Source organism: Rhizobacter sp., from assembly GCA_019635355.1.
GTDB lineage: Bacteria > Pseudomonadota > Gammaproteobacteria > Burkholderiales > Burkholderiaceae_C > Rhizobacter.
Window position 1 is genome coordinate 340,126 of sequence record JAHBZQ010000001.1, and the last position, 227,751, is coordinate 567,876.

The following is a 227,751-nucleotide window of genomic DNA, read 5'->3' on the forward strand; positions in this document are numbered from 1 at the left end:
GACGATCTGGAGCGAGCCGCGCGGCGTCGCCGCCGGCTACCCGGTGCCGCAGTACTCCATCCACCGCGGCGAGCTGCACATGATCCTGCTCGACGCGGTGCTGCGCCGCCTCGGGCCCGAGCGTGTGGTGCTGGGCCACCAGCTCGCCGGCTTCGTGAACAGCGGCCAGCAGGTGCAGGCGACCTTCACGCGATTGCTCGACAACAGCGCCGTCACCGTCGAGGCCGATGCGCTGGTGGCGGCCGATGGCATCCACTCCGCGGCGCGCAAGCAGATGTGGCCCGACGAAGGCGCGCCGCGCTACGGGAAGCGGGTGCTGTGGCGCGCCATCACCGAAGGCGAGCCCTTCGGCGACGGCCGCTCGATGTTCATGGCCGGCCACCCCGACGTGAAGTTCGTGGCCTACCCGATCTCGCGCAAGCTGGCCGATCAGGGTCGCTCGCGCATCAACTGGATCGCCGAGCTGTCGGTGCCCGAGATGCCCGCGCGCACCGACTGGAACCGCCAGGTCGACATCGGCGTGTTCGCTGCACCCTTCGACAGCTGGAAGTGGGAGTGGATCGACATTCCGCAGTTGATCCGCGGCGCCTCCGCCGTCTACGAATTCCCGCTCGTCGACCGCGACCCGCTGCCGCACTGGCGCCAGGGCCGTGTCACGCTGCTGGGCGATGCCGCCCACCCGATGTACCCCATCGGCTCGAATGGGGCGTCGCAGGCCATCCTCGACGTGCGTGCGCTGGCCGATGCGCTGGCGGGCAAAGGCCAGCTCGAAGCGGCGCTCGACGCCTACGAGGCCGAGCGCCTGCCGAAGACGGCCAACATCGTGCTGCTCAACCGCCAGAACGGCCCCGAGCAGGTGATGGCGATCGCCGAGCAGCGGGCGCCCGAGGGCTTTCAGCACATCCATGACGTGATGCCGCGCGAGGAGCTGGAAGGCATTGCCGCCCGCTACAAGCAGGTCGCCGGTTTCACCAAGGACCAGGTCAAGAAGGCCTGAGGGACAGGAAGATTTCGGTTCGCAACTCGTTCGGCGGCGTGTCGCGCGGGTTGTTGAAGTACTCCTCGACCAGCGGGCCGTCGGCCAGCTCGTGCCCCGAGCGAGGTAGCCACGAGCCGTAAAGCCAGTCGTAGGCGGCGCGCATCGAGGCATACGGGCCGATGTAGTTCAGCACGGCATAGAGGCCGGCCGGCGTTTCGGTCTGCACGAGCCCCACATCGGTGGTCGGCTGCGCACAGCCCGCCACCGCGGCGATGGAGCGCAGCTCGGCCTCGGGCGTGACTGCTGGATCGTCGAAATACAGCGCCAGCATCCGCATGCCCGGCCGCCCGAGGCCTGCGGTGGCGATGCGTGCATAGAGCAGGTCGAACGCACGCCCGATCGACATGAACGAGCCGCGGTGCGCCACGCCGAGCAGCGGCTGTGCCGGCAGCGCTCTCAGCGTGACTTCGTAGCCCGGTTCCGTGTCTGACGTGTGCGAGGCGACGAACTGGCTGTGCACGCCGCTCGCCCGATAGCGCGCTGGCGGCAAGCCGTAGACCGATTTGAACGTGCGGTTGAACGAGGCAAGCGTCGGGTAGCCGGCGTCGCGCGCCACCTGTGCGATGGGCCGCGCCGTGTTGGCCAGGTGCCCGGCCGCGCGGTGCAATCGCAGTCGCTTGACCGTCTGCGCGAGCGTCTCGCCGTGCATCGCGTGGTACACGCGGTGCCAATGGTGCGGCGACAGGCAGGCAATCTCGGCCAGCGCGTTCAGGTCGAGCGGCTGGTCGAGGTGGTCGTACACGTGCTCGATCACCCGCCGCATGCGCGGGGCGTAGCGCGACCACAGGCCCGTATCGGTGGACGCGGGCGCGAAGACCCCCGCCTCGCGCTCAGCGGATGCCGACGCGGATCTCGATGGTTCCATCGGGTGCATAACGCTCATGGTCGCAACGATAGGTCTTCGCGAGTGCCTGGTTCGCCCACACATCGAGCCAGCGTTCGCCGACCTTGTCGTGCCGGCCCGGCTCGACCTCGAAGACGGCATGCGGCCCGGGCGGGATCACTGTCGAGGCCAGACCCTCGGGTACGGTGTCGGCGTGCGTCACGCAGGCGCCCACGATCAGCGTGTAGTCGCCGTGGTTGTCGACACCTTCGTGCTCGTGGTGCGTGTAGACGGCGTAGACGTCGCCATCGCGGCGGTGAGGAATGCGCGCCAGCCAGTTCTCGCCGCTGAAGCGTTGCCAGTGGGCCGGGATGTCTTGAAACGCACGCTGGTTGTTCGTGCGCAGTGGAATGCCCATCACGAGCATCGGTTCGGTGGTCTGCAGGGTCTTCATGTCGGCTCCTGATCTTGTGGAGCCTTCATCTTGCGACGGGTCGATTTGACAAGTCTTGCGGACTTGCGGGTGGGCCCTCAGCGTGGCCCGTAGACCACCGCGCGCACGAACTGTGCCGTGGTGGCGGTGAGCTGCGGCAGCTCGCCGATGCGGTCTTGCTCGACCTTCTGCAGCACCAGCTCGTGGATGCCGCCGACGATGCTCAACGCCAGCTCTTCTTGCAGGGGCGGGTGCTGGCGGCCGTCGTGCGAGCGGTTCACCACCTCGAGGATGAAGTTGGCCAGGTGCTGGTTGACGCGCCGGCGGGCCTGCAGGCCCACCGGGCCCAGGCTCAGGATGGCGATGAAGAGCGTCTTCAGCAGCGCCGGGTTGCTGGCCATCGTGGTGAGGTAGGCCTCGAGCGCCTGCTCGGCCTGGGTCAGCGGGTCGTGGCTCGGGTCGATGGCGTCGCGCAGCACGCCCAGCGACTGCCGGCTCGCCGCCTCGTAGAGCGCCACCAGGCAGTCTTCCTTGGTGGCGAAGTGCTCGTAGAAGGTGCGGCGCGACACGCGCGCGATCGCCGCCAGGTCGGCGATGGTGGTGTCGGCATACCCCTTGCGGGCCACCGCTTCGCCCATGGCGTCGAGCAGGCGGCGGCGGTGGCTGGTGTCGGGGTCGGCAGAAACTGGCATGTCGGTAGGGATGCAAGCAAACGGTACTTGACAGTACCACAGCTGACATGCACATTCGCCCCGCTGGTACCAAGACGTACCAAAACCGTGGAGTACTGCCATGACGACCGACCTTGTGGTTCGCCGCCTGCTGATCGACCTCGAAGCCGACATCCCGCGCCGCTGGTGTGGCGGCGATGCCTTCCGCACCGCGCTCTTCAACGCCTTGTCGATGAGCTTCCCGCTGGGCGAGCAGTTCTTCATCGACTCGCTGCGTGCCGGCATGAAGCAGCTGCCCGAAGACCAGCGCGAGCGCTTCGCAAAGGAAGTGCAGGGGTTCATCGGCCAGGAGGCCACGCACCGTCGCATCCACGGGCTTTTCAACGCCCATCTCGACAAACAGGGCTTCACCAACGCCTGGGAAAAGCGCATCGAGAAGCGCACGCCGATCTTCGACGAGGTCGACGCGCGCCACCTCGTGGCGGCGACCGCCGCCACCGAGCACTTCACCGCCATCCTTGCCGAGTGGATGCTGCGCAACACCTGGGCGCTCGACGACGCCGAGCCGCGCCTGCGCACGATGTGGATGTGGCACGCCTCGGAAGAGAGCGAGCACCGCAGCACCGCCTTCGACGTCTACCAGGCGTTGGGCGGCAACCACGAATGGCGCGTGAAGTGGTTCAAGAACGTGACCGTTCTCTTCATCACCGACGTGACGCGCCAGACCTTGCGCAACCTGTGGGACGACGGCGCGCTCTTCAGCTTGAAGACCTGGCGCAGCGCCTGGACCTACCTCTTCGGCAAGCGTGGCCTCGTGCGCGAGACCTACGGCCCGTGGAAGGCCTACCTGCGCGAAGACTTCCACCCCCGCCAGCAGGACGACCAGCTGTCGCGCGACTGGCTGCAGGCGAACGCGGCGCAGTTCTCGGTGGTGGGCAAGTAGACCGCCTCAGGCCGCTGTCACCTCAACCGGCACGCCGCCGAGCACCGCGTTGCCCGAGAGCGGGTCGCGCAGGCGCTCGTCGAGCACGGTGTTGAGGTTGGCGCCGGGCCGCTCGGCCGCCACGCTGAGCCGCGCGCCGGGCAGGTGATGGCCCCAGCCATGCGGCAGGCTCACGACGCCGGGCATCACGCTGTCGCTGATTTCCACCTGCACTTCGATTGCCTGTCCGTCATGGCCAGCAATGCGCGCAGGTGCGCCGTCGGTCAGCTTGAGGCGTGCGGCGTCGGCGGGATTCACCAGCGCCGTGCAGCGGAACGGGCCCTTGGCGAGCAGGGGCAGGTTGTGCATCCAGCTGTTGTTCGAGCGCACGTGGCGGCGGCCGATGATGACCATCTCGGGCAGCGGCTGCGTCATGTCGCGCGCGGCACGCGCTAGGTCACCCATGAGCAGCGGTGGCGCGAGTTCGACCTTGCCGCTCGGGGTGCGCAGCACTTCGGGAGTGCGCGGCTGCAGCGGGCCGAGGTCGATGCCGCCTTCCGACGCCGCCACCTTGGCGAGCGTCAGCCCGTCGGGCTTCTGGCCGAAGGCCTCGCCGTAGGGGCCGGTGCGCAGTGACAGATCGAGCCGGCGCTCGGGGCCGGTGTGGGCCGAGATCTCGCGCATCACCGCCTGGGCGTTGTCACCGAAGCTGCGCTGCAGTTCGGCGAGCAGCATCTCGTCGTCGAGCTGCTGCACGTCGGCGTTCGCCCCCTTGCCGTTGAAGAGGCCGATCAGCTTCACGAGGATCTGCCAGTCGCGCAGATGGCCGGCGGGCGCCTGCAGCACCGGCGCGCTGTAGCGCACATGGTTGCGGTAGGCGAACTGAGGCAGCGCCACGTCGAAGTGCGCGTCTTCCAGCGGAGCGAGGCCGGGCAGGATGACATCGGCGTGGCGCGTGGTCTCGTTGAGGTAGATGTCGTAGCTCAGCATGAAGTCGAGCTGGTCGAGCGCCTTGGCCACACGCTCGCCGTTGGGCGCCGACAGCACCGGGTTGCTCGCGATGGTGATGAGCGCCTTGATCTGGCCCGCGCCTTCGGTCTCGATCTCTTCGGCCAGGCAGCCCATCGGCAGCTCGCCGAACACCTCGGGTGCACCGCTCACGCGCGAGCGGTGCCGGCCGGTGGTGATGCCCTTGCCGATGCCGGGTTGGCCTTCGGTGTTGGCCGAGAAAGCGGCGGCCTTTGGGAACATGGCGCAGCCCGGTTCGTCGAGGTGGCCGGTGAGCACGTTGAGCACGTCGATCAGCCAGCTGGCGAGCGACCCGTGGGCCTGCGTGCAGGTGCCGAGCCGCCCGTAGACGGCCGCACGTTCGGCTTTGGCGAGCTGGCGTGCGAGCTGGCGGATGTCGTCGGCGGCGATGCCGCAGCGCGCCGACACCGCCTCGGGCGAGAAGGGCGTGACGGCTTGCCGGAGTTCATCGACACCCGCCACGTGCTCGGCGATGCGGCCCAGGCGCACGAGCTGCTCGGCAAAGAGCGTGTGCACCATGCCGAGCATCAGGAAGGCATCGCCGCCCGGGCGGATGGGCACATGGCGGCTCGCGATCTCAGCCGTCTCGGTGCGGCGCGGGTCGACCACGACGATCTGCCCGCCGCGCTCGCGCAGGGCCTTCGCCTTGCCGCGGAAGTCGGGCACCGTCCACAGGCTGCCGTTGCTCGCCATCGGGTTGGCGCCGAGCATGAGCAGGAAATCGCAGCGCTCGATGTCGGGGATGGGGATCGTGAGCCAGCTCCCGAACATCAACCCGCTCGACAGCTGCTTGGGCATCTGGTCGAGCGTGGAGGCCGAGTAGATGTTGCGCGAGCCCATCGCCTTCATCAGCCGGCCGATGTAGAGCATCACGCCGAACTTGTGGCCGGCCGGGTTGCCCACGCTCACGGCGATGCTGTCGTTTCCATTCGCGGAACGGATCGGCATCAGCCGCCGCTCGATCTCGGCGAAGGCTTCGTCCCAGCTGGCGTCGACGAAGCGGCCGTCGCGCTTGACGAGCGGCGTGCGCAGCCTGTCGGGGTCGTCCTGCAGGTCTTTCAGCGCCACGCCCTTCGGGCAGATGTAGCCCTTGCTGAAGCTGTCGCTCTCCTGCCCGCGGATGGCGATGACCTTGCCGCCCTCGACCTGCACGTCGAGCCCGCAGGTGGCCTCGCAGACGGGGCAGATGTGGTGCTTGATCTCGCTCATGTTTTTGTCTCCCTGGTGTGTGAGGCGTCGTTATGCCTTCTGCCCGGCGGCCAGTCCGTCGCTGAGGTGACGCAGGGCCTTGGAGGTGAACTCGTCGGCCGGGAAGAAGGTCTCGAGCGCCAGCTCGGAGAGGGTGATGTCGATCGGCGTGCCGAAGACGGTGGTGGTGCTCAGGAACGACAGCACGCCCGCGGACGAGCGAATCTTCAGCGGCACCGCCACCGCATTGGGGGCGATGTGCTCGTGCTCGTCGGCGCCGGGCGGCACCGGGTAGGCCTGCAGCTCCTTCAGCAGCTCGACGAGCACGGGGTCGGCGCTGAGGTTGATCTGGTGACGCAGGCGATCGAAGAGGTGCTCGCGCCAGCCGAGCAGGTTGACGATCTTGGGCGCCACGCCTTGCGGGTGCAGGCTCAGGCGCAGCACGTTGACGGGTGGCTGCAGCAGCTCGGGCGCGATGTCTTGCATCAGCAGCAGCAGCGAGGGGTTGTGGGCCACCATGTTCCAGTGCCGGTCGACGGCGAGCGCGGGGTGGGGCTCGTGCGCCTTCAGGAGCTGTTCGACTGTCTGCCGGGCGGCCTGCAAGGCCGGGTCGTCGAGCTTGCGCTCGGGGTAGAGCGGCGCATAGCCGGCGGCGGTGAGCATCGCGTTGCGCTCGCGCAGTGGCACGTCGAGTTGCTCGGCCAGGTGCAGCACCATCGCGCGGCTGGGCGTGGCGCGGCCGGTCTCCATGTAGCTGAGGTGGCGGGTGGAGATCTCTGCGTCCATCGCGAGATCGAGCTGGCTGAGGCGGCGGCGCTGGCGCCATTCGCGCAGCAGGGCGCCGACGGGTTGTGCGGAAGACGTTGACGCGGTGGCGATGGCAGTGCTCATGGCCCGCACATTACCGCAGCTCCTCCTGCCAAACCCATGACCTCAGAGGTCATGGACCGGCTGCACCCGCAGGCCGAGCATCCGGGCCATGCCGCGATGGGCGGTGTTCAACCCAAGGAGATGCTCATGACCCACCTTCACGTCACCCCGTTTCTTCGCAGGGTGCTGCAGGCCGATGCCGCGGTGACCGCCGTGGCCGCCCTGGCCATGCTGCTCGGTGGCGGCGCATTGCAGACGCTGCTGCAGCTGCCCGCCTGGCTGATGCTGGGCGGGGGCGCGGCCCTGGTCGCCTACGTCGTCTTCGCGGTGTGGGTCTCGCAGCGCGACCGCGTGCCGCGCGCCCTGGTCTGGGCGCTGGTGGCGATCAACGTCGGCTGGGCGTTCGACTGCGCGCTGCTGGCCTTCGCGAGCTGGCTGCAGCCGAGCGCGTGGGGTTACGCGTTCCTCGGCGTGCACATCGTGACGGTGCTGGTCTTCGCCGAACTGCAGTACGTGGCGCTGCAGCGTGAGCGGGCCTCAGGCGTGCCGGCTCACGCCTGAGCCTCAGGTCTCGTCGCTTTCGTCGCCGGGGCCGCCGTAGGCCGACATCGGCACACACGCGCAGAAGAGGTTGCGGTCGCCGTAGACGTTGTCGACACGGCCGACCGGTGACCAGTACTTCTGCTGCCGCAGGCTCTTGACCGGGTAGGCCGCTTCCTCGCGCGAGTAGGGGTGCGGCCACTCGTTCTTCAGCAGCGCGGCGGCGGTGTGCGGCGCGGCCTTGAGCGGGTTGTCGTCCTTCGGCCACGCACCTTGCTCGACGCGCGCGATCTCCTGGCGGATGGCGATCATCGCGTCGCAGAAGCGGTCGAGCTCGACCAGCGGCTCGCTCTCGGTCGGCTCCACCATCAGCGTGCCGGCGACCGGGAAGCTCAGCGTCGGTGCGTGGAAGCCGTAATCGATGAGGCGCTTGGCCACGTCTTCGGCGCTCACGCCCGAGCTGTCTTTCAGCGGGCGCAGGTCGAGGATGCACTCGTGCGCCACACCGCCACCCTTCACGCCGGCGATGTTGCCGCTGTAGTGGATGTCGTAGTGGTCGGCCAGGCGCGCGGCGATGTAGTTGGCGCTCAGGATGGCGGTCTCGGTGGCCTGCTTGAGGCCTTCGGCGCCCATCATGCGGACGTACATCCAGCTGATGGGCAGCACGGCCGCGTTGCCGAGCGGGGCGGCGCTGACGGCACCGACTTGCTTCTCGGTGCCGAGGCCGGCGGCGCGATGCGCGGGGAGGTAAGGCACGAGGTCTTCGACCACGCACACCGGGCCGACGCCCGGGCCGCCACCGCCGTGCGGGATGCAGAAGGTCTTGTGCAGGTTGAGGTGGCTCACGTCACCACCGAACTCGCCCGGCGCGGCGATGCCCACCAGCGCATTCATGTTGGCGCCGTCCACGTAGACCCGCCCGCCGTGCTGGTGCACCAGGGCGCACAGCTCCTTCACCCGCGTCTCGAAGACGCCGTAGGTGCTGGGGTAGGTGATCATCACGCAGGCCAGGTTGGCGCTGTGCTGTTCGCACTTGGCCTTCAAGTCGGCGAGGTCGACGTTGCCGTCGGCATCGCACTTCGTCACCACGACCTGCAGGCCCACCATCTGCGCGCTGGCGGGGTTGGTGCCGTGGGCCGACTCTGGGATCAGGCAGATGTTGCGGTGGCCTTCGCCCCGCGCCTCGTGGTAGGCCTTGATGACGAGCAGGCCGGCGTATTCGCCCTGCGAGCCGGCGTTGGGCTGCAGGCTGATGCCGGCATAGCCGGTGGCCTGGCAGAGCCAGTCGCGCAGCAGCTGGTCGAGCTCGTTGTAGCCCTTCAGCTGCTCTTGCGGCGCGAAGGGGTGCACGTTGGCGAACTGGGGCCAGGTGATGGGAATCATCTCGCTGGTCGCGTTGAGCTTCATCGTGCAGGAGCCCAGCGGGATCATGCTGCGGTCGAGCGCGATGTCCTTGTCGGACAGGCTGCGGATGTAGCGCAGCATCTCGGTCTCGCTGTGGTGCGTGTTGAAGACCGGGTGGGTGAGGAAGGCCGAGCTGCGGCGCAGGTCGGCGGGGATCAGGTCGGTGCTGGCGGCGAGGGCGTCGACGCTCGGCAGCGCCTGGCCGTCCTTCGCGAAGATCTTCCACAGCAACGCGAGATCGTCGCGCGTGGTGGTCTCGTCGAGCGTGATGCAGAGGTACTCGCCCCAGGCGCGGCGCAGGTTGGCGCCGAGCGAGACGGCGCGCTTCAGCAGGCGCTCGGTGTCGGCGCCGGTCTTCAGGCTGATGGTGTCGAAGGCGCCGCGCTCGAGGTGGTGCGTGGCGGAGAGGTCGACGCCCAGCTGCTTCAGGCCGGCGACGAGGATGCCGGTGTAGCGTGCCACACGTTGCGCGATGCGGGTCAAGCCCTGCGGCCCGTGGTAGACGGCGTACATGCTCGCCACCACGGCCGGCAGCACCTGCGCCGTGCAGATGTTGGAGGTGGCCTTCTCGCGGCGGATGTGCTGCTCGCGCGTCTGCAGCGCGAGGCGGTAGGCGGGCGCGCCGTGTGCGTCGACGCTCACGCCGACCAGGCGGCCGGGCATCGAGCGCTTGTACTCGTCGCGCACGGCGAGATAGGCCGCATGTGGGCCGCCGCAGCCCATCGGCATACCGAAGCGCTGCGTGGTGCCCACCGCGATGTCAGCGCCCATCTCGCCGGGAGCCTTCAAGAGCGTGAGCGCGAGCAGGTCGGCAGCCATGATGAAGGCGGCCTTCTTCGCGTGCACCTTGTCGGCTTCGGCCGACCAGTCGTAGAGCCAGCCGCTGCTCGCCGGGTACTGCACCATCGCGGCGAAGTAGTCGTCGGCGGCGACGGCGGCATTCCACTCCTCGTGCGAGTTGGCCTCCTTCACCACCAGGCCGAGCGGCTTGGCGCGGGTGTGCAGCACTTCGAGTGTCTGCGGGTGCACGTCGCCGGAGACGACGAACACGTTGCCGGTGGCCTTCACGCTCCGCTTGGCAAGCGTCATCGCCTCTGCCGCCGCGGTGGCCTCGTCGAGCATCGAGGCGTTGGCGATGGCCAGGCCTGTGAGATCGCACACCATCGTCTGGAAATTCACCAGCGCCTCCATGCGGCCCTGCGAGATCTCGGCCTGGTAGGGCGTGTACGCGGTGTACCAGGCTGGGTTCTCGAGGATGTTGCGCAGGATGACGCCCGGCGTGTGCGTGCCGTGGTAGCCCTGGCCGATGAAGCTCTTGAGCAGCTGGTTCTTCGAGGCGATGGCCTTCAGCTCGCCGAGCGCATCTGCCTCGGTGACCGGCGCGGGCAACTGCATCGGCTGCGGGCGCGCGATCGCACGCGGCACGATGCTGTCGATCAGCGCACGGCGCGAGGCGGCGCCGATGGCCGAGAGCATGCGCCGCTCGTCTTCCGGCTCGATGCCGATGTGGCGGGCCACGAATTCAGACGGGTTCTCGAGTTCACCGAGAGGCTTCAAGGCAGACATCAGCATTTCTTTTCCAGCGAGGGGCAGGGCGGGGCGCGAGAGATCAGGCGTTCTTGACGAGCGCGTCGTAGGCCGGGGCGTCGAGCAGGCCTTCGAACTCGGCCATGTCGCTCACCTTCACCTTGAAGAACCAGCCGGTGCCCAGCGGGTCGCTGTTGGCGAGCGACGGATCGGCGCGCAGGGCTTCGTTGACTTCCACGATCTCGCCGCTGACCGGCATGTAGATGTCGGCCGCGGCCTTCACCGATTCGACGACGCCCGACACCTCGCCCTTCTTGAAGGTGCGGCCCACTTCGGGCAGGTCGACGAAGACGACGTCGCCCAGCGCATCTTGCGCGTGCAGCGTGATGCCCACGGTGGCGGCCTCGTGGTCTTCGATGTTGATCCACTCGTGGTCGGGGGTGTACATGGTCGTCATGAAAGGGCTCCTGGTTGGGTGTTTGTTTGTGGGTTCAGCCGCGGGAACGTGGATCACCCGCGGTGATAGCGGTGCGGCGTGAAAGGCATCGGGCACACGCGCATCGGCTGGCGTTTGCCACGCACTTCGGCGTACACCTCGTGGTGCGCCAGCGCGTGGTTGGCCGCGAGGTAGGCCATCGCGATGGGCTGGTTGACGGTGGGCGAGAGCGTGCCGCTGGTCACGTGGCCGAGCTTGTGGCCTTTGGCGTCGACGATGACGGCGCCTTCGCGCACCGGCACACGCTCCAGGCCGAGCAGGCCCGCGCGCTTGATCGAGGCGCCGCTCGCGAGCTGGGCTTCGATGACGCTCGCGCCCGGGTAGCCGCCAGCGCGCGCACCACCGGGGCGGCGCACCTTCTGGATGGCCCAGGTGAGGCCGGCTTCGACGGGCGTGGTGGTCTCGTTGATGTCATGACCGTAGAGGCACAGGCCCGCTTCGAGGCGCAGCGTGTCGCGCGCACCGAGGCCGGCCGGTTTCACTTCCGGCAGGGCAAGCAACGCACGCGCCAGCGCCACCGCATGGTCGGCCGGCACCGAGATCTCGAAGCCGTCTTCGCCGGTGTAGCCCGAGCGGGTGACGAAGCAGTCGGCCCCGGCGATGTGCGCCGACATGCCCGTCATGAAGGTGAGCTTGGCGACCTCGGGGTTGAGCTTGCGCAGCGCGTCGACCGCCTTCGGGCCTTGCAGCGCGAGCAGCGCGCGGTCGGGCAGGGGCTGCACGGCGCAGCGGTGGCCGATGTGGGTGACGAGGTGGCGGGTGTCGGCGTCTTTGCAGGCCGCGTTGACGACGACGAAGAGGTCGCCCTCGCGGCGCGTGATCATCAGGTCGTCGAGGATGCCGCCGCTTGCATTGGTGAAGAAGGCGTAGCGCTGCTTGCCCACGGCCAGGTCGACCACGTCGACCGGCACCAGCGATTCGAGCGCACGGGCCGCGTCGTCACCGATGAGGCGCAGCTGGCCCATGTGCGACACGTCGAAGAGCGCTGCCGACTCGCGGCACTGCTTGTGCTCGGCAATGATGCCGCCGGGGTAGTTGACCGGCATCTCGTAGCCGGCGAAGGGCACCATCTTGGCGCCCAGCTCCACGTGCAGGGCGTGCAACGGGGTCTTGAGCAGCGTGATGGAGGCGGCGGGAGCAACGGCGTTAGCGGACATGGCAGTCTCCGAGGGCATTGTTGAAAAACAAGTGTTCTCCACCGAGGTGAAAAACGCTTGCAATGCCCTCACTGTCCGCTTTACCTGAGAGATTGGCGAGAGCCGCTCACGCGACCCAGGCTTGCCCCTTCGGTGGACCCACTCGGGGTGGGCCTCTCTCCAGCAAGGACGCCCCATTTCTGGGGCGTTTTGTCAGTCCTTTTGCCTGAGCGTTCGGGAGTCACCCTGCGCCTTCGGCGGCTTCCACGTCGAAGCTCTCTCCTGACAGGCGGGGAGTGTAGCTCCCCCGGTCGATCACATGCCCGAATAGTTCGGGCCGCCACCGCCTTCCGGCGTGACCCAGACGATGTTCTGCGTCGGGTCCTTGATGTCGCAGGTCTTGCAGTGCACGCAGTTCTGCGCGTTGATCTGCAGGCGCTCCTTGCCGGCGTTGGCTTCGTCAGGCACGAACTCGTACACACCCGCCGGGCAGTAGCGGCTCTCGGGGCCGGCGTACTTGGCGAGGTTGATGTTCACCGGCACCGACTTGTCTTTCAACGTGAGGTGCGCCGGCTGGTGCTCTTCGTGGTTGGTGTTGGAGATGAACACCGAGCTCAGGCGGTCGAAGGTGAGCTTGCCGTCGGGCTTCGGGTACTCGATCTTCGGGCACTCGGCGGCGGGCTTCAGGTAGGCGTGGTCGGGCTTCGTGCGGTGCATCGTCCACGGCGGCGACTTGATGCCCAGCTTGGGCAGCAGCCAGTATTCGATGCCGGTGCCGATGGTGCCGCCCCACAGGCCCCACTTGAACCAGGCCTTCCAGTTGCGGGCCTGGTGCAGTTCCTTGTGAAGCCAGCTCGCTTCGAAGGCCTTCGGGTAGGCGCTCAGCTCGTCGGCCTTGCGGTCGGCCGTCACGGCTTCGAACGCGGCTTCGGCGGCCAGCATGCCGGTCTTCATCGCGGCGTGGCTGCCCTTGATGCGCGGGCCGTTCAGGTAGCCGGCATCGCAGCCGATCAGCGCACCGCCCGGGAACACCGTCTTGGGCAGGCTCAGCAGGCCGCCGGCCGTGATGGCACGGGCGCCGTAGCTCAGGCGCTTGCCGCCCTCGATGTGCTTGCGGATGGCCGGGTGCGTCTTCCAGCGCTGCATCTCTTCGAACGGGCTCAGCCACGGGTTCTCGTAGTTGAGGCCGGTGATGAAGCCGAGCACCACCTTGTTGTCTTCCATGTGATACAGGAAACCGCCGCCATAGGTGTCGCTCTTGAGCGGCCAGCCCGCGGCGTGGATCACGAGGCCCGGCTGGTGCTGCTTCGGGTCGACTTCCCACATTTCCTTCACGCCGATGGCGTAGCCCTGCGGGTCCTTGCCGGCGTCGAGCTTGAACTTGGCGATCAGTTGCTTGCCGAGGTGGCCGCGCGAGCCTTCGGCGAAGAGGGTGTACTTGCCGTGCAACTCCATGCCGAGCTGGAAGTTGTCGGTGGGCTCGCCCTGCTTGTTGATGCCCATGTTGCCGGTCGCGATGCCCTTGACCGAGCCGTCTTCGTTGTAGAGCACTTCAGCCGCGGCAAAGCCGGGGAAGATCTCGACGCCCAGCGCTTCAGCCTGCTGTGCCAGCCAGCGCACCACGTTGCCGAGGCTCACGACGTAGTTGCCCTCGTTGTGGGTGTTCTCGGGCATCAGGAACGCTGGCGTATCAAACAGCACACCCTTCTCGGTCAGGATGAGCAACTCGTCCTTCGTGACCGGCTGGTTGAGCGGAGCCCCCAGCTCCTTCCAGTTCGGGAACAGCTCGTTCATCGCGATGGGGTCCATCACCGCGCCGCTCAGGATGTGGGCGCCAGGCTCCGAGCCTTTCTCGAGCACGACCACCGAGATTTCCTTGCCGGCTTTTTCCGCCAGCTGCTTGAGGCGAATCGCGGCCGACAAGCCCGCCGGGCCACCGCCGACGATGACCACGTCATATTCCATGGCCTCGCGGGGACCGTACTGGGCAAGAATTTCGGCGGGGGTCATGCAGTCTCCTTGGATGAACAATCGCCGCGCATTCTAATTGGCCGATCGGTCGAAAAGAACGACCGTTCGCTTCTAAGTTCAAGCCAGTCGGCGATGAATCCTGCACTGCAGGCCGCGTGCTATCTTCATCGCCATCTGTCGCAGCAAACACATCACGAGGAGAAGTACATGGCCTACACCATCGACCTGTCCGGCCGCGTGGCATTGGTCACCGGCGCGTCCAGCGGGCTCGGCACCCAGTTCGCGAAGACCCTGGCCCAGGCTGGCGCCGCGGTCGTGCTCGCCGGCCGCCGGGTGGAACGCCTGAAGACGCTGCGCGCCGAGATCGAAGCCGCCGGCGGCGATGCGCACGTGGTGCGCCTCGACGTCACCGACCCCGACAGCATCAAGGCCGCCGTGGCCCACGCCGAGACCGAGACCGGCGCGATCGACATCCTCGTCAACAACTCCGGCGTGAGCACCACGCAAAAGCTCACCGACGTGACGCCCGAGGACTACGACTACGTGATGGACACCAACACCAAGGGTGCCTTCTTCGTGGCGCAGGAGGTGGGCAAACGCATGCTGGCGCGCGCCAAGGGCGCGGCACCCGGCACCTACACCGGTGGGCGCATCGTCAACATCGCCTCGATGGCCGGGCTGAAGGCGCTGGGCCAGATCGGCGTGTACTGCATGAGCAAGGCCGCGGTGATCCACATGACGCGTGCGATGGCGCTCGAGTGGGGCCGCTACGGCATCAATGTGAACGCGATCTGCCCCGGCTACATCGACACCGAGATCAACCACCATCACTGGGCCACCGAACAGGGCCAGAAGCTCATCAACATGATGCCGCGCAAGCGCATCGGCGCCCCGCAGGACCTGGACGTGGTGCTGACGATGCTGTGTTCCAACGAGAGCCATTTCGTGAATGGCGCGGTGATCCAGGCCGACGACGGCTTCGCGATCTGACATGCGCGCGTTGTCGCTCCTCGAAGCACGCGTCCTCAGCGTGCTCATCGAGAAGGCACACACCGTGCCCGACAGCTACCCGCTGTCGCTCAACTCGCTCACCCTCGGCTGCAACCAGAAGACCGCGCGCGACCCGGTGATGAATGCCACCGAGTCGGAAGTGCAAGGCGCCATCGACTCCTTGAAGCTGCTGCACTTGGTGTTCGAGTCGAGCGGCTCGCGGGTGGCGCGCTACGAGCACAACATGGGCCGCGCGATGGGCCTGCCGTCGCAGAGCGTCGCGCTGCTGGCGGTGCTGGCGCTGCGCGGGCCGCAGACAAGCTCGGAGCTGCGCGCCAACTGCGACCGGCTGCACCGCTTTGCCGACGTGTCGTCGGTCGAAGCTTTCCTCGAAGAGCTGGCCACGCGCAGCGAAGAAAAGGGCGGGCCGCTCACGCTGAAGCTGCCGCGTGCCCCCGGCGCGCGCGAGCAACGCTGGACGCATCTGCTGTGCGGCGCCGTCGACATCTCGGCCCTGCCGGTTGCGCCGCAGTCCGACGACTTCGTGGCTACCAGCGAGCTTGCGGCGTTGAAGTCACAACAGGCCGCCATGCAGAACGAGCTGGCCGAATTGCGTGCCTTGGTCGATCGTTTGTATTCAGAATTGGGTGTGAGCAAGACCTGACGCTAAACAGCCTGGGAGGGGTGGATGCGCATCGAGATACCCGAGCAGAAGCGCCTGGTGCACGAGATGCACATGCCCATCCGCTGGGGCGACATGGATGCGATGGGCCACGTCAACAACGTGAGCTACTTTCGCTACCTCGAGACGGCGCGCATCGATTGGCTCAACGGCAAGGGCTTCGCGCCCGACCCAAGCGGCGAAGGCTTCGTGATCATCAATGCCTTCTGCAACTTCCTCGTCCAGCTCGAGTACCCGGGCGACCTCGTCCTCAAGACCTACGCGGCCAACCTCGGCCGCAGCAGCTTCGACAGCTTCACCACGATCTCGCGCACCGACACGCCCGAGGTGATCGCCGCGGCCGGCGGCGCCACCATCGTGTGGGTGAACTTCCCGCAGCAGAAATCCATGCCCTTCCCGGATCGCCTGCGCGATCTGATCGCCTGAGACCATGAAGCGCATCTGGCGCGCCTGGGCCGGCATCGCGATGCTGCTGCTGTGCATCAGCGCCTTCGCGCAGGTGCCGGTGGTGCAGCTGTCATCGGCCGAGCAGGCCTGGGTGCGCGGCCACCCGGTGCTGCGGCTGGGTGTGGCGCGCGAGTACCCGCCGTATTACTTCGCGCCGCCCGAGCCCGGCCAGCCGCACGGCTTCATCATCGAGACCATCGCGCTGTGGGCCGATCGCCTGGGCATGCGGCTCGAGTTCAAGCGCTACGACAGCAACGAGGCCGCGGTGCGCGCCCTGCAGGACGGCCAGATCGACATGCTGCCCTATGCGCCGCCACGGGCCGTCGACGGGCCGGCGCTCTACACACTGCCGGTGTTCGCCGGCAACCAGGTGCTGGTGGCGCGGCGCGACCTGCCCGACATCTCGGCGAACGACAACTTCGGCCAGTACAGAGTGGCCGTGGTCGAGGAGACTCCCGCGGCCACCTTGATGGCGACACGCTTCCCGCAGGCCGAGGTGGTGCGCTTCACCTCGCCCGAGCAGGCGCTGCGGGCGGTGGCCTCAGGCTCGGCCGATCTCTTCGTGGGCTATCAGCAGGTGGTGGTCTACCACGTCGAGAAGCTGCTGCTGGCCAACCTCGTGGTGCGCCGCAACCTGGGGCCTGGGCAGGTGCCCATCGGGCCCACGGTGCGGCGCGATGCGAAGGAGCTGCGCGCGGTGCTGGCGCATGCGGTCGATTCGGTCACCGCGGCCGACCGCTCGCTGCTCGCCGCCCGCTGGCTTCCGGCCGGGGCGCTCGCCGCCGTGTCGGGCCAGGCGGCGCAGCTCACGCCGGCCGAGCAGGAGTGGGTGAGCCGCCACGGCAACATCCGCATCGGTTTCGATGCGAGCTTCTCGCCCATCACGAGCCAGGGCGATCTCAACGACCCGCAGGGCATGGGCATCGACTACCTGCGGCTGGTGGCACGCAAGACGGGTCTCGCCGTCCAGCGCGAAGTGGGCTCGTCGTTCGCCGACGTCTATGCGCGCGGCGTGGCAGGCGAGCTGGACGTGATCGTCGGCCTGGTGCGCACGCCGCTGCGCCGCGCCGACTATGAATTCGTCGGCCCCTTCGCCCGCGTGCCGACCGCCATCGTGATGCGAGACGACGACAGCTCGCTCATCACCGACACGCGCGAGTTCGGCGTGCGCAAGGTGGCGCTGCTCAAGCAACACTTCCTCATTCCCGAATTGCGCGCGCGCCACCCCGGCATCAATCTCGTCGAACTCGACCGGCAGGACCAGGTGCTCTCGGCCGTGGCCGAGGGCGCGGCCGACGTCGCACTCGGCAACGTGAAGGTGGTGAACGAACTGCTGGAGCGCCGCTTCGGCGGCAAGCTTCGCATCACCGGCACGGTGGCGGGCGGCGACAGCGAGCTGTACTTCGGCGTGCGCCACGAGCAACCGGAGCTGGTGCAGATCCTGCGCAAGGGGCTCGATGCGGTGAGTGAAGCCGAAGCCACCGCCATCGCCCAGCGCTGGCTGGTGGTGACGGTGCAACCCGGCGTGCCCTGGGCCAAGCTGCTCGCGTGGGGCGGGCCGGTGCTGCTGGCTTTGCTGATCGGCATGGGGCTGCTCTGGCGCAGCCGGCGCGGCATGGCCGAGGCGCGCGCCATCGAGGCGCGCGGCCGGCGCCTGGCCGAAGACGCGGTGGCCACGCGCGGGCGCTTCCTCGCCTATCTCTCGCACGAGCTACGCGGCACGCTCGGCGCCGTGGCAAGCGGCGCGGAGCTGGCCAAGACGCAGCGCGATCCGGCGTTCCAGGAGAAGCTGCTCGATGCGATGGCCGAGTCGATGCGGGGCCTGAGCCAGGTGCTGGAGACGACGCTCGCCTACGAGCAGACGCTCGCCAAGCCGGTGCAGCTGCAGCCCGAGCCGCTGAGCCTCTCGGTGCTGTGGACGCGAATGACCGCCCCCGGCGAACTCGCCGCGCGGCAGAAGGGGCTGGCGTTCGAAGCGCGCTGCGAGGCGGGTGACCAGATGGTGCTGGTCGATGCGCCACGCCTGCAGCAGGTGGTGACCAACCTGCTGCAGAACGCCGTCAAGTTCACCGACAAGGGCGCCGTCTCGGTCGTGGGCCGCTGGGTGGGCGGGCCCGACGAAGAGGCGCCACCGCTCTTCGAGATCGCCGTCACCGACTCCGGCCCTGGCATGACCAGCGAAGAGCTGGCGCAGATCTTCGAGCCCTATGCGCAGGGCCGTGCGGGCGTGCGGCACGGGCAGGGCGTGGGCCTGGGTCTCGCGATCAGCCGGCAGATCGTGGCCGCGATGGGCGGCACGCTGCAGGCCCACAGCCAGTCGGGCAAGGGCTCGACCTTCGTCGTGCAGGTGGTGCTGCCACCCGCAGCAATGGAATCGGCCTGAGGGCTCAGGCGCTCAGCAGCTTGTGCACGAGATCGGGCGTGGTGCTGGCCGCGTACTTGCGCATCAGGCGGGCCCGGTAGACGTCGACCGTGCGTGGGCTGATGCCCAGGCGCTTGCCGATCAGCTTGCTGGTCAGGCCTTCGATCAGGAGGGCGGCGATCTCGCGCTCGCGTGCGGTGAGGTCGGCCTTGAGCTGGCGGCGCGACGACAGGTCTTCGAACGACCACACGCCCGCCGCGTGCGGCTGCTTGGGGTCGAGTGCACGGCCCGAGACGTGGCACCAGAAAAGCTGGCCGCGATGCGGCCCGTCGACACGCTTCATCACACGTTCGTCTGCATACCAGCCCGAGGCATCGAGGCTTGCCACGATGCGCTGGCCGGTGCGCTCGAACTCGTCGTGCGTGGGGTAGAGGATTTCGAACGACTGGCCGATCAGCTGCTCCTTGCTGGCACCGAACATCTCGAGCAACTGCCGGTTGCAGTCGAGCATGAGGCGGTTGCGCGACAGCACCAGCCCGACCGGCGCGAGGTCGAAGGCGGTGCGGTAGTCGTCGGGGGTGAGCGCCATGTGAGCAGCTTGAAAAGTCGGGCCGGGTATGTGGTTAGTGAATTCTACGTAACGACTACGTAATGCGTTACGTAGTACGCTTGCGCGCTGCAAATATTCCTTGCTGGAGGCGTGATGAACAAGGTTTACGCGAGTGCCGCCGAGGCACTGAAAGGCGTCGTGAAGGATGGGCAGCTGCTCGCCGTGGGCGGCTTCGGCCTGTGTGGCATTCCCGAGGCGCTGATCGCGGCGCTGCGCGACAGCGGTGCGACGAACCTCACCGCCATTTCCAACAACGCAGGCGTCGACGGCTTCGGCCTCGGCATGCTGCTCGAGACGCGCCAGATCAAGAAGATGATCTCGAGCTACGTCGGCGAAAACAAGGAGTTCGAGCGCCAGTACCTGGCCGGTGAACTCGAGCTCGAATTCACGCCGCAAGGCACGCTGGCCGAGAAGCTGCGTGCCGGTGGCGCCGGCATCCCAGCCTTCTTCACCCGCACCGGCGTGGGCACCATCGTCGCCGAGGGCAAGGAAACGCGCGAGTTCGACGGCCAGCTCTACGTGATGGAAAAGGCGCTCGTGCCCGACGTCGCGCTCGTCAAGGCGCACATCGCCGACAAGAGCGGCAACCTCGTCTTCCGCCGCACGGCGCGCAACTTCAACCCGGCCTGCGCGATGGCCGGCAAGATCACGATCGTCGAGGTGGAGCAGATCGTCGAGACCGGCGCGCTCGACCCCGATGCCATCCACCTGCCCGGCATCTACGTGCACCGGATCGTGCTGAACGCCACGCCCGAGAAGCGCATCGAGAAGCGACTCACCCGCCCGGCCGCCTAAGGAGAACGACATGCCCTGGACCCAAGACGAAATGGCCGCGAAGGCCGCTTCCGAGCTGAAGGATGGCTTCTACGTCAACCTCGGCATCGGCATTCCCACCCTCGTGGCCAACCACGTGCCCAAAGACATCGAGGTGTGGTTGCAGAGCGAGAACGGCATGCTCGGCATCGGCCCCTTCCCGACGGAAGACGAAGTCGACGCCGACCTCATCAACGCCGGCAAGCAGACCGTGACCACCATTCCCGGCACCAGCATCTTCGGCTCGCACGACAGCTTCGCGATGATCCGCGGCGGCAAGATCAACCTCGCCATCCTCGGCGCGATGCAGGTCAGCGAGAAGGGCGACCTCGCCAACTGGATGATCCCCGGCAAGATGGTCAAGGGCATGGGCGGCGCGATGGACCTCGTGGGCGGCGTGCCGCGCGTGCTGGTCGTGATGGAGCACGTGGCGAAGAAGAAGGACGGTTCCACCGACCTCAAGATCCTGCCCAAGTGCACGCTGCCGCTCACCGGCGTGGGCGTGGTCAACCGCATCATCACCGACCTCGCGGTGATGGACGTGACCCCGCAGGGCTTGAAGGTCGTGGAGATGGCGCCGGGCGTGACGCGCGAAGAACTGCAAAGCAAGACCGGCGTGCCGCTGCATTGACAGGTTGTTGGCCCCCCAGTCGCTTCGCTCCTGCCCCCGAGGGGCGACCCCGGGTCGGCCGGCAAAGCCGGTCCTCGCGGGTGGCTCGATGAGGGTCAGCGACCCTTGATCGCCCTGGCCGCTTCGGGCACCAGCGCCGGGCCCTTGTAGATGAAGCCGGTGTAGAGCTGCACGAGGTCGGCACCCGCGGCGATCTTGGCGCGTGCGTCGGCGCCGCTCATCACACCGCCCACGCCGATGATGGGCACCTCGCGGCCCAGCGCGGCACGCAGCAGCGTGATCACACGGTTGCTGGCCTCGAACACTGGCGCACCCGACAGGCCACCGGTTTCTTCGCCATGCGGCAGGTGCTTCACCTTGTCGCGTGCGATGGTGGTGTTGGTCGCGATCACGCCATCGATGCCGTTCTTGCGAAGGGTCGTGGCGATCACCTGCACCTGCGCGTCGTCGAGGTCGGGTGCGATCTTCACGAACATCGGCACCTTGCGGCCGTGTTGCGCGGCGAGTTCGAGTCGGCGCGTCTGGAGTGCCGAAAGCAGCGCGTCGAGCGCTTCGTCGCTCTGCAACTCGCGCAGGTTCTTGGTGTTGGGCGACGAGATGTTGACCGTCACGTAGTCGGCATGCGGGTACACGCCATCGAGGCCGATCAGGTAGTCGTCGACCGCGCGCTCGATGGGCGTGGCGGCGTTCTTGCCGATGTTCAAGCCGAGCACGCCACCTTGCTGGCGGAAGCGGCTGCGCTTCACGTTGTCGATGAAGACGCTCAAGCCTTCGTTGTTGAACCCCAGGCGGTTGATGAGCGCATTGGCCTCGGGCAGCCGGAACATGCGCGGCTTCGGGTTGCCCGGCTGCGCTTTCGGCGTGACCGTGCCCACCTCGACGAAGCCGAAGCCCATCGCGCCGAAGGCATCGATGCAGCGGCCGTTCTTGTCGAGCCCGGCGGCCAGGCCGATGCGGTTGGGGAAGCGGATGCCGGCGATCGTCACCGGGTCATCGACCCGCGTTTGCGACACCGCGCAGATGAGCGGCGTGTGCTGGATGCGCGCGAGCGCGCCCAGCGTCAGGTCATGGGCCTGCTCGGGGTCGAGGCCGAAGAGAAAAGGGCGGGTGAGCGCGTAGGGAACGAGGGGCATGCCGGTACGACTGGCGAGCAGCGTCTTGGATAATCGGGCGATTGTCTTTCAAACACCTTCTCGCACCATGACCCAGGATGAACTCAAGGCCCTCGTCGGGCAGGCGGCGCTCGACTACGTGGTGCCCGGCAGCATCGTCGGCGTGGGCACCGGCTCGACGGTCAACTGCTTCATCGACGCGCTGGCCGGCATGAAGGACCGCATCGCCGGTGCGGTGTCGAGCAGCGAGAAGAGCAGCGAGCGGTTGCGTGCCCACGGCATCAAGGTGCTCGACAGCAACACCGTCGAGCGCCTGCCGGTCTACATCGATGGCGCCGACGAGATCGACCACCGCGGAAACATGGTGAAAGGCGGCGGCGCGGCGCTCACCCGCGAAAAGATCGTGGCCGACCTCGCCGAGCGCTTCATTTGCATTGCCGATGAGTCGAAGCTGGTCGATACGCTCGGCAAATTCCCGTTGCCGGTGGAAGTGATCCCGATGGCGGCCACGCAGATCGCCCGCCGCTTCAAGCAGCACGGCGGCGAGGCGGTGTTGCGTGCCGGTGTCGTGACCGACAACGGCTGCCACATCCTCGACGTGCGCGGCCTCTCGATCACCGACCCGGCCGGCATGGAAGCCGAGGTCAGCCAGTGGCCTGGCGTGGTGACGGTCGGCATCTTCGCGCGCCACAAGGCCAGCGTGTGCCTGCTGGGCACGGCACAGGGCGTGAAGACACTCACTTTCTGATCGGTCTCGCCCAGCAAGTGCCGAAAAACGCGTACCCTCGCGCGTATCGCACCGGGCTTTTTCGCGTGAAGAGGCCCACCCACAGGAAGGACGGCGAATGGCAAAACCCAACTACTCGTTCGAAAAGCGCCAGCGCGAGCTGGCCAAGAAGAAGAAGAAGGAAGAGAAGCTGAAGGAAAAGGCCGACCGCAAAGCCGGTGTGGAGCCCGCACAGGGCGAACCCGACAACGAGCCGCCCGCGCAAGACGTGGCCGCTCCGCCCAGCGAGGGCTGACCGTTCCGATCGTTCTGTGGGCACGCGGAGTGAAGGAGCCCAAGCGCCGCGCCAGTCCAACCAAGCCGCCGCTGCCCGGTGGCGATGAGGCGGCCTATGCGCCAGGCCTTCAGGCCGCGACGAAGGCCTTGACCACGCGGGTGCAGGAGATGCACACCGCGATTTCCGACAAGACATTTCGCGCCGTGCAGGCCGTGCCAGGGCTGTCCGTGCCCGCCGGCCTGGTGCAGCGTGCGCACGATGCGATCGCCGGTGGCGTGTACGCCGCTGTGCGAGGCGGGGCGACGGTGGCGATGCGCATCGCCGCCGAAGCCGAGCGCGCCTTCGCGGACCCGGCTCGCCCGGCCCAAGGGCGCGAACTTACCCTGCGCAGTGCCCTCAATGCCGCGGCCGGCGATGCCTTGGCGCAAGCCGGCAGCCCGCTAGCGGTGGAGATGGCGCTCCATGCGCGAGGCGACATGCTCGACGACGCCGCGTCGCCCGAGGTGTGGGCCGGTTTGGGCCCGCGCGCAGCGGTCTTCATCCACGGGCTCGCCTGCGACGAGCGCAGCTGGCAGCTCTTAGCCGATGCGTGGCCCGACGTCGAGCCGACAGCGACGGCCCCGCACTACGGCGCGCTGATGGAGCGCGAGTTCTCGTTCGTGCCGCTCTACCTTCGCTACAACACGGGGCTGCCCCTCGGCGACAACGCCGCGGCCCTGGCCGCGCAGCTCGACCGGCTGGTGGCACGTGCGCCGCAGGTGCGTGAACTCGTGCTCGTCGGCCACAGCATGGGCGGGCTGGTGGCGCGCCTGGCCTGCGAGCTGGCGGCGGGCTCGGACTGGGTGGCGCGGGTGCGCTGGATGGCCTGCCTGGGTTCTCCACTTCGTGGGGCGCCGCTCGAAAAGATCGGGCATTTCGTGGCGTCTGCGCTCGGCACATCCGACGTGACGCGCCCGTTGCAGACGCTCGCCAACAGTCGCAGCCAGGGCGTGAAAGACCTGCGGCACGGGCTTCCAGCGCTCGCGCAAGCCAGGCCGCCGCTGCGGCTGGTGGCGGGCAGCCTTGGGCAAGAGGCGACGACGGGCGGGCACCTGGTGCGGCGGGTGTTGGGCGATGGCCTTGTCACGACCCGCAGTGCGCTCGATGCGCGCGAGGTGGGCGATGTGGAGCGAGCCGAGGTGCCCGGCCTCGGGCACATGGCCTTGCTCAATCACCCTCGGGTGTATGCGCTGCTGCGCCAGTGGTTGATCGACGCGCGCTCCGGCTGATGAAGCGCGCCGGGTCGATGGCGTCGACCAGGCTGGCTTCGAGCGGTGCCGGCGCGCCGGTGATCCATGCGGCCAGGGTGCGGGCGCCGAGCGTCGACCAGGCGATGCCGCGTGAGCCCAAGGCGGTGAAGACGAAGAGGCCGGGCAGGCGCTGCACGAAGCGCGGTTGGTCGAGTCGGCCCTGCTGATCGATCGGTGCGGGCACCGCGCCGATCACCGGCAGGCGATCCTGTGCGACGGTGCGCCAGCCAACGCGGCCGTGCAGGTGGTCGAGCGGTGGGGCGAAGAAGTCGCTGCCGAGCAAGCGCTGCAGGGCCGCGAGGTTGGTGGCGTGGTCGGCGGGGCGGACGCTGGGGTCGGTGTCGCCGGGCTGCGACGTGGCTCCGAACAGCACCGACCCGCGGACCTCGGGCATCACGTAGCCCGCGCCCGCCACCGGCAGGTGCGGTAGCACGAGGCCTGGTGCGAGATCGCGGGGGAAGTGCGTGACCTGGCCGCGCACGGTGTCGATGGGCCACGCGGGCGCGCCGAGCAGGCGCAGTGCGTCGGCGGCGTTGGCCAGCACCACGGTCTCGGCTTCGTCGAGCACGCGGCTGTCGGCATCGAGCAATTGCCAAGCGTCGCCCTTGCGCTCTACGCTGGCCACGGGTGCCGCACCGCAGAAGCACGCGAGCGGAGCCGACTGCGCGAGCCAGGAGCGGGCGAGGGCCGCCGGGTCGACCCAGCCACCCCCCGGGTAGAACCACGCCGATTGCCGAAGTGGCACGCCGCTCAGGCGGCTGGCGTCGGCAGAGGTCATGGCTTGCACGTAGTCCGGCGGCAAGCCGAGCCGGGCGATGACCTCGCGCAGCGTGCCGACCTCGGCCTCGTCGAGGCGCAGCAAGCCGCTCACGGCACCGGCGATCGAGGGGTCGTCACGCAGTGCGCCGCCGATGGCCGCTTGCGCCATCAGGGCAGCGGCGCGGTTGAAGCGCGCGTGCACGCCGTCGTGCGCATTCACGATGCCGTGGAAGAGGCCGGCAGGGTTGCCCGACGTCTCGCTCGCGGGCGTGTCGCGCCGGTCGTAGACGGTGCTGCTCCAGCCTTCCTGTGCCAGGGCGAGCGCCGTGGCGCTGCCAGCCAAGCCTGCGCCGATGATGAGGGCGTGCTGCGAGGTGACATGCCGAAGCATGCGTGACGGCGCCGTGCGAGGCACGAACTGCGGCGCATAGCGGCCGAGCGTGATGTCGCGCTTGCCACCGGTGCCGCGGGCTTCGCGCACTTCGAAGCCGGCCGCGCGCAGGCCGTCGCGCACCGGGGTGGCCGAGGTCCAGGTGGCCAAGGTCGCGCCGGGGGCCGCGAGGCGGGCCAGCGCCTTGGCGATCTGCGGTTCCCACATCTCGGCGTTGCGTGCCGGGGCGAAACCGTCGAGGTAGAACGCGTCGACTTGGGCCACCAACTCCGGCAACCAGCTGTGCACGTCGCCCAAGGCGAGCAGCAGACGCACGCGGCCGTTGTCGAAGTCGAGCGTGTGCAGGTTGTGCGTGAGCGGTGGCCAGGCTTCGACCAGCGCGCAGGCCAGCGCCGGCACGGGTGACTGCGCATGGGCGCGCCGCATGTCGTCGGCGGTGAAGGGCTGTTGTTCGACTGAGATGAACACAAGCCGCTCGCAGCGGGCCGCATCGTCACGCCAGGCCTGCCAGGTCGCGAGGAAGTTGTTGCCGAGGCCGAAGCCGGTTTCCAGGACGACGAAGCGCGAGCGCCCCTGCCAGCGTGCGGGCAGCTCGTTGCCGCCGAGGAAGACGTGGCGTGCCTGCACGAAGGCGCCGGCGCGCGGGTGGTAGACGTCCTGGTAGCGGGCGGAATACGGAACGCCGTCTTCGGTGAGGCTCAGCGTCGCCGGGATGATAGGCCGTGTGTTCATTCGGCGGCGCGCGCTTGCAGCCACTCGAGCAGGCGCTCTCGTGCATCGGTGAGGCTGCGGTAGGCCAGCACCGCTTCGCTCATGCTGGAAAGCGCATCGTGCAGTTGGCGCGCTTCGCTGGCGTGGGTCACCGCCTGCGTGAGCGGCGTGAGGCTCACGTGGATGGTGAACACCGCCTGCTGCAACTGAGGCAAAGGGATGAAGGTCTGGTGCTCGGTGCGGAAGAAGGCGCGCTCGGCGAGTGCATCGGCATCGGCCGTGGCAGGCCACGGGGCCGGGTCGAGCCGGGCCGGGTGGGCGTGCAGGCGCGGGTGGCGGGTGATGCTCCACACGTCGCGCGCCCAGCGCTCGTCGCCGGTCACCAGGCGCGCCAGGTGATCGCTGGCCGTCACGAGCAGTTGGTTGTCGGCCACCGGCGCGTGCACCTGCGCGAAGTGGTGTCCGACCTTCTCTTCCGGCGCCCAGCCGGAGGGCAGGCACACCGCCAGCCAGGGGATGTGGGCGTTGCGGCCGTCGATGATGGCGAAGTCTTCGGCGAACGCCAGGCTCAGCAGTGCGGGCAGCCGCCACGGCGGGGCCAGGGCCTGCAGGCAGGCGCCGATCTCGGGGTGGGTGGGGTCGTGTTGCTCGATCTGGCCATCGCATACCGACCAGCCCAGGCGCAGCGCATGGCCGTGGCCGGCGCCGCGGGACGACCACGCCCCGGGGTGTTCGAGCGCGGCGTGTGCGCCGAGGGCGTGCAGCGCGGGTCCGGCATCGAAGCCGGGGGCGCTGAGCAGGGCTTGCTCGGGGTAGGCGCCGAGCACCGCCAGTTTCTCGCGCAGCGTGCGGTCGCCGAGGGCATTGGGCGTCAGCTGCAAGGCGCCGGGTGGCAGCCGGCGCAAGCCGGGCTGCATGCGGAACGGGGTGCTGACGCTCGCGAAGTCGAAGGGCATGGCGCTGGATGATGCCCAGAAAAGATAAGGGCCCGCAAAGCGGGCCCGCCTTCCGTCCTGCCGAGAGGCGTCAGACGCGCTTGCGGTACTCGTGCGTGCGGGTGTCGATTTCGATCTTGTCGCCGGTTTCCACGAAGAGCGGCACCGCGATCTCGAAGCCCGTGGCCAGCTTGGCCGGCTTCATCACCTTGCCCGAGGTGTCGCCCTTGACGGCCGGCTCGGTGTAGGTCACTTCACGCACCAGGCTGGTCGGCAGTTCGACCGAGATGGCCTTGCCTTCGTAGAACACCACTTCGACGGGCATCGCGTCTTCCAGGTACTGGATGGCGTCGCCCATGTTCTCGGCTTCGACTTCGAACTGGTTGTACTCGGCGTCCATGAACGCGTACATCGGGTCGGCGAAGTAGGAGTACGTGCACTCCTTCTTTTCCAGAATGATCTGGTCCATCTTGTCGTCGGCCTTGAAGACGACTTCGGTGCCCGAGTTGTTGAGCAGGCTCTTGAGCTTCATGCGCACGGTGGCGGCGTTGCGGCCACCGCGGCTGTATTCGGTCTTGAGCACGACCATCGGGTCCTTGCCGTGCATGATGACGTTGCCGGCGCGAATTTCTTGAGCGATCTTCATAGCGATTCCCGTGTGGGTTTCCGTATTCGGTAGCGGAGGACGCGCGCGCCGAACATTGACCTGCCAGAACGCGCAAAACGGCGGATTTTAGCCTGCTTCCAAGGCGAAACCCACCAGCTGCGTGGTCAAGTCCGGCTGGGCCAGCAACTCTTCACGCCAGCGCAGACATGGGGTCTTCCAGGCCGCAGACAAGGGGTCGGGCCCCTTTGCCGGCCACGGGGCGAGGCCGTTCCAGGCGTGCCAGAGCGCGCGCAATCCGGGCACGGGCGGAAACCTGTCGAGGAAGGCGTCGAGCTTGGCCGCGTGGGCGCCATCGTCTTGCGGATAGATCTGCCAGACGAACGGCTTGCCGGCCCATTGCGCGCGCACGAACGAGTCTTCGCCGCGCACGAAATTGAGGTCGCAGCTCCAGAGCAGGCGGTCGTAGTCGGGTTGGCGCAGGTAGGGCAGGGAGTGGCAGCGCACGTGTGACGGCAAGCCCGGCGGCACAGGCTTGCCGGCGGTGAGCAGCAGCAGCGTGGGGGCCTCGCCCAGCGAGGCCAGCAGCGCGCCCAAGGCCGGGTTCTCGTAGGCGAAGAGGCTGACCAGACGCTCGCCCGTGCGCGGCGCGATGCCGTGGGCCTGCAGCCAGACGGCCCGGTCGAAGCCCGCCTGTTCGGCCATCAAGCCCGGCTCGCGCAACAGGCCTCCCGTGGCCGGGGTGAAGCCGGGGTAGAAGAACCATTTGGTGAGCCCCTGGCCGGGGCCGTGCCACTGCGGCGAAGGCAGGCGGTGGCTGCGCTCGACATAGGCCTCGGCGCTCAGGTACTCGAGATTGATCCAGCGTGACGGGCGTGGGGCTGCGGCCATGCGTGCCACGAAGGGCTCGGGCAGATGGCACCCGAAGGCTTCGATGACCACCTCGCCCGGCGTGGGCTCGTCGACGCTCGCGGCCCAGGGGTGCACCGTCACGCCTCGGGCACCTTGAGGCGCCATCCACGCGAGGGCCGACGCATCGTCGACCCACAGGCGCACCGTGTGACCGCGCGCGGCGAGGTCGGCCGACAGGCGCCAGCACACGCCGATGTCGCCGTAGTTGTCGACCACCTGACAGAACACATCCCACCGCATCGGCCGATTATCGAGGCGGCACAATCGTCGTCCGATGAGCGAGACCGAGTCCCCCGACGAACCCGAGCAAGCCCCCGCGCCAGACGCGGTGCGTGAACGATTGCTGGCGGAAGTGGCCGCCTTGCCTGGGTTGCCCGGCGTCTATCGCTACTACGACGCGAGCGATGCGGTGCTGTACGTGGGCAAGGCACGCGACCTGAAGAAGCGCGTGTCGAGCTACTTCCAGAAGAACCACGGCGGCACGCGCATCGGCCACATGGTGAGCAAGATCGCGCGCATGGAGACGACCGTCGTGCGCTCGGAGGCCGAGGCGCTGCTGCTCGAGAACAACCTCATCAAGTCGCTCGACCCGCGCTACAACATCCTCTTCCGCGACGACAAGAGCTACCCGTACCTCAAGATCGTCTCGCACACCTTCCCGCGCATGGCCTACTACCGCGGCTCGGTCGACCGCAAGCACCGCTACTTCGGGCCATACCCGAGCGCGTGGGCGGTGAAGGAATCGATCCAGCTGCTGCAGAAGGTGTTCCGCCTGCGCACCTGCGAAGACACCGTCTTCAACAACCGCACGCGGCCCTGCCTGCTGTACCAGATCAAGCGCTGTTCGGGCCCTTGCGTGAACTACATCGCTGCCGAAGACTATGCGCGCGACGTGGCGAATGCCGAGCGCTTCCTGCTCGGCGAGCAGCAGGAGGTGATGGACGCGCTGCAGGCGCAGATGATGGCCCACTCGGATGCGCTGGCCTTCGAGAAGGCGGCCGAGATCCGCGACCAGATCGGTGCGCTGTCGAAGGTGCTGCACCAGCAGTCGGTGGAAGACAACACCGGCGCGACGACCAAGGACGCCGACATCCTCGCCGTGAAGGTGCAGGGCGGCCGTGCCTGCGTGAACCTCGCCATGGTGCGCGGTGGTCGCCACCTCGGCGATCGGCCGTACTTCCCGACGCATGTGGACGATGCGACCGAGATGGACATCGAAGAGGGTGAGACCCGTAGCTCACCTGAGGTGCAGGTGCTCGAAGCGTTCATCGCGCAGCACTACCTGGAAAGCAGCGTGCCGCCGCTGCTCGTGCTGAGCCATGCGGTCGACAAGGCGCTGATCGAGGCGCTGTCGGTGCACAGCGGCATCAAGGTCACGGCCCAGCACCAGCCGCGCGAGCAGCGCCGGGCATGGCTCGACATGTGCATCCAGGGCGCGGAGATCAAGCTCGCGCGCCTGCTGTCGGAGGAAGGCTCACAGCAGGCGCGCACGCGGGCGCTGGTCGAGGCACTCGACCTCGCGCCCGACAACCTCGACAGCTTCCGCATCGAGTGCTTCGACATCAGCCACACCGCGGGCGAGTCGACGCAGGCCTCGTGCGTGGTGTTCGAGGGCCACAAGATGCAGAGCTCCCAGTACCGCCGCTACAACATCGATGGCATCACCGGCGGCGACGACTACGCGGCGATGCGGCAGGTGCTCACGCGCCGCTACAGCAAGCTGGCCGCGGCGGCGCAGACCGGCGAGGGGCGGCTGCCCGACCTGGTGCTGGTCGACGGCGGGCGTGGGCAGGTCAGCATGGCGCGTGAGGTCTTCGAAGAGCTGGGGCTCGACCTCTCGCTCATCGTCGGCGTGGAGAAGGGCGAGGGCCGCAAGGTGGGCCTCGAGGAACTGGTCTTCGCCGACGGGCGCGACAAGGTCTACCTCGGCGCCGACTCCGCGGCGCTCATGCTCGTGGCGCAGATCCGCGACGAGGCGCATCGATTCGCGATCACCGGCATGCGCGCAAAGCGTGCAAGTGTGCGCACAGGCGGCAGCGTGCTCGAGGAAATCCCGGGCGTCGGCCCGAAGAAACGTGCGAAACTTTTGCAGCGCTTCGGGGGGGCTCGCGGCGTGGGCCACGCCAGCGTCGAAGACCTCGCAAGCGTGGATGGGATCTCCAAAGAACTCGCAGAGGAAATCTATCGTGCCTTGCATTGACCTCACGCCGTCCCGCACCGTTCACCGCTGGGCCGCCGTCGGCAGCCTGATGATCGCCGTGGGCCTGGCCGGATGCGGCAGCAGCCCGAGTGCTCCGCCGGCACCCGCTCCTGCACCTGCGGCGCCCGGCAAGGCCGCCGCGCCGGCGCCGGCTCCCGCGGCACCCGCTGCCACAGGGGGTGTGAAGCTGCCGCCGCCCGCTTTGTCGCGCAACTGGAACGAGTACAAGCTGCAGGCCGCCCGCCGCGTGATGGCCGCCAACCCGAGCGGCACTTTCACCGGCAAGCCTCAGCAGATGCTGCTCGCCGCGCCGGTGCTCAACATCGAACTCAACGCCGACGGCTCCATCCACAAGATCGACATCCTGCGCCGCCCGAGCCAGGCCCAGGAGACGGTGCAGCTGGCAATCGACGCCGTGAAACGCGCGGCACCTTTCGGCGATGTGTCCAAGCTGCCCAAGCCCTGGTCGTTCGCGGAGACCTTCCTTTTCAACGACGACAAGCGCTTCAAGCCGCGCACGATCGACGTTCAATAAACCTTCGGCGTTGAAGAACACGCGGGCCCAGCCGAGAACTTCGGCACAATCGCCCGCATGTTCTTCAATCTGCCCACCCTGCTGACCTGGGCGCGCATCGTCGCGATCCCGTTGATCGTCGGGATCTTCTACCTCGACCTCGACTCGGGCACCAAGAATCTGGTGGCCACGGTGCTCTTCGTGGTGGTGGCACTGACCGATTGGGCCGACGGCTACCTCGCCCGCAAGCTCAACCAGACCTCGTCCTTCGGCGCGTTCCTCGACCCGGTGGCCGACAAGTTCCTGGTCTGCGCGTCACTGTTGATCCTCGTGCAGCTCGGTCGGCTCGAGTCGCTGGTGGCCCTCGTCATCATTGGCCGCGAGATCGCGATCTCGGCGCTGCGAGAGTGGATGGCGCAGATCGGCGCGTCGCGCAGCGTGGCGGTGCACATGCTGGGCAAGCTGAAGACGACGGTGCAGATGGTGGCGATTCCCTTCCTGCTGTATCACGGCTCCCTGTTCGGGGTGATCGACACGCAAGCCTGGGGTACGTGGCTGATCTACATCGCCGCGGTGCTCACCATCTGGTCGATGGTGTATTACCTGCAGAAGGCACTGCCGGAGATCCGCGCGAAGGTGCGCTGACGTCGCTCGGCTGAATTTTCCCGTGACGAGTTCTCGACGCGACGCGCTGCTGCGCGCGATGCCCGCGGTGTTCGTGCTGATCTGGAGCACGGGTTTCATCGTCGCGCGGTTCGGCATGCCGCATGCGCCGCCGCTCACCTTCCTCAGCTGGCGCTATGCATTGTCGGTGTTGTGCTTCGGCCTCTGGATCCTGCTGTCTCGTGCGGCTTGGCCTCGAGGCGCGACGCAATGGGCACACCTGGGCGTGACGGGTGCGCTGATGCATGCGGGGTATCTCGGTGGCGTGTGGGCTGCCGTCAAGGCTGGCATGGGCGCCGGCACCATCGCCTTGCTCGTTGGCCTGCAGCCCGTGCTCACGGCAGTGTGGCTGAGCGGTTCAACACGCGGCGAAAACGGCACGCGCGTTTCCTTGCGGCAATGGGCGGGTTTGCTGCTGGGCTTGCTGGGTCTCCTGCTCGTCGTGTGGCGCAAGTTGGGGGCGGGCGAGTTGTCTGCACTCAATCTGTCGCTCGCGCTGCTGGCCTTGATCGCCATCACGGCGGGCACGCTTTATCAGAAACGATTCGTCGCACCTTGTGATGTGCGCACCGCGAACTTCGTGCAGCTGCTGACCGCGCTGGCAGTGAGCTGCCCGCTTGCGCTGCTTGAGACCGAGCCCATCGTGTTGCATCCGCACTTCGTTGGTGCTCTTGCATGGTCGGTCTTCGGGTTGACCCTGGGAGGGAGTTCGCTGCTGTATCTCCTGATCCAGCGCGGCGCGGCGACGCGCGTCACGAGCCTCTTGTATCTCGTGCCGCCCACCACAGCCGTGATGGCGTGGCTGCTTTTCGATGAAGCATTGACCTTGCTCATGTTCGTCGGAATGGCGCTCACTGCACTCGGTGTGTGGCTGGTCGCACGCACTGAGGGAAAGCCTGAGTCGTGATGCGCACACGAGGTGGTGAAGTAGGTCGCACCCCCAGGCTTGTCAAGCGTGGAAGCACGCGGCGCACCCTCCGAGCGATGCAGTTGATTACGCATAGAATCCGCTTCCGCGCTTGACAGTGGGGGTGCCTGCGGCTGTAATCGTTTGAGCCGTTGAGCCACCAAACATGCGGCCCGAACCATCCACCCAGATTCTTTCGAGACACCTTTTGAGGGGGTACCTTCGTGAACAAATCCGAATTGATTGAACACATTGCCAAACAGGCCGACATCTCCAAAGCTGCTGCCACTCGCGCGCTGGAGGCCCTGATCGGCGGTGTGAAATCAACGCTCAAGAAGAACAACAGCGTCTCGCTGGTGGGCTTCGGCACTTTCAGCGTGAGCAAGCGCGCAGCGCGCTCTGGTCGCAACCCGCGCACCGGTGCCACGATCAAGATCAAGGCCGCCAAGGTGCCGAAGTTCCGTCCGGGCAAGGCCCTGAAGGATGCGGTCAACTGATTGAATGTTCTGCGGGTGCTTAGCTCAGTTGGTAGAGCGGCGCCCTTACAAGGCGTAGGTCGGGGGTTCGAGCCCCTCAGCACCCACCAAGTCGTCGTCGAGCTGGCCCGAAGATGGCCAGCCACCATCAGATAAGATTCACGGCGTCCACCCGGCAAAGGCGAACTCAGGTTCGCCTTTGTTGCGTCTGGGGCCCTCTAGCGCTCCTGCTCTGCGATCCATTGATCGAGGTCATCGATGTTTGAATTCGTCCGCAAGCACACCCGCATCCTGCAGTTCGTGCTGGTGTTGTTGATCTTCCCGTCGTTCGTGCTCTTCGGCATCCAGGGCTACAGCCGCTTCACCGAAGGCGGCAATGCCACGGTCGCGACCGTGGGCTCGCGCAAGATCACGCAGGCCGAACTCGATGCCGCGCACCGCCGTCAGGTCGACATGCTGCGGCAGCAGATGCCCGGCATCGACGTGAAGCTCTTCGACACGCCACAGATGAAGCAGAACACGCTCGACACGATGGTGCGCGAGCAGGTGATGCTGGCCGCGGCCGAGAAGGCCGGCTATGTGGCAACCGACGATCGCCTGTTGCGCGAGTACATGACCGATCGGCAGTTCGACACCTTCCGCCGCCCCGATGGCAGCCTCAACGTCCAGGCGCTCGAACAAGCGCTCAACGCACAGGGCATCACCAAGCAGGGCTATGACCAGCTCAAACGCGAAGAGCTGATGATGCGGCAGGTGCAAGCCGGCCTGATGAGCACGGTGATCGCGCCGACGGCGGCGGTTTCTTCGGCGATGGATGCGCTCTTCCAGCAGCGCGAGGTCCAGCTGCAGCGTTTCGACTCCAAGGACTACCTCGCGAAGGTCAACCCGACCGACGCCGACCTCGAGGCTTATTACAAGGACCCGGCCCACAGTGCCGAATTCCAGACTGCCGAGAAGGCGGACATCGAATACGTGGTGCTCGACCTCGACAGCATCAAGAAGGGCATCAGCGTGCCCGAAGACGAGCTGAAGAAGTACTACGCCCAGAACGAGAAGAGCTACACCACGGCCGAAGAACGCCGTGCGGCGCACATCCTCTTGAAGGACCGCGCCAAGGCCGATGCGCTGCTGGCCGAGCTGACCAAGGCGCCCGCGTCGTTCGCCGAAGTCGCACGCAAGAACTCGCAAGATTCTTCGACCGCCGACAAGGGCGGCGATGCTGACCTTTTCATCGCCCGCGGCGACACCGACAAGGCCTACGAAGAGGCGCTCTTCGCGCTGAAGAAGCCTGGTGACCTGAGCCCTGTGGTGCAGACGAAGGACGGTTTCTTCATCCTGCAGCTCAAGGCCACGCGTGGCGGTGAAAAGCGCTCCTATGAAAGCGTGCGCGCCGACATCGAGCAACTGCGCAAGAAGGAGCTGGCCCAAGGCGAATACGCCAAGGCCGCTGCCGAATTCGGCAACCTCGTCTACGAACAATCCGACAGCCTCAAACCGGCGGTCGACAAGCTGAAGCTCGAGCTGCGCACCGCCAAGGGTGTGACCCGCACGCCCGCGCCCGACGCCACCGGCCCGCTCGGCTCCAAGAAGCTGCTCGACGCGATCTTCAATGCCGAGACGCTGCGCAATAAGCGCAACACCGAGGCCGTGGAGACTGCACCCAGCACGCTGGTGTCGGCCCGCATCGTCAACTACCAACCGACGACGACCCCGCCGCTGGCCGATGTGAAGGCCCGTGTGCGCGAGAAAGTCGCCGCGCAGCAGGCCGCTGCGCTCGCGCGCAAGGAAGGTGAGGCCCGGCTGGCAGAGCTGCGCAAGGCGCCTGCCACCGACCTGGGCACGCCGGTGAAGACGGTCTCGCGAGCCCAGCAGTCGCAAGATCTGCCGCGCGGCGTGATCGATGCCGCGCTGAAGGCGCCGACCGTGCCCGCGGTGGAAGGCGTCTCGCTGGACGACGATGGCTACATCGTGGTGAAGGTCAACAAGGTGCTAGGGCGTGACCCGTCGGTGGCCGATCCGGCCCGGGCGACCGGCTCCTATTCGCAGGCTTGGGCGAGCGCGGAGGCGAATGCGTATTACGCCGCGCTGAAGAGCCGGTTCAAGGTCGAAGTGAGCCCGTCGGCTGCGTCTGCGGCCACGAAGTGATCTCGGGCGCCGCCGGGTCCGCTATACTTGCGGGCTCTGCGGTGGCTGTAGCTCAGTTGGTAGAGTCCCAGATTGTGATTCTGGTTGTCGTGGGTTCGAGTCCCATCAGCCACCCCACCCAGATGTGAGAAACAGGCCTCCCTCGTGGAGGCCTTTTCATTGGCCCGCTGCCTGCGTCAGGGTTTCTCTGACAGCCTGCGGACGCACACCCGGCAGCAGATGCCCCCGGTGGGCAGCTCGCGCCATTCCACCTCGCCGCCCAGCTGCTTGACGCGCTTGCGCACGCCGCCCAGGCCCAAGCCGTGCGACCAGGCCTTCGGGTTGCGGCCGACACCGTTGTCGCTGACGCTCAGGTCCACGCGGTCGCCTTCGAGCACGAAGTCGATGTCCACACGCCGTGCTTGCGAGTGCGAGATGACGTTGTTGACGAGTTCGCGCATCACACGCGTCAGCGCCGACCATTGCACCACCGAGAGGGAGATGTCGCGGTCGGCACTGAAGCTCCAGCCGAGGGCGATGTGCGCGGCGGTGAGGCGCTGGGTGAGGTCGGCCTTCCACTCCGCGGCGGCATGGGAAAGCGGGTGGCTCGGCGCGGCGAGGCCGCGTGTGAGCGTCTTCAGGTCCTGCAGCGTGTGCCGCACGTAGTCTTCCATCTCGGGCGACTGGGCCTTGTACATGAGCGTCAACAGGCGTGCGCCGATGTCGTCGTGAAGGTCTTGCGCGATGCGCAGGCGCTCTTCGTTGCGCCCCTGTTCGACGGCTTGATCGAAGGCCACGGCACGCCGCAGCTGCTCGACCACACGCTCGGCCAGGCGGGCGTCTTCGGTAGTGAAGAGGCGGCGTCCGTGGTGGGCAAATCGGATGACGATGGTGCTGTGTTCGGTCGCATCGCCATGTGGCAGCTCCGGAACGGGAATCAGCAAGGTTGAGCCAGCGTTGGCCACGCGCGGCGTCGCGTAGCGCTTGTCGATCACGCCCGCCTCCAGCGGCTGGAACAGCTCTCGAGCCAGCTGCGTGAGCAGGCTCGAGGTCCGCTCGGGGTGAGCCTCGACCTCCCGCGCAATGCGATAGAGCTTCTCGAACATGCGCTCGGTCGTGATCACGTTCTGGTTGCGAAGCTGGTTCAGCAACCACTGACGCGCGCCGGAGTAGAGGCCGAGCGAGAGGAAGAGGGCCAGCGTCAGCGAGGCGAACTGGCCGAGCGAAAAGGCGGCGACGAAGAGCAGGTCGAGCGCGGTGGCGATGGTGCTGATCGCCGCGAGCAACGAAAACTCGCGCATCACCTGCTGCGACTTCGAGAGAAAGGGCAGCAGCACCAGCAACGAGCCCAGCAGCACCGACCACAGTGTCGGCCCGACCACCGCGATCTGCTGTTGCAGCAGCGGATGCTGGTCCGACCATGCGATCGCCAGCGTCAGCGCAAGCCAGGCTGCCGTGGCGAGCGTCGCGAAACGCCGCGTCACGATCGCAAAGGGGTGCGGCTCGATCGCATGCGACCAGGTGAGCAGGGCGATGGTCGTGCTGCCAAGGAGGGCCACACTGGCCTGTACCCACCACCAGGCCGAACTCAGCTGGCCTCGGCTGAGCGCCCACGCCACCGCAGCCGCGCCGAGCCACACCAGCCAGCCGATGGCACGCGCTGCGGGCAGGCGCCTGGGGTGGAGCGCCGCCGCATGCACGAGTGCCGCGGCGGCCAGCAGATCCAGCGCGCCGTGCGCAGGCATGTTCCACTGCGACATCGGCAGCGGCAGGCCGAGCGACACGCCGGATTCGATCGCGATCATCGCGAGGTTGCCGGCCTGGCACAGCGTGGCAAGGGCGTAAAGCAGGTTTCGCACCGTGGGCCGCGCGAGCATCACCACCATCGCCACCAGGTACATCACGAGCGCCAGCCCGCACAGCAGCCAGAACATCGGGCTGAGCGCTCCGATGCCGCGTGGCTCGGGGCTGACGTCGACCGTCGCCCCATCGGCGAAGACGAGGCTCACCTGGCCTTGTTGAAGGGCCCTGGTGATGGCCTGTTGCGTGGCCACGTGGCGATGGCGCTGCGCGTCGTCGGTGAGCCACCGTGAGGCGCGCCGGAGCGCCGCGTCGCCCAGCTCGATGCGTCGCCCGTCGCGGGCCACAAGGGCTGCCAGCGTCTCGCCCTCGTGCAACTGGAGCACGGGCAGCGGGCTCGATGCAAGCTCGAGCCCGCCTTGCTCCGAGGCACGCCAGGTCGCGTTCAGCTGGGGGATGTCGCCCAGCGCGCGGGCCAGCAGCAGCGTGGCAAGACAGCCGAGCAGCGCCGCCACCACCAGCAAGCGCAGCCGCCAGCCGATCCAGCGCGAAAGGGGCGCGGCGCCGAAGCTGCGGTCGATCAGTGCGGAATCGAGGGTCGAGTTGTCGGCACCCAGGGTCGAGGCGCCGGGCAGGGCCGAGTCAACCGAAGCGGACATGCCGGGCCTGTGCATCTGCGCGTCGCCGGGCAGGCGCCGTGGGCCTCAGACCAGCCCTTGTTTGCTCGCGAGCACCGCCGCTTCCGCGCGGCTCGACACATTGAGCTTCTTGTAGATCGACTTGATGTGGTCGTTGACGGTGAACCACTTGATGCCCATCAGGTTGGCGATTTCCTTGATGGTGAAGCCTTTGCTGAGGTAGGTCAGGACTTCGCTCTCTCGCGGCGTGAGCCGCTCGTGGTCGAGCGGTGCGCCGCGGCCGAGCGCCATCGGGCGGCTGCTCTGGAAGCCCGATCCGCTGCCGAGCGCCGCCTCGGCTGCGCCCCCGGTGCCGCCAGGCCCCTGCCGGAAGTGGCCCAGCAGCCGGCGTGCGATCGCGGGCGACAGCGGCGGCTGCCCGCGCACGATCTTCTGCAGTTCTTCCACCAGCACTTCGAAGCGGTCTTCCTTCAGCAGGTAACCGTCGGCGCCGCATTGCAGGGCAGGGAAGAGGTGGTCGTCGTCGGAATAGAGCGTGGTGACGATCTTGGTGGCCGGGTAGCGGGCCAGTTCGGCCAGCAATTCCATGCCGTTGCCATCGGGCAACTCAAGGTCGACGAGCACGAGCTTGAACGGGTCGGCCGGAATCTCGCCGGCCTTGGCCTCGCGCAGGCCCACCTGGCGACGCGCAGTCTCCAGGTCGCCGGCTTCGGTGATCGCGATGTCGTCGCTGAAGCTCTCGCGCACCACGCGGCACAGGAAGCTGCGGGCGACGGGGTTGTCCTCAACGATCAGTACCTTGATGGCCATGCGTGCGGGATGCGCTCACCAGAGTGCACTCACAAAGGGACACGCATCGTAGCGCACACACCCTCGCGTGGCCTATCCCACACTCGTCAATGACGAGCGGGCGCCACACGGCAGCGCACGCATCCGGTGCGCCGCCGTCGCGGGCCTCACTCGTTGACGAGGACGAGCTTGCCGCGCACCTGGCGGCTGCCCATGCGGGTGAAGGCGTCTTTGAGGCCGGTCATCGGCAGGCGTGTGTCGATCACCGGCTTGATCTTGCCCTGCGCGTACCAGGAGGCGAGGTCGGCCAGGGCCTGCACGTGGTTCTTGGGCTCCCGACGTGCGAACTCGCCCCAGAACACGCCGACGATCGACGCGCCCTTGAGCAGCGTGAGGTTCAGCGGGATCGCCGGAATGGTGCCTTGTGCGAAGCCGATCACCAGATAACGGCCGCGCCAGCCGATGGAGCGGAACACCGGCTCGGCCAGGTCGCCGCCCACCGGGTCGTAGACGATGTCGGGGCCCTTGCCATCGGTGAGCGCCTTGATCTCGTCACGGATGTTGGACTTGGCGTAGTTGATGGTCGCGTCGGCACCCAGCTCCTTGCACAGCGCGCACTTCTCGTCGCTCGACGCTGCCGCGATGACCTTGGCACCCGCCGCCTTCGCGATCTGGATGGCCGCGGTGCCCACGCCACCGGCGGCGCCCAGCACCAGCACGGTCTCGCCGGCCTTCAGCGCGCCGCGGTCCATCAGCGCGTGCCAGGTGGTGCCATAGGTGCAGAGGAATGCGGCGGCGTCGTCGAACGCGAAGCCCTTGGGCAGCGGCATCAGCAGCGAGGTCTTGGCGACCACATGGGTGCCGAAACCACCGCCGCCACCGAAGGCAGCAACGGCGTCGCCCACCTTGAAGTTCGTCACGCCTTCGCCCACGGCTTCGATGACGCCAGCGTATTCAGAGCCGGGCACGAACGGCGGCGTGGGCTTGGCCTGGTACTTGTTCTGGACGATCAGGAGGTCAGGGAAGTTGAGGCTGGCCGCCTTGATCGCGATGCGCACTTCGCCGGCCTTCGGCTCCGGCGTCGGGAGTTCTTTCCACTCCAGGGCTTCGGGGCCGATCGGGTTCTCGCAGAGCCATGCCTTCATCGTTGTCTCCATCCTGTGGTCAGTGGATCGAAGATGATAGACGGCACGCTTGCTCCGGCCCCGTCACGCAGGTGACGAGTCCCTACAATCGCGGCATGCGCATCCTCATTGCGAATGACGACGGTTACCTCGCACCGGGCCTGGCCGCTCTCGTGCGGGCTTGCGAGGGCCTCGGCGAGATCGACGTGGTCGCCCCCGAGCAGAACGCAAGCGGCACCTCCAACTCGCTCACGCTGAACCGGCCGCTGTCGGCCTACACCGCAGCGAACGGCTTTCGCTACTTCAACGGCACGCCCTCCGACTGCGTCCACGTCGCACTCACCGGCCTGCTGCCGCACCGACCCGACCTCGTTCTCTCGGGCATCAACAACGGCGCCAACATGGGCGACGACACGCTCTACTCGGGCACTGTCGCCGCGGCGATGGAAGGCTTTCTGTTTGGCATTCCGGCGATCGCGTTTTCGCAGGTCGAGAAGGGCTGGGCGCATGTGGACGAGGCGGCACAGGTGGCGCGATCGATCGTCGAGCACGTCCTTGCATCGCCACCCTCGGCGGCGCCTTGGCTGCTCAACGTGAACATTCCCAACCGCGCCGATGCTGCGAGCCTGCCGCGCGAAGTCACACGGCTGGGCCGACGCCACGCGAGCCAGCCGGTGATCCGTCAGATCAACCCGCGCGGCGAACCCATCTACTGGATCGGCCCCGCGGGCGATGCGCGCGACGCTGCGTCGGGCACCGACTTCCACGCCACGGCCAATGGCCGCATCTCGATCACGCCTTTGCAGGTGGACCTGACCGACCACGCTGGCCTGCCGGCATGGCGAGAGTGGATGTCGGCATGACGACCCCCGAGCGGCCACGCCCGAAATTCCCTTTGAAGCTCGACGGGCTGGTCGCGAGCGGCGGCGTCAAGAAGGCCACGCTGCTGCGGCCGCAGGCGCCGCTTCAGCAGGCGGCCGTGGATTCGGCGCGTGCGGTGCGGCCCTCCGGGCTGGGCCTCGACTCGGGCGACGTGCGCCAGCGCATGGTGAGCCGCTTGCAGGCTGCGGGCTTGCGCCACGAGCTCGTGATCGCCGCGCTCAACAAGGTGCCGCGCCATCTCTTCGTCGACACGGCGCTGGCCATCCAGGCCTACGAAGACACGAGCCTGCCGATCGGGCATGGGCAGACGATCTCCAAGCCGTCGGTGGTGGCACGCATGATCGAGCTGCTGATGGCCGGCGCGAATGCCCGCGCGCGCCAGTCGCTTGGTCAGACGCTCGAGATCGGCACCGGCTGCGGCTACCAGGCCGCGGTGCTGGCGCAGCTGTCGCGGCAGGTGATGAGCGTCGAGCGGCTGAAGCCGCTCCACGACAAGGCACGCGAGCTGCTCGCGCCGCTGAGGCTGACGAACATCCGGCTGGTGTATGGTGACGGCATGCGCGGGCATGCACCGAATGCGCCCTACGACAGCATCATCTCGGCCGCCGGCGGCGAGGCACTGCCCGATGCCTGGCTCGAACAGCTCGCCGTGGGCGGGCGGCTGGTGGCCCCGGTGCACGATGCGGGCGGGCGGCAGCAGGTGCTGGTCGTCGTGGACCGAACCGAAACCGGCTACGTGCGCTCTGTGCATGAAGCCGTGAACTTTGTGCCTCTGAAATCAGGAATGGATTGATGACGTTGACCTTGCGTCTCGTGCTGGGTTTTTCTGCCGTGGTGGTCATTGCGGGCTGTGCATCGCCGAACAAGTACCGCGCGCCGGTCGAAGACCGCTCGCTCTCCGCACGGCCGGGCGCCGTGGCACCCGTGGCCGCCGCGGCCTCTGCCCCGGCGACCCCGGAGCCCGCAGCGTCGGCCGTCAAGCCGCTGCCGGGCAGCGAGAACGCGGGCAAGCCCGGCTTCTACTCCGTGAAGCCGGGCGACACGCTGATCCGCATCGGCCTGGAGACCGGCCAGAGCTGGAAAGACATCCTCAAGTGGAACAACCTCGAGAACCCCAACGTGATCGAAGTGGGGCAGGTGTTGCGCGTGGTGCCGCCCGGTGCCGACCCGAACGCCGTGGCCGCGCGGCCCGTCACGCTGCCGAGGCTGGAGTCGCGCCCTCTCGACGGGAAAGCACCACCGCCGCAGGCAACCCCCGCCGCCTCGACGCCGCCTGCTCCGCCGCCCGTCGCACCCACTCCGCCGGTGGCGCGCGAGGGTGACGACAACGTCAACTGGCTGTGGCCGGCCAACGGCTCGGTCGTGGGCTCGTTCGACGAGACGCGCACCAAGGGCATCGCGATCGCCGGCAAGGCGGGTGACCCGGTGGTGGCCGCGGCCGACGGCAAGGTGGTCTACGCCGGTTCCGGCCTGCGTGGCTACGGCAACCTTGTCATCATCAAGCACAACAACACCTACCTCACGGCCTACGCTCACAATCAGGCCCTGATGGTCAAGGAAGAACAAGCGGTCAAGCGTGGACAGAAGATCGCCGAGATGGGTTCTTCCGATGCGGAGCGTGTGCAGCTGCACTTCGAGATCCGCAAGCAAGGCAAGCCCATCGATCCGGCGAGGCTCTTGCCACCGCGCTGAGCGCACCCGACGAACCGCCCGGACCTGCACACGCGCACCATGAGCAAGAAGCGCCACACGGGGAACGGGTCTGCGATCGAGCATCCGACGGTGGGCGGCGCGCCGCCCACGCTGCAGTCGGTGCTGCAGACGAGCGTTGACGATCTTGAGGCCGACGAGCCGGCGCCGGCTGCGGCCGTCGAGATCACGGCGGGCGAGGGCGAGGTCGGCAACACCTTGCAGGCCTACCTGCGAGAGATCCGCCGGGCGCCGCTCTTCACGCCGCAAGAGGAGTTCGAGACCGCGGTGCGCGCCCGAGCGGGCGACTTCGCAGCACGCCAGCAGATGATCGAGCGCAACCTGCGTCTGGTCGTGAGCATCGCGAAGAACTACCTTGGCCGCGGCCTGCCGATGACCGATCTCATCGAAGAGGGCAACCTCGGCTTGATGCATGCCATCGGCAAGTTCGAGCCGGAGCGCGGGTTCCGTTTCTCGACCTACTCGTCGTGGTGGATCCGTCAGAGCATCGAGCGCGCGATCATGCACCAGGCCCGCCTCGTGCGGCTGCCAGTGCACGTGGTGCGCGAACTCAACCAGGTGCTCAAGGCTCGCCGCGCGCTCGAAGCCGCCACGGCGCATGCCGATGGCGAACAGCAGGTGCGGGTCGAAGACATCGCGCTGCGCATCGGCCGGCCGGTGCAGGAAGTGGCCGAACTCCTGAAGTTCGCCGAAACCCCCACCTCGCTCGATGTGCCGCTCGACCGCGATGGGACCGAGTCGATGCTCGACAGCGTGGCCGACGACGGGGCGAGCGATCCGGTCAACCTGACGCTGCACAACGAGGTCGAGTTGTTGCTTCAACATGGCCTTCAGGAGCTGAGCGAGCGGGAACGCGAGGTGCTGGCGGGCCGCTATGGCTTGCACGACCGCGAGCCGGAGACGCTGGAGGTGCTGGCCGAACGCCTGGGCCTCACGCGGGAGCGCATCCGCCAGATCCAGCAGGAGGCGCTGGTCAAGCTCAAGCGTCGCATGACGCGCAGTGGCGTCAGCCGCGATTCGCTGTTCTGAGCGCTCGGTGCGCTCCGCCGGGCTGAGACAATCGGCCCCATGACAGCAGCAGACGAATGGCTCAAGGTCGAGTCCCTCGACCTCGAAGCGCAAGGCGTGGCGCACAACGCCGAAGGCAAGGTGGTCTTCATCGATGGCGCCTTGCCCGGCGAAGAAGTGCGGGTCAGCGTGCAGCGCCGCAAGAACAACTGGGAGCAGGCGACGGTGGTCGACCTGCGCCGAGAGAGTTCGCAACGGGTGACGCCCGGGTGCCGGCATTTCGGCACCTGCGGGGGCTGCAAGATGCAGCACTTCCATGTGGGCGCTCAGGTCGCGACCAAACAACGGGCCCTCGAAGACGCGCTCTGGCACCTCGGCAAGGTGAAGGCCGAGCGGGTGCTGCGGCCCATCGAGGGGCCGTCCTGGGGCTACCGCTACCGCGCGCGCCTGTCGGTGCGCCACGTGGTGAAGAAGGGCAAGGTGCTGGTGGGCTTCCACGAGCGCAAGTCGAGCTACGTGGCCGACATGGACAGCTGCGAGGTGCTGCCGCCGCATCTGAGCGCGCTGCTGATGCCCTTGCGCGATCTCGTCGCCGGGATGGACCAGCGCGATCGCCTGCCCCAGATCGAAGTGGCGGTGGGCGACGAGGTGACGGCGCTCGTGTTGCGCCACCTGGAGCCTTTGACTGAAGGCGACCTGCAACGCCTGCGCGACTTCGGCGCGCGACATGCCATCCAGTGGTGGCTTCAGCCGAAGGGGCCCGATACGGTGCACCGGCTGGACGACACCGGCCCGCGTCTTGCCTACACGCTGCCCGAGTTCGGCATCACCATGCCGTTCAAGCCGACCGACTTCACCCAAGTCAACCACCAGATCAACCAAGTGCTGGTGGGGCAGGCGCTGATGCGGCTTGGGGCGCAGGCGCACGAGCGGGTGATCGACTGGTTCTGCGGGCTGGGCAATTTCACCTTGCCGATTGCGACGCAAGCGCGCGAGGTGCTCGGCATCGAGGGCAGCGAAGCGCTCGTGGCGCGCTCGCGCGACAACGCGGTGGTGAACGGGCTGGCAGGCAAGACAGAGTTCGTGGCGCGCAATCTCTTCGAGATCACCCCGCAGGAGCTTGCGAGCTATGGGCATGCCGACAAATGGCTGGTTGACCCGCCGCGAGAAGGCGCCTTCGCCCTCGCCAAGGCGCTGGCCGACCTGGCGGCTGACCCTGCATTGGCACCCGACTACCGGGCGCCTTCACGCATCGTCTACGTGAGCTGCAACCCGGCCACGCTCGCGCGTGACGCCGGCTTGCTGGTGCATCAGGCCGGCTACCGCTGCGTCGCGGCCGGCGCGGTCAACATGTTCCCGCACACCGCACACGTGGAGAGCATGGCCGTCTTCGAAAAGAGCTGAGTACAAAAGAGAAGGGGGCCCAAAGGGCCCCCGCCTTCCGTCATGCCGATAGGCGTGCTTCGATAGGCGTCAATCGCGCTCGCCGCCGAAGATGCCGAGCAGGTTGAGCAGGTGCACGAACACGTTGTACACGTCCAGGTAGATGGCGAGCGTCGCCGTCACGTAATTCGTTTCGCCGCCGTCGACGATGCGCTTGAGGTCGTACAGCATGTAGACCGAGAAGATCACGACCGCCAGCACGGAGATCGTCATCATCAGCGCCGGCATCTGCAGCCAGATGTTGGCCACGCTGGCGACGATCAGGCCGATGACGCCCACGAAGAGCCACTTGCCGAGGCCCGAGATGTCGCGCTTCATCGTGCTGGCCAGGGTGGCCATGCCGAAGAAGACGAGAGCAGTGCCACCGAAGGCCATCGTGATCAGCTGGCTGCCGTTGCGGAAGTTGCCGAGCACGGCGCCGATCATGCGCGACAGCATCAGGCCCATGAAGAAGGTGAAGGCGAGCAGCAGGATGACGCCCAGGCCCGAGTTCTTGGTCTTCTCGATGGCGAAGAAGAAGCCAAACGCCACGCCCATGAACACCATGAAGCCGATGAACGGGTTGGCGGCAAACCAGCTGAAGCCCATCTGGAGGCCGACCCAGGAGCCCAGCACAGTGGGCACGAGCGAAAGCGCGAGCAGCCAGTAGGTGTTGCGCAGGACGCGGTTGCGCTGCTCAACGGACGGGACCGCATCGGTGAAACCGTAGGCGGCCTGCAGGTTGTCGTTCATGGAACCTCCTTGAAGAAGACGATCGAGTTTTGGGCAACGGGCTTGAGACCCGGACGCCAAAATTCTAGTTCCCGCCGACGACCGGCAGCATTCACGAAAACGTGCACGCAGGGGCACGTGCCGGCCTGCAGGTCAAGCCGCGACGGCGATGGGAATGTGGAGGCTTGCGATCCCGTGCTGCTTGGGCGCAGCCGAGCGGGCGGCTTCGAAGACGCTGCGCGCGCAATCGGTGCAGCGGCCGCAGCACGAGGCCACGCCGCTGTCCATCTGGAGTTCGTCGAAGCTTGCACACCCGTTGTGGGCATGGCGCTCGATGTCGCGGTCGGAAACTCGCTGGCAGACGCAAACAATCATGTCGATCCCTCGGAGCCCAGACTTCAGGCTGACAGATCGGACTATAAATAAGAATGATTCGCAATTCAAGAACACCCAGTCCCCCCATTCGGGGATTTGTGGGCGCTCTCGGCGGGAACGGGGTCGTCAGGAGGCGATTTCGCCCATCTGCGACTGCTGGTAGTTCTGCAGCCCGACCTTGTCGACCAGCTCGATCTGGGTTTCGAGGAAGTCGATGTGCTCCTCGGTGTCGTCGAGGATGGACTGCAGCAGGTCGCGCGAGACGTAGTCGCGCACCGATTCGCAGTGGGCGATGCCGTCCTTGATGGTGGCCTGGGCGGCCTGCTCCAGCCTCAGGTCGCACTGCAGGACTTCGACCGTGTCTTCGCCGATCAGCAACTTGCCGAGGTCTTGGAGGTTGGGCAGGCCGTCGAGCGTGAGGATGCGGTCCATGAGCTTGTCGGCATGCTTCATCTCGCCGATGGATTCGGCGTATTCCTTCGCAGCCAGCTTGTCGAGGCCCCAGTGCTTGAAGATCCTGTAGTGCAGGAAATACTGGTTGATCGCGGTGAGCTCATTCTTCAACTGCGCGTTGAGGAACTCGATGACCTTGGCATCGCCCTTCATGGTCGTGTCCTTTTTGTTGGCATGGAGAAGCCGTGATTATGGGAGGCCGGCCCGTGTGTGCAGCATCTCACTACGTTGCGGGCGGGCTCTTTGAGAGAGATGCGTTCTCGTCCGCATTCACACCCGATCAGGGGGCGAGGAAGCTGCGCGCTCGGCTACAATTCGAAGGTTTACCCGCAAACCCCACCGCCCAGCGAAGCCTCTCGCTGTTCACGCGAAAACTCCATCGGTTTTCTCACCGTTCATGCTCGTAGAGCAGAGCTGGGCGCGCACAAAACGGAGAATCGTGTGCCCCCGCCATTGCTGCCCACTCAAGCCCAGGCTCTTCTTGCACTTGCGGATGGAACGGTTTTCAAGGGTGTGTCGATCGGCGCTGCCGGCCACACCGTCGGTGAAGTGGTGTTCAACACCTCTTTGACCGGCTACCAGGAAATCCTGACCGACCCGAGCTACTGCCGCCAGATCGTCACGCTCACGTATCCGCACATCGGCAACTACGGTGTCAACACCGAAGACGTCGAAGCCACCAAAGTGCATGCGGCCGGTCTCGTCATCAAAGACCTGCCGATCGTCGACTCCAACTTCCGCAAGACGACCGACCTGTCGAGCTACCTCAAGGCAGAAGGCACCGTCGCCATTGCCCACATCGACACGCGCCGCCTGACCCGCGTGCTGCGCACCACCGGCGCGCAAAACGGCTGCATCTTCACGCTGCCGCTCGGTGAGGCGCTGACGCCTGCCCACACCGACAAGGCGATTGCACTCGCACGCTCGGCTCCTTCGATGAGCGGGCTCGACTTGGCCAAGGTGGTGAGCCAGACCGAGGTGAGCGACTGGACCGAAACCGAGTGGACGCTCGAAGGCGGCTACGGCAAGGTGCAATCGCCGCGCTTCCATGTGGTGGCCTACGACTTCGGCGTGAAGCGCAATATCATGCGTATGCTGGCCAGCCGCGGCTGCAAGGTCACGGTCGTGCCGGCGCAAACACCCGCGGCCGAGGTGCTCAAGCACAAGCCCGATGGCATCTTCCTGAGCAACGGCCCCGGCGACCCCGAGCCCTGCGACTACGCCATCAAGGCCACGCGCGAGCTGATCGACACCGGCATCCCGACCTTCGGCATCTGCCTCGGCCACCAGATCATGGCGCTGGCCTCGGGCGCCAAGACCTTCAAGATGAAGTTCGGCCATCACGGCGCGAACCATCCGGTGAAGGACCTCGACAACGGCCGCGTCAGCATCACAAGCCAGAACCACGGCTTCGCGGTCGACGAGAAGACGCTGCCCGCCAACCTGCGCGCCACGCACGTGAGCCTTTTCGACGGCACGCTGCAAGGCCTGGCCCGCACCGACAAACCCGCTTTCTGTTTCCAGGGCCATCCCGAGGCCTCACCCGGACCGCATGACATTGGCTACTTGTTCGACCGCTTCACCGCGCTGATGGCCGAAAGCCAAGAGAAGAGCCAGGAGAAGAAGAATGCCTAAGCGCCAAGACCTCAAATCCATCCTCATCATCGGCGCCGGCCCGATCATCATCGGCCAGGCCTGCGAGTTCGACTATTCCGGCGCCCAGGCCTGTAAGGCGTTGCGCGAAGAGGGCTACAAGGTCATCCTCGTCAACAGCAACCCGGCGACGATCATGACCGACCCGGAGATGGCCGATGTGACCTACATCGAGCCCATCACCTGGCAGGTGGTCGAGAAGATCATCGCCAAGGAGCGGCCCGACGCGATCCTGCCGACGATGGGCGGCCAGACCGCGCTCAACTGCGCGCTCGACCTGCACAAGAACGGCGTGCTCGACAAGTACAAGGTCGAGATGATCGGCGCCAACGAGAAGGCGATCGAGAAGGCCGAAGACCGCCTCAAGTTCAAGGACGCGATGACCGGCATCGGCCTGCATTCGGCCAAGAGCGGCATCGCCCACTCCATGGAAGAGGCGTTGGCGGTGCAGAAGCGCATCACGCAGGAGATCGGTGGCAACGGCTTCCCGATGGTGATCCGCCCTAGCTTCACGCTCGGTGGCACGGGTGGCGGCATCGCCTACAACCCGGAAGAGTTCGAAGAGATCTGCAAGCGCGGCCTCGACCTCTCGCCTACGAAAGAGCTGCTGATCGAAGAGAGCTTGATCGGCTGGAAGGAATACGAGATGGAAGTCGTGCGCGACCGCGCCGACAACTGCATCATCGTGTGCTCCATCGAGAACCTCGACCCGATGGGCATCCACACCGGTGACTCCATCACCGTCGCGCCCGCCCAGACGCTAACCGACAAGGAATACCAGCTGCTGCGCAACGCCTCGATCGCGATCCTGCGCGAGATCGGCGTCGACACCGGGGGCTCCAACGTGCAGTTCTCGATCAACCCCGAGAACGGCCGCATGGTCGTGATCGAGATGAACCCGCGTGTGAGCCGCTCCTCGGCGCTCGCCTCGAAGGCCACGGGCTTCCCAATCGCCAAGGTGGCGGCCAAGCTCGCGGTGGGCTACACGCTCGACGAGCTGAAGAACGACATCACCGGCGGCGCCACGCCGGCATCGTTCGAGCCCAGCATCGACTACGTCGTCACGAAGATCCCGCGTTTCGCGTTCGAGAAATTCCCGGCCGCCGATTCGCACCTCACCACGCAGATGAAGTCGGTGGGCGAAGTGATGGCGATGGGCCGCACTTTCCAGGAAAGCTTCCAGAAGGCGTTGCGCGGTCTCGAGACCGGCATCGACGGCCTGACCGAGCGCAGCACCGATCGTGACGAGATCATCGAAGAGATCGGCGAGCCCGGGCCTGAGCGCATCCTTTACGTGGGCGATGCCTTCCGCATCGGCATGACCCTCAAGGAAGTGTTCGAAGAAACCGCCATCGACCCGTGGTTCCTGGCGCAGATCGAGCAACTGATCCAGATCGAGAAGTCGCTTGCCGGCCGCGCACTCGAGGGCCTCAGCGCCGACGAACTGCGTTACCTCAAGCAGAAGGGCTTCTCCGACAAGCGCCTCGCCAAGCTGCTCGGCACGAACCAACACGCGGTGCGCGAAGCCCGCTGGGCCCAAAACGTGCGCCCGGTCTACAAGCGCGTCGACACCTGCGCGGCCGAGTTCGCCACGCAGACGGCCTACATGTACTCCGCGTATGACGAGGAGTGTGAAGCCGAGCCGACCAACAAGAAGAAGATCATGGTGTTGGGCGGTGGCCCGAACCGCATCGGCCAGGGCATCGAGTTCGACTACTGCTGCGTCCACGCCGCACTCGCGATGCGCGAAGACGGCTACGAGACCATCATGGTCAACTGCAACCCCGAGACCGTGTCGACCGACTACGACACCTCGGATCGCCTGTATTTCGAGCCGGTGACGCTGGAAGACGTGCTCGAGATCGTCGACAAGGAAAAGCCGCTCGGCGTGATCGTGCAGTACGGCGGCCAGACGCCGCTGAAGCTGGCACTCGACCTCGAACGCGCTGGCGTGCCCATCGTCGGCACCACGCCCGACAGCATCGACATCGCCGAAGACCGCGAGCGCTTCCAGAAGCTGCTGCACGAGCTCGGCCTGAAGCAGCCGCCCAACCGCACTGCCCGTACCGAAGAGCAGGCGCTGCAGCTGGCACAAGAGATCGGCTACCCGCTGGTGGTGCGCCCGAGCTATGTGCTGGGTGGCCGCGCGATGGAAATCGTGCACGGCGACAAGGACCTCGAACGCTACATGCGCGAAGCCGTCAAGGTGAGCGAGAAGTCGCCGGTGCTGCTCGACCGCTTCCTCGACGACGCGATCGAAGTCGACGTCGACTGCATCAGTGACGGCACCGAATGCATGATCGGCGGCATCATGGAACACGTCGAGCAGGCGGGCATCCACTCGGGCGACTCGGCCTGCTCGCTGCCGCCGTATTCGCTGCCGAAGGCACTGCAAGACGAGTTGCGCCGCCAGACCATTGCGATGGCCAAGGCACTGAAGGTCAAGGGCCTGATGAACGTGCAGTTCGCCATCCAGGGCGAAGGTGCGGACGCCATCGTCTACGTGCTCGAAGTGAACCCGCGTGCCTCGCGCACCGTGCCTTTCGTGTCGAAGGCCACCGGCCAGCCGCTGGCCAAGATCGCGGCACGCTGCATGGTGGGCCAGAAGCTGGCCGACCAGAAGGACAAGCAGGGCCGCGTGCCGGTTGAAGTGATCCCGCCGTACTTCTCGGTCAAGGAAGCGGTGTTCCCGTTCAACAAGTTCCCGGGTGTCGACCCGATCCTCGGCCCGGAGATGCGGTCGACGGGCGAGGTGATGGGCGCAGGTCGCAGCTTCGGCGAGGCCATGCTCAAGAGCCAGCTCGGTGCCGGCTCGCGCCTGCCGGATCGTGGCACGGTCTGCATTACGGTGAAGAACAGCGACAAGGCTCGTGCAGTGGCTGTGGCGCGTGATCTCGTGAAGCTCGGCTTCCAGGTGATCGCGACCAAGGGCACGGCGGCGGCCATCGCCGAAGGTGGCGTGCCGGTGAAGGTCGTCAACAAGGTCAAGGACGGACGCCCCCACATCGTCGACATGGTCAAGGGCGGTGAGATCCAGCTGGTGTTCACCACGGTAGACGAGACGCGCACGGCAATTGCTGATTCGCGTCACATCCGCCAGGCGGCGCTGGCCAATCGCGTCACCTACTACACCAGCATGGCGGGTTGCGAAGCTGCGGTCGAGGGCATGAAGCACCAGGACGATCTGGTGGTGCTATCCCTGCAGGAACTGCACGCGGAACTGCACTAGACTTTCCCGATCACTGATCGTTAATCGGCCGCCGCCGAAGCTCCCGCAAGGGGCCGGGCGGCGGTTCTCTTTTGAATTGCAAGGTTTCTATTCATGGCCACCATTCCCATCACCACCCGCGGCGCGCAACTGCTGAAAGAAGAGCTGCACCGCCTGAAGACCGTGGAGCGCCATGCCGTGGTGCAGGCGATCGCCGAAGCGCGTGCGCAGGGAGACCTGTCGGAAAACGCCGAGTACGAAGCGGCAAAGGACAAGCAGGGCTTCATAGAAGGCCGCATCCAGGAGATCGAGGGCAAGCTCGCCGCGGCGCAGATCATCGACCCCAGCTCGCTGAACGCGGGCGGCAAAGTGGTGTTCGGCGCGACAGTCGATCTGGAAGAAGAGGCCACGGGCGCCGCCGTCACGTACCAGATCGTCGGTGATGACGAGGCCGACCTGAAGCAAGGGCGCATCTCCATCAGCTCGCCCATCGCACGCGCGCTCATCGGCAAGGACGTCGGCGCCGTGGCCGACGTGCAGGCACCGGGTGGCGTGAAGAGCTACGAGATCGTCGACGTCCGCTACATCTGAGCGTGCGCGTGGACCCGCGGCGACTGGCTGCCGTCACGGCAGCGCTTTGGGCAGGGCTCATCCTGGGCATCGGCCTGATCGCCGCGCCGGCGGCGTTCGCCATCCTGCAGCGGAGCGTGGCCGGGGCGGTCGCCGGCCGCATGTTCACCCACGAGGCCTACGCCGGCCTGGCGTTTTCAGCGCTGCTGCTGTGGGCGGTCCGCCGGGTTTCGCGCGAGGACGCGGAAGCGGGCCAAGGCTCGCAGCTCAGCCTGCCGTTCGTGCTGGTGTTGATCGCACTCTTTTGCACGGTCTTCGGGCATTTCGGCGTGCAACCCATGATGGCGGCGGCGCGTGCAGGCGAGGGTGTGTTGTCGTTCGGCGCCCTGCATGCGATTTCGACGGCGCTCTTTGGCTTGAAAGGGCTGGCGCTCGTCGCGCTGGCGTGGCGGCTGGCGAAGCCTGCCGCCTGAGCCGATCAGTCGGCGACCGTGCGCTTGATGCTGGTCTGACGCTTGCGGGCCCGCTTGATCTCGCCGCCCGCCGCGACACGTTCATTGCCCAGCACCTTGACTTTCTTGATCTGCGGGCGGTTGTTGCCGCTCTTGGAGAACTTGATGATCTTCACGACCTTGGGGCCGGCGCCCCGGTCTTCGCGCTCGGCTTTCTCTTTCGGGGGCACCGGGCGCCAGAGGATCAGCAGCTTGCCGATGTGCTGGATGGGCGCGGCGCCCAGCTGGTCGCACAGCGTGGCGAACATTGCTTCGCGGGCGTCGCGCTCGTCGGAGAAGACCCGCACCTTGATCAGGCCGTGGGCCTTCAACGCGGCATCGGTTTCCTTGATGACCGCCTGGGTGAGGCCTTCGCCGCCGATGCGGACGACGGGTTCCAGGTGGTGGGCTTGGGCGCGGATTTCCTTGCGCTGCGCGGGGCGAAGTTCGATGGCGGGCATGTGCCTATTATCGGTGCCACGGTGCGCAGCTCCGACATTCAGATGAAAACGAACACGAAAAGCAAGAAGGTCAACAAGGCGTGGCTGCACGACCATGTGACCGACCCGTATGTCACGCTGGCGCAGAAAGAGGGTTACCGGGCACGTGCCGCCTACAAGCTGAAGGAAATCGACGAAACCCTGCACCTGATCAAGCCCGGCCAACTGGTGGTGGACCTGGGTGCGACGCCCGGGGCGTGGAGCCAATACGTCCGCCGCAAGTTCGCGGCCGGTGGCGCGGCGCCCGGTTTGCTGCATGGAACGATCATTGCGCTCGACATCCTGGGCTTCGAGCCGATCGAAGGCGTTCACTTCATCCAGGGTGACTTCCGGGAAGAGTCGGTGCTGGCACAACTCGAGGCCTTGGTCGCCGGTCGCCCGGTGGACGTGGTTGTGTCCGACATGGCGCCCAATCTCTCGGGCATCGCCAGCACCGATGCGGCGCGCATCCAGCATCTGGTCGAACTGGCGGTCGATTTCACCCAGCACCACCTGAAGCCACAGGGTGCGCTGGTGGCGAAGGTCTTTCACGGCGGCGGTTACAACGAACTGGTCACCCTGTTCAAAAAGACATTCCGCGTGGTCAAAGCCATTAAACCCAAGGCGTCGCGCGACAGGTCGGCTGAAACCTTTCTGGTCGGAATCGGTCTCAAGACCGGCGGTGTGGCGACCGATAAACCCGCGTGAACAAATACCGGGCTACCGACGGATACACCTCGGTGAAACGGGGGCGAGATCAAGCAGCTCAAATACTTGACTGAACTAGAATCCGCCCCATATGCCGTGGATGCGGGCCCCTTGGCCTGTGCGGAAGTTTTGATTGCAAAGGAGCCGCGGTGAACAACCAATGGTTTTCGAAGGTTGCTGTTTGGCTGGTGATTGCCCTCGTGCTGTTCACCGTGTTCAAGCAGTTCGACAAGCCCCGCGTCGCCGAAAGCGTGACTTACACGCAGTTCATGGACGATGCCAAGGCCGGCAAGGTCAAGCGGGTTGAAGTCCAGGGCCGCAATCTCAAGGTCACCCCCAACGACGGCACCGCCTACACCATCGCGTCGCCTGGCGACATCTGGATGGTCGGCGACCTGATGAAGTACGGCGTGCAGGTGTCCGGCAAGGCCGACGAAGAGCCCTCGATCCTGATGAGCATCCTGGTCTCCTGGGGCCCGATGCTGCTGCTGATCGCCGTGTGGATCTACTTCATGCGGCAGATGCAGGGCGGTGGCAAGGGCGGTGCCTTCAGCTTCGGCAAATCGAAGGCCCGCATGCTCGACGAGGCCAACAACTCCACCACCTTCGCCGACGTCGCAGGCTGCGACGAAGCCAAGGAAGAGGTCAAGGAACTCGTCGACTTCCTGAAAGACCCGCAGAAGTTCCAGAAGCTCGGCGGCCGCATTCCGCGCGGCGTGCTGCTGGTCGGCCCTCCCGGCACCGGCAAGACGCTGTTGGCCAAGGCCATCGCCGGCGAAGCCAAGGTGCCGTTCTTCAGCATCTCGGGTTCCGACTTCGTTGAAATGTTCGTCGGTGTCGGTGCCGCCCGCGTGCGCGACATGTTCGAGCAAGCCAAGAAGAGCGCGCCCTGCATCATCTTCGTCGACGAAATCGACGCCGTCGGCCGCCACCGTGGTGCTGGCCTGGGCGGCGGCAACGACGAGCGCGAGCAGACGCTCAACCAGATGCTCGTCGAGATGGACGGCTTCGAGACCAACCTCGGCGTGATCGTGATGGCGGCCACCAACCGGCCCGACATCCTCGACCCCGCGCTGCTGCGCCCCGGCCGCTTCGACCGCCAGGTCTACGTGACGCTGCCAGACGTGCGTGGCCGCGAGCAGATCCTCAACGTGCACATGCGCAAGGTGCCCGTCGGCCAGGACATCCGTGCCGACATCCTCGCGCGCGGTACGCCGGGCTTCAGTGGCGCCGATCTGGCCAACCTGGTCAACGAAGCGGCCCTCTTCGCCGCGCGCCGCAACGGCCGTGTGGTCGAGATGGTCGACTTCGAGAAGGCCAAGGACAAGATCATGATGGGCCCCGAGCGGAAGTCCATGGTCATGCCCGAGGAAGAGCGCAAGAACACCGCGTACCACGAGGCCGGCCACGCGCTGGTGGCGCGCCTGATGCCCAAGACCGACCCGGTGCACAAGGTGACCGTGATCCCGCGCGGCCGTGCGCTGGGCGTCACGATGCAGCTGCCCGAAGGCGACCGCTACAGCCTGGACAAGGAGCGCATGCTCTCAACCATCAGCGTGCTCTTCGGTGGCCGCATCGCCGAAGAAGTGTTCATGAACCAGATGACCACCGGCGCCAGCAACGACTTCGAGCGAGCCACCCAGATCGCCCGCGACATGGTCACGCGCTATGGCATGAGCGAGGCGATGGGCCCAATGGTCTATGCCGAGAACGAGGGTGAAGTCTTCCTCGGCCGCTCGGTCACCAAGACGACCAACGTCTCGGAAGAGACCATGCAGAAGGTCGACCTGGAAGTGCGTCGCATCATCGACGAGCAGTACTCGGTGGCCCGCAAGCTGATCGAGAGCAACCAGGACAAGATGCACGTCATGGCCAAGGCGCTGCTCGAATGGGAAACCATCGACACCGAGCAGATCGACGACATCATGAACGGCCGCCCGCCACGTCCGCCGAAGGACTGGACGGCTTCCTCGGGCAAGTCGGGTGGCAACACGCCGCCGGTCAACCCCGACGGCGCACCGGCCGCCGCCTGAGCGTCCACCGGAACACATCACACAACGGGGCTGCGGCCCCGTTTTCATTGGCCGATGCACACCACCTGGCAGACCACCCGCTTTCGGATCGACCTGAGTCGCCCGAAGGTCATGGGCATCGTCAACATCACGCCCGATTCGTTCTCGGACGGCGGGCGCCACGGCACGGCGCAGGCCGCGATCGCCCACTGCGAGCAGTTGCTGAAGGACGGGGCCGACCTCCTCGATCTCGGAGCCGAGTCGAGTCGCCCCGGAGCCGACGCATTGCCGCTCGAAGAAGAACAAGCCCGACTGCTGCCGGTGCTGCGCGAGGCCGTGAAGCTGGGCGTGCCGGTCTCCGTCGACACCTACAAGCCCGAGACCATGCGCGCCGCGCTCGAGCTGGGCGCCGACATCGTCAACGACATCTACGCCCTGCGCTGGCCGGGTGCGGTGGAGGCGGTCGCTGCGCACCCGACCTGCGGCGTGTGCCTGATGCACATGCAGGGCGAGCCGGCCTCGATGCAACAGCGGCCGATCTACGGTGACGTGCTGGAAGAAGTGAGCCGCTTTCTGCGAGACCGGGCCGCGGCGCTCCAACAAGCGGGCGTGCAGCACGACCGCGTCACGCTCGACCCCGGCATCGGCTTCGGCAAGACCGTCGAGCACAACGTGGCCTTGCTGGCGCGCCAGCGCGAGCTGCTGCAGCTCGGCTACCCGCTGCTGCTCGGCTGGTCACGCAAGAGCAGCCTGGGAGCGCTCACGGGCCGCCCGGTCGAGCAGCGGCAGGCGGCCAGCATCGCGGCGGCCTTGGCCGCGGCGCAGCATGGCGCCAAGGTGCTGCGCGTGCACGACGTGGCCGCCACCGTCGACGCCCTCAAGGTGGGGGAAGCGGCTGGCCTGCTCCCTTGAGCGCCCAGGCCCCTGCTGCACAATCCCGGGGCACGGCAGCACGCCTCGACAGGCACCTCGACACCACAACATGAGCAGAACCTATTTCGGCACCGACGGCATTCGCGGCACGGTGGGGCAATCGCCCATCACCCCTGATTTCATGCTGCGCCTCGGCCACGCGGTCGGCCGGGTGCTGAAAGGGCAGGGCGGCCGGCCCACGGTGCTCATCGGCAAGGACACCCGCATCTCCGGCTACATGATCGAGTCGGCGCTGGAGGCGGGCTTCGCCTCGGCGGGCGTCGACGTGCTGCTGACCGGCCCGCTACCCACCCCGGGCGTGGCCTACCTGACCCGCGCCCTGCGCCTCGACCTCGGCGTCGTCATCAGCGCCTCGCACAACCCCTACGGCGACAACGGCATCAAGTTCTTCTCCGCCCACGGCCAGAAGCTGCCCGACGAGTGGGAGCGGGCGGTGGAAGCGATGCTCGACGAGACGCCGCATTGGGTCGATTCCTCGCAGCTCGGCAAGGCCCGCCGTATCGACGACGCCCGTGGCCGCTACGTCGAGTTCTGCAAGAGCACCTTCGGCAACGACCTCTCGCTCAAGGGCCTGAAGGTCGTGGTCGACGCCGCGCACGGTGCGGCCTACCAGATCGCGCCCGAGGTGTTCCACGAGCTGGGCGCCGAAGTCGTGGGCATCGGCTGCAGCCCCGACGGCATGAACATCAACGACGGTTTCGGCGCCACCGCGCCCGAGGCACTCGTGAAGGCCGTGAAGGAACACGGTGCCGACTACGGCGTGGCGCTCGACGGTGACGCCGACCGGCTGCAGCTGGTTGACGCCGGTGGCCGCCTCTACAACGGCGATGAGCTGCTGTACGTGATGGTGATCGACCGACTGGCCCAGGGCCAGCGTGTCACCGGGGCCGTCGGCACGCTCATGACCAACATGGCGGTCGAGGTGGCCCTCAAGGCGCAAGACATCGAATTCGTGCGCGCCAAGGTGGGCGACCGCTACGTGCTCGAAGAGCTGGCCAGCCGCGACTGGTTGCTGGGAGGGGAAGGCTCCGGCCACCTGCTGGCGCTCGACAAGCACACCACCGGCGACGGCATCGTGAGCGCCTTGCAGGTGCTGCAGGCGGTGATGCGCAGCGGCCGGTCGCTGGCCGAGCTGTTGGCGCCGGTCACGCTTTTCCCCCAGGTGCTGATCAACGTGCGCCTCAAACCGGGGCAAGACTGGAAGGCCACCGCCGGCCTCGCCGATTTGCAGGCGCAGGTCCAGCGGGAGTTGGGCACCGACGGCCGGCTTCTCATTCGCCCCTCGGGTACCGAGCCGCTGGTGCGAGTGATGGTCGAAGCGCGTGACGCGGCCCAGGCCAAATCGTGCGCCGAGCGCCTCGCCAACCTGCTCAAAGCCGGCTGACACACGGTTTTTGACAGTTCAGCGACCGATTTGTGACGCCTTTTCGGTCGCTTGCTGGATGTCACATCGCTGTCATCTGCGACTTCTACAGTGCCGGCAGTTCCCTGTCAGCCCTCTGGAAAGGCGCAACCATGACCCACTCGATCGTTCGACTCGCAACCACCGCCGGCCTCTCGCTTCTGGCCGCCGCGGCTTCCGCACAAGACGTGACCGGCGCCGGCGCCACGTTCCCCGCTCCGCTGTATGCCAAGTGGGCCGATGCCTACAACAAGGCGACGGGCGTTCGCATCAACTATCAGTCGGTCGGCTCGGGTGCCGGCCTGAAGCAGATCGGCAGCAAGACGGTCGATTTCGGCGCGTCCGACATGCCGCTCAAGGACGAGGCCCTGCAGAAGGACGGCCTGCTCCAGTTCCCGACCGTGATCGGTGGCGTGGTGCCGGTCGTCAACATCGCAGGCATCAAGCCTGGCCAGATCAAGCTCACCGGCCAGGTGCTGGGTGACATCTACCTCGGCAAGATCACCAAGTGGAACGACGCCGCGCTGGTGGCGCTGAACCAGGGTGTGCCGCTGCCGGACGCCGCCATCTCCGTGGTGCGCCGCGCCGACGGCTCGGGCACGAGTTTCATCTTCACGAACTACCTGTCCAAGGTGAACGCTGAATGGCAGGCCAAGGTGGGTGAGGGCACCGCCGTCAACTGGCCCACCGGCGCGGGTGGCAAGGGCAACGAAGGCGTGGCCGCGTTCGTCAACCGCCTGCCGAATTCCATCGGCTACGTCGAGTACGCCTACGTCAAGCAGAACAAGATGACGTACACGCTGTTGAAGAACAAGGACGGCAACTTCGTCGCCCCCGACGACCTCAACTTCAAGGCCGCCGCGGCCGGCGCCGACTGGGCCAAGAGCTTCTACCAGGTGCTGACCGAACAGCCGGGCAAGGATGCCTGGCCGCTCACGGGCGCGACTTTCATCATGATGCACAAGCAGCAAGACAAGCCCGCCCAGGCCGCCGCAGCGCTCAAGTTCTTCGACTGGGCCTACGCCAACGGCGACAAGGCTGCCGCTGAGCTGGAATACGTGGCGCTGCCGGATTCGGTGAAGGCCCTCGTCCGCAAGCAGTGGGCGCAGATCAAGGACGCGGGCGGCAAGCAGGTCGCTGGCCTCTGATCGCCCGAAGCCCATAAAAAGTGCGCGGCGCAGGCCCTGGGAAGGGCTGCGCCGCTCTCAAGACGGAGGGACCGTGGCCGCTACACTCCCCGCATCTCACTACGAACAGGACAAGATGGACCGCTCCGATCCCATGGGGCGACCGCCGTCGCGCCGGCGGGTCATGCCCTGGGCCGACACCGTGTTCTCGGTGCTCGCACATGGCGCCGCCATCCTCACCCTGCTGCTGCTGGCCGGCATCATCCTGTCGCTGTTGATGGGGGCCCTGCCGGCCATCAAGGAGTACGGCCTCGGCTTCCTGCTGAGCAGCGACTGGGACCCGGTGCAAGACAAGTACGGCGGCCTGGTCATGATCTACGGCACGCTGATGACGTCGTTCATCGCGCTCGTGATCGCAGTGCCGGTGAGCTTCGGCATCGCACTCTTCCTCACTGAACTCTCACCCGGCTGGCTGCGCCGCCCGCTGGGCACGGCCATCGAGCTCCTGGCCGCGGTGCCCTCGATCGTCTATGGCATGTGGGGCCTGCTGGTGTTCAGCCCGGTGCTCTCGACCTACGTGCAGCAGCCGCTGCAAGCGCTCTTCGGCAACACGCCGGTGCTCAAGAGCCTGGTGTCCGGTGCCCCGGTGGGCATCGGCATCCTGTCGGCAGGGATCATCCTCGCCATCATGATCATTCCCTTCATCGCCTCGGTGATGCGCGACGTGTTCGAGGTCACGCCGGCGATGCTGAAGGAGTCGGCCTACGGGCTCGGTGCCACCACCTGGGAAGTGGTGTTCAAGGTGGTGCTGCCGTACACCAAGACGGGCGTCATCGGCGGCATCATGCTAGGCCTGGGCCGCGCGCTCGGCGAGACGATGGCCGTCACCTTCGTGATCGGCAACGCTAACCAGCTCAACGGCCCCTCGCTCTTCGAGGCGGCCAACAGCATCACCTCGGTGCTGGCCAACGAGTTCGCCGAAGCGGGCGAGGGCCTGCACCAGGCCTCGCTGCTGTACCTGGCGCTGGTGCTGTTCTTCATCACCTTCGTGGTGTTGTCGCTGTCGAAGCTGCTGCTCGCGCAGCTCAAGAAGAGCGAAGGAGCGCGCACATGAGCACGGCGATTTCTGCGGCCAAGCTGGCCAAGCACCGGGGCCGCAAACGCGTCAATGCCGTAGCGTTGACGCTGTCGATGGCGGCGATGGCATTCGGCCTCTTCTGGCTCGTATGGATCCTGATCGAGACCGTGCGCCTCGGCTTCGGCGGCCTGGCGTGGTCGGTGTTCACTGAGATGACGCCCGCGCCGCAGGCGGAGACGGGAGGGCTGGCCAACGCGCTCATGGGCTCGCTGATGATGGTGATGCTCGCCACGCTCGTGGGCACGCCGATCGGTGTGATGGCCGGTGTGTATCTCGCCGAATATGGCCAGAAGACCTGGCTCGGCAGCGTCACGCGCTTCATCAACGACATCCTCCTGTCGGCGCCCTCGATCGTGATCGGCCTCTTCATCTACGCGGTGGTCGTGGCACGCATGAAGAGCTACTCGGGCTATGCCGGTGTGCTGGCGCTGGCCTTGATCGTGATCCCGGTCGTGATCCGCACCACCGAGAACATGCTGGCGTTGATCCCGAATGCGCTGCGCGAGGCGGCCTACGCCCTCGGCACACCGAAGTGGAAGGTGATTTCGAGCGTCACGCTGAAAGCCGCACGGGCCGGCGTGATGACCGGCGTGCTGCTCGCTTTCGCGCGCATCGCGGGCGAGACGGCGCCGCTGCTCTTCACGGCCTTGTCCAACCAGTTCTGGTCGACCAACCTCGGGGCACCGATGGCCAATCTGCCGGTGACCATCTTCAAGTTTGCGATGAGCCCGTATGAGAACTGGCAGAAGCTGGCCTGGGCAGGCGTGTTCCTGATCACGTTGGGCGTGCTGGCGCTCAACATCCTGGCGCGGGTCTTCTTCCGCAACAAACACTGAATTCGAAAGCGGGTCTCACATGGACACCAAAGTCGATGGCCTCGTGACCGAAAAGCCCAAGCTCTCGGTCCGCGATCTCAACTTCTACTACGGCGCCTTCCACGCGCTCAAGCGCATCAACCTCGACATTCCCGAGAAGAAGGTCACCGCCTTCATCGGGCCGTCGGGATGCGGCAAGTCGACGCTCTTGCGCACCTTCAACCGCATGTACGAGCTCTACCCCGAGCAGCGCGCAGAGGGCGAGATCGTGATCGACGGCGAGAACATCCTCAATTCCAAGCACGACGTGTCGCTGATCCGCGCCAAGATCGGCATGGTCTTCCAGAAGCCCACGCCGTTCCCAATGTCGATCTACGACAACATCGCCTTCGGCGTGCGCCTGTTCGAGAACCTGCCGCGTGTCGAGATGGACGAGCGCGTGGAATGGGCGCTCAAGAAGGCGGCACTGTGGAATGAAGTGCGCGACAAGCTCGACCAGAGCGGCTCGGGCCTCTCGGGCGGCCAGCAGCAGCGCTTGTGCATCGCACGCGGCATCGCGATCAAGCCCGAGGTGCTGCTGCTCGACGAGCCCTGCTCGGCGCTCGACCCGATCTCCACCGGCAAGATCGAAGAGCTGATCCACGAGTTGAAGAGTGACTACACCGTCGTGATCGTCACCCACAACATGCAGCAGGCGGCGCGTTGCTCCGACTACACCGCCTACATGTACCTGGGCGACCTGATCGAGTTCGGGCCGACGTCTGAGCTCTTCATGAAGCCGAAGAAAAAAGACACCGAGGACTACATCACCGGCCGTTTCGGCTGATGATTCACAAGGCGAGGACGCAGCGATGAGCGAAAAACATCTCTCGACCCAGTTCGACAGCGAACTCAGTGGCATCTCGACCCGCGTGCTCGAAATGGGCGGGCTGGTCGAGTCGCAGGTGGCGCAGGCGGTCTATGCGCTCACGAACTTCAGCGGCGAGGTCGCCACCGACGTGCTGCGCAACGAAGAGCGGGTCAACACGATGGAGGTCGAGATCGACCGCGATCTGTCGACCATCATCGCGCGGCGCCAGCCGACGGCGCGCGACCTGCGCCTCTTGATTGCCATCTCGAAGACGATCGCCAACCTCGAGCGCGTGGGCGACGAGGCGGCGCGTGTGGCGCGCACGGTGCAGCGCCTGATCAACACAGGTGTGTCGAGCCGCCTGCGCCTGCCGGTCAACGACCTGGCCTACGAGGCCGAGCTGGCCATCGCCCAGCTGCGCAAGGCACTCGATGCGTTTGCCCGGCTCGACACCGTCAAGGCGGTGGAGGTGCTCAAGCAAGACGACCAGATCGATCAGGAGTTCGATGGCCTGATGCGCAAGCTCATCACCTACATGATGGAAGACCCACGCACCATCTCGGCCAGCATCGACCTCGTCTTCGTGGCCAAGGCCATCGAGCGCGTGGGCGACCACGCGAAGAACCTGGCCGAGGTCATCATCTACATCGTGAAGGGCACCGACGTGCGGCATAACTCGGTCGAGGCCGTGGAGTCGATGGTCAAGTGATGGGAGCACAAGCATGAGCCAGGTTCTGGTGGTGGAAGACGAGTCGGCGATTGCCGAACTCATGTCGATCAACCTGCGCCACGCAGGCTATGAAGTCGTGATCGCCGCCACGGCCGACGAAGCGCAGCAGCAGGTCGACCGCGTGTTGCCTGATCTGGTGGTGCTCGACTGGATGCTGCCAGGCCAGTCGGGCCTGCAGCTCGCCAAACGCTGGCGCTCGCAGCCGCGCACGCGCGACCTGCCGATCATCATGCTGACGGCGCGCGCCGAAGAGGCCGACAAGATCTCGGGGCTCGATGCCGGCGCCGACGACTACCTCACCAAGCCGTTCTCGACGCACGAGCTGATGGCGCGCATTCGCGCGGTGCTGCGCCGCAAGGCCCCCGAAGCGCTCGATTCGGCGGTGGAGATCGGCCTGCTGAAGCTCGACCCGGCCACGCGCCGCGTGTCGCGCGAGGGCCAGGAGGTGCGCCTCGGGCCAACGGAATTCCGCCTGCTGCATTTCTTCATGACGCACCCCGAGCGTGTGCACAGCCGCTCGCAGCTGCTCGACCGCGTGTGGGGTGACCACGTCTTCATCGAAGAGCGCACGGTCGACGTGCACGTGAAGCGCCTGCGCGAAGCCCTCACACCGGTGCAGTGCGCACACATGATCGAGACCGTGCGCGGTGCCGGCTACCGGCTCACGCAACAGGTGCAGACGCTGTCTGCCTGAAGCACCGGGGATCGCGTGGACTGGCTGTTGACGAGGCTCCTGGTCACGGCGATCGCCGTGGCACTGGGTGGCTTCGTGGGCTACCTTGCCGGCCATGCCGCACGTGCGCCCGTGGTGGGTGCCGTCATCGGCTGCGCTGTGGGCGCGTGCGTGGTGGTGCTGGCCGACACCTTGCGTGGCTACCGGCTCTCGCGCTGGCTCAGCGGCAGCCAGGAAGGCCAGGCGCCACGCGACACCGGCTTCTGGGGCGAGATCGGCTACCGCGTCGAGCGTTCGATCCGGCTGCGCGAGAAGAGCATGCAGACCGAGCAGACACGCCTCGCGCAGTTCATCTCGGCGATGGAAGCCTCACCCAACGGTGTGCTGCTGCTCGACGAGGCTGACCAGATCACGTGGTGCAACGCGATGGCCGCCAACCACTTCGGCCTCGACCCCGAGCGCGACAAGCGCCAGCCCGTGACCAACCTCGTGCGTGCGCCGGTTTTCGTGGCGCACCTGCAGGCTGGCCAGTACGGCGAGACGCTGCTCATCCCCGACCCGCGTGGCCGTGGGACGCTGTCGGTGCTGGTCCGCCACTACGGCGAGGGCCTGAAGCTGGTGCTGTCGCAAGACGTCACCGAGCGCGAGCGTTCCGAGGCGATGCGGCGTGACTTCGTGGCCAACGTGTCGCACGAGATCCGCACGCCGCTCACGGTGCTGGCGGGCTTCATCGAGACGATGGGCAACCTGCCGCTGACCGAAGTCGAGCGCCGCCGTGTTCTCACGCTGATGTCGCAGCAGACCCAGCGCATGCAGACGCTGGTGAGCGACCTGCTGACCTTGGCGCAACTCGAAGGCGGCCCCCGCCCGCCGATCGACCGCTGGGTGCCGGTGAGCAAGCTCATCGGCCAGGCCCATGCCGATGGTGCATCGCTCTCGATGGGGCGGCATCAGTTCACGGTGTCGGAAGACATCGACGCGCAAATCGCCGGGCTGGAGAGCGAGTTGATGAGCGCCGTCGGCAACCTCGTGACCAACGCCGTGCGCTACACGCCTGAAGGCGGGCGCATCTCGGTGGTGTGGCGCCGGCGCGATGACGGTTCGGGCGAGATCACGGTCAGCGACACCGGCATCGGTGTGTCCCGTGAACACATTCCCCGGCTGACCGAACGCTTCTACCGCGTGGACGGCAGCCGCTCGCGGGAGACGGGCGGCACGGGGCTGGGGCTTTCCATCGTCAAGCACGTTGTGCACCGGCACGGCGGTGAGCTCGACGTGCAGAGCGAACTGGGCAAAGGCTCGAGTTTCAGCCTGGTGTTTCCGGCGGCGCGGGTGCGTGTACCGGAGGCGCCGACCCCGCTCGACGCCAAGGCGGTGGCCGAGAAGGTGCCGCGCTAACGCGCGGTCGAGCCGTCGCCGCTGCGGCGGTAGACCGCGACGACTTCGTCCTTGTCGACCGGCCGCCGCTCACGTGCCACCAGCAGCCAGCCGGTCGGGGCGGGTGCGCGTCGGTTGACGGTCTCGGTCAGCAGCAGGAACTCGCAGCGTGTCGCGCCAGCGGACGAGTTGCCTTCGACGCGGTAGTCGCCGAAGTATTCGAGCGCTGCGATCTGAGCGCGCGACATGCCGGGGGCGGCGATGCAGGCGTCACGCGGCACGTGCTGGGTGATGCGCACGATGAGCGGCCGGTAGCTGCGCGCGTAGTCGAAGAGCGGCAGCCCGAGCGACATCACGAGCATCCAGCACACCGCCACGCCGCTGGCCGGCAACACCATGCTCTTCCACAGTGGATGTCGGTTGCGCCCGGTGCGCCACTGCACGAGCCAGAGCCAGGCGAGCGTGCCCAGCACGGCCACGGTGAGCGCGATGCCGGAGAACTTGGGCACGAAGCCCGGCGCGAGCTTCATCACGTTGGCCGCGGGCTTGGCGGGGAAGCCGGTGTAGACCGAGGCGTAGATCACCCAGATCGCGATCACCCAGGCAGTGAAGAAGAACACCGAGAACCAGTCGATGGCGGACGACGTGCCGCGGTGCAGGGTGGGCAGGGCGAATGCGGCCAGCACCGCAAGCGCTGGCAGGGCGAGCATCAGGGCCCGGTCGGAGCCGCCCATCGCGACGCAGGCCACGAGACTGACCAAGGCGCTCCCCAGCGGCACGGCGATGTGACGGTGCATCAGGTGAGAACGCCAGCGCCACAGTGTCCACAGGGCCAGCGGCCACGCCGGCCAGGTGAACCAGGCCAGCAACCTCACCACGCTGAACAGCTGGCCGGGGTAGGCATAACCGTTCGTGCGCCAGCCCCAGGCTTGCAAGGAGAGGGCGACGACGGCGGCCAGCGCGGCAGACAAGACGATCCAGGTCGTGAAGCGCCGGGCCGGCGCGTAGCTCGAGTACCAGCAGGCCAGCGCGCCTGCGCCGGCCAACATCATCGCGATGCTAGGCGCGCCGCTGCCGGCCAGCACCGGCAACGCAACGAGCGCTGCCGCGCGGCTTTGCCAGGGCCTGAACGGGCACGCCGCGAGGGCGTAGAGGAAGAGGGCGACGCTTGCGAGCTGCGCCAGTTCAGGTGTGGTCTCGTGCCCCAGTTGCAGCAGGCCCAGGCACGCGATCAGCGCCAGCAAGGCGCCGTCGGCGATGGCGCGGGCGTAGTCCACCGGGCTTGCTTCGCCGCCGAAGGCGAACGGCACCGGCTGGGCCGCATCGGTGCGCGCGAGGTGGTAGGTGCTGTACCAGGTCCACAAGAAGGTGAGCCCGAGCAGGATGGCGAACGGCACGCGCGCTGCGAGTTCCGGTGCCACGAGCCCGCCCGACAGCTTGATGAACAGCGCCCCCAGCCAATAGGGCAGCAGGGCGGCATCGGCCGGCAGGCCGCCGACCATCGGCGTGAGCCAGCTCGTGTGGCCCTGCGCGATGTTGACCATGTAGCCGAACGCGGAGATGTCGGCGCTCTTCCACGGGTCCCGGCCGAAGACACCCGGCAGCAGGTAGGCGGCACACAACAGGATCAGGGCCACCCGCGGCAGGCGGCTGGCGGCGCGTTCGGTGACGAGGGCGGGCTTGGGTGTGTTCAAGCTGGAGTTCTGTGAGGCGTTGCGTCAGCAGGCAGACGGCGATGATGCAGCAACTTCGGCACGCGTCTGCCGAGGGCAACAAAAAAGGCAGCCGAGGCTGCCTTTTGGTGTCGCACTGTCGAGCGATTACTTCTTGAGGTGCGCAAACTTGTTGCGGAACTTCTCGACGCGACCGCCGAGCGAGTCGACGCTCTTTTGCGTGCCGGTGTAGAAGGGGTGCGATTCGCTGGTCGTTTCGAGCTTGAACAGCGGCACTTCACGGCCGTCGTCGAGCTTGATGGTTTCCTTGGTCTGGGCGCACGAGCGCGTCACGAACTTGAAACCGTTGGACAGGTCGACGAAGCAGACGTCGCGGTAGTTCGGGTGAATGCCTTCTTTCATGGGGACCTCTACTTGTCAGGGTCGGGAGCCACGCCGAACCGTTCGGCGCACTTTCCGGATGGCGGAAAACCCGCGATTATGCCACGCAGCTCAACCGCCGCGACGCATCATGTCGAAGAAATCGAGGTTGTTCTTCGTGGATTTCATCTTGTCGAGGATGAATTCCATCGCCTCGATCTCGTCCATCGGGTAGAGCAACTTCCGCAAGATCCAGGTCTTTTGCAGGATCTCGGGCTTGAGCAGCAATTCCTCGCGCCGCGTGCCGCTCTTGTTCAAAAGGATCGACGGGTAGACCCGCTTCTCGGCCATGCGGCGATCCAGGTGGATTTCGCAATTGCCGGTGCCCTTGAATTCTTCGTAGATGACTTCGTCCATGCGGCTGCCGGTGTCGACCAGCGCGGTGCCGATGATGGTGAGCGAGCCACCTTCTTCGATGTTGCGCGCGGCGCCGAAGAAGCGCTTCGGGCGCTGCAGCGCGTTGGCATCGACACCGCCGGTGAGCACCTTGCCCGACGAGGGCAGCACGTTGTTGTAGGCGCGGGCGAGGCGGGTGATCGAGTCGAGCAGGATTACCACGTCCTTCTTCATCTCGACGAGACGCTTGGCGCGTTCGATCACCATTTCGGCCACCTGCACGTGGCGGGCAGCGGGTTCGTCGAAGGTGGAGCTGATGACTTCGCCGCGCACGGTGCGCTGCATTTCCGTCACTTCTTCCGGGCGCTCGTCGACGAGCAGCACGATGAGGTAGACGTCGGGGTGGTTGGCGACGATCGCGTGCGCCAGGTGCTGCATCATCACCGTCTTGCCGCTCTTGGGCGGTGCCACCAGCAGCGCGCGCTGGCCTTTGCCGAGTGGGGCGATGAGGTCGATGATGCGGCTGGTGATGTTCTCGTCGCCCTTGATCTCACGCTCGAGCTTGAACGCCTCTTTCGGGAAGAGCGGCGTCAGGTTCTCGAACATGATCTTGTGCTTGCTCTCCTCGGGCGTCACGCCGTTCACGCGGTCGACCTTCACCAGCGCGAAGTAGCGCTCGCCGTCCTTCGGCACGCGCACTTCGCCTTCGATCATGTCGCCGGTGTGCAGGTTGAAGCGGCGGATCTGGCTGGGCGAGAGGTAGATGTCGTCGGTCGACGCCATGTAGCTCGCATCGGGTGCGCGCAGGAAGCCGAAGCCATCGGGGAGCACTTCCAGCACGCCGTCACCGAACACCTGCTCCCCGGCCTTCGCGCGCTTCTTCATGATCGCGAACATCAGCTCCTGCTTGCGCAGGCGTGAGACGTTCTCGATCTCCAGTTCCTCGCCCATCTTGATGAGCGCGGACACGTGGAGGGCTTTCAGTTCGGAGAGGTGCATGGGCGATGACCCTGGTGAGAACGCCGATGGGCTGTAGGCCGGCGTTGCGCCTGACGCACTGCGATGGCTACCGCAATGGAAACGCTTGCAATGAACGCTCCATTCGACGAGCGTTGCGGGACTTTGGAGTTTGGGGCCGAACCGACGCGCCGTATGCGGGCGTGGTGGCTTGAGTCTTCAGGCGGTGACGCGGTGCGGGCTTGGAACCTGCGGACCGCGCCAACGCGATAGCGGAATTATAGATGACCGTCGAGGAACGCCGTCAACTGGGCTTTCGACAAGGCGCCCACCTTGGTCGCGGCAAGCTGGCCGCCCTTGAACAGCATCAGCGTCGGGATGCCGCGGATGCCGAACTTCGCGGGCACGTCGCGGTTCTCGTCGACGTTCATCTTCGCGATTTGCAGGCGGCCGTCGTAATCCTTGGAGACTTCGTCGAGAATCGGCGCGATCATCTTGCAAGGGCCGCACCATTCAGCCCAGTAGTCAACCAGCACCGGCTTGCTCGACTGGAGCACGTCGCTCTCGAACGATGCATCGGTGGTGTGTTTGATCAGTTCACTGCTCATTGTCTTGTCCTCGGCTGGGGCCGCTCGTGGCGAGCGGCAAGGCGGAATGATTCTGACACAAAGCCCCTTTTGCCTCCCTCTGGTGCGGTCTCGATCTATTTATGGCTGTGATAGCTCGGCTGGCTCTTGAAAACGGTGCCGGATGGGCCGACATCGCCGCGCGCATCAGCGAATGGGCGGGTGCACGCGCGGTGGCGCGGCAGGCGCTGGTGGTGCTGGTGCCTTTCGCGCAGCAGCTCGCGCCGGCACGTGCGGCGTTCGCGAGGCTCGGGGGCTGGCAGCCGCGGGTCGAGACCACGCGAACGATGGCCGCGTCGATCGGCCCTGCCCCTCGGGGCGGCGAGGGGCAGATCAGCTTCGACGCGGCGACCGATCGACTCGACGCGGCCCGGCTGCTGCGCGGTCAATCATGGGTGCCCCGCGATCCACTGGCGTTCGATGACGCCGTGTCGGCGGTCGTCACCACCGCACATGCCGTGCTCAAGGCGGCGGCTGCCGTCGAGCCTGCGGCGCGCGCGGAACACTGGCAGCGCGGACGCGAACTGATCGCGCCAGTGGCCGGCGTGGGTGCGATCGAACGTGCGCTGGCGCGCGTGGCGTTGGAGTGGGCCGCTGCCTCAGCGCCGCCGATCACCGATGTGCTGTACGCCTGCCGGCCGGGTGCCTGGGTCGTGGTGCAGTCGGGCGGCGAAGACGCGCTGGCGCGCAGCGTGATGAGCTCGATGCCCGACACGGTGCCGTGCCTGCTGCTCGACGTCGATGCGCATGTTCACGAAGCCTTGGCGCCGTCGATCGCGATGGCCCGTTGTGAAGGCTTCGAGCATGAAGCCGTCTGCGCCGCAGCCCAGGTGCTGGAGCATCTGCGTCGCGGTGAGGTGCCGGTCGCGCTGGTTGCACAAGACCGTTTGCTGATGCGCCGTGTGCGGGCGCTGCTCGAACGCCAGGGCGTCGGCTTGCAAGACGAGACCGGCTGGAAGCTGTCGACGACGCGCGCGGCGGCGCAGGTGATGGCCTTGCTGCGCGCCGCAGCGCCGCAAGCGTCGAACGATCTCCTGCTCGACTGGCTCAAGACCACTGCCTGGCCGCAATCCGCGGTGGCGCAGATCGAGGCTGCCTGCCGGCGCGAAGGCTGGACGCAGCTCCGCGCGATCGACGCCGATCTTCTGCGCGGTCGGGCCGTCCCACTCCTGGCGGAAGCGACGGCGTTGCTCCAGACCTTCGCCAGCGCACGCCGCCAGACGCTGTCGGAGTGGCTGCGCATCCTGCGCGAGGGTTTGAGCAGCAGCGCCGTGCTCGCGCCCATGCTGGCGGACGACGCCGGCGCGCAAGTCCTGCAGACGCTGCACATCGAGGAGCCCGCCGCGTGGTCCACACAGGCCGCGCAAACGTCCATGAGCCTGGCCGAGTTCAGCGCCTGGGTCGATGCGGCGCTCGAAGACGCCTCGTTCATCCCACAAGCCGCCCACGACGCGAGCGTGGTCCTCACGCCGCTCGCGCGGCTCACGCTGCGCCCCTTCGCGGCGGTGGTGTTCCCCGGTGCGGACGACCATCACCTCGGGGTCGATGCCGGCCCGCACCCCTTGCTGAACGAAGCCCAGGCCGAAGCCTTGGGCGTGCCCACTGCGCGGCAGCGCCGACGTGCCGAGTCGCTGGCATTTGCGCACGCGGTGAGCCGCGCGCCGGTCACCTTCTTCCATCGGCATGCCGACGGCGCAGAGCCGCTGGCGCCCAGCCCGTTGCTCGAACAACTCGGCTTGCGGCTCGCCTCGGTGGGCCGCACCTTGGAGCCCTGGGCGGACCCACGCCTCACCGTGCGGCTCACGCCCAACCCGGTCACGATGCCGGCACCTTCGGCCGCGGCGCTGCTGCCGGCGCGCCTGTCGGCGAGCGCCTGTGAAGCGCTGCGGGCCTGCCCGTATCGCTTCCATGCGCTGTACCTCTTGCGTGTGCGCGAGGCCGAGGAACTCGACGACGAGGTCGAGCAGCGCGACTACGGCAACTGGCTGCACGACGTGCTGCTCAAGTTCCACACCCAGCGCGGCGAGCCCGCACCGGCCGAGGTTGAAGCGGCCCGCCTGCTGGCCATCGCGCAGGAGGAGAAAGCGCAAAAAGGTCTGGACGACGCCGACTTCCTGCCGTTCGAGGCCGGCTTCATCGACCTCGTGCCGCGCTACATCGCCTGGCTGCACGAGCGTGATGCGCAAGGTGCCCGCTTCTGGCAAGGCGAGCAGGAGCGCGAGATCGCGCCGGCCGAATGGCAGGGCATCCGCCTCTACGGCCGCATCGACCGCATGGACGAGGTGCGCGGCCCCGCGCTGGAGTTGATCGACTACAAGACCGGCAGCGCCGCAGGCCTGAAGGAGAAGCTGCGCCAGCCGCTCGAAGACACGCAGCTCGCGTTCTACGCGGCCCTTGTGCAGCCCGAGACGCAGCACCCGATCCACGCGAGCTACCTGGCGCTCGGCCGCAAGATCGAATCGCTGCCGCACCCCGGCGTGGAAGACAGCGCCAGCGCACTGGTCACGGGTGTCGGTGCCGACCTTGCGCGCATCCGGCAAGGCGCCGGCCTGCCAGCCTTGGGCGAAGCGCCGACCTGCGACTTCTGCGAAGCCCGTGGCCTGTGCCGGCGTGACCACTGGAGCGGTGCATGAACACGCCCGCCTACCGAGCCGACGGCCATCTCATCGAACGCGAGGCGTTCTACGCCATCGCCTGCGACCCGCAGCGCAGCGTGGTGGTCGAAGCCTGCGCCGGTGCTGGCAAGACCTGGATGCTCGTCTCGCGCATCCTGCGCGCGCTGCTCGAAGGAGCACAGCCCCAGGAGATCCTCGCCATCACCTTCACCCGCAAGGCGGCCGGCGAGATGCGCGAGCGCCTGCAGGAATGGCTGCGGGCGTTTTCTTCTCACGCGATGGACGACGCGGGCCGCGTGCAGCAGCTCCAGCTGCGCGGGCTCGACGCCGCCCAGGCGCGCACGCTCGCACCCGCCCTTGGCCGCCTGCATGAAACGCTGCTGGCCGGTGGCCGCAGTGTCGAGATCCGCACCTTCCACGCCTGGTTCTCCCAGCTCCTGCGTGCTGCGCCGCGCGATCTGCTGGCCGAGCTCGGCCTCGCGCCCGGCATGACGTTGATGGAAGAGCTGGACGACCACCGCGCCGCGGTCTTCCGCCGCTTCCACGCCGCCGTGGCGGCCGACGCTGCGCTGCGTGCCGACCACGCCGCACTCGTGCAGCGCCGTGGCCGCGACCGGCTGCGCAAGTGGCTGGAAGCCGCGCTCGACAAGCGCGTCGAACTCGAGCTGGCCGACGCCTCCGGCGTGCTCGAGGCCAGCATGCCCCCGCCCGATTGCGAAGGCCACCCCTGCGAGGCGCTCAAGAGCGCCACCTGGCGCGACACGCTGCTCGCGTTGGCCCAGGCGCTGGGGCAGGGTGGTGCGAAAGCGCAGGCGGCGGCCAACGGCGTGATCGATGCGCTGGCCATGTCGGACGGCGAGGCCTTGTTCCAGAGCTTGTGGAAAGCGCTCTTCACCGACAAGGGCACGCCGCGCAAGCTGGGCGATCTTCCTCAGCTGGCGCTCGTGGCCGACGACCTGGAGCGTGTGCGCGCCCAGGTGCAGCAGCACGAGGTGCACCACGAGCACCTGCAGCTCGTGCGCCTCTCGCGCGTGCTGCTGCGCGAGCTGGCCGACTACAAGCGCACGCGCGGCCTGGCCGACATGGCCGACCTGGAGCGTTGTGCGCTCGCGCTCTTGCGCGATGTGAGCCTCTCCGGCTGGGTGCAGGAGCGGCTCGACATGCGCATCCGCCACGTGCTGATCGATGAGTTCCAGGACACGAGCCCGCTGCAGTGGCACGCGTTGCACAGCTGGCTCTCGGCCTATGCCGGCGCGGGCGGTGGCGCGAGCGGGCAGCGTCCGCCGGGGGTCTTCATCGTGGGCGACCCCAAGCAGAGCATCTACCGCTTCCGGCGCGCCGAGCCGCGTGTGTTCGGCGCGGCGCGCGAGTTCGTCACCGAAGGCCTGCACGGCCACTGGCTCGCCTGCGACCACACCCGGCGCAACGCACCCGAGGTGCTGGGCGCGGTGAACCATGTCTTCGAACAGGCCGAGCGCGAAGCGCGCTACGACGGCTTCCGCCCGCACACCACCGAGCTCGCGCCGCTTGCCGGGGCGGGCGTCTACGCCTTGCCGCCGGTGCTGCGGGTGAAGCCCGTGAAGGGCCTGCCGGCACAGCCCTCGTTGTGGCGAGACAGCCTCAGCGTGCCGCGCCACGAGCCCGAAGCCCAGCTGCGCGAGCAGGAGGCACGTTACGTCGCGCACGCGATCCAGGAGCTGCTGCACGGCGGCCATGCGCGGCCGGGCGAGGTGTTCGTGCTGTGCCGCAAACGGGCGTCGCTGCGCCTGGTGGCGCACGAGCTGCAGGCCCTGCATGTGCCGCACGCCGCAGCCGAAGACCATGCGCTGATGGACGCGGCCGAAGTGCGTGACCTCGTGGCCGTGCTCGACGTGCTGGCCTCGCCCGAACACCGCCTCTCGCTCGCGCATGCGCTGCGCAGCCCGCTCTTCGGTGCGAGCGACGACGATCTGGTGCAGCTCGCCCTCGCCGCGCGAGACCACGGCGGCGACTGGTGGCCCGCGCTGAAGCAATCGCCCAGCGCCGCACTGGCGCGTGCCGCACGCCTGCTCGCGTCATGGCAAGACGCCGCCGCACAGTTGCCGCCGCACGACCTGCTCGACCGCATCGTCTTCGAAGGCGAGGTGCGCGAGCGTGTGGCCGCCGTCGTGCCGCCCGAGCAGCGCCTGGCCGCGCTCAACGCCATCGATGCGCTGCTGGCGCAGGCCCTCTCGCTCGACGGCGCGCGCTACGCCACGCCCTACAACTTCGTGCGCGCCCTCAAGCGCCGCCTGCTCAAGGCAGCCGCACCTGTGCAGCCCGATGCGGTGCAGTTGCTCACGGTGCACGGCGCCAAGGGCCTGGAGGCGAAGGTCGTGTTCGTGATGGACGCACAACCCGAAGCCGCCAAGCCCGACACCGCCACGCTGCTCGTCGATTGGCCGGTCGACGCCGACCGCCCGCGGCGCTGTGCCTTCCTCTATTCCGAAGCCCAATGCCCGCCGTCGCTGCGCGAGCTCATGGCCGACGAGCTGAAAGCCCGCGAGCGCGAAGAGCTCAACGGGCTCTACGTCGCCATGACCCGCGCCCGCGAGCGCCTGGTGTTCAGCCGCACCGAGCCGCATCTCGCCGGGGCATCGTGGTGGGCGCGCGTCGAGGCGCTCGCGCAGCCGTGGCAGCCGGCGGCACCCGCCCAGGCCGTGGTCGACGAGGTCTCGCCCATCGAGCTGCAGGTGCTGCCCGCCGGGCCGCCCGCCCGCCCGGCGCCCGTCGCGCCACGCTCGCCCGACACGCCCGCCACCCGGCTCGGCCAGGCGGTGCACCGGGTGCTCGAATGGGCCACCGGCCAGCCGGCCGTGGTCGATCTGGCCGACCTCGCCGAGGCGGCGGCAGCCGAGTTCGGCGCCCCCGCCAGCGAAGTCGCGCGCGTGGCCGGCGCCATCTGGCGCAACCCGCAGTGCCGTCGTTTCCTCGCCGGCCCGGGCCTGCTGTGGGCGGGCAACGAGGTGCCGATGGCCGACGGCGGTGAGGTGCTGCGGCTCGACCGCCTCGTGCAGCTCGACTACGCGAGCGGCCCCACCTGGTGGGTACTCGACTACAAGCTCGCGCTTCGGCCCGGCGAGCAGGCCGAATACCGTGAACAAATGCTGCGCTACCGGCGGGCGGTCGCTGCGCTGGTGCCAGGCGCCCCGGTGCGCTGCGCGCTCGTCAACGGCCAGGGCGACGTGATCGAAGTCACATGAAGCCGCGTCCGGCACCGCCCGAAGCGGCGGCGCCGGAATAGAGGCCTCTTTTCGCGCCTGATCCGCGCATTGATTCACGCCCCCGGGCGCTCCAATCCGAGCAGGCGCGCCATTTGCGCGCAAGCTGCCATGCGCTTTCATGCTTGAAACGGAACACGCTCCGCCGAAACCGAACCCCACGCGGGTGCTCGGTCGTTTCGAGCTGCGCCAGTTGCTGGGCAAGAGCGAGCGCACGATGGTCTGGCTCGTCCATGACCCGCGCTCGGCCCAGGAGCTGATGCTGACGCTGCCGCGCGTGCAGCCTTCGACGCCGGCCGCCGCCGAACTCTGGCTGTCGGACGCGAAACACGCCGCGCGCCTGAACCACCCGAACCTCGCCCACGTGGTCGAGATCGGCGTGCAGGAACACTGGCCCTACATCGCCGTCGACCGGGCCCTGGGCACGACGCTCGGTGAACGCCTGGCCGCCAACCCGAAGCTCACGGCGGAAGACGCGGTGAGCTGGGTCACCCAGGCGCTCGAGGGCCTGGCCTTCGCCCACGAGGCCAGCCTCGCGCATGGCGACCTGCAACTCCACCAGATCCTCATCAGCGAGCAGGGCACCGTGCGGGTGATGGCGCTCGGCGCCGGCCTGCCCACCGCGGTGCTCGCCGAGCAGGCGGCCCACGACCGGGTGATGCCGCTCGACCCGAACCGCCTGCGCCAGTCGCGCGAAGCCGCGGTGCGCGACGTGCTCACGATGGGGCTCGTGCTGTACCACGTGCTGGCGGGCACCCCGGCGCTCGAAGAGCCCGACACCGGCCGCGTGGTCGATCGCCTCCCGCCGCAGGGCCGTGAGTTCGTGCGCCTGCCCTGGAGCACGCCGCAGCCCATTCCCGAAGCGCTGCGCGCCATCGCCAACCGCGCCACCACGCACCAGGAGCGCCAGCGCTACCACAACGCCCGCACGCTGCTGGCCGCGCTCAACGGCTGGCGCGAGACGGCCGCACAAGACAGCGGTGCGCTCGCCTTGCTGATCGACCGCCTGCGCACCGTGGGCCATCTTCCCGCCGCGCCCGGCGTGGGCGCGCGCGTGGCGCGCCTGGCCGTGGCCGAAGGCCAGCGCACCGACGAGATGGCGGCCAACATCCTGCAGGACATGGGCCTCTCCTTCGAGCTGCTGCGCACCGTGAATTCGGCGCAGGTGCAGGGCACGCAGGTGTCGGGCAACGGCCCGGTGCTGACCTTGCGCCGCGCCATCGCGCTCGTGGGCCTGAAGGGCGTGCGGCAGGCGGCGGCGTCGCTGCGGCCGTGGCCGGGGCCGCTCTCGGAGGCGCAAGCCACCACGATGCAGCGCCTGCTCGACCGTGTGCGCCTCGCCGGCCATGCCGCGCAGGCCCTGCGCCCGGCCGGCTACGACCCCGAAGTCGTCTACCTCATCACCGCGTTGCAGAACCTCGGGCGCCTGATGGTGCAGTACCACTTTCCCGACGAGGCGGCCCAGATCCGCGAGCTCATGAAGAGCGCCCCGGCTGCCGAGCCGGGCGAGCCCGACCTGCCGGGCATGACCGAAGAGGCCGCCGCCTTCGCGGTGCTCGGGGTCGACATCGAATCGCTCGGAGCCGCCGTCGCCAAGCATTGGGGCCTGCACGAAGACGTGCTCTACATGATCCGCCGCCTGCCCACCCACAAGCCGGTGCGCGTGGCCGACACCGACAGCGACATGCTGCGCGTGACCGCCAGCGCCGCCAACGAAGCGGTCGACGCCGTCACCGAAAACCCGCCGCAGCGCGTGGGCCCTGCGTTGCAGCAGGTGGTGCAGCGTTATGGCCGCGCCCTGTCGATCACGATGAAGGACCTGACCGAAGGCCTGCAAGCCGCCCGCGGCACGCTGCAGCACGGGCCGACCGGCGTGGTGCCGCGTGCGCCGCGCCGCGAAGAGGCCGAGCCGGGCGACCCCGGCACCACCGATTTCTCGGCGCTGCTCGCGTCGCGCAAACGCTGAAGGCCGCCATGCCCGCTGCCACCGCCACCGAGACCCTGGGCCGCTTCGAGCTGCGCCGCAAGCTCGGCCAGGGCGCGCAAGCCACCGTGTGGCTGGCGTTCGACCCGCGCCTGGAGCGCGAGGTGGCCGTCAAGCTGATGCTGCCCGGTGCCGATGCCGTGACCTCGAGCCAGTGGCTGCAGGAAGCGCGCAGCGTGAGCCGCCTCAACCACCCGCACATCGTGCCGGTGTTCGAAGGCGACATGCACCAGCAGCAGCCTTATCTCGTCTTCGAATATGTGCCAGGCCGCACGCTCACGGCGCACCTGCGGGCGCGTGGCGCGCTGCCGGTGCGCGAGGCGGTCGAGATGATGACGGGCGTCCTCGATGCGCTCGAAGTGGCCCACCAGGCCGGTGTGGTGCACCGCGACCTGAAGCCCTCGAACATCCTCGTCGACGGGCAGGGGCGGGCGCGGGTGATGGACTTCGGCATCGCCGCGCGCATCCAGGATCCGTCGCACCAGCAGCAGGTGGTGGGCACGCCGGGCTACATGTCGCCCGAAGCCACGCACGGCCTGAAGCCGTCGCCGGGCATGGACGTGTTCTCCGCTGGCCTTGTGCTGGCCGAGATGCTGTCGGGCCGACAGCTCATCGCCGAGCGTGACCCCTTCCGCGCGATGTACCGCGTGGCACATGAAGACCTCGTGCTGCCCGAGAGCACGCCGGCCGATGTGGACGACCGCCTGCGGGCGATCGTGCTGCGCAGCCTGGCGCGCGACGCCTCGAAGCGCTTTGCGCGCGCGGCCGAGTTCGCCGACGCGCTGCGTGACTGGCTCGCCCCGGCGCCCGGCGAGCAGCCGGCCGCCAGCGGCAACGGCACGCTCGACTTCCTGCTGCGCCGCATGCGGCACAAGAGCGACTTCCCGGCGCTGTCGAGCTCGGTCGGTGCGATCCAGCGGGTGGCTAACTCCGAAAACGAGCGGCTGTCGAGCCTCTCGGGCGAGATCCTCAAAGACGTGGCGCTGACCAACAAGCTGCTGCGCATGGTCAACACCGCGAGCTTCCGCCACGCTGGCGGCGGCACGGTGAGCACGGTGTCGCGCGCGGTCGCGCTGGTGGGTTTTGCCGGCATCCGCAACATGGCGCTGAGCCTTGTGCTGCTGGAGCACATGAACGACAAGGCCCATGCGACGCAGCTGAAGGAAGAGTTCCTGCGCTCGCTGATGGCTGGCTCGCTCGCCAACGAGTTGTGCGGCGCGCAGCGTGAAGGCGAGGAAGCCTTCATCGGTGCCATCTACCAGAGCCTCGGCCGCTTGTTGACCGAGTTTTACTTTCCCGAAGAAGCGCGGCAGGTGCGAAGCCTCGTCGCGGCGTCGACCAAGAAGGCCTCGACCAGCACCCGGCCAGCCAACGCCGAAGAGGCCGCGTCCATCACCGTTCTTGGCCTGAGCTTCGAAGAACTCGGGCTCGGCATCGCCCGCAGCTGGGGCTTGCCCGACAACCTGCAGCGCTGCATGCGGCGCCCGGCGATCGACCCGCCCGCGCGTGCCTGCGACAAGGGCGAGCGTGTGCAATGGATCGCCACCGTCGCCAACGACCTGACCGACGCACTCCTCAAAGCCGAACCCGGCCAGGCCAGCGCCGCCATCGCGACCGTGGCCGAGCGCTACAGCAAGGTGCTGGGCCTGGGTGTGCGCGACGTGCAGGCTGCCTCGGTGGTGGCGCAGCAGCGGCTCGTGGAGCTGGCGAACGCGATGAACCTGCAGGCCCAGCCCGGCTCGCCGATGCGCCGCCTGCTCGAACAGCCGGGCAACGGCACGGCAGCGGCCATCCAGCACGACAGCCTTACCGAGCATGCGCTGCAGGCGACCATCCCGGTCGAGTCGATGCAGATGCCGTTCGACCACCAGGCCGCGATCAACATGCTGGCCGCGGGCATCCAGGACATCACCAACACGATGGTCGAGGACTTCAAGCTCAACGAGGTGTTGCGCATGATCCTCGAGACCATGCTGCGTGCGCTCGGCTTCCGCCGGGTCGTCTTCTGCCTGCGCGATGCGAAGTGCGACTCGCTCACCGGCCGCTTCGGCCTCGGCGAAGGCGTGGAGCAGGTGTCAGCGAAGTTCAAGGTGCCGCTCAAGACGCCGCCTGGCGCGCCCGTCGATCTCTTCGGCGCGGTGTGCCTGAAGGGCGCCGACACGCTGATTGCCGACGCGACCCTTCCGCAGATCGCGGGCCGGCTGCCCGTCTGGTACAAGCAGGGCGTCAATGCGCCTGCGTTCCTCCTCCTGCCTTTGCTGATGAAGGGCGCGCCCTTTGCGCTGATCTACGCCGACAAGGCCCGGCCCGGCGCGATCGAGCTGGGTGAGAAGGAACTCTCACTCTTGCGCACGCTGCGCAACCAGGCCGTGATGGCCTTCAAGCAGGCCGGCTGAGCCTCGCGCCGCGCCCGGTGTGTCGGGCTTCACGAATGAGTGGTACGCCTGCGGGGGGTGCGATGCTAACGCTTGTGATACCTGTCACGCTTGTGACTTGACTCTCGCGCAACAAGGTACTCACCCCCTTGTATGAACTTGTTTCGCAGTGGCAGGATCGCGCCCGTCTAGTCCCAAACAAAGGCATACAAAATGGCTCACCCTCAATGGACCCGTCGTCATGCGCTGCGTGCTGTCGCTTCCGCCAGCGCTCTCGCATCCACGCCCCTGTGGGCGCAAGACAAGGAGGCCGCGGCAGGCTCCAACGAAATCCGCATCGGCCAGAGTGCACACCTGACCGGGCCGCTGGCGCCGTCGTTCGTGCCGGTGCTCAAGGGCCAGGACCTCGCCATTGATGAAGTCAACCGCAAGGGCGGCATCAACGGCCGCCCGCTGAAGCTCATCACGCTCGACGACGCGTATGACGCGAAGAAGTGCGTCGAGAACGTCAACACCCTGCTCGACAAAGACAAGGTCATCGCGCTGTACGGCCTGGCCAGCACGCCCAACGTGGGCGCAGTGCTGCCCATCCTGGCCGAGAAGAAGGTGCCGCTGGTCTGCGTGTATTCGGGTTCGCCGGCGCTGCGCGTCAAGCACCACCCGTACTTCTTCACCACGATGGCCAGCTATCGCGACGAAGTGGCCCAGATGGTGCGCAACCTCGTCACGCTGCAGAAGTCGCAGATTGGCCTCGTGTACCAGAACGCCCCGTTCGGCCAACTGATGAAGCCGGTGGTGGAAGAGGTGGCCAAGGAACTCGGCGCCACGCTCGTGGTGCAGTCGCCGCTCGAAGCCAACGGCAGCGATGCCGTGGCCTGCGCGCAATCGCTCGCCGCGGCCCGTCCGCAGGCGATCATCTTCATGGCCTTCGGGCCGTCGATGGTGGCGTTCGTGAAGGCTGCGCGTGCACACGTGGGCGTGCCGATCTACGCCGTGTCGATCTCGAACTCGCCGCAGATCCTCAAGGCGCTCGGCGACGAGGCCCGCGGCCTGGCCTTCACGCAGACCGTGCCGTATCCGTTCCGCCAGACCACGCCGCTGACGCGTGACCTCGCTGCGGCGCTGTCGCGGGAGAAGCTGGAGCCGGCCTACGACTACATGTTCGGCTACCTCAACATGCGCATCCTTATCGAAGGCATCCGCCGCGGTGGCAAGCAGGTCACCTCGCAGAGCATCGTGCGGGGCATGGAAAGCATGACCAAGGTGGACCTCGGCGGCTACCCGCTGTCCTATGGCCCCAACAAGCACCACGGCTCGAACTTCGTCGAGATCACCATCGTGGGCCCGGGCGGCCGCTGGATGCGCTGACCCACGCTTCGGCGTGTGGACGAACGGCAGGCTTCGGCCTGCCGTTTTTCATTGGGTCAGACGCTTCCTACTTGCACCGCCAGCCTGCTCCGACTGCGTGCCGCGCCCGCGGCCGGTGGCCGCCTACGTGGGGGCCACCTATCGTTCTCTTCGCGTTTCACTCCATCAGGAGCACACACATGAACAGCAACGATCAGAGCAACCGCCAGAGCGGCGGCAAGGTCCAGGGCGAAGGCGACTACGAAGCCGCGCGCCGCTACGACCAATCGGCCCGTGACTTCGCACAATCGGGCAAGGTCAAGCCGGCGGCCGACCAGTCGGCACCGCGTGACGAGCGCGAAGCCGATGAGATGCAGCGTGCCGAGGAAGCCGGCAAGTCGCGCGCCAAAGGCGAAGACCCGCAGGTGAAGCGGTGAGCGACAAGCGCCAAAGCCGCACCAAGCCGCAGCAAGGCGACACCGACGCGGCGTCGTCAGCGCCCGTGCCGCGCCTGCCGCACGAGCGCGACGAATCGTCCGACGCCCATCGCGACGGCCAGCCGCGCGCGCTCATCCGCAAGGCGCATGACGACCTCGCCGCCGGGCGCGTCGACACCGACCGCGGCACGCCGATGAACGACACCTACCAGCGCCAGAAAGAAGCGCCACAGAAGAAGACATGATCCCGCAGAAGAACCTGAACCACGACCACACCGCTCGCTACCTGGTGCTGCTCAACCAGGATGACGCGACCCGCGCCTTGCTGTTTGCCGAAGACCACCGCTACCTCGCCGAAGTCATCGACGACGATGGCCTCGTGGTCGACAACCTCATGAAAGCCGGAACGGTGTGCGTGGCCCCTCGCGAGGTGGCCGAGCAGGCGGGCTCGGAGGAGCCGAAGCTGCTGTGCTTCGCGCTCGAGGCTTGAGCTCGATGCGTGAAGCGAGGGATGGGAGGGTGACGAGCCTTACCCCCGGCACTGGTTGCAACGCTTAGGGCTGCTTGGTTCCCCACCTGACCCGGTTGGGCGCGCTCCCATGCGGGGAGGCCCGTCGCGGCGGATTGTAGGTGACGCGATGCAGCCGACTTGACCGCAGGGCTGCGTTTTTCTCAGCGCAGTTGCAGTGCGTCGTCGCCGAACTCGATCTTGAGCGGCTCGATCACGAGCTTCTTCGGGCCGGCTTCCACACGGCCCGCGACGATCGCCTTCACCCCTTGCGCTTCGGCGACGGCGACCGTGCGCTCCGCGTCTTCCGCCTTCACGAAGAGCGCGAAGCCCGCGCCCATGTTGAGCGTGCTGTAGGCCTCTTGATCGTCCTGCTTGGCGTGTTGCTGGATGAACTTCAGCACCGGCGTCACCTCGGGCACGGTGTGGATGCGGTAGGTGTGCGTGGCGGGGTGGCGTAGCAGCTTGCGCCAGCCGTGGCCGGTGATGTTGGCGCAGTAGTGCGGTGTGATGCCGGCCTTGTAGAGCGCTTCGGTCACCGGCGAATACAACACCGTGGGTGCGAGCAGCGCTTCGCCATACGTGAGGCCGGGCTGCACTTCGGTGAGGTAGCCCTGCGGCAGGCGCTCGACGAGCTTGCGCGCGAGGCTCAGGCCGTTGGCGTGGATGCCGCTGGAGGCGAGCAGCACGATGGCGTCGCCTGGGGCGAGCTTGTCGCCCACCGAGAGGCGCTCCTTGGGGTTGATGAGGCCGGTGCAGCTGGCGGCGAGGTCGATGCGGCCGTCGGCCACGATGCCGGCGAGTGCCGGGGTTTCGCCGCCGCCCCAGGCGACCTGGCACGTGTCGCAGGCGCGCTTCCAGCCGTCGACGAGCGCCTTGGCGCGCTGCGCATCGGAGAACCAGTCGGAGCCACCGGCCGCCCAGTAGGCCTGCACCACGAGCGGCGTGGCGCCCACGGTGATGAGGTCGTTGATCGCCATCGCGATGGTGTCTTGCGCGATGCCGTCGTAGTAGCTCTTGCCGGTGAGGGCCTTCATCTCGTCGGCCACCAGCGCCTTGGAGCCCAGGCATTCGACGATCGAGGCGATGTAGAACGGCCCCACATCGACCACATACGCCGATTCGCCGCGCGACGCTTCGACTTCCGTGAACCCGTGGCCGGCCAGATGGGCGCCCGTGGCCTTGGCGGCGCGCTGGGCGGCGACCTTCAGCGGGTCGATCAGGTCGTAGTTGACGCCAGCTTGTTCGTAGCTGATCGTGTCTTGGGCGGGCGTGGAAGTCATCGGTCGGGCCGGCAGGCTGATGGGCAGGAGAAGGCAGGATTATCCCGGATCACTCAGGGCTGGCTCATTAGAATGCCCCGATGTCCTACCTCGTCCTCGCCCGCAAATACCGATCCCGCGACTTCGAGGCATTGGTGGGCCAGGAGCATGTGGTCCAGGCCCTGAGCAACGCGCTGACCCAGCAGCGCCTGCACCACGCCTACCTTTTCACCGGCACGCGCGGCGTGGGCAAGACCTCGGTCTCGCGCATCCTGGCCAAGGCGCTCAACTGCGTCGGCGCCGACGGGCAGGGCGGCATCACCGCCCACCCCTGCGGCGTGTGCAACGCCTGCCGCGACATCGACAGCGGCCGCTTCGTCGACTACGTCGAGCTCGATGCGGCGTCGAACCGCGGCGTCGAAGAGATCTCGCTGCTGCTCGACCAGGCGGTCTACAAGCCGGTGGTGGGGCGCTTCAAGGTCTACCTGATCGACGAAGTGCACATGCTGTCGAACACCGCGTTCAACGCGATGCTGAAGACGCTGGAAGAGCCGCCCGAGTACCTGAAGTTCGTTCTCGCGACGACCGACCCGCAGAAGGTGCCGCCTACCGTGCTGTCGCGCTGCCTGCAGTTCAACCTGCGGCCGATGGCACCGCAGACGGTGCAGGAGCACCTGGCGAAGGTGCTGGCCGCTGAAAGCATCGAGGCCGAGCCCGGTGCCTTGCGCCTCTTGGCAAAGGCCGCGCGCGGCTCGATGCGCGATGCCTTGTCGCTCACCGACCAGGCGATTGCCTTCGGGGCCGGCACCCTGAGCGAAGCCGGCGTGCGCCAGATGTTGGGGGCGGTCGACCGCAGCCATGCGGTGCGGTTGGTCGAAGCGCTGGCCGCGGGGCAGGGCGCCGAGGTCGTCGCGGCGGTGGAGGGTTTGCGTGGCCTCGGCCTGTCGGCGGCAGGCACGCTGGAAGAGATGGCGGCCCTGCTGCAGCAGATGGCGGTGGTGCAGGCGGTGCCCGAGGCCATCGACGACAACGACCCCGACAGCCCGACCGCAGCGCGCCTGGCCGGGCTGCTGGCGCCCGACGAAACACAGTTCCTCTACAGCATCGTGCTGCACGGCCGCGCCGAGCTGGCGCTGGCACCCGACGAATACAGCGGCCTGGTGATGGTGCTGCTGCGCATGCTGGCCTTCCGGCCGGGTGCGGCAGGCACTTCGCCGCAACGTGTGGCCCCGGCGCCCGTGAGCCGGCCCGCCCCTGCCTCTGCCCCGGTTGCGAGCAAGCCGGTGGTGGCGGCTCCCGCTGCACGTGCTGCCGTCGTGGCACCGCCGCCCGCGGCACGGGCCAGCGTGGCGCCTGCCCCGGCGCCGGTGGCCAGCCGCGAGCCGCCGCCGTGGCTCGACGAGGTCCCGGACGAAGACGAACCGACCGCTGCGCCCGTCGAGGTGCGCGAGCCGCCGAAGCCGTTTGCCGTGTCGCCGGCCGGGTTCGAGCCCACGCCGCTGGGCGACCGCTGGGCCGAGGTGGTGGCCAAGATGATCGAGGCCGGCAGCATCGGTGCGCTGGTGCGCGAACTGGCGATGCAGGCGCAATGCCTGTCGGCGGGCGAGGGCGGCGTGTGGCGCTTGCGAGTGGAGCGCGAGACGCTGCGCGCACCGGCCCAGCGCGACAAGCTCCAGGCCGCCTTGGCCACGCTGCTCGGGCAGCCTGTGCAACTCGAAGTCGAAGCCGGCGCGGCCACCGACACCCCCGCGCAGCGGGCGTCGGTCGAGCGCGCACGCCGGCAGAACGAAGCCGAACAGATCATCCACAACGACCCGCTGGTGCAGGCCCTGATGAAGCAATTCAAGACGGCACGCATCGTGCCCGGCTCCGTCAAGCCGCACTGACCTCGAACCCAGGAGAACGCTCATGATGAAGAACCAACTCGCCGGCCTGATGAAGCAGGCCCAGGCGATGCAGGACAACCTCAAGAAGGCCCAGGAAGAGCTGGCCAATCTCGAAGTCGAAGGCCAGTCGGGCGCCGGCCTCGTGAAGATCACGATGACCTGCAAGCACGACGTGAAGCGTGTCGTCATCGACCCGAGCCTGCTGGCCGACGACAAGGACATGCTGGAAGACCTGGTCGCCGCGGCGTTCAACGATGCTGTGCGCCGCGCAGAAGCCGTCTCGCAGGAAAAGATGGGCAAGCTGACAGCCGGGATGCCGCTGCCTCCGGGAATGAAGTTCCCCTTCTGAACCCGTGGCTGAACATGCGCTCGATGGCCTGATCGAGGCCCTGCGCCGCCTGCCAGGCGTTGGGCAGAAATCGGCGCAGCGCATGGCCTTCCATCTGCTGCAGCACGACCGTGACGGCGCCCAGCGCATCGCGCAGGCGCTCACGACCGCGGTGCACGACATCCGCCACTGCGAGCGCTGCCACACCTTCACCGAAGCGGCAATCTGCCGCACCTGCCTCGACGACACGCGCGAGCAGCGCCTGCTGTGCGTGGTGGAAACGCCGGCCGACCAGGCGGCGATGGAGCGCACCGGCAGCTACCGCGGCCTGTACTTCGTGCTGATGGGGCGGCTGAGCCCGCTCGACGGCATCGGCGTGCGCGACATCGGCCTGCAGCAGCTGGTGGACCGTGCCAGCGATGGCAGCGTCGACGAGGTCATCGTCGCGACCAGCTTCACCGCCGAGGGCGAGGCCACCGCGCATGTCATCGCTGAGGCCATGAAACTGCGCGGCGTGAAGGTCACGCGGCTGGCGCGTGGCGTGCCGATCGGCAGCGAGCTCGAATACGTGGACCTGGGCACCATCGCCCACGCATTGGTCGACCGCCGCTGATCAGCGGCGCTTGCGCGAGCTGCTCGTCGCCTTGCGCTTGATGGCCGGCTTCTTCGCCTTGGCGCTGCTGCGCACCGTGGGCTGGCGCTGCGGCACGTAGACCACCACGCTGTGCCCGGCTGCGAAGCTCGCGCCGGCGGCGACCTTGTTCCACGAAGCGACCTGCGAGGCGCTCACGCGATAGCGGCGCGCCACCGACGCCACGGTGTCACCCTTGACCGCACGGTGCGTGATGCGCCGCGGTGGCAGCGCCTCGGGCGCGAGGGTCATCACGGCGTTGTCGGCGAGGTGCACCGACACGTCTTTCAAGAGCGTCTCGGAGCGCGGCACGAGCAACGTCGAGCCGGCCTTCACCAGCATGCGCGGTGGGATCTTGTTCACATCGCGAAGCTCGGCTTCGCTGATGCCGAACTGCTTGGCGGCTTCGGCGGGCTTCACCGTCTTGGGCGCGACCCAGGCCGTCCAGGTGGCGAAGGGGCCTCGGTGGGCCGCCACGTTGCGGATGAAGAGGCTCGCGTTGTCATACGGCAGCAGGATCTGCGGCGTGCCGGCGGCGAGGATCACCGGCTTGTTCATCTGCGGGTTGAGCGTCATGAACTCGTCGCGCGAGATGCCGGCGAGTTGCACCGCGGTGTCGACGTCGATGTCGCGCTCGATGGGCACGCTCAGGAAGTAGGGGTGGTTGGCCAGCGGCGGCAGCGTGAGCGAAAACGTGTCGGGCCGCGCCACGATGTTCTTTACTGCCTGCAGCTTGGGCACGTAGTAGGCCGTCTCGTTGGGCATGCGCAGGCTGAGGTAGTCGGTCGGCTTGCCTGCCTTGCGGTTGCGTGCCTGCGCGCGCATCACGTTGCCTTCGCCCCAGTTGTAGGCGGCCAGGGCCAGGTGCCAGTCGCCGAACATGTTGTAGAGCTTCTGCAGGTAGTCGAGTGCGGCGCGTGTGGAGGCGAGCACGTCGCGGCGGTCGTCACGGAAGACGTTCTGCCGCAGGTCGAAGTTTTTCCCCGTGGCGGGCATGAACTGCCACATGCCCGAAGCCTTGGCCGACGAGATCGCCTGCGGGTTGAAGGCGCTCTCGATGAAAGGCAACAGGGCCAGCTCGGTGGGCATGCCGCGGCGCTCGACCTCTTCGACGATGTGGAAGAGGTAGCGGCTGCCACGCTCGGTCATGCGGGCCACGTAGTCGGGGCGGCCCGAGTACCACTGCTCGCCGGTGCGCACGAGCGGGGTCTCGAGATCGGGCATGGCGAAGCCGCGGCGCACGCGTTCCCAGAGGTCGATGTTGGCGGTCTTGGATTCGAGGTCGACCGGTTCTTCCGGGCGCAGCGGGTCGACCGGCGCGGCGGCCACGGGCCCACCGCCATCGGCCGGTGCCGAGGCCGCAGAGGTCGCGGCAGCCACGGCAGATGCAGAAGCGGCGGGCGCCGAGGCCGTGGCAGCCGGCAACTCGGCCTTGGCGATGACGGCCGGAATGTCGCTTCGCTGGTCGGGTGCTTCGATGTGCGTCGCGCAGGCCGCGAGCAGCGAGGCCAGCGTCAGCGCGACGGCGTGGCGCAGGGGGTGGATCAATGTCATCGGAAGTTGTTTTTCCATTCGCGCAGCGTCGCCAGCACGTCGACGTCGCCTTGGCTGGAGGCGCCCTGGGCGAGCGCCGACGCCTTCACCTCGGGCACGCTACAACGCATGAACGGGTTGATGCGCCGTTCCTGTTCGATGGTGCTGGGCAAGGTGGGCTGGCCCAGTGCGCGCAGTTGCTCGCAGTGGGCGGTGTAGGCCTGCAGGCTGTCGTTGTGGGGCTCGACGGCATGCGCGAATTTCAGGTTGGACAAGGTGTACTCGTGCGCGCAGCACACCCGCGTGCGGGCGGGCAGGGCGGCCAGCCGCGACAGCGACGCGTGCATCTGCGCCGGAGTGCCTTCGAAGAGGCGGCCGCAGCCACCGGAAAAGAGCGTGTCGCCGCAGAAGAGCAGAGGCGCTTCGCCATCTGGCGGCAGGTGGAAGTAGGCGATGTGGCCGGCGGTGTGGCCGGGCACGTCGATCACCTCGAAGCGAAGGCCGAGCAGCTCGACCTCATCGCCATCGTGCACGGGGGTGTAGGGCTCGGGGATCTTTTCACGCGCCGGCCCGAAGATCGGGCCTTGAAGCCGCGGCCGAAGCGCTGAAAGACCGCCGACATGATCGCCGTGGTGATGGGTCACTAGAATCCCCGCCAGCATCAAGCCTTGGGCATCGAGCGCCTGCTCGACTGGTGCCGATTCGCCCGGATCGACAACGAGCGCCTGCCGGCCATCGTGAAGCATCCAGATGTAGTTGTCCGAGAAGGCTGGCAGTGCTTGCAGGTTCATGGCGCGTTTTTTATGGCGCAATACGGCGGGATTATAGGTTTGGCCCCCTGGCTGAAGACGCCACCGGGCCGCTATCTGCTGGCCTGGGAACAGGCCCAGGTCGACCGCTGCGTGGCCGACATGTTCGGCTTCCACGCGCTCCAGCTCGGCCTGCCCGAACTCGACGCGCTGCGGGCCAATCGCATGCCCCATCGATGGCAAGCGGTGGACCACCCACAGGCTGCCAGCATGGAGTCGGCGACCGAGGGTGAAGTTCCGGCGCAGCGTGCGGTCATGCTGCATTGCGATTTCGACGCCTTGCCCTTCGACAGCCAGAGCCTCGACCTCGTCGTGCTGCCCCACGCGCTGGAGCGTGCGCGCGATCCGCACCAAGCCTTGCGCGAAGTGGAACGTGTGCTGGTGCCCGAAGGCAAGATCGTGATCCTCGGCTTCAACCCCGGCGGGCTCTGGGCGCTGCGCCAGAGCATGGGCCGCGTGCTGCGGGGCCTGGGCCTCGCGCGTGGTCGGCCGCTCTTCATGCCCAGCGAAGGCGAGCTGCTCGGCTACTGGCGGCTGCGCGACTGGTTGCGATTGCTCAGCTTCGACATCGAAGAGGGCCGCTTCGGTTGCTACAAGCCGCCGTTCGAGTCGGAGCCCTGGCTCACGCGTTTCGAATGGATGGAAGGCACGGGCCGCCGCTGGTGGCCGGTGCTCGGGGCGGCCTACATGCTCGTGGCCGTGAAGCGCGTGCGCGGCATGCGCCTCGTGGGCCTCGTGCGCCACAAGCGCGTGCCGGCCAAGGCGGCGCCGGCGGTGGTCCGCCGCACCACAGCAACATCACAGCAACATGACCTCGATACCTTCATCGACTGACTCGCCCAAGCCCGCGATCCGCCGGCCGGCCGTGACGATCTACACCGACGGTGCCTGCAAGGGCAACCCGGGGCCCGGTGGCTGGGGCGCCTGGCTCAGCACCGGCGAGCACGAAAAGGAGCTTTACGGCGGCGAGCGGCAGACCACCAACAACCGCATGGAACTTACCGCGGTGATCGAGGCTCTGGCTTCGCTGAAGCGCAGTTGCGACGTCACGCTCTACACCGACAGCGAATACGTGCGAAAAGGCATCACCGAGTGGATCCACGGTTGGAAGCAGCGCGGCTGGAAGACGGCCGACAGGAAGCCTGTGAAGAACGCCGACCTCTGGCAGCGGCTCGATGCATTGCGCGCCTTGCACCACGTGGAGTGGCGCTGGGTAAAGGGGCACGCGGGCGACCCGGGCAACGAGCGCGCCGATGCGCTGGCCAACCGCGGCGTGGGCCAGGCCACTACGTGATTTCCAGCCTCGCCGCAAGGCGACCCCAGGGCTACAGTGCCGTGGGAACGATTCAAGGGACAGCGTGAAGACTTTGCATACGGTGGTGGCGCTGGTGGGCATCTCCTTGGCCGGCGGTGCCGCCTGGTGGTACCAGCACAAGGGGCCGACCCCCCAGGGCATGGAGGGAACGGCTGGCGCAGGGGCCACCGCGTCGGGCGTTGCGGCAGGCAGAGCGCCCGCCGGCCCCGCGGGGCCGGTGCCGGTGGAAGTGGGCAAGGTCGAGGTGGTGGCCATTGCCGACGATGCGCAAGGCGTGGGTGCCCTGCGATCGCGCCAGGGTGTGACGCTGCGGCCCGAGGTCAGCGGGCGCATCTCCAAGCTCGGTTTCACCGACGGCCAGCGCGTGAAGCGAGGCCAGATGCTGGTGCAGCTTGATGACACTTTGCAGCAGGCCCAGCTTCAGCAGGCCGAAGCGCAGGCGAGCATCGCCCGCACCAACCTGCAGCGCAACCGCGAGCTGCTGGCCGCCAACTTCGTGAGCCAGAGCATGGTCGACCAGACCGCCGCGGCGCTGCAGGTGGCCGAGGCGCAGGTCGCGCTCGCCAAGGCGCAACTCGCGCGCATGCGCATCGAGGCGCCGTTCGACGGCGTGGTCGGCATCCGTGTCGTCAACGTTGGCGACTACGTGAAAGACGGCGCCGACCTGGTGAACGTCGAAGACACCTCCACCGTGTTGCTCGATTTCCGCCTGGCCGAGCGCTACGTGGCCCGCCTCAAGACGGGCCAGCCGGTCGAGGCCCAGCTCGACGCCATGCCAGGGCGTGCGTTCAAGGGCCATGTCGACGCCGTCGACTCGGTGCTCGACGCCAACGGCCGCTCGCTGCTCGTGCGCGCACGGCTGCAGAACCCCGGCGGTGAGCTGCGCTCGGGCATGTTTGCCCGCACGCGCATCGTCTTCTCCACGCGCAACAACGCGCTCGTCGTGCCCGAAGAGGCGCTGGTGCCGCTGTCGGGCAAGCAGTACCTGGTGAAGGTGGTCGACGGGCCGAAGGGCAAGCAGTCGCAGCGCATCGAGGCCCGCATCGGCATGCGGCTGCCGGGCAAGGTCGAGATCCTCGAAGGCCTGGCCCCTGGCGACCAGGTGGTCACGGCCGGGCAGGCACGGCTGATGCGCGAGCCGATGCCGCTGCGCATCGTCGACCTCAACCAGCCGCAGCGTGCGGGCGGCCCGGGGCGTGCGGCGAGCGGTGCGGCCAGCGGCCCGCGGCCGACCGCGCTGTGAGCTGAGAGACAGAACCCAGAGCGCGCGCCATGAAGCTGTCCGACGTCACCATCCGCCGCCCGGTCTTTGCGACCGTGCTGTCGCTGCTGCTCATCCTGATCGGCGCGGTGTCGTTCACCCGCCTGCAGGTGCGCGAGTACCCGCGCATCGACGAGCCGGTCGTCAACGTGACGACACGCCTCATCGGCGCCTCGTCGGAGGTGATCGAGTCGCAGGTCACCAAGCCGCTCGAAGACTCCATCGCCGGCATCGACGGCGTGGAGATCATCACCTCGATCTCGCGCTCGGAGCAGAGCCAGATCACGGTGCGCTTCAAGCTCGAGAAGAACCCCGACGACGCCGCCGCCGACGTGCGCGACCGTGTCTCGCGCGTGCGTGCCCGGCTGCCCGATGCGATCGACGAGCCGGTGATCGCGAAGGTCGAGGCCGATGCCACGCCCACGATCTGGCTCGCGTTCACCAGCGAGACCTTGTCGCCGCTGCAGGTGACCGACGTGGTCAACCGCATCGTGAAGCCTCGGCTGCAGACCGTGACCGGCGTGGCCGACGTGCAGGTCAACGGCGACCGCAAGTTCTCGATGCGCATCTGGCTCGACCCCGACCGGCTTGCCTCCTACCGCCTCACCGTGCAGGACGTGGAAGACGCGCTGCGCAAGCAGAACCTCGAAGTACCGGCCGGGCGCATCGAAAGCCAGCAGCGCGAGTTCAGCGTCACGGCGCGCACCGACCTCAACACCGAGGCGCAGTTCGGGGCGGTGGCGCTCAAGACCGTCAACAACTACACCGTGCGGCTGCGCGATGTGGCCCGCATCGAGCAGGCCGCGGCCAGCGAGCGCAGCAGCGTGCGGCTCAACGGTGTGCCGTCCATCTCGGCGGGTGTGATCCGCCAGGCCACGGCCAACCCGCTGGAGGTGTCGGCCGGCGTGCGCGAAATGATGCCCAAGCTGCAGCAGGATCTGCCGGCGGGCGTGAAGGTGCAGGTGGCCAACGACAACTCGGTCTTCATCGACAAGTCGGTGAAGTCGGTGTTCAGCACCATCACCGAAGCGGTGGTGCTGGTGGCGCTCGTCGTGTTTCTTTTCCTGCGGCACTTGCGCGCGGCGGTGATCCCGCTCGTGACCATCCCGGTGAGCCTGGTCGGCACCTTCGCGATCATGGCGCTCGCCGGGTTCACCATCAACACACTCACATTGCTGGCATTGGTGCTCGCCATCGGCCTGGTGGTCGACGATGCGATCGTGGTGCTGGAAAACATCTTCCGCCACATCGAAGACGGCATGTCGCCGTTCCAGGCGGCGCTCAAGGGGGCCAAGGAAATCGGCTTTGCGGTGGTGGCGATGACGATGACGCTGGCGGCCGTGTTCGCGCCGCTCGCGTTTGCGCCGGGCCGCACCGGGCGGCTCTTCACCGAATTCGCGTTGACGCTTGCGGGCGCGGTGATCGTCTCGGGCTTCGTCGCGCTCACCCTCACGCCCATGATGTGCAGCAAGCTGCTGCGTCACGAGGCCAAGCCGACGCGCTTCGACCGCCTCATGGAAGCGGGCCTCGACCGCCTCACCCACGCCTACGGCCGCGCACTGCGCTGGACGCTCGCCCACCGCTGGGTGGTGCTGGTGGTGATGGTGGCGTCGGCGGCCGGCAGCTGGCAGCTTTTCCGCACGGCCAAGAGCGAGCTCGCGCCGCTCGAAGACCGCGGCGTGATCCTCGCCACCATCAACGCGCCCGACGGCTCCACGCTCGACTACACCGCACGCTACCTGCGCGCCATCGAAGGCATCGGCCGTGACTACCCCGAGTTCGACCGCGTCTTCGTGGTGGCCGGCAACCCAACGGTGTCGCAAGGCATCTCGTTCCTGCGCACCGTCGACTGGGACGCGCGCGACCGCAGCACGCTGCAGCTCGCGCGTGAGTTGCAGCCGCGCTTTGCCGGGCTGCCGGGCGTCACCGCCTTTCCGGTCACGCCGCCCAGCCTCGGCCAGGGCTTCCGCGAGCGGCCGATCAACTACGTGATCGTCACCAACGACTCTTACGACAACCTCTCGCGCGTGACGCAGCAGATGCTGGCCGAGATGGCCAAGAACCCTGGCTTCGTGCAGCCCGACACCGACCTGCGGCTCAACAAGCCCGAGATCTTTCTCGAGGTCGACCGCGACCGCGCGGCCGATGCCGGCGTGAGCGTCGACCAGGTGGCCCGCACCGTCGAGACCATGCTCGGCGGCCGCGCCGTCACACGCTACAAGCGCGACGCCGACCAGTACGACGTGCTGGTGCAGACCGAGATCCGCGGCCGCACCACACCGGAAGACATCGACAAGCTCTTCGTGCGCGGCCGTGGCGACGCGATGGTGCCGCTGTCGTCGCTCGTGAAGGTGCGCGAGTCGGTAAGCCCGCGCGAGCTGAACCACTTCAACCAGCGGCGCTCGGTGTCGATCACGTCCAACCTGGCGCCGGGTTACTCGCTCGGTGAGGCGCTGCAGTTCATGGACGACACCGCACGCAAGGTGCTGAAGCCCGGCTATTCGACCGAGCTCAATGGCGTGTCGCGCGAGTTCCGCTCGTCGAGCGGCGCGCTGGGCCTGGTGTTTGCGCTGGCGCTGCTCTTCATCTTCCTGGTGTTGAGTGCGCAGTTCGAGAGCTTCGTCGACCCGTTCGTGATCATGCTGTCGGTGCCCTTGTCGATGGTGGGCGCGCTGGCGGCACTGCAGTTGGCGGGCGGCACGCTCAACGTCTATTCGCAGATCGGGCTCATCACGCTCGTAGGCCTCATCACCAAGCACGGCATCCTGATCGTCGAGTTCAGCAACCAGCTGCGGCAGCAGGGGCGGTCGGTCTTCGATGCAGTCAACGAGGCCGCTGCGCTGCGGCTGCGCCCCATCCTGATGACCACCGGCGCGATGGTGCTCGGTGCGTTGCCCCTCGCGCTGGCCCACGGCGCCGGCGCCGAGAGCCGCCAGCAGATCGGCTGGGTGATCGTGGGGGGCATGTCGCTTGGCACGCTGCTCACGATCTTCGTGGTGCCGACGGTGTATTCGCTCTTCGCGCGCAAGGCGGTGCCGGGCGCCATCGAGACACCCGCCGACCCCGACGGGGGCTCGCACGCGGCGCACGCCTGATCAGGCACGCGCCAGGTCGTCGGGGGTGTTGATGTTGAAGAAGGCCGCGGGGTCGTCGAACGTGACCTCGGCGCGCCGCAGCTGCGCCATCCACCGGCCGACCTTGCGCTCGCCCGATTCGAGGTAGCGGCGCAGGTCGTCGGCCAGGCCACGCCGCATCAGGCAGAAGGCCGGCTCCTGGCCCACCGCAGTGCGGGCCAGCACGAGGTCGATGTCGTCGTGCATCGCGTCGGCGAGGCGGGCCACCAGGTCGGTCGGGAAGTGCGGGCAATCGCAAGGCACGGTGGCGAGGTAGGGCGTGGTGATGTGCTGGAGGCCGGCGAGGAAGCCCGCCAGCGGCCCCTGGTAGCCCGCGAGATCTGCAGGGTCCTGCCACACCGGCACGCCCCAGCGGGCGTAGTCGTCGAGATTGCGGTTCGCGCTGAGCATCACCTGGCCGACCTGCGGTGCCAGGCGTTGCAAGGCGCTCAGTGCCAGCGGCTGGCCCCGATAGGGCTGCAGGCCCTTGTCGACACCGCCGAGCCGGCTGCCCTGGCCACCGGCCAGCACGAGGCCAGTGATGTCGGCGTGCTCGACCACCGGCTCAACCGCCGATGTAGTGCATCTCGACCCGGCGCTGGCCCGAGCCGGTGTCGGCGGCTTGCGCGCCACGCAGCTCGGAGTAGCGGTCGTCGCGGCCTTGCCAGATGAGGCCGATGGCGCTGGCGATCTGCTCGTCGCTGTAGCCGCCGCGCAGCAGCGAGCGCAGGTCGTGGCCGTGGGTGGCGAAGAGGCAGAGGAAGAGCTTGCCTTCGGTCGACAGACGGGCACGGTTGCAGTCGCGGCAGAAGGCGTGCGTCACGCTCGAGATCACGCCGATCTCGCCTCGGCCGTCGGCATACGCCAAGCGCTCGGCGGTCTCGCCAGCGTAGTTGGCGTCGATGGCGCGCAGCGGGAAGGCCTCGTTCAGGCGCGCGACGACGTCGGACGAGGGCAGCACCTGGTCCATGCGCCAGCCGTTGGTCTCGCCCACGTCCATGAACTCGATGAAGCGCAGCACCACCCGGCCACCGAAGTGATCGCGGAAGTAGCGCGCCATCGGCACGATCTCGTGGTCGTTGACGCCGCGCTGCACCACCATGTTGACCTTGATCGGCCCGAGGCCCACGCGCTCGGCGGCCTCGATGCCGGCCAGCACGTCGGCGACCGGAAAGTCGGCGTCGTTCATGCGGCGGAAGATGGTGTCGTCGAGTGCATCGAGGCTCACGGTGATGCGCTTCAGGCCCGCGTCTTTCAGCGCTTGGGCCTTGCGGGCGAGCAGCGAGCCATTGGTGGTGAGTGTGAGGTCGAGCGGCTCGCCATCGGGCGTGCGCAGCTCGGCCAGCATCTCGATCAGCCCCTCGACGTGCTTGCGCAGCAGTGGCTCGCCGCCGGTGAGGCGGATCTTCTGCACGCCGTGCGCTGCGAAGAGGCGCGCGGTGCGGGTGATCTCCTCGAAGCTCAGGAGCGAGGTGTGCGGCAGGAACTGGTAGTGCTTGTCGAACACTTCCTTCGGCATGCAGTAGCTGCAGCGGAAGTTGCATCGGTCGGTGACCGAGATGCGCAGGTCGCGCAGCGGGCGGCCGAGGGTGTCCGACAGCAGCCCGGTGGCGGCGATCGGCTGCGCCGGGATGCGCGGGACCGACGCGGCATAGCGGTGGTCGGCGAGGGGGATGACTTTCTCGGTCATCGGTCGATTGTGCCGCCGTGGCGCCTTGGGCGCCTGTGCGGCGTCAAGGGAACTCGTTGGGGATGGCGGGTGCCGTGTTGGCGGGAACCGGTGCGGGCGTTGCCGCGGCTGCGGGCTCGGTGACCGCCGTGTTGGCGCGCCGGGCGCCGGTGAAGCGCTTGGCCCAGTACTTCACGCCCATGCTTTCCACCCGCACTTCGCTGCCAGAGCGCGGCGCGTGGATGAACTTGCCTTCGCCGACGTAGATGCCCACGTGCGAGAAGGTGCGGCGCAGGGTGTTGAAGAAGACCAGGTCGCCGGGCTGCAGCTCGTCGCGCTTGACGGCCGTGAAGCCCGCGGCCTTGGCCTGGTCGTCCACCCGGCGGGGCAGCACGAGGCCGAGCGTGCTTTCGTAGATGTGGCGGGTGAAGCCGCTGCAATCGAAGCCGTCGTCGGAGTTGTTGCCGCCGCGCTTGTAGGGCACGCCGAGGAAATTCATCGCCGAGAGCACGAGACCCGAGGTGGTGTCGCGCACCTGCCGGCCGATGGCGGCGGCGCTGTCGATGGCGGTGGTGCTGCCCGAGGTGTGGCTCGCGCTCAGCACGCCACGCTCGATGAGGAGCTGGGCCATGACATCGGGGTGCTCGGGAGCGGCCTGGGTGGCCCCGGCCGCGGCGGCGCAGGCCAGCGCAAGGAGCGCTGAACGCAGGCGGGGCAGGGGCAGGCCGGACATGGGCCGCAGGATAGGGGAGCGCGCCGAAGGCAGTCAACCGAAAAGACAGGTGCGACAGGGACTTAACGGGCTTTCTTCATGCGTTCGGCGGTGCGCGCTCGTGGCCCTCCCCGATGCGGGGCCGGGGCTCAACGGTTAGCCTGCACTTCTCTGTTCAGGAGTTGAAACATGTTCAAAGCTTTGCTGCTGGAGAAGACCGACGCCGGGTTCAGCGCCCGGGTGCAGCCCGTGGACGACGCCCGTCTGCCCGCGGGCGACGTGCTCGTGCAGGTCGACTGCTCGACCCTCAACTACAAGGATGGCCTGGCCATCACCAACAAGGGCCCGGTGGTGCGCCAGTGGCCGATGGTGGCCGGCATCGACGGCGCCGGCACGGTGCTCGAAAGCCAGCACCCCGCCTGGAAGCCGGGTGACCGCTTCGTGCACAACGGCTGGGGCGTCGGCGAGGTGCATTGGGGGTGCCTGGCCGAGCGGGCCCGGCTCAAGGGTGACTGGCTGGTGAAGCTGCCGGCCGCCTTCGACGCGCGCCAGGCGATGGCCATCGGCACCGCGGGCTACACCGCCATGCTCTGCGTGCTCGCGCTCGAACGCCACGGCGTGAAGCCGGGTGACGGCGAGGTGCTGGTGACCGGCGCCACGGGCGGCGTGGGCAGCGTGGCCACCGCCTTGCTGGCGCGCCTGGGCTACCGCGTGATCGCCTCGACGGGCAAGTCGGCCGAGTCTGCGTACCTGAAGACGCTGGGCGCGGCCGACCTGATCGACCGCGCCGAGCTGTCGGCCCCGGGCAAGCCGCTGCAAAAGGAACGCTGGGCGGCGGTGGTCGACGCGGTCGGCAGCCACACCCTCGTCAACGCCTGCGCCCAGACGCGCTACGGCGGCGTGGTGGCCGCCTGCGGCCTCGCGCAGGGCAACGACCTGCCGGGCACGGTGCTGCCGTTCATCTTGCGCAGCGTCACGCTGGCGGGGGTCGACAGCGTGATGGCGCCGCTTGTGTTGCGTCAACAGGCCTGGGACAGGTTGGCGAAAGATTTGGACCCTAAGCTGCTCGACCACATGGTGCAGGACATCGACCTCGGCGACGCCATCTCGCACGCCGAGGCCTTGATGGCCGGCAAGGTGCGCGGCCGGCTGGTCGTGCACATTCGATAGAGCAGGAGACCCCGATGAGCCGCTACGCCGATTTCCACCGCCGTTCGATCGAAGACCGAGACGGCTTCTGGCAGGAGCAGGCCGCGCTCATCGACTGGCACAAGCCGCCGCAGACGATCTGCGACTACAGCAAGCCGCCGTTCGCGAAATGGTTCGTCGGTGGCGAGACCAACCTGTGCCACAACGCGGTCGACCGCCACGTCGCCCTGCGCCCTGACCAGAACGCGCTGATCTGGGTGTCGACCGAGGTTGGGCAGGAGCGCGTCTACAGCTTCCGCGAGCTGCACGCCGAGGTGCAGCGCATGGCGGCCTGCCTGCAGGCGCTGGGGGTGAAGCAGGGCGACCGGGTGCTGATCTACATGCCGATGATTCCCGAGGCGGCGTTTGCGATGCTGGCCTGTGCGCGCATCGGCGCCATCCACTCGGTGGTGTTCGGCGGCTTCGCGAGCAACAGCCTGGCCAGCCGCATCGACGACGCCACGCCCACGGTGGTGGTGAGCGCCGATGCCGGCAGCCGCAGCGGCAAGGTCGTGCCCTACAAGCCGCTGCTCGACGAGGCACTGCGGCTGTCCACGCACAAGCCGAAGACGGTGCTGATGGTCGACCGCGGCTTGGCACCTTTCGAGCGCAGCTCGCGCGATGTTGATTACGCCTCGCTGCGCGAGAAGCACCTGAACGACAAGGTGCCCTGCACCTGGCTGCGCGCCACCGACCCGAGCTACACGCTCTACACCAGCGGCACCACCGGCAAGCCCAAGGGCGTGCAGCGCGACACCGGCGGCTACGCCGTCGCCTTGGCGGCCAGCATGAAGCACATCTTCCAGGGCAAGGCGGGCGAGACCTTCTTCAGTGCGAGCGACATCGGCTGGGTGGTCGGCCACAGCTACATCATCTATGGCCCGCTGATCGCCGGCATGGCCTCGCTGATGTACGAGGGCCTGCCGGTGCGGCCCGACGCCGGCATCTGGTGGAGCCTGGTCGAGAAGTACAAGGTCAACCTGATGTTCACCGCACCCACCGCGGTGCGGGTGCTGAAGAAGCACGACGAGAGTTTCATCCGCGGGCACGACCTGGGTTCGCTGCGCGCGCTCTTCCTGGCCGGCGAGCCGCTCGACGAACCCACCGCCACGTGGATCGCCAAGGCGCTCGGCAAGCCCGTCATCGACAACTACTGGCAGACCGAAACCGGCTGGCCCATCCTCACCATCGCCAATGGCGTGGAGAAGGCGAAGAGCAAGTTCGGCAGCCCCGGCTTCGCGATGTACGGCTACGACGTGAAGCTGCTGAATGAAGCGACGGGCGAGGAGCTGACCGGCCCCAACCAGAAAGGCGTGCTCGCGATCGAGGGTCCGCTGCCCCCGGGCTGCATGCAGACGGTGTGGGGCGACGATGAGCGCTTCGTGAAAACCTATTGGACGACGGTGCCCGGCCGCATGGTCTACAGCACCTTCGACTGGGGCATCCGCGACGAGGACGGCTACTACTTCATCCTCGGCCGCACCGACGACGTGATCAACGTGGCCGGCCACCGGCTGGGCACGCGCGAGATCGAAGAGAGCATCTCCGGCCACCCCGCGGTGGCCGAAGTGGCGGTGGTCGGCGTGGCCGACGCGCTCAAGGGCCAGGTGGCGATGGCGTTCGCCGTTGTGCGCGACGCAAACCTCATCGCCGACGACGCCGGCAAGCTCAAGCTCGAAGGCGAGATCATGAAGACGGTCGACCAGAGCCTTGGCGCCGTCGCCCGGCCGGCGCGAGTCCGCTTCGTGACGGTGCTGCCCAAGACCCGCTCGGGCAAGCTGCTTCGCCGCGCGATCCAGGCCGTCTGCGAAGGCCGCGACCCGGGCGACCTGACCACGATCGAGGATCCGACTGCCTTGCAGCAGATCCGCGACCTGGTCTGAGCCTTACAGCACCTCGGACGCGAAGTCGGCCAGGCGCGAACGCTCGCCGCGGGCCAGCGTCACGTGGCCCGAGTGCGGCCAGCCCTTGAAGCGGTCGACGGCGTAGGTGAGGCCCGAGCTGCCTTCCGTCAGGTAAGGCGTGTCGATCTGCGCGAGGTTGCCCAGGCACACGATCTTGGTGCCGGGGCCGGCGCGCGTGATCAGTGTCTTCATCTGCTTGGGCGTGAGGTTCTGTGCCTCGTCGATGATGACGAACTTGTTGAGGAAGGTGCGGCCGCGCATGAAGTTCAGGCTCTTGATCTTGATCTTGCTGCGCACGAGATCGTTGGTGGCCGCGCGGCCCCACTCGCCGGCACCGCTGTCGGTCTTGGAGAGCACCTCGAGGTTGTCGTCGAGTGCACCCATCCACGGGCCCATCTTTTCCTCTTCGGTGCCGGGCAGGAAGCCGATGTCTTCACCCACCGGCACGGTCACGCGGGTGACGATGATCTCGGTGTAGCGGCGGTCGTCCATCACCTGGGAGAGGCCGGCGGCGAGCGTCATCAGCGTCTTGCCGGTGCCGGCGGTGCCGGTGAGGGTAATGAAGTCGCACTCCGGGTCCATCAGCAAATTGAGTGCGAAGTTCTGCTCGCGGTTGCGGGCGGTCACGCCCCAGACAGCGTTCTTCTGGTGGGTGTATTCGCGCAGCGTCTTGAGCACGGCGGTCTTGCCGGTGATCTCGGCCACCTTCGCGTAGAGCGGCGCGGCGCCCGGCGCTTCGAGGTAGACGAACTGGTTGACCATCAGCTGCGGCACCATCGGCCCGCTGATGCGGTAGTAGGTGCAGCCACCCTGGTTCCAGCTCTCCATGGTCTTGCCGTGCTGGTCCCAGAAGTCGGACGGCAGCGGCTGCACGCCGGTGTAGAGCAGGTCGCCGTCGTCGAGCGTCTTGTCGTTGAAATAGTCTTCGGCGTTGAGGCCGAGGGCGCGCGCCTTGATGCGCATGTTGATGTCTTTCGACACCAGCACCACCTCGCGCTTGGGGTGCTGCTCGCGCAGCGCCTGCACCACGCCGAGGATCTGGTTGTCGGCCTTGCCCTGGGGCAGGCCGGCCGGCAGGGCGACGTTGACCAGCGTGGTCTGGAAGAAGAGCTTGCCTTGCGCGTCTTTGTGGCCGGTGCTGTCGAGCGGCAGGCCGTCGGCCATGTCGCGGCCGTTGCCGTCGGAAAGAGCGGCGGCCAGTGCGTCGAGGTCGCGGCTCACCTGGCGGGCGTTGCGCGCGACTTCCGACATGCCTTTCTTGTGATCGTCCAGCTCTTCGAGCGTGATCATGGGCAGGTAGACGTCGTGCTCCTCGAAGCGGAACACGCTCATCGGGTCGTGCATCAGCACGTTGGTGTCGAGCACGAAAAGCTTGGCCGGGCCGGTGTGCCGGGGCTTGCGGCGGCGTGGCTCGGGCTGGGGCGGGCGGGCCGGCGCAGGGGCGGGCGCCGCGGCGCGTGCGATCAGCGGGGCGGCTTCACGCGGGGGCTCCAGGAGGTCCAGCACGGCAGGGCCGCTGGGGTCGGAGGCGGCGTGTTTCTGAGTTCGTTTGCCCGGTTTGGGCGCGGCCTGGGATTCGAAGTCGGCGGGGGTGAGGAGGGCGGCTCGTTTGGCAGGCGGCTTGGGCAGTGGCATGTAGTTCAGTGCGGCAGTGAGAAAACAAAAAAGCCGCACAGTCGACTGTGCGGCTTTGTCTGGGGAGCACGAGGTTCACAACACACGGGCATGAAAAACATTATGCACAAGTGAAGTGGCGACTCAACCGCCATGCACCGAGCGTGGTTGAAAAACAAAAGTCGCGTGAGAAACCGCGCTACCAGGGGGCCGATCGGGGCATTGCTCCCTGGCTTGAGGGATGACCCCGACGGCATCAGCCCGCAGACTTCGGCTTGAGCCGAATCGGGCGAAGCCGGCAACACAAGTAGACAGGGAAGAGGGAGCGAATGCAGGTGGTTGCACATCCAGCCCGCGAGGGGGGCATCTCCTATCGCCCGGACATCGACGGGCTCCGCACGATCGCCGTGCTGCTGGTGGTGGTCTTCCACTTCCACCTTTTTGCCGGTGGCGACAGCGGCTTCGTCGGCGTCGACGTCTTTTTCGTCATCTCGGGCTACCTCATCACGGCCATCATCCGCCAGCAGGTCGAGGATCAGCGGTTTTCGTTGTTGGGGTTCTGGGCCAAGCGCTTGCGCCGGCTCGCGCCCGCCTTGTTCGTGGTGCTGGCCGCGGTGCTGGCGTATGGCGCGCTGCGCATGGTGCAGGCGGACTTCCAGCAGCTGGCCGAGGAAGTGTTGGCCACCCAGTTCTACGTGGCCAATATCTACTTCTGGCGCAACGTCAATTACTTCGGCCTGCAGGCCGACAGCATCTACCTGCTGCACACCTGGTCGCTATCGGTGGAGGAGCAGTTCTACATCCTGTACCCGCTGCTGCTGGTGGGCGTGCTCAAGTTCGCACCTCGCCGTGCGCCCCTGATCCTGCTGGGCGCGGCCCTCGTCTCCTTCGGGCTGAACCTGGCGTTTGTCGGCACCAAGCCCGAGGCCGTCTTCTACCTGATGCCCACCCGCGCCTGGGAGCTGCTGATGGGCGCGCTGCTCACGTGGGCACCGCGCCCGCGGCACCACGTGCTGGCGCAGCTGCTGGGCGTGGCCGGGGTCATGCTGGTGGTGTCTGCCGTGGTGGGTTACACCGCCGACACCCGTTTCCCCGGCGCGTTTGCCTTGCTGCCCACGCTGGGGGCGTCGAGCCTGATCCTGGCGGGTGCGGAGGCTGAAGCGTGGTCGACCCGGCTGTTGTCGACGAGCCCGATGGTGGCCATCGGGCGCCTGTCCTATTCGCTGTACCTCGTGCACTGGCCGATCAACGTCTTTGCGTCCCAGGAGCTGGGGGAGGGCTACACCCTCGGCTGGCGTGTGACGATGATGGCCTTGTGCTTCGGGGTTTCGGCACTGGTCTATCGCTGGGTGGAGACCCCGTTCCGCGACGGCTCGCTGATGCCGCGCATCCGCCACCTGGCCCAAGGCTACGGCGCGGGCCTCGTGGCCAGCGTTGGCCTGTGCGCCACGGTGATCGCCACCCACGGGATGCCGCAGCGGCTGCCGTCGGACGTGGCGCGCATGGGGGCCTTTGCAGACGATCGGCCGACCGATCGCTGCCCGGAGCCCCACTCTGCCAGCGAGGCGGCTCACCCGACGCTGTGTGCACTGGGGGCCGCCGACCGACCGCAGGAGTGGCTGGTCTGGGGCGATTCGCATGCGTGGGCTGCGCGGGAGGCGATCGACCTGTGGCTCAAGAACACCGGGCAGGCGGGCCGATTCGCGTTCATGCACTCGTGCCCGCCGCTGTGGGGCGTTCACATCCCGCGCGGTGGCACCGCCTGCCATGCACTCAACGACGCGATGATGGCCACCGCCGTGCAGGACCCGCGTGTTCGGAAGGTGTTTCTCGTGTCGACCTGGCACCAAGGGGCCGGCTGGCTCACCACCTCGCCCGATCGGCGCCTGACTCTGCAGGATTCGCTCGCCTTGTTCCAGCGGCAATTCGACGCCACCGTCCGCGAGCTGCAGGCGCATGGCAAGGAGGTGTATGTGTGGGAGCCGCTGCCAGGGGCCCGGGCGCACGTCCCGCGGCGTGCAGCCACTGCCCTCATGCGGGGTGAGCCGGCCCGGCTCGACTTCAGCTTTGCCGAATACCGGGCGCGGACGGACTTCTTCTTCCAGGCCCTGGAGCGCAACCGGCCCTACATCGCGGGGTCGTTCTCGCCGTCACAGGTCTTGTGCAAGAGCGGGGAATGCGCGTCGGTGCTGGACGGCGAACCCGTCTACTACGACAAAGGCCACCTGGCACGCTCGGGCAGCGCCCGCTGGGCCGAGGCATTGGCCGCGCAGATGAGCGGGCCACCCGTGGTGCAGAGCCGCTTGATGCACTGAGGTGCGAATCGCCCGCGCCGGGCGCGGCGTTGGCACCGTCCAAAACAAAAGGCCTGCAATGCAGGCCTTTTATCGTCGGCAAGCTGGATCAGGCCGCTTTCTTGAGCGACTTCACCGCCTTGAGCACTTCGTCGACGTGGCCGGCAACCTTGATGCCACGCCATTCCTCGCGAAGGATGCCGTCGCCATCGATCAGGAAAGTGCTGCGCTCGATGCCCTTGACCTTCTTGCCGTACATGATCTTGTTCTTGACCACGCCGAACATGTGGCAGAGCTTCTCTTCGGTGTCGGCGATCAGCTCGTAGGGCAGTTCCAGGTTCTGCTTGAACTTGTCGTGCGAGGCCATGTTGTCGCGCGAGACGCCGAAGACCACGGCGCCGGCTTTCACGAAGTCTTTGTGGCGGTCACGGAACTGCATCGCTTCGGTGGTGCAGCCGGGGGTGTTGTCCTTCGGGTAGAAGTACAGCACGACCGTTTGCCCGGCGTATGCCGGCGGCGTGAACTTCACGCCGCCGGTTGCGAGCGCTTCAAATTCCGGGAGGGGTTTATTGAGGGCTGGCGTCATGAAGAATTCTGGAGGTTGCGCCCTGTAAGGCGTAGCTCGTGATTATAAGGGCTCGCGAGTGCACGAAGCGCTTGCCGAACGGTCCCCAAAAGGGGCGAGGGGTCAGCCCAGGAGCAAGGCCGCGACGACCTTGCGGCTCTCGCCGGCGAGCACGTTGTACGTGCGGCAGGCGGCGGCGGTGTCCATCGTCTCGATGCCGATGCGACGCGCCATCAGGCCACGCAGCAACATGGGCGGCACGAAGCGGATGCGCTTGCCGCTGCCGAAGATGATGAGTTCGGGCGACAGGGCTGCGAGCTGCTCGAAATCGTCCGCAGTGAGGGCCTCGAAGCCTGCGCTGCCCCAGGGGCCGACGTCGCCAACCCACGGGATCACGATGCTTTGTGTGTGCGCCACGCCGTTGACCGACACGGCGTCGGCACTCAGGCCTGAAATGACGTTCACGCCTTCGATGCGGTCGGGTTGCAGCTTCAAATCACGGATCCGGAAAAACGTTGTCGCACGAGGAGGGTGCGACAGGCATGGAAGTGGGGGCGATCAGGGATAATTCTAGGCTTTGCGCCGCTTTGGAGACCGTGTTGAAGCCCATCGTCAAGTCCGGCAAATTGGCCAACGTGGCCTACGACATCCGCGGGCCGGTGCTCGAGAAGGCCCGCCAGATGGAGGACGAGGGCCAAAAGATCATCAAGCTCAACATCGGCAACGTGGCTGCGTTCGGCCTCGAGCCGCCCGACGAGATCGTGCAGGACATGATCCGCAACCTGCCCTCGCAGGTGGCTGCGGGCTACACCGACAGCAAGGGCCTCTTCGCCCCGCGCAAGGCGGTGGTGCACTACACGCAAGAGAAGAACATCACCGGCGTGACGGTCGACGACGTCTACCTCGGCAACGGTGCCTCCGAGCTGATCGCGATGAGCCTCAACGCGCTGCTCAACAACGGCGATGAGGTGCTCATCCCCGCACCCGACTACCCGCTGTGGACGGCCGTCACCGGCCTCTCCGGCGGCACGCCGGTGCACTACATGTGCGACGAGCAGGCCGACTGGATGCCTGACGTGGCCGACATCAAGCGCAAGATCACCTCGAACACGCGCGCCATCGTCGTCATCAATCCCAACAACCCGACCGGCACGCTGTACCCCGAGAGCGTGCTGCTCGACATCATCGAAGTGGCACGCCAGCACCAGCTCATCGTGCTGGTCGACGAGATCTACGACAAGACGCTGTACGACGGCAACGTGCACACCAGCATGGCCTCGCTCGCCGATGACGTGCTCTTCGTCACCTTCAACGGCTTGAGCAAGAACTACCGCGCCTGCGGCTACCGCGCGGGCTGGATGGTGGTGTCAGGCGAGAAGCGCCATGCGAAGGACTACATCGAAGGCCTGAACATGCTGGCCTCGCTGCGCCTGTGCGCCAACACCCCGGGCCAGCTCGCCATCCAGACGGCACTCGGTGGCTACCAGAGCATCAAGGACCTGGTAGCGCCGACCGGCCGCCTCGGCCGCCAACGCGACCTCGCGTACAAGCTGTTGACCGACATCCCCGGCGTCACCTGCGTCAAGCCCAAGGCGGCGCTCTACATGTTCCCGCGGCTGGATCCGAAGATGTACCCCATCCAGGACGACCAGCAATTCGCCTACGAGCTGCTCGCCGAAGAGAAGGTGCTGATCGTGCAAGGCACCGGCTTCAACTGGACGCAGCCCGACCACTTCCGCGTGGTCTTCCTGCCCAACAGCGACGACCTCACCGACGCGATCGGCCGCATCGCGCGCTTCCTGCATCACTACGCCAAGCGGCACCATTGAGAACCATCACCATGAAGCCCATCCAAGTCGGCCTCCTCGGCATCGGCACCGTCGGCAGCGGCACGTTCAACGTGCTCCAGCGCAACCAGGAAGAGATCCGCCGCCGCGCGGGCCGTGGCATTCAGATCACCATGGTGGCCGACCTCGACACCGCCCGCGCCAAGGCCGTGGTGGGCGATGCGGCCAAGGTCGTGGGCGACGCCCGCGAGGTGATCGCCAATCCCGAGATCGACATCGTCATCGAGCTGATCGGCGGTTATGGCATTGCCAAGACGCTGGTGATGGAAGCCATCGCCGCGGGCAAGCACGTGGTCACCGCCAACAAGGCGCTGCTCGCCGTGCATGGCACCGAGATCTTCGCGGCGGCGCATGCCAAGGGCGTGATCGTCGCCTTCGAAGCGGCGGTGGCCGGTGGCATTCCCATCATCAAGGCGCTGCGCGAAGGCCTCACGGCCAACCGCATCGTGTGGATCGCCGGCATCATCAACGGCACCACCAACTTCATCCTCTCGGAGATGCGCGCCAAGGGGCTCGACTTCGACGTCGTGCTGAAGGAGGCGCAGCGCCTCGGCTACGCCGAAGCAGACCCGACCTTCGACATCGAAGGTGTCGATGCTGCGCACAAGGCGACCATCATGAGCGCCATCGCCTTCGGCATCCCGGTGCAGTTCGACAAGGCGCACGTGGAAGGCATCACCAAGCTGCAGGCGGCCGACATCAACTACGCCGAGCAGCTGGGCTATCGCATCAAGCTGCTGGGCATCACCAAGCGTCGTGACAAAGGCTTCGAGCTTCGCGTGCACCCGACGCTGATCCCGTCCAAGCGCCTGATCGCCAACGTCGAAGGCGCGATGAACGCCGTGGTGGTGCACGGTGACGCCGTCGGCACCACGCTCTACTACGGCAAGGGCGCCGGCTCCGAGCCCACCGCGTCGGCCGTGATCGCCGATCTGGTCGACATCACCCGCCTGCACACCGCCGACCCCGACCACCGCGTGCCGCATCTGGCCTTCCAGCCGAACGAGCTGGCCAACACGCCCATCCTCGGCATGGACGAAGTCGTCACCTCGTTCTACCTGCGACTGCAGGTGGCCGACCAGGCCGGCGTGCTGGCCCGCATCACCGGCATCCTGGCCGAGCGTGGCATCTCGATCGATGCATTGCTCCAGCGCGAGTCGGCCGAAGGCGAAGCGCAGACCGACGTGATCATCCTCACGCACGACACCGTGGAAGGCGAGATGAACAAGGCCATTGCCCAGATGCAGGCACTGCCCACCGTGCTCGCCCCGATCGTCCGCATCCGCAAGGAAGAGCTCAACTGAGCCACCGCCCATGAAGTACATCTCCACCCGCGGCGACAAGACCCCGCGCGGCTTCTCCGACATCCTGCTCGAAGGCCTGGCGCCCGACGGTGGCCTCTACCTGCCCACGCATTACCCCATCGTCACCCGGGCGATGCTCGCGAAGTGGCGCGGGCTCTCGTATGCCGAGCTGGCCTTCGAGATCCTGTCGCTCTACATCGACGACATCCCGCCGGCCGACCTGCGCCGCCTCGTCGAGAAGACCTACACGCCCGACGTCTTCGGCACCAAAGAGATCACGCCGCTCAAGCCCGTGCAGCCCGGCCTGTACCTCGAAGCCTTGTCGAATGGCCCCACGCTCGCCTTCAAGGACATGGCGATGCAGCTCCTCGGCAACCTCTTCGAATACGAACTGGGCCGCCGCGGCGAGACGCTCAACATCCTCGGCGCCACCTCGGGCGACACCGGCAGCGCCGCCGAATACGCCATGCGCGGCAAGGCCGGCGTGAACGTCTTCATGCTGTCGCCGCACGGCCGCATGAGCCCGTTCCAGCAGGCGCAGATGTTCAGCCTGCAAGACGCGAACATCCACAACATCGCCATCGAAGGTGTCTTCGACGACTGCCAGGACATCGTCAAGGCCACCTCCAACGACCTCGAGTTCAAGCGCAAGCACCGCATTGGCACGGTGAACTCGATCAACTGGGCGCGCCTGCTGGCCCAGGTCGTGTACTACTTCGCCGGCTACTTCCAGGCGACCAAGAGCGAGCAGGAGCGCGTGAGCTTCGCCGTGCCTTCGGGCAACTTCGGCAACATCTGCGCCGGCCACGTGGCCCGCATGATGGGCCTGCCGATCAAGCGCCTGGTGCTCGCCACCAACGAGAACCGTGTGCTCGACGAGTTCTTCCGCACCGGCAGCTACCGCCCGCGTGCGAGCGCCGAGACGTATGAAACGTCCAGCCCGTCGATGGACATCTCCAAGGCCTCGAACTTCGAGCGCTTCGTCTTTGACCTGCTGGGCCGCAATGCCGAGCGGGTGCGCGAGCTGTTCGAGACCTCGCTGCAGCGCGAAGGCCATTTCCAGCTGAGCGCGGGCGAGTTCGACCGCATCTCGGTCTACGGTTTCCTGTCGGGCCACAGCACGCACGCCGACCGCCTCGCCACCATCCGCCAGACTTTCGAAGACAGCGGCCTGATGATCGACACCCACACCGCCGACGGCCTCAAGGTCGCGCGCGAATTCCTCGAGCCCAATGTGCCGATGATCGTGCTCGAGACCGCGCTGCCCGCGAAGTTCGCCGAGACCATCGTCGAGGCCCTTGGCCGCGAGCCCGATCGGCCGGCGGCGCTGCAAGGCATCGAGAAACTGCCCAAGCGCTTCCAGGTGATGAAGGCCGATGCCGAAGCGGTGAAGAAGTACATCAGCGCCAACGTCTGACATGCGTGTCGTCGGCTTCAGCGGCTATTCCGGCTCGGGCAAGACAACGCTCATCGAGAAGCTCATCGGCCGCTTGAAGGAGGCGGGGCAACGGGTGTCGGTGATCAAGCACGCGCACCACCGCTTCGACATTGACCACCCGGGCAAGGACTCCTATCGCCACCGCGAAGCCGGGGCCTTCGAGGTGGTGGTCGCCTCCAACCGACGGCTGGCCAAGGTGCGCGAATACGAGGCCGAAACCGAGGTCTCCGTCCACCAATTGCTGGCCGAACTCGCGCCGTGCGATTGGGCCATCGTCGAAGGCTTCCGGCATGCCGACCTGACGAAGATCGAGGTGTGGCGGGCCGAGACCGGCGAGCGCGCGCACTATCCCGACGACCCTTTCGTGATCGCGGTCGCCACCGACGCGCCGCACAATCTGCCGGTGCCGACCGGGCTGCCGGTGTTCCATCTCGACGATGTGCAGGCGGTGGCCGAGTTCCTCCTGACACATGCCGATCGCCATGAATACACCTCGCCCTTCGATGCTGACGCTTGACGAGGCCCTGTCGCGGCTGCTCGGCGCGGTGTCGCCGCTGGCCGAGACCGAGATCGTTTCCACCTTCGACGGGCTGGGCCGTGTGCTGACGCAGGAGGTGCGCTCGCTCGTCGACGTGCCCTCGGCCGACAACAGCGCGATGGACGGCTACGCGCTGCGCAGCGCCGACGTGCCCGCGAGCGGCACCGTCTTGCCCATCAGCCAGCGCATTCCTGCCGGCACGGTCGGCGCACCGCTGACCCCCGGCACTGCCGCCCGCATCTTCACCGGCGCACTGGTGCCCGAAGGTGCCGACGCCGTCGTGATGCAAGAGCAATGCGAGGCGCTCGACGGTGCCGTGCGCATCAACGTCGAGCCGCAGCCAGGCACCGCCATCCGTCGCCGCGGCGAAGACCTCGCGTGCGACGCCATCGCGTTGCCACGCGGCCTGCGGCTGACCCCGCAAGCCCTGGGCCTCGCGGCGACCGCTGGCGCGGCGACGCTCACCGTGGCGCGCCGCCCGCGCGTGGCGCTTTTCTCCACCGGCGACGAACTCGCCATGCCCGGCGAGCCGCTGAAGCCGGGCGCGATCTACAACTCCAACCGCTTCACGCTGCGGGCGCTCATCCAGGCGCTGGGCTGCGACTGCACCGACCTTGGCATCGTGCCCGACCAGCTCGACGCGACGCGAGAGGCACTGCGGCGTGCCGCGCAAGGGCACGACCTCATCGTCACGAGCGGTGGTGTGTCGGTCGGCGAAGAAGACCACCTCAAGCCCGCCGTGCAAGCCGAAGGCGCACTCGACCTCTGGCAGATGGCCATCAAGCCCGGCAAGCCGCTGGCCTTCGGCAGCGTGCGCCGTGCCGAAGGCGATGGATCGACCGGGAAGGCCTGGTTCGTCGGGCTGCCGGGCAACCCGGTGTCGAGCTTCGTGACCTTCCTGCTCGCCGTGCGGCCCTTGTTGCTGAAGCTTCAGGGGGCGACGGCGCTGCAGCCCGTGGGCGTGCCGATGCGCGCCGACTTCGACTGGCCGCGTGCCGACAAGCGCCGCGAGTTCCTGCGCGCCCGGCGCAACGAGCGGGGCGGTCTCGACCTCTTCACCAACCAGGGCTCGGGCGTGCTCACCTCCACCGTGTGGGCCGACGGCCTGATCGACAACCCGCCCGAGACGCCCATCCGCGCCGGCGACACGGTGCGCTTCATTGCGCTGGCAGAGTGGGTGGCATGAAGGTCCGCGTGCGCTATTTCGCCTCGCTGCGCGAAGCGCTCGGCGCCGGTGAAACCGTCGACACGACCGAGGGCAGCACCGTGGCCCAGGTGCGAGACACGCTCATCGCCCGCGGTGGCGCCCACGCCCAGGCGCTCGCCCGCACGCGCGCCGTGCGCACCGCGCTCGACCAGACGCTGTGCGACGAGTCGGCTGCCCTGCACGAGAACGCTGAACTCGCTTTCTTCCCACCCGTGACGGGCGGCTGAGCGACACGCCGTGATCCGCGCCGTCTTCTTCGACTACGACGGCGTTCTCACCCGAGACAAGACCGGCTCCCTCACCACCTGCCGTTCGCTGGCGCAGCAGGCCGGGTTGCTGTTCGAGGCGGTCCACGCCGCCTTGAGGCCCTACAACGAGGCGCTCACGCTGGGCCGAACGACGCACGAAGCGATCTGGCCGGCGGTCTGTGAAGCGCTGGGGCGCGACATTCCGATCAGCGCGCTGCGCATCGCTTTCGAAAGCACGCCGCTGGACGAGGCCGTGATGTCTCTCGCGAAACGGCTCACCATGCGTCACCGCGTGGGCCTGATCACCGACAACAAGCGCGATCGGCTCGACCACCTGCGCGCGTTCCAACAACTCGACGCGGTGTTCGACCCGATCCTGGTCTCGTCCGTGTTCGGGTCCGGCAAGGAAGGCATGGCCATCTTCGAGCGCGCGCTGGCGTGCGTCGCCTTGCCGCCTGAAGCCGCCGTCTTCATCGACAACCACCGCGACAACCTCCTCGCACCCGCCGCGCTTGGCATGCACACGCTGCATTTCGACGACGGGCGGCGGGACGTGAAGGCGCTCGTCGCCGAACTGCAGCAGCTCGGCGTCGTGGTCGACTAGGACGCCAAGGCGCGCTCGGCAGCCTCCAGTGCCGCCCAGGCGCGCTGCACCGCCTCGACCGACGCCTGGCTGTGCGGCGCACGCAGCGCATCGCCCATCCAGCCCTGCCGCGCCAGCACCGCCTTGAACACGCTCGGGTTCGGCTCGGCAAAGAGCGCCAGAGACAACGGCGTGAGCGCGTGGCACAGGCGCCGCGCGTCCGCGAGCCGGCCCTCGCGGGCACTGGCCACGAGCTGCGCGTAGTGCTGAGGCAGCAGATGGCCCGAGGCGGCAATCGCGCCGGCCCCGCCCAGGCAGGCCGTGGTGAAGATGCGGTGATCGTCGCCGGCCAGCACGGCGAGGCGGCCGTCGGCGATCAGCGCGCGGGTCTTCTCCTCGTCGCCGCCGCAGTCCTTGATCGCGCGGATGTTGGGGTGTGCCGCCAGCGTGAGCAGGGTGTCGAGCGTCATCTGGGAGCCTGTGCGAGAGGGCACGTCGTACAGCACCACCGGCACCGGCGATGCGTCGGCCAGGGCGCGGAAGTGCGCCACGATCCCGGCCTGCGCGGGCCGCAGGTAGTAGGGCGCCGACACCAGCACGGCCACCACCGGCCGCCGGGCCACCTCACGCAGATGCTCGCGCATCTCGTCGAGCCGCGTGCCGGCCAGGCCCATCATCACCGGCTTGTCGCGGCATGAGGCGAGCACCGCATCGAGCACGGCCAGTTGTTCCGCACGCGTGAGCGACTCCGCCTCGCCGGTGCTGCCGCACACGACGAAACCCTTGATCGCTGTCTGGGCCAGGTGGCCCACCAGCCGCTGCAATGCGGCGATGTCCACCCGCTCACCCTGGAACGGTGTGACGAGCGGAACCCAGAGCCCGGAAAAATCGACGAACTGACCCACGTAGCTTCTCCTTGAACGAACAAGACCGGATGAAGGTCCGCGTCGTGGAGCTTGGGTTCAGCGTGGGGAAGGGTGGAGGCCTGCCGTGAAGTCTGTTCCGTCGCTCAGCTGACGACGGAACTGCAGCGCTCCGGTCAGATGAGCGTCTGCTTTTTGGCTTTGAGCGCGCACGCGGCTCCGCCCGACGGGCTGGAGGCGAGGATGGTGCGACTCAGAAGCATGGCCGGCATTCTGCCCGGTGTGGCGCCGTGGCGGTGCCACAATTTCCCGCAGCCCTCGTCCTGCCCGGAGATTGCGATGCCGCTGCGTCCTCTGCGCCACTGGTTCGTCTGCACCTTGGCCCTGCCGGGCCTGGTGGTGGCCGCCTGCGGGGAGCGGGTGACGGTCGCCACGCACGACGGCACCCAGACGCCGTATTCGCTGGCCCAGGCTGCCGACGGCGTCGCGGCGCGTGGGGCGGTGGTGCTGCTCGCCGGTGGCGACGGCCACCTCAAGCTCGATGCCCAGGGCTGCCCGAAGGCGCTGGGAGGCAATTTCCTTGTGCGCTCGGCAGCGCTCTTTCGAAGTGCCGGCTACGCCACCGCGCTGGTCGACGCGCCGTCCGACCAGCAAGGCGTGGACGGCCTCGCCGGCTTTCGCAACACCGTGGCCCACGGCGCAGACCTGGGCCGCGTGGTGGCCGACCTGCGCCGACGTGTGCCGGGGCCGGTGTGGGTGATCGGCACCAGCCGCGGCACGATCTCGGCGGCCAACGTCGCCTCGCGGGCGTCGGGCGATGCCGCCCCCGATGGCGTGGTGCTCAGCTCGGCGCTGATGCATGGCACGACGGGTGGCCAGAAACCGTGGACGCAGCAGACCGTGTTCGACCTCGCGCTCGCGGCCATCCAGGCGCCGGCGCTCGTGATCGGCCATGTGCACGACCAGTGCCTGCGTTCCCCGCCGGGCGAGATGCCCCGCCTCCTGGCGCAGCTGGGCAGCGCGCGCAAGCAACTGGTGACGGTCGAAGGCGGCGCGGCACCCTCGGGCCAGGCAAACCTTTCGGCCTGCGAGGGACGTAGCCCGCATGGCTACTTCGGCCAGGAAGCCGACACCGTCGCGACCATCGTGCGCTTCATGCAGGCGCCATGAGGCCCCGACTGCCGCCACAATCCCAGCCCACATGAACACCGCCCGCGTGACCATCCAGACCGACGACTTCGACCTCAGTGCCGAGGTGGCGGCCCTGCGCACGGGCGACCCCGGCGTGGGCGCCATCGTGAGCTTCGTCGGCACCGTGCGCGATCGCAGCGACGGCCAGGGCGTGCAGCTCATGGAGCTCGAGCACTACCCCGGCATGACCGAGAAATCCATCGAGGCGATGATGGCCGAGGCGCAGCGCCGCTTCGACATCCGCGCGGCCCGGGTCGTCCACCGCGTGGGTGCGCTGAAGCCGCAAGACCAGATCGTGCTCGTGGCCGTGACCTCGGCCCACCGCGGCCAGGCCTTCCAGGCCTGCGAGTTCCTGATGGACTACCTGAAGACCCAGGCGCCCTTCTGGAAGAAGGAGCACACGCCCGACGGCGCACGCTGGGTCGATGCCCGCATCCACGACGACGAGGCCCTCGCCCGCTGGGGCATCGCCAGCGAGAATGCCGGCGCATGACACCGACCTTCCCCTATGTGCAGATCCTGGCGGTGGCGCTGGGTGCCGCCCTCGGTGCCGTGCTGCGCTGGGCCGCCGGCCTGTGGCTCAACGTGCACTCCTCGGGCTTTGCCTTCGGCACCCTGCTGGTCAACTGCGTGGGCGGCTTCCTCATCGGCATGGCCATCGTGTGGTTCGACCGCACGCCCAATGAGCTGCTGCGCCTGCTGCTCGTGACCGGCTTCCTCGGCGGCCTCACCACCTTTTCGGCGTTTTCCGGCGAATCGCTCGGCCTCATGCAGCGGGGCGACTACGGCTGGGCGCTGTTCCATACCCTGAGCCACGTCGTGGGTTCCCTCGCGTGCGCTGCCCTTGGCTTTCGTTTGATGCGCGTCATGCTGGCCTGAACCGCAAGCTTGAAAACTGGCGAGGCCGCCTCAGATCCCCTGCATTCGGAGGATTTCACCCATGCGTCTCGACAAGCTCACCACCAAGTTCCAGGAAGCCCTCGGCGAAGCCCAGAGCCTGGCCCTCGCCCGCGACAACCCCTACATCGAGCCGGTGCACGTGCTGGCCGCGATGCTGGCCCAGACCGACGGCCCCAAGGCCTTGCTCGACCGTGCTGGCGTCAACACCGCCAAGCTGCAGTCGGCGCTCGACGCCGAGATCAAGAAGCTGCCGCAAGTCCAGGGCGGCGAGCAGGTGCAGGCCGGCCGCGAGACCGGGGCGCTGATCCAGGCCTCCGAGAAAGAGGCCACCAAGCGCGGCGACCAGTACATCGCGAGCGAAATGTTCCTGCTGGCCGCGGCTGACAGCAAGTCGGTGGGCCCCCTCGTCAAGGAACACGGCCTGACCCGCAAGGCGCTCGAAGCCGCGATCGACGCGGTGCGCGGCGGCCAGAAGGTCGACAGCCCCGAGGCCGAAGGCCAGCGCGAGGCACTGAAGAAATACACCCTCGACCTCACCGAGCGCGCCCGCCAGGGCAAGCTCGACCCGGTGATCGGCCGCGACGATGAGATCCGACGCGCCATCCAGGTGCTGCAGCGCCGCACCAAGAACAACCCGGTGCTGATCGGCGAGCCGGGCGTCGGCAAGACTGCGATCGTCGAAGGGCTCGCGCAGCGCATCGTGGCCGGCGAGGTACCCGACACGCTGAAGAACAAGCGCGTGCTCGTGCTCGACATGGCCCTGCTGCTGGCCGGTGCCAAGTACCGCGGCGAGTTCGAGGAGCGCCTGAAGAACGTGCTCAAGGAGCTGGCGCAGGACGAAGGCCAGACCATCGTCTTCATCGATGAGATCCACACCATGGTCGGCGCCGGCAAGGCCGAAGGCGCCATCGACGCCGGCAACATGTTGAAGCCCGCGCTCGCGCGCGGCGAGTTGCACTGCATCGGCGCGACCACGCTCGACGAATACCGCAAGTACGTGGAGAAGGATGCTGCGCTGGAGCGCCGCTTCCAGAAGGTGCTCGTGGGCGAGCCGAGCGTGGAGGCGACCATCGCCATCCTGCGCGGCCTGCAGGAAAAGTATGAAGTCCACCACGGCGTGGAGATCACCGACCCGGCCATCGTGGCCGCGGCCGAGCTCTCGCACCGCTACATCACCGACCGTTTCCTGCCCGACAAGGCCATCGACCTGATCGACGAGGCCGCGGCCAAGATCAAGATCGAGATCGACTCCAAGCCCGAGGCGATGGACAAGCTCGACCGCCGCCTCATCCAGCTCAAGATCGAACGCGAGGCGGTGAAGAAGGAGAAGGACGAAGCTTCGCAGAAGCGCTTGGGCCTGATCGAAGACGAGATCGGCAAGCTCGAGCGCGAGTACGCCGACCTCGAAGAAATCTGGAAGAGCGAGAAGGCCACGGCGCAGGGCTCTGCGCACGTGAAGGAAGAGATCGACCGCCTGCGCTTCCAGATCGAGGAGTTCAAGCGCAAGGGTGACTTCAACAAGGTCGCCGAGCTGCAGTACGGCAAGCTGCCGGAGCTGGAGAAGTCGCTCAAGGACGCGCAGGCCAAGGAGCTGAAGAAGGGCGGCACTGCTGGCCGTCCGCAACTGCTGCGCACCATGGTGGGCTCGGAAGAGATCGCCGAGGTCGTGGCGCGCGCCACCGGCATCCCGGTCGCGAAGCTCATGCAGGGCGAGCGCGAGAAGCTCTTGCAGATGGAAGCCAAGCTGCACGAGCGTGTGGTCGGCCAGGACGAGGCCATCTCGGCCGTGGCCAACGCCATCCGCCGCTCACGCTCGGGCCTGTCCGACCCGAACCGGCCGACGGGCTCCTTCCTCTTCCTCGGCCCCACGGGTGTCGGCAAGACCGAGCTGTGCAAGGCGCTGGCCTCGTTCCTCTTCGACAGCGAAGAGCAGCTCATCCGCGTCGACATGAGCGAGTTCATGGAGAAGCACTCGGTGGCCCGCCTGATCGGTGCGCCTCCGGGCTACGTGGGCTATGACGAAGGTGGCTACCTGACCGAAGCCGTGCGGCGCAAGCCCTACAGCGTGCTGCTGCTCGACGAAGTGGAGAAGGCGCACCCCGATGTGTTCAACGTGCTGCTGCAGGTGCTCGACGATGGCCGCCTGACCGACGGCCAGGGCCGCACGGTGGACTTCAAGAACACGGTGATCGTGATGACCAGCAACCTGGGCTCGCACCAGATCATGCAGATGGCGGGGCAAGACCCCGAGGCCATCCGCGACGCGGTGTGGGTCGAGGTGAAGCAGCATTTCCGCCCCGAGTTCCTGAACCGCATCGACGAGACGGTGGTGTTCCACGCGCTCGACCAGGCCAACATCGAGTCCATCGCGAAGATCCAGCTCAAGGTGCTGGAGGGCCGCATGGAGAAGATGGACATGAAGCTCGACGTGTCGCCGGCCGCACTCGCCGAGATCGCCAAGGCGGGCTTCGACCCGGTGTTCGGGGCGCGGCCGCTCAAGCGGGCCATTCAGCAGCGCATCGAGAACCCGGTGTCGAAGCTGATCCTCGAAGGCAAGTTCGGGCCGAAGGACGTGGTCCCGGTGGTGGTCAACGCCAACGGCGAGCTGGCCTTCGAGCGCACGGTGCACTGACCCCGCTTCCTTGCCGCACCACAGGCCGCGCCTTGCAAAGGGCGCGGCCTTTTTCCTTCACGGGTCCTTCAGGTCGATGTGGGAGACGCGTCGAGCACCGCGTCCATGCGGCCGATCTGCAGCCGGGCCAACGTGAGGTTGGCGTGTGTCTTGTCGAGCACCGCATGCAGCGCGAGGCCCGGGTGGTGCGGCACGGTGCGCAGCACCAGGTGGTGCGTGCCGAGCGTGATGGCCGCCTCGGGCAGCGCGTGGCCCATGCCGAGCGTGCGGCTCGCATGCGCCATCGCGCCCAGCAGCGCGGCGCCGTGCTGGCCGAGTTCGATGCCGCCGGGGCGAGCACCGGCATGCAGCACGGCCTGGCCGCTCGCCACGTCGAAGACGGCCACGCTCACCATGCCGGGCAGTTCGATGAGCTGGTGCACGTAGCGGGCGAGCGGGCCGTCGTCGGGCCGCGGCTCGCGCGGGCTGGTCGAGGGCATCGGCTTCATCGCGACCGGCGGGATGACGGGTGGCGAGAGCGGCGTGGGCGCGCTGACGGGGGCGTCTTGGTTGGCCGCACCAGAAGCAGCGCGGCTGTTGGCGCCCGGCAGCGGCGGCAGGCTGCGGCCCGCTTCGGTGTGGATCTGCTCACGCAGGCGGTTCCAGGTGCCGCTGATGAACGACCACGCATCGGCCGGGCGCGTGACCTGCGGCGTGGTGCGTACCGTCACGCCGGTGCCGCGGCCGAGCTCGGTGGCGGTGGTGTTGAGCGCGGTCGAGTTGGCCAGCGGCAGCAGCAGCATGTGCCGGTTGTGCCAGTCGCGCTTGATCATCGCCTCGCGCAGCGGGTCGAATGAAGAGCCCATCAGGTGCGGTGGCAGGTCACCGACCATGATCACGCCGAGGCGGCTGTAGCACAGCAGCACGCGGGCGAGTTCATGGCGTTGATGCGTATCGGCGTCGGTCTCGGTGGTGTAGAGGCGCAGCGACGATTGGCCGGCCGACGGGAAGTCGACGAACTCGAGCGTGGCGAGCGGCGTGCCGTAGCCCTGGCGGCGCACCACGAGCTTCTGCACCGGGCGGCCGCTTGCCGCCGCCACACCCGCGAGCAGCTTGCGCGACGAGGAGGTGCCGATGTCGTGCAGCGCGATGTACTCGGGCTGCAGGTGGTCGAACTGCTGCTGCATCGCCTCGGCCGGGTCGCACGAGACGAAGAGCTCTCGTTGCGTGGGGCTCACCGGGCGGCCGATATCGCGCTGCGCGGGGTCGCTCTCGTCTTCCTCGCGAGGCTGGATCTGCGTGGGCACCGCGGTCTCGGCGCGGGTGGACTGCCATTCGTCGGCCGGGCCGGGAGAGGGGGTGGAGGAGATCGACATGTGGGGTGCGCCTTGCCGGTTCGCCAGTGTAGGCCCGATGTTTCAAAATGTGACGGGTGGCCCGGGCATGTTTTCACACCGCTGGCTGCACGCCCATCCCTAAAGAACACGAAGCCCGGAGAGGCCCGTCGATAGAATCCGGCCCTCTCAGCGCCTCTGCATCACCCATGCCACAAGCCAGCACGCCCGTTCAGCCCACGCTTCCCGTGGTGATCGTCGGAGCGGGGCTTGCGGGCCTCACCGTGGCCTTGCACCTGGCTGACAAGCAGCCCGTGATCGTGCTGGCCAAGCGCAAGCTGAACGAAGGCGCGACGGCCTGGGCCCAAGGCGGCATCGTGGGCGTGCTGGGCACCGACGACAGCATCGAATCGCACGTGCGCGACACGCAGGACGCCGGCGCCGGCCTCGTCGACGAGCACACCGCCCGCTTCATCGCCGAGCACAGCGCAGCGGCCGTCGAGTGGCTGGTGGCGCGCGGCGTGCCGTTCTCGCCCGACCCCGAGGGCCCGCTCGGCCTGCACCTCACGCGCGAAGGCGGCCACGCCGTGCGCCGCATCGCCCACGCGGCCGACGCCACGGGCAAGGCCATCCACGACGTGCTGCTCGAAGAGGTGGCCAAGCACCCCAACATCCAGCTGCGCGAGCGCTGGATGGCGGTCGACGTGATCACTTCGCGCCACCTGAAGCGCGACGAGCAGCCGCATTGCTACGGCGTCTACGCGCTCGACATCGACCACCAGCGCGTCGAAACGCTGGCCGCGTCGGCCGTGGTGATGGCCACTGGCGGCGCCGGCAAGGTCTACCGCTACACCACCAACCCCGACACCTCCACCGGCGACGGCATCGCGATGGCCTGGCGCGCGGGCGCCCGGGTCGGCAACATGGAATTCATCCAGTTCCACCCGACCTGCCTGTACCACCCGCAGGAGCGCAGCTTCCTCATCACCGAGGCCTTGCGCGGCGAAGGTGGCCACCTCAAGCTGCCCGACGGCGCGCGCTTCATGCATGCGCACGACGAGCGCGGCGAGCTGGCCCCGCGCGACATCGTGGCCCGCGCCATCGACTTCGAGATGAAGAAGCATGGTGTCGACAACGTGCTGCTCGACGCCACGCACCTCGGGGCCGAATTCCTCAAGGAACACTTCCCGACGATCTACGCGCGCTGCCTCAAGCTCGGCATCGACATCACCACGCAGCCCATTCCGGTGGTGCCGGCTGCGCACTACACCTGCGGCGGCGTGGTGACCGACCTGCACGGCCGCACCGACATCCCCGGCCTCTACGCCGTGGGCGAGACCACCTACACCGGCCTGCACGGCGCAAACCGCCTGGCGAGCAACTCGCTGCTCGAATGCGTGGTGCTGGGCCGCACCTGTGCCGACAGCATCCTCACGCTCGGTGGCCGTGCTCAGGCCGAGCTGCCGGCCTGGGACGAAAGCCAGGTCGAGAACTCCGACGAGCAGGTGGTGATCTCCCACAACTGGGACGAGCTGCGCCTGCTCATGTGGAACTACGTGGGCATCGTGCGCACCACCAAGCGGCTGGAGCGTGCGCTGCACCGCATCTCGCTGCTGCGCGGCGAGATCGACGACTACTACGGCAGCTTCCGCGTCACGCGCGACCTGCTGGAGCTGCGCAACCTCGTCGACTGCGCGGAGCTGATCGTGCGCTCGGCACTCATGCGGCATGAAAGCCGCGGCCTGCACTTCAGCCGCGACTTCCCGCAGACGCTGCCGGTGAGCTTCCCGACCATCCTGATGCAGCCGGCCGGGCGCACGCAGCGTGGGCCGCAGCCCCGCGGTGCGGGGCCGACGGGGCTCTGGCGATAGCGGGTCTCAGCCCGGCACCAGCGCTGCCGGGTTGATCCCGAACATGCGCTTGAAGGTCCGCGTGAGATGGGCCGAGTCGGCGAAGCCGGCTTCGTGGGCCGCCTCGGTCCAGTTGCGCCCGGCCTGGGCTGACTGGATGGCCGCGTTCAGGCGCAGCCACAGCACGTAGACGCGGAAGCCCGTGCCCGTCTCCTGCATGAAGAGGTGACGCAACCGGCTCGGTGAGAGTGCCGCCGCCTCGGCGGCACTGGCGAGCGTCACGCCGCGGTGCAGCTGCTCGCGGGCGTGGGCGATGGCCTTGGCCACGCGCGTGTCCACCGGCTCGGCGGGCGCCGGCACACCGGCGAGCAACTCGATGGCGTGGCCCGCCGCGGCCAAGGTGGCCTGCGGCGAGGCGTGCAGCACCTGGCGCAGGCCGTCGAGCATCGCGCGCTCCTGCGGGCCGGGCAGCGCCGCGATGGCCGAGCCGCCGAGCCACTGGCGCAGTGCGCGGCCCTGGGCCGTCTCGGGCTCGACGAAGAGGTGCGCCACCGTCGCGCCTTCCACCTCGAACTGGTGCAGGCGGTCGGAGCCGACCAGCGCGCCGGTGAACTCGGTCCACCCGTCGCCTTCGCTGCGAAAGAGACACACGCCTTCGATGGCAAGCGCGATCTGCAGCGCATGGTGGCTGTGCCACTCGGTGCGGCCCTCGCCGCGGCCGATCCAGACGCTGCCACCCGTCCAGAAGAGCACGCGGCCGGTGGCCAGGGCCTTGGCGGCCGGCGGGGTGACCTGGTGCTCGGGTGGCATCGAGGCGGGCAGGTTCATCGGCACGAAGGTCAGCCCTTTCGTTCAATCCGCACGGAGCGCGGCTTCGCAGAATTCTTCCACACGCACCCCTCAACTGGAGACCTCGATGACCCCCTTCGCCTTTCAACTGAAACCCCTTGCACGCACCGCCGCGCTCGCCGCAATGCTGCTGGTCTCGGCCTGCATGTCGCCGCCCGCGAACCTCGACACCTCGCTCGACCGCCCGACGGCCGAAGGCCGCTATCGCATCCGCCTGCAGCCGCCCGCCAGCGCCCCCGCCCTCAACCAGATGCACGCCTGGGAGGTGAGCGTGGCCACGCCCGACGGCCAGCCGGTGCGCCAGGCGCGCATCGCCGTCGACGGCGGCATGCCCCAGCACGGGCACGGGCTGCCGACGAAGCCGCGCGTGACGCGCGAGCTGGCAGATGGCCGCTACCTCATCGAAGGCATGAAGTTAAGCATGACCGGCTGGTGGGAGATCAAGCTCGCGGTGCAAGGCGAGCAGGGGGCCGACAAGGTCACCTTCAACACCGTGGTCAAGGGCAGTTGAACCATGGGCCGCTCGACCCGCCTGATGTTGACTGGCAGCCTGGCCGTGCTCTTGCTGTGCGGCTTCAGCTTCAACCGCACGCCGCTGCGCGACCGCTGGAGCGACGAAGAGCTGAAGCTGCTGGCCTCGATGCAGCTCGCTGCGCTGCCGCCCGCGCCGGCCGACGCGTCGAACCGCTTCGAGCGCTTGCCCGCTGCGGCGGCACTCGGCCGCAAGCTGTTCCATGACGTGCGCCCGAGCGCCAACGGCCAGGTGGCGTGCGCCACCTGCCACGCCGCCGACCGCCAGTTCCAGGATGGCCTGCCCGTCTCGAAAGGCGTGGGCACCGGCACGCGGCGCAGCATGCCCATCGTCGCCGCGGCGCACAGCCCGTGGAAGTTCTGGGACGGCCGCAAGGACAGCTTGTGGTCGCAGGCGCTCGGGCCGCTCGAAGACGCTGCCGAGCATGCGACGACGCGCGTGCAGGTGAGCCGCCTCGTGCGCCAGCACTACCGCGACGAATACGAAAGCGTGTTCGGCCGCCTGCCCGACATGGCGGCGTGGCCTGCCGATGCCGGCCCGCTTGGCACCCCGGAGCAGCGCCGCATCTGGGCGGCCACGCCAGCACCGGTGCAAGCCGAGGTGAACCGCGTGTTCGCCAACGTCGGCAAGGCCATCGCCGCCTACGAGCGCTCGGTGAGCTACGGCGCCTCGCGCTTCGACCGCTACGTGCAGGCCACGCTGGCGGGCGACACGCAAGGCCAGCAGCTGCTGTCGCCGGGCGAGGTGCGCGGCCTGCGGGCCTTCATCGGCCCCGGGCAATGCGCCACCTGCCACAACGGCCCGCTGCTCACCGACCAGCATTTCCACAACACCGGCGTGCCGCAGCGCAACCCGTCGCGGCCCGACCTCGGGCGTGCCAGTGCCATCGCCGCGCTCGCGCGCGACGAGTTCAATTGCCTGGGCCCGCACAGCGATGCCGACAAGACCCGCGGCTGCGAGGAGCTGCGCTTCCTCGTCGACGAGGCCGACCCGACGCTCAAGGGCGCGTTCAAGACGCCGAGCCTGCGCAACGTGGCACTGCGGCCGCCCTACATGCACGCCGGCCAGTTGGCGAGCCTGCAGGCGGTGGTGGCGCATTACGCCGCGTCACCCGCCGCCACGGTGGGCCACAGCGAGCTGGCGCGCGACGGGCACGTGCACGCCGAGCGTCAGCCCATCCGGCTGAGCGACGCACAGCTGCGCGACCTGGTGTCGTTCCTGGAGGCGCTCTCCGGGCCGGTGATCGACCCGGTGCGCTGAGCCCCGCTCAGAGCTTGGCCAGGCGCTCGTGGATGATCGCGTGCGCCTCGGCCATGATGCGGTCGATCAGCTCCTTGACCGTCGGCACGTCGTGGATCAGGCCAGCCACCATGCCGCACGACCACGCGCCGAGGTCCATCTCGCCTTCTTTCATGATGCGCGGGTAGACGCCGGCCACCTCGGCGGCGATGTCTTCGAACTTGATCGAGGCGCCGAGCTCGCGCTCCTTCTGCAGCAGGCGGTCGACGGCCGCGTTCTTCAGCACACGCTCGGTGTTGCGCAGCGGGCGCATCACGAGGCGGGTGTCGAGCTCGCTGGCGGCGACGATCGCGTCCTTCACGTTCTGGTGCACCGGCGCTTCTTTCGTGGCGATGAAGCGCGTGCCCATGTTCATGCCGTCGGCGCCGAGCGAAAGTGCGGCCACGAGCGAGCGGCCATCGGCCATGCCGCCCGAGGCGACGAACGGGATCTTCAGCTCTTCGGCCGCACGCGGCAGCAGGATGAAGTTGGGCACGTCGTCTTCCCCGGGGTGGCCGCCGCACTCGAAGCCGTCGACGCTCACCGCATCGCAGCCGATGGCCTCGGCCTTCAGCGCGTGGCGCACCGAGGTGCACTTGTGGATCACCTTCACGCCGGCTTCCTTCAGCGCGGGGAGGTACTTCTGCGGGTTGTTGCCGGCGGTCTCGACCGCCTTCACGCCGCCGTCGATGATGGCCTTCACGTAACCCGGGTAGTCGGGCGTGTTGACCGAGGGCAGGAAGGTGAGGTTCACGCCGAAGGGCTTCTTCGTCATCTCGCGGCAGCGCGCGATCTCGTTGGCGAGCAACTCGGGCGAGCGCTGCGTGAGGCCGGTGATGATGCCGAGGCCACCGGCTTCCGAGACGGCCGCGGCCATCTCGGCGAAGCCGACGTAGTGCATGCCGCCCTGGATGATGGGGTGCTCGATGCCGAAGAGTTCGGTGATGCGGGTCTTCATGGGAGAGAGTCCTCTGGTGTGGTTGTTTTAGGTCGTGAGGCGCGCGAGGGCGGCCTGCTTGATTTCACGCTTCAGGATCTTGCCGGAAGGCGTGCGGGGGAGCGGTGCGTTCGCGCGCTCGATGTAGCGCGGGATCTCGAACTTGGCGAGATGCCCTTCGAGGAACTGGCGCAGTTGCTCCACGTCGAGCTTGTCGGTGCCGTAGACGGTGGCGCCGACCTCTTCGCCGAGGCGCTCGTCGGGCACCGCGTAGACCGAGGCCTCGATCACCTCGGGGTGCATCACGAGTGCGGCTTCGACGGCGCCGCAGCCGATGTTTTCACCGCCGCGGATGATGAGGTCCTTGATGCGGTCGACGATGTAGAGGTAGCCCTCGGCATCGAGGGTGGCGCCGTCGCCGGTGCGGAACCAGTCGCCGTCGAACGACTGCTTGTTCGCCTCGGGGTTGTTCCAGTAGCCGGTGAAGACCGAGGTGCCGCGCACCCACAGCTCGCCGCGCTCGCCTGGGGGCAGCACACGGCCTGCTTCGTCGGTGACCCGCAGTTCGAGCACCTGCGAGCAGTGGCCGGAGCTGGTGGGGTGGGCGAGGTAGTCCTGGCCGACGATGCCGGCGCCGATGGCGTTGGTCTCGGTCATGCCCCAGCCGATGTTGGGAACGGCTTGCGCGAAGCTCGCATCGATCTGGCGCACCTGCTCGGGCGCGCGTGGCGCCCCGCCGCCGCCGAGCGACATGAGCGTGGCCAGGCTGTACTTGCCCGACTGCGCCACGCGGATCAGGTCGCCCGTGACGGCCGCCGGGCCGCCGAGCGAGGTGAGGCGCTCGCGGTCGATCAGCTCGGCGGCTTTCTCCGGGTCCCAGCGGTACATGCTGGCGAGGCGGCGCTGCAGGCGGTAGCTGCCGAGGTACGACGAATGCAGGCCCGTCACGTGAAAGAGCGGCACCGCGAGCAGCGTGCCGCCTTGCTCGACGGGCTCGGGGCGCACGACGCCGTTGACCTTGTCGAGGATGGCGTAGTCGAGTTCCCACGAGAGCAGGGCTGAGATCACCATGCGGTGCGTCGAGGGCACGCCCTTCGGCCGGCCGCTGGAGCCGGAGGTGTAGAGCATGATGGTGAGGTCGTCGGGCTGCATCGCGACCGGGGGCATCGGCACCTCGCCGAGCGCCGCGGTGGCGGCCTTCAGGTCACGGGCGCCGGCCTTCAGCTCGGTGGCACGCACCGCCAGCACCTGCAGGCCTTCGACAGGCTTCTGCGCAAGCCGGTCGAGCCGCTCCTGGTCGGCCAGCAGCACCTTCGCACCACAGTCGACGAGCGCATAGGCCATGTCATCGGCCTGCCAGTGCGCGTTCATCGCGACGGCCACCGCACCGATGGAGGTGATGGCGCTGAAGGCGATCATCCACTCGGGGTAGTTGCGCATCGAGATCGCCACGCGATCGCCCGGCTTCACGCCGCACTCATGCACCAGCACATGGCCGATGCGCGAGGCCTGCTGCCACGCCTCGCGGAAGGTGTAGCGCTCGTCTTCGTAGATCAGGAAGGGCAGGTCGGTGACGTAGAGCTCGTAGTAGTCGCGCAGCGTGGGCGGTGCGTTCTTGAACGCCTTCACGTGGCGACCGTGGGCGACGATGTCGATCAGCTCGCCGGGCGCGCCGGGCGCCGTGAGTTCGGCGATCGCTTGCGCGCGCGGCATTGGGAGGATCTGGGCGTCGGGCATTCAGCGCCCCTTGAAGACAGGCTCTCGTTTCTCGACGAATGCCTTGGCTGCCTCCTTGTGGTCTTCTGTTTGTCCGCAGTGGATGTGGTGCGTGGCTTCGAGGTCCAGGCACTCGTCGACCGCACCGGCCATCGCGCGGTTGAGGTTTTCCTTCATGTAGCGGTAGGCGACCGCCGGGCCGTTGGCGAGGCGGGTGGTGATCTCGTTGGTGCGCGCGCCCAGGTGGTCAGGTTCGCTCACCCAGTTGGTGAGGCCGAGGCGCAGGGCTTCGTCGGCCGACACACGGTCGGACAGCATGTACAGCTCGCGCGCCTTGGCGGCACCGATCAGCTGCGTCATGAAATAGGTGCCGCCGTAGTCGCCGGCGAAACCGACTTTCGCGAAGGCCGTCGTCATGAAGGCGCTGCTGCTCATGAGCCGCAGGTCGCAGGCCATCGCGAGCGACAGGCCCGCGCCAGCCGCCGCACCGGGCAGCACCGCGAGCGTGGGCTTGGGCATCTTGAAGAGGCGGCCGGCCGTTTCGCGCTGGCTGTGGCGCTGCTGGTGGATGGCCTCGTCGATGGTGCGCTGGCCGACGGTGCCGTCGCCTGCGGCAGCCATGCCCTTCACGTCGCCCCCGGCGCAGAAGGCCTTGCCCGCGCCGGTGAGCACGATGCAGCGCACCTCGTTGTTGAACTCGGCGGCCACGAGCTGCTGCTGCATGGCCTGCAGCATGGCGCGCGAGAGGGCGTTGCGCGCGTCGGGGCGGTTCATCGTGAGCGTGAGCACGCCGCCATGCAGCGTGGCTTGCAGGTCGGGCGTGCCGGTGTCGAGCGTGGTCATGGTGCTGTCTCCTGTCGTCGTTACTTCACGAGGCCGAGTTCGCGCGCATCTTTTTCGTAGTTGGCGTAAGAGCTCTTGAGCGTGGCGCTGTTGAGGATCATCTCGGCGACCTGCGTGCGCGTGCCCGCCTCGAAGACCTTGGTGCGGATCCAGCACGACTCGGTGCGTGCACTTTCGCTGAGCGCGATGATCTCGCGCTCCAGGTCATACGGCTGGCCGACGAAGAGCGGGCCCTTGATCAAGCGGATCTGCTGGCCGGCGAAGAGGCCCACAGCGGGCTGCTTGCCCTTGAAGCCGGCGAGTGCGGAAGTGCTGCCGAGCAGCACGCTGATCATCTCGATCGGGATGATGGCCTTGCCCCAAGGCGACGACGCGCCACCTTCGGCGGTGTACCAAGGCGAGGGCTCGGTGATGACCTTGAGCTTCGAGTTCAGCGTGAAGGGGTAGTAGTCGCCCATGTGCTGGTCGAAGCCCATGGCGATCGTCTCCTTCTGCGCACCTTTTTGCCCCACCTTCAGGTCGCGGTTGATCACGAGGCCGGTGGGCGGGCGCAGCTTGGCGATGCGTTGCGGGATCTCGTGCTGCGCATCGGGCACGTCGCCGACGGAGGCCGTGCCGGTGAGCACCGGTGTGCCGTCCTTCTTCTCGGCCCAGATCTTCACGATCTTTTCGTTGCCCTTCGGCGGCTGAACGAAGGCACGCACCTCTTCGCCTTCGACCACCATGTTCTGGTAGTGCGAGCTGATGCAGCCGGTCTCGAACCAGGCGTTGCCGAAGAGGCTCACGAGCAGCGGGTCGAACTGGCTGAAATGCGTGGGGCCTTCGATGGGGCCGGCCTTCAGGCCGAGGTCACCCGCGGTCTTGTCGTCGTGGATGGAGAGGTGGCCGCCGTAGGTCTGCTCGGCGAGCATCTGGCGAGGTTGGCGCAGGGGGCCGCAGAGGGCGAGGGGCGTGTCGAAGGCAGCGGTCATGGCGTCCTGGCAGCGATGGATGAGAGACGAGGAGCATAGGCTTCGCGATTGGCCATCACAGTCACGCGGGTGTCAGTCGCTGCGGGCGCGATGACCGAAGATGCAGGTCCTTCGCGAGCCTTGCATCGCGCCTCCGCACAAACCCGAATCCGAAAATGGAACTGACCACCACCACACCCTTGCCGGCGCATGGCTGCATCGAGACGCAGGTCGTCGGCAACGTGCTCCTCATCGGCATCAACCGCCCGGCCAAGCGCAACGGCTGGACGCCCGAGATGTTCCGCCAGCTGGGCGAGGCCTACACGCGGCTCGACGACGACCCCTCGCTCTTCGTCGGCGTGCTGCATGCCTTTGGCGACCACTTCACCGCGGGGCTCGACATGCCTGCCGTGCAATCGCACCTGGAGCGGGGCGAGAAGCTGATCCCCGAAGGTCTGGTGGAGCCGCACGACTTCGGCAAGCCCGGCTATCGCCGCCGCACCAAGCCGGTGGTGGCCGCGGTGAAGGGCATCTGCTTCACGGTGGGCATCGAGCTGATGCTCGGTGCCGACATCGTGGTGGCCGGTGAAGACTGCCGCTTCTGCCAGAAGGAAGTGCAGCGCGGGCTGATGCCGGGTGGCGGTGCGACGCTGCGCATGTCGGAGCGTGCTGGTCTGGGCAACGCGATGCTGTACCTGTTGACGGGCGACGAGTTCGACACGCCGACGGCCTACCGGCTCAACTTCGTGCAGAAGGTGGTGCCGAACGCGCAGGTGCTGGATGAAGCGCTGGCGATTGCGCAGCGCATCGCGGCTCAAGCGCCGCTGGCGGTCACGGCCACGCGTCTGAACGCCATCAAGGCGGTGGAAGAGGGGCCGGCTGCGGCCGTGGCTGACTTCGCCGCCATCAGCAAGAAGATTTTCGCGAGCGAAGACTGGGCCGAAGGCGTGCGCTCCTTTGTCGAGAAGCGCCCCGCGGTGTTCAAGGGCCGCTAACTGCGCGCCTTCATGGCGCTGCGCGCTTGGACAAATTCGAACGCGTACTTCACCGCCTCGGCGATGGCCACCTCGTTGTGGGCGCGTTCGTTCTCGGTGAGATAGAAGACGAGGTCAACGTCGTGGCGGATGTAGCGTGGCGGCAGTCGGTTGAGCGCCACGCAGGCCACGTCGGCCAGCAGCTCGCGCGGCACCGTGTAGTTCGCAGACGCGGCCAGCACGGCCTCGAAGATGATCCGCTCGTAGTGGTTGTGGATCGACTCGAAATCAGCAGTGCTCATGGTGGCCTCTCGTGAGCGAGGCCCCGACTCAAAGGCGTTCGAGCACCCGCATCGAATAGTCGACCGCCTTCACGTCCTTGGTCAAGCGGCCAATGGAGATGCGGTCGACGCCGGTGGCGGCAATTTCACGAATCTGGCCGAGCTGCACGTTGCCTGACACTTCGAGCAGCGCACGCCCCTGGTTGACGGCCACGGCTTCGCGCATCAGCGGCTCGGTGAAGTTGTCGAGCAGCACGCTTTGCGCGCCGGCATCGAGTGCCTCGCGCAGCTGTTCGAGGCTTTCGACCTCGATCTGGATGTCGACACCCGAATTCAGCGCCTGCGCCCGGCGCAGGGCCTGCCCCACGCCGCCCGCCGCCGCGATGTGGTTTTCCTTGATGAGGATGCCGTGCCAGAGCGCAAGGCGCTGGTTCTGCCCACCGCCCACACGCACCGCGTATTTCTGCGCCTGGCGCAGGCCGGGGATGGTCTTGCGGGTGTCGAGCACGGCACAGCCGCGCGGGTTGGGCGAGGCGCCGGCGATGGCGTCGACATGGCGGCGCGTGATGGTGGCCGTGGCCGACAGCAGCTGCAGGAAGTTGAGGGCCGGGCGCTCGGCCGAGAGCAAGGCGCGGGCATTGGCCTCGATGTGGCAGACGAGCGTGTCGGGTGTCATCAGCGCGCCTTCGGCCACGTGCCAGTCGATCTTGGCGTCGTTGTCGAGCGCCTTGATGCAGCCGTCGAACCACTCGCGGCCGCACAGCACCGCTTCTTCGCGCACCAGCACGCGCGCTTTCACCCGCTGTGCGCCGGGCACGAGCATCGCCGTCCAGTCATGGCGGCCGATGTCTTCGCTCAGCGCATCGTTGATGTTGCGTTCGCGGGCTTGCTCGAGGGTTTCGTTCTTGTCGTACATGGCTGGCTCAGGCGGCGCCGATGTTGGGCACGAGGCCGGGTTTCTGGGTGGCGGTGGGGTTGCGCTTCACGAAGTCGAGCATGCGGTCGATGCAGCCGAGCGCCTGGCTGCGGATCGGCTCCTCGACGTGAATCTCACCCGTGCCGTTTTCCAGGCAGCTCACCACGCCTTGCAGCGCGTTCATCGCCATCCACGGGCAGTGCGCGCAGCTCTTGCAGGTGGCGCTGTTGCCGGCGGTGGGCGCTTCGATCAGCGTCTTGCCCGGCGCGAGCTGGCGCATGCGGTGCAGGATGCCGTTGTCGGTGGCGACGATGTAGGCCGGTGCGTTGCCCTGCACCACGGCGTTGAGCAGCTGCGAGGTCGAGCCCACCACGTCGGCCTGCTTGACCACGCTCTCGGGCGACTCGGGGTGCACCAGCACCATCGCGCCGGGGTGCTGCGACTTGAGCAGGTCGAGCTCCAGGCCCTTGAACTCGTCGTGCACGATGCAGGCGCCGTTCCACATCAGCATGTCGGCATGCGTCTGCTGCTGGATGTAGCGGCCGAGGTGGCGGTCTGGGGCCCAGAGGATCTTCTCGCCCTGGTCCTTCAGGTGCTTCACGATCGCGAGCGCGCAGGAGCTCGTGACCATCCAGTCGGCACGGGCCTTCACCGCGGCGCTGGTATTGGCGTAGACGACGACCTTGCGGTCGGGGTGGGCGTCGCAGAAGCGGGCGAAGTCGTCGGCGGGGCAGCCGAGGTCGAGCGAGCAGGTGGCGTCGAGGTCGGGCATCAGCACGCGTTTCTCGGGGCTCAGGATCTTGGCGCTCTCGCCCATGAAGCGCACGCCCGCGACGACGAGGGTCTTGGCGGCATGGTCGCGGCCGAAGCGCGCCATCTCCAGCGAGTCGGCCACGCAGCCGCCGGTTTCCAGGGCCAGGTCCTGCAGGTCGCCGTCGACGTAGTAGTGGGCGACGAGCACGGCCTGGTGCTTGGCAAGCAGCGCCTTGGCGCGCTCTTTCCAGCTCTGCCGCTGGTCGGGGGTGAGGGGCTCGGGGACTTTCGCCCAGGCATGGGCGGTGCAGCTGGCGCCGGTGGCGTCTTGCCGCGTGTAGTCGAACAGCACTTGGCTCATGGCTGGGTGTGAGGTGATCCGCGGCGCGCACGGGGGCGGTCATGGTAGCCCAGCACCGGGGTTGCCGCAGCCGTGTGGCTGGCCGACTTGCTCGTCCGGCGAGGGGTCGTCATGAAGAAAAAAGGGTGCGGGCCTTGCGGCTCGCACCCGAAGGGACGACAGCTCAGAAAAACTCAGTTCATGGCGTGGCGAAACCGGCCAGCCAGTTCAGGTTCGCTTTCAGGCCCCAGTGGGTGGAGCCGTTGCGCCAGGTGGTGTCGAGGACGTCGGCACTGCCCGCGCAGCCGCCCGCGGCGCGCTGGTAGCAGTGGTCGGCCGAGAGGTCGCCGACAGCGGTGTCGCGGACCATGATCCAGCCGCTGCCGTTGCCGCTCAGGCATTCGTAGGCAAGGGCGCCGCAGGTGCGTCCGGCGACCGACTCGGACGAGCCGCGCACGGTGGTGGCGGTGCCGCCGGGGAAGATGTCGCTCTGGCCGTTGACGATGCGCAGGTTGTCTTTCGGCAGCTTGTAGTTGCCCGGCGTCATGCACGAGGTCATGCCGTAGACGGTGTAGAGGGTGTGCGAGCCCATGCCGTAGGCGGCCCGCACGCGGCTGTCGTAGTTCTTCGCGTTGATCGCGATCACCGAGCCCTGGCTGAAGCCGGCGACGACGATGCCCTTGCTGCAGTCGGCGGTGCTGCGTGCGCAGAGCTTGGCGACGGCGCTGCTCGAGCTGCCGCTGTTGTAGATGTACTTCGCCTTGGCGAGGATCTGCGAGCAGGTGCCGAAGAGGCTGCTGTCGTATTGCACGGCCGCGGCGACGAAACCCTTGGCCGACATCTCGGCCACGGCAGCCATGGCCTGGCCGTTGTCGTAGCTCTCGGTGGTGCCGACGGTGTAGATGAAGACCGGGTGCTTGCCGGAGGCGGGCTCCGTGCCCTTGATCCGGTAGGTGGTGAGCCCAGCGCTGTAGGTGGCGCTGAAGTCGGCCGCCATGGCCTGCGCGCCGAACAGGGCGCCCCCCGCCACGCCGACGATGCCGGCGAGGCGTTTCAGGGTCTGCAGGGAAGTCCTTGTGTCCATGCGATCTAGTTTTGCACGACGGTGCAAAAGATTGGCCTGTGACTTACCCGATCAGGGTCGGAGAGGGTTGTTTTTGCCCGCTTGGAGCGCTATTTTTGATCGACCGTGCATAAATCACGGATCGCTCTCAGGGCGCACGGCCCTCAGGCGAAAAAAAGCGCCACGGGGGTGGCGCTGGTGCCTCGAACGCCGCAGAGGGTCAGCCCAGGCTTTGCTCCGCTTCCATCAGCTTGTAGCGCGCCAGTGCAAGGTTGGTGCGCTGCTTGTCGAGCACGGCGAAGAGGAAGAGACCCTTGTGACGCGCTGCGTTGCGCATCACATGGTGGCGCGGCCCGGCGCTCGTCATCACCTCGTCGATCTCGGTGGTGAGGCCCAGCTGGCGGGCGACATGCTGGTGCGTGCGCAGGAGTTGCGCGCTGGCGGCGGCCGCGAGGTCGAGGTCGACCGGCTGGTCCTTGCGCTCCTGCTTGGCCAGGATGAGGCCGGAACTGGCGTCGACCACGGCGCAGGCGTAAAGCCCGTCGAGTGCCGACAGCACCTCCAGGGCGCGCTCGGCGAGTGCCGGGTCCAGCAAGGGGCGGCGCAACGGGACGGTGGCGTCATGGGCCGTGGCCGGGGCCGAGACCGGCAACGACACCTTGGCGCCGGCAACAGTCGAGCCGGTGGGGGAGGAGAGGTCGGCGACCTTGATCTGGAAGCCGTCGAGCCCCGGCGCCAGCGCGGGCGGCGGCCCCCACACGGGCTCCTTCTTAACCCGGTTCCACATGCCCAGGAGCGAATTCCACACGGCCGATGCGCTGGTCAGCGCCTCGTTCAGCACTTGCACCTTCAAGCGGGCGGGCCACTCGATCATGCCGATCTTGTTGGCGATCCACACCGCGTTGGGCGGCAGCATGAAGAGCAGGGTGGGGCAGCGCCAGTTGGCATGTCGCACGGCGGTTTGCAGGGTGTCGAGCATCTCGTCGATGGCGTGCGGCTGCATGGCACCGACGATCACCGCCGTCATGTGGCTGCGCTCCATCAGCGCGAGGGGCACGGCGGCGTTGGCGGTGCCGGGCGCACGCACGTCGGCGTGGTAGATGCGCAGCATGTCTTCGTTGCGGCGCTCGAGCGTGGTGCGCTCGATCGTCGCGAGCGTGCGCAGCGTGCCTTGCTCGCGCAGGTGCAGCCGCTCGATGGGCCGGCCGCTGGCGTCGGACAGGGCCTTGATCACGGCGCTCGCCCACACGGCGGTCGGGTCGTAGAGCGCGATCAGGCGGGTGGCGGTTTCGAGGTCGGCGCGGGTGGCGGTGAAGTGGTCGCGGATCGCCTGCGCGGGGGAGCCTGAGACGACGAGGTCGCGCTGGTGGCTGTCGACCATCTGCCCGCGGTCGTTGACCTCGGTGGCCACGCTCTCGAGGATGGCGGTGGCGGCGAATCCGTGGTCCGGATCTTCTGGCGCGGGGTTGCCGCGGATGGTGCGCAAGTCACCGAAGAGCGAGCTGAGCATGTCGTGTACTCCCGTACCTCGCGCCGTGGGCGGCGCTGTTGATGCGGGAGTCTAGGCTCGTCCCGCCCCCGCAACATCCCACGGTTTGCAACCAGTGGTTGAAAAGGGGGCATTGGTTTGAGGGGGCGGGCTCAGGAGGGGCCGTGTCGGAAAGAAGGCGCGCGGTGGTTTTGTCATTGATACCAAATACCCACGGCGCGATTGCGGCAGGGTATCTGTGCGATGTCATCTGTTTCCAGAAGAAAAAATGATCGGCTGTGCGAATATGCGCAGATACCATCTATTTTGCGCTGCAACATGAGATTGGCGGCGGTCGAGAAGGTGGCGATGAACGAGTTTCCGAATTTCCAATATTGAACCTGCGCTGACAGGGGCTGAGGCCATCGAGCCCGCTCCTGCCCGCGGCGGAAACCTCGACGGAAACGTCACCCCCGAATTTGAATGTGTGGGTTTCTCCATATAGCGGAGAGGCCTTCCCATGCCCATTTAATCAATGAAATGGGTTAACTCGCGTCGCCGTCACTCTCTCGGCGATATTCCCCTCGATGTCAGGAAGGACATAACCATGAAGAAGAAACTGTTGGCCACCGTTGCGGTGAGCGCCTGGGTCGCAAGCGGCTCGCTCTTCGCCGCCGCCCAAGGCAGCGCGAGCGATGCCAAGTCCATGCTGCAGAAGGCCGTGGCCGCGATCAAGGCCGACAAGGCCAAGGCGCTGAACCAGATCGCGCTCGGCGAGAACGGCTTCCGCGACCGCGATCTCTACCCCTTCTGTGGCGGCCCCGACGGCAACTTCAGCGCCCACCCGCAGCTCAACGGCAAGAGCATGAAGACGCTCAAGGCGCAAGACGGCGAAGCGCTGGGCATGCGCCTGTACGACTCGGCCAAGGAAGGCGAGATCAACGAGATCGAATACCAGTGGCCGAAGCCGGGCGGCAAGGACCCGGTCACCAAGGTGAGCTACGTCACCAAGGTGGGCGACCAGGTGTGCGCGGTCGGCTACTACAAGTGATCGGCAAGATCAGCTGAAGAAGACGCTCGGTGGCGCGCCCACCGAGCGCCTCACCATCGCGGTGAACGCACTCGGGCTCGCATAGCCCAGCTCCGCCGAGATCACCGCCATCGGCACCTTGCGCGCCGCCATCGTGAGCGCCTTGGCCAGCAGCACCTGCTGGCGCCACTGCAGGAAGGTCGTGCCCAGCTCGCTGCGAAAGAGCCGCGCCACCGTGCGGGCGCTGGCGCCGGTTTCGGCAGCGCAGGTCTCGAGCGTGCTCCAGCGGGTTGGGTCGTCGAGCACCGATTCGCACAGGGCGCGCAGGCGCTTGTCTTGCGGGAGGTCCACGCCGATGGGCACCTGCTGCGCGCGGCGCAGCTCGTCGAGCACGAGCGCGATGAGGTGCTGTTCGCGCGGCTCGGGCCGCTGCCCGGGCGAGAGCGCACCGGGCTCCAGGCCGAGGTGCATCACCAGTTCACGCAGCAGGCTCGACACCTCGATCACCCGGCACTGGTGCCACGGCGAATCGGCGCCGGCATCGATTTCGGGGCCGATGTGCCGCTCGTCCTGGTGCAGGTAGAGCGTGCGGATCTCGGCGTCTTCGACCACGTTGACGGTGTGCTCCACGTGCGGCGGGATCCACACCGCGCGCGAGGGCGGCACGATGTAGGTGCTCTGGGTGGCCGTCATGCGGATCACGCCCGTCACCGAAAACGCCAGCTGGCCCCAGGGGTGGCTGTGCGGGTCGATGTGGGTGTCGGCTGCGAGGCGGCGCATCTTGGCGCGCACCGGGTGCTCGGCGGTCGGCGCGTAGCGCAGCGGGTCGACGGGCGGCACGCTCGTGTGGCGGCGGCTGACATGGGTGACGGTCTGACGGCGCATGTCTGTTTCTCGATAGAAATTGACGAACTATCGTAACTCTGTCGATCTGCCCACGCCTAGAGTGCTGCCATCGCATTCACGCCGTTCCCATGACTTCCGCATCCATTTCCCTGTCGCAAGACGCGAAGACCATCAGCCTCATCGGCCTGGCGCATGGCACCTCGCACTTCTTCCACATGCTGCTGGCGCCGCTGTTCCCGCTCTTCATCCGCGATTTCGGCTTCAGCTATTCCGAGCTGGGGCTCCTGGTGTCGGTGTTCTTCGTTGTTTCGGGCGTGGGGCAGGCGCTGGCGGGCTTTCTGGTCGACCGTGTTGGCGCACGGCCCGTGCTCTTCGTCGCGCTGAGCTGCTTCGTGCTGGCCGCGCTGTCGGTGGCCACGGCGCAGAGCTACACGGGGCTGATGCTCGCTGCGATGCTCGCGGGCCTGGGCAATTCGCCTTTCCACCCGGTCGACTTCACCATCCTCAACAAGCGGGTGTCGCAGCCGCGCCTGGGGCATGCCTTCTCGGTGCATGGCATCACCGGCAACCTGGGCTGGGCGGCGGCACCGGTGTTCCTGGCCGGCCTCACGGCAGCCACCGGCTCATGGCGCATTGCCGCCGCGGGCATGGGGGTCTGGGCGCTCTTCGTGATGGCCGTGCTGTGGGTGCACCGCGAGGCGATCGATGACCGCGCCGGCAGCTGGGCGCATGAGGGTGCCGCGGCCAAGTCGGCGGCGCCGGTCAACGAGCATCCGCTCGCCTTCCTGCGCCTGCCGTCGGTGTGGCTGTGCTTCTCGTTCTTCTTCTGGTCGACGGTGTCGCTGAGCGCGATCCAGAGCTTCGCGAGCCCGGCGTTGCAGAAGATGTACGACCTGCCGCTGTCGATCACCGCCTTCGTCGTCACCGGCTACATGCTGTGCGGTGCGGCGGGCATGGTGGTGGGTGGCTTCCTCGTGAGCCGCACGCAGCGCCTGGAACGCATCATCGGCTTCTGCCTGATGGGCGCGGCGGTGCTGCTGGCGGTGGTGGCCTCGGGGGCGCTGCCGGGGTTGCTGGCGTGCGCGGTGGCGTCGCTGGCCGGCTTCGGTGTGGGCCTCGCCGGCCCGTCTCGCGACATGCTCATCAAGCAGGCCGCACCTCCCGGGGCGACGGGGCGCGTCTACGGCACCGTGTATTCCGGACTGGACCTGGGCTTCGCGATCGCGGCACCCGTCTTCGGCGCGTTGCTCGACCATGGTTCGCCTTCCGGCGTGTTCTTTGGCTCGGCGCTGGCGCTCGTGCTGGGGGTGGCCTCGGCGTCGCTGGTCGGCATCGGCATTGCACAACTGCGCGGGGCCCGTAAAGTCGCCGCATGACGACTTCTTCTGCACGCCTCGCCGGCCACGCGCTGGTGGAGGCCCTGGTGGCGCAGGGCGTGGGCACGGTGTTCGGCGTGCCCGGCGAGAGCTACCTCGCCGCGCTCGACGGCTTCCACGAGCACCGCGACAAGATCCGTTTCATCGCCTGCCGGCAAGAAGGCGGCGCGGCCTTCATGGCCGAAGCGCAGGGCAAGCTGACCGGCCGCCCCGGTGTGTGTTTCGTGACGCGCGGGCCGGGCGCGACGAACGCCAGCATCGGCCTGCACACCGCGTTTCAAGACAGCACGCCGATGGTCCTCTTCATCGGCCAGGTGGCGAGCGACCAGCGCGACCGCGAAGCCTTCCAGGAGGTCGACTACCGCCAGATGTTTGGCCCCGGCACGCTCGGCTTCGCCAAGTGGGTGGGCGAGGTGCACGACGCCGACCGCCTGCCCGAGTACATCTCGCGTGCTTTCCATACCGCGATGCAGGGCCGCCCCGGCCCGGTGGTGCTGGTGCTGCCGGAAGACATGCTCACCAAAGCGACGCGTGCCCCAGTGCTTCCCCGCGCCGAGCCCGCGCAGGCCTGGCCCGCACCCGGTGGCTTGCGCGACGTGCGCGCAATGCTGCTTGCCTCTGAGCGACCCTTCGTCATCGTGGGCGGTGGCGGCTGGGACGCCGCCGCCTGCGCCGCGATGCAGCGCTTCGCCGAGAACTGGAAGCTGCCGGTCGGCTGTGCGTTCCGCTTTCAAGACGTGTTCGACAACCGCCACCCGCAGTACGCCGGTGACGTGGGCATCGCCATCAACCCCAAGCTGGCCGAGCGCATCCGCCACGCCGACCTCGTGCTCGCCATCGGCCCGCGCCTGGGCGAGATGACGACCAGCGGCTACACGCTCCTGCAGCCGCCGCGGCCTGCGCAGAAGCTGATCCACATCCACGCCGGGCCCGAAGAGCTCGGCCGTGTGTATGCGGCCGACCTGCTGCTGCAATCGTCGATGGCGAGTGCCGCCAAGGCCCTCGAAGGGCTCACCGCACCCCCGCAGCTGCCGTGGAACGAGTGGACGGAGCAGGCCCACGCCGACTACGAAGCCAACCACGTCTCGCAAGACGTGCAGCCGCTCGACATGGCCGTCGTCATCAAGACGATCCAGCGCCTCGCACCCGACGACACCGTCTACACCAATGGCGCCGGCAACTACGCCGGCTGGCTGCACCGCTACTGTCGCTACCCCGGCCTGCAGCACCACGGCCGCACGCAACTGGCACCGACCTCCGGCGCCATGGGCTACGGCGTGCCCGCGGCGGTGGCGGCGTCGCTGTTGTATCCCGAGCGCACGGTCGTCAACATCGCCGGCGACGGCGACTTTCTGATGACCGGCCAGGAGCTGGCCACCGCCACCGGCTACGGCGCCCGGCGCCTCATCAGCGTGGTGGTTGACAACGGCACCTACGGCACCATCCGCATGCACCAGGAGCGCGAGTACCCCGGGCGCGTGAGCGGCAGCGACCTCTTCAACCCCGACTTCGCGGCACTGGCGCGCGCCTATGGCTGGCAGGCCTGCTCGCTTTCGAAGACCGAGGAGTTCGAGCCGGCCTTCGCCGAGGCGCTGGCGGCGCAGCGGCCGACGCTGCTGCACCTGAAGCTCGATGCCGACGTGAGCACCTCGCGCAGCACGCTCACCGCGATTCGCAACGCGGCGCTGGCCCGCAAGCCCTGATCAGCGCGGCGCGCCGGCCGCTTGCGCCACGTAGCGCGCCAGCAGCGCGAGGTCTTTCTCGGAGAGCTTGTCGCGAAACGACGGCATGACGCCGAGCCCGTTGAGCATGGCCTGCATGACGCGGGCTTCGTCGGGCCGGAGCTCGTCGAGCACCGGGCCGATCTCGCCGGTGGCGCCGGCATCGCGCAGGGTGTGGCAGGTGGCGCACGAGGGGGCCGCGCCGCTCGTGAAGAGCTTGCGGCCGGCCTCGCGTTCATCTGCCAGCGCGGCCAGGCTGGCCGCGGCCAGGGCGGCCGCGGCGATGCGCTGCCGCGTGTTCACGCAGCGACGACGGTCACGGCGTGGTCGGCCCAGCTGTTGTTGCCGTAACCGGACACGTTTTCCTCGCGCTGCTGCGGCTGCACCTGGCCGGCTGCGTCGGTGGCGCGGCTCACGAGCGTGTGGGTGCCGGCCGGCAGGTTCGCCTGGATGGCGAACTGGCGCCATGCGAAGGGGCCGAGGTCGGGGCCGACCAGCTTGGCATCGCGCCAGGTCTTGCCGCCGTCGGTCGACACCTCGACGCGCTTGATCGGCGAGCCGCCGCTGAAGGCGACGCCAAGGATCTGCGCCGGGCCGGCCGCGAGCTTGCCGTCGCCCGAGGGCGTGTTGATCCACGACTTCACGTTCATCAGCAGCACCGAGGCCTGCGACGGCTCGGCCTTCTGGCCCATCGGCGTCATGCGGTAGCCGTGCGACATGATCTTGGCCTTGCTCTCGCTCGGGGTGAGCGCGATGCGCTTGACGTACTTGATGTTGTTGACGCCCTGGTAACCGGGCACGACCAGTCGCAGCGGGCCGCCGTGGGCCACGGACAGGGGTGTGCCGTTCATTTCCCAGGCCAGCATCGCGTCTTGCAGCGCGGCGATGGGCACCGAGCGCTCGACCACCACGCTCAGCGGGTCGACCCCCTCGGGCAACTTTTCGCCGCCCGTGCCGGTGAGGTACAGCATGCCGCTCTGGGCGCCGCCCAGGCGCTCGATCACCGACTTGAGCGGCACGCCCGCCCAGATCACGCAGCCGGCCGCGCCCACCTTCCACGGCGTGCCGCTCGGCTTGTGCGGGAAGAAGCCTCGGCCATTGCCGCTGCACTGGAGCACGGTGGCAACCGTGCTGAAGTCAATGGTCTTCAGCTGGGCCAGCGTGAGCGTGCCGGGCTTGGCGACGCCTTCGAAGGCGACTTGCCAGGCGTCGCGGTCGGCGAGCACGCTCTCGGACATGGCCGGGAGGTTGTTGCGCACGTAGAGGCGCTCGACGGGGGTGACGAGGCTCGCACCCATCGCGCTGCGCTTCGTCTCGAGCGTGCTGCTGCTGTGGATGATCAGGCTGTCGGCGTCCTTCCAGGCGGCATAGGCCGGCAGCTTCGGAGCGGCCGGCGGGACGGCAGGCGCCGGTGCGGCGGCGGTGGTCGTAGCGCCCGTGGCACAGCCGGCCAGCGGGGCGGCAACAAGCGCGGCGCTGCCCGCGAGGAGTTGACGGCGGCGAACATCGGTTGGCATGGACATGGCGGTCGATCGCTCCAAAAGAGTGGAAAACAGAGAGGGTTCTGGAAAACCCGCAGTGGCAACGCGGGCTTGCGGACTGACGGGCGCGAAGCATAGCCAGCTCGCCGGGATACGCCAGACGGCTGAATCTATTGCTTACACCTTACTCGACCGGAGGTGTCAAGCGATAGCGGGTGCTGCCGAAAATAACGAACGCACAAGAAGGTGCTGCCTTTGCAAAGAAGGCAGGTTCAAAACGCCGCACAGGAGGACATCGTCATGTTGGGAATTCGCCAGGTACTCGCCGTCTGTTTCACGCTGGGCGCAAGCGTTGCCCACGCACAGCTCACCGCCATGATCGCGGTCGAGCCCACGTCGAAGAAAGACTCGCTCGCCGTCGTCACGGCCACGGTCGAGTCGGCCATCAGCAAGGCCACGGGCCAAGCCGCCAAAGTCTTCATCAACGAAGACCTGACCGACGTGATGCGCGCCACCCGCACCGGCGAGGTCGACATCTACATTGCGCCGCCCCAGGTGGCCGCTTCGGCGCTCTCGCGCGGCTACGAACTCATCGGCTCCACCAACCCGATGGAGCAATACGTGCTCGTGACCCGGCGTGACAGCTACACCGTCGCCGCGCTCGGCGGCCGGCGCCTCTACCTGCCGCAGCAGGACTCGGTCTACTCCTACGTGGCGCGCGGCATGCTCAACGCGGCCGGGCTCTCGTTCCAGAACCTGCAGGTTGAATTCGCGCGCTGGCCGAGCGCCGGGCTGATCGCGGTCGACATGGGCGTGTTCGATGCGACCGTGGTGCGTCAGAGCGAGTGGGACGACTGGGTCAAGACCCGCGGCCGCACGCTGCACGCCGTGTCGACGTCGATTCCCGTGCCGGGCGGCCTCTCGGTGGTGGTGCGCAAGACGCTGCCTGAGAAGTCGCGCGAGAAACTGGCGCGCTGGTTCTCCACCAACGCCACCTCGTCGGGCCTGAAGCCGGTGATGGAAAGGCCTGACATGGCCCTGTACAAGGCCGTCGCCGAGCTGGGCTATTTCACGCCCAACAGCCTGCCGGGTGCCGAGGTGGTCAAGGCCGCCGACGTGCGCAAGCTCGTGGCCGAAGGCGCCGTGATCGTCGACACGCGCTCCGAGAAGGAATACAAGGCCAAGCGCATCCCGCAGGCGGTGTTCGTGCCCTACCACGAGAAGAGCCTGAAAGACGTGGCCTTCGACCCCGCGAAAGACGACTTCCGCGACCTCGCCAAGCTCGACAAGGACAAGCCGACCATCTTCTCGTGCAACGGTGCCGAGTGCTGGAAGTCGTACAAGGCGTCCAAGGCGGCGGTGGCCGCGGGCTTCAAGAAGGTCTACTGGTTCCGCGGTGGCTTGCCCGAGTGGGAAAGCACCGGCCTGCAGGTCGCGCAGAACTGACGCGGTGCCGGGCCCCGCCCGGCACGATGGCAAACTTCACCCGTGCTGCACCGCCGCAAGCTGCTGGCGATGCAAGGTTCCCACGGCATACGAAGGACGCCCCTCCATGACCACCGACTTCGCCACCTGCGATTTCTGCGACACCCACAAGAACAACACCGACGGCACGTTTCGCGTGCTGCCGCCCGTGTTCAAGGACTACGGCAAGCGGCTCAAGTTCGCCGGCGGCGTGGTCACCGTCAAGTGCTTCGAAGACAACTCGCTGGTGAAGGCCGCGCTCGACACCCCCGGTGAAGGGCGTGTGCTGGTGGTCGATGGCGGCGGCTCGCTGCGCCGCGCGCTCGTCGGCGGCAACCTCGGGGCGGCCGGGGCCAAGAACGGCTGGGCCGGCATCGTGGTCGACGGTTGCGTGCGCGACAGCGCCGAACTCGCCCTCTGCGACCTCGGCATCCGCGCGCTCGCCTTGATGCCGCTCCCCACCGAAAAGCGCAACGAGGGCCAGCGCGACGTGGCGGTGCAGATCCAGGGCGTGACGGTGCGCCCCGGTGACTGGCTGTATGCCGACGAAGACGGCATTGTCGTCAGCACCACCGCGTTGACCTGAGCCATTTGCCCCAGCTTGGCGCTATAGCCGCGCCACGATTTGCCGATATGCAACGGATCGGGCTACCCATGCCCCATCTGACACAGGAGGCATTTCGTGCGCTGGTTCGAACGACTGAAACTTTCCCATCGACTGATCGCCTCGTTTGGCGTGGCCATCGTGTTGACGATGGCGCTCGGCGCCGGCGCCGTCTGGCAGCTGGGGCAGGTCAATCACGTCGCCACCGACCTGCAGTCGCACTGGATGCCCTCGGTGCGTGCCGCGCTTGAATGGCGTGCCGACCTGCAGTCCATCCGCCTGGTCACGCTGCAGCACGCCACTGCCGCCAACGAACGAGAGAAGCGCCGCCACACCGCCGTGGTCACGGCCGCGCTGGAGCAATACGCCAAGCACGCCGCCGAGTTTGCGGCGCTCGCCACGCTGGACGAGCAGAAGAAGCTGCTCGGCGAACTGGGGCCGCTCAACGACTCGTTCATCAGCGTGACCAAGCAGGTGCTCGAGGTGTCGAGCAAGGAAGGCAACGACGCCGCGCTGGCGCTGCAGAACAGCGAAATGCGCCCGCGCGCCCAGCAGGTCGAGGGTCGCATGGACCGGCTGGTCGAGCTCAGCATCGAAGGTGGCAATGCCGCAGCCGCCAGCAGCGAGCGCGCCTACAAGATCAGCCGTGCCGTGCTGGCCGGGGGTGTGGTGCTGTCGGTGCTGCTGGGCCTGGGCCTCGCCGCCGCGGTGACACGCTCGGTGCTGCGCCAGCTCGGCGGCGACCCGGCCGAGGTGGCGGCCGTGGTGGAGCGCGTCGCCTCGGGCGACCTCACCGTGAAGATCGCCACCCGCAAGAACGAACAGACCAGCCTGCTGGCCAGCATGCAGCGCATGGTGGGCAGCCTCTCGGGCATCGTGTCCGGTGTGCGCAGCGGCGCCGAATCGATCACCACCGCATCGTCGGAAGTGGCCAGCGGCAACTTCGACCTCTCGGCGCGCACCGAAGCGCAGGCGGCCAACGTGCAGCAGACAGCGGCCACGCTGCATGAACTCTCGAGCACCGTGCGCAGCAATGCCGACGCCTCGCGCAACGCCACGACGATGGCGGCCAGCGCCTCCGAGATCGCCGAGAAGGGCGGCTCGGTGGTGGGCGAGGTGGTGCAGCAGATGGAGCAGATCACCACCGCCTCGAAGCGCATCGGCGAGATCATCGGCGTGATCGATGGCATCGCCTTCCAGACCAACATCCTGGCGCTGAACGCAGCGGTGGAAGCGGCGCGCGCCGGCGAACAGGGCCGCGGCTTCGCGGTTGTCGCCGCCGAGGTGCGCAGCCTGGCTCAGCGCTCTGCCGAAGCGGCCAAGGAGATCAAGGTGCTGATCCGCAACAGCGAAGAGCGCGTGGAAGCGGGCTCGACGTTGGCGAACGATGCCGGCCGCATCATGCAGGAGGTGGTGGCCTCGGTGCGCGAGGTGTCGGGCACGATCCGCGCGATCGCCGATGCGACGGTCGAGCAGTCGAGCGGCCTCGAGCAGGTCAACACCTCGGTGAGCCAGATGGACAGCGCGACACAGCACAACGCCGCGCTGGTGGAGCAGTCGTCGGCCGCAGCCGAGAGCCTGAAACAGCAGGCGCAGGCGCTGAGCCAGGCGGTCAGCGCCTTCCGGATCGGCTGAGGCGCAGCCCCGGTTGAGACCCGGCCGTTCGGGCTGAGCCTGTCGAAGCCTGTACTGAGCCGGTCGAAGGGCCCTTCGACAAGCTCAGGGCGAACGGAGGCCTGCCGTCAGTCGGCGCGCACCACTTCCAGCAGGCGGTCCAGCCCGCCGGTGTTGATGGCCACCATCGCCTGCTCGCGCACCTTGGGCTTGGCGTGATACGCCACCGAGAGGCCCGCTTCGCCCATCATCGGCAGGTCGTTCGCGCCGTCACCCATCGCGATGCCCTGCGAGGGGCTGATGCCCAGCTGCGCGCAGGTGGCGAGAAACATCTTGCGTTTCTCTTCGCCGTCGCAGATGTCGCCCCAGGGCTGGTCGACCATGCGGCCGGTCAGCGCCCCGTTTTCGACTTCGAGCACGTTGCTGCGGGTGAAGTCGATGCCGAGCCGGTCGCGCACGTGGTCGGTGAAGTAGGTGAAGCCGCCCGAGACGAGCAGCACCTTCATGCCCACGGCCTTGCAGGCTTGCACCAGCGCCGAAGCGCCCGGGTTCAGTTGCAGGCGCTCGTCGAGCACTTGCTGCATGGCGCTCACGGGCACACCCTTCAAGAGCGTCACACGGCGGCGCAGGCTCTCCTTGTAGTCGGCGATCTCGCCGCGCATCGCGGCTTCGGTGATCGCGGCGACCTCGGCCTTGCGACCGGCGGCGTCGGCGATCTCGTCGACGCACTCGATGTTGATCAGCGTCGAGTCCATGTCGAAGGCGATGAGCTTGAAGTCCGCGAGCTTGAGCGGCGGCGTGAAGCGCTGGATGACGAGGCCGGGAGCGAATTCTTGTGCGGACATGGAATCAGGCGGGTTGCTTGTTGGTCGGGGTGCCCAGAGAGCGCAGCACGTCGCGGATGAACTGCGCCCGGTCTTTCGGGTCGGGGGTCTGGCGCTCGATGCGCAGCTTCTCGTTGCCAGCGAGCTTGATGTGGCGGTTCTTCTGCACCAGCTCGATGATGCGCATCGCATCGATCGGCGGGTTGGGGCGGAAGCTGATCACCATCGCCGAGGCGCCGGCATCGATCTTGGTCACACCGTAGGGTTTGGCCAGCACGCGCAGGCGGTGCACGTCGAAGAGGGTCTGCCCCTGGGGTGGCAGCTTGCCGAAGCGGTCGGTGATCTCTTCCAGCATCGCGTCGATCTGCTCAGCCTTGTCGGCGGAGGCCAGACGCTTGTAGAGCGACAGGCGGGTGTGCACGTCGCCGCAGTAGTCGTTGGGCAGCAGGGCGGGGGCGTGCAGGTTGATTTCAGTCGTCGCGCTGAGCGGTGACAGCAGGTCGGGCTCCTTGCCGGCCTTCAGCGAGCGCACGGCCTCCGAGAGCATGTCGTTGTAGAGCTGGAAGCCCACCTCCATCATGTTGCCGCTCTGGTTCTCGCCGAGCACTTCGCCGGCGCCGCGGATCTCCAGGTCGTGCATCGCCAGGTAGAAGCCCGAGCCGAGCTCTTCCATGTTCTGGATGGCTTCGAGGCGCTGCGAGGCTTGCTTCGTCAGACCCTCGACGTCGGGCACCAGCAGGTAGGCATAGGCCTGATGGTGCGAGCGGCCCACGCGCCCGCGCAGCTGGTGCAGCTGCGCGAGGCCGAACTTGTCGGCCCGGCTGATGACGATGGTGTTGGCGCTCGGCACGTCGATGCCGGTCTCGATGATGGTGGAGCACAGCAGCACGTTGTGGCGCTGCGCCACGAAGTCGCGCATCACCGCTTCCAGCTCGCGCTCGGGCATCTGGCCGTGGGCGACGGCGATGCGCGCCTCGGGCAGCAGCTCCTGCAGCTTCTGGCGCCGGTTCTCGATGGTCTCGACCTCGTTGTGCAGGAAGTAGACCTGGCCGCCACGCTTCAGCTCGCGCAGCACGGCTTCGCGGATCACGCTCGTGCCCTCGGTGCGCACGAAGGTCTTGATGGCCAGGCGCCGCTGCGGGGCGGTGGCGATCACGCTCAGGTCGCGCAGTCCTTCCAGCGCCATGCCCAAGGTGCGCGGGATCGGCGTGGCGGTGAGCGTGAGCACGTCGACCTCGGCGCGCATGGCCTTGATCGCTTCCTTGTGGCGCACGCCGAAGCGGTGCTCTTCGTCGATGACGAGCAGGCCGAGGCGCTTGAACTTCACCTTGTCGCTGATCAGCGCATGGGTGCCGACCACGATGTCGACGGTGCCGTCGGCCAGGCCTTCGAGGGTCGTCTTGACCTCCTTGCTGGAACGGAAGCGCGAGATCTCGGCGACGCGCACCGGCCACTTGCCGAAACGGTCGGCAATGTTCTGGTAGTGCTGCTCGGCGAGCAGCGTGGTCGGTGCAAGGATGGCGACCTGCTTGCCGCCGGTGACGGCCACGAAGGCGGCGCGCAGGGCCACCTCGGTCTTGCCGAAGCCCACGTCGCCGCAGATGAGCCGGTCCATCGGCTTGGGCGACACCATGTCCTGGATGACCGCGTGGATCGCAGCCTTCTGGTCGGGTGTTTCCTCGAAGCCGAAGCTCGTGGCGAACGCTTCGTAGTCGTGCGGCTGGAAGCGGAACGCAAAACCCTCACGAGCGGCGCGGCGTGCGTAGAGGTTGAGCAGCTCGGCGGCGGTGTCGCGCACCTGCTCGGCGGCTTTGCGCTTGGCCTTTTCCCACTGGCCCGAGCCGAGCTTGTGCAGCGGCGCTTCGTCGGGGCTCACGCCGGTGTAGCGGCTGATCAGGTGCAGCTGCGAGACGGGGATCTTGAGCGTGGCCTTGTCGGCGTATTCGAGGATCAGGAACTCGCTCGGGCCGTCGCCGAGGTCGATGTTCTCCAGGCCCACGTAGCGGCCGATGCCGTGGTTCAGGTGCACCACCGGGTCACCGACCTTCAGCTCCGACAGGTCCTTGATGAGCGTGTTGACGTCGCTCGCCTGCTCTTGTTTCCGTTTGCGTCTGGCCGTCGGCGTCGTCGCAAACAGTTCGGTCTCGGTGACGAACTGGATGTTCTTCTCGGGCTCGGTCCAGAAGAAACCTTCTGCCATTGGCGCGACGGCAATCGCATAGCGCTCGTCGCCCGATTCGAAATCGGCAAGGCTCTTCACCGACGGCGGCTCGATCTTGTTGTCGCGCAAGAGCTCCAGCAGGCTCTCGCGCCGGCCTTCGCTTTCGGCGACGACGAGCACGCGGTGCGGCGTGGCACCGAGGTGGAGTTGCAGGCGCTTGAGCGGATCGGGGGCGCCGCGGTCGACGCTCAGGTCTGGCAGCGGCCGGGCCCAGTCGACCGGCTCCTTGCCACGCACGGCGAGCACCGCGTGCGCGTTGGCCAGCGTGAAGAAATCTTCGGGCCGCAGGAAGAGGTCTTCCGGCGGCAGGATGGGCCGCTCGCGGTCGTGCTGCAGGAAGCGGTGGCGCTCACGCGTGTCGGTCCAGAAGCGCTTGAGCGCGTCATCGATCTCGCCGTGCAACACGACGGCGGCGCCCCCACTCCGTTCGCCCTGAGCTTGTCGAAGGGCTTCGACAGGCTCAGCCCGAACGGAGGCATGCAGGTAATCGAAGATCGTCGCGGTGCTGTCGAAGAAGAGCGGCAGGTAGTACTCGATGCCGGCGGTGGCGATGCCGGTGCCGATGTCCTTGTAGAGCCGCACCTTGGTGGGGTCGCCTTCGACCTTCTCGCGCCAGCGCGCGCGGAATTTGGCGCGTGCCTCCTCGTCCATCGGGAACTCGCGGCCGGGCAGCAGGCGCACCTCGGGCACGGGGTAGAGGCTGCGCTGGCTGTCTGGGTCGAAGGTGCGGATGCTGTCGACCTCGTCGCCGAAGAGGTCGACGCGATAGGGCACCAGCGAGCCCATCGGGAAGAGGTCGATCAAGCCGCCGCGTACCGCGTATTCGCCGGGCGACACCACCTGGCTCACATGCTGGTAGCCGGCGAGCGTGAGCTGCGCCTTGAGCGCCGCTTCGTTGAGCTTCGTCTTCTGCTTGAAGTGGAAGGTGTAGCCGGCGAGGAAACTCGGCGGGGCGAGGCGCACGAGCGCAGTGGACGCGGGCATCAGCACCACGTCGACCTCGCCTTGCTGGATGCGCCAGAGCGTGGCCAGGCGCTCGGAGATCAGGTCCTGGTGGGGCGAGAAGGTGTCGTAGGGCAGCGTCTCCCAATCGGGGAACACGGCCACGCGCAGCTCGGGTGCGAAGAAGGGCAACTCGCCTTCGAGCCGCTGTGTGTCGGCTGGCTCGGCGGTGACGATGGCGGTGAGGTGACCTTGCGCCTTCTGAGATTGCGCGAAGCGCGCCAGCAGCAGCGCATCGGCCGAGCCGAAGGGGCGGGGCAGGGTGAAGCGTTTTCCGGGGGCGAGCGAAGGCAGCTGCATGTGCGAGGCGAACACAAAAACAAACCGCCCCGGTTGGGCGGTCCCCCGGGGCGTTGAAGGCGCGAATTATAGAATTCGGCCCCTTTTCGGCCTGCTGACATGAGCGCATCTCCCACAGATCTGTACGCCTTGGTGCCTTGCGCTGGAATCGGTGAGCGTGCCGGTGCCGGCGGGCCCAAGCAGTACGCCGCGGTCGCGGGCAAGCCGATGGTGCGGCACACGCTGGAGGCTCTGGCCCAGGTGACGCGGCTGCGCCAGACGCTGGTGGTGCTGAGCCCCCAAGACGATCAGTTCCCGCACCACGTGCCGGGCACGAGCGCATGGGTCGCGAAGGTGGGCGGTGCGAGCCGCGCGATGACCGTGGCGAACGGCCTGGCCCACCTGCGCGAGCGTGGTGCGAAGGCCGACGATTGGGTGCTGGTGCACGACGCGGCGCGTTGTCTCGTGCAGCCTCAGTGGATCGATGACTTGATCGACGCCTGCTTGAACGACGCCGTCGGCGGCCTGCTCGCGCTGCCGCTCGCCGACACGCTGAAAGCCGAAACGGCGGGCCGCGTGAGCGCAACCATCGACCGCGCGCGCAAGTGGGCCGCGCAGACGCCGCAGATGTTCCGCATCGGCCTGCTGCAAGACGCGCTCGCGCACGCCGGCGACGCCGTCACCGATGAAGCGAGCGCCATCGAAGCGCTGGGCCACGCGCCGCTGCTCGTGCCCTGCTCGATGGAAAACTTCAAGATCACCTGGCCGGCGGACTTTGCGCTGGCCGAAAGACTGCTGAGGACACGCCCATGACGCTCAAACCCCAAGTGCCGCGCTGGCGCATCGGTGAAGGTTGGGACACGCACGCCCTCGTGACCGGCCGCAAGCTCATCCTCGGCGGCGTGGAGATCCCGCACACGCACGGCCTGCAAGGCCATTCGGATGCCGATGCGTTGTGCCATGCGATCACCGACGCACTCTTCGGCGCGGCCGCGCTCGGCGACATTGGCCGCCACTTCCCCGACACCGACCCTCAGTTCCGCGGCGCCGATTCGCTCGCGCTGCTCACCGAAGCGGGGCGGCGCGTGAAGGCCGCCGGCTGGATCATCGGCAACGTCGACAGCACCATCATTGCCCAGGCGCCGAAGATGGCGCCACACATCCAGCCCATGCGCCAGCGCATCGGCATCGCGCTCGGCATTCCGGTGGAGCAGGTGAACGTGAAGGCCAAGACGGCCGAGAACATGGGCCCGGTGGGCCGTGGCGAATCGATCGAGGCCCGCGCGGTGTGCCTGATCGTGAAGGCCTGATCACAGCGCCAGTACGTCGATCGTCGGCGGCACCAGGAAGCGCAGCGGCAGGAGATCGGTGCCGATGCCCGGCGTGACGTAGAGGCGCGTGTGGGGCAGCGGGTAGAGCCCCTGCTCGTAGGCCCCGCGGGTGTTCCGCCGCAGCATCAGCCGCGTCAGCACGGGCACGTAGACCTGCCCGCCGTGGGTGTGGCCAGCCAGCACAAGCGAGGCCATGCCGGGCTTCATCTGCGCGGCGACGTCGGGGTTGTGGGTGAGCACGACGCGGCGGTCGGCGGGGTTGGCGGGCGGGTCCAGCTGCAGGTGCTGCACCTGGCTGTCGGCGATGCCGGCATAGAGGTCGCCGATGCCGACGAGCGTGCAGCGGCCCAGCCACACCCGTTTGCCGTCGATGAGCTTCACGTTCAGGGCCGTGAGGGCATCGCGGAGGTCGTCGGCCACCGGTGGCCCGGGCATCTGCTCGTCGTGATTGCCCAGCACCCCGAACACCGGGTATTTGATCCGCGCCAGCGGTGCGAAGGCCGCCGCGAGGTCGTGCGGTGGCCCGTAGGTCCAGTCGCCGGCCACGAGCACGGCATCGATGGGCAGGGTGTTGAGCCGGTCCACCAGCCGGTTCAGCTCGCGCTCGCGGGTGAATTTGCCGAAGTGGATGTCGGAGATCAGCGCCACCTGGGCGCCGCACTGCTGCCCGAGCCGGGTCTCGCGCACCACCAGCCGCTGCGGTTCAACGAAGCGTGCCCAGGCCAGCGCAGTGCCGGTCGCGAAGGCCAAGCCGGCCGCGAAGGCGGCGGCCATGCGCCGTGCCCGCACCGCGTGCCCGAGGCGCCAGCCCAGCCAGGCGAGCAGCGGCCACACGAGCCACAGCCCCCAGTAGACCGACAGGTGGAAAAGGGTGTGGCGCTCGTAGCCGGGCGAGTACCAGGTGTTGCGGAAGTCGTGCCAGAGCAGCAGCACGAAGAGCGTGGAGAGGGCGGTGAGGCCGATGATGGCCGCCCGCCGCGGCGCGCTGATCGGAGACGGTTCGGGCTTGCGGCCAGCTCGCCTCATGGCGCCTTTTTGAGGCGCACGTGGGCGACGAGCCCGCCGTCCATCGCATTGGCGAGTTCGAAGCTGCCGCCCATGCGGGCCACCGACTTCTCCACGATGGCGAGGCCGAGGCCCGCGCCGGTGGCCGCGGTGCGCGCCGCGTCACCGCGGAAGAAGGGCGTGGTCAGCTGCTTGAGCTTCTCGGGCGCCACGCCCGGCCCGTGGTCTCGCACCGAGAGGATCACCCACGGCCCGGTGCGTGCGTAGCTCACCTGCACCCGGGCGATGCCGGTGTCGGTGGAGCGGCCGTAGCGGCGCGCGTTCTCGAAGAGGTTCTGGAACACGCGGCCGAGCTCCACCTCGTCGGCCATCACCTTGGCATCGATCGCCACCCGCGAGCTGATGCGGATCTGCGAAGGGTCGCGGAAGCCCTGCATCTCGCGCTCGACCAGGCTCGACACATGCACCGGCACCAGCTTGGTTTCGCCGGGGCGGGCGTAGTCCATGAACTTGTCGATGATGGCGTCGAGCTGGTCGATGTCCATCGCCATGTTCTTCTTGGCCTCTTCGTCCTGCACGCTCATCTCGGCTTCGAGCCGCAAGCGGGCGAGCGGTGTGCGCAGGTCGTGCGAGATGCCGGCGAGCATCACCGCGCGGTCTTCTTCCACCTTGGCCAGCTCGCGGGCCATGCGGTTGAAACCCATGTTGACCTGGCGGATCTCGCTCGTGAGCGTGTTCTCGTCGAGCTGCGATTCGTACTCGCCGTCGCGGATGCGGCTGGCGGCGAACGACAGGTCGCGCAGCGGCTGGTTGATGAGGCGCGCGATGGCCGCCGAGCCGAGCACGGTGGCCAGCAGCGCAATCGTGACCCACAGCGCCCAGCTGCTGCCGGCCATCATGCGCACCTTGGTCGGGTCGGCCTGCAGCCAGTAGGCGTCTTTCTCGACCGAGAAGCCCACCCACAGGCCGGCCACGCCGTTGACCGAACCGGCAATCACCGTGTCGGGCCCCAGCCGCGAATGCAGCTCGTCGCTGATGGCCTTGGAGAAACGGTCGCCCTCGAAGGGCTCCCATTTGTCGGCCGGCTCGCGCGGCACGATCTTCACCTGCTCGGCCGTGGCCATGGTCTTGACCAGCGTCACGCGGTTGATGTCGTCGACGTACTTCATCGACGCACGCGAGAGGTTGACGAGGCTCGCCACCTGCTGCGCCTGCTGCACCGCGCGCGGCTCGAACTCGAGCGCGCGGAAGGTCTGCACCCACGCGAACACGCCGCCCAGCAGCAGGATCGCCAGCAGGAAGAACGTGCGCCAGAAGAGGCTCAGCGCCACCGCCTTGCGGGGCACGAGATCCGGCAGGCCGTCGGGGACCGTGGGTGCAAAAAAAGGCCCCGACTTGGAGCCCTTGCCCGGCTTCTTGCGATCAGGCCGCGCCATCAGGGACGAAGACATAGCCCACGCCCCACACGGTCTGGATGTAGCGAGGTTGAGACGGGTCCGGCTCGATCATCTTGCGCAGGCGCGAGATCTGAACGTCGAGGCTGCGGTCGAAGGGCTCGAACTCGCGGCCGCGGGCCAGCTGGGCGAGCTTGTCGCGGCTGAGCGGCTGGCGCGGGTGGCGCACCAGGGCCTTGAGCATGGAGAACTCGCCGGTGGTGAGCGCGATCTGCTCGCCGTCTTTCGACAGGCGGCGCAGCGCCAGGTCGAATTCGAAGGGGCCGAAGGTGACGGTCTGGGCGTCTTTCGCGGGAGCCCCGGGCGCTTCCATCGCCGGGCGGCGGCGGAGCACGGCGTGAATGCGGGCCAGCAGCTCGCGCGGGTTGAAAGGCTTGGGCAGGTAGTCGTCGGCACCAACCTCGAGGCCCACGATGCGGTCGACGTCTTCCACCTTGGCGGTGAGCATGATGATGGGCGTGACGTCGTTCGCGGCGCGCAGGCGGCGGCAGATGGAGAGGCCGTCTTCGCCGGGCAGCATGAGGTCGAGCACGATGAGATCGACCGTCTCGCGGGTGAGCACGCGGTTGAGCGCCTTCGAGTCCTCGGCCAGCAGCACCTCGAAGCCTTCTTGAGTCAGGTAGCGGCGCAGCAGGTCGCGGATGCGGGCATCGTCGTCGACCACGACGACGCGGTCGGGGCGGGCATTGGGCGTGGGCGTCATGGCGGCGTCTCCGTATTTGTAACAGCGGCGATTGTGCTCAGGTTTACATATGGTTTTTGGGGTGCCTGACCACCTGTTACAAATCTATGACGCCCGGGCCGAGAGGGGAAGCAAAGCTTTGTGAAGCCCTTGCCGACGTGTCGGCCAACGCGATGCGGGCAACGTTGTGCCGCACATGAGCACGACCCTTCCTGCACGACTCTCGGTCGCCGATGCGCGGCATTTGCTGGGCCGCACCGGCTTCATGCCGTCGCCCGCCGAGGTGGCGGCGTGGGTGGGGCTCGCGCCCGACGAGGCGGTGGATCGTTTGCTGAGCGGCGCACGGCGTGCCCAGCCGCGGCAGCCGGCGCCGGCCTTCACGCGCGAGCCGATTCGTCCGCCGCTGCGCGCCCAGGGCGATGTCGAAGCCCGCAAGGAAGCGTTGCGCCAGCTGCGCGCCGACACCGTGGCACTGGCCGCCTGGTGGCTGCAGGAGATGCGCGACTCGCCCACGCCCTTGGCCGAGCGCATGACGCTCTTCTGGCACAACCATTTCGCCACTTCCGTGCAGAAGGTGCGGCAGGCGCAGGGCATGTACGTGCAGCACCAACTGCTGCGGTACCACGCGCTGGGGTCGTTTCGCGAGCTGTTGCATGGTGTGGCGCGCGACCCGGCGATGCTCGTCTACCTTGACGGTGCGGCCAACCGCGCCGATGCGCCCAACGAAAACTTCGCGCGCGAGGTGATGGAGCTCTTTACGCTGGGCGAAGGGCAGTACGGCGAGCAGGACATCAAGGAAGCGGCCCGCGCCTTCTCGGGCTGGGCGGTCGACCGTGACGCGTGGACTGCCCGCTTTCGCCCGCGCCAGCACGACCGCGGCGAGAAGACGCTGCTCGGCCGCCGCGGCCGTTTCGATGCCGATGCCGCGCTCGACGTGATGCTCGACCAGCCGGCCGCGCCGCGCTTCATCGTGGGCAAGCTGTGGCGCGAGTTCGCGTCGCCCGTGCCCGACGCGGCGGCGGCCGGGGCGATCGCGCAACGCTTTCGCGAGAGCGGCTGGCGCATCGACACCGCCTTGCGCGAGCTGCTGTTGAGCGAGGCGTTCTGGGCGCCGGCCCACCGGGCGGTGCTGATCAAGTCGCCGGTGGAGCTCGCGGTCGGCACCTTGCGGCAGTTCGAGATCCAGCTCGACAACGCGGAGGCGCTGGTCGGCATCACCTCGCGCCAGGGGCAGATGCTCTTTCGGCCGCCCAACGTGAAGGGCTGGCCGGGCTACACCGAATGGATCACGAGCACCACGCTGCTCGACCGCAAGCGCTTCACCGAGCGCCTGTTTCGCGCGGTCGAGCAGCCGCGCATGGAGGTGGGTCGGGGCATGCAAGGGGGTGTCGGCGTGCGCTTCGATGCGGAGCAGTGGCTCAAGCCGCTCGGCGCCTGGCCTGACCGCGAGCCCGATGCGGCGGCGCGCGACAGGCTCGTCGAGGCGGTGCTCGCCACCGCGCCGGTGCACCCGGTGCCGGCCGGCACGGTGGGGCTGTCGTACCTGCGTGCGCTGAGCCTCGACCCGGCGTTTCAGTTGAAGTGAGGCTCACATGATCGATCGTCGTCAACTCCTCTCGCTCGGTGGCCTGGCCTTCCCGGCGCTGGGCTGGGCGCAGGCGGCAGCGTCTGCGGCGGGCCGCGTGCTCGTGCTGGTGGAACTGAAGGGCGGCAACGACGGGCTCAACACCGTCGTGCCCTACGCCCACCCGGCCTATGCGCAACTGCGCCCGAGCCTTGCGCTCAAGGCCGACGAGGTGCTGCGGCTCGATGGGGCGCTCGGCCTGCACCCCTCGCTCGCGCCGCTGATCCCGATGTGGGAGAAGCGCGAGCTGGCCGTGCTGCTCGGGCTCGGCTACCCGCAGCCCAACCTGTCGCACTTCCGCTCCATCGAGATCTGGGACACGGCGTCGCGCGCGACCGAGTACCTCGATGAAGGCTGGGTTGCTCGCGCCATGTCGGCCGGCCTGCGCGACAGCGCCCGTTTCACCACCGAGGGCGTGGCCATCGGCAGCGCGAGCCTGGGGGCCCTGACCGGCGCGAATGCGGTGTCGCTCACCAACCCCGAAGCTTTTGTGACGCAGGCTCGGCTCGTGCGGCCCGCGGCGGTGCAGGGCAATGCGGCGCTGGAACACGTGCTGCGCGTCGAGTCGGGCGTGCTGCAAGCGGCCGATGGCTTGCGCGGGCAGGGCGCGGTGACGCTGGCGACCGAATTCCCCAGCCACAACTTCGGCCAGGCCGTGCGCGCCACCTGCCAGATCGTGGCGGGGCAGAAGGGCAAGGGTGGGGTGCCGGTGTTCCACCTCACGCACGGCAGCTTCGACACGCACCGTGGGCAACTGGGCACGCATGCCAACCTGCTCAAGCAGCTGGCCGAAGGCCTCGCCGCGCTGAAGGCCGGGCTGGTGGAAGCGGGCGCCTGGGAGCGCACGCTGGTCGTCACCTATTCCGAATTCGGCCGCCGCGCGCGCCAGAACCAGAGCGGTGGCACCGACCACGGCACCGCCGCACCGCACTTCGTGATGGGCGGCGCGGTGCGCGGCGGCCGCTTCATCGGCAGCATGCCCGACCTCGACCGGCTCGACGGCAACCAGAACCTTGTCCACACAGCCGACTTCCGGCAGCTCTATGCGACCATCGCCCGCCGCTGGTGGGGCGTGAACCCCGAGCCGGTGGTGCGCGGCAGTTTCGATCTGCTGCCCTTCCTCGAAGTTTGAAAAGGAGAACCCTGCATGACCCGCACATCCGCCTTGGCCTTGACGCTTGCCGCCGCACTCGCGAGTTCGGCCGCGTGGGCCGATCAGCCACCCCCGCAGAACGTGGTCGGCCTGTCGGCCAGCGCGAGCCTCGAGGTCAACAAGGACGTGCTCAGCGTGACCCTCTCGACCACGCGCGAAGGCACCGACGCCGGCTCGGTGCAGTCGCAGCTCAAGCAGGCGCTCGATGCGGCGCTCAACGAAGCGAAGAAGGCCGCCAAGCCGGGCCTGATCGAGGTGCGCACGGGCAATTTCTCGCTCTTCCCTCGTTATTCCAACAAGGGCGGCATCACCGGCTGGCAAGGCACGGCCGAGCTGAACATCGAAGGCAAGGACATCCCGGGCATCGCCCAGCTCACAGGCCGCATCAACACGATGACGGTGGCGCGCGTGGGCACCTCGCTCTCGCGCGAGCAGCGCGAGAAGGTGGAGAGCGACGTCACCGGCCAGGCCATCGCGCAATACCGCACGAAGGCGGCCGAGGTGGCGCGCCAGTTCGGCTTCTCGGGCTACACCTTGCGCGAAGTGCAGGTCAACAGCAACGAGCCGCCGATGTACGCGGCGGCGCCGATGATGCGGGCGAAGACGATGTCGGACGCGTCCGAGGCGCTGCCCGTCGAGCTGGGCAAGGGGACCGTGACCGTGACGGTCAACGGCACCGTGCAGCTCACGAAATAGTCACTGCGCGACCCAGCCGCCGTCGACGTTCCAGGCCACACCGCGGATCTGGTCGGCGGCCGGCGAACTGAGGAACACCGCCAGCTCGCCGAGCTGCTCGGGCGTCACGAACTGCAGCGAGGGCTGCTTCTCGCCCAGGAGTTCGACCTTGGCCTTCTCGACCGAGATGCCCTCGCGCGCCGCGCGGTCGTCGATCTGCTTCTGCACCAGCGGCGTGAGCACCCAGCCGGGGCAGATGGCGTTCGACGTGATGCCGGTCGTGGCCGTCTCCAGCGCGATCGACTTGGTGAAGCCGACGATTCCGTGCTTGGCCGCCACGTAGGCCGACTTCTGCGCCGAAGCCACGAGGCCGTGCGCCGAGGCGATGTTGATCACGCGGCCCCAGTTCTTCTTGCGCATGCCGGGGATCGCCAGGCGCGTGGTGTGGAAGGCCGAGCTCAGGTTGATGGCGATGATGGCGTCCCACTTGGCCACGGGAAAGTCTTCCACCGGCGCCACGTGCTGGATGCCGGCGTTGTTGACGAGGATGTCGACACCGCCGAAGTCTTTCTCCGCGTAGGCCATCATGGTTTCGATCTCGGCGGGCTTGCTCATGTCGGCACCGTGGTAGCCCACCTTCACGCCGAGCGCGGCGACTTGCGCCTTGGCGGCCTCGACCTCGCCGAAGCCGTTGAGCACCACGTTGGCGCCCTGGCGCGCGAAGCACAGCGCCACGCCGAGGCCGATGCCGCTGGTGGAGCCGGTGACGAGAGCAGTTTTCCCTTTCAGCATGGTCGAACCTCCGATTGAAATACAGTGCGGCGAATCTTAGAGCCGCCGATCCCCATCAGCACCATGCACGAACCACGCCTGAACCATGTGCAATGCCTTGACAGCCAGGGCCTGCACCGCATGGCTTACTGGGAGTGGGGCGACCCGGCGAACCCAAAGGTGCTGGTGTGCGTGCATGGCCTGTCCCGGCAAGGGCGTGACTTCGACACGCTCGCGCAGGCGATAAGCGCCGAGTACCGGGTGGTCTGCCCAGACGTGGTCGGGCGCGGGCAGTCCGACTGGCTGGCAGATCCGTCGGGCTACCAGATCCCCGCCTACGCGGCCGACATGGTGACGCTGCTCGCGCGGCTCAACGCTGGCACGGTGCATTGGGTGGGCACCTCGATGGGCGGTCTCATCGGGCTGGTGGTCGCGGCGCTCAAGCACTCGCCGGTGTCGCGCCTCGTGCTGAACGACGTGGGGCCGGTGGTCGAAGCCGATGCGCTCGCACGCATCGGCAGCTACCTCGGCGCGCCGGTGCGCTGGAAGAGCCTGGAGGAAGCGGCCGACGCGCTGTGGGCGATCTCGCAGGGCTTCGGCCCGCACACCCGCGAGCAGTGGCTGGCGCTGACGAGGCCGATGCTCAAGGCCGACGGCGACGGGTTCATCCCGCACTACGACCTCGACATCGCGGTGCCGTTTCGCAGTCTCTCGCCCGAGATGGTGAAGGCGGGTGAAGCGCAGGTGTGGGCGATGTACGAAAGCCTGCGCTGCCGTGTCTTGCTGCTGCGCGGGGCCGACTCCGACCTCCTGTCGCCCGCCACCGCCAAGGCGATGACCGAGCGCGGCCCCAAGGCCGAGCTGCGCGAGTTCGCCGGCGTGGGCCACGCCCCGATGCTGAATTCGGCCGACCAGGTCTCGGCGGTGCGGGAGTTCCTGCTCCGGCCATGACGCGCCCATGAAGACTGGCCCGTCGGACGGCCGCACCCCGGCCGCCGCCATCGTCCAACTCGCCGACGTCGACCCCGACGACAGCCGCGAGGCCGAGGTCTCGCAGCTCGCCCGCGCGCGTGCGTTTGCCGAGCCGCTGCTCACAGGCCAGGTGCTCGACACCGGAGAAGACGCGCTCGTGCACGCCGAGGGCGTGGCCAACATCCTGCTCGGCATCGGCGCCGCGCCCTCGATGGGGGCGGCGGCGTACCTCGTCTATGCCGGCGACTACCTCGCCAAGCCCGACGAGATGGTGAGCAAGGCCTTCGGGCCCTCGTATGCCGGGCTGGTCACGCACACCCGCAAGCTGGTGCAGATCCAGCGCGCGGCCCGCGAAGCCCGGGTGCAGGACGAGAAGCGTGCCGAGCAGACGGAGCGCGTGCGCAAGATGCTGCTGGCGTTCTCGCGCGACTTGCGGGTGGTGCTGCTGCGCCTGGCTTCGCGCCTGCAGACGCTGCGCCACTACGCGCTGAGCAAGCAGCCGTGCCCGGTGCTGCTCGCGCGCGAGTCGATGCAGGTGTTTGCGCCGCTCGCGAGCCGCCTGGGCATCTGGCAGATCAAGTGGGAGCTGGAGGACCTGGCCTTCCGTTTCCTCGAGCCCGAGTCTTACCGCATGGTGGCCAAGCTGCTCGACGAGAAGCGCGTCGAGCGCGAGCAGGGCGTCGAGGCGTTCCGCCAGCTGCTGGGCGAGGAGCTCGCGCGCGCCGGCCTGAAAGCCGAGGTGCAGGGCCGGCCCAAGCACCTCTACAGCATCTGGAAGAAGATGCGCGGCAAGGGCCTCGACATCGACCATGTCTTCGACGTGCGCGCCGTGCGCGTGATCGTGGCCGACGTGCGCGACTGTTATGCGGTGCTGAGCCGGGTGCACGAGGTGTGGCGGCCAGTCGCGGGCGAGTTCGACGACTACATCGCCAAGCCGAAGCCGAACGGCTACCAGTCGCTGCACACCGTGGTGCTCGACGCGCAAGGGCGGCCGGTGGAGGTGCAGATCCGCACGCGGGCGATGCATGAACACGCCGAGCATGGTGTGGCCGCGCATTGGGCCTACAAGGAGGCCGGGGCGAAGGGCTATGCGGGCGTCAGCGCCGCGGGCGATTTCGATGCGCAGGTGGCCGAGGCCCGCAAGGCGGTGCTTCGGCAGCTGCTGGCGTGGGAGCGCGACTTCGTCGAAGCGGGTGACGACGCCGAGCTCAAGGAAGGTGTCTTCGACGACCGCATCTACGTGTTCACGCCGCAAGCCGCGGTGATCGAGCTGCCGGCCGGCGCGACGCCGATCGACTTTGCCTACGCGGTGCACACCAACCTCGGCCACCGCTGCCGCGGCGCCAAGGTCGACGGCGCGATGGTGCCGCTCAACACAGCGTTGCAGAGCGGCCAGACGGTCGAGGTGAGCACGATCAAGGAGGGCGGGCCTTCGCTCGACTGGCTCAACCCTGAACTCGGCTACCTGCAAAGCCAACGCTCGAAGGCCAAGGTGCGGGCGTGGTTCAACGCGCTGGCCCTGCAAGACACGATTGCACGTGGCCGAGAGGCCGTCGAGAAGCTGCTGCAACGCGAAGGCCGCACGGCCATGAAGCTCGACGACCTGGCCACGCAGCTCGGCTTTCGCAACGCCGAGGCCTTGTTCGAGGTGGTGGGCAAGGACGAGTTCTCCCTGCGCAACATCGAGAATCTGCTGCGCCCGGCTGAGCCCGCGCCACCGGCCGACGACACGATCACCTTGCGCAAGCCGAGTGCCGAAGGGCCGGGCAAGGGCGGGGTGCTGGTGGTGGGCGTGGAGAGCCTGCTCACGAGCCTGGCCCGCTGCTGCCGGCCCGCGCCGCCCGATGCGATCGGCGGCTACGTCACGCGTGGCAAGGGTGTGGCCATCCACCGTGCCGACTGCATCAACTTCCGCCAGATGGCCGCGCGCACGCCAGAGCGCGTGATCAGCGTGGCCTGGGGCGCGGCGAGGGGCGACAAGCCGGCGCTTTACCCCGTGGACGTGCTGGTCGAAGCCGCCGACCGGCAAGGGCTGCTGCGCGACATCTCCGAAGTCTTCGCCAAGGACAAGATGAACGTGACCGGCGTCAGCACGCAGACGCTCAAGGGCCCGCTCGGCCTCACGGCGTGGATGACCTTCACCGTCGAGGTGGCCGACTCGGCGCGCCTGGCGCAGGTGCTGGCCACCGTGGCGCGAATTCCGGGTGTGCGTGGCGCCCGTCGCAAATGACGGGCTTCTGAGCTGCCAAGACCAGTGTTATAGTCACGGGCTCGGGCGATTAGCTCAGTGGTAGAGCGCCTCTTTGACGTGGAGGATGTCGGGAGTTCGACCCTCTCATCGCCCACCAAACACGTCAGACCCGAAGAGCCCGTTCCGCAAGGACCGGGCTCTTTCTTTTTTCTCCTTCGGAGCTTGCCGATGGACATGACGCCCCGCCGCCAGCAGATGATCGACGCGCACGTGGCCGAGACCCGCGCGCTGATGGCCGACTACGCCTTCCAGCTCAACGACCTCGTGCGCTTTGCGCTGTCTGCCGCACAGGAAAAGCCGCACAAGGTCTACTACCCGATGGACCCGGTGAACGAGTGCATCCGCAACTGGCACGGCCTGAGGCAGAAACTGGCGAGGCTCGCCGCCGAGGTCGACGCGACCACGCAGCGGCTGGGTGTGCAGCCCTTCGATCCGGAGGCGCCGGCCGCCGACGATCCGGCGTGAGCGCGCCCGCCGGGCGGGAAAACCCTTCGCAGGGTGCTGGGGCCGCCTTCTAGAATCTTTTTGCACACCTGCACACTGGTCCGACTGGAGTTCACTGAATGGCCCCACCCCGCCGCCCATCGGCGTCCGACGACGGCAGCACCGAAGGCAACAGCCAGCGCGTTCTCAAGAAGTACCCCAACCGCCGCCTGTACGACACCCAGACCAGCAGCTACATCACCCTGGCCGACGTGAAGAAGATGGTGCTCGAAGGCCAGGACTTCGTGGTGCGCGATGCCAAGACCGGCGATGACCTCACGCGCAGCATCCTGCTGCAGATCATCCTGGAGGAAGAGACGGGCGGCGTGCCGATGTTCTCGTCGCAGATGCTGGCGCAGATCATCCGGTTCTACGGCCATGCGATGCAAGGGATGATGGGTTCCTACCTCGAGAAGAACCTGCAGACCTTCACCGACATCCAGAAGAACCTCGCCGAGCAGTCCAAGGGCCTGTACGACGCCAACATGATGAACCCCGAGGTCTGGACGCAGTTCCTCAACGGCCAGGCGCCCGGGGTGCAGAACCTCATGGGCAACTACCTCGAACAGTCGAAGAACATGTTCGAGAAGATGCAGGAGCAGATGGCCAAGCAGGCCGAGACCTTCTTCCCGGGCATGCCGGGTTTCAGCCCGCCCAAGCGCTGACCCGGGTGTTGTTTCGGGAGAAAATCCCGGGATGACAGAAGACACTCTCGCCGCGCCTCCCGGCCTGGCCCCCAAGATCGGATTCGTCTCGCTCGGTTGCCCCAAGGCGCTGACGGACTCCGAGCTCATCCTCACGCAATTGCGCGCCGAGGGCTACGACACCTCCAAGACCTTCGCGGGAGCCGACCTCGTGATCGTCAACACCTGCGGCTTCATCGACGACGCGGTGAAGGAGAGCCTCGACACCATCGGCGAGGCGCTGGCCGAGAACGGCAAGGTGATCGTCACCGGCTGCCTGGGCGCGAAGGCGGGTGACGGCGGCGGCAATCTCGTGCAGCAAATGCACCCAAGCGTGCTCGCCGTGACCGGCCCGCATGCCACGAACGAGGTGATGGACGCCGTGCACAAGCACGTGCCCAAGCCGCACGACCCGTTCGTCGACCTCGTGCCGGCCCAGGGCATCAAGCTCACGCCCAAGCACTACGCGTACTTGAAGATCAGCGAAGGCTGCAACCACCGTTGCAGCTTCTGCATCATCCCGAGCATGCGCGGCGACCTGGTGTCGCGGCCCATCGGCGATGTGCTCTCCGAGGCGCAGCGCCTCTTCGAAGCCGGCGTGAAGGAACTGCTCGTCATCAGCCAGGACACGAGCGCCTACGGTGTCGACGTGAAGTACCGCACCGGTTTCTGGGACGGCAAGCCCGTCAAGACCCGCATGCTCGACCTGTGCGAGAAGCTCGGTGCGCTGGCGCAACAGCACGGAGCCTGGGTGCGGCTGCACTACGTCTACCCGTATCCGCATGTCGACGAGGTGCTGCCGTTGATGGCCGAGGGGCTGATCCTGCCGTACCTCGACGTGCCGTTCCAGCACTCGCACCCGGACGTGCTCAAGCGCATGAAGCGCCCGGCCAACGGCGAGAAGAACCTCGACCGGCTGTTGCGCTGGCGCGAGGTCTGCCCCGAGCTGGTCGTGCGCAGCACCTTCATCGCCGGCTTTCCGGGTGAAACCGAAGCCGAGTTCGAGCACCTGCTTGGCTTCATGCGCGAGGCGCAGATCGACCGTGCCGGCTGCTTCGCCTATTCGCCGGTGGAAGGGGCGACCGCCAACGAGCTGCCGAACCCGGTGCCCGCCGAGGTGCGCGAGGAGCGTCGCGCGCGCTTCATGGCGGTGGCCGAAGAAGTCTCGGCCGCCAAGCTGCGCAGCCGCGTGGGGGCCACGATGCAGGTGCTGGTCGATTCCGCGCCCGCGATGGGCAAGAAGGGCGGCGTGGGCCGCAGCTACGCCGATGCGCCCGAGATCGACGGCACCGTGCAGCTGCTCGCGCCGCAGAAGCTGTCGAAGACGCTCAAGGTGGGTGAGTTCACGCAGGCCCGCATCGTCGACACTCGTGGGCATGACCTCATCGCCCAGCCGATCTGAGCCATGAGCCACGACAAGCGCACCGAGCTCATCCATCACCCTTACGTGCCACCGGCCGGCTTCGAGGCCGTGGCGCCCGGCGTGCACAAGGCGTCGACGGTCGTCTTTCCCAACGTGGCGGCGCTGCAGGCGCGCAACTGGCGCTCCAAGACCGGCTACACCTACGGCTTGCATGGCACGCCGACGACCTTCACGCTCGAAGAGCGGATCGCCACGCTGGAAGGTGGCTTGCAAACCCTGCTCGTGCCCAGCGGCCTCGCGGCGATCACCTTGGTCGATATGGCGCTGCTGAAGCAGGGCGACGAAGTGCTGATCCCCGACAACGCCTATGGGCCGAGCAAGGAGCTGGCTCGCAACGAACTTGCGGGCTGGGGCATCACGCACCGCTTCTACGATCCGATGGATGCGCGTGGCTTGGCGGCATTGATCGGCCCGCAAACCAAGCTCCTGTGGCTCGAAGCAGCGGGCTCGGTGACGATGGAGTTCCCCGACCTGCCCGCGCTGGTGAAGGTGGCGCGGGAGCGGGGCGTCAAGATCGCGCTCGACAACACCTGGGGCGCCGGCATCGCGTTCGACCCGTTCGACCTCGTGCCCGGCGGCGAAGCGCTCGGTGTGGATGTTTCCATCCAGGCGCTGACCAAATACCCCTCCGGCGGTGGCGACGTGCTGATGGGCTCGGTGACCACGCGCGACGAAGCGCTGCACCTGAGCTTGAAGTTCAGCCACATGCGCATGGGCTGGGGCGTGGGTGGCAACGACGTCGAGCTGGTACTGCGCTCCCTGCCGTCTCTTGCGCTGCGCTACGAGGCCCAGGATGCCGCCTCTCGCACGCTGGCCGCCTGGTGGTCGCAGCGGCGCGAGGTGGTGCAGGTGCTGCACCCCGCTTTGCCCGGGTCGCCCGGGCATGAGTGCTGGCAGCGCCTGTGCACGCGGGCGGCGGGGCTGTTCTCGGTGGTGTTCAACGAGCGCTACACGCCGCAGCAGGTGTACGCCTTCATCGATGCGCTGCGCGTCTTCAAGATCGGGTACTCGTGGGCCGGGCCGGTGAGTTTGGCGGTTCCCTACAACCTGAAGGGCATGCGCGAGGAGCCGGCCTACAGCGGGACGCTGGTGCGCTTCTCGGTGGGGCTGGAAGCGCCGGCCGACCTCATCCACGACTGCCAGCAGGCCCTGCACGCCCTCGGGCCGTAGCTCACTCCTTGGCGGGGCCGGACGAGACTTTGTGTCTCATCAGCCGACCCTTTTCACGCTCCCAATCGCGCTTCTTCTCGGTGTTGCGCTTGTCGTGCTCGGCCTTGCCCTTGGCGAGCGCGATCTCGGCTTTGACCCGGCCGCCCTTGTAGTGCAGGTCGAGCGGCACCAGGGTGAAGCCTTTCTGCTCGACCTTGCCGATCAGGCGCTTGATCTCGGCCTTGTGCATCAGCAGCTTCTTCGTGCGGTCGGCCTCGGGGTTGACGTGGGTCGAGGCACTGCGCAGGGCGTTGATGCGGCAGCCGATCAGGTACAGCTCGCCGTCACGGATCACCACGTAGCCGTCGGTGAGCTGCACCTGGCCGGCGCGGATGGCCTTGATCTCCCAGCCGGCCAGCACCATGCCGGCCTCGTACTTCTCTTCGAGGTGGTAGTCGAAACGGGCGCGGCGGTTTTCGGCGATGGACATGGGGCACAGGTGGGGGCACTGGGCCCTCAATACAATCCTTCGATTCTATGAAGCAGGTTCGGAAGTCAGTCCTCCTCACGTATTCGGCCCCTGAGATGTACACGCTGGTCGTGGACATTCCGTCGTACCCGCAGTTCCTGCCGTGGTGTGAAAAGGCCGAAGTCCTGACGCGCGACGAGACCGGCATGACGGCCAAGCTTCACCTCGCCTATGGCGGTTTGCGCCACGCCTTCACCACCCGCAACGAGCACGAGGCCGAGCGCAGCGTGACCGTGTCCCTGGTCGATGGGCCGTTCTCGGTGCTCGACGGCTCCTGGCGTTTCGTCCCGCTCGCCTTGCCCGGCGCGAGCCCGGTGCCGGCGTGCAAGATCGAGTTCGACCTGCGCTACGCGTTTTCGAACCGGCCGCTGGAGCTGGTGGTGAGCCCGGTGTTCGACAAGGTGGCCAACACTTTCGTCGATGCCTTCGTGAAGCGGGCCGCCCAGGTGTATGGCGAGCGCTGAGCCGCTGGAGATCGAGGTGGCTTACAGCCCGGAGCCGGGGCGCGTGGAGCGCTGGGCACTTCGACTTCCGTCGGGCAGCTGTGTCGGCGATGCCATCACTCAGAGCGGCGTGCTCGCTGCCCACCCCGAACTCACGCCAGGGGCGTTGTCAGTCGGGGTGTGGGGGGCAACGCGTGGGCTGGAGCATCCGCTGCGGGACCGAGATCGCGTCGAGCTCTACCGCCCGCTCAAGGTGGACCCGAAAGAAGCGCGGCGCCTGCGCCATCGCAGCCACCGCGCCAAGAAGGCAGGCTGACGTCAGCGGGCGCAGTCGCTGGCGACCACGTCGCGGGCGCGCTTGGCTTCTTCGGCGCGGCCTTTGTCGTCAAGGATCTCGCGCTCACCCTTTTCATTGACGCGCGCCATGCGCATGCCGTCTTCCAGCGCTCGCAGTTGGCCTTTGGCCCGTTGGCAGTTCTCGGCCTTGGCGGCTTTCTGCTTTTCTTCCTCGGCCCGGCGCTTCGCACCTTCTTCCTCGGCGGCCTTCTTGCGCTTGGCCTCGAGTTCAGGGTCGACACCCTTGGCGGTACCGTCGGCGCCGGAGGCAGCGGCCGAAGCCGCCATCGCCGCTGCAGCGGCCTGGGCGCTGTTGGCTGCGAACGGCGGCGGCTTGCGCGCCGAGGCACCGCTCGGGCGTTGCAGGATCTCCGATTCACTCACGTTCGGCGGCGGCGGCAGGTCGCTGTACTGCACGCGGCCGGTCTTGTCTTTCCATTTCCACTGGGCCGCGGCCGGCTGGCTCAGGCCAAAGGCAAACAGGGCTGCGGCGGTCACGGCCGCGAGCCGAACAATGCGAGGCGAACGAGCGAATTTCATCCTGAAAGTGTAGTCGTGCAAAAGCTCCCTAACGTTCGGCGTGGCGCCTCCGTGCGGGCTTTGTCGCCAATGGTTTCAATGACCTCGGCGATTCCGTGAACTATTCCCGTGAAGTCGGCCAAGTCGGCGTTGCGTCAAGGCCGCGACGGCCTGCCGGGCGAGGGCGGCCGGCGTCCGTATAATTCGCTTTTGCGTCAGGAGCTTCCTCATGCGCCTTCTCGGCAAAGCGCTCACCTTCGACGATGTGTTGTTGGTGCCGGCGTTCTCCCAGGTGTTGCCGCGCGACACCTCGCTCTCCACCCACCTCTCCCGCAACATCCGTCTCAACCTGCCCCTGGTGTCCGCCGCCATGGACACGGTGACGGAGGCGCGGCTCGCCATTGCCATCGCCCAGGAGGGCGGCATCGGCATCGTGCACAAGAACCTGTCGCCCAAGCAGCAGGCGTCCGAGGTGGCGCGGGTCAAGCGCTACGAGTCGGGTGTGCTGCGCGACCCGATCACCATCGCGCCCCGCGTGCCGGTGCGTGACGTGATCAACCTGTCGCGCCAGCACGGCATCTCCGGCTTCCCGGTGGTCGACGAAGGCAAGGTGATTGGCATCGTGACCGGCCGCGACCTGCGCTTCGAGACGCGCATGGACATCCCGGTCAGCGAGATCATGACCCCGCGCGAGCGCCTCATCACCGTGGGCGAGCACGCCACGCTCGACGAGGCCAAGGCGCTGATGCACAAGCACAAGCTCGAGCGTGTGCTGGTCGTCAACGACGCCTTCGAGCTGCGCGGCCTGTACACGGTGAAAGACATCACCAAGCAGACCAACTTCCCCAATGCCGCGCGCGATGCGCAAGGCAAGCTGCGCGTGGGCGCCGCGGTCGGCGTGGGCGAGGGCACCGAAGAGCGTGTCGAGCTGCTGGTGAAGGCCGGCGTCGATGCGCTGGTGGTCGACACCGCCCATGGCCACAGCGCCGGCGTGATCGAGCGTGTGCGCTGGGTCAAGCAGAACTTCCCGCAGGTCGACGTGATCGGCGGCAACATCGCCACCGGCGCGGCGGCGCTGGCACTCGTCGAAGCCGGCGCTGATGGGGTGAAGGTCGGCATCGGCCCCGGCTCCATCTGCACCACCCGCATCGTGGCCGGTGTGGGCGTGCCGCAGATCACCGCCATCGACAACGTGGCGAAGGCGCTCGCCGGCACCGGCGTGCCGCTGATTGCCGACGGCGGCATCCGCTACTCGGGCGACATCGCCAAGGCCATCGCGGCCGGCGCGCACACCGTGATGATGGGCGGCATGTTCGCCGGCACCGAAGAGGCGCCGGGCGAGATCGTGCTGTTCCAGGGTCGCAGCTACAAGAGCTACCGCGGCATGGGCTCCATCGGTGCCATGCAGCAAGGCTCGGCCGACCGCTACTTCCAGGACAACACCGGCGCCAACCCCAACGCCGACAAGCTCGTGCCTGAAGGCATTGAAGGCCGCGTGCCCTACAAGGGCTCGATGGTCAGCATCGTGTTCCAGATGGCGGGGGGCCTGCGTGCCTCGATGGGCTACTGCGGCTGCGCCACCATCGACGACATGCGCAACAAGGCCGAGTTCGTCGAGATCACCTCGGCCGGCATTCGCGAGAGCCACGTGCACGACGTGCAGATCACCAAAGAAGCGCCCAACTACCGCATGGAATGAGGGCGGCAACGCTCGCCCGACGATGAGTCTGAACTCGACCGAGATCGCCGCGGATCGCCCCGCGGCGATGCGCTTCATTCTCCTGACCGTGCTGATCGACATGGTGTCGATCGGCCTGATCATCCCTGTGCTGCCCGAGCTCGTGGGCCGCTTCACCAGCGATCGGGCGGAGCAGGCGTTCTGGTTCGGGGCGATCATGTTCACCTTCGGGGTGGCGAACTTCTTCTGCGCGCCGATCCTCGGGGCGCTGTCGGATCGCTACGGCCGCCGGCCGGTGCTGCTGCTCGGCTTCTGCGGCTTCGCCTTCAGCTACTTCGGCACGGCCCTGGCCGCGACCCTGGGGCAGCTGGTCGCGATCCGTCTCGTGAGTGGTGCGCTGCAGGCCAACGTCAGCGTGGCGAACGCCTATGTGGCCGACATCACCGCACCGGAAGACCGCGCCCGCCGCTTCGGCCAGATGGGGGCGATGTTCGGCTTGGGGTTCATCCTCGGCCCGGTGATGGGCGGCCTGCTCGGCGCGATCGACATCCACCTGCCGTTCTACGCCTCGGGCGTGCTCGCGCTGCTCAACCTCGTCTACGGCTACTTCGTGTTGCCCGAGTCGCTGTCGCCTGCGAACCGCAAGCCGGTGACCTGGAGTGCGCTCAACCCCATCCAGGCATTGACGCAGCTCACCCGCCTCGAAGGCGTGGGCCTGCTCGTGCTGGTGGTGGCCTTCGGCGCGCTGACCGATTCCATCCTGCGCAGCTCGTGGGTGCTCTACACGGGCTTCCGCTTTGGCTGGGGGCCGATGGAAAACGGCTGGTCGCTGTTTGCCGTGGGCGTGCTCTCGGTGCTGGTGCAAGGGGTGCTGCTCAAGCGGCTGCTGGCGCGCTTCGGTGCCCGCCGGCTGGCCACGATGGGCCTTATCTCCGCGACCATCTGCTACGTGCTGTGGGCCCTGTCTTCGCAGGGCTGGATGATGTACGCGGTGATGGGCCTGAACCTCTTCGGCTTCACCGTGCAGGCGTCGATCCAGTCGCTGGTGTCCAACGCCGCCGACGCCACCACCCAAGGCCGCACCATGGGCGCGGTGGCCGCATTGACCAGCCTGATGTACGTCATCGGCCCGGTGATCGGCACCTCGCTGCTCGGGGCGGTGTCGCACCTGCCGCCGAGCGACTGGCGCGCTGGCGCACCGTTCTTCTTCTGCGCGTTGCTGATGGCGTCGTCCACCGCGGTCGCGCTGTGGCACTTCTCGCGCCGGCCGGTAGAGCTGGCACCGCAACCAAACGCCTGAGCTTCAACACCCGAGCCTCCACCCGAGCCCGCACCATGCACGACAAGATCCTCATCCTCGACTTCGGCTCCCAGGTCACCCAGCTCATCGCACGGCGCGTGCGCGAAGCGCACGTCTACAGCGAGATCCACCCCAACGACGTCAGCGACGAGTTCATCCGCGAGTTCAAGCCGAAGGGGATCATCCTGTCCGGCAGCCACGCCAGCACGTATGAGGACCACGAGCTGCGCGCCCCGCAGGCCGTGTGGGACCTGGGCGTGCCGGTGCTGGGCATCTGCTACGGCATGTTCACGATGACGGTGCAGCAGGGTGGCGAGGTCGAGGCCAGCTCGCACCGCGAGTTCGGCTATGCCGAGGTGCGCGCGCACGGCCACACCCGGCTGCTGCAGGGCATCGAAGACTTCTCCACCACCGAGGGCCACGGCATGCTCAAGGTGTGGATGAGCCACGGCGACAAGGTCACCAAGCTGCCCCCAGGCTTCAAGCTGATGGCCTCCACCCCGAGCTGCCCCATCGCCGGCATGGCCGACGAATCGCGCGGCTACTACGCGGTGCAGTTCCACCCCGAGGTCACGCACACCGTGAAGGGCCGCGACCTGCTCAACCGTTTCGTGCTCGACATCTGCGGCGCCAAGCCCGACTGGGTGATGGGCCACTACATCGACGAAGCCGTGGCGCGCATCCGCGAGCAGGTGGGCAACGAGGAGGTGATCCTCGGCCTGTCGGGCGGTGTGGATTCGAGCGTGGCGGCCGCGCTCATCCACCGCGCCATCGGTGACCAACTCACCTGCGTCTTCGTCGACCACGGCCTGCTGCGCCTGAACGAAGGTGACATGGTGATGGACATGTTCGCCGGCAAGCTGCACGCGAAGGTCATCCGCGTCGACGCCAGCGATCTCTTCCTCGGCGAACTGGCCGGCAAGCCCGAACCCGAACAGAAGCGCAAGATCATCGGCAAGCTCTTCGTCGACGTCTTCAAGGCCGAAGCCGAAAAGCTCAAGGCGAGCGGCCAGGGCCACAAGGGCGCGACCTTCTTGGCGCAAGGCACGATCTACCCCGACGTGGTGGAAAGCGGCGGCACCAAGACCAAGAAGGCCACCACGATCAAGAGCCACCACAACGTGGGCGGCTTGCCCGAGCAGCTGGGCCTCAAGCTCCTGGAGCCGCTGCGCGAGCTCTTCAAAGACGAGGTGCGCGAGCTGGGCGTGGCGCTCGGCCTGCCGCACGACATGGTCTACCGCCACCCGTTCCCGGGCCCGGGTCTCGGCGTGCGCATCCTCGGCGAAGTGAAGAAGGAATACGCCGACCTGCTGCGCCGTGCCGATGCGATCTTCATCGAGGAGCTGCGCGCCGCCATCGACCCCGCCAGCGGCAAGAGCTGGTACGACCTCACGAGCCAGGCCTTCACCGTCTTCCTGCCGGTCAAGAGCGTGGGCGTGATGGGCGACGGCCGCACCTACGACTACGTGGTGGCGCTGCGCGCGGTGCAGACCAGCGACTTCATGACCGCCGACTGGGCCGAGCTGCCCTACAGCCTGCTCAAGAAGGTGTCGAGCCGCATCATCAACGAGGTGCGTGGCATCAACCGCGTGACCTACGACGTGTCCAGCAAGCCACCTGCCACCATCGAGTGGGAGTGATCGAAGGCCCTACGCCGCGGCGAGCGCCTCCAGGACCCGTCGCGAGTCGCTCACGAAGCCGAAGCACTTCTTGACGTTCCAAAGCGTCGCCTCGGTGCAGAACGCGGGTGAGGTGGTGGCGCAGCAGTCCGACAGCAGCACGCAGCCATAGCCGAGGAAGTTGGCATCGGTCAGCGAGTGCAGCACGCACTGGTCGGTGTTCACTCCGGCAAAGAGCAGGGTGCGAACGCCCAGGTTGCGCAGGATGCTGTCGAGCGGCGTGTCCCAGAAGCCACTGATGCGGTGCTTGTCGACCTCGATGTCGCCGGCCTGCGGCTTGAGTTCGTCGACGACGGCGGCCGCCCACGATCCTTTCTCGAGAACGCGTGCGCCGCTGCCCGGCAAGGGGTCGCCCAGGCCGACGCCGTGCCCGTGCGGCTTGTAGAGGTGGATCTGGTTGGGCGGCATGTTGGCCAGGTCGGGCCGATTGCCCCAGTTGACCCACACCACCGGCACGTCGGCCGCGCGCAGCGCCGGCAGCAGCTGGCGCAGCGGCTCGATCGGTGCCCGGTCGGGCTGCGGGTCGCCGCCGATGTGCTCCACCCAGCCGCCCGGCGAGCAGAAGTCGTTCTGCATGTCGATCACGAGGATGGCGGTGCGCTGCAGGTCGAGCACGACTTGTTGCGGCTCGGCATCCAACCGCATGCGCCGCTGAGGCGCAGGAGCAGGCGCGAAGTCGACTGCTTCGGGCGAGGCGATCCAGTGTGTGTTGGCAAAGACGCCGAGCGCGCCTGGGGTGTGTGTCGTGCGATGCGGCATGAGGGCTCCTTTGATGCGGGTGTGCGCCCGGCCTTGCAAGTTGCGTGCGCTCGCCGCGTCGCCCTCACGGAATCCACTACCCCGAAACCACGTGCGGCCTGATGTCCGCCACGAGGCTGCGTTTCTAGAGTGCAGCCATGCACCTGAAATTGGTCGGCCTCACCAAACGCTTCGGCACCCTCTGCGCCGTCGACGATGCGACGCTCGAGATCCGCCCCGGCGAAGTGCTGGCCCTGCTCGGTGAAAACGGCGCAGGCAAGAGCACGCTGATGAAGATGCTGTACGGCGTGCACCTGCCCGATGCAGGGCACATCGAGATCGACAGCAAAGCGCACACGATCACCTCGCCGCGCGAGGCCATGGCGCTCGGCATCGGCATGGTGTTCCAGCAGTTCAGCCTGGTGCCGGCCTTGACCGTGCGCGAGAACCTGGCGCTCGTGCAGCCGGCCGCGCCCTGGTGGATTGGCATGCGCGCATCGCGGCTGGCGGCGATCGATGCGCACCTGAAGACTCTCGCGCCGGGCGTCGACCCCGATGCCTGTGTGAGCCAGTTGCCGGTGGGCCAGATGCAGCTCGTCGAGCTCGCGAAGGTGCTGCTGCGCGACGCCCGCTGCGTGGTGTTCGACGAACCGAGCGCGGTGCTCACGCCGTCGGAAGCCGAGCGGCTGTGGGGCCTGATCCGCAATCTCACGGCGCGTGGGCTCGCGGTCGTGCTCATCAGCCACAAGCTCGCCGACGTGCGCGCCTGCGCCGACCGGGTGGCGGTGATGCGCGCCGGGCGGGTGGTGGCGCAGGCGGATGCGCAGGACGCGAGCGATGCGCAGATCGTCGAGTGGATGGTCGGCTGTGCCCCGCCTGCGGTGCGGGCGCCGCATGTGCCTGCCGCCAACGCGGCCGTGCGGCTCGAACTGCGCGGTGTGTCGGCCGGCGTTGCGCGTGGGGTGGACCTCACCGTGCGCGCCGGCGAAGTGCTGGGCATCGCCGGCATCTCGGGCAGCGGGCAGACAGAGCTGGCCGAGGCCATCGCCGGTGCGCTGCCCTTGGCGGCCGGCGAGCTGATCCTCGATGGCCATCGCCTGCGGGCGCCGCGGCTCGCGCCGGAGCCGACGCCGCAACTGGGCTACATCGCCCCCGAGCCGCTGCGCAACGCAGTGGCCCCCGAGCTCACGCTGGCGCTGAACCTCGCGCTGAAGCGCATCAACACCTTGCCTTTCATGCCCTCGCGTGCCGAGCTGGCGCTGCGTGCGGCGCCGCTCATCGCGCGCTTCGGCGTGCGGCCGGCCGAACCGCAGTCGCTGGCCGGCCACCTCTCCGGTGGCAACCTGCAGAAGCTGGTGGCGGCACGTGAGCTGGCCGATGCACCTGCCGCTGTCGTCGCGTGCTATCCGACGATGGGCCTCGACGTCTCCGCCACAGCGCAGGTCTACGACGCGCTGTTCGGCCTGGCGCGCAGCGGCAGCGCCGTGCTGTGGATCAGCGAAGACCTCGACGATCTGCTGCGGCACGCGCACCGCATCGCGGTGATGTTCGAGGGCCGCGTCATCGCCCTGTTCGACGCGGCCCAGGCGACACCGGCCGAGCTGGGTGCGCGCATGGCCGGGCAGGTGGCCGCATGAACGCCGCGTCCCTTCACCGCAGCGCCATCGCCCTGGGCGGCTTTGCCGCGCTCGCTGGCGCCTTCTTCCTGCTGATCGGCCGTGGGCCGATCGACATGCTCGTGGCCATTGCGCAGGCGAGTGTCGGCAGCGGTTACGCGGTCGGCGAATCGCTGCTGCGTGCCACACCCATCCTCCTGTGCGCGTTGGCCACGCTGGTGCCGGCGCGCCTCGGGCTGGTGTCGGTCGGCGCCGAGGGCCAGCTCTACTTCGGTGCGCTGGCCGGCACCGGCGCGATGCTGCTCGCGCCTTCCAGCCTGCCGCTGGTGCTGCTGGGCGGTGTGATCGGCGGCGCGGTGTGGGCCCTGGTGCCGGCGCTGCTGCGCGTGGTGGCCGACGTGAACGAGACGATCTCCACGCTGATGCTGAACTACGTGGCGGCGTTGCTCGTCACCTGGCTGGTCTACGGCCCCTGGAAGAACCCGCAGAGCCAGGGCTGGCCGGCGAGCATCGACTTCGCCGAGGCCGCGCGCCTGCCGCTGCTAGGCGAGAGCCGGGTGCATGCGGGGCTGCTGATGGCGCTGGTGCTCGGCATCGCGCTGCACCTGCTCTTCACCCGCAGCCGCTGGGGCCTGGTGCTGGACGTGCTGCGCAGCAACCCACGCCTCGCGCCGCTCGCGGGCCTGAGTGTCACGCGCCAGGTGCTGCTGACGATGGTGGTCGGCGGTGCGCTCGCGGGGCTGGCGGGCATCGCCGAGACCTCTTCCGTGCAAGGGCGGCTGCAAGCCTCGTTCGCCAACGGCGCGGGCCTGTCGGGTTTCCTCGTCGCGTGGCTGGCCGGCAATCGTGTGCTGCCGGCGATGGTGCTCGCGCTCCTGGTTGGTGGCCTGCTCGCCGCGGGTGACGAGCTGCAGATGATGACCAGCGTGCCCTCGTCGGCGGTGCTGGTGGTGCAGGGGCTGATGTTCGTCGCGATGCTCGGCGCGGGTGCCTGGAAAAAGGGAGGCGCCAGTGGCTGACACCCTGCTCCAGGGCTTGCCGGTCTCGGCCTTGCGCAGCGCCGCGCCCTTGCTGCTGGTGCTGCTGGGCGAGTGCCTCACGCAGCGCGTGGGCCGCATCAACCTCGGGGTGGAAGGGCAGATGCTGGTCGGCGCGGTGGCGGGCTACGGCGTCACCGCCTTGAGCGGCCAGCCCTGGCTGGGCATGGCGGCCGGCGCGGCGGCGGGTGCCTTGCTGTCGGCGGTGTACGCCTTGCTCACGGTGGCCGCACGCGCCGACCAGTTCGCGAGCGGCCTCGCGGTGTTGATGCTCGGCTACGGCGTCAGTGCGTATGCCGGCAGCGGCCTCGTGGGCCTGCGCATCGAAGGCTTCGCGCTCGGTGCCGGCGGCACCACGCCGACGCTGTGGCTCGCGGTCGCACTCGTTCCGCTGATCGGGCTCTGGCTTTACGGCACCCGCACCGGCCTCGTGTGGCGCTCGGTCGGCGAGTCGCCTGCGGCAGCGCGCGCCGCCGGCATCACACCGTGGAAGGTGATCGTCGCCGGCATCACGGCCGGCGGCGTGCTGTCGGGCCTGGGCGGCGCCGCACTGTCCATCGACCACACCCGCACCTGGGCCGAAGGCATGACCGCCGGCCGTGGGCTGATCGCTGTGGGGCTTGTGATCGTCGCGCGCTGGAACCCCTGGCTCACGCTGCCGGCCGCCCTCTTGTTCGGCCTGGCCGAAGCGCTGTCGCTGCGCCTGCAGGCCGCCGGCAGCGCGGTGCCCGCCCACCTGCTGCACACGCTGCCCTACCTCGCGAGCCTCGCCGTCTTTGCCGTCACCTGCGCGCGCCTGAAGGGCGGCGGCGGGCCCGAGGCGCTGCGTGCCGTGTTCGCTCGATGACCGCTCTAGCCCGATGAACTTTCTTTCTTCAACCCCAGGAGGGACCGCCCCATGAAGCTGCTTCGCCATCTCGCCGTGTTCGCCTTTGCCGCCGGCGCCGCCATCAGCCACGCCGCCACCATCGGCTACATCTACGTCGGCCCTGAGAAGGACTACGGCTACAACACTTCGATGGATGTGGGCCGCAAGTTCGTCGAGAAAAGCATCCCCGGCACCAAGACCCTGCATGTGGAAAACATCCCCGAGACCGCCGAGGTCGAGAAGGTGATGGAGCGCATGATCAAGCAGGGCGGGGCGAGCATCATCTTCGCCACCAGCTACGGCTACCTCGACTACGCCATCGCGCTCGGCAAGAAGTACCCCAAGGTCGCCTTCCTGCACGCCGGGGGCCTCAAGATCGGCGACAACGTCGGCACCTACTGGGCCAACAGCGACGACGCGATGTACCTCGCCGGCATGGCCGCCGGTGCGGTGAGCAAGAGCGGCAAGCTCGGCTTCATCGCCGCGTTTCCCATTCCCCAGGTGGTGCGCTCCATCAACGCCTTCACGCTGGGCGCGCAGGCGATGAACCCCAACGCCACCACCACGGTGGTGTGGACCGGCGGCTGGCTGCAGCCGCCGAAGGAAGCCGAAGCCACCAACTCGCTCGCCGATGCCGGCATCGACGTGATCGGCGAGCAGGTCGACAGCCCGATGACCATCGCGCAGACCGCCGAGAAGCGCGGCATCTACATGGTCGGCAAAGATGTGGACGTCTCGAAGCTCGCGCCCAAGGCCGTGCTCACCGGCGCCTCGTGGAACTGGGGCCCGACCATGCTCAAGTTGACGAAGGAGATCCAGGCCGGCAAGTGGAAGCCGAGCCACGTGCGCGGTGACCTGAAAGACGGCACCGTGGTGCTCGACCCCTTCGGCCCCGCCGTGCCCGAAGGCGTGCGCAAGACCGTGCTGGCGAAGAAGGACGACATCCTCAAGGACAAGTTCGTCGTCTGGTCGGGCCCGATGACCGGTCAGGACGGCAAGGCCATCCTGCCCGCCGGCACCCGCATGCCGATGGAGCAGCTGGAGAGCATGAACTTCTTCGTCAAGGGTGTCGTGGGCACGGTGCAGTGAGGAGCTCGGCCATGAAACCGATGGGCTCCCACCTCGCCAACCGCTGGCGCGTGAGCGCCGCGCACTGCGACCTCACGCGCGCCGAGCGCCGCCCGGTGCGGCCGGTCGAGCTCGCGGCCGAGCCGCAGGCGGTGACGGTCGATGCGAACCGCAGCGCGCTGATCGTCGTCGACATGCAGAACGACTTCTGCGCCATAGGCGGCTACCTCGACTACCGCGGCATCGACATCACGCCCGACCGCGCCCCCATCGAGCCGCTGCGCCGGCTCGTGCCGGCCCTGCGCGCGCAGGGCGTGCCCATCGTGTGGCTCAACTGGGGCGTGCGCCGCGACCTGCTCAACATCCACCCCTCGCTGCTGCACGCGCACACGCAAGACGGCGAGGGCGCCGGCCTGGGCGAGCAGATCCCGGGCGGCGCCGAGATCCTGCTCAAAGGCTCGTGGGGCGCGCAGATCGTCGACGAGCTGAACCCCGGCGAGCAAGACATCCACGTCACCAAGCACCGCTTCAGCGGCTTCTGGGACACCGAGCTCGACTCCATCCTGCGCAACATGGGTCTGACCACGCTCTTCTTCGCCGGCGTCAACGCCGACCAATGCGTGATGACCACGCTGGAAGACGCGAGCTTCCTCGGCTACGACGTGCTGATGCTGCGCGACTGCGTGGGCACCACCTCGCCGCCGTTCTGCATGCAGGCGACCGAATACAACGTGAAGCTGCTGTATGGGTTCATGACGGATTCGGGGGCGTTGTTGTCGGGGCTCAAGGCATGAGCGGCGCCATCGAAGAGAAACTCGCATCGATGGGCCTCGCCTTGCCAACGCCGCCCACGCCGATTGCCAATTTCGTGCCCTGGCGGCGCAGCGGCCGCACTGTCTACCTGGCCGGCCAGGTGTGCGAGTGGAACGGCAGCGTGCCCTATGTCGGCAAGCTCGGCCGCGACATCACACTCGAGCAGGGCCAGCAAGCCGCGCGCCTGTGTGCGCTCAACCTGCTGGCCTGCCTGAAGCTCGCCTGCGAGGGCGACCTGGGTCGCGTGCAGCGCTGCCTGCGGGTGGGCGGCTTCGTGAACTGCGAGCCCGAGTTCGAGTTCGTGCCGATGGTGGTCAACGGTGCGTCCGACCTCTTCGCCGCGCTGTGGGGCGAGGACCGTGGGCGCCATGCACGCACGGCCATCGGCGTGGCCTCGCTGCCGCGGCGTGCAGCGGTCGAGGTCGACGCCATCTTCGAGATGGACTGACACCGCCGGCACGGTTCGTGCACGTCCACGGAATGGCCTCCTTGCGACTGCCTGCCACCCTCAGCGCCTGGCCCACCAGCGGGCAAGCGCGCTGGCGCTGGGCCTGCTGGTGCCTGCTCTTCGGCCTGCTCTACGGGGCGGCGGCGCGGCTCGGCCTGGCCACCTCCAGCATCGCCCCCAACGTCACGCTGGTGTGGGCGCCGACCGGCCTGAGCCTCTTCGTCTTCCTGCGCTGGGGGCCGGGCCTGTGGCCGGGCATCGTGCTGGGCGACCTGATTGCCAACGCCGGCACCGGCGCGTCGCTGCTGGCGGTGGCCGGCATTTCGCTCGGCAACCTGGCGCAGACCTTCGCCTGCTGGTGGGGCCTTCGCCGCGCCGGCTTCGCGCCAGCGCTGGAGCGTGTGCGCGACGTGGTGGGCCTGATCGTGCTCGGCACTGCCGGTGCCGGGCTGAGCGCCCTGATCGGGCCGACGGCGCTGTGGCTCGATGGGCGTGTGCCGACCGACGCCTGGGCCGCCGTGGCCTTGCAATGGTGGATGGGCGACGCCGCCGGCGTGGTGGTACTCACGCCCTTCCTGCTGATCTGGTGGCGCAGCGCCGCCGCCGCATGGAGCCGCGCGCAAGCGGTGGAAGCCGCGGCGCTGCTCCTCCTGCTGGGCCTGTTGTGCGAGCTGGTGTTCGGTGGCGCGCTGCTGCACGGCCTCACGGCTGCACCGGGCTACTACCCCGCGTCGCTCGCGCTGTACCCGCTCGCGGTGTGGGCGGCCTTGCGCTTTGGCCAGCGAGGCGCCACCTTGCTCACGCTGCTGGTCACGCTCGCCGCCGTGTGGGGCACGGTGCGCGGTGCCGGCCCTTTCGTGGACGGCGGCCTCACCAGCAGCCTGGTGCGCTGGTGGGTGTTTGCCAATGTGATCACCGTGACCAGCCTGCTGCTCGCCGCGACCCAGAGCGAGCGCGACCGCGCCCGTGCGCAGGCCATCCGCGACCGCGACTTCGGCTCCGCCATCCTCGATGCCGAGGGCGCGCTGGTGGTGGTGCTCGATGGGCAGGGCCGCATCGAGCGGGTCAACCGCAGCTTCGAGCGCACGACCGGCTTCACGTCGGCCACACTGGTCGGCAAGCGCTTCGAAGAGGCGCTGATCCCGGCCGAGCACCACGCGAAGGTGAATGGCCATGCCGAGCTGTTGCGCCTGAGGCTCGCCGACAGCGAGAAGCTCGAAAGCCCGCTGCGCCGCCACCGGGGCCCGCCCATCACCGTGAGCTGGACGGCCACCGCCCTGCGCGACGAACACGGCAGCATGACGCACGCCATCGTCTCCGGCATCGACGTCAGCGCGCGGGTCGAAGCGGCCGATGCCTTGCGGCAGGCGCGCCGGCAACTCGAGCAGCGCGTGGCCGAGCGCACCCAGGCCCTCGCCGAAGCCAACGCCGCGCTGCAGGTGCAGATGGCCGAGCGGCAGCGGCTGGAGCATGAGTTGATCGCCGTCAGCGAACGCGAGCAGCAGCGCTTCGGCCAGGCGCTGCACGACGGCCTGGGCCAGCACCTGACCGCCACCGCCATCCAGGCCGAGCTGCTGGCCCGCGATCTCGAAGCGGCCGGCGCACACGACGCCCAAGCGAGCGCCGAGCGTGTCGAGGCGATGCTGTCGTCGGCGGTCGCGCAGACCCGGCTGCTGGCGCGCGGCCTCTACCCGGTCGAGATGGAAGAGGGCGGCCTGATGATGGCGCTGCAGCAGCTGGCCGAAAGCACCGAGCGCCAGCTGCGCCGCGCCTGCAGGCTCGACTGCCCGCGCCCGGTCGACGCACCCGACCACATCGCGGCGGTTCACCTCTACCGCATCGCGCAGGAAGCGGTGAACAACGCGGTGAAGCACGCACCCGGCGCGGCCATCGCCATCGCGCTCGGGCAGCAGGCCGGCGCGCTGACGCTGCGCGTGAGCAACCCGGTGCCGGCGACGGTGGGCAAGGCCGAAGGGCAGGGCATCGGGCTGCGCATCATGCGGCACCGTGCGCAGCTGATCGGCGCCACCTTCCGTGCCGGCGTCCATGAGGGCGCGTGGCAGGTCGAAGTCACCTGGAGGTCCCCGCATGAACACTGACACGAAGAAGACACGCGTCCTGATCGTCGACGACCACCCCATCCTGCGGCATGGCATCGCGCAGCTCGTGGGCCGCGAAAGCGACTTCGAGGCATGCTCCGAAGCCGGCACGGTCGACGAAGCCCTGGAAGTACTGGCGCATCAACCGGCCGATGTCGCCATCGTCGACCTGTCGCTCGAAGAGCAGTCAGGCCTGGAGTTGATCCGCCGGGCGAAGGCCCACCACCCGGCCCTGCAGTGCCTCGTGCTCTCGATGCACGACGAGCGCCTGCATGCCGAGCGCGCCCTGCGGGCCGGCGCCCGCGGTTACCTGATGAAGCAGGAGGCCACGCGCAAGATCGTGGCCGCGTTGCGGCAGGTGCGCGCGGGGCGCATCTACCTCAGCGAGACGGTGTCGAGCGAGATCCTCACCCGGCTGGCGAGCGGCAGCGAGCGCACCGACAGTGCCGCTGGCGCCGTCGGCGGCCTCAGCGACCGCGAGATGGAAGTGCTGCGCCTCATCGGCCGCGGCCTCAAGACCGGCGAGATCGCGCGCAGCCTGCACCGCAGCGTGCACACCATCGAGACGCACCGCGCCAACATCAAGCGCAAGCTGGGCCTGCGCACCTCGGGCGACCTGGCCCGGGCGGCGTTCAAGCTCAGTGAACCTGCGGCGTGTTGACCCACAGCACGCGTGCGGTCACGGTGCCCGGGTTGCGGTAGCTGTTGGTGAGGTGGTTCTTGAAGAAGAAGGAATCGCCCGCGTTGAGCGTGTAGCTGGTCGCCTCGACCGTCAGCTCGATCTGCCCATCGAGCACGTAGCCGAGTGTTTCGCCCTGGTGCGTGATCGGGTCGTTTTTCAGGCCGCCGGGCTCCACCACGTGGATGTTGCCTTCGAGCAGGTTGCCGGCCCCGAAGGGCACCAGGCGCTCATAGCTCACGCGCTGGCCTTCGCGGATGGGGTCGGTGTGGGCGACCGGGCGTTGCCCGTTGCGCAGCACCATCGCCGGCGAGTTGGGGTCCGAGCCGAAGAAGGAAGCCAGGTCGCGGCCCAGCGCATCGACCAGGCGCTGCAGCATGGGCAGCGAGGGCACCACGCGCCCGGCCTCGATCTTCGAGACCATGCTCTCGGTGCAGCCCACCTTGTCGGCGAGGTCGCGCATGCGGATGCCGGCGAGCAGGCGCGCATGGCGCAGGCGGCCGCCGACTTGCAGGTCGTCGCGGCGTGGCGTGGGTGCGGTCGCGGCGGTGCTCTTCTTGCGAGCCGTGGAAGGCTTCTTCTTGGCGGCGGGCCGGGTCGAGGTCTTTGCGGAAGTGGCCATGAGGTGTGGGGTCTGCCCTCAGCTGCGGACGGGCAGCGGGTGCGAGCCCCGGATGATGCCCGTGTCTTCCGCACCCATGGGCGTGAAGTCGTCGTAGAGGTCGGCACCCGGGATCGCCGCAGCCCCGGCGCGCGCAACGGCGAGGTCTTGCGCGCCGGTGCCCGAGCCGGCTGCCACGGCGCCGACGACGAAGCCGTCGACGCGGATCGGCAGGCCACCGATGAGGTTGGTCCATTTCGACTCGTGGGCCAGCGTGACCTGCAGCTCCACATCGGCATGAGCGCCGCCGGTGGGCGCGGCCGAGAGCGCGGCGGTGCGCGCCTTGTTGGTCGACGAGATCACGCTCAGCGCCTTGGCGCCGTCCATGCGCGCGAAGCTCAGCAGGTTGCCGCCGAGGTCGACCACCGCGATGCACATCGGCTGGCCGATGGCGTGCGCGTGGGCGATGGCGGCTTGCAGCACGCGCTGTGCGCCGTGCAGGGTCAATTGCCGAGCCGGGGTGGTGTCGTCGCTCATGGTCACTCTCCTTCGATGGACTGAAGCAAGCGCTGCGCCATCCCATGAATGCACTGTCATTGTCAGTCAAGTTACTTTCCTGTGCATCTTGGAAGTGCAAACGCGCAGAACGGGTGCGCCCCTCTGGCGTGCTATCGAGGGAAACAGTCGGCCCCACACAAGTGCAGGAACGGCCGACATGCCTCTGTGGCAAGTCACGAGACGCATGGGCGCGTTTGGTGCAGTGCCACATTGGCATGCGATATGCGTTGCGTGCCGCATGGCCTTCGTCTGGAAACGACTCCTCGGCACGGTGCCCAGCCTCGCGGGCATCGTCGTCATCACCTTCCTGCTGTCGCACGCATTGCCGGGCGACCCGGCCGCCTACTTCGCCGGGCCGGCGGCCAACGACGAGTCGATCGCGCAGATCCGCGCCAAGCTCGGGCTCGACAAGCCGCTCATCGAGCAGTTCTTCCGCTACCTCGGCGACCTGGCGCAAGGCAACCTCGGCACCTCGCTCACCACCGGCCAGCCGGTGCTGCACGACCTGCTGGTGCGCCTGCCCGCATCCCTCGAGCTGAGCGTGTGCGCGCTGGTCTTCGCACTCGCCTTCGCCATTCCCATGGGCGTGCTCGCCGCCACCAAGCCCGATTCATGGGTCGACCACCTGTGCCGCGGCAGCATCACCGTGGGCTCGGCCTTCCCCACCTTCTTCGTCGGGTTGGTGCTGGTCTACGTCTTCTACTTTTTGCTCGACATGGCACCGCAGCCAGTGGGCCGGCTCAACGAGATCCTGAATTCGCCACCGCCCACGGTGACCGGCGCGTACCTCGTCGACAGCCTGCTCGCCGGTGACGGGGCGACCTTCCGCGCCGCGGCCGGCCAACTCGTGCTGCCCTCCATCGCGCTCGGCCTCTTTGCGCTCGCGCCCATCGCGCGCATCACCCGCGCCGCCATGCTGGGTGCGCTCGGCTCCGACTTCGTGCGCACCGCGCGCGCCAGCGGCCTGGCGCCGCGCACGGTGATCTTCACCTACGCGTTTCGCAACGCGCTGCTGCCGCTGGTCAACGTGATGGGCATGGTGTTCAGCTTCCTGCTCGGCTCCAACGTGCTGATCGAGCAGGTGTTCGGGTGGCAGGGCATCGGCGCCTATGCGGTGAGCGCGGTGCTCGCGTCCGACTACGCGGCGGTGCAGGGCTTCGTGCTGATGATGGCGCTGCTCTACATCGGGCTCAACCTCACGGTCGACATCGCCAGCACGCTGATCGACCCGCGTGTGCGCTTCGAGGGATGACATGCAACTGACCGCACGCGTCTCCTTGCTCGCCCGCAATACCGGCTACGTCTTCGGCGAGAACCGCCTCACGCTGGTGGCGGTGGTGATCCTTGCACTGCTGCTGCTGTGCGCCGCCTTCGGCCCCGCGCTCGCACCCTACGACCCGTTGATGACCGACGGCACGGCGCGCCTGCAGCCGCCCTCGGCGGCGCACTGGTTCGGCACCGATGCGCTGGGCCGCGACATCCTGAGTCGCGTGATCGTCGCCGCCCGGCTCGACCTGGGCATGGCCATCTCGGCGGTGGCCCTGTCGTTCGCCATTGGCCTCGCGCTCGGGGCGCTGGCCGGCTACTTCGGCGGTTGGACCGACCGCGTGCTGGGCCGGCTGATGGACACCATCATGGCCTTCCCGCTCTTCGTGCTGGCCATGGGGATCGTCGCGGCGCTGGGCAACAACGTGCTCAACATCATCATCGCGACCATCGTCATCAACCTGCCGTTCTACTTCCGCTTCGCGCGCGGCGAGGTCAACGTGCGGCGCGACCTCGGTTACGTGGAAGCGGCACGCATGGGCGGCAACACGCCGCTGCAGGTGCTGACACACCACATCGTGCCCAACATCCTGCCGCCGATGACGGTGCAGGCCTCGCTCAACATGGGCTGGGCCATCCTCAACGCGGCCGGCCTGTCCTTCATCGGCCTGGGCGTGCGCGCGCCCACGCCGGAGTGGGGAATCATGGTGTCGGAAGGCGCGAGCAACATCATCTCGGGCGAGTGGTGGACCTTCGCCTTCCCCGGCATGGCGCTGGTGCTGGCGGTGTTCTGCTTCAACCTGCTGGGCGATGGCCTGCGCGACCTGCTCGACCCGAGGAGGCGCACATGAGCTTGCCGTGCTCCGTTCGCACTGAGCCTGTCGAAGTGCCCACAACGCGCGGTGCGCAGGCTTCGACAGGCTCAGCCCGAACGGTGGTGTGCGAGAGGGGGCTGGCATGACGGCCTTGCTCGAAGTCAACGAGCTTTCGCTCAACTTCCGCACCCGCCACGGCACGGTGAAGGCGCTGGAAAACGTCTCGCTCTCCATCGAACGCGGCGAGATCGTCGGCGTGGTCGGCGAGAGCGGCTCCGGCAAGTCCGTCATGGCCTACACCGTGATGGGCCTGCAGGATGACGCGGCGCGCATCGAGGGCGGCGCCATCACCTTCGGCGGCACCGACCTGCTCACCGCCACGCCCACCGCGCTCGGTGCGCTGCGCGGGCGCGAGCTGTCGATGATCTTCCAGAGCCCGCGCACCGCGCTCAACCCCATCCGCAAGGTGGGCCACCAGATCGAAGACGTGCTGGGCCGCCACGCTGCGGTCAAGCGCGACGACCTGAAGCAGCGCGCCGTGCAGGCGCTCGCACGCGTGCGCATCCCCGACCCCGAGCGCCGCTACCACGCCTACCCCTTCGAGCTTTCGGGTGGCATGTGCCAGCGCGTGATGATCGCGATGGCGCTCGCCTGCACGCCGGCGCTGCTGATCGCCGACGAGCCCACCACCGGGCTCGACGTCACCACCCAGGCGGTGATCCTCGACCTGATCCGCGACATGAGCCGCAGCCAGCGCATGGCCACGCTGCTCATCACGCACGACCTGGGCCTGGCCGGCGAGTACTGCGACCGCATCGCGGTCATGCACGCAGGCCACCTGGTGGAAGTGGGCCCCACCGAGCGGCTGCTGCAGTCGCCCGCGCACCCCTACACCCGGCAGCTGCTCGCCGCCACGCCCACGCCGCAGACCACGCTCATGGGCCTGTCGGCCATCCCCGGCCAGCTTCCCGACCTGCGTGGCGAGTTGCCGGTGTGCCGCTTCCAGCACCGCTGCACCCGTGCCACCGCAGCGTGCAGCGAGGCGCCCCTCGCGTGGGTCGAACTCGGCCCCGGCCACCGCGTGCGCTGCCGCCACCCGCTATGAACATGCCCGAACGCCTGCACGACATCAGCGCCGCACTCGATGCACCGGCGCAGCCGGCCTTGCTCGACGTGCAGAAGCTCGTCAAGCACTACCCCGTGAGCGGCGGGAAGCTGCTGCATGCGGTCGACGAGGTGAGCTTGAGCATCGGCCACGGCGAGTGCGTGGGCCTGGTGGGCGAATCGGGCTGCGGCAAGTCGACGCTCGCCCGCCTGCTGGCGCAGCTCATCACGCCCACCTCGGGCCGTGTGCTGTTCGACGGCCAGGACCTGAGTGCGATGACACCGCGCCAGCTCGTGCGCTCGCCCCTGCGCGCACGCATCCAGATGGTGTTCCAGGACCCGACCGAAAGCCTGAACCCGTCGATGCGCGTGTTCGACGCCATCGCCGACCCGCTGCGTCGGCTGCTGAAGATTCGTGATCGCACCGAGCTCGACAAACGGGTGCGCCGCGCTGCCGAGATGGTGGGCCTGCCCGACGAGCTGGTGCTGCGCTACCCGCACCAGCTCTCCGGCGGCCAGCGCGCGCGCGTCGGCATCGCCCGCGCCATCGTGGTCGAGCCGTCGCTGCTGATCCTCGACGAGCCCACCTCCGCGCTCGACGTCTCGGTGCAGGCGGTGATCCTGCGCCTGCTCGACGACTTGCGCGCGCGCCTGGGCATGAGCTACCTCTTCGTCTCGCACGACCTCAACGTGGTGCGCCTGCTGTGCGAGCGCATCGTGGTGATGTACCTCGGCAAGGTGGTCGAAGTGGCACCGGCCGAGACGCTCTTCACCGCGCCTGCCCACCCCTACACCCAGGCGCTGATCGCCGCCATCCCCGACCCCGCGCGCCGCGGCGAGCAGCGCCTGCGGCTCGAAGGTTCACCCCGCAGCCCCATCGCACCCGACCCGCAGAGCTGCCGCTTCCACGGCCGTTGCCCGCAAGGCACCGAGCGTTGCGTGAGCGCGATGCCCGTGCTGCGGCGCGTGGGCGAGGGCCATTCCGCCGCTTGCCATTTCGCCTTGAACGCCTGACGAAAGGATCCGCATGAGCGACTCATCCACCGACAACGCCATCTGCCGCATGGACGCGGTCAGCCTCGCCAAGCGCATCCGCTCCAAGGAGCTCTCGGCCACCGAGGTCACCGAGGCCGTGCTGCGCCGCATGGAGGTGCTGGAGCCGCACATCCACGCCTTCTGCACGCCCACGCCCGACGTAGCGCGCGCTGCCGCGAAGGCCGTCGATGCGCAGATCGCAAAAGGCGAGCCCATCGGCCCGCTCGCGGGCGTGCCCATCGGCATCAAGGACCTGGTGGCCACGAAGGGCATCAAGACCGTGATGGGCTCCAAGCTCTACGAAGAGTTCATTCCCGACGAAGACGACATCGTCGTCGAGCGCCTGAAGGCCGCGGGCGCGGTGATCATCGGCAAGACCAACGTGCCCGAGTTCGGCTACAGCGGCGTGGGCCACAACCCGGTCTTCGAGACCACGCGCAACCCGTGGAACCTCGCCATGACCTCGGGCGGCTCGAGCGCCGGCTCGGGCGCCTCGGTGGCCACCGGCGTGGCGCCGTTCGCCATCGGCAGCGATGGCGGCGGCTCGGTGCGCATCCCGTCGGCGCACTGCGGGCTTTACGGCATCAAGGCCTCGATGGGCCGCGTGGCGTTGTACCCCGGCTGTCGCGACGAGCGTTACCCCGGCGTGTCGAGCTGGGAGACGCTGGAGCACATCGGCCCCATGAGCCGCACCGTGGCCGACTCGGCGCTGATGCTGAGCGTGATCGCCGGCCCCGACCCGCGCGACCGCTATTCCATCCCCGCGGCCGACTTCGACTACCTGGAGGCCGCGCAGCCGTCGAGCCTCAAGGGCCTGCGCATCGCCTACAGCGAAGACTGGGGCTACGCCGCCGTCGACCCCGAGGTGAGGCGCGTGGTGAGCGAAGCGGTGGCGGTGTTCGAGCGCGAACTCGGCTGCCATGTGGAGCGTGCCAACCCCGGCTGGCGGTCGGATGCCGGCGCGACCTTCTGGACGCTCGTCGCTGCCGACACCGACCTCACCGGCATGCGCAAGCTCATCGCCGGCCGCGAGCACGAGATCTCGCCGCACCTGGTCGACCTGGTGATGAAGCCGTGGACCGGCGCCGACTTCACCGACGCACACACCCAGCGCAAGGCCATCTGCAACACGATGTGGCGGTTCATGTCGAACTACGACCTGCTGATCACGCCCACGCTCGCGGTGCCGCCGTTCCCGGTGCACATGCAGGGCCCCGAGATCATCGAGGGCCGCATGGGGCGCAATGCCGACTGGCTGTGCTTCACCTTCCCGGCCAACCTGACCGGGCAGCCGGCAGCAAGCATCCCCGCCGGCTTCACGAAGGATGGCCTGCCGGTCGGCCTGCAGATCATCGGCCGCCACCTCGACGACCGCACCGTGCTCAAGGCGAGTGCCGCCTTCGAGCAGGCGCGGCCGTGGGCGCACAAGTGGCCGGCCTTGCTTGACCAACTCGGCCTGTGATCACCACGAACCGCTCAGCCTGAGGTATCGAAGGCCCGCACCGGCCTGAGCAGGGCTTCGATACCTCAGCCTGAGCGGATTGATTCTCCTCGTCCAACGTCAACAAACGCAGAAGGAATGACCATGCCCGTTAGCCGCCTTCAACACTACGCCGCGCTGATGGCGCTGGCCGCCGCGCTCGTGGCGCCGGCCTTAGCCGCACCTCCGAAAGACACCCTCGTCATCGTCTCCGAGATGGGCCCGAACGGCCTCGACACGATGGTGCCCACCGCCAACGACCACAGCCGCATGGTCGCCTGGCATGTGTACGACCGGCTGGTGAGCCACGGGCAGAAGAAGTTGCCCGACGGCAACGCCTCCTACGACGCCACCGTGCTCACGCCCGAGCTCGCGGAGCGCTGGGAGATCAGCCCCGACAAAAAGGTCTACACCTTCTTCCTGCGCAAGAACGCCAAGTTCCACGACGGCACGCCCGTCACCGCGAAAGACGTGAAGTGGTCCTTCGACCGCGCGGTGGCCGCGGGCGGCTTCCCGGCCGTGCAGATGGCCGCCGGCTCGCTCGACGATCCGAAGAAGTTTTCGGTCGTCGACGACTACACCTTCCGCATCACGCTCGACAAGCCCAACAAGCTCATCCTTCCCGACCTGGTGGTGCCGGTGCCGGTGATCGTGAACTCCACGCTCGCCAAGAAGCATGCGACGGCGGCCGACCCGTGGGCGCTGGAATGGGTGTCGCGCAACGGCGCGGGCGGCGGCGCCTACAAGATCGAGTCGTGGACGCCGGGGCAGCAGACGGTGTTCGTGCGATTCGACGACTGGAAGTCGGGCCCGCTGCCGAAACTCAAGAAGGTGATCTACCGCCAGATCGCGTCTGCCGGTACGCGCCGCGCGCTGCTGGAGAAGGGCGACGTCGACATCTCGGTCGGCCTGCCGCCGAAAGACTACGCCGAGCTCGCCAAGAGCCCCAAGGTCAAGGTGATCGGCGTGCCGGTGCAGAACGACCTGATCTTCGTGGACATGAACACCAAGATCAAACCCTTCGACAACCCCAAGGTGCGCCAGGCCATCTCGTATGCGATCCCCTACAAGGAGATCCTCTCCAGCGCGCTCTACAACCGCGGTGTAGGCATGTTCGGCGGCGACCCGTCCAAGCCCTATGCGCCGACCTGGCCGGTGCCGATCAAGTACACGACCGATCTGGCGAAAGCCAAGGCGCTGCTCACCGAGGCGGGCTTCCCGAATGGCTTCAAGACCACGCTGTCGTTCGACCTGAGCGAAGCCACGGTGCGTGAGCCCACCGCCATCCTGATCCAGGAATCGCTCAAGAAGATCGGCGTGGAGTTGACGCTCGAGAAGGTGCCGGGCTCCAATTGGTTCGCGCAGATGGCCAGCAAGACCATGCCGATGGTGATCGCCGAGTTCTACGGCTGGCTCGACTACCCCGAGTACTTCTTCTTCTGGAACTTCGACGGCAAGAACAACGCGGTGTTCAACACCGCCAACTACACCAACCCGGTGCTCGACGAGCAGATCGAGATCGCGCGTTTCGCCTCCGACGACAAGGTCTACAAGGCTGCACTCCAGAAGATGGTCGACATCGTGATGACCGACCTGCCGCGCATCCCGCTCTACACCCGCTTCTCCGACTTCGCGATGCAGAAGAACGTGCAGGGCTTCGAGTACTGGTTCCACACCCACCCCGACTTCCGCAAGTTCTACAAGGAATGACGGGCATGCGAGACGAAGCGGGCGCCTTGGTCCCGCAGACCGACGTGAGGGTGGCCGGCGCAGCCGAAGGGCCGCTCGCGGGGCTGCGCTTCGCGGCGAAGGATCTCTTCGACGTGGCGGGCCACGTCACCGGCGCAGGAAACCCGACCTGGGCGGCCACGCACGCCCCGGCGACCGCGCATGCGTGGGCGGTGCAGCGGCTGCTCGATGCGGGCGCGTTGCTCGTCGGCAAGGCCATCACCGACGAGATCTCGCTGGGCCTGCTCGGCATCAATCGCTTCGACGGCACACCACTCAACCCGCGTGCGCCCGACCGCGTGCCGGGCGGCTCGTCGAGCGGCTCGGCGTCGGCGGTGGCGTGCGGGCTGGCCGAGCTCGCGCTCGGCACCGACTCGGGCGGCTCGGTGCGCACGCCGGCGAGCTTCTGTGGCCTCTATGGCCTGCGGCCCACGCACGGCGCGATCTCCGTCGAGGGCATGGTCACGCAGTCGCCGAGCTTCGACACCGCTGGCTTCTTCGCCGCCACCGCGGCCACCTTCGAACGCGTGGGCGACGCGCTGTTGCCGCCAGGCGGCACCGGCCGCACCGACCAGCTGCTGGTCGCGAGCGACGTCGTGGCCTTGTGCGACGAGGCGGTGCAGGCCGCCTTCCACGGGGCGCTCACGCAGATCGCGCCGCGCGTGGCCGAGCTGCATGCGGTGACGCTCGCGCCCGAGGGGCTGGCGCTCTGGTCCGCGCACCAGCAGCGCCTGCAGTGCTTCGAGTTCGGCCGCACCTTTGCGCCCTGGGTGGCGCAGCACAACCCGGTGTTCTCGTTCGACGTGGCGCAGACGCTGCTGCAGGCGCAGGCCCTGACGGAAGAGGAGGTAGCGCCCTCGCGCTTGGTGCGCACCGCCGTGCGCGAGCGGCTCGACGAGCTCTTGGGCGGCCACCGCCTGCTGTGCCTGCCGACCGTGCCCATCCTGCCCATCCGGCGCGACGCGACACTGCCCGAGATGCAGCAGGCGGTCGGCCGCATCCTCCAGCTCACCTGCATCGCCGGCCTCACCGGGCTGCCGCAGGTGAGCCTGCCGCTGGCGCACAGCCAGGGCATCCCGGTCGGCATCTCGCTGATCGGCCCGCGCGGCAGCGATCGGCTGCTGCTCTCGCTCGCACGCGAACTCGAAAGGACCATGCTGCGATGAGCACCACCTTGATCCGCGGCGGCCGGGTCATCACCGCCACCGACGACTACGTGGCCGACGTGCTGCTGCAAGACGGCATCGTGCACGCCATCGCGCGCGACATGGCGGTGGGGCCCGACGTGACGGTGGTGGATGCGCGCGGCCTGTACGTGCTGCCCGGCGGCGTCGACACCCACGTCCACCTGGAAAACGTGATCGGCCCCACGATCACCTGCGACACCTTTGCCAGCGGCACGAAGGCCGCCGCCTTCGGCGGCACCACCACGGTGGTCGACTTCGCCCTGCAGACCGCGGCCGATTCGCCACTCGAAGCCATCGCCCGCGCGCAGCGCAGCGCCGAGCCTCAGGTGTGCATCGACTACAGCCTGCACTGCATCGTGACGCGGGTCGATGCGCAGGTGCTGGCCGACGTGAAGCACGCGATGCGCCATGAGGGCGTGACGAGCTTCAAGATGTTCATGGCCTACCCCGGCGTGATGATGGCCGACGACGCGGCCATCTTCCAGATGCTGCGCCAGGTGGGCGCCGACGGCGGCATGGTGGCGCTGCATGCCGAGAACGGCACGGTGATCGACCTCTTGATCAAGGAGGCGCTCGCCGCCGGCCACACCGCGCCGCGCTACCACGCGATGACGCGGCCCGCGCTGATGGAAGGCGAGGCCACGCACCGCGGCATCCGCCTCGCGGAGCTGGCCGAAGCGCCCATCTACTTCGTGCACGTGTCGTCGAACCAGGCCTTGAAGCACATCGTGGCGGCGCGCGACGAGGGCATCCCGGTGTTCGCGGAGACCTGCCCGCACTACCTGCTGTTCGACGACTCGGTGTATTCGAGCGACGATTTCGAGATCGCCAAATACGTGATGACGCCGCCGCTGCGCAGCACCGACGACCAGCACCACCTCTGGCGCGCGCTGCGCTACGACGACCTGCAGGTGATTGCGACCGACCACTGCCCCTTCTGCATGAAGGAGGGCCACCTGGGCTACCGCTTGCAGAAGCAGCGCGGCAAAGACGATTTCTCGCTCATCCCGAATGGCGCGCCCGGCATCGAGACGCGGCTGGTGAGCCTGCACGACATCGGCGTGACGCAGGGCCGCCTGTCGCTCAACCGCTTCGTGCAGCTCACGTCGACCACGCCGGCCAAGCTTTTCGGCCTCTTCCCGAAGAAGGGCACGATCGCTATCGGCAGCGATGCCGACGTCGTGCTCTTCAATCCGAACGCCACGCAGACCATCCACGCCGAGCACCTGCACAGCCAGTGCGACTACACGCTGCTCGAAGGGCGCACGCTGCAGGGGCGGGTGGAGAAGGTCTTCCTGCGCGGCGAGCTGATCGTCGATGGCGCCGAGTGGAAAGGTCGCGAAGGCATGGGCCAGTTCGTGCGTCGAGGCGAGGTGAGGGCGTTCTAGCGATGCGACGCGTGTTGCCCTTCGAGCCGTTGACGGCGAGGTCCTTCAAGCCCTTCGGCGATGTCATCGACGTCGCCTCGGCAGCACGCCACTTCACGATCAACGAAGGCTACGCGGAGCGCTACGACGACCTGGCCCGCATCGACGTCGACCGCGAGGGCGGCCGGCCGAAGCTGAGCATCTTCCGTGCCGTGCCGCGCACGATCCCGTTCGCCCTCTCCGTGATCGAACGCCACCCACTGGGCAGCCAGGCCTTCATCCCGATGTCGGGCCGGCCCTACATCGTCGTGGTCTGCGAAGGCGCTCATGCGCCTGACCTCGGTACGCTGCGCTGCTTCACCGCCCAGGCAGGGCAGGGCGTCAACTACGCGCCGGGCACCTGGCACCACCCCTTGCTGGCGCTGGAGGCACCGTGCGACTTCCTGGTGATCGACCGGGCAGGCGAAGGCAACAACTGCGACGAGACGCGGCTGGCGGCCGGCGACATCTGGATCGGCTCGCCGCCCTAGACGACCGCGAGATCGACGAGCGCGCTCTGCTCGGCAGTGGGCGGGGTCTTCAGCGAGTGCAACGCCCTCACGCGCTGCACGACGAAGGCTGCATCCCGCGCCACCCCCGAGAAGCGCCCTGACCCCCAGGTGTGCAGCCACGGCAGACCGATGAAGTAGAGGCCGGGCACGCGCGTCACGCCGCGCTCGTGCACCGGGTGGCCGCGGCCGTTGAAGACCGGGGCGTCGAGCCAGCGGAAGTCGGGCGCGAAGCCGATGCACCAGACCACGCTCGTGATGCCCGCATCGCGCAGCGACAAGGTCTCGCGCTCCTCGGCCGGCTGCCACACCGGCTCGTACACGCTTCCAGGCGGCGCCTGCAGGCCCTGCTCGTCGATGTAGCGGTCGATCGAGGCGTTGATGCCGTTGTAGGTGCGGTCGGCCTGGTCCAGCACCTCGCGCAGGCGCGGCGCGAAGCGCAGCGTGTCGCCGTCGGCATCGAGGCCGGTGAGCACGCCGTAGAGCTGCATGCCTTCGGTGGCGAAGCGGCGCAGGTCGATGTCGCGCCCGCCGTCGCGGCCGGTCACGTAATGGTTGGTGTTGTCGCGCACGCCCTCGCGCAGCGGGTGCTGGCCCACCGGCATGTCGTAGTAGCCCATGTCGGCCAGCCAGTCGACCACGTCGCGGCCGCGGTAGAAGCGCGCGCAGCGCGGCGCATCGCCCACCGCCAGCACCACCTCGCGGCCGGCGAGGTGCAGGTCTTCGGCGATCTGCGCGCCACTCTGGCCCGAGCCGACCACCAGCACCTTGCCGGGTGGCAGCTGCGCGGCGTTGCGGTACTGCGCCGAATGGAGCTGCAGCACCTGCGCCGGCAAGCGCTCGGCCAGGCGCGGCACGATGGGCTCGTGGTAGCCGCCCGAGGCGACGACGATTTGCTGCGCGGTGCATTCGCCCTCACTGCTGCGCACGAGGAAGCCGCCCTCGGGCAGCGGCTTCACCAGTTCGACCGCCACACCTTCGCGCAGCGGTGCGTTCACGTGGGCGCGGAAGGCATCGAGGTACTGCACGATCTCGTCGCGCTTCATGAAGCCGTGCGGATCGTCGCCGCGGTACGGGTGGCCGGGCAGGGCGCACTGCCAGTTGGGTGTGACGAGGCAGAAGTTGTCCCAGCGCTGCGTGCGCCACACGTGCATCGCGCGGTGCTTCTCGAACACCACGTGCTCGATGCCTTCGGCTTTCAGTCCGTGGCTGATGGACAGGCCGGCCTGGCCGCCGCCGACGACGACGACTTCGTGATGGGGCAGGGTGGGGTTCTTCATGAAGGGACTCCGGGTGAAGGGTCAAGCAGGTTCGAACGCGAGCACGCGCACGCGTGCTTCGGCGTTGTCGGCAAAGGGGGCGGCATGCGCCTCGGTCTGCAGCAGCTGGTCAGCGGCGCGCGAGCAGGCGAAGCCGAACTTCTCGCGCACACGCTCGCTCGCGATGGCGGTGGCCTCGCGCACGCGCCGCAGCAACTCGGGCAGCGGGTAGTCCTCGCCCGGCGTGAGGTAGTCGTGGATCACGAGCGAAGGCGAGTAGCAGAGGGTCTCGCTGGCATCGGGCCAGCGAAGGCGGTAGTGCATGGCGGGCATGAGGTCGGTCTCAGGCAGTGAGGGCTTCGGCGGGCGTGGCGGTCGGTGTGTGCAGCGTGCGCAGGTACCAGGCTTCGTGCAGCGCCGCGCTGCGCTCCCACGCATGGGCCAGGCACACGGCCGGCGGCGCGTTGAGCTTGGGCATGCGCGCGGCCGATTGCAGGCCCGCTGCGATGGAGTCGATGCGCTCCGGGTCGCACCACGCGACGGCTGCCTCATCGCGCAGGTGCTCGGTGAACGGTGGGCGACTCGACACCAGCACCGGCGTGCCGCAGGCCAGCGCTTCGAGCGCGACGAGGCCGAAGCCTTCGACCAGCGACGGCATGGCCAGAACGTCGGCGCGGCGCATCAGCGTGGGCAGCATCTCGTCGGGCAGCGGGCCGGTGCGCAGCACGGGCGCATCGGGCCCTTCGGTGAGGCCGAGCTCGCCCAGGGCCTGCTGCCACGCGCGGCGGGCGCTGCTGTGGTCGAGCATGCTGGCGCCACCGGCCACCACGAAGCGGGCCTGGGCCCATGCGGGGTCGTTGCGGCGCAGGGTGGCGAAGGCCTGCAACACCCGCACGGTGTTCTTGCGTTCTTCCACGCCACCGACCAGCAGGCACACCGGGCCTGCGTCGTCGGCCAGCCCGAGCGACTGCAGGCGCGGCCCGTCGAGCACGTCGGCCGCCGGCCGGTAGCGGCGCAGGTCGACGCCGTTGAACATGCGCGCCGGCTGCACGCCGAAGTGCTCGCGGAAATGCGCACACCAGGTGTCGCTGACACAGGCCACGCCCTCGGCCGCACGCCAGGCACGCTCCTGCCAGCGGTTGAGCGTCTCCTGCGCGAAGACGTCGAGGTGATGCACGGTGCGCAGCCAGGGCGGCACGTGAAGCCCACGTTCGCGCAGCAAGGCGAGGGCGTTGCCGCTCACGCTGTCTTGCGCATGCAGCAGGTCGAAGCGGCCTCGCCGCAGCACGGCCGGCAACGCCGCCACCAGGGCCTCGATGCGCTGCCGCACCTGCTCCACCAGGTCGCCGGTCAGCACCGGCAGGCGGATCAACTCGACCGGAAATGCCGTCGCACGAAACAGCGATTCGCCCGGCTCGGCCGAGGCGATCACGGTCACGCGGTGGCCGCGCCGCACCAGCGCGTCGGCCAGCTCCAGCGTGTGGATCACACCACCGCGTGGGCGCACCGAGTGCGTGAGCAGGGCGATGTTCATGCAGCAGCCCTTTGGGCGAGCGGCGCCGGCGCGGCGCCGATGAAGGGCTCGGCCGCCAGGTCCCACAGCATCGTCTGTGCGTCGCCCAATTGCAGCGTGAGGCGAGCGCCGGGCTGCACGGTGCCGATGTCGGCGCAGGCGATGCCGTGCGACTCGAAGACCTCCTGCACCACCTCGGCCTGCGCTTCGCGCACGCTCAGCAGATAGCCGTAGCTCGGGAAGGCGCAGAGCCAGCGCAGGTGCGCCGCGAACGCAGCGTCACCCCTCTCGTGCCAGCCGGGTGTGCCAGGCGGCAGCGGCAGGCGCGCGAGGTCCACGTGCGCACCGGCCCCCGAGCACTCCAGCAGCATCAGCAGCGTGCCCAGCACGCCCGCCATGCTGATGTCCTTGCCGGCGTCGCACAGGCCCGCTTCGGCGATCTGCGGCAGCAGCGCCAGGTCGGCGCGCAGCCGCTCGGGCGGTGCCGAGGTCGAGGCGTTCCAGAACGGGTGGCCGCCCTGCCACGCGCCTCGCAGGTCGACGGCCATCAGCAGCCGGTCGCCGGGCCGCGCCGCGAAGCTGCTGATCAGGCGCTTGGCGCGGCCCAGCACGGCCACCGCCAGCTGGCCATGGCCCGCATGCAGGTTGCTGTGGCCGCCGACCAGTGGCACGCCATAGCGCTCGCAGGCGGCGCGCATGCCGGCGATGAGCTGCTGCGCCGTCTCGGAGTCGGCCGCCCACAAGGCGTCGACCACGGCGGTGGGGCGCCCGCCCATCGCGGCGATGTCGCTCAGGTTGACCATCACGCCGCTGTAGCCGGCGAACCAGGGCATGGCCGCGACGAAGTCTTGCACCAGGCCTTCGATGGCGAGCAGCAGGTGGCCGTCGCCGGTGCCATCGGGCAGCACGGCGCAGTCATCGCCATTCGGCACGCTCGTGAGGCCGGCCACTGCGCCCAGCTGCGGCAGCACCGCGGCGATGTCGCGCTTGTGTGCGAAGCCGCGGCTCTGGCGCAGGGCCTCGGCGAGTTGCGTCAGGTGGTTCATCGCCGTGTCAGTTTTGCGTGAGCACGAAGCCGGCATACGGCGTGGTGCACGGCGGGTAGTGCGCGAGCGAGGCGCGCATCCAGCCGTGCGGCCGGCCGTGCAGCTCGCGCATCTCCAGCAGGTCCCAATTCAGGCGCTGGAAGAGCGGCACGTTCTGCGCCTGCACGTGCGCGAGGAATTCGTCGCAGCCGAGCGCATGGGCGCTGCTCACGGCGAGGCGAATAAGGCTCGTGCCCAGCCGCTTGTGCTGCCGCCAGTCGGCCCGCACCGCCAGGCGCGAGCCCCACCACACGCCGGGCGCGGCCTGGTGGATGCGCACGGTGCCGATCACCTCGTCGGCCTCGCCGGCCAGGCAGGTGAGCGCCACCAGCGAGCGTGTGCTCGGCTCGTGGCGGTCGATCTCGTCGAGGTCGTCGCCCACGAAGAGGCCTTGCTCTTCGCAGAACACCTGACGGCGCAGCGCCAGCGCTTCGCGTTCCATCCACGCGTCGCTGGCCCACTGGATGCGAAAGCCCTGCGGCGTGTACGACGGGTCGAGCTCGCACCAGGGCTGCGGTTCGAAGGCGTGAAGCTGCATCGTGTGCTCCTTCAGACGGCGAGCGGGGCTTCGTAGCGAGACAAGGTGGAGCAGGCCGCGCAACGCCCGCAGCCGGCCTTGATGTCACCAGCGTGCAGGCCGGCATCGGCCACCCGCCGGCCCAGCGGCTCCAGCACGCTGCGCATGAACTCGGCCGACGGCGCGGGGCGGTCTTCGAGCGGCGTGCCGCTGATGGGCACGAAGGGCACGACGAAGGGGTAGACGCCCATCGCCAGCAGGCGCTCGCTGGTGGCGAGCAGCAGCTCGGCGCTGTCGCCCAGGCCGGCGAGCAGGTAGGTGCTGACCTGCCCCCGGCCGAACACCTCCACCGCCGCCTCGAACGCATCCCAATAGCGGCTCATCGGCACCTCGGCCTTGCCGGGCAGGATCTGGCGGCGCAGCTCGTCGCCGATCACTTCGAGGTGCATGCCCAGCGTGTCGACGCCCGCGTCCTTCAGGCGCTGGAACCACGCATCGGTGTCGGGCGGCTCGCACTGCGCCTGCAGCGGCAGGTCGACCGCGGCGCGGATCGCCTCGGCGCTCTCGCACAGCACTTTCGCGCCACGGTCGGGCGTGGGTGGCGTGCCGGTGGTCATCACCATGTGCTTCACGCCGTCGAGCTCGACCGCGGCTTTCGCCACCTCGGCCAGCTGCGCCGGTGTCTTGTGTGCGATGGTGCGCCCGGCCGCGAGCGACTGGCCGATGGCGCAGAAGCGGCAGGCCTTGCGCCGGCTCTCGTAGCGGATGCAGGTCTGCAGCACGGTGGTGGCGAGCACGTCGCTGCCGTGCAAGGTGGCGATGTGCGAATACGGGATGCCGTCGGCCGTGCTGCGCGCATAGAAGCGAGGCTGCCGCGGGAAGCTCACGCTCGCGATCGGGATGCTGCCGCGCCGAAGCACGCTGTGGCCGTCGGGCCCGGGCGCGTCGGCGACGAAGGGCGAGCTGAACGCGGTGTGCGTGTGCACCGGCACCATCAGCGTTACGCCGTCGATCGTCACCGCCTTGTGGTCCGACGGGCCGGCGCCGCCGCGGCGGCTGGCCGCGCCAGCAGCAGGGTCGAGCAGGCGCAGGCCCTGCGACTGCAGCTCGGTCATCAGGGCGCGCGAGGCCTCGGGCATCGCGAGGGCTTCAGTCATGGGGTGCTCCTTCGGGCAACGAGAGGGCGGTTTCTGTCGACGGCGCAGAGGGCCACGGCTGCGTGGTGCTGGTCGCATCGCGGCGGATCACCAGGCTCAGCAGCTCGGGGCGCGCGTAGTGACCCACCGAATCCATCATGCGTTTGCGCTTGGTGATGAGCGCCATGTCGAGGTCGGCGATCACCAGGCCCTCGCCTTCGGTCAGCGGCTCGGCGAGGTACTTGCCTTCGGGCGAGACGATGGCGGTGTGGCAGCCCCCGCGCAGCGCGCCCTGCAGCTTCTCGTCGGCCGTGACGGCGCGCACCTGCGCCTCGTGCAGCCAGCCGGTGGCGTTGACGACAAAGCAGCCCGACTCCAGCGCATGGTGGCGGATGGTCACGCCCATCTGGTCGGCAAAGATCTGCCCGACCAGCGAGCCGGGGAACTGCGCGCAGTGGATCTCTTCATGCTGCGCCATCAGCGCATAGCGGGCGAGCGGGTTGTAGTGCTCCCAGCAGGCGAGCGCGCCGACGCGGCCTACGTGGGTGTCGACGGTGGTGAGGCCTGCGCCATCGCCCTGGCCCCACACCATGCGCTCGTGATACGTCGGCGTGATCTTGCGGCGCTTGAGCAGCAGGCGCCCGTCGGCGTCGAAGATGACCTGCGTGTTGTAGAGGCTGCCGTGGTCTCGCTCGTTGACGCCGAGCACGATCACCATGCCGGCCTCGCGCGCGGCGGACGCCACCGCATCGGTCAGCGGCCCCGGCACGGTGGGTGCGCGCTCCATCAGGAGCAGGTGCGCCGGCCCCTGCTGCACCGGCGGCTGCACGAAGCTGAAGTAGGGGTAGTAGGGCACGAAGGTCTCGGGGAAGACGATCAGCTCCACGCCCTTGCGCGAGGCTTCGCGCACGGTCTCGAGCACGCGGGCGAGCGTGCCGTCGGCACTCTCCAGATCGGGCGAGATCTGGGCCGCCGCGGCGCGCACCGACTTCGGCTTCGTGCTCATTTCAAAGCGTCCAGGTGTCGAGGATGAAGGCGCCCTCTTTGCGATGCAGGAGCACGATGTCGAGCACGTCGAGCGGGTTGATCGGGCGGATGCCTTCGATCAGCGCCCCTTCGCCGTGGCCGTAGAGCGCCTGCAGCGCGAAGCGGCAGGCGTAGACCTTGCCGCCCTCGGCGATGAACTTGCCGATCTGCTCGTTGAAGTTCTGGTGGCCGGGGAAGGCCGCGTCGCCCAGCTTGGGGAAGCCACGCTTCACGCCCAGCGTCACGCCCGGGCCGTAGAGCAGGATCGAGGTGTCGAAGCCCTTGCGTTGCAGTCGCGTGGCCTGCAGCAGGTTGACGAAGCCGATCGAGCCTTCGAAGGCCACGGTGTGAAAGGTGACCAGCGCCTTCTCGCCGGGCTTGGCCTTCACGTCCTCGAACACCTTCTCTTCGTAGTCGACCAGGAAATCGCCCTTCTGGGCGGCGGGGTGGGTGACCTTGGGCATGGGATGAGTCCTCGCGTGGTGGTTGGGCCGGCACGGCGCCGGACGCTCCTCTCTTTGCGAGCGACATGCCACGCCGCGGCGCGAGCGGCCGATCAACATGCGATCAACGGGGCGTCGTGCGCATGGCGCGTGTCGAAGGACCACCGCAGGCACGCCGATGCGCCCCGCACCACGAGACGGCAGCCGATGCAATCAATGCACCCGATCAATGGCCGGCGTGCACCTGGAAAGGCCGAGCATCACGAGGGCGAGCCCGTGCAATCAAGCCGTGCGACAGGCACACTGGGCCATGCCGTTCACGCACTGGATCACGCGCATCCGCCAGAGCAGCCTGCCGGCGTATCAGCTCATCCCCGAGCTGATCGCCGAAGACCTGCAGCAGGGCCGGCTGGCCCCGCGCCAGCGCCTGCCGCCGCTGCGCGAGCTGGCCGTCACGCTGCAGCTCAACTACACGACGGTGGTGCGCGGCTTCGCCTCGGCCCGCGAGCGCGGGCTGATCGCCTCACGGCCCGGCATGGGCTCTTATGTGCGCGGCTCCTTCATCGGCCTGCCGCTGCGCGCCGGCACCGGCGCCGAGATGACGATGAACATGCCGCCCGAGATCGAGGACCACCCCGCGATGCAGGCGCTGCAGCAGAGCGCCGCCGAGGCCATCACCCACTCGACGCTGCACGACCTGATGCGCTACCAAGACTTCGGCGGCACCGCGCACGACCGCGAGCTCGCCGCGCACTGGCTCGCGCAGTGGGTGCCCGAGGCCACCGCCGACCGGGTGCTGGTGGCGCCGGGCATCCACGCCGTGCTGCTGGCGCTGGTGTCGATGCTGGTGAAGCCGGGCCAGAGCCTGTGCGTCGAGAGCCTGGTGTACCCCGGCCTGAAGGCCATTGCCGCGCAGCTCGGCACCCAGCTCCTGCCCATCACGATGGACGAGCACGGCCTGGTGCCCGAGGAGCTGGAAGCCGCGTGCAAGAGCACGCCCGTGGGCGCGATCTACCTCTGCCCCAACATCCACAACCCCACCACCGCCACGCTGCCCATGCGCCGCCGCGAGCAGATCGCCGACATCGCGCTGCGCTTGAGCATCCCCATCATCGAAGACGACGCCTACGGCATGCTGCCCGCCGCCACGCCGCCGGCGCTGGCCGACTACGCCGGTGCGTTGACCTACTACATCAGCGGCCTCTCGAAGTGGCTGGGCGCCGGCATGCGCGTGGCCTATGTGCTGGCGCCGACGCACGCCGCCCAGCAGCGCCTGGCCGGCGCCCTGCGCGCGACGACGGTGATGGCCTCGCCGTTCATCAACGCGGTGGTCTCGCACTGGCTTGAGCAGGGCCACGGGCGCGAGGTGCTGGCGGCGGTGCGGGCGGAGTGCGGGTGGCGCAGTGCGTTGATGCGCGAGCGGCTGGGGGCGTTTGGGCTAAGGGTGCACCCGCAGGGGTTCCATGGGTGGCTGCCGTTGCCGGAAGGGGATGCGGCGGCGGGGTCGTCGGCGACGCAGATTGCGAGTGCGTTGCGCGAGCTGGGGGTGGCGGCGGTGGCGGCGAGTGCGTTCTCGACGGATCGGCAGCCGCCTGAAGGGCTGCGGTTGTGCCTGGGGGGTGGGTTGAATCGGGATGACTGCGGGCGGGCGTTGAGGGCTGTGGAGCGGGCGCTTGGGGCGGCGGAGATGTCCGAGTGATTGTTCTTACTGGAACGTCATGTCTCAGTGACAGCGGTTCTGCGGAGTTGATGACGCCTGGAAGTCAATCAAGAGAAACCAATCTAAGTCCGGCTGGCTGGTGACATTACCCTCAACGCCCGCAGTTCTGCGTGCATAAACTCGTTGGTCCTATGCGCCTCTGAGAAGGTCACTTGAAAAAGCACGAGGTTGGGCCGCTCGGCTTTCCGCAGTCTTGCCCTGATGGCCCATTGGATCGGCACCTTTCCAAGATCTGACGCCATTCACGGTGCAACGATGTGACATCATCCCCATCCCGCCACGGGCCGATAAATCACCGGCTCTACAAAGCGGAGGAGAAGAAGAGATGACCACCGTACCCCCCGCCCCTCCGGCTGGAGCTGAAGGCGCGCCACCGCCACCGCCACCGCCACCGCCACCGCCACCGCCACCGCCACCGCCACCGCGGGTGCACTACGTCGAGGCGGCTCTTAGACACATGAAGGACGCAGACGCGCTGCTTCTGAGCTCTCGCTTGGCGAATTCGGGTCAGCTGTATGGCTTTGTTGCGGAGTGTGGCCTTAAGGCTCTATTGGTCGTCTGTGGCGTGGTCCCAGACGCTAACGGTGAGATCCCCTCAAAGCATCGATTTCGGCAGCACGTGCCAGAACTGCCAGATCGGATCGTTGCGGAAGGGCACCTCATTCCAGACGCATCCAGAGCAACACAGTACCTGACAAGTCTTGCCCATCTTGGAAAGTTCGGAGACTGGTCGATCGACCATCGATACTGGCGAGAAGCCGCCCTACCCGTTACATCGTTGCCGGCATGGAAAGCCGCTGCTGAGGAGATTCTTCTGATGCTCGACAAGGCCAAAGAGAATGGAGTCTTGACATGACAATCATTCGCTTTAACGACGCCCTGTGCCAGGCAGCCACTGCACTCCAGTCGCTGCCCCTGCCTCCAAATCCAAAGCCTCGAGTGGTGCGGGATGTCTTTGGGCGCCTGCGTTTTGCTTTGGACTGTCCGCTGGCGAACTATCCTGCCGACGCATTGGCCGCGCTGCAGTCCGCTCAGATGGCACTTGGGGCCTATGCGTCGAGTCCAGAGGTCTTGACTCACGACAGCTTTGCATTCCCAGAAAAGGTGTTCTCTGATCCCGACTGGCACATTACGCTGGTCCAGCTGGGGCACGATGAGGAAGGCAATCCGCTGGGCGACGTTGCGGTTTTGCTTTTGGACAGGCAAATCACTGGCCGGGACTGGCTTCGTCCAAATGACAGCGAGGGCGCCACAAACCGTCCACACCGCATGGTGTTTTTTGGTTTAAAGGGCGGTGTCGGGCGCTCGACGGCGCTGTGCATGACTGCATGGGGTTTGGCTCGCAAGGGGAAACGTGTCCTCTTGATCGACTTTGATCTGGAGTCTCCAGGCTTGTCGGGGTTGATTCTCCCTCGAGGCAGTGTTGCCGAGTTTGGTGTAGTCGATTGGCTGATAGAAGACGCTGTCGGGCAAGGAGATAGCGTGATCCAGCGTATGGTTTCCGCCAGTCCGCTGGGCGAAGCAACGGTCGGGGCAATCCGCGTAGCTGCGGCGATTGGACAAAGCGAATCCGACTACTTGGCAAAGCTTGCCCGTGCCTATGCAGATGTACCTAGTGGCGATGGCCCCCAGCGCCTCGGTGAGCGGCTTTTGCGCTTGGTCGAAACGCTCGAAGCACAAGAAGAACCTGATGTGGTGCTGGTTGATAGCAGGGCAGGTTTGCACGATCTGGCGGCGGTGGCAATTACTACGATTGCGGACACCGCGCTTCTCTTTGCTACCGACGGCGAACAGTCGTGGGCAGGCTACACCCAGCTCTTCCTGCACTGGCAGCGGCGCCCTGAGATAGCGAAGCGAGTTCGCGAGCATCTCACTTTAGTTCGCGCGCTGACTCCTACCGCAAATCGAGAGGCAGGCGTGCACCGATTTCAGCAACGAGCTTACGAGTTGTTTGCAGAGACCCTTTACGACGAGATCCCGGTTGGAGCGGGTCTTGAATCCCCGGAAGGAGAAGGCTCGTTCCATCCAGGCGAGGCCGATCAATCGGCTCCCCATGCTCCCATACTGATCGACTGGGATGAGCAGTTTCAAGAGTTTGATCCGATGCTCAGGCCTGAGGATGGCGGCGCTACGCCTGCTCGCATCGAGGCAACTTTTGGCGAGCTAATCAAGTTCGCCCACGAACGTGTGCAAGAGAATGCAAAATGAGTAGAGCGAGTCTGGCGATTCGCCAAGGCATCATCGAAGCGGCCAAAAGCCTCGACCAAGCTCAGGCCCACGGCCAGCAGCCGGCTGGCTTTACCTATGTTCCACCCACACATGCTCGGGCTATTGACTTCGATGCGACGCTTGTCGAAGGGATGAGAGGGGCCGGCAAATCATTTTGGTGGTCTAGCCTGGCATCGGAATCGCACCGTGCGTTTATTCAGGAAGGCTTTCCTGACGCGCGATTGCCGATGAAAGTCAAAGTGGCGCATGGATTTGGGACGGGTTCGTCCAGTACTGAGTACCCCGACGCAGAGCAGCTCATTGATCTGGTCGATCAATTCCGCCCCCGATCCATTTGGCGAGCCGTGATCGCAGCGCACGCTGGATTCGGTGCGGAATTTGCCGCGCTTAAGACCTGGACGGAGCGCGTGAACTGGGTTCAATCGAATTCTGAAAGGTATGCCCGTGAACTCGACGCAGCGGATCGACGCTTCGGTGACGACTCATCCAAGCTGTTAATCCTCTTCGATGCACTAGATCGGTTGGCTGATAGTTGGGCGCACATCAGACCGCTAGCCAGAGGGCTACTTCAAGTGGCGCTAGACATCCGCAGCACTCGGAACATTCGGTGCAAGATATATGTTCGCCCGGACATGCTTGAAGACGACGAGATTGTCAGCTTTCCAGACTTTTCGAAGTTGAATGCATCGAAGGCCTCGCTCCGCTGGCAGCGTGCAGACCTCTACGCGCTTCTCTACCAGTGCCTCGGAAATGCGCAGCGCGGAGGTGCGGAGTTTCGCAAGCTGGTTGTGAGCTGCGTCGGAGCCAAGGCTGTGCGAGAAAGCCAGCACTCGTGGGTTCTGCCAAGTGCGCTGCGTGTTGACGAAGACCTACAAGCGGAGTTGTTCGAGTTGTTGGCTGGTAGGGCGATGGGTTCGAGCACAAAACGAGGAAAGCCGTATACGTGGCTAGTAAATCACCTTCAAGATGGCAAAGACCAAGTCAGTCCCCGCAGCTTTCTTGCTGCGCTTCGAACGGCAGCAAACGAGGCCACCGATGACGACGATTTGCCTATCGGTTATCGAGGAATTCAACGTGGTGTGCAGGAGGCATCCACTATCCGCGTGACGGAGATCACCGAAGACTATCCATGGGTGAAGCTAATCATGTCGCCATTGGGCGGAAAGCTCACAGTCCCTTGCCCGTTCAAGGAGGTGGAGGCGATTTGGCGTAGAGAGCGGACGCTCGAATTGCTTGAATCGAGCCTCAACCGGCAGGGAAGAGGCGCGAAGCTGCCGCCGCAGCACATTGCGCAGGGTATGGCAGGAGTTGCTCAAGACCTCGAAAGCCTTGGAATGATGAATCGGCTCGAGGGCAGGCGGATTCAAATGCCCGATGTCTACCGGGTAGCCTTCGGGTTAGGGCGTCGGGGCGGCGTCAAACCTCTCAAGTAAGCCCGAAGGCGTCTTTCGCCAACGCCGGCTCCAGGCATTAGTGCTGGGGTCAGGCATTAGTGCTGGGGTCAGGCATTAGTGCTGGGGTCAGCATTAGTGCTGGGGTCACATTAGTGCTGGGGTCAGGTCTTGCAGTCCAACATCAAGCTGCCTGCGCCAGCGCCTGAATGACAGCCTCGAAGAGCACACCGCTCGTCGCTTCGATCTCCTTGCGCGGCAAGCCCCGGTGCACCAGCGAGAGCGCGCCTTGCGAGGCGGCCCAGATGGTGCGCGCGGTCGCCTCGACCGGCCCGCGCAGCCGGCCCATGTCGACCAGGCGTTGCACCCGCGCCTGCATCACGGCGTAGGCGTCTTCCAGCAGCGCGGGCTCCAGCCGGGCGTGATGGGCCAGCAGTGAGTAAAGCGCCGGGCGCTTGAGCGCGAATTCGAGCGCGATGTCCCACCCGGCGCGCAGCTGGTCCATCGGGTCGTCCGACGCGATCGCCTGCTGCTTGCGCCGCATGAAGTCGGCCATGCCGCGCTGGATGAGGGCGCGCTCCAGCCCGTCCTTGTCGCCGAAGTGGTGATAGAGCGTGGGGGACTTGATGCCGGCGGCGTCGCAGATGGCGCGCGTCGTGAGCCCGGCGGGGCCGTGCGCTTCGAGCAGGGCCGAGGCTGCATCCAATATTGCCGTTCCAGTGTCCATGCCTGTTCTCGAAAAGCCCGAAATCAACCGTCCTTGACAACACTATGCCTGCGACATACGATTTGTATATCGACGATATAGGAGCTGCAGATGACGACGACATGCCTCGTGACGGGTGGATCAGGTTTCGTGGGTGGCCGGTTGGTGGAGCGTCTGGTCGCTCAAGGGTGGCACGTTCGAGCGCTGGCACGCAGTGAAGAGGCGGCGCGGATTGTAGGCAGGCGGGGTGCGCTGCCGGTGCGTGGGTCGCTCGACGATGCGGCTTCTCTGGCGCAGGCCTGCGAAGGCTGTGACACGGTCTTCCACGTCGCGGCGCACTTCAAGCTCTGGGGCGACCCGGCCGAGTTCAATCGGTCGAACGTCGACGGCACGGCCAAGCTGCTGCAGGCGGCCCGCAGCGCGTCGGTCAAGCGCTTCGTGCAACTCGGCGCGGCGGCCGTCGTGATGGGTGACATGGCGCCGATGCTGCTCGCAAACGAAACGCTGCCGCGCCACGAGCGCCCTTGGGCGCCTTACAGCGCCTCGAAGGCGAGGAGCGAGTCGCTCGTGCTGGGCGCCAACCTGCCTGGCGTGTTCGAGACGGTGGTGGTGCGCCCGCCCATGATCTGGGGTGCGGGCATGCCGACGCTTGCGCACATGGTCGAGACGGTGAAGGCAGGGCAGTTCCGCTGGGTGGGTGATGGTTCTCAGGCCATGTCGACGGCGCATGTCGACAACGTCTGCCACGCGCTCGAGCTGGCCGCGCAGAAGGGTCGTGGGGGCGAGGCCTATTTCGTGAGCGACGGTGCCGACAGCACGCTGAAGGACGTGCTCTCTGGCCTCTTGCAGACCCGAGGCATCGCGCCGCCGAAAGCGTCGGCCCCGTTGCCGGTGGCCTGGGCCATGGCGAGCGTGATGGAGTGGGTGTGGCGCACCTTCTCGCGCAAGGGCGAGCCGCCGATCACGCGGCAGATGCTGCGCTTGATCGGCGCGCCCTTCACGGTGGACATCGCCAAGGCGCAGCGTGAGCTGGGCTACCGGCCCGTGATGTCGCGCGAGCTTGGGCTGCGGGCCATGCACGCAGCCTAGGGTCGGAGGCCTCAGGTCCGTGACGACGGCGCGTAGAACGGCTGTCGCGCCGGCTCGCCGTCCAGGTAGTTGGCGTAGAACTGCTTCACATGCGGGAACACCGCCTTTGAAAGCTCGCGCCGTTTGACCTCGTCGGGCGAGCGCGGGCGTGACAGCGCTTCCGCGATCTGGCCGAGCACCTTGTCGCGGTCGACGTACTTGAAGCGGCCCTGGGCGTAGATCGGGTCGCCGCCGACGTAGACCGTGTCGACATGGCGCTGGTGAGCGCGCTGGATGAGGGCGTCGAGCGGCGGGATGTCGTCGTCCTGGAAGGGGTACATCGCGGTCTCGTAGTCGATCGCCACCGCGTCGAACTGCATGCCGGGGTCGAGCCGGCCGATCTGGCCGCGGAAGGCGGTGGTCTTGGCGCCGTGCTCGCTCGCCATGCGCAGCACCTGCGGGCAGCTCGGCACGTCGTCGTCATCCATGCCCGGCACGCGGTGCGCACGCAGCGCGAGCTTCATTTCCTGCAGCATGTCGCGGTCTTCGTTGATGCCGGCTTCGTCGAGGCCCATGCCCACCGTCACGCCGCGTTTCTCGAAATCGTTCACCGGCGCCACGCCGCTGCGCAGGCGGAAGTTGCTGCTGCAGTTGTGGCACACGCAGGTCTTGGTGTGCGCGACGAGCTCCACGTCTTCCTCGGTGAGCCACACCGCATGGCCGAGCGTCATCCAGGGCCCAAGCGCGCCCAGCTTGTGCAGGTGCTTGACGGCAGTGGTGCCGGTGCGGCGGCGGGCGTATTCCTTCTGGTAGACGGTCTCGAGCAGGTGCATGTGCATCGGCACGTCGTCGGCCTTGGCCTGCTCCACCAGCGTCATCAGGCCGTCGTCGGTGATCCAGTGCAGGTTGGCGGGCGCGAGCTGGATGCGCGTGAGCGTCTGCCCGACGTTCTCGTCGCGCAGCATCTTGTAGAGCTTCATGTGGTCACTGAAGCTGAGCGTCGCCTGCTTCAGGTGCTCGGCGAGCGGCACGCCCACGTCGCTCGGCAGGCTGGCGCAGAACTTGGCGTCGTCTTCGTAGACCAGGCGGTTCTGCTCGCGCACGGCGTAGCAGTACGAGGCGCGCATGCCGATGGCCTGGTAGGCCTTCAGCACCGCGCTCGACGCGCCGTGCACCTGCTCGAAGCTGCCGCGCATCCAGCCGTGGATGTGCTGCACGGTGGTGATGCCCGAGGCGATCATCTCGAAGGCGGAGTAGAGCGTGTCGAGGTAGATGTCGACATCGCGGGCCGACATGCGGCTCGCGAACCAGAGCTCCAGCGCGTAGTCGGGCGAGCCGAGCTGCAGTGGCGTGAGGCCCACGTGGTGGTGGCTGTTGACGAAGCCCGGCAGCAGCATGTGCCGCGGGAATTGCGTGACAGGCGCATCGGGGAAGCGCTGGCGCATCTCGTCGAACTTGCCCACGGCGACCACCTTGCCGTGCTCGTGCACGAGGGCGCCGTCGCTGACGATGTTGGGGGTGTGGCGGTCTTGCACGCCGGTGACGATCCACTTGGCGCGAACCAGGGCTGCTGTCATGGGTTGGATCTCCTGAATGGGTGTCGACCCGTTCGGGCTGAGCCTGTCGAAGCCCTGTGCGCGCGGCACCGGCCCTTCGACAGGCTCAGGGCGAACGGAGGTGGGGCTAGACCGCGGCTTCCTGTTCGAGGAAGGCGCGGTCCACTTCGTCGGCGAGCAGGTCGGCCAGGCGCTGCTGCAGCGCGATCACCTGCGGGTCGCGCATCGAGCGCGGCCGCGGCAAGTCGATCGGCACGATCTCCTTGATGCGGCCCGGCCGTGCGGTGAACACCACGATGCGGTCGGCCAGGGCCAGCGCCTCCTCGATGGAGTGGGTGACCAGCAGCACGCTTGCGCCGCTGGCCCGCCACACTTCGAGCAGGTGGCCCTGCATCTTGGAGCGTGTCTGGATGTCGAGCGCCGCGAAGGGCTCGTCCATCATCAGCACCTTGGGCCGCATGGCGAGCGCGCGTGCAAGCGCCGCGCGTTGTCGCATGCCGCCCGAGAGCTCGTCGGGCCGCTTGTCGGCGGCGTCGGCGAGGCCCACCTTGAGCAGCAGCTCCTGCGCGATGCGCCGGCGCTTCTCGGGGAACACGCCCTGCAGCTTCAAGCCGAAGGTCACGTTGTCGGCGATCGTCAGCCAGGGGTAGAGCGAGGCTTCCTGAAAGATCATGCCGCGGTCGGTGCCGGGGCCGGTGATGGGCAGGCTGTCGCACTCGAGCTCGCCGTCGGTCGCCGATTCGAGCCCGGCCACCATGTAGAGCAGGCTGCTCTTGCCGCAGCCCGAGGGGCCCAGCAGCACGACGAACTCGCCCGGCGCCACGTCGAACGACAGGCCGTCGATCGCGGTGAGCGCTTTCGGCGTGTCGGGGTTCCAGACCTTGCGCACGTTGCGCAGGCTGATGAGGGGTCGCTTGGTGCTCATGTCACTTGCCTCCCACCGCAGAAGGGCCAACCCACCACAACACGCGTTGCTGCACCCACAGGAGGCCGCGGTCGAACGCGAAGCCCAAGAGGCCGATCAGCGTCATGGTGAAGAACACCAGGCTCGCGTTGAAGGTGTTGCGCGCCATCATCACGATCTGGCCGAGGCCCGAGCCCACGCCCACCGCTTCGGCGATCAGCACCACCATCCAGGCGGCGAAGAGGTTGAGCCGCAGCGTCATGAAAAGCGAGGGCAGGATCGTCGGCAGGATGACGTGGCGAAACAGCTGGTGCTTGTTGGCGCCCATGATGCGGGCCACGTGCAGGTAGGCCGCGGGCACCGAGTCGATCTGCGAGAGCGTCGACAGCACGATGATGAAGAACACCGAGATGAAGACGAGGAAGATCGCCGGCACGTTGCCGATGCCGAAGATGAAGATCGCCACCGGCAGCCAGGCCACCGGCGAGATCGGCGTGAGCAGCGTGAGCGTAGGCAGCGTGAGCTTGCCGAAGACGGGGAAGTAGCGGATCGCCACGCCCACGCCCACGGCGCCCACGAAGCCGATCGCGAGGCCGAGCACCACCCGCATCGAGGTCCAGGCCATCACGATCAGCACCGACAGCAGGCCGCCGCCGTCTTCTTCCAGGCTGCGGGCGCCGGCCGGGTCGAAGAACTTGAACTGCTCGGGCAGGTTGGCGAGGAACATGTGCGGTGGCGGCAGCATCAGCGGGTCGGCGAGGCCTTGCCACCAGCAGAACTCCCAGATCGCAACGAAGGTGCCCACCGAGGCCAGCCACCACAGCACGCGCCGCAGGAAGGCGAATGCTTTCTGGCGGGTGGCCGAGTTGGGGCTCGGGGGGCGGGTGGCCAGGCCGGTCATGGGCAGCGCAGACATGAGGGGTTCCTTTGCATGCGCCGCGGGTCAGGCCGTGGTCTTGAGCTTGAGGCCGGCGTACAGGCTCTGGTTCTCGGCGATGACCTGGTCGAGCAGCGTCCAGTCGATGGCGGCGCGAGGCGCGAGCTTCTTCACGTAGCCCAGCTCCTTCATCGATTGACCGCGGTCGAGGATGAACTGCGTGTTCTTGCGCTGGTCGATCATGATGGGCTGCTTGCTCGCGGCGAGCTTGGCGGCTTCCATCGTGGTCTTGTAGTAGGTGCCGACGGTGTCTTTCAGCGCGGCTTCGGGGTCGGCCTCGGCCTGGCTCTGCGCGACCATCATGGCCTTGATGACGGCCTTCACCGCCTTCGGGTTCTTCTCGATCAGCGGCGTGCGCACGGCGAGCACGCAGTCGGAGTAGTGCTTGCCGTAGATGTCGCTGCCGTCGCTGAGGATGGTCGAGCCTTTGCGCGCGGTGAGGCACTGCGTGGCGTAGGGCTCGATGTGGCAGATGGCATCCACCGCGCCGGCGTTGTAGGCCTGGGCCATTTCCGGCGAGGTGTTGAAGTAGCGCACCTTCACGTCCTTGAAGGTGAGGCCGGCCTTCTTCAAGTAGTCGTAGGGCAGCACCTCCAACGTGTCGGCCTGGAAGGTGCCGATCGACTTGCCCTTGAGATCCGCCGCGCTCTTGATGCCTTCGCGTGCGATGAGGATGCAACCGTCGACACCGGCGCCGGCGACGATCTTCACCGGCGCACCGGCGTCGTACAGCGTGAGGAAGTTCGAATACGGGATCACCGACATGTCGACCTGGCCCGCGCCGAAGAGCGTGGCGATGTCGGCATTGGTGGGCGTGACCACGAAGTCGAGCGTGACGCCGTCGGCCTTGGAGAGCTCGCGTTTCTTGGCGAGGAAGAAGGCCAGGTTGCACAGGCCCGAGCCGTGGGTGGCCTTGATGACGGTCTGCGTCTGGGCGCCGGCGAGGCCGGGCATCAGGGTGCTGGCCAGGCCGGCCGGCAGCGCGATGCTGGCGCCGGCGATGCCGCTGCTCTTGAGGAAGCTGCGGCGGGATGTCAGGGAAGAAGAGGGGCTGCTGACACGCTCAAACATGGTGATCTCCGTTGAAAAGCACCTGGGCCAGGTGCACGTTGCTGATGACACACAACGGTGGATCACGGTCGCCGGGGGCAGCCAGCGCCGTGATGCACACGTTTCGCTCGGCACGCCAACCAAGAGGGCCCTTGCAGCCCTGCGCTGATCGTTGACGTGCAATTTGCATACCAAACTTCTTTCCCCAAAGCTGTGCGGCGCGGGTCATGGCAGGCGCTCCAGCAAGGCCGCCATCTGCAGCACACGCGCGTCTTCGAAGCGGGGTGCGACGACCTGCAAGCCGACCGGGAGCCCGCGCACGAGACCGGCGGGCACCGAGCACGCGGGGACGCCGCAGTAGTTGAAGAGCGGTGTGAACGCGGCGTGGCCTCGGGGGCCGGCCGGCATGCCGCCGATCACCGGCGGGCCGATCTGGCCCAGCGGCCACGCCGTCACTGGGGCGGTGGGGCACAGCAAGAGGTCGTAGGTATCGAAGAAGCGCGAGAGGCTGGCGACGATGCGTTCGCGCAGTCTCAGCACACGCGCCACTTCTTCTGGCGTGATCGATGCGCCGGCGTCGATCTGCGCGGCGAGGTCGGGGTCGATGTCGTGGCGGCGCGTTTTCAATGCGTCGCCGTAGAGCGTGTGCAGGCCGGCGTGCTGCAAGGCGGCGAGCGGGTATTCGCGGATGCCATCGGGCCATGGCGGGTCGGCCTCGGTCACCGACCAGCCGGCCTCACGCAAGGCGTTCACGCGTGCGGTGAGGGCGGCCAGCACGTCGGCGTCGATGGCGTAGCCGCAGCCGAGTTGCGGGCTCCAGGCGATGCGCAGTTCGCGAGGGGGTTCGATGGCCGTGGTGGCATGCGCTTGAAGCGCCACGCCCAGGGGCGGAGCGCTCGGGTCGCCGTTGTCGAAGCCGGACAGATGATCGAGCAGCCAGGCGCAATCGCCTGCGTTGCGCGCCGCGAGGCCGATCACCGACACGCCGTAGTTCGGCTCGGAGAAGCCCCAGGGGTGCGGGATCACGCCCTGCGAGGGCTTGTGCCCGACCAGGCCGCAGTGCGCCGCCGGGCGGCGGATGGAGCCGCCGGCATCGGTGCCGAGCGCCAGCAGGCCGAGGCCTGCGGCGAGTGCCGACACCGCGCCGCCCGACGAGCCGCCGGGCGTGAGCGTGTTGTCCATCGGGTGGCGCGTGGGGCCGTAGACGAGGTTCTCGGTCACGCCCTTGCAGGCGAACTCGGAACAGTTGGTGATGCCGAGCACGACGGCACCCAGCGCACGCAAGCGGGCCACCGCCCACGCATCGCGCGGTGCGACGAAGTCGGCGAAGAGCCGCGAGCCCTGCGTGACGGTGCGGCCCTCGACCCAGAGGTTGTCCTTGATGGTGACCGGCACGCCGGCCATCGGCAGCGACTCGCCCGCTGCCAGTCGTTCGTCGACACGGCGTGCTTCGGCGATCACCGCCTCGGCGTCGAACTGCACGATCGCGTTGAGTGCGGGGTTGAGCTGCACCACGCGCTCGATGAAGTGGTGAGCCACCTCGACGGCGCTCAGCTCGCGCGCCTGCACGCGCTGGGCGCATTCGCGGGCGGTCCAGGTGTGGGGTGTGTGCGGTGGGTTCATGGCCGTTGCGCGAACAGGTTCGCCAGTTCGGGTGACACGCCGCGCACCTCGCGCCCGCCGGTGCTGCACACGCTGCCGCTGCGCGCCTTCGGCAGCCTGAGCGTCGCATGCGCTTCGGCCAGCGCCACCGCGCAGGCCACGCCATCGAGCAGCGGCACCTCGACCTCGGGCTGCAGCTCGGCCGCCATCGCGGCCATGGCCGCACCGGCCAGCAGCACCGCCTCGGCGCCATCGTGTTGCACCAGCTGCCGTGCGGCGCTGAGCACTGCATCGCGCACCACCTGCGGCTCGCTGAAGGTCTGTTGCGGCGTGACGTCCAGCGTGGCAATGCCGGCCAGGCGCGACGCGAGGCCGTAACCCTCGGCCATCTCGCGGTACAGCGGGCCCATGCGCCGGCCGTAGGTGATGAGGCCGATGCGCGTCGCCACGCTGCAGCCCACCAGCAGCCCGGCCTCGGTCATGCCGATCACCGGCACCTTCAGCAGCTCGCGGCAGGCCCAGAGGCCGGTGTCGAGCGAGACGGCGAGCACCACCGCGTCGCAGTCGTGCGCGTGCTCGGCGGCGAGTTGCAGCACGCTGTGATGGGCCAATGCGTTTTCGGCGCGCGAGCCGATCACCACCGGCCCGAAGCGGCCGGTCACCGCCTTCAGCTCGGTGCCGGGGCGTGCGGCGGCGCGTGCGGCCACCGCCACGGCATCGGTCACGGCCTGTGTGGTGTTGGGGTTGAGGAGCAGCAGCTTCATGCGGGGTTGAGCGGTGCGAGCCGCGCCGCAAAGGTGTCGCCGGTGATCGGCAGCGTCAGCGAGCGGCGGTAGATCGCTTCCATCGCCGCCAGCACCGGCGCGGTCGACACTTCGGCCTCGCGGTAGCGATCAGCCAAGTCGTGGAATTCGTGCTCGATCTCGGCGAGCAGCGCGGCCTCGTCGATGCGGGTGAGGCGGCTGCTGCGCATCGCCACCTCTCCATCGACCATCGCGAAGTCGACCCCTGCACCACGCTCGGCGTACACGAGCTGGCGCAGCGGGTCGTTGAGCGGCGTGAAGCTCACGCTGTCGAGCCGGTAGCCGACCAGGTCGGCACGCGCACCGACCCGCAGGCTGCCGAGCGAGTCACCGAAACCCAATGCACGCCCACCGGCCAGCGTGCCGGCGTGCCACGCTTCGCGCGCGCTCAGCCAGCGCGAGGGCTCGTCACCGCGCAGCTTGGAGAGGCCGGCGGCGCTGCCCACGGTTTGCAGCATGTTGGTGGTGACGGTGGAGCACGAGCCATCGGAGCCGAGGCTCACGTTCACACCCGCGTCGAGCAGCTCGCGCACCGGCTGCACGCCCGAGCCCAGCAGCAGGTTGCTCCACGGGTTGTGCTGTGCCGTCGCACCGGTCTCGGCCAGCAATGCGATCTCGCGCGGGTTGAGCCACACCGCGTGGATGAGGCTGGTGGCAGGTTTCAGGAAGCCGAGGCTGTCGAGGTGCTCGACGAGTGTGCAGCCGTGGAAGACCTGGCCGGTCACGACCTGCAGGCGTGTCTCCTGCACGTGGGTGATGACGGGCAGCGCCAGCTCGTCGGCCAGGGCGCGCAGCCGTTTCAGGTAGTTGTCGGTGCAGCGCTGCGGTGCCGAGGCCGAGACCAGCACGCCGACACGCCGCTGCTGCGGGTGGCGCGCGGCGGCCAGCTCCTGCACCAGCGCCACCTGCGCATCGATGCTCGGCCGCGGTGTGGCACGCAGCTCGGCCAGCAGTTCAGCGGGCACCAGCTCGTCGACGAAGGGGAAGTTGTCGACGATGGGCGTGTCCATCATCGCGAAGCCGACCAGTGCACGGATGCCCGCGTCGTCGTAGGCCTGCAGCGCGGCGTCGATCTGATCGCGGGCGATGGTGGGGCCGAGCGCCAGGTCGTCGACCAGCGTGGTGCAGCCGGCGCGCAGGCTTTCGATGGCGCCGATCATCGTGCGCAGGTACACCTGCCGCGGCGTCAGCTTGACCGGGATGCGCGTGCGCACCAGGTGCATCCACAGCTCCAGCGGCAGGTTCTCGGTGCGGCCGCGCTGGAAGTGCTCGTGCGAATGCTGGTGGCCGTTGACGAGGCCGGGGGCGAGCAGGCGTTGGGGCAGCTCGATCACCTCGTCGGCGTGTTCGATGCGGCCGGCGGGCTCGATGGCCAGGATCCGCCCATCCGCGACCAGCACGTCGCGCGGCTGGCGGTCGAAGCTCAGCTCATCGCCGACGAGTGCCAGCGCGCCGCGCAGGAGGGTGCGGCGTGGCGTCATGGGCGGGTGTCTCGGCAAGGCATGAACCTGCCGAACACAAGAAACGTGCCATCAATTCACGCCACGAATGTCGGCATGAATAGTGCATATTGTCGACAATCTGAAATGTTAATGCCGACAAACAGTGCGCAACGAACCATGCCGGTGCAGACCGGCGCACCTTCTTCCAGCGTGGCCGGCCGTCGGCGGCTCAGCGCGGCATCAGCGCCGCGGCGAGGTCGACCGCTTCGTCGCGCGGCGCGCGCAGGTCGAGCGAGGCCTCGATGTGGGCCAGGTGCTCCAGCATCAGCTCGGCCGCCCGGTCGGCGCGGCGGCGGGCGATGGCATTGAGCAGCAGCTCGTGCTCGTCTTCGCGGCAGGCGGTGGCGTGCGGCGCGTCGTAGAGAAAGATCGACAGGCAAGTGAGCGAGGCCAGCGCCCGCATGCTGCGTTCGAGCATGCGGTTGCCGGCGTATTCGGCCAGGCGGATGTGGAACTCGCCCGACAGGCGCACCATGGTTGGCCGGTCCTGCCGGGTGCGCGCCTGCTGCTCCTCGAGGACGAGGGCGCGCAGCTTCTCCACCGCGGCGTCGTCGCGCCGGGCGATGAAGCGGCGCACGAGCGCCGGCTCGATGAGGCGCCGCGCCTCGAACACCTCGCGCGTTTCTTCCGGCGTGGGCGAGGCGATGAACGCGCCTCGGTTCGGGATGGTGGTGACCACACCCTCGTCGGCCAGGCGCGCGAGCACGTCGCGCACCTGCGCGCGGCTGGTGTCGAAGAGCTCGGCGAGGCGGTCTTCCACGAGCTTGGTGCCCGGCGGCAGCCGGTGCTCGAGCACCGCCTGGAGGATGCGGTCGTAGATGGCGCTGCGCACGATGGCGCCGCTCGGCAGCGAAGTTGCAGGAGGGGTGGCAACACTCTTGCGAGCGGCTTTGTGTGCAGGCATGTGCGATTTTGTCGACGAAACCAGAGAGGCTGGCAATGAAAAATTGTAGGGACGTTTGCGGGTGCTTCGCATGAAGCGCGTTCTGCTGGGGATGCTGACCCCGTCTTCCAACACCGCGCTGGAGCCGATCACCTCGGCCATGCTGGCCGGGCTGCCTGAGGTCAGCGCGCATTTCGGGCGCTTCCGCGTGACCGAGATCTCGCTCAAGCCGCAGGCCTTGGGCCAGTTCGACATGGCGCCCATCCTCGAGGCGGCGCGCCTGCTGGCCGATGCGCGTGTCGATGTGATCGCGTGGAACGGCACCTCGTCGGGCTGGCTGGGCTTCGACGCCGACGTGGCGCTGTGCCAGCGCATCGAAGAAGAGGTGGGCATCCGCTGCTGCACCTCGGTGCTGGCGCTCAACGAGATCATGGAGAAGACAGAACGCCGCCGCTTCGGCCTGGTCACGCCCTACCTGCACGACGTGCAGTCGGCCATCGTCGCCAACTACGCGAGGAGTGGCTTCGAATGCGTGGCCGAGCAGCACCTGAACCAGAGCGTGAACTTCAGCTTCTCGGAGGTCACGCCTGAGCAGCTGACCGGCATGTCGCGAGAAGTGGCGAAGGCGAAGCCGCAGTGCCTCACCACCTTCTGCACCAACCTGCGTGCGGCGCACCTGGCGCCGGCGCTGGAAGCGGAACTCGGCATCCCGGTCTATGACACCGTGAGCACCGCAGTGTGGAAGTCACTGCGGATGTGCGGCGTCGACACACGGCGCGTGAAGGGCTGGGGCAGCCTGTTCGCGGAGGAGATCGCATGAGCACGCCCTTCGACCTGATCGTGCGCAATGCGAAGGCGGCCACCGCGGCCGACCTCTTCCGTTGCGACATCGGCATCACCGGCGGTCGCATCACCGCGCTCGGCGAAAACCTGCCCGCCGGCCCCCACACCCGAGAGATCGATGCCGCCGGCCGCTTCGTCACCCCCGGCGGGGTCGACTCGCACTGCCACATCGACCAGCCGATGCTGCCGCCCGTGCGCATGGCCGACGACTTCGAGACTGGCACCCGCTCGGCGGCCTGCGGCGGCACCACCACCGTCATCCCCTTCGCGGCGCAACAGAAAGGGCAGGGCGTGAAGGCGGCGGTCGACGACTACCACCGCCGTGCCGACGGCAAGGCGAGTGTCGACTACGCCTTCCACCTGATCGTGAGCGACCCCACGCCGACGGTGCTGCACGAGGAGCTGCCCTCGCTCATCGACCGTGGCTACACCTCGTTCAAGCTCTACATGACCTACGAGGACATGAAGCTCGACGATCGGCAGATCCTCGAGCTGCTGGAGGTGGCGCGCCTGCATCGCGCGATGGTGATGGTCCACGCCGAGAACACCGACGCCATCACCTACCTCACCGAGCGCCTGCTCGCGGTGGGCAAGACGGCGCCGCGTTTCCACGGCCTGTCGCGCCCCTCGCCGGTGGAGCGCGAGGCCACGCACCGCGCCATCACGCTCGCCGAGCTGGTCGACGTGCCCATCCTGCTGGTGCACGTGTCGGGTGCCGAGGCGGTGGATCAGATCCGCTGGGCCCGCGCCAAGGGGCTCAACGTGTTTGCCGAGACCTGCCCGCAGTACCTCTTCCTCACGCAGGACGACCTGGGCCTGCCGGGCTTCCACGGCGCACGCTGCGTGTGCAGCCCGCCGCCGCGAGACAAGGCCAACCAGCAGGTGATCTGGGACGGTCTGGCCGATGGCCTCTTCACCGTGCTGTCGTCGGACCACGCGCCCTTCAACTACGACAACGACGCGGGCGGCAAGCGCTTGGGCGGCAGGGAACCCGAGTTCCCTTACATCCCCAACGGCGTGCCCGGCATCGAGACGCGCATGGGCCTGCTGTTCTCGGAAGGCGTGCTCACCGGGCGCCTCACCCTCCAGCAGTTCGTCGCGCTCACCGCCACCAACGCGGCGCGCCTGTATGGCCTGTACCCGCGCAAGGGCACCATTGCCATCGGCAGCGACGCCGACCTCGTCGTCTGGGACACGGGCATGCCCTACACCATCCGCAACGAGGCGCTGCACCACGCCGCCGACTACACGCCCTACGAGGGCCGCGAACTGCAGGCCTGGCCCGCGATGACGCTGCTGCGCGGCGAGGTGGTCTGGGACGGGAAGGAGTTCCTCGGCCGCGCCGGTGCGGGCCAGTTCCTGCACTGCGAACGGCCGGAGGCGGCTCGCCCACGCCCGCGCGAGCAGAGCTGGCGGCGCTGGGTGGAGGTGGACGCATGAGCATGCCGCAACGTCTGCAGATCGTTGCGGCGGGGTACCGTTTCCTCGCCGAGGCCCACCCCGATGCGCCCGCCACCTTTGCGGCGTTCGCCAAGCTGCTGCCCTACCGGCAGAGGATCATTCATGTGCGCTGGAGCGGTGAAGCGGTTTGGGTCCCGCTGGGCGACTTCCAGCTGGGCGTGGGTTACGAGAACCACACCAGCCACCCGTCGGCAGGTGACGTGCTGTTCTACCCGGGAGGCTTCAGCGAAACGGAGCTGTTGATCGCCTACGGCGCCTGCAGTTTTGCCAGCAAGATGGGGCCGTTGGCGGGCAACCATTTCCTGAGCATCGTCGAAGGGAGAGAGCAGCTGCCGGCGCTTGGCCGCAAGGTTCTGCTGCAGGGCATGCAAGACGTCGTATTCGAGTGGGAGCCGGCTGCACGGAAGACTTAGACTCGCCACCCGTTCTCGCCGGTACGAAAAAATGTTGCCATCTCACCGACCCAGCACCGGCGCGGCTTCGCGGGCACGGTGGGCCATCGAATGGGAATGACGCGGCGCGCCGATGCGCCGGCCGGGCAACTGCTTCTGCCGGGCATCGAGCCGCCCCGGCGGCCGACCGATCGGCTCTTCTTCGCGCTGTTGCCCGAGGCGCCCGCTGCCACCGCCATCGCCGACCTGGCCAGGCGCCTGAAGGCGGAGCACGGCCTCAAGGGCCGGCCGCTTGCGAGCTCGCGCTTTCACGTCACGCTGCATTTCTTTGGCGATCACGTCGGTTTGCCGCAGGCGCTGGTCAATGGGCTGAGTGCTGCGGCTTCGGAGCTGCAGGGCACACCCTTCGACGTCACCTTCGACCACGCGGTGAGCTTTGCCGGCCGCCCGCGCAAGCGGCCCTTGGTGCTGCGCGGCAGCGACGAGGGCCTGGCCGCGCTGGTGGCCTTTCGCCAGGCGCTGAGCGACGCACTCGCCCGCCGCGGCCTCGGCCAGCTGGCCGAGGCACGCTTCACACCGCACGTCACCTTGCTCTACGACGATCAGCTGCGGCCGCCCCAGCCCGTCGAGCCCATCATGTGGCGGGTGAAGGAGTTCGTGCTCGTCGACAGCCTGATCGGCCAGGCGCGCCATGTGCCGCTTGCACGCTGGCCCTTGCTGGGCGCGTCAAGCCCGGCGTGACACCACCGCCTGCGCGAGCGCCGCGGCCGTGAGCGGCGCGCAACCTTCGGCGTGGTTGCTGATGGTGACGAAGGCGTTGTGCCCGGCGGCCGTGGTCGCAGCGATCACGCGGGCGAGCGTCTCGCGGGTGTGCGGGTCGGGGTCGAGCAGCTTGTCGAACGGGGCGTAGCGTTTCTCTGCCGATTCGTAGCCATAGGCGCCGTTGACCGGGTTGAGGTTCCAGCGGCACACCAGCGGGCCGGGCCACATCGCCCGCAGCATGGGCAGCTGGCCGTCGATGGGTGGCATCTTGGCTTGCAGGCCGAGGCAGAAGGCCGCGCCGCAGTCGCGCAAGAGGGCGGCGAAGGCGGGTGTCAGGAACTCCGGGTCGCGCACTTCCACCGCCACCACCGCGTCGGGTGCGGCGGCCAGCGAGGGCAGGGCCTGCAGCAGCGCGCGCAGCCGCTCGAACACCTCGTCGAGCCGGGTCAGCAGCGGCAAGGGCAGCGGGCTCAGCTGGAACACCAGCACGCCGAGCTTGGTGGCGAGGCCGTCGAGCGCGGGTTCCACGAACTCGCGGATCGCGATCTCGGGGTTGAGGAAGACCGGGTTCTCCTGCACCGCGCGGCCGTTTTCGCTGCGCACGGTGGCATCGGTGACCGAGGCGGGCGCCTTCACCACGAAGCGGAAGTCGTCGGGCACCTGCGCGGCATAGCGGGCGTATTGCTGCGCGGTGAGTGCGCGGTAGAAACTGCGGTCGATGCACACGCTGCGAAAGAGCGGGTGCTGCGCGTAGGCGGTGAGCCCTTCGCGCGACAGCTTGGATTCGTTGTGCTCGCCTTCCCACACCAGGGCTTTCCAGCCGGGGTAGCTCCACGACGAGCCACCGAGGCGAAGCCGCGGCGGCAGCTCGCGGGCGAGCGACACGAGCGACTCGTCGGGCGGGCAGGGCAGGACCTTGCCACCACGGCGCTTGGGCGCTTCGTTCGCCGGTGCCGGTGCCGGTGCCCCGGCCGGGGCAGGCGCCGGCCGAGGCGGCGCGAGCGGTGCGTCTTCGGGAAACAGGCTGTCTTGCATCGAGGCCGCAGCATACGGTCTGCCGGTTACAGTGCGGGCTTCCCAGGTTGCAGGGCGATCATGAAGGCTGTGCTCGGTGTGGTGTCGTTGCTGTTGGTGCTGGCCATCGTGGCGGTGGTGGCGAGCCGCTCGGTGAAGACGGCGACGGTCGTCTCGCCGATCACCGCCAGTGCACCCGGAACGTCCACCCAGCAGCAGGCGGCACAGATCCAGGAGCAGGTGCGCCAGGATGTCAACAAGGCCCTGGAAGACGCCGCCCGCCGCACCGAAGCCGCCGACAAATGAGCACCCCTGCCGACGAACACGCCATGCGCATCGCGCTCGACCAGGCCCACAACGCGTGGCTGGTCGGCGAGGTGCCGGTGGGGGCCGTGATCATGAAGGGCGGGCAGGTGATCGCCACCGGCTACAACCGCCCGATCACCGAGCACGACCCCACCGCCCACGCCGAGATCGTGGCCCTGCGCCACGCGGCCACGCTGCTCGGCAACTACCGCCTGCCCGAGTGCGAGCTCTACGTGACGCTCGAGCCCTGCGCCATGTGCGCGATGGCGCTGATGCACGCACGCTTCAAGCGCGTGGTGTTCGGTGCCACCGACCCCAAGACCGGCGCGGCCGGCTCGGTGGTCGACCTGTTCGCCGTGCCGCAACTCAACCACCACACCCAGATCGAAAGCGGCGTGCTGGCCGACGAGTGCGGCAAGGTGCTGCGCGATTTCTTCGCCGAGCGGCGCGAGCTGTACCGCAAGCGGCGGGCCCAGCCCGCCGAGCCCGGCGACAGCGAGTTCGGCGCCGCCCCTGACACGATTGACGTGATACCGACCGGAGAGGTTGTCGAAGTTGAGCCACCACCATCATCACCACCACGAAGCTGAGGCCCACCCGCAGCACCTCACGCTCTTCACGCCGGCCGGCGTGGTGCTGAAGGCCGCGCCGCTGAAGCTGGCGGCCCGGCGCCTGGCGGCCCAAGGGTTCGAGGTGACGGTGGACGAAGCGGCCCTCGCCAAGCACCAGCGCTTCGGCGGCGATGACGACACGCGGCTCGACGCGCTGCACCGCATCGCCAAGGCGCGGCCCGACATCGCGCTCGCCACCCGAGGCGGCTACGGCCTCACCCGCCTGCTCGACCGCATCGACTGGAAGCTCGTCGCCAAGAGCGTGGCCCACGGCACCCGCTGGGTCGGCCACAGCGACATGACCGCGCTCCAGCTCGGCCTGCTCGCCCACACCGGCGCACAGAGCTGGGCCGGGCCGCTGGCGGTGGGCGACTTCGGCGGCGAGACGGTCGACGACATCACGCAAGACTGCTTCGTCGAAGCCATGACCGGCGCGCTCGAAGCGGTGGGCTTTCGCACCGAGGCCGGCTTCGACGGCCTGCAGGCCAAGGGCGTGCTGTGGGGCGGCAACCTCTGCGTGCTCAACGCGCTGCTCGGCACGCCGCACTTCCCCAAGGTCAAGGGCGGCATCCTCTTCCTCGAAGACGTGAACGAGCACCCGTACCGCATCGAGCGCAGCCTGCTGCAGTTGCACCAGGCGGGGGTGCTGAACGCGCAGAAGGCGGTGGTGCTGGGCAGCTTCACCGAGTTCAAGAAATCGCCGCTCGACCGGGGCTACTCGCTGAAGGGCGTGGTCGAGTACCTGCGCAGCCAGACCAAGACGCCCATCCTCACCGGGCTGCCCTTCGGTCACGTGCCGACCAAGGTGACGATGCCAGTGGGCGCGAAGGTCACGCTCCTGGTACAGGCACGCGATGTGCTGATGGGCTGGGACCACTGACGCCGCTCGACCATGCAACCACTTTGCCTCGCACGCCGGATCTCGCTCGTGTTGGGTGTTGTGGTGGCGCTGCTGGTCGGCTGCAACAACAGCCCGTACCCGGCAGGCGCTGAAAAGGAAAACACGCTCTTCAACTCGTTCGACGAGCGTTCCCCGCGCTACCTCGACCCGACGGCGTCGTACAGCAACCCCGAGACGCCCTACACCTACTCGATCTACGAGCCGCTCTATGGCTACCACTACCTCAAGCGGCCATACGAGCTGATCCCGAAGGCGGCTGAAGCCGTGGTGCAGCCGGTGTACCTCGCGGCCGACGGCCAGCGCCTGCCGGCCGATGCGCCCGCCGCGCAGATCGCCGAGAGCGTGTACGACATCAAGATCAAGCCCGGCATCCTCTACGCGCCGCACCCGGCGTTTGCGAAAGACGAGCAGGGCCGCTACCTCTACCACCAGCTCACGCGCGAGCAGCTGGGCGACAAGCGCTCGCCCTTCGACTTCGAGAAGACCGGCACCCGCGAGCTCGTGGCCGACGACTACGTCTACGCCTTCAAGCGCCACGCCACGCCGCGCATCGAGGCGCCGGTCTTCGCCACCTTCTCGGCCTACATCATCGGCCTCAAGGAATACGGTGCGAGCGTGCGCGCAGAAGACGCGAAGCTGCGCGCCGGCCTGCCGGCCTCGTCGCAAGACAAACCCTTCCTCGACTTCCGCCAGTGGCCGCTCGAAGGCGTGACCGCGCTCGACAAGTACACCCTGCGCATCCGCATCAAGGGCAAGTACCCGCAGTGGAAATACTGGCTCGCGATGACCTTCACCGCGCCGGTGCCGTGGGAGGTGGACGCGTTCTATGCCCGCCCCGGCATGGCGGGCAACAGCCTCTCGTGGAACCAGTGGCCGGTGGGCACGGGCCCGTACATGATGGCCGAGTACGTGCAGGACCGCCGCCACGTCTTGAAGCGCAACCCCCACTACCGTGGCGAGCCTTACCCCTGCGAGGGCATGCCCGGCGACAAGGAAGCGGGCCTGCTCGACGACTGCGGCAAGACCATGCCCTTCGTCGACAAGATCGTCTCCACCATCGAGAAGGAGAAGGTGCCGCTCAAGCAGAAGTTCAAGCAGGGCTACCTCGACGTGCCCGAGATCGAGCGGCCCGAGTGGGGCATCGTCTTCCGTGTCGACATGGACGACTCCGACGCCGTGCGCCGCGAATACGAGCAGCGCGGCTTCAAGTTCCCCATCACCACCGACATCAACAACTGGTACCTCGGCTTCAACTGGCTCGACCCGGTGGTGGGCAAGGGCGACACGCCCGAGCAGCAGCTGCGCAACCGCAAGCTGCGCCAGGCGATCTCGATCGCCATCGACTGGGAAGAAGGCTACGGCCGCATCTTCCGCGACAAGGGCGGCGAAGCGGCGCACAGCCCGGTGCCGCCCGGCGTGTTCGGTGCGCGTCACGGCACGGTGGAAGGCATGAACCCGGTGACGCACAAGCTCGTCGACGGCAAGGTCGTGCGCCGCCCGATCGAAGACGCCAAGAAGCTGATGGCCGAAGCCGGTTACCCGAACGGCCGCGACGCCAAGACCGGCCGCCCGCTGGTGCTCAACTACGACTACCAGCGCGCCCCCACGCCCGAGCTGAAAGCCGAGCTCGACTGGATGGTTCGCCAGTTCGCCAAGATCGACATCCAGCTCGAGATCCGCGCCACCGACTACAACCAGTTCCAGGACAAGGTGCACAAGGGCACGCACCAGATCTTCTGGTGGGGCTGGCTGGCCGACTACCCCGACGCCGAGAACTTCCTCTTCCTGCTCTACGGCCCGAATGGCAAGGTCAAGCACGAAGGTGAGAACGCCGCCAACTACGAGAACCCGGAATACGACCGCCTCTACGCGCAACTGCAGACGCTCGACGATGGCCCCGAGAAGCAGAAGGTGATCGACCGCATGGTGGCCATCGCCCAGCAAGACGCGCCGTGGGCCTGGGGCTACTTCCCCTACGTGGGCGTGGCCTTCCAGTCGTGGGTGCACAACGGCAAGCCCAGCATCGTGGTGCGCGACCTCGCCAAGTACTACCGCGTCGATGCCGTCGCCCGGGCGAACGCGCAGGCCGAGTGGAACCGGCCGGTGTGGTGGCCGGTGTTGGCTGCCGTGCCGCTGCTCGTGTGGCTGGGCTGGATCGCCCGGCGCAGCTACCGCCTGCGCGAGCAGCGCACGGCCAAACCAGAGGTGCGCGCCGCATGACGAGCTACCTGCTGCGCCGCCTGGGCTATGCGCTCCTGATCCTCATCGGGGTGAACCTGCTCACCTTCTTCCTCTTCTTCACCGTCAACACGCCCGACGACATGGCGCGGCTCAACATCGGCGGCAAGCGGGTCACGCAGGAGCAGATCGACAAGTGGAAAGCCGAGCGCGGCTACGACAAGCCGCTCTATTGGAACGACAAGGCCCAGGGCCGCGAGAAGCTCACCAACACCATCGTGTGGGAGCGCTCCGTCTCGCTGATGGCGCTCGAGTTCGGCCGGTCGGACGCGCGCAACGCGGTCGACATCGGCCACGAGATCAAGGTGCGCATGGGCGTGAGCTTGCAGCTGGCGGTGCCGGTGTTCATCCTGCAGCTCATCTTCAGCACCGGCATGGCGGTGCTGCTCGTCTTCTTCCGCCACACGCGCATCGACTTCTGGGGCGTGGTGCTGTGCGTGCTGATGCTGTCGATCTCGGCGCTCTTCTACATCATCGTCGGTCAGTACCTCTTTGCGCGGGTGCTCAAGCTCGTGCCCATCTCCGGCTATGCGCCCGGGCTGGACGCGGTGAAGTTCCTGCTGCTGCCGGTGCTGCTGTCGCTGCTCGCGCGCCTCGGTGGCGAGGCGCGGCTCTACCGCGCCATGCTGCTCGAAGAGGTGGGCCGCGACTACGTGCGCACCGCGCGCGCGAAGGGCATCGCCGAACACTGGGTGCTGCTGCGCCACGTGCTGCGCAATGCGCTCATCCCGATCATCACCAGCGCCGGCTCCTACCTGCCGTATGTGTTCCTTGGCAGCCTGGTGTTCGAAAGCTTCTTCGGCATCCCCGGCCTCGGCACCTTCGTGATCGAAGCCATCTCGGGACAGGACTTCGCCATCGTGCGCTCGATGGTCTTCCTCGGCGCCGTGCTCTACATCGCGAGCAACGTGCTGATCGACCTGGCCTACACCTGGGTCGACCCGCGTGTGCGGCTCACCTGAACGCATCATGGGCTTCAAGCTTGTCTTTCTCTGGACCGACGTGGCGCTCTATGCGCTGGCGGTGGCGCTGGCCGCGTACCTCTGGCACGTGCGCCGCCAGCCCACGCTGCAGGCGAACTGGAAGAAGGTGATGCTCGACCCGGCGGCCTTGAGTGCGGGCGTGCTGCTCGTGCTCTTCGGCCTCGTCACCGCGCTCGACAGCGTGCATTTCCGCCGGGCCCTGCCGGCGCAGGGTGGGCAGGTCTACTACGACACGCGCACCATGTCCTTGCTCGACGTGGTGCTGGTGCGGCAGATCGAGATGCGTGAGGCGACCTACTCGGCGCCGCTCGGTACCCACGGCATCAGCAAGGAAAGCGTGAGCGTCGGCGGGCAGACCACGCGTGAATACCCGCGGCTGAAGTTCGGCGGGGCGCATTTGCAAGACCCGGAGAAGGAATGGTCGGGTGACGTGATGAAGCGTGTGGGGTTCGGTCTGCTCGGCGGCACGGCGGTGTTCGCGCTCCTGTTGCTCGCCACGGCCGCCGTGTTGCGCCGTGCGCATGGCGGCGTTGGCCAGGCCCTGCGCGACATCGCCGCCGACCGCACCCGCTACCCGCTGCGCGCCACTGCCGCCACGCTCGCCGTGGTGTGCCTGCTCGGCGGTGTGGTGGTCGCGCTGATGAACCACTACCACGTGTTCGGCACCGACCGCACCGGCAACGACGTGCTCTACCAGGCGCTCAAGAGCGTGCGCACCGCTTTCGTGATCGGTGGGCTCTCCACGCTGGCCACGCTGCCGCTGGCGGTGGTACTGGGCATCCTTGCGGGCTACTTCAAGGGCTGGGTCGATGAAGTCATCCAGTACCTCTACACCACGCTCAGCTCGGTGCCCAACGTGCTGCTGATCGCCGCCTGCGTGCTGATGGTGCAGGTCTTCCTCGACAAGAACCCCGAGATGTTCGAGACCGGCGCCGAGCGCTCCGACCTCAAGATCCTGCTCCTGTGCATCGTGCTCGGCGTGACCGGCTGGGCCACGCTCTGCCGCCTGGTGCGCGGCGAGACGCTCAAGCTGCGCGAGCTCGAATACGTGCAGGCCGCAACTGCCTTCGGCGTGAGCGATGCGCGCATCATGTCGCGCCACATCCTGCCCAACGTGATGCACCTGGTGCTCATCACCACGGTGCTCGCGTTCTCCGACCTCATCCTCTACGAAGCGGTGCTCACCTACGTGGGCGTGGGCGTCGACCCGAGCACCAGCAGCTTCGGCGGCATGATCAACCTCGCCCGCAGCGAGATGAACCGCGAGCCCACCGTGTGGTGGTCGTTCGCCGCGGCCTTTGTGTTCATGGTCACGCTGGTGCTGTCGGCCAACCTCTTCGCCGATGGCGTGCGCGATGCCTTCGACCCGCGCGCCCGCAACTTCCGTCCGCGTCTCAAGGGCCAGCATGCTGCAGGTTGACGACCTCAAGGTGGCGCTCGACGCCGACGAGGGCCTGGTCAAGGCGCTCGACGGCCTCGCGCTGACCATTCGCCGCGGCGAGACCTTCGCGCTCGTCGGCGAATCGGGCTGCGGCAAGAGCATGACCGCGCTGGCCCTCATGCGCCTCCTGCCCGAGAACGGCCGCATCACGCAGGGCCAGGTCAGCCTCGAAGGCGATGACGTGCTCGCGCTGCCCGAAGCCGGCATGCGCGCCGTGCGCGGTGGGCGCATTGGCATGATCTTCCAGGAGCCCGCGACGAGCCTGAATCCGGTGATGAAGGTAGGCGACCAGATCGTCGAAGCCATCGAAGCGCACACCGAGCTGCGCGGCGCAGCAGCCCGTGCCAAGGCCATCGACTGGATGCGCCGCGTGGGCATCCCCGAGCCCGAGCGCCGCATCGACGAGTACCCGTTCCGTCTGTCGGGTGGCCAGAAGCAGCGGGTGATGATTGCCATCGCGCTGGCGGCCGAGCCCGAGTTCCTGATCGCCGACGAGCCCACCACCGCGCTCGACGTGACCATCCAGAAGCAGATTCTCGACCTCTTGAAGGACCTGCAGCGCGAGAAGGGCATGGGTCTCCTGCTCATCACGCACGACCTCGCGGTGGTCGCCGGCATGGCCGACCGCGTGGCGCTGATGTACGCCGGGCAGATCATCGAAGTGGCCTGGGCCGAAGAGTTCTTCCGCGCACCGAAGCACCCTTACGCGAAGCTGCTGCTGAGTGCGCTGCCCGATGCGGCGCGCCGCGGCGAGAAGCTGGCGGCCATCGGTGGCAGCGTGCCGCCCCTGTCTCAAGAGTTCGTCGGCTGCCGCTTCGCACCGCGGTGCGACCGGGTGATGCCCGAGTGCCACACCACGCCGCCCGAGCTTCTGGAGACGGGCGGCCATCACCCGGTGCGCTGCCTGCTCTACCGCCAGGGCACGACGCCTACACCGGCCCCGTCGCCGCAGCCGGTGGCAGCCCCGGCCCCCGACGCGCAGCGCGTGGCTGGCCAGCCGCTGCTCGAGGTGCAGCAGCTGTCGGTTCATTTCCCCATCCGCAAGGGCCTGCTGCAACGGGCCCGCCAGCACTTCACCGCCGTGCGCGAGGTGTCGTTCAAGGTGGACGCGGGCGAGACGGTCGCCCTGGTCGGCGAATCGGGCTGCGGCAAGACCACCACCGGCAAGGCCATCGTGCAGCTGCTGCGCCGCCAGGCCCAGATCGAAGGCCGCGCGCTGCTCGACGGGCGCGACCTCTTCTCGTTGCAGGGCGACGGCCTGCGCGAGGCGCGTCGCTCGGTGCAGATGATCTTCCAGGACCCGTTCGGCTCGCTCAACCCGCGCATGCGCGTGGCCGAGTTGCTGGAGGAGGGCCTGCAGTCCCTGCGCCCCGATCTCGCCGCCGAAGCGAGGCGCGACGAGGTGGCCACGCTCATCGAGCGGGTGGGCCTGCGGCGCGAAGCCCTTCAGCGCTACCCGCACGAGTTCTCGGGTGGGCAGCGCCAGCGCATCGCGATCGCACGGGCGCTGGCGCTCAAGCCCCGGCTCATCGTGTGCGACGAGCCCACCTCGGCGCTCGACGTCTCGGTGCAGGCGCAGATCCTCAACCTGTTGCGCGAGCTGCAGCGCGAGCTGGGCGTGTCGTACCTCTTCATCACCCACAACATCGGCGTCGTCGAGTACATCGCCGACCGGGTGGTGGTGATGCAGCACGGCCGCATCGAGGAAGCCGGGCCCACCGACGAGGTGCTGCACCGGCCGCAGAGCCCCTACACGCGCAGCCTGCTGGCGGCAGTGCCTCGCATCTTGGGGATACTCTAGAGAGACGCTGCTTGTGCCAGTGAAGACAATCCGGGATTGATCTCCGGCACGAACCAGAGACAGATACAACAAGACACGTCGGTTGGGATCGGCACGGGCCTTGCACGATCGCGATCGGTTTTTCAGGAGCCCCCATGTTCACAAGAACCAAGATCTGCTCGGCGGTGTTGGCCGCCCTTGGCAGCGTGCTGGCTGTCGGGCCAGTGTTCGCCCAGCCGCAACTGGAGCGCGTCGAGATCACCGGCTCGGCGATCCGCCGCATCGATGCGGAGTCGGCGCTGCCGGTGCAGGTCATCAAGAAGGAAGACATCGCCCGCAGCGGCGCCACCTCGGTGACCGACCTGCTGCAGCGGCTCAACTACGTGCAAGGCTCGTTCAACGAGTCGGCCGGGGTGGGCGGTGGGGCAGGGGGCATCACCACCGTGTCGCTGCACAACCTGGGCGACACGCGCACGCTCGTCCTGCTGAACGGCCACCGTATGGCGCAGTTCGGCGGGCAGACGCTCACCGGCTTTGCCGCCGCGATGGACCTCAACGCGCTGCCGGTGGCCGCCATCGAGCGCATCGAGATCCTGACCGACGGCGCCTCGGCGCTCTATGGCGCCGACGCCATCGCCGGTGTCGTCAACTTCATCACCCGCCGCAACACCGATGAGGGCGACGTTTCGGTGGGCCTTTCGTTCCCACGTGGCGGTGCGCGCGAGAAGCGCGTGAGCGCGACCAAGGGCTTCGGCTCGCTGGAGAAAGACGGCTTCAACGTGATGCTGTCGCTGTCGCACGACGAGCGCACCCGGCTCGACTCGGTGAAGCGCGACTTCGGCAACTCGGCCGAGGTGCGCTTTGGCTACGGCGGCAAGAACTACCGCGTGCAGCAGGTGACGGCGGCGGCCATTCCCGCCAACGCGTACCACGACAACGGCACCCCGGCCGACGACAGCGACGACTACCTCTTCAACCCGTACTACGTGGCCAACGGCCGCTGCCCCGACAAGACCTTCCTCGTCAGCGACTTCGGCGACTACTGCGCCTTCAACTTCGTCGGCGAGCTCGAGGTCTACCCGGCCCGCAAGCGCAGCAGCGTGCTCGGCTCGGTCAACTTCAAGGTCGGTGACCAGACGCCCTACGTCGACTGGCTGTATTCCGAATCGCGCATGAATTCGCGCATCGCCCCCGTGCCCGGGACGATCTCCATTCCTGCCGGCAGCCCCTTGCACAACACCTACCTGCTGCCCAACGGCGTGGTGGGCGACAGCGAGGCCTACTACCGCATCTTCGACCTCGGCAACCGCACCTACGAAGACAAGGCGAAGTTCCTCGACTTCTCGGCCGGCTCGCGCGGCCAGCTGATGGGCTGGGACTACAACGCCTTCTATGCGCATTCGCAGAGCGAGTCGGTGCAGAACATCGCCGGGCTGCCGGGCGCGCTGGCCGTCTCGCGGGTGGCCAACAGCGGCCTGCTCGACCCCTTCGTCGGCCCGGGGCAGCAGTCGCCTGCCGGCATGGCGGCGCTCAACTCGATCAACTACAAGGGCTACTGGGATGGCGGCATCTCCAAGCTCGACTCCATCGGCGTGCGCGCGTCGAGCGAGCTGATGGCCCTGCCGGCCGGCCCGCTGATGCTCGGTGCGGGCATCGGTTTCCAGCGCGAGTCGTTCGCGTCGCGCCCCAGCCTCTACGCGCAGGGCCGCCTGGCCGACCCGGTGGCTGGCACGCTGTGCGACCCGTCGGCGCCCTCGGGCGACCCGCTCGAGTGCGACCAGCGCTTCGGCGACGCGGCGCAGTCGATTCCGTATTCGTCTTCGCGCAACAGCTATGGCGCCTTCGGCGAGCTGATCGTGCCGGCTGCCAAGGGGCTCGAGTTCATCACCTCGCTGCGCCACGACCGCTACGAAGACTTCGGCAAGGCGACCACCGCCAAGGCGGGCTTCCGCTGGCAGCCCAGCCGCGAGGTGATGGTGCGCGGCTCGGTCGGCACCGGCTTCCGGGCTCCGACGGTGCCGCAGATGAAGGCGCCGAGCCAGAACTACGGCGTGACCTTCGACGACTACACCTGCAGCCCCGAGCTGCTGGCCATCGCCACGTCACTGGGCGCCACCTGCCGGCCGGGCACCTCGCAATACGACGTGGTCGCGGCGGGCAACACCGAGCTCAAGCCCGAGAAATCGCGCCAGCGCTCGATCGGCATCCGCTTCGAGCCGGGGCGCGATGTCTCGCTGGGCACCGACCTCTGGTACGTGCGCGTCAAGAACACCATCGGCCAGCTCACCGAGCAGGAGGTCTTCGCCAACCCCGACCTCTACGGCAACTCGTGG

206 protein-coding genes, 3 tRNA genes, 1 other RNA gene and 2 riboswitches (2 of these 212 cut by a window edge) are annotated in these 227,751 nt (G+C 67.8%); of the genes, 129 read left to right on the top strand and 81 right to left on the bottom strand.

Annotated features, from left to right (window positions below):
• A protein-coding gene (locus KF892_01470; GenBank protein ID MBX3623654.1) for a flavin-dependent oxidoreductase crosses the window boundary here: on the top strand, positions 1-997 show its 3' portion. The gene continues 236 nt to the left of window position 1, outside the view; only the last 997 of its 1,233 coding nucleotides appear in the window; its start codon lies off the left edge, out of view; it ends in the stop codon at positions 995-997.
• Here KF892_01470 and KF892_01475 read toward each other — a convergent pair.
• The 3 genes from KF892_01475 to KF892_01485 form a co-directional block, all read right to left on the bottom strand.
• Positions 984-1,904, bottom strand: coding sequence for an AraC family transcriptional regulator (locus KF892_01475; GenBank protein ID MBX3623655.1), 921 nt, complete (start codon positions 1,902-1,904; stop codon positions 984-986). The genes KF892_01470 and KF892_01475 overlap by 14 nt on opposite strands.
• Entirely contained in the window at positions 1,870-2,316 is a 447-nt protein-coding gene (locus tag KF892_01480; GenBank protein MBX3623656.1) for a GyrI-like domain-containing protein, read from the bottom strand. Before KF892_01480 ends, KF892_01475 begins: the two co-directional genes overlap by 35 nt.
• 77 nt (positions 2,317-2,393) lie before the next feature.
• Complete coding sequence (locus tag KF892_01485; protein ID MBX3623657.1) at positions 2,394-2,987, bottom strand: TetR/AcrR family transcriptional regulator; 594 nt, start codon at positions 2,985-2,987, stop codon at positions 2,394-2,396.
• Positions 2,988-3,087: 100 nt separating this feature from the next.
• Here KF892_01485 and KF892_01490 point away from each other — a divergent pair, with 100 nt between their 5' ends.
• Positions 3,088-3,909, top strand: coding sequence for a metal-dependent hydrolase (locus KF892_01490; GenBank protein MBX3623658.1), 822 nt, complete (start codon positions 3,088-3,090; stop codon positions 3,907-3,909).
• 6 nt (positions 3,910-3,915) lie between these two features.
• Here KF892_01490 and KF892_01495 read toward each other — a convergent pair whose 3' ends face one another.
• Both KF892_01495 and KF892_01500 read right to left on the bottom strand, forming a co-directional pair.
• The gene (locus tag KF892_01495) at positions 3,916-6,126 is read right to left on the bottom strand and encodes a molybdopterin oxidoreductase family protein (protein ID MBX3623659.1); all 2,211 of its coding nucleotides are present in this window, start codon (positions 6,124-6,126) and stop codon (positions 3,916-3,918) included.
• 30 nt (positions 6,127-6,156) lie between these two features.
• Complete coding sequence (locus KF892_01500) at positions 6,157-6,996, bottom strand: helix-turn-helix transcriptional regulator (GenBank protein ID MBX3623660.1); 840 nt, start codon at positions 6,994-6,996, stop codon at positions 6,157-6,159.
• A gap of 36 nt (positions 6,997-7,032) precedes the next feature.
• Here KF892_01500 and KF892_01505 point away from each other — a divergent pair, with 36 nt between their 5' ends.
• A complete protein-coding gene (locus KF892_01505; GenBank protein ID MBX3623661.1) occupies positions 7,033-7,536 on the top strand; it encodes a hypothetical protein in 504 nt (167 codons plus the stop codon).
• A gap of 3 nt (positions 7,537-7,539) precedes the next feature.
• On the opposite strand, the gene gcvP is transcribed toward KF892_01505, so the two are convergent.
• From gcvP to KF892_01525, 4 genes are all read right to left on the bottom strand, one after another.
• Positions 7,540-10,491: an aminomethyl-transferring glycine dehydrogenase gene (gene gcvP / locus KF892_01510; GenBank protein MBX3623662.1), complete on the bottom strand. Its 2,952-nt coding sequence runs from the start codon at positions 10,489-10,491 to the stop codon at positions 7,540-7,542.
• A 37-nt stretch (positions 10,492-10,528) separates the two neighbouring features.
• Positions 10,529-10,903, bottom strand: coding sequence for a glycine cleavage system protein GcvH (gene gcvH / locus KF892_01515; GenBank protein ID MBX3623663.1), 375 nt, complete (start codon positions 10,901-10,903; stop codon positions 10,529-10,531).
• Between the two features lie 53 nt (positions 10,904-10,956).
• A complete protein-coding gene (gene gcvT / locus KF892_01520; GenBank protein MBX3623664.1) occupies positions 10,957-12,099 on the bottom strand; it encodes a glycine cleavage system aminomethyltransferase GcvT in 1,143 nt (380 codons plus the stop codon).
• A gap of 61 nt (positions 12,100-12,160) precedes the next feature.
• Positions 12,161-12,272, bottom strand: a riboswitch (glycine riboswitch).
• Positions 12,273-12,282: 10 nt separating this feature from the next.
• Positions 12,283-12,373: riboswitch (glycine riboswitch) on the bottom strand.
• Between the two features lie 20 nt (positions 12,374-12,393).
• Complete coding sequence (locus tag KF892_01525; GenBank protein ID MBX3623665.1) at positions 12,394-14,088, bottom strand: electron transfer flavoprotein-ubiquinone oxidoreductase; 1,695 nt, start codon at positions 14,086-14,088, stop codon at positions 12,394-12,396.
• Positions 14,089-14,256: 168 nt separating this feature from the next.
• Here KF892_01525 and KF892_01530 point away from each other — a divergent pair, with 168 nt between their 5' ends.
• The 4 genes from KF892_01530 to KF892_01545 are packed head-to-tail and all read left to right on the top strand — an operon-like array spanning position 14,257 to position 18,551.
• Complete coding sequence (locus KF892_01530; protein ID MBX3623666.1) at positions 14,257-15,039, top strand: SDR family oxidoreductase; 783 nt, start codon at positions 14,257-14,259, stop codon at positions 15,037-15,039.
• 1 nt (position 15,040) lies between these two features.
• The gene (locus tag KF892_01535) at positions 15,041-15,703 is read left to right on the top strand and encodes a YceH family protein (GenBank protein ID MBX3623667.1); all 663 of its coding nucleotides are present in this window, start codon (positions 15,041-15,043) and stop codon (positions 15,701-15,703) included.
• A 24-nt stretch (positions 15,704-15,727) separates the two neighbouring features.
• Positions 15,728-16,147 carry an acyl-CoA thioesterase gene (locus KF892_01540; GenBank protein MBX3623668.1) on the top strand — a complete coding sequence of 140 codons (420 nt, stop codon included), beginning with the start codon at positions 15,728-15,730 and terminating at the stop codon, positions 16,145-16,147.
• 4 nt (positions 16,148-16,151) lie between these two features.
• A complete protein-coding gene (locus KF892_01545; protein ID MBX3623669.1) occupies positions 16,152-18,551 on the top strand; it encodes a transporter substrate-binding domain-containing protein in 2,400 nt (799 codons plus the stop codon).
• Positions 18,552-18,555: 4 nt separating this feature from the next.
• Here the strand turns inward: KF892_01545 and KF892_01550 are convergent, their stop codons facing one another.
• Positions 18,556-19,119, bottom strand: a complete 564-nt coding sequence (locus tag KF892_01550; protein MBX3623670.1) for a PAS domain S-box protein — start codon at positions 19,117-19,119, stop codon at positions 18,556-18,558.
• Positions 19,120-19,233: 114 nt separating this feature from the next.
• Here KF892_01550 and KF892_01555 point away from each other — a divergent pair, with 114 nt between their 5' ends.
• Positions 19,234-19,935 carry a CoA transferase subunit A gene (locus KF892_01555; protein ID MBX3623671.1) on the top strand — a complete coding sequence of 234 codons (702 nt, stop codon included), beginning with the start codon at positions 19,234-19,236 and terminating at the stop codon, positions 19,933-19,935.
• Positions 19,936-19,945: 10 nt separating this feature from the next.
• Positions 19,946-20,584, top strand: a complete 639-nt coding sequence (locus KF892_01560; GenBank protein ID MBX3623672.1) for a CoA transferase subunit B — start codon at positions 19,946-19,948, stop codon at positions 20,582-20,584.
• Positions 20,585-20,679: 95 nt separating this feature from the next.
• Here KF892_01560 and KF892_01565 read toward each other — a convergent pair whose 3' ends face one another.
• A complete protein-coding gene (locus tag KF892_01565; protein ID MBX3623673.1) occupies positions 20,680-21,717 on the bottom strand; it encodes a quinone-dependent dihydroorotate dehydrogenase in 1,038 nt (345 codons plus the stop codon).
• 67 nt (positions 21,718-21,784) lie between these two features.
• Between KF892_01565 and rpiA the strand changes: the two genes are divergently transcribed.
• The 3 genes from rpiA (at position 21,785) to KF892_01580 (ending at position 23,968) form a co-directional block, all read left to right on the top strand.
• Complete coding sequence (rpiA, locus tag KF892_01570) at positions 21,785-22,444, top strand: ribose-5-phosphate isomerase RpiA (protein ID MBX3623674.1); 660 nt, start codon at positions 21,785-21,787, stop codon at positions 22,442-22,444.
• A gap of 97 nt (positions 22,445-22,541) precedes the next feature.
• Complete coding sequence (locus KF892_01575; protein ID MBX3623675.1) at positions 22,542-22,718, top strand: hypothetical protein; 177 nt, start codon at positions 22,542-22,544, stop codon at positions 22,716-22,718.
• A gap of 29 nt (positions 22,719-22,747) precedes the next feature.
• Positions 22,748-23,968, top strand: a complete 1,221-nt coding sequence (locus tag KF892_01580) for an alpha/beta fold hydrolase (GenBank protein MBX3623676.1) — start codon at positions 22,748-22,750, stop codon at positions 23,966-23,968.
• Here the strand turns inward: KF892_01580 and mnmC are convergent.
• The 4 genes from mnmC to earP form a co-directional block, all read right to left on the bottom strand.
• Positions 23,907-25,871 (bottom strand): bifunctional tRNA (5-methylaminomethyl-2-thiouridine)(34)-methyltransferase MnmD/FAD-dependent 5-carboxymethylaminomethyl-2-thiouridine(34) oxidoreductase MnmC, encoded by a 1,965-nt coding sequence (mnmC, locus tag KF892_01585; GenBank protein MBX3623677.1) that lies wholly within the window; start codon positions 25,869-25,871, stop codon positions 23,907-23,909. The genes KF892_01580 and mnmC overlap by 62 nt on opposite strands.
• Positions 25,868-26,806, bottom strand: a complete 939-nt coding sequence (locus tag KF892_01590) for a DUF3445 domain-containing protein (protein ID MBX3623678.1) — start codon at positions 26,804-26,806, stop codon at positions 25,868-25,870. The genes mnmC and KF892_01590 overlap by 4 nt, the downstream gene beginning before the upstream one ends.
• Positions 26,807-26,876: 70 nt before the next feature.
• Entirely contained in the window at positions 26,877-27,431 is a 555-nt protein-coding gene (gene efp / locus KF892_01595; GenBank protein MBX3623679.1) for an elongation factor P, read from the bottom strand.
• An 87-nt stretch (positions 27,432-27,518) separates the two neighbouring features.
• Positions 27,519-28,541, bottom strand: a complete 1,023-nt coding sequence (earP, locus tag KF892_01600; GenBank protein MBX3623680.1) for an elongation factor P maturation arginine rhamnosyltransferase EarP — start codon at positions 28,539-28,541, stop codon at positions 27,519-27,521.
• A gap of 34 nt (positions 28,542-28,575) precedes the next feature.
• On the opposite strand from earP, the gene uvrC reads away from it, so the two are divergent.
• The 8 genes from uvrC (at position 28,576) to KF892_01640 (ending at position 35,323) form a co-directional block, all read left to right on the top strand.
• Positions 28,576-30,501 (top strand): excinuclease ABC subunit UvrC, encoded by a 1,926-nt coding sequence (gene uvrC, locus KF892_01605; GenBank protein MBX3623681.1) that lies wholly within the window; start codon positions 28,576-28,578, stop codon positions 30,499-30,501.
• A 49-nt stretch (positions 30,502-30,550) separates the two neighbouring features.
• Positions 30,551-31,036 (top strand): hypothetical protein, encoded by a 486-nt coding sequence (locus tag KF892_01610; protein ID MBX3623682.1) that lies wholly within the window; start codon positions 30,551-30,553, stop codon positions 31,034-31,036.
• A gap of 57 nt (positions 31,037-31,093) precedes the next feature.
• Positions 31,094-31,660, top strand: coding sequence for a CDP-diacylglycerol--glycerol-3-phosphate 3-phosphatidyltransferase (pgsA, locus tag KF892_01615; protein ID MBX3623683.1), 567 nt, complete (start codon positions 31,094-31,096; stop codon positions 31,658-31,660).
• Positions 31,661-31,718: 58 nt separating this feature from the next.
• On the top strand, positions 31,719-32,585 hold the full coding sequence (locus KF892_01620) for a DMT family transporter (protein ID MBX3623684.1): 867 nt from the start codon (positions 31,719-31,721) through the stop codon (positions 32,583-32,585).
• 224 nt (positions 32,586-32,809) lie between these two features.
• Positions 32,810-33,082 (top strand): HU family DNA-binding protein, encoded by a 273-nt coding sequence (locus KF892_01625; GenBank protein ID MBX3623685.1) that lies wholly within the window; start codon positions 32,810-32,812, stop codon positions 33,080-33,082.
• Between the two features lie 13 nt (positions 33,083-33,095).
• Positions 33,096-33,171 (top strand) — tRNA-Val (locus KF892_01630).
• Between the two features lie 148 nt (positions 33,172-33,319).
• Entirely contained in the window at positions 33,320-35,206 is a 1,887-nt protein-coding gene (locus tag KF892_01635; GenBank protein ID MBX3623686.1) for a SurA N-terminal domain-containing protein, read from the top strand.
• 41 nt (positions 35,207-35,247) lie between these two features.
• Positions 35,248-35,323, top strand: a tRNA-His gene (locus KF892_01640).
• Between the two features lie 59 nt (positions 35,324-35,382).
• Here KF892_01640 and KF892_01645 read toward each other — a convergent pair.
• From KF892_01645 to KF892_01655, 3 genes are all read right to left on the bottom strand, one after another.
• Entirely contained in the window at positions 35,383-37,659 is a 2,277-nt protein-coding gene (locus KF892_01645; GenBank protein ID MBX3623687.1) for a histidine kinase, read from the bottom strand.
• A 30-nt stretch (positions 37,660-37,689) separates the two neighbouring features.
• Complete coding sequence (locus KF892_01650; GenBank protein MBX3623688.1) at positions 37,690-38,433, bottom strand: response regulator transcription factor; 744 nt, start codon at positions 38,431-38,433, stop codon at positions 37,690-37,692.
• A gap of 146 nt (positions 38,434-38,579) precedes the next feature.
• A complete protein-coding gene (locus KF892_01655; protein ID MBX3623689.1) occupies positions 38,580-39,557 on the bottom strand; it encodes an NADPH:quinone oxidoreductase family protein in 978 nt (325 codons plus the stop codon).
• A gap of 95 nt (positions 39,558-39,652) precedes the next feature.
• Between KF892_01655 and surE the strand changes: the two genes are divergently transcribed.
• From surE to rlmD, 5 genes are read left to right on the top strand one after another with little or no spacing between them, the layout of a single operon-like run.
• Complete coding sequence (gene surE / locus KF892_01660) at positions 39,653-40,399, top strand: 5'/3'-nucleotidase SurE (GenBank protein MBX3623690.1); 747 nt, start codon at positions 39,653-39,655, stop codon at positions 40,397-40,399.
• A complete protein-coding gene (locus KF892_01665) occupies positions 40,396-41,211 on the top strand; it encodes a protein-L-isoaspartate(D-aspartate) O-methyltransferase (GenBank protein ID MBX3623691.1) in 816 nt (271 codons plus the stop codon). The genes surE and KF892_01665 overlap by 4 nt, the downstream gene beginning before the upstream one ends.
• The gene (locus tag KF892_01670; GenBank protein MBX3623692.1) at positions 41,211-42,110 is read left to right on the top strand and encodes a peptidoglycan DD-metalloendopeptidase family protein; all 900 of its coding nucleotides are present in this window, start codon (positions 41,211-41,213) and stop codon (positions 42,108-42,110) included. The genes KF892_01665 and KF892_01670 overlap by 1 nt, the downstream gene beginning before the upstream one ends.
• A 39-nt stretch (positions 42,111-42,149) precedes the next feature.
• Positions 42,150-43,157 carry an RNA polymerase sigma factor RpoS gene (gene rpoS, locus KF892_01675; GenBank protein MBX3623693.1) on the top strand — a complete coding sequence of 336 codons (1,008 nt, stop codon included), beginning with the start codon at positions 42,150-42,152 and terminating at the stop codon, positions 43,155-43,157.
• A gap of 39 nt (positions 43,158-43,196) precedes the next feature.
• On the top strand, positions 43,197-44,540 hold the full coding sequence (gene rlmD / locus KF892_01680) for a 23S rRNA (uracil(1939)-C(5))-methyltransferase RlmD (GenBank protein ID MBX3623694.1): 1,344 nt from the start codon (positions 43,197-43,199) through the stop codon (positions 44,538-44,540).
• Positions 44,541-44,609: 69 nt separating this feature from the next.
• Here the strand turns inward: rlmD and KF892_01685 are convergent, their stop codons facing one another.
• From KF892_01685 to bfr, 3 genes are all read right to left on the bottom strand, one after another.
• A complete protein-coding gene (locus KF892_01685; protein ID MBX3623695.1) occupies positions 44,610-45,311 on the bottom strand; it encodes a Bax inhibitor-1/YccA family protein in 702 nt (233 codons plus the stop codon).
• Positions 45,312-45,443: 132 nt separating this feature from the next.
• Entirely contained in the window at positions 45,444-45,665 is a 222-nt protein-coding gene (locus tag KF892_01690; protein ID MBX3623696.1) for a (2Fe-2S)-binding protein, read from the bottom strand.
• A 126-nt stretch (positions 45,666-45,791) separates the two neighbouring features.
• Positions 45,792-46,271 carry a bacterioferritin gene (gene bfr / locus KF892_01695; GenBank protein ID MBX3623697.1) on the bottom strand — a complete coding sequence of 160 codons (480 nt, stop codon included), beginning with the start codon at positions 46,269-46,271 and terminating at the stop codon, positions 45,792-45,794.
• A gap of 300 nt (positions 46,272-46,571) precedes the next feature.
• Between bfr and carA the strand changes: the two genes are divergently transcribed.
• The 4 genes from carA to KF892_01715 all read left to right on the top strand — a co-directional run bounded on the left by carA (position 46,572) and on the right by KF892_01715 (position 52,022).
• On the top strand, positions 46,572-47,753 hold the full coding sequence (gene carA / locus KF892_01700; GenBank protein ID MBX3623698.1) for a glutamine-hydrolyzing carbamoyl-phosphate synthase small subunit: 1,182 nt from the start codon (positions 46,572-46,574) through the stop codon (positions 47,751-47,753).
• Entirely contained in the window at positions 47,746-51,000 is a 3,255-nt protein-coding gene (gene carB, locus KF892_01705; GenBank protein MBX3623699.1) for a carbamoyl-phosphate synthase large subunit, read from the top strand. Before carA ends, carB begins: the two co-directional genes overlap by 8 nt.
• Before the next feature lie 93 nt (positions 51,001-51,093).
• Positions 51,094-51,570: a transcription elongation factor GreA gene (gene greA, locus KF892_01710; GenBank protein MBX3623700.1), complete on the top strand. Its 477-nt coding sequence runs from the start codon at positions 51,094-51,096 to the stop codon at positions 51,568-51,570.
• 8 nt (positions 51,571-51,578) lie between these two features.
• Positions 51,579-52,022 carry a DUF4149 domain-containing protein gene (locus KF892_01715; GenBank protein MBX3623701.1) on the top strand — a complete coding sequence of 148 codons (444 nt, stop codon included), beginning with the start codon at positions 51,579-51,581 and terminating at the stop codon, positions 52,020-52,022.
• Positions 52,023-52,027: 5 nt separating this feature from the next.
• Here the strand turns inward: KF892_01715 and KF892_01720 are convergent, their stop codons facing one another.
• Positions 52,028-52,501, bottom strand: a complete 474-nt coding sequence (locus tag KF892_01720) for a YhbY family RNA-binding protein (GenBank protein MBX3623702.1) — start codon at positions 52,499-52,501, stop codon at positions 52,028-52,030.
• A 42-nt stretch (positions 52,502-52,543) separates the two neighbouring features.
• On the opposite strand from KF892_01720, the gene KF892_01725 reads away from it, so the two are divergent.
• The 11 genes from KF892_01725 to phoR all read left to right on the top strand — a co-directional run bounded on the left by KF892_01725 (position 52,544) and on the right by phoR (position 64,305).
• A complete protein-coding gene (locus KF892_01725; GenBank protein ID MBX3623703.1) occupies positions 52,544-53,227 on the top strand; it encodes an RlmE family RNA methyltransferase in 684 nt (227 codons plus the stop codon).
• A gap of 149 nt (positions 53,228-53,376) precedes the next feature.
• Positions 53,377-55,260, top strand: coding sequence for an ATP-dependent zinc metalloprotease FtsH (ftsH, locus tag KF892_01730; GenBank protein ID MBX3623704.1), 1,884 nt, complete (start codon positions 53,377-53,379; stop codon positions 55,258-55,260).
• A gap of 54 nt (positions 55,261-55,314) precedes the next feature.
• Positions 55,315-56,151: a dihydropteroate synthase gene (folP, locus tag KF892_01735; protein MBX3623705.1), complete on the top strand. Its 837-nt coding sequence runs from the start codon at positions 55,315-55,317 to the stop codon at positions 56,149-56,151.
• A gap of 70 nt (positions 56,152-56,221) precedes the next feature.
• Complete coding sequence (gene glmM, locus KF892_01740) at positions 56,222-57,556, top strand: phosphoglucosamine mutase (GenBank protein MBX3623706.1); 1,335 nt, start codon at positions 56,222-56,224, stop codon at positions 57,554-57,556.
• Between the two features lie 131 nt (positions 57,557-57,687).
• Positions 57,688-58,722, top strand: coding sequence for a phosphate ABC transporter substrate-binding protein PstS (gene pstS / locus KF892_01745; protein ID MBX3623707.1), 1,035 nt, complete (start codon positions 57,688-57,690; stop codon positions 58,720-58,722).
• 115 nt (positions 58,723-58,837) lie between these two features.
• The gene (pstC, locus tag KF892_01750; protein MBX3623708.1) at positions 58,838-59,815 is read left to right on the top strand and encodes a phosphate ABC transporter permease subunit PstC; all 978 of its coding nucleotides are present in this window, start codon (positions 58,838-58,840) and stop codon (positions 59,813-59,815) included.
• On the top strand, positions 59,812-60,675 hold the full coding sequence (pstA, locus tag KF892_01755) for a phosphate ABC transporter permease PstA (GenBank protein MBX3623709.1): 864 nt from the start codon (positions 59,812-59,814) through the stop codon (positions 60,673-60,675). The genes pstC and pstA overlap by 4 nt, the downstream gene beginning before the upstream one ends.
• A 19-nt stretch (positions 60,676-60,694) precedes the next feature.
• Positions 60,695-61,480: a phosphate ABC transporter ATP-binding protein PstB gene (gene pstB / locus KF892_01760; protein ID MBX3623710.1), complete on the top strand. Its 786-nt coding sequence runs from the start codon at positions 60,695-60,697 to the stop codon at positions 61,478-61,480.
• A 25-nt stretch (positions 61,481-61,505) separates the two neighbouring features.
• The gene (gene phoU, locus KF892_01765; protein ID MBX3623711.1) at positions 61,506-62,213 is read left to right on the top strand and encodes a phosphate signaling complex protein PhoU; all 708 of its coding nucleotides are present in this window, start codon (positions 61,506-61,508) and stop codon (positions 62,211-62,213) included.
• Between the two features lie 13 nt (positions 62,214-62,226).
• Positions 62,227-62,928, top strand: a complete 702-nt coding sequence (gene phoB / locus KF892_01770) for a phosphate regulon transcriptional regulator PhoB (GenBank protein MBX3623712.1) — start codon at positions 62,227-62,229, stop codon at positions 62,926-62,928.
• Between the two features lie 15 nt (positions 62,929-62,943).
• Entirely contained in the window at positions 62,944-64,305 is a 1,362-nt protein-coding gene (gene phoR / locus KF892_01775) for a phosphate regulon sensor histidine kinase PhoR (GenBank protein ID MBX3623713.1), read from the top strand.
• On the opposite strand, the gene KF892_01780 is transcribed toward phoR, so the two are convergent.
• The 4 genes from KF892_01780 to trxA all read right to left on the bottom strand — a co-directional run bounded on the left by KF892_01780 (position 64,302) and on the right by trxA (position 68,278).
• Entirely contained in the window at positions 64,302-65,978 is a 1,677-nt protein-coding gene (locus tag KF892_01780) for a hypothetical protein (protein MBX3623714.1), read from the bottom strand. The genes phoR and KF892_01780 overlap by 4 nt on opposite strands.
• A 126-nt stretch (positions 65,979-66,104) precedes the next feature.
• Entirely contained in the window at positions 66,105-66,359 is a 255-nt protein-coding gene (locus KF892_01785; protein ID MBX3623715.1) for a type B 50S ribosomal protein L31, read from the bottom strand.
• A 90-nt stretch (positions 66,360-66,449) separates the two neighbouring features.
• On the bottom strand, positions 66,450-67,712 hold the full coding sequence (gene rho / locus KF892_01790) for a transcription termination factor Rho (protein MBX3623716.1): 1,263 nt from the start codon (positions 67,710-67,712) through the stop codon (positions 66,450-66,452).
• Between the two features lie 236 nt (positions 67,713-67,948).
• The gene (trxA, locus tag KF892_01795) at positions 67,949-68,278 is read right to left on the bottom strand and encodes a thioredoxin TrxA (protein ID MBX3623717.1); all 330 of its coding nucleotides are present in this window, start codon (positions 68,276-68,278) and stop codon (positions 67,949-67,951) included.
• A 101-nt stretch (positions 68,279-68,379) separates the two neighbouring features.
• Here trxA and KF892_01800 point away from each other — a divergent pair, with 101 nt between their 5' ends.
• The 8 genes from KF892_01800 to KF892_01835 all read left to right on the top strand — a co-directional run bounded on the left by KF892_01800 (position 68,380) and on the right by KF892_01835 (position 80,783).
• Positions 68,380-70,929: a PD-(D/E)XK nuclease family protein gene (locus KF892_01800; GenBank protein MBX3623718.1), complete on the top strand. Its 2,550-nt coding sequence runs from the start codon at positions 68,380-68,382 to the stop codon at positions 70,927-70,929.
• Positions 70,926-74,132: a UvrD-helicase domain-containing protein gene (locus KF892_01805; protein MBX3623719.1), complete on the top strand. Its 3,207-nt coding sequence runs from the start codon at positions 70,926-70,928 to the stop codon at positions 74,130-74,132. The genes KF892_01800 and KF892_01805 overlap by 4 nt, the downstream gene beginning before the upstream one ends.
• 139 nt (positions 74,133-74,271) lie before the next feature.
• Entirely contained in the window at positions 74,272-76,116 is a 1,845-nt protein-coding gene (locus tag KF892_01810) for an HDOD domain-containing protein (protein MBX3623720.1), read from the top strand.
• An 8-nt stretch (positions 76,117-76,124) separates the two neighbouring features.
• Positions 76,125-78,530, top strand: coding sequence for a protein kinase (locus tag KF892_01815; GenBank protein ID MBX3623721.1), 2,406 nt, complete (start codon positions 76,125-76,127; stop codon positions 78,528-78,530).
• Positions 78,531-78,722: 192 nt separating this feature from the next.
• A complete protein-coding gene (locus KF892_01820) occupies positions 78,723-79,877 on the top strand; it encodes an ABC transporter substrate-binding protein (protein ID MBX3623722.1) in 1,155 nt (384 codons plus the stop codon).
• Between the two features lie 179 nt (positions 79,878-80,056).
• Positions 80,057-80,293 carry a hypothetical protein gene (locus KF892_01825; protein MBX3623723.1) on the top strand — a complete coding sequence of 79 codons (237 nt, stop codon included), beginning with the start codon at positions 80,057-80,059 and terminating at the stop codon, positions 80,291-80,293.
• Positions 80,290-80,538 (top strand): hypothetical protein, encoded by a 249-nt coding sequence (locus tag KF892_01830; protein ID MBX3623724.1) that lies wholly within the window; start codon positions 80,290-80,292, stop codon positions 80,536-80,538. Before KF892_01825 ends, KF892_01830 begins: the two co-directional genes overlap by 4 nt.
• Positions 80,535-80,783 (top strand): hypothetical protein, encoded by a 249-nt coding sequence (locus tag KF892_01835; GenBank protein ID MBX3623725.1) that lies wholly within the window; start codon positions 80,535-80,537, stop codon positions 80,781-80,783. Before KF892_01830 ends, KF892_01835 begins: the two co-directional genes overlap by 4 nt.
• Positions 80,784-80,811: 28 nt before the next feature.
• Here KF892_01835 and ffs read toward each other — a convergent pair.
• Positions 80,812-80,909, bottom strand: an RNA gene (gene ffs / locus KF892_01840) — signal recognition particle sRNA small type.
• Between the two features lie 56 nt (positions 80,910-80,965).
• On the bottom strand, positions 80,966-82,084 hold the full coding sequence (locus KF892_01845; protein ID MBX3623726.1) for a phosphoribosylformylglycinamidine cyclo-ligase: 1,119 nt from the start codon (positions 82,082-82,084) through the stop codon (positions 80,966-80,968).
• An 80-nt stretch (positions 82,085-82,164) separates the two neighbouring features.
• On the opposite strand from KF892_01845, the gene dnaX reads away from it, so the two are divergent.
• From dnaX to recR, 3 genes are read left to right on the top strand one after another with little or no spacing between them, the layout of a single operon-like run.
• A complete protein-coding gene (gene dnaX / locus KF892_01850; protein MBX3623727.1) occupies positions 82,165-83,949 on the top strand; it encodes a DNA polymerase III subunit gamma/tau in 1,785 nt (594 codons plus the stop codon).
• A 22-nt stretch (positions 83,950-83,971) separates the two neighbouring features.
• Entirely contained in the window at positions 83,972-84,298 is a 327-nt protein-coding gene (locus KF892_01855; protein ID MBX3623728.1) for a YbaB/EbfC family nucleoid-associated protein, read from the top strand.
• Between the two features lie 4 nt (positions 84,299-84,302).
• Positions 84,303-84,890 (top strand): recombination mediator RecR, encoded by a 588-nt coding sequence (recR, locus tag KF892_01860; protein MBX3623729.1) that lies wholly within the window; start codon positions 84,303-84,305, stop codon positions 84,888-84,890.
• Here recR and KF892_01865 read toward each other — a convergent pair whose 3' ends face one another.
• Together KF892_01865 and gloB are read right to left on the bottom strand one after the other, a co-directional pair.
• A complete protein-coding gene (locus tag KF892_01865) occupies positions 84,891-86,462 on the bottom strand; it encodes a transglycosylase SLT domain-containing protein (GenBank protein MBX3623730.1) in 1,572 nt (523 codons plus the stop codon).
• Positions 86,459-87,232 (bottom strand): hydroxyacylglutathione hydrolase, encoded by a 774-nt coding sequence (gene gloB, locus KF892_01870; GenBank protein MBX3623731.1) that lies wholly within the window; start codon positions 87,230-87,232, stop codon positions 86,459-86,461. Before gloB ends, KF892_01865 begins: the two co-directional genes overlap by 4 nt.
• 12 nt (positions 87,233-87,244) lie before the next feature.
• On the opposite strand from gloB, the gene KF892_01875 reads away from it, so the two are divergent.
• The 4 genes from KF892_01875 (at position 87,245) to KF892_01890 (ending at position 92,921) form a co-directional block, all read left to right on the top strand.
• The gene (locus tag KF892_01875; GenBank protein MBX3623732.1) at positions 87,245-88,084 is read left to right on the top strand and encodes a class I SAM-dependent methyltransferase; all 840 of its coding nucleotides are present in this window, start codon (positions 87,245-87,247) and stop codon (positions 88,082-88,084) included.
• The gene (gene rnhA / locus KF892_01880; GenBank protein MBX3623733.1) at positions 88,059-88,544 is read left to right on the top strand and encodes a ribonuclease HI; all 486 of its coding nucleotides are present in this window, start codon (positions 88,059-88,061) and stop codon (positions 88,542-88,544) included. Before KF892_01875 ends, rnhA begins: the two co-directional genes overlap by 26 nt.
• A gap of 64 nt (positions 88,545-88,608) precedes the next feature.
• Positions 88,609-89,808, top strand: coding sequence for an efflux RND transporter periplasmic adaptor subunit (locus KF892_01885; protein ID MBX3623734.1), 1,200 nt, complete (start codon positions 88,609-88,611; stop codon positions 89,806-89,808).
• 29 nt (positions 89,809-89,837) lie between these two features.
• The gene (locus KF892_01890; GenBank protein ID MBX3623735.1) at positions 89,838-92,921 is read left to right on the top strand and encodes an efflux RND transporter permease subunit; all 3,084 of its coding nucleotides are present in this window, start codon (positions 89,838-89,840) and stop codon (positions 92,919-92,921) included.
• On the opposite strand, the gene mobA is transcribed toward KF892_01890, so the two are convergent.
• From mobA to KF892_01905, 3 genes are read right to left on the bottom strand one after another with little or no spacing between them, the layout of a single operon-like run.
• Positions 92,922-93,500 carry a molybdenum cofactor guanylyltransferase gene (mobA, locus tag KF892_01895; GenBank protein ID MBX3623736.1) on the bottom strand — a complete coding sequence of 193 codons (579 nt, stop codon included), beginning with the start codon at positions 93,498-93,500 and terminating at the stop codon, positions 92,922-92,924.
• 4 nt (positions 93,501-93,504) lie between these two features.
• Positions 93,505-94,629, bottom strand: coding sequence for a GTP 3',8-cyclase MoaA (gene moaA / locus KF892_01900; protein MBX3623737.1), 1,125 nt, complete (start codon positions 94,627-94,629; stop codon positions 93,505-93,507).
• Positions 94,630-94,672: 43 nt separating this feature from the next.
• Positions 94,673-95,341 carry a C40 family peptidase gene (locus tag KF892_01905; GenBank protein MBX3623738.1) on the bottom strand — a complete coding sequence of 223 codons (669 nt, stop codon included), beginning with the start codon at positions 95,339-95,341 and terminating at the stop codon, positions 94,673-94,675.
• Positions 95,342-95,509: 168 nt separating this feature from the next.
• On the opposite strand from KF892_01905, the gene KF892_01910 reads away from it, so the two are divergent.
• The gene (locus KF892_01910; GenBank protein MBX3623739.1) at positions 95,510-96,490 is read left to right on the top strand and encodes an oxidoreductase; all 981 of its coding nucleotides are present in this window, start codon (positions 95,510-95,512) and stop codon (positions 96,488-96,490) included.
• A 14-nt stretch (positions 96,491-96,504) separates the two neighbouring features.
• Complete coding sequence (locus tag KF892_01915; protein ID MBX3623740.1) at positions 96,505-98,391, top strand: propionate--CoA ligase; 1,887 nt, start codon at positions 96,505-96,507, stop codon at positions 98,389-98,391.
• A 3-nt stretch (positions 98,392-98,394) separates the two neighbouring features.
• Here KF892_01915 and KF892_01920 read toward each other — a convergent pair whose 3' ends face one another.
• Positions 98,395-100,047 carry a PhoH family protein gene (locus tag KF892_01920; protein ID MBX3623741.1) on the bottom strand — a complete coding sequence of 551 codons (1,653 nt, stop codon included), beginning with the start codon at positions 100,045-100,047 and terminating at the stop codon, positions 98,395-98,397.
• A gap of 308 nt (positions 100,048-100,355) precedes the next feature.
• Between KF892_01920 and KF892_01925 the strand changes: the two genes are divergently transcribed.
• Positions 100,356-102,341, top strand: coding sequence for an acyltransferase (locus tag KF892_01925; GenBank protein ID MBX3623742.1), 1,986 nt, complete (start codon positions 100,356-100,358; stop codon positions 102,339-102,341).
• 88 nt (positions 102,342-102,429) lie between these two features.
• Here the strand turns inward: KF892_01925 and KF892_01930 are convergent, their stop codons facing one another.
• Both KF892_01930 and KF892_01935 read right to left on the bottom strand, forming a co-directional pair.
• A complete protein-coding gene (locus KF892_01930; GenBank protein MBX3623743.1) occupies positions 102,430-102,906 on the bottom strand; it encodes a peroxiredoxin in 477 nt (158 codons plus the stop codon).
• A 102-nt stretch (positions 102,907-103,008) separates the two neighbouring features.
• Complete coding sequence (locus KF892_01935; protein MBX3623744.1) at positions 103,009-103,380, bottom strand: Mth938-like domain-containing protein; 372 nt, start codon at positions 103,378-103,380, stop codon at positions 103,009-103,011.
• Between the two features lie 104 nt (positions 103,381-103,484).
• On the opposite strand from KF892_01935, the gene KF892_01940 reads away from it, so the two are divergent.
• Genes KF892_01940 through KF892_01970 form a run of 7 tightly spaced genes read left to right on the top strand, consistent with a single transcriptional unit; the run spans position 103,485 to position 110,071 of the window.
• Complete coding sequence (locus KF892_01940) at positions 103,485-104,714, top strand: pyridoxal phosphate-dependent aminotransferase (GenBank protein MBX3623745.1); 1,230 nt, start codon at positions 103,485-103,487, stop codon at positions 104,712-104,714.
• A gap of 11 nt (positions 104,715-104,725) precedes the next feature.
• Entirely contained in the window at positions 104,726-106,036 is a 1,311-nt protein-coding gene (locus tag KF892_01945; GenBank protein MBX3623746.1) for a homoserine dehydrogenase, read from the top strand.
• A gap of 10 nt (positions 106,037-106,046) precedes the next feature.
• A complete protein-coding gene (locus tag KF892_01950; GenBank protein ID MBX3623747.1) occupies positions 106,047-107,453 on the top strand; it encodes a threonine synthase in 1,407 nt (468 codons plus the stop codon).
• Between the two features lies 1 nt (position 107,454).
• Complete coding sequence (gene mobB / locus KF892_01955; GenBank protein ID MBX3623748.1) at positions 107,455-107,991, top strand: molybdopterin-guanine dinucleotide biosynthesis protein B; 537 nt, start codon at positions 107,455-107,457, stop codon at positions 107,989-107,991.
• On the top strand, positions 107,957-109,198 hold the full coding sequence (locus KF892_01960; protein ID MBX3623749.1) for a molybdopterin molybdotransferase MoeA: 1,242 nt from the start codon (positions 107,957-107,959) through the stop codon (positions 109,196-109,198). Before mobB ends, KF892_01960 begins: the two co-directional genes overlap by 35 nt.
• Positions 109,195-109,446: a MoaD/ThiS family protein gene (locus KF892_01965; GenBank protein MBX3623750.1), complete on the top strand. Its 252-nt coding sequence runs from the start codon at positions 109,195-109,197 to the stop codon at positions 109,444-109,446. The genes KF892_01960 and KF892_01965 overlap by 4 nt, the downstream gene beginning before the upstream one ends.
• A 10-nt stretch (positions 109,447-109,456) precedes the next feature.
• Positions 109,457-110,071 carry a haloacid dehalogenase gene (locus KF892_01970; protein MBX3623751.1) on the top strand — a complete coding sequence of 205 codons (615 nt, stop codon included), beginning with the start codon at positions 109,457-109,459 and terminating at the stop codon, positions 110,069-110,071.
• Here the strand turns inward: KF892_01970 and dapA are convergent.
• Positions 110,068-110,955, bottom strand: a complete 888-nt coding sequence (dapA, locus tag KF892_01975) for a 4-hydroxy-tetrahydrodipicolinate synthase (protein MBX3623752.1) — start codon at positions 110,953-110,955, stop codon at positions 110,068-110,070. The genes KF892_01970 and dapA overlap by 4 nt on opposite strands.
• 297 nt (positions 110,956-111,252) lie before the next feature.
• Between dapA and KF892_01980 the strand changes: the two genes are divergently transcribed.
• The 4 genes from KF892_01980 (at position 111,253) to clpB (ending at position 115,636) form a co-directional block, all read left to right on the top strand.
• Positions 111,253-112,083, top strand: coding sequence for an alpha/beta hydrolase (locus tag KF892_01980; protein ID MBX3623753.1), 831 nt, complete (start codon positions 111,253-111,255; stop codon positions 112,081-112,083).
• Positions 112,084-112,114: 31 nt separating this feature from the next.
• Entirely contained in the window at positions 112,115-112,597 is a 483-nt protein-coding gene (locus tag KF892_01985; protein MBX3623754.1) for a molybdenum cofactor biosynthesis protein MoaE, read from the top strand.
• Positions 112,594-112,983: a fluoride efflux transporter CrcB gene (gene crcB / locus KF892_01990; GenBank protein MBX3623755.1), complete on the top strand. Its 390-nt coding sequence runs from the start codon at positions 112,594-112,596 to the stop codon at positions 112,981-112,983. The genes KF892_01985 and crcB overlap by 4 nt, the downstream gene beginning before the upstream one ends.
• 61 nt (positions 112,984-113,044) lie before the next feature.
• A complete protein-coding gene (gene clpB / locus KF892_01995; GenBank protein MBX3623756.1) occupies positions 113,045-115,636 on the top strand; it encodes an ATP-dependent chaperone ClpB in 2,592 nt (863 codons plus the stop codon).
• Positions 115,637-115,704: 68 nt separating this feature from the next.
• On the opposite strand, the gene KF892_02000 is transcribed toward clpB, so the two are convergent.
• Complete coding sequence (locus KF892_02000) at positions 115,705-116,991, bottom strand: hypothetical protein (protein ID MBX3623757.1); 1,287 nt, start codon at positions 116,989-116,991, stop codon at positions 115,705-115,707.
• 167 nt (positions 116,992-117,158) lie between these two features.
• Here KF892_02000 and nadB point away from each other — a divergent pair, with 167 nt between their 5' ends.
• The gene (nadB, locus tag KF892_02005) at positions 117,159-118,820 is read left to right on the top strand and encodes an L-aspartate oxidase (protein MBX3623758.1); all 1,662 of its coding nucleotides are present in this window, start codon (positions 117,159-117,161) and stop codon (positions 118,818-118,820) included.
• A 6-nt stretch (positions 118,821-118,826) separates the two neighbouring features.
• On the opposite strand, the gene KF892_02010 is transcribed toward nadB, so the two are convergent.
• Complete coding sequence (locus KF892_02010; GenBank protein ID MBX3623759.1) at positions 118,827-119,627, bottom strand: helix-turn-helix transcriptional regulator; 801 nt, start codon at positions 119,625-119,627, stop codon at positions 118,827-118,829.
• Positions 119,628-119,715: 88 nt separating this feature from the next.
• Between KF892_02010 and KF892_02015 the strand changes: the two genes are divergently transcribed.
• Together KF892_02015 and KF892_02020 are read left to right on the top strand one after the other, a co-directional pair.
• Positions 119,716-120,159, top strand: coding sequence for a FixH family protein (locus tag KF892_02015; protein ID MBX3623760.1), 444 nt, complete (start codon positions 119,716-119,718; stop codon positions 120,157-120,159).
• 3 nt (positions 120,160-120,162) lie between these two features.
• Positions 120,163-121,440, top strand: a complete 1,278-nt coding sequence (locus tag KF892_02020) for a cytochrome-c peroxidase (GenBank protein MBX3623761.1) — start codon at positions 120,163-120,165, stop codon at positions 121,438-121,440.
• Positions 121,441-121,447: 7 nt separating this feature from the next.
• Here the strand turns inward: KF892_02020 and KF892_02025 are convergent, their stop codons facing one another.
• The 4 genes from KF892_02025 to KF892_02040 are packed head-to-tail and all read right to left on the bottom strand — an operon-like array spanning position 121,448 to position 125,925.
• Entirely contained in the window at positions 121,448-122,416 is a 969-nt protein-coding gene (locus tag KF892_02025; protein ID MBX3623762.1) for a nitronate monooxygenase, read from the bottom strand.
• Positions 122,417-122,443: 27 nt separating this feature from the next.
• Positions 122,444-124,132, bottom strand: a complete 1,689-nt coding sequence (locus KF892_02030; protein ID MBX3623763.1) for an AMP-binding protein — start codon at positions 124,130-124,132, stop codon at positions 122,444-122,446.
• On the bottom strand, positions 124,133-124,954 hold the full coding sequence (locus tag KF892_02035; protein ID MBX3623764.1) for an enoyl-CoA hydratase: 822 nt from the start codon (positions 124,952-124,954) through the stop codon (positions 124,133-124,135). It abuts the gene before it with no gap.
• Positions 124,955-124,974: 20 nt separating this feature from the next.
• Positions 124,975-125,925: a hypothetical protein gene (locus KF892_02040; GenBank protein ID MBX3623765.1), complete on the bottom strand. Its 951-nt coding sequence runs from the start codon at positions 125,923-125,925 to the stop codon at positions 124,975-124,977.
• Positions 125,926-126,080: 155 nt separating this feature from the next.
• Here KF892_02040 and KF892_02045 point away from each other — a divergent pair, with 155 nt between their 5' ends.
• Positions 126,081-126,899, top strand: a complete 819-nt coding sequence (locus KF892_02045) for a crotonase/enoyl-CoA hydratase family protein (GenBank protein ID MBX3623766.1) — start codon at positions 126,081-126,083, stop codon at positions 126,897-126,899.
• Here the strand turns inward: KF892_02045 and KF892_02050 are convergent.
• From KF892_02050 to KF892_02070, 5 genes are all read right to left on the bottom strand, one after another.
• Positions 126,896-127,180, bottom strand: coding sequence for a late competence development ComFB family protein (locus KF892_02050; protein ID MBX3623767.1), 285 nt, complete (start codon positions 127,178-127,180; stop codon positions 126,896-126,898). The genes KF892_02045 and KF892_02050 overlap by 4 nt on opposite strands.
• 28 nt (positions 127,181-127,208) lie before the next feature.
• The gene (locus KF892_02055) at positions 127,209-128,075 is read right to left on the bottom strand and encodes a carboxylating nicotinate-nucleotide diphosphorylase (protein ID MBX3623768.1); all 867 of its coding nucleotides are present in this window, start codon (positions 128,073-128,075) and stop codon (positions 127,209-127,211) included.
• Positions 128,076-128,082: 7 nt separating this feature from the next.
• Entirely contained in the window at positions 128,083-129,189 is a 1,107-nt protein-coding gene (gene nadA / locus KF892_02060) for a quinolinate synthase NadA (GenBank protein ID MBX3623769.1), read from the bottom strand.
• Positions 129,190-129,367: 178 nt separating this feature from the next.
• Positions 129,368-130,252 carry a hypothetical protein gene (locus tag KF892_02065; GenBank protein ID MBX3623770.1) on the bottom strand — a complete coding sequence of 295 codons (885 nt, stop codon included), beginning with the start codon at positions 130,250-130,252 and terminating at the stop codon, positions 129,368-129,370.
• 199 nt (positions 130,253-130,451) lie between these two features.
• Positions 130,452-131,741 carry a hypothetical protein gene (locus KF892_02070; protein ID MBX3623771.1) on the bottom strand — a complete coding sequence of 430 codons (1,290 nt, stop codon included), beginning with the start codon at positions 131,739-131,741 and terminating at the stop codon, positions 130,452-130,454.
• A gap of 565 nt (positions 131,742-132,306) precedes the next feature.
• Here KF892_02070 and KF892_02075 point away from each other — a divergent pair.
• Positions 132,307-132,750: a cache domain-containing protein gene (locus tag KF892_02075; protein MBX3623772.1), complete on the top strand. Its 444-nt coding sequence runs from the start codon at positions 132,307-132,309 to the stop codon at positions 132,748-132,750.
• Positions 132,751-132,759: 9 nt separating this feature from the next.
• On the opposite strand, the gene KF892_02080 is transcribed toward KF892_02075, so the two are convergent.
• Complete coding sequence (locus KF892_02080; protein MBX3623773.1) at positions 132,760-133,614, bottom strand: helix-turn-helix transcriptional regulator; 855 nt, start codon at positions 133,612-133,614, stop codon at positions 132,760-132,762.
• Positions 133,615-133,703: 89 nt separating this feature from the next.
• On the opposite strand from KF892_02080, the gene KF892_02085 reads away from it, so the two are divergent.
• Both KF892_02085 and KF892_02090 read left to right on the top strand, forming a co-directional pair.
• Complete coding sequence (locus KF892_02085) at positions 133,704-134,951, top strand: MFS transporter (protein MBX3623774.1); 1,248 nt, start codon at positions 133,704-133,706, stop codon at positions 134,949-134,951.
• Positions 134,948-136,654 carry a thiamine pyrophosphate-binding protein gene (locus KF892_02090; protein ID MBX3623775.1) on the top strand — a complete coding sequence of 569 codons (1,707 nt, stop codon included), beginning with the start codon at positions 134,948-134,950 and terminating at the stop codon, positions 136,652-136,654. Before KF892_02085 ends, KF892_02090 begins: the two co-directional genes overlap by 4 nt.
• Here KF892_02090 and KF892_02095 read toward each other — a convergent pair whose 3' ends face one another.
• Together KF892_02095 and KF892_02100 are read right to left on the bottom strand one after the other, a co-directional pair.
• Positions 136,655-136,975 (bottom strand): cytochrome c, encoded by a 321-nt coding sequence (locus tag KF892_02095; GenBank protein ID MBX3623776.1) that lies wholly within the window; start codon positions 136,973-136,975, stop codon positions 136,655-136,657.
• On the bottom strand, positions 136,972-138,195 hold the full coding sequence (locus KF892_02100) for a sulfite oxidase (protein ID MBX3623777.1): 1,224 nt from the start codon (positions 138,193-138,195) through the stop codon (positions 136,972-136,974). The genes KF892_02095 and KF892_02100 overlap by 4 nt, the downstream gene beginning before the upstream one ends.
• Before the next feature lie 258 nt (positions 138,196-138,453).
• Here KF892_02100 and KF892_02105 point away from each other — a divergent pair, with 258 nt between their 5' ends.
• From KF892_02105 to KF892_02115, 3 genes are all read left to right on the top strand, one after another.
• The gene (locus KF892_02105) at positions 138,454-139,599 is read left to right on the top strand and encodes a PhnD/SsuA/transferrin family substrate-binding protein (GenBank protein MBX3623778.1); all 1,146 of its coding nucleotides are present in this window, start codon (positions 138,454-138,456) and stop codon (positions 139,597-139,599) included.
• A gap of 106 nt (positions 139,600-139,705) precedes the next feature.
• On the top strand, positions 139,706-140,203 hold the full coding sequence (gene rraA, locus KF892_02110; protein MBX3623779.1) for a ribonuclease E activity regulator RraA: 498 nt from the start codon (positions 139,706-139,708) through the stop codon (positions 140,201-140,203).
• 96 nt (positions 140,204-140,299) lie between these two features.
• Positions 140,300-141,856 carry an MCP four helix bundle domain-containing protein gene (locus KF892_02115; GenBank protein ID MBX3623780.1) on the top strand — a complete coding sequence of 519 codons (1,557 nt, stop codon included), beginning with the start codon at positions 140,300-140,302 and terminating at the stop codon, positions 141,854-141,856.
• Positions 141,857-141,963: 107 nt separating this feature from the next.
• On the opposite strand, the gene serB is transcribed toward KF892_02115, so the two are convergent.
• Both serB and mfd read right to left on the bottom strand, forming a co-directional pair.
• A complete protein-coding gene (serB, locus tag KF892_02120; protein MBX3623781.1) occupies positions 141,964-142,680 on the bottom strand; it encodes a phosphoserine phosphatase SerB in 717 nt (238 codons plus the stop codon).
• Positions 142,681-142,684: 4 nt separating this feature from the next.
• Entirely contained in the window at positions 142,685-146,182 is a 3,498-nt protein-coding gene (gene mfd / locus KF892_02125) for a transcription-repair coupling factor (protein ID MBX3623782.1), read from the bottom strand.
• A 99-nt stretch (positions 146,183-146,281) separates the two neighbouring features.
• On the opposite strand from mfd, the gene ispD reads away from it, so the two are divergent.
• Both ispD and ispF read left to right on the top strand, forming a co-directional pair.
• Positions 146,282-146,974 (top strand): 2-C-methyl-D-erythritol 4-phosphate cytidylyltransferase, encoded by a 693-nt coding sequence (ispD, locus tag KF892_02130; protein MBX3623783.1) that lies wholly within the window; start codon positions 146,282-146,284, stop codon positions 146,972-146,974.
• Positions 146,971-147,471, top strand: a complete 501-nt coding sequence (ispF, locus tag KF892_02135) for a 2-C-methyl-D-erythritol 2,4-cyclodiphosphate synthase (GenBank protein MBX3623784.1) — start codon at positions 146,971-146,973, stop codon at positions 147,469-147,471. Before ispD ends, ispF begins: the two co-directional genes overlap by 4 nt.
• Here the strand turns inward: ispF and KF892_02140 are convergent, their stop codons facing one another.
• The 3 genes from KF892_02140 to ompR are packed head-to-tail and all read right to left on the bottom strand — an operon-like array spanning position 147,472 to position 150,654.
• Positions 147,472-148,518 carry a metallophosphoesterase family protein gene (locus KF892_02140; protein ID MBX3623785.1) on the bottom strand — a complete coding sequence of 349 codons (1,047 nt, stop codon included), beginning with the start codon at positions 148,516-148,518 and terminating at the stop codon, positions 147,472-147,474.
• Positions 148,515-149,933 carry a HAMP domain-containing protein gene (locus KF892_02145; GenBank protein ID MBX3623786.1) on the bottom strand — a complete coding sequence of 473 codons (1,419 nt, stop codon included), beginning with the start codon at positions 149,931-149,933 and terminating at the stop codon, positions 148,515-148,517. The genes KF892_02140 and KF892_02145 overlap by 4 nt, the downstream gene beginning before the upstream one ends.
• Positions 149,920-150,654, bottom strand: a complete 735-nt coding sequence (gene ompR / locus KF892_02150) for a two-component system response regulator OmpR (GenBank protein ID MBX3623787.1) — start codon at positions 150,652-150,654, stop codon at positions 149,920-149,922. The genes KF892_02145 and ompR overlap by 14 nt, the downstream gene beginning before the upstream one ends.
• A 175-nt stretch (positions 150,655-150,829) precedes the next feature.
• Between ompR and KF892_02155 the strand changes: the two genes are divergently transcribed.
• The 3 genes from KF892_02155 to KF892_02165 are packed head-to-tail and all read left to right on the top strand — an operon-like array spanning position 150,830 to position 154,106.
• Complete coding sequence (locus KF892_02155; GenBank protein ID MBX3623788.1) at positions 150,830-152,218, top strand: DUF1800 domain-containing protein; 1,389 nt, start codon at positions 150,830-150,832, stop codon at positions 152,216-152,218.
• Positions 152,219-152,225: 7 nt separating this feature from the next.
• A complete protein-coding gene (locus tag KF892_02160) occupies positions 152,226-153,389 on the top strand; it encodes a DUF1501 domain-containing protein (GenBank protein ID MBX3623789.1) in 1,164 nt (387 codons plus the stop codon).
• 15 nt (positions 153,390-153,404) lie between these two features.
• Positions 153,405-154,106 (top strand): SIMPL domain-containing protein, encoded by a 702-nt coding sequence (locus tag KF892_02165; protein MBX3623790.1) that lies wholly within the window; start codon positions 153,405-153,407, stop codon positions 154,104-154,106.
• Here the strand turns inward: KF892_02165 and KF892_02170 are convergent, their stop codons facing one another.
• Complete coding sequence (locus KF892_02170; GenBank protein ID MBX3623791.1) at positions 154,107-154,877, bottom strand: 3-hydroxybutyrate dehydrogenase; 771 nt, start codon at positions 154,875-154,877, stop codon at positions 154,107-154,109.
• Between the two features lie 63 nt (positions 154,878-154,940).
• On the opposite strand from KF892_02170, the gene KF892_02175 reads away from it, so the two are divergent.
• From KF892_02175 to KF892_02205, 7 genes are all read left to right on the top strand, one after another.
• The gene (locus tag KF892_02175; protein MBX3623792.1) at positions 154,941-155,807 is read left to right on the top strand and encodes an alpha/beta hydrolase; all 867 of its coding nucleotides are present in this window, start codon (positions 154,941-154,943) and stop codon (positions 155,805-155,807) included.
• 7 nt (positions 155,808-155,814) lie between these two features.
• Entirely contained in the window at positions 155,815-158,058 is a 2,244-nt protein-coding gene (locus KF892_02180; GenBank protein MBX3623793.1) for a bifunctional (p)ppGpp synthetase/guanosine-3',5'-bis(diphosphate) 3'-pyrophosphohydrolase, read from the top strand.
• Between the two features lie 43 nt (positions 158,059-158,101).
• Positions 158,102-158,176 (top strand) — tRNA-Val (locus KF892_02185).
• 71 nt (positions 158,177-158,247) lie between these two features.
• The gene (locus KF892_02190) at positions 158,248-158,544 is read left to right on the top strand and encodes a hypothetical protein (protein MBX3623794.1); all 297 of its coding nucleotides are present in this window, start codon (positions 158,248-158,250) and stop codon (positions 158,542-158,544) included.
• Positions 158,545-158,642: 98 nt separating this feature from the next.
• Entirely contained in the window at positions 158,643-159,227 is a 585-nt protein-coding gene (phaR, locus tag KF892_02195; protein ID MBX3623795.1) for a polyhydroxyalkanoate synthesis repressor PhaR, read from the top strand.
• Positions 159,228-159,258: 31 nt separating this feature from the next.
• Positions 159,259-160,647 carry a 30S ribosomal protein S12 methylthiotransferase RimO gene (gene rimO / locus KF892_02200; GenBank protein MBX3623796.1) on the top strand — a complete coding sequence of 463 codons (1,389 nt, stop codon included), beginning with the start codon at positions 159,259-159,261 and terminating at the stop codon, positions 160,645-160,647.
• Between the two features lie 3 nt (positions 160,648-160,650).
• Positions 160,651-161,838 carry a cystathionine beta-lyase gene (locus KF892_02205; protein MBX3623797.1) on the top strand — a complete coding sequence of 396 codons (1,188 nt, stop codon included), beginning with the start codon at positions 160,651-160,653 and terminating at the stop codon, positions 161,836-161,838.
• Between the two features lies 1 nt (position 161,839).
• Here the strand turns inward: KF892_02205 and smpB are convergent, their stop codons facing one another.
• Positions 161,840-162,307 (bottom strand): SsrA-binding protein SmpB, encoded by a 468-nt coding sequence (gene smpB, locus KF892_02210; protein MBX3623798.1) that lies wholly within the window; start codon positions 162,305-162,307, stop codon positions 161,840-161,842.
• 47 nt (positions 162,308-162,354) lie between these two features.
• Here smpB and KF892_02215 point away from each other — a divergent pair, with 47 nt between their 5' ends.
• Together KF892_02215 and KF892_02220 are read left to right on the top strand one after the other, a co-directional pair.
• A complete protein-coding gene (locus KF892_02215) occupies positions 162,355-162,810 on the top strand; it encodes a type II toxin-antitoxin system RatA family toxin (protein MBX3623799.1) in 456 nt (151 codons plus the stop codon).
• On the top strand, positions 162,797-163,105 hold the full coding sequence (locus KF892_02220) for an RnfH family protein (protein ID MBX3623800.1): 309 nt from the start codon (positions 162,797-162,799) through the stop codon (positions 163,103-163,105). Before KF892_02215 ends, KF892_02220 begins: the two co-directional genes overlap by 14 nt.
• Before the next feature lie 2 nt (positions 163,106-163,107).
• On the opposite strand, the gene KF892_02225 is transcribed toward KF892_02220, so the two are convergent.
• Positions 163,108-163,665 carry a DUF4124 domain-containing protein gene (locus KF892_02225; GenBank protein MBX3623801.1) on the bottom strand — a complete coding sequence of 186 codons (558 nt, stop codon included), beginning with the start codon at positions 163,663-163,665 and terminating at the stop codon, positions 163,108-163,110.
• Between the two features lie 208 nt (positions 163,666-163,873).
• Here KF892_02225 and guaB point away from each other — a divergent pair, with 208 nt between their 5' ends.
• From guaB to guaA, 3 genes are all read left to right on the top strand, one after another.
• Positions 163,874-165,343, top strand: coding sequence for an IMP dehydrogenase (gene guaB, locus KF892_02230; GenBank protein ID MBX3623802.1), 1,470 nt, complete (start codon positions 163,874-163,876; stop codon positions 165,341-165,343).
• A 67-nt stretch (positions 165,344-165,410) separates the two neighbouring features.
• Positions 165,411-166,622: an MFS transporter gene (locus KF892_02235; GenBank protein ID MBX3623803.1), complete on the top strand. Its 1,212-nt coding sequence runs from the start codon at positions 165,411-165,413 to the stop codon at positions 166,620-166,622.
• Positions 166,623-166,657: 35 nt separating this feature from the next.
• Positions 166,658-168,262 carry a glutamine-hydrolyzing GMP synthase gene (gene guaA / locus KF892_02240; protein MBX3623804.1) on the top strand — a complete coding sequence of 535 codons (1,605 nt, stop codon included), beginning with the start codon at positions 166,658-166,660 and terminating at the stop codon, positions 168,260-168,262.
• Between the two features lie 9 nt (positions 168,263-168,271).
• Here guaA and KF892_02245 read toward each other — a convergent pair whose 3' ends face one another.
• Positions 168,272-169,060 carry an isochorismatase family protein gene (locus KF892_02245; protein MBX3623805.1) on the bottom strand — a complete coding sequence of 263 codons (789 nt, stop codon included), beginning with the start codon at positions 169,058-169,060 and terminating at the stop codon, positions 168,272-168,274.
• A 137-nt stretch (positions 169,061-169,197) separates the two neighbouring features.
• On the opposite strand from KF892_02245, the gene KF892_02250 reads away from it, so the two are divergent.
• Genes KF892_02250 through KF892_02285 form a run of 8 tightly spaced genes read left to right on the top strand, consistent with a single transcriptional unit; the run spans position 169,198 to position 177,649 of the window.
• Positions 169,198-170,676 (top strand): ATP-binding cassette domain-containing protein, encoded by a 1,479-nt coding sequence (locus tag KF892_02250; GenBank protein ID MBX3623806.1) that lies wholly within the window; start codon positions 169,198-169,200, stop codon positions 170,674-170,676.
• Positions 170,673-171,674 (top strand): ABC transporter permease, encoded by a 1,002-nt coding sequence (locus KF892_02255; GenBank protein MBX3623807.1) that lies wholly within the window; start codon positions 170,673-170,675, stop codon positions 171,672-171,674. Before KF892_02250 ends, KF892_02255 begins: the two co-directional genes overlap by 4 nt.
• Entirely contained in the window at positions 171,667-172,539 is an 873-nt protein-coding gene (locus KF892_02260) for an ABC transporter permease (GenBank protein ID MBX3623808.1), read from the top strand. The genes KF892_02255 and KF892_02260 overlap by 8 nt, the downstream gene beginning before the upstream one ends.
• A gap of 51 nt (positions 172,540-172,590) precedes the next feature.
• Positions 172,591-173,649 carry a BMP family ABC transporter substrate-binding protein gene (locus KF892_02265; protein ID MBX3623809.1) on the top strand — a complete coding sequence of 353 codons (1,059 nt, stop codon included), beginning with the start codon at positions 172,591-172,593 and terminating at the stop codon, positions 173,647-173,649.
• Between the two features lie 11 nt (positions 173,650-173,660).
• Entirely contained in the window at positions 173,661-174,422 is a 762-nt protein-coding gene (locus KF892_02270) for an isochorismatase family protein (protein ID MBX3623810.1), read from the top strand.
• Positions 174,419-174,889 carry a RidA family protein gene (locus KF892_02275; protein ID MBX3623811.1) on the top strand — a complete coding sequence of 157 codons (471 nt, stop codon included), beginning with the start codon at positions 174,419-174,421 and terminating at the stop codon, positions 174,887-174,889. The genes KF892_02270 and KF892_02275 overlap by 4 nt, the downstream gene beginning before the upstream one ends.
• 41 nt (positions 174,890-174,930) lie before the next feature.
• Positions 174,931-176,988, top strand: coding sequence for an MASE1 domain-containing protein (locus KF892_02280; protein MBX3623812.1), 2,058 nt, complete (start codon positions 174,931-174,933; stop codon positions 176,986-176,988).
• A complete protein-coding gene (locus KF892_02285; GenBank protein MBX3623813.1) occupies positions 176,978-177,649 on the top strand; it encodes a response regulator transcription factor in 672 nt (223 codons plus the stop codon). Before KF892_02280 ends, KF892_02285 begins: the two co-directional genes overlap by 11 nt.
• Here the strand turns inward: KF892_02285 and KF892_02290 are convergent.
• Together KF892_02290 and KF892_02295 are read right to left on the bottom strand one after the other, a co-directional pair.
• Complete coding sequence (locus KF892_02290) at positions 177,627-178,289, bottom strand: cupin domain-containing protein (GenBank protein ID MBX3623814.1); 663 nt, start codon at positions 178,287-178,289, stop codon at positions 177,627-177,629. The two genes, KF892_02285 and KF892_02290, sit on opposite strands and share 23 nt — an antisense overlap.
• A gap of 18 nt (positions 178,290-178,307) precedes the next feature.
• Positions 178,308-178,805 (bottom strand): heme-binding protein, encoded by a 498-nt coding sequence (locus KF892_02295; protein ID MBX3623815.1) that lies wholly within the window; start codon positions 178,803-178,805, stop codon positions 178,308-178,310.
• A gap of 259 nt (positions 178,806-179,064) precedes the next feature.
• On the opposite strand from KF892_02295, the gene KF892_02300 reads away from it, so the two are divergent.
• From KF892_02300 to KF892_02340, 9 genes are all read left to right on the top strand, one after another.
• On the top strand, positions 179,065-180,078 hold the full coding sequence (locus tag KF892_02300) for an ABC transporter permease (GenBank protein MBX3623816.1): 1,014 nt from the start codon (positions 179,065-179,067) through the stop codon (positions 180,076-180,078).
• Between the two features lies 1 nt (position 180,079).
• A complete protein-coding gene (locus KF892_02305; protein MBX3623817.1) occupies positions 180,080-180,943 on the top strand; it encodes an ABC transporter permease in 864 nt (287 codons plus the stop codon).
• Positions 180,944-181,049: 106 nt separating this feature from the next.
• A complete protein-coding gene (locus KF892_02310; protein MBX3623818.1) occupies positions 181,050-182,012 on the top strand; it encodes an ABC transporter ATP-binding protein in 963 nt (320 codons plus the stop codon).
• Between the two features lie 2 nt (positions 182,013-182,014).
• Entirely contained in the window at positions 182,015-183,025 is a 1,011-nt protein-coding gene (locus KF892_02315; protein MBX3623819.1) for an ABC transporter ATP-binding protein, read from the top strand.
• Positions 183,026-183,074: 49 nt separating this feature from the next.
• Positions 183,075-184,508, top strand: a complete 1,434-nt coding sequence (locus tag KF892_02320) for an amidase (protein ID MBX3623820.1) — start codon at positions 183,075-183,077, stop codon at positions 184,506-184,508.
• A 123-nt stretch (positions 184,509-184,631) separates the two neighbouring features.
• A complete protein-coding gene (locus tag KF892_02325) occupies positions 184,632-186,236 on the top strand; it encodes an ABC transporter substrate-binding protein (GenBank protein MBX3623821.1) in 1,605 nt (534 codons plus the stop codon).
• Positions 186,237-186,241: 5 nt separating this feature from the next.
• Positions 186,242-187,420, top strand: a complete 1,179-nt coding sequence (locus KF892_02330) for an amidase (GenBank protein ID MBX3623822.1) — start codon at positions 186,242-186,244, stop codon at positions 187,418-187,420.
• Positions 187,417-188,829: a dihydropyrimidinase gene (gene hydA, locus KF892_02335; protein ID MBX3623823.1), complete on the top strand. Its 1,413-nt coding sequence runs from the start codon at positions 187,417-187,419 to the stop codon at positions 188,827-188,829. The genes KF892_02330 and hydA (KF892_02335) overlap by 4 nt, the downstream gene beginning before the upstream one ends.
• Before the next feature lie 2 nt (positions 188,830-188,831).
• Positions 188,832-189,338 (top strand): ureidoglycolate lyase, encoded by a 507-nt coding sequence (locus KF892_02340; GenBank protein MBX3623824.1) that lies wholly within the window; start codon positions 188,832-188,834, stop codon positions 189,336-189,338.
• On the opposite strand, the gene KF892_02345 is transcribed toward KF892_02340, so the two are convergent.
• Genes KF892_02345 through KF892_02380 form a run of 8 tightly spaced genes read right to left on the bottom strand, consistent with a single transcriptional unit; the run spans position 189,335 to position 196,356 of the window.
• Positions 189,335-190,636 (bottom strand): MSMEG_0569 family flavin-dependent oxidoreductase, encoded by a 1,302-nt coding sequence (locus KF892_02345; protein MBX3623825.1) that lies wholly within the window; start codon positions 190,634-190,636, stop codon positions 189,335-189,337. The genes KF892_02340 and KF892_02345 overlap by 4 nt on opposite strands.
• A gap of 21 nt (positions 190,637-190,657) precedes the next feature.
• Positions 190,658-190,948 (bottom strand): MSMEG_0570 family nitrogen starvation response protein, encoded by a 291-nt coding sequence (locus tag KF892_02350; protein MBX3623826.1) that lies wholly within the window; start codon positions 190,946-190,948, stop codon positions 190,658-190,660.
• A 10-nt stretch (positions 190,949-190,958) separates the two neighbouring features.
• Entirely contained in the window at positions 190,959-192,149 is a 1,191-nt protein-coding gene (locus KF892_02355; protein ID MBX3623827.1) for an MSMEG_0565 family glycosyltransferase, read from the bottom strand.
• Positions 192,146-193,174, bottom strand: coding sequence for a sll0787 family AIR synthase-like protein (locus KF892_02360; GenBank protein MBX3623828.1), 1,029 nt, complete (start codon positions 193,172-193,174; stop codon positions 192,146-192,148). Before KF892_02360 ends, KF892_02355 begins: the two co-directional genes overlap by 4 nt.
• 7 nt (positions 193,175-193,181) lie before the next feature.
• Positions 193,182-193,751, bottom strand: coding sequence for a GNAT family N-acetyltransferase (locus tag KF892_02365; protein ID MBX3623829.1), 570 nt, complete (start codon positions 193,749-193,751; stop codon positions 193,182-193,184).
• A gap of 11 nt (positions 193,752-193,762) precedes the next feature.
• On the bottom strand, positions 193,763-194,845 hold the full coding sequence (locus KF892_02370) for an MSMEG_0568 family radical SAM protein (GenBank protein ID MBX3623830.1): 1,083 nt from the start codon (positions 194,843-194,845) through the stop codon (positions 193,763-193,765).
• Between the two features lie 34 nt (positions 194,846-194,879).
• Positions 194,880-195,872 carry a Nit6803 family nitriliase gene (locus KF892_02375; GenBank protein ID MBX3623831.1) on the bottom strand — a complete coding sequence of 331 codons (993 nt, stop codon included), beginning with the start codon at positions 195,870-195,872 and terminating at the stop codon, positions 194,880-194,882.
• A gap of 1 nt (position 195,873) precedes the next feature.
• Entirely contained in the window at positions 195,874-196,356 is a 483-nt protein-coding gene (locus KF892_02380; GenBank protein ID MBX3623832.1) for an MSMEG_0572 family nitrogen starvation response protein, read from the bottom strand.
• A gap of 289 nt (positions 196,357-196,645) precedes the next feature.
• Here KF892_02380 and KF892_02385 point away from each other — a divergent pair, with 289 nt between their 5' ends.
• The 3 genes from KF892_02385 (at position 196,646) to KF892_02395 (ending at position 201,717) form a co-directional block, all read left to right on the top strand.
• The gene (locus KF892_02385) at positions 196,646-198,034 is read left to right on the top strand and encodes a PLP-dependent aminotransferase family protein (protein MBX3623833.1); all 1,389 of its coding nucleotides are present in this window, start codon (positions 196,646-196,648) and stop codon (positions 198,032-198,034) included.
• Between the two features lie 873 nt (positions 198,035-198,907).
• A complete protein-coding gene (locus tag KF892_02390; protein MBX3623834.1) occupies positions 198,908-200,263 on the top strand; it encodes an AAA family ATPase in 1,356 nt (451 codons plus the stop codon).
• Positions 200,260-201,717 carry a hypothetical protein gene (locus tag KF892_02395; protein MBX3623835.1) on the top strand — a complete coding sequence of 486 codons (1,458 nt, stop codon included), beginning with the start codon at positions 200,260-200,262 and terminating at the stop codon, positions 201,715-201,717. Before KF892_02390 ends, KF892_02395 begins: the two co-directional genes overlap by 4 nt.
• 142 nt (positions 201,718-201,859) lie before the next feature.
• On the opposite strand, the gene KF892_02400 is transcribed toward KF892_02395, so the two are convergent.
• Positions 201,860-202,402: a TetR/AcrR family transcriptional regulator gene (locus KF892_02400; GenBank protein ID MBX3623836.1), complete on the bottom strand. Its 543-nt coding sequence runs from the start codon at positions 202,400-202,402 to the stop codon at positions 201,860-201,862.
• Between the two features lie 90 nt (positions 202,403-202,492).
• On the opposite strand from KF892_02400, the gene KF892_02405 reads away from it, so the two are divergent.
• Complete coding sequence (locus tag KF892_02405) at positions 202,493-203,470, top strand: NAD-dependent epimerase/dehydratase family protein (GenBank protein MBX3623837.1); 978 nt, start codon at positions 202,493-202,495, stop codon at positions 203,468-203,470.
• 11 nt (positions 203,471-203,481) lie between these two features.
• Here the strand turns inward: KF892_02405 and KF892_02410 are convergent, their stop codons facing one another.
• The 9 genes from KF892_02410 to KF892_02450 all read right to left on the bottom strand — a co-directional run bounded on the left by KF892_02410 (position 203,482) and on the right by KF892_02450 (position 212,707).
• Complete coding sequence (locus tag KF892_02410) at positions 203,482-205,026, bottom strand: amidohydrolase family protein (GenBank protein ID MBX3623838.1); 1,545 nt, start codon at positions 205,024-205,026, stop codon at positions 203,482-203,484.
• Positions 205,027-205,132: 106 nt separating this feature from the next.
• Positions 205,133-205,930, bottom strand: a complete 798-nt coding sequence (locus KF892_02415; GenBank protein MBX3623839.1) for an ABC transporter ATP-binding protein — start codon at positions 205,928-205,930, stop codon at positions 205,133-205,135.
• Between the two features lies 1 nt (position 205,931).
• Positions 205,932-206,825 (bottom strand): ABC transporter permease subunit, encoded by an 894-nt coding sequence (locus KF892_02420; GenBank protein ID MBX3623840.1) that lies wholly within the window; start codon positions 206,823-206,825, stop codon positions 205,932-205,934.
• 27 nt (positions 206,826-206,852) lie between these two features.
• Positions 206,853-207,917, bottom strand: a complete 1,065-nt coding sequence (locus KF892_02425) for an ABC transporter substrate-binding protein (GenBank protein ID MBX3623841.1) — start codon at positions 207,915-207,917, stop codon at positions 206,853-206,855.
• Positions 207,910-208,125, bottom strand: coding sequence for a hypothetical protein (locus KF892_02430; protein ID MBX3623842.1), 216 nt, complete (start codon positions 208,123-208,125; stop codon positions 207,910-207,912). Before KF892_02430 ends, KF892_02425 begins: the two co-directional genes overlap by 8 nt.
• Positions 208,122-209,519, bottom strand: coding sequence for an amidase (locus KF892_02435; GenBank protein MBX3623843.1), 1,398 nt, complete (start codon positions 209,517-209,519; stop codon positions 208,122-208,124). The genes KF892_02430 and KF892_02435 overlap by 4 nt, the downstream gene beginning before the upstream one ends.
• On the bottom strand, positions 209,516-210,262 hold the full coding sequence (locus KF892_02440; GenBank protein MBX3623844.1) for an Asp/Glu/hydantoin racemase: 747 nt from the start codon (positions 210,260-210,262) through the stop codon (positions 209,516-209,518). Before KF892_02440 ends, KF892_02435 begins: the two co-directional genes overlap by 4 nt.
• Positions 210,259-211,782 (bottom strand): amidohydrolase family protein, encoded by a 1,524-nt coding sequence (locus KF892_02445; GenBank protein MBX3623845.1) that lies wholly within the window; start codon positions 211,780-211,782, stop codon positions 210,259-210,261. The genes KF892_02440 and KF892_02445 overlap by 4 nt, the downstream gene beginning before the upstream one ends.
• 190 nt (positions 211,783-211,972) lie before the next feature.
• Positions 211,973-212,707, bottom strand: a complete 735-nt coding sequence (locus tag KF892_02450; GenBank protein ID MBX3623846.1) for a GntR family transcriptional regulator — start codon at positions 212,705-212,707, stop codon at positions 211,973-211,975.
• A 70-nt stretch (positions 212,708-212,777) separates the two neighbouring features.
• Between KF892_02450 and KF892_02455 the strand changes: the two genes are divergently transcribed.
• The 4 genes from KF892_02455 (at position 212,778) to KF892_02470 (ending at position 216,123) form a co-directional block, all read left to right on the top strand.
• Positions 212,778-213,506 (top strand): Asp/Glu/hydantoin racemase, encoded by a 729-nt coding sequence (locus KF892_02455; GenBank protein MBX3623847.1) that lies wholly within the window; start codon positions 212,778-212,780, stop codon positions 213,504-213,506.
• Positions 213,503-214,969, top strand: coding sequence for a dihydropyrimidinase (gene hydA / locus KF892_02460; protein ID MBX3623848.1), 1,467 nt, complete (start codon positions 213,503-213,505; stop codon positions 214,967-214,969). The genes KF892_02455 and hydA (KF892_02460) overlap by 4 nt, the downstream gene beginning before the upstream one ends.
• A gap of 2 nt (positions 214,970-214,971) precedes the next feature.
• Entirely contained in the window at positions 214,972-215,403 is a 432-nt protein-coding gene (locus KF892_02465) for a DUF3830 family protein (protein MBX3623849.1), read from the top strand.
• 96 nt (positions 215,404-215,499) lie between these two features.
• Positions 215,500-216,123, top strand: a complete 624-nt coding sequence (locus KF892_02470; protein MBX3623850.1) for a 2'-5' RNA ligase family protein — start codon at positions 215,500-215,502, stop codon at positions 216,121-216,123.
• Here KF892_02470 and KF892_02475 read toward each other — a convergent pair.
• Complete coding sequence (locus KF892_02475; GenBank protein MBX3623851.1) at positions 216,109-217,179, bottom strand: DUF72 domain-containing protein; 1,071 nt, start codon at positions 217,177-217,179, stop codon at positions 216,109-216,111. The genes KF892_02470 and KF892_02475 overlap by 15 nt on opposite strands.
• Positions 217,180-217,239: 60 nt before the next feature.
• Here KF892_02475 and KF892_02480 point away from each other — a divergent pair, with 60 nt between their 5' ends.
• The 8 genes from KF892_02480 to KF892_02515 form a co-directional block, all read left to right on the top strand.
• Entirely contained in the window at positions 217,240-217,464 is a 225-nt protein-coding gene (locus KF892_02480; protein MBX3623852.1) for a hypothetical protein, read from the top strand.
• Positions 217,461-218,054, top strand: a complete 594-nt coding sequence (tadA, locus tag KF892_02485; GenBank protein ID MBX3623853.1) for a tRNA adenosine(34) deaminase TadA — start codon at positions 217,461-217,463, stop codon at positions 218,052-218,054. The genes KF892_02480 and tadA overlap by 4 nt, the downstream gene beginning before the upstream one ends.
• The gene (locus KF892_02490) at positions 218,011-218,955 is read left to right on the top strand and encodes an LD-carboxypeptidase (protein ID MBX3623854.1); all 945 of its coding nucleotides are present in this window, start codon (positions 218,011-218,013) and stop codon (positions 218,953-218,955) included. Before tadA ends, KF892_02490 begins: the two co-directional genes overlap by 44 nt.
• A gap of 12 nt (positions 218,956-218,967) precedes the next feature.
• Positions 218,968-221,196: an ABC transporter substrate-binding protein gene (locus KF892_02495; protein MBX3623855.1), complete on the top strand. Its 2,229-nt coding sequence runs from the start codon at positions 218,968-218,970 to the stop codon at positions 221,194-221,196.
• Positions 221,193-222,176 (top strand): ABC transporter permease, encoded by a 984-nt coding sequence (locus KF892_02500; protein ID MBX3623856.1) that lies wholly within the window; start codon positions 221,193-221,195, stop codon positions 222,174-222,176. The genes KF892_02495 and KF892_02500 overlap by 4 nt, the downstream gene beginning before the upstream one ends.
• 7 nt (positions 222,177-222,183) lie before the next feature.
• Positions 222,184-223,617 carry an ABC transporter permease gene (locus tag KF892_02505; GenBank protein ID MBX3623857.1) on the top strand — a complete coding sequence of 478 codons (1,434 nt, stop codon included), beginning with the start codon at positions 222,184-222,186 and terminating at the stop codon, positions 223,615-223,617.
• Positions 223,553-225,439: a dipeptide ABC transporter ATP-binding protein gene (locus KF892_02510; GenBank protein MBX3623858.1), complete on the top strand. Its 1,887-nt coding sequence runs from the start codon at positions 223,553-223,555 to the stop codon at positions 225,437-225,439. Before KF892_02505 ends, KF892_02510 begins: the two co-directional genes overlap by 65 nt.
• Before the next feature lie 134 nt (positions 225,440-225,573).
• A protein-coding gene (locus KF892_02515) for a TonB-dependent receptor (protein MBX3623859.1) crosses the window boundary here: on the top strand, positions 225,574-227,751 show its 5' portion. The gene runs 621 nt beyond the window's last position; 2,178 of the gene's 2,799 nt are visible here — the first part of the coding sequence; its start codon is at positions 225,574-225,576; its stop codon lies off the right edge, out of view.

Coding starts and splice junctions, on each gene's coding strand:
- pstS (MBX3623707.1), top strand. CDS start 57,688: ATGACCCACTCGATCGTTCGACTCGCAACCACCGCCGGCCTCTCGCTT.
- mfd (MBX3623782.1), bottom strand. CDS start 146,182: ATGCAGCTGCCTTCGCTCGCCCCCGGAAAACGCTTCACCCTGCCCCGC.
- KF892_02305 (MBX3623817.1), top strand. CDS start 180,080: ATGCAACTGACCGCACGCGTCTCCTTGCTCGCCCGCAATACCGGCTAC.
- mnmC (MBX3623677.1), bottom strand. CDS start 25,871: ATGAACACACGGCCTATCATCCCGGCGACGCTGAGCCTCACCGAAGAC.
- KF892_01875 (MBX3623732.1), top strand. CDS start 87,245: ATGGCGCAATACGGCGGGATTATAGGTTTGGCCCCCTGGCTGAAGACG.
- KF892_01590 (MBX3623678.1), bottom strand. CDS start 26,806: ATGCCCTTCGACTTCGCGAGCGTCAGCACCCCGTTCCGCATGCAGCCC.
- KF892_02340 (MBX3623824.1), top strand. CDS start 188,832: ATGCGACGCGTGTTGCCCTTCGAGCCGTTGACGGCGAGGTCCTTCAAG.
- bfr (MBX3623697.1), bottom strand. CDS start 46,271: ATGAAGGGCGATGCCAAGGTCATCGAGTTCCTCAACGCGCAGTTGAAG.
- KF892_01785 (MBX3623715.1), bottom strand. CDS start 66,359: ATGAAAGAAGGCATTCACCCGAACTACCGCGACGTCTGCTTCGTCGAC.
- KF892_01720 (MBX3623702.1), bottom strand. CDS start 52,501: ATGCCCGCCATCGAACTTCGCCCCGCGCAGCGCAAGGAAATCCGCGCC.
- phaR (MBX3623795.1), top strand. CDS start 158,643: ATGGCCCCACCCCGCCGCCCATCGGCGTCCGACGACGGCAGCACCGAA.
- greA (MBX3623700.1), top strand. CDS start 51,094: ATGGCCACCATTCCCATCACCACCCGCGGCGCGCAACTGCTGAAAGAA.
- earP (MBX3623680.1), bottom strand. CDS start 28,541: ATGCGGTGGGATGTGTTCTGTCAGGTGGTCGACAACTACGGCGACATC.
- KF892_02180 (MBX3623793.1), top strand. CDS start 155,815: ATGAAGACTGGCCCGTCGGACGGCCGCACCCCGGCCGCCGCCATCGTC.
- rpiA (MBX3623674.1), top strand. CDS start 21,785: ATGACCCAGGATGAACTCAAGGCCCTCGTCGGGCAGGCGGCGCTCGAC.
- phoU (MBX3623711.1), top strand. CDS start 61,506: ATGAGCGAAAAACATCTCTCGACCCAGTTCGACAGCGAACTCAGTGGC.
- rlmD (MBX3623694.1), top strand. CDS start 43,197: ATGACAGCAGCAGACGAATGGCTCAAGGTCGAGTCCCTCGACCTCGAA.
- KF892_02010 (MBX3623759.1), bottom strand. CDS start 119,627: ATGAACCTGCCCGCCTCGATGCCACCCGAGCACCAGGTCACCCCGCCG.
- KF892_01980 (MBX3623753.1), top strand. CDS start 111,253: ATGCCGCTGCGTCCTCTGCGCCACTGGTTCGTCTGCACCTTGGCCCTG.
- KF892_02465 (MBX3623849.1), top strand. CDS start 214,972: ATGCCGCAACGTCTGCAGATCGTTGCGGCGGGGTACCGTTTCCTCGCC.
- KF892_01810 (MBX3623720.1), top strand. CDS start 74,272: ATGCTTGAAACGGAACACGCTCCGCCGAAACCGAACCCCACGCGGGTG.
- KF892_02080 (MBX3623773.1), bottom strand. CDS start 133,614: ATGCGCCGTCAGACCGTCACCCATGTCAGCCGCCGCCACACGAGCGTG.
- KF892_02075 (MBX3623772.1), top strand. CDS start 132,307: ATGAAGAAGAAACTGTTGGCCACCGTTGCGGTGAGCGCCTGGGTCGCA.
- KF892_01500 (MBX3623660.1), bottom strand. CDS start 6,996: ATGAGCACTGCCATCGCCACCGCGTCAACGTCTTCCGCACAACCCGTC.
- KF892_01855 (MBX3623728.1), top strand. CDS start 83,972: ATGATGAAGAACCAACTCGCCGGCCTGATGAAGCAGGCCCAGGCGATG.
- moaA (MBX3623737.1), bottom strand. CDS start 94,629: ATGACCGAGAAAGTCATCCCCCTCGCCGACCACCGCTATGCCGCGTCG.
- KF892_02500 (MBX3623856.1), top strand. CDS start 221,193: ATGACGAGCTACCTGCTGCGCCGCCTGGGCTATGCGCTCCTGATCCTC.
- KF892_02045 (MBX3623766.1), top strand. CDS start 126,081: ATGGAACTGACCACCACCACACCCTTGCCGGCGCATGGCTGCATCGAG.
- clpB (MBX3623756.1), top strand. CDS start 113,045: ATGCGTCTCGACAAGCTCACCACCAAGTTCCAGGAAGCCCTCGGCGAA.
- KF892_02250 (MBX3623806.1), top strand. CDS start 169,198: ATGCACCTGAAATTGGTCGGCCTCACCAAACGCTTCGGCACCCTCTGC.
- efp (MBX3623679.1), bottom strand. CDS start 27,431: ATGAAGATCGCTCAAGAAATTCGCGCCGGCAACGTCATCATGCACGGC.
- KF892_02190 (MBX3623794.1), top strand. CDS start 158,248: ATGGACATGACGCCCCGCCGCCAGCAGATGATCGACGCGCACGTGGCC.
- folP (MBX3623705.1), top strand. CDS start 55,315: ATGCACACCACCTGGCAGACCACCCGCTTTCGGATCGACCTGAGTCGC.
- KF892_01495 (MBX3623659.1), bottom strand. CDS start 6,126: ATGAGCGAGATCAAGCACCACATCTGCCCCGTCTGCGAGGCCACCTGC.
- gcvH (MBX3623663.1), bottom strand. CDS start 10,903: ATGACGACCATGTACACCCCCGACCACGAGTGGATCAACATCGAAGAC.
- KF892_02290 (MBX3623814.1), bottom strand. CDS start 178,289: ATGGCCACTTCCGCAAAGACCTCGACCCGGCCCGCCGCCAAGAAGAAG.
- KF892_01805 (MBX3623719.1), top strand. CDS start 70,926: ATGAACACGCCCGCCTACCGAGCCGACGGCCATCTCATCGAACGCGAG.
- rimO (MBX3623796.1), top strand. CDS start 159,259: ATGACAGAAGACACTCTCGCCGCGCCTCCCGGCCTGGCCCCCAAGATC.
- guaA (MBX3623804.1), top strand. CDS start 166,658: ATGCACGACAAGATCCTCATCCTCGACTTCGGCTCCCAGGTCACCCAG.
- KF892_01575 (MBX3623675.1), top strand. CDS start 22,542: ATGGCAAAACCCAACTACTCGTTCGAAAAGCGCCAGCGCGAGCTGGCC.
- KF892_02480 (MBX3623852.1), top strand. CDS start 217,240: ATGAAGGCTGTGCTCGGTGTGGTGTCGTTGCTGTTGGTGCTGGCCATC.
- ispD (MBX3623783.1), top strand. CDS start 146,282: ATGAGCGCATCTCCCACAGATCTGTACGCCTTGGTGCCTTGCGCTGGA.
- KF892_01960 (MBX3623749.1), top strand. CDS start 107,957: ATGAATACACCTCGCCCTTCGATGCTGACGCTTGACGAGGCCCTGTCG.
- KF892_02360 (MBX3623828.1), bottom strand. CDS start 193,174: ATGAACCACCTGACGCAACTCGCCGAGGCCCTGCGCCAGAGCCGCGGC.
- KF892_02390 (MBX3623834.1), top strand. CDS start 198,908: ATGACAATCATTCGCTTTAACGACGCCCTGTGCCAGGCAGCCACTGCA.
- KF892_02020 (MBX3623761.1), top strand. CDS start 120,163: ATGGGCCGCTCGACCCGCCTGATGTTGACTGGCAGCCTGGCCGTGCTC.
- KF892_01920 (MBX3623741.1), bottom strand. CDS start 100,047: ATGCCACTGCCCAAGCCGCCTGCCAAACGAGCCGCCCTCCTCACCCCC.
- KF892_02435 (MBX3623843.1), bottom strand. CDS start 209,519: ATGAACCCACCGCACACACCCCACACCTGGACCGCCCGCGAATGCGCC.
- KF892_01800 (MBX3623718.1), top strand. CDS start 68,380: ATGGCTGTGATAGCTCGGCTGGCTCTTGAAAACGGTGCCGGATGGGCC.
- KF892_01610 (MBX3623682.1), top strand. CDS start 30,551: ATGATCGCCGTGGGCCTGGCCGGATGCGGCAGCAGCCCGAGTGCTCCG.
- KF892_01475 (MBX3623655.1), bottom strand. CDS start 1,904: ATGGAACCATCGAGATCCGCGTCGGCATCCGCTGAGCGCGAGGCGGGG.
- KF892_02470 (MBX3623850.1), top strand. CDS start 215,500: ATGACGCGGCGCGCCGATGCGCCGGCCGGGCAACTGCTTCTGCCGGGC.
- glmM (MBX3623706.1), top strand. CDS start 56,222: ATGAGCAGAACCTATTTCGGCACCGACGGCATTCGCGGCACGGTGGGG.
- KF892_02380 (MBX3623832.1), bottom strand. CDS start 196,356: ATGCCCAAGGTCACCCACCCCGCCGCCCAGAAGGGCGATTTCCTGGTC.
- KF892_02510 (MBX3623858.1), top strand. CDS start 223,553: ATGCCTTCGACCCGCGCGCCCGCAACTTCCGTCCGCGTCTCAAGGGCC.
- KF892_02325 (MBX3623821.1), top strand. CDS start 184,632: ATGCCCGTTAGCCGCCTTCAACACTACGCCGCGCTGATGGCGCTGGCC.
- trxA (MBX3623717.1), bottom strand. CDS start 68,278: ATGAGCAGTGAACTGATCAAACACACCACCGATGCATCGTTCGAGAGC.
- KF892_01890 (MBX3623735.1), top strand. CDS start 89,838: ATGAAGCTGTCCGACGTCACCATCCGCCGCCCGGTCTTTGCGACCGTG.
- KF892_02505 (MBX3623857.1), top strand. CDS start 222,184: ATGGGCTTCAAGCTTGTCTTTCTCTGGACCGACGTGGCGCTCTATGCG.
- KF892_01485 (MBX3623657.1), bottom strand. CDS start 2,987: ATGCCAGTTTCTGCCGACCCCGACACCAGCCACCGCCGCCGCCTGCTC.
- ispF (MBX3623784.1), top strand. CDS start 146,971: ATGACGCTCAAACCCCAAGTGCCGCGCTGGCGCATCGGTGAAGGTTGG.
- KF892_01825 (MBX3623723.1), top strand. CDS start 80,057: ATGAACAGCAACGATCAGAGCAACCGCCAGAGCGGCGGCAAGGTCCAG.
- KF892_02145 (MBX3623786.1), bottom strand. CDS start 149,933: ATGGCGCGGCCTGATCGCAAGAAGCCGGGCAAGGGCTCCAAGTCGGGG.
- KF892_02445 (MBX3623845.1), bottom strand. CDS start 211,782: ATGACGCCACGCCGCACCCTCCTGCGCGGCGCGCTGGCACTCGTCGGC.
- KF892_01645 (MBX3623687.1), bottom strand. CDS start 37,659: ATGCACAGGCCCGGCATGTCCGCTTCGGTTGACTCGGCCCTGCCCGGC.
- pgsA (MBX3623683.1), top strand. CDS start 31,094: ATGTTCTTCAATCTGCCCACCCTGCTGACCTGGGCGCGCATCGTCGCG.
- pstA (MBX3623709.1), top strand. CDS start 59,812: ATGAGCACGGCGATTTCTGCGGCCAAGCTGGCCAAGCACCGGGGCCGC.
- KF892_01555 (MBX3623671.1), top strand. CDS start 19,234: ATGAACAAGGTTTACGCGAGTGCCGCCGAGGCACTGAAAGGCGTCGTG.
- KF892_01685 (MBX3623695.1), bottom strand. CDS start 45,311: ATGAACGACAACCTGCAGGCCGCCTACGGTTTCACCGATGCGGTCCCG.
- KF892_02165 (MBX3623790.1), top strand. CDS start 153,405: ATGACCCGCACATCCGCCTTGGCCTTGACGCTTGCCGCCGCACTCGCG.
- KF892_02320 (MBX3623820.1), top strand. CDS start 183,075: ATGGACGCGGTCAGCCTCGCCAAGCGCATCCGCTCCAAGGAGCTCTCG.
- KF892_02440 (MBX3623844.1), bottom strand. CDS start 210,262: ATGAAGCTGCTGCTCCTCAACCCCAACACCACACAGGCCGTGACCGAT.
- KF892_02235 (MBX3623803.1), top strand. CDS start 165,411: ATGCGCTTCATTCTCCTGACCGTGCTGATCGACATGGTGTCGATCGGC.
- KF892_02430 (MBX3623842.1), bottom strand. CDS start 208,125: ATGACCCGCGCCGCACAGCTTTGGGGAAAGAAGTTTGGTATGCAAATT.
- KF892_02100 (MBX3623777.1), bottom strand. CDS start 138,195: ATGTCCATGCCAACCGATGTTCGCCGCCGTCAACTCCTCGCGGGCAGC.
- KF892_02370 (MBX3623830.1), bottom strand. CDS start 194,845: ATGACCGAGCTGCAGTCGCAGGGCCTGCGCCTGCTCGACCCTGCTGCT.
- KF892_02090 (MBX3623775.1), top strand. CDS start 134,948: ATGACGACTTCTTCTGCACGCCTCGCCGGCCACGCGCTGGTGGAGGCC.
- gcvP (MBX3623662.1), bottom strand. CDS start 10,491: ATGCTGATGTCTGCCTTGAAGCCTCTCGGTGAACTCGAGAACCCGTCT.
- KF892_01535 (MBX3623667.1), top strand. CDS start 15,041: ATGCGCGCGTTGTCGCTCCTCGAAGCACGCGTCCTCAGCGTGCTCATC.
- KF892_02255 (MBX3623807.1), top strand. CDS start 170,673: ATGAACGCCGCGTCCCTTCACCGCAGCGCCATCGCCCTGGGCGGCTTT.
- KF892_02065 (MBX3623770.1), bottom strand. CDS start 130,252: ATGGACACAAGGACTTCCCTGCAGACCCTGAAACGCCTCGCCGGCATC.
- KF892_01985 (MBX3623754.1), top strand. CDS start 112,115: ATGAACACCGCCCGCGTGACCATCCAGACCGACGACTTCGACCTCAGT.
- KF892_02375 (MBX3623831.1), bottom strand. CDS start 195,872: ATGAGCACGAAGCCGAAGTCGGTGCGCGCCGCGGCGGCCCAGATCTCG.
- KF892_01725 (MBX3623703.1), top strand. CDS start 52,544: ATGAAAACGAACACGAAAAGCAAGAAGGTCAACAAGGCGTGGCTGCAC.
- phoB (MBX3623712.1), top strand. CDS start 62,227: ATGAGCCAGGTTCTGGTGGTGGAAGACGAGTCGGCGATTGCCGAACTC.
- KF892_02205 (MBX3623797.1), top strand. CDS start 160,651: ATGAGCCACGACAAGCGCACCGAGCTCATCCATCACCCTTACGTGCCA.
- KF892_01945 (MBX3623746.1), top strand. CDS start 104,726: ATGAAGCCCATCCAAGTCGGCCTCCTCGGCATCGGCACCGTCGGCAGC.
- tadA (MBX3623853.1), top strand. CDS start 217,461: ATGAGCACCCCTGCCGACGAACACGCCATGCGCATCGCGCTCGACCAG.
- KF892_02160 (MBX3623789.1), top strand. CDS start 152,226: ATGATCGATCGTCGTCAACTCCTCTCGCTCGGTGGCCTGGCCTTCCCG.
- KF892_02030 (MBX3623763.1), bottom strand. CDS start 124,132: ATGCCCGACGCCCAGATCCTCCCAATGCCGCGCGCGCAAGCGATCGCC.
- KF892_01565 (MBX3623673.1), bottom strand. CDS start 21,717: ATGCCCCTCGTTCCCTACGCGCTCACCCGCCCTTTTCTCTTCGGCCTC.
- dnaX (MBX3623727.1), top strand. CDS start 82,165: ATGTCCTACCTCGTCCTCGCCCGCAAATACCGATCCCGCGACTTCGAG.
- KF892_02410 (MBX3623838.1), bottom strand. CDS start 205,026: ATGACAGCAGCCCTGGTTCGCGCCAAGTGGATCGTCACCGGCGTGCAA.
- KF892_02105 (MBX3623778.1), top strand. CDS start 138,454: ATGTTGGGAATTCGCCAGGTACTCGCCGTCTGTTTCACGCTGGGCGCA.
- KF892_02330 (MBX3623822.1), top strand. CDS start 186,242: ATGCGAGACGAAGCGGGCGCCTTGGTCCCGCAGACCGACGTGAGGGTG.
- KF892_02270 (MBX3623810.1), top strand. CDS start 173,661: ATGAAACCGATGGGCTCCCACCTCGCCAACCGCTGGCGCGTGAGCGCC.
- KF892_02215 (MBX3623799.1), top strand. CDS start 162,355: ATGAAGCAGGTTCGGAAGTCAGTCCTCCTCACGTATTCGGCCCCTGAG.
- rpoS (MBX3623693.1), top strand. CDS start 42,150: ATGAGCAAGAAGCGCCACACGGGGAACGGGTCTGCGATCGAGCATCCG.
- KF892_01950 (MBX3623747.1), top strand. CDS start 106,047: ATGAAGTACATCTCCACCCGCGGCGACAAGACCCCGCGCGGCTTCTCC.
- KF892_02425 (MBX3623841.1), bottom strand. CDS start 207,917: ATGTTTGAGCGTGTCAGCAGCCCCTCTTCTTCCCTGACATCCCGCCGC.
- KF892_02420 (MBX3623840.1), bottom strand. CDS start 206,825: ATGTCTGCGCTGCCCATGACCGGCCTGGCCACCCGCCCCCCGAGCCCC.
- KF892_01820 (MBX3623722.1), top strand. CDS start 78,723: ATGGCTCACCCTCAATGGACCCGTCGTCATGCGCTGCGTGCTGTCGCT.
- ompR (MBX3623787.1), bottom strand. CDS start 150,654: ATGACGCCCACGCCCAATGCCCGCCCCGACCGCGTCGTCGTGGTCGAC.
- hydA (MBX3623848.1), top strand. CDS start 213,503: ATGAGCACGCCCTTCGACCTGATCGTGCGCAATGCGAAGGCGGCCACC.
- KF892_02400 (MBX3623836.1), bottom strand. CDS start 202,402: ATGGACACTGGAACGGCAATATTGGATGCAGCCTCGGCCCTGCTCGAA.
- crcB (MBX3623755.1), top strand. CDS start 112,594: ATGACACCGACCTTCCCCTATGTGCAGATCCTGGCGGTGGCGCTGGGT.
- KF892_01540 (MBX3623668.1), top strand. CDS start 15,728: ATGCGCATCGAGATACCCGAGCAGAAGCGCCTGGTGCACGAGATGCAC.
- KF892_02085 (MBX3623774.1), top strand. CDS start 133,704: ATGACTTCCGCATCCATTTCCCTGTCGCAAGACGCGAAGACCATCAGC.
- KF892_01665 (MBX3623691.1), top strand. CDS start 40,396: ATGACGACCCCCGAGCGGCCACGCCCGAAATTCCCTTTGAAGCTCGAC.
- rho (MBX3623716.1), bottom strand. CDS start 67,712: ATGCACCTCTCCGAACTGAAAGCCCTCCACGTGTCCGCGCTCATCAAG.
- KF892_01620 (MBX3623684.1), top strand. CDS start 31,719: ATGCCCGCGGTGTTCGTGCTGATCTGGAGCACGGGTTTCATCGTCGCG.
- KF892_02155 (MBX3623788.1), top strand. CDS start 150,830: ATGAGCACGACCCTTCCTGCACGACTCTCGGTCGCCGATGCGCGGCAT.
- KF892_02140 (MBX3623785.1), bottom strand. CDS start 148,518: ATGAGGCGAGCTGGCCGCAAGCCCGAACCGTCTCCGATCAGCGCGCCG.
- KF892_01905 (MBX3623738.1), bottom strand. CDS start 95,341: ATGTCCGGCCTGCCCCTGCCCCGCCTGCGTTCAGCGCTCCTTGCGCTG.
- KF892_02225 (MBX3623801.1), bottom strand. CDS start 163,665: ATGAAATTCGCTCGTTCGCCTCGCATTGTTCGGCTCGCGGCCGTGACC.
- KF892_02415 (MBX3623839.1), bottom strand. CDS start 205,930: ATGAGCACCAAGCGACCCCTCATCAGCCTGCGCAACGTGCGCAAGGTC.
- KF892_02300 (MBX3623816.1), top strand. CDS start 179,065: ATGGCCTTCGTCTGGAAACGACTCCTCGGCACGGTGCCCAGCCTCGCG.
- KF892_01835 (MBX3623725.1), top strand. CDS start 80,535: ATGATCCCGCAGAAGAACCTGAACCACGACCACACCGCTCGCTACCTG.
- KF892_02455 (MBX3623847.1), top strand. CDS start 212,778: ATGAAGCGCGTTCTGCTGGGGATGCTGACCCCGTCTTCCAACACCGCG.
- KF892_01865 (MBX3623730.1), bottom strand. CDS start 86,462: ATGACATTGATCCACCCCCTGCGCCACGCCGTCGCGCTGACGCTGGCC.
- rnhA (MBX3623733.1), top strand. CDS start 88,059: ATGACCTCGATACCTTCATCGACTGACTCGCCCAAGCCCGCGATCCGC.
- KF892_01815 (MBX3623721.1), top strand. CDS start 76,125: ATGCCCGCTGCCACCGCCACCGAGACCCTGGGCCGCTTCGAGCTGCGC.
- KF892_02245 (MBX3623805.1), bottom strand. CDS start 169,060: ATGCCGCATCGCACGACACACACCCCAGGCGCGCTCGGCGTCTTTGCC.
- KF892_01910 (MBX3623739.1), top strand. CDS start 95,510: ATGTTCAAAGCTTTGCTGCTGGAGAAGACCGACGCCGGGTTCAGCGCC.
- serB (MBX3623781.1), bottom strand. CDS start 142,680: ATGTCCGCACAAGAATTCGCTCCCGGCCTCGTCATCCAGCGCTTCACG.
- KF892_02170 (MBX3623791.1), bottom strand. CDS start 154,877: ATGCTGAAAGGGAAAACTGCTCTCGTCACCGGCTCCACCAGCGGCATC.
- KF892_02035 (MBX3623764.1), bottom strand. CDS start 124,954: ATGACCACGCTCGACACCGGCACGCCCGACCTGCAAGCCACGCTGCAT.
- hydA (MBX3623823.1), top strand. CDS start 187,417: ATGAGCACCACCTTGATCCGCGGCGGCCGGGTCATCACCGCCACCGAC.
- KF892_01545 (MBX3623669.1), top strand. CDS start 16,152: ATGAAGCGCATCTGGCGCGCCTGGGCCGGCATCGCGATGCTGCTGCTG.
- KF892_01635 (MBX3623686.1), top strand. CDS start 33,320: ATGTTTGAATTCGTCCGCAAGCACACCCGCATCCTGCAGTTCGTGCTG.
- KF892_02000 (MBX3623757.1), bottom strand. CDS start 116,991: ATGTCGATCTCCTCCACCCCCTCTCCCGGCCCGGCCGACGAATGGCAG.
- KF892_01530 (MBX3623666.1), top strand. CDS start 14,257: ATGGCCTACACCATCGACCTGTCCGGCCGCGTGGCATTGGTCACCGGC.
- KF892_02355 (MBX3623827.1), bottom strand. CDS start 192,149: ATGAACATCGCCCTGCTCACGCACTCGGTGCGCCCACGCGGTGGTGTG.
- KF892_02495 (MBX3623855.1), top strand. CDS start 218,968: ATGCAACCACTTTGCCTCGCACGCCGGATCTCGCTCGTGTTGGGTGTT.
- KF892_02295 (MBX3623815.1), bottom strand. CDS start 178,805: ATGAGCGACGACACCACCCCGGCTCGGCAATTGACCCTGCACGGCGCA.
- KF892_01550 (MBX3623670.1), bottom strand. CDS start 19,119: ATGGCGCTCACCCCCGACGACTACCGCACCGCCTTCGACCTCGCGCCG.
- KF892_02365 (MBX3623829.1), bottom strand. CDS start 193,751: ATGCAGCTTCACGCCTTCGAACCGCAGCCCTGGTGCGAGCTCGACCCG.
- KF892_01845 (MBX3623726.1), bottom strand. CDS start 82,084: ATGACTTCCACGCCCGCCCAAGACACGATCAGCTACGAACAAGCTGGC.
- uvrC (MBX3623681.1), top strand. CDS start 28,576: ATGAGCGAGACCGAGTCCCCCGACGAACCCGAGCAAGCCCCCGCGCCA.
- KF892_02275 (MBX3623811.1), top strand. CDS start 174,419: ATGAGCGGCGCCATCGAAGAGAAACTCGCATCGATGGGCCTCGCCTTG.
- KF892_02345 (MBX3623825.1), bottom strand. CDS start 190,636: ATGAAGAACCCCACCCTGCCCCATCACGAAGTCGTCGTCGTCGGCGGC.
- gloB (MBX3623731.1), bottom strand. CDS start 87,232: ATGAACCTGCAAGCACTGCCAGCCTTCTCGGACAACTACATCTGGATG.
- KF892_02315 (MBX3623819.1), top strand. CDS start 182,015: ATGCCCGAACGCCTGCACGACATCAGCGCCGCACTCGATGCACCGGCG.
- KF892_02450 (MBX3623846.1), bottom strand. CDS start 212,707: ATGCCTGCACACAAAGCCGCTCGCAAGAGTGTTGCCACCCCTCCTGCA.
- KF892_01915 (MBX3623740.1), top strand. CDS start 96,505: ATGAGCCGCTACGCCGATTTCCACCGCCGTTCGATCGAAGACCGAGAC.
- KF892_01925 (MBX3623742.1), top strand. CDS start 100,356: ATGCAGGTGGTTGCACATCCAGCCCGCGAGGGGGGCATCTCCTATCGC.
- KF892_02385 (MBX3623833.1), top strand. CDS start 196,646: ATGCCGTTCACGCACTGGATCACGCGCATCCGCCAGAGCAGCCTGCCG.
- KF892_01490 (MBX3623658.1), top strand. CDS start 3,088: ATGACGACCGACCTTGTGGTTCGCCGCCTGCTGATCGACCTCGAAGCC.
- KF892_01505 (MBX3623661.1), top strand. CDS start 7,033: ATGACCTCAGAGGTCATGGACCGGCTGCACCCGCAGGCCGAGCATCCG.
- KF892_02395 (MBX3623835.1), top strand. CDS start 200,260: ATGAGTAGAGCGAGTCTGGCGATTCGCCAAGGCATCATCGAAGCGGCC.
- KF892_02475 (MBX3623851.1), bottom strand. CDS start 217,179: ATGCAAGACAGCCTGTTTCCCGAAGACGCACCGCTCGCGCCGCCTCGG.
- mobB (MBX3623748.1), top strand. CDS start 107,455: ATGCGTGTCGTCGGCTTCAGCGGCTATTCCGGCTCGGGCAAGACAACG.
- KF892_01525 (MBX3623665.1), bottom strand. CDS start 14,088: ATGACCCCCGCCGAAATTCTTGCCCAGTACGGTCCCCGCGAGGCCATG.
- KF892_01670 (MBX3623692.1), top strand. CDS start 41,211: ATGACGTTGACCTTGCGTCTCGTGCTGGGTTTTTCTGCCGTGGTGGTC.
- gcvT (MBX3623664.1), bottom strand. CDS start 12,099: ATGTCCGCTAACGCCGTTGCTCCCGCCGCCTCCATCACGCTGCTCAAG.
- KF892_02050 (MBX3623767.1), bottom strand. CDS start 127,180: ATGAGCACTGCTGATTTCGAGTCGATCCACAACCACTACGAGCGGATC.
- pstB (MBX3623710.1), top strand. CDS start 60,695: ATGGACACCAAAGTCGATGGCCTCGTGACCGAAAAGCCCAAGCTCTCG.
- KF892_02070 (MBX3623771.1), bottom strand. CDS start 131,741: ATGCTCAGCTCGCTCTTCGGTGACTTGCGCACCATCCGCGGCAACCCC.
- KF892_01560 (MBX3623672.1), top strand. CDS start 19,946: ATGCCCTGGACCCAAGACGAAATGGCCGCGAAGGCCGCTTCCGAGCTG.
- KF892_02015 (MBX3623760.1), top strand. CDS start 119,716: ATGACCCCCTTCGCCTTTCAACTGAAACCCCTTGCACGCACCGCCGCG.
- KF892_02175 (MBX3623792.1), top strand. CDS start 154,941: ATGCACGAACCACGCCTGAACCATGTGCAATGCCTTGACAGCCAGGGC.
- KF892_01965 (MBX3623750.1), top strand. CDS start 109,195: ATGAAGGTCCGCGTGCGCTATTTCGCCTCGCTGCGCGAAGCGCTCGGC.
- KF892_01655 (MBX3623689.1), bottom strand. CDS start 39,557: ATGAAGGCATGGCTCTGCGAGAACCCGATCGGCCCCGAAGCCCTGGAG.
- smpB (MBX3623798.1), bottom strand. CDS start 162,307: ATGTCCATCGCCGAAAACCGCCGCGCCCGTTTCGACTACCACCTCGAA.
- nadA (MBX3623769.1), bottom strand. CDS start 129,189: ATGAGCCAAGTGCTGTTCGACTACACGCGGCAAGACGCCACCGGCGCC.
- KF892_02265 (MBX3623809.1), top strand. CDS start 172,591: ATGAAGCTGCTTCGCCATCTCGCCGTGTTCGCCTTTGCCGCCGGCGCC.
- KF892_02220 (MBX3623800.1), top strand. CDS start 162,797: ATGGCGAGCGCTGAGCCGCTGGAGATCGAGGTGGCTTACAGCCCGGAG.
- KF892_02350 (MBX3623826.1), bottom strand. CDS start 190,948: ATGCCCGCCATGCACTACCGCCTTCGCTGGCCCGATGCCAGCGAGACC.
- KF892_02405 (MBX3623837.1), top strand. CDS start 202,493: ATGACGACGACATGCCTCGTGACGGGTGGATCAGGTTTCGTGGGTGGC.
- carB (MBX3623699.1), top strand. CDS start 47,746: ATGCCTAAGCGCCAAGACCTCAAATCCATCCTCATCATCGGCGCCGGC.
- surE (MBX3623690.1), top strand. CDS start 39,653: ATGCGCATCCTCATTGCGAATGACGACGGTTACCTCGCACCGGGCCTG.
- guaB (MBX3623802.1), top strand. CDS start 163,874: ATGCGCCTTCTCGGCAAAGCGCTCACCTTCGACGATGTGTTGTTGGTG.
- KF892_02310 (MBX3623818.1), top strand. CDS start 181,050: ATGACGGCCTTGCTCGAAGTCAACGAGCTTTCGCTCAACTTCCGCACC.
- KF892_01690 (MBX3623696.1), bottom strand. CDS start 45,665: ATGATTGTTTGCGTCTGCCAGCGAGTTTCCGACCGCGACATCGAGCGC.
- nadB (MBX3623758.1), top strand. CDS start 117,159: ATGCCACAAGCCAGCACGCCCGTTCAGCCCACGCTTCCCGTGGTGATC.
- KF892_01650 (MBX3623688.1), bottom strand. CDS start 38,433: ATGGCCATCAAGGTACTGATCGTTGAGGACAACCCCGTCGCCCGCAGC.
- KF892_01930 (MBX3623743.1), bottom strand. CDS start 102,906: ATGACGCCAGCCCTCAATAAACCCCTCCCGGAATTTGAAGCGCTCGCA.
- rraA (MBX3623779.1), top strand. CDS start 139,706: ATGACCACCGACTTCGCCACCTGCGATTTCTGCGACACCCACAAGAAC.
- KF892_02040 (MBX3623765.1), bottom strand. CDS start 125,925: ATGACCGCTGCCTTCGACACGCCCCTCGCCCTCTGCGGCCCCCTGCGC.
- KF892_01480 (MBX3623656.1), bottom strand. CDS start 2,316: ATGAAGACCCTGCAGACCACCGAACCGATGCTCGTGATGGGCATTCCA.
- pstC (MBX3623708.1), top strand. CDS start 58,838: ATGGACCGCTCCGATCCCATGGGGCGACCGCCGTCGCGCCGGCGGGTC.
- KF892_02055 (MBX3623768.1), bottom strand. CDS start 128,075: ATGTACGACAAGAACGAAACCCTCGAGCAAGCCCGCGAACGCAACATC.
- KF892_02025 (MBX3623762.1), bottom strand. CDS start 122,416: ATGAAGACCCGCATCACCGAACTCTTCGGCATCGAGCACCCCATCATC.
- KF892_02285 (MBX3623813.1), top strand. CDS start 176,978: ATGAACACTGACACGAAGAAGACACGCGTCCTGATCGTCGACGACCAC.